The organism is Arachidicoccus terrestris, assembly GCF_020042345.1.
Lineage (GTDB): Bacteria > Bacteroidota > Bacteroidia > Chitinophagales > Chitinophagaceae > Arachidicoccus > Arachidicoccus terrestris.
Window position 1 is genome coordinate 1,903,161 of the sequence record NZ_CP083387.1, and the last position, 230,686, is coordinate 2,133,846.

At 44.0% G+C, this 230,686-nt stretch carries 153 protein-coding genes and 2 tRNA genes (2 of these 155 only partly in view); 45 read left to right on the top strand and 110 right to left on the bottom strand.

The window, feature by feature from the left end; all coding sequences use genetic code 11:
- The 5 genes from K9M52_RS07705 to K9M52_RS07725 all read right to left on the bottom strand — a co-directional run.
- Positions 1-1,571, bottom strand: partial view of an alpha-galactosidase gene (locus K9M52_RS07705; RefSeq protein ID WP_224071478.1) — the 5' portion only. It extends 670 nt beyond the left edge of the window; 1,571 of the gene's 2,241 nt are visible here — the first part of the coding sequence; the start codon lies at positions 1,569-1,571; its stop codon lies beyond the left edge, outside the window.
- A gap of 68 nt (positions 1,572-1,639) precedes the next feature.
- Positions 1,640-3,739: a glycoside hydrolase family 97 protein gene (locus K9M52_RS07710; RefSeq protein WP_224071479.1), complete on the bottom strand. Its 2,100-nt coding sequence runs from the start codon at positions 3,737-3,739 to the stop codon at positions 1,640-1,642.
- A 12-nt stretch (positions 3,740-3,751) separates the two neighbouring features.
- A complete protein-coding gene (locus tag K9M52_RS07715; RefSeq protein ID WP_224071480.1) occupies positions 3,752-4,897 on the bottom strand; it encodes an aldose epimerase family protein in 1,146 nt (381 codons plus the stop codon).
- A 7-nt stretch (positions 4,898-4,904) separates the two neighbouring features.
- Positions 4,905-6,461, bottom strand: a complete 1,557-nt coding sequence (locus K9M52_RS07720) for a RagB/SusD family nutrient uptake outer membrane protein (protein ID WP_224071481.1) — start codon at positions 6,459-6,461, stop codon at positions 4,905-4,907.
- A 25-nt stretch (positions 6,462-6,486) separates the two neighbouring features.
- The gene (locus K9M52_RS07725) at positions 6,487-9,570 is read right to left on the bottom strand and encodes a SusC/RagA family TonB-linked outer membrane protein (protein ID WP_224071482.1); all 3,084 of its coding nucleotides are present in this window, start codon (positions 9,568-9,570) and stop codon (positions 6,487-6,489) included.
- A gap of 435 nt (positions 9,571-10,005) precedes the next feature.
- Here K9M52_RS07725 and K9M52_RS07730 point away from each other — a divergent pair, with 435 nt between their 5' ends.
- Positions 10,006-10,911 carry an AraC family transcriptional regulator gene (locus K9M52_RS07730; RefSeq protein ID WP_224071483.1) on the top strand — a complete coding sequence of 302 codons (906 nt, stop codon included), beginning with the start codon at positions 10,006-10,008 and terminating at the stop codon, positions 10,909-10,911.
- Positions 10,912-10,916: 5 nt separating this feature from the next.
- Here K9M52_RS07730 and K9M52_RS07735 read toward each other — a convergent pair whose 3' ends face one another.
- The 13 genes from K9M52_RS07735 to K9M52_RS07795 form a co-directional block, all read right to left on the bottom strand.
- Entirely contained in the window at positions 10,917-11,864 is a 948-nt protein-coding gene (locus K9M52_RS07735; protein ID WP_224071484.1) for an AraC family transcriptional regulator, read from the bottom strand.
- A 289-nt stretch (positions 11,865-12,153) separates the two neighbouring features.
- A complete protein-coding gene (locus K9M52_RS07740) occupies positions 12,154-13,755 on the bottom strand; it encodes a solute:sodium symporter family transporter (protein ID WP_224071485.1) in 1,602 nt (533 codons plus the stop codon).
- 148 nt (positions 13,756-13,903) lie between these two features.
- Positions 13,904-16,300: a glycoside hydrolase family 95 protein gene (locus K9M52_RS07745; protein WP_224071486.1), complete on the bottom strand. Its 2,397-nt coding sequence runs from the start codon at positions 16,298-16,300 to the stop codon at positions 13,904-13,906.
- 119 nt (positions 16,301-16,419) lie between these two features.
- Positions 16,420-18,387 carry a sialate O-acetylesterase gene (locus K9M52_RS07750; RefSeq protein ID WP_224071487.1) on the bottom strand — a complete coding sequence of 656 codons (1,968 nt, stop codon included), beginning with the start codon at positions 18,385-18,387 and terminating at the stop codon, positions 16,420-16,422.
- 200 nt (positions 18,388-18,587) lie between these two features.
- Positions 18,588-19,604, bottom strand: coding sequence for a GntR family transcriptional regulator (locus tag K9M52_RS07755; RefSeq protein WP_224071488.1), 1,017 nt, complete (start codon positions 19,602-19,604; stop codon positions 18,588-18,590).
- Between the two features lie 322 nt (positions 19,605-19,926).
- Positions 19,927-20,238, bottom strand: a complete 312-nt coding sequence (locus tag K9M52_RS07760) for a hypothetical protein (RefSeq protein WP_224071489.1) — start codon at positions 20,236-20,238, stop codon at positions 19,927-19,929.
- Positions 20,239-20,456: 218 nt separating this feature from the next.
- On the bottom strand, positions 20,457-21,668 hold the full coding sequence (locus tag K9M52_RS07765; protein ID WP_224071490.1) for a DUF4998 domain-containing protein: 1,212 nt from the start codon (positions 21,666-21,668) through the stop codon (positions 20,457-20,459).
- Positions 21,669-21,716: 48 nt separating this feature from the next.
- Positions 21,717-22,931 carry a DUF4959 domain-containing protein gene (locus K9M52_RS07770; RefSeq protein ID WP_224071491.1) on the bottom strand — a complete coding sequence of 405 codons (1,215 nt, stop codon included), beginning with the start codon at positions 22,929-22,931 and terminating at the stop codon, positions 21,717-21,719.
- A 95-nt stretch (positions 22,932-23,026) separates the two neighbouring features.
- Complete coding sequence (locus K9M52_RS07775; protein ID WP_224071492.1) at positions 23,027-24,940, bottom strand: RagB/SusD family nutrient uptake outer membrane protein; 1,914 nt, start codon at positions 24,938-24,940, stop codon at positions 23,027-23,029.
- A gap of 31 nt (positions 24,941-24,971) precedes the next feature.
- Positions 24,972-28,157 (bottom strand): SusC/RagA family TonB-linked outer membrane protein, encoded by a 3,186-nt coding sequence (locus tag K9M52_RS07780; protein ID WP_224071493.1) that lies wholly within the window; start codon positions 28,155-28,157, stop codon positions 24,972-24,974.
- Between the two features lie 722 nt (positions 28,158-28,879).
- Positions 28,880-32,236, bottom strand: coding sequence for a DUF5107 domain-containing protein (locus K9M52_RS07785; RefSeq protein ID WP_224071494.1), 3,357 nt, complete (start codon positions 32,234-32,236; stop codon positions 28,880-28,882).
- A 12-nt stretch (positions 32,237-32,248) separates the two neighbouring features.
- Positions 32,249-33,574 (bottom strand): sugar porter family MFS transporter, encoded by a 1,326-nt coding sequence (locus tag K9M52_RS07790; protein WP_224071495.1) that lies wholly within the window; start codon positions 33,572-33,574, stop codon positions 32,249-32,251.
- Positions 33,575-34,002: 428 nt separating this feature from the next.
- Positions 34,003-35,034: a hypothetical protein gene (locus K9M52_RS07795; protein WP_224071496.1), complete on the bottom strand. Its 1,032-nt coding sequence runs from the start codon at positions 35,032-35,034 to the stop codon at positions 34,003-34,005.
- A gap of 198 nt (positions 35,035-35,232) precedes the next feature.
- Between K9M52_RS07795 and K9M52_RS07800 the strand changes: the two genes are divergently transcribed.
- Both K9M52_RS07800 and K9M52_RS07805 read left to right on the top strand, forming a co-directional pair.
- A complete protein-coding gene (locus K9M52_RS07800) occupies positions 35,233-36,570 on the top strand; it encodes an alpha-L-fucosidase (RefSeq protein ID WP_224071497.1) in 1,338 nt (445 codons plus the stop codon).
- Between the two features lie 76 nt (positions 36,571-36,646).
- The gene (locus K9M52_RS07805; RefSeq protein ID WP_224071498.1) at positions 36,647-37,291 is read left to right on the top strand and encodes a polysaccharide deacetylase family protein; all 645 of its coding nucleotides are present in this window, start codon (positions 36,647-36,649) and stop codon (positions 37,289-37,291) included.
- 4 nt (positions 37,292-37,295) lie between these two features.
- On the opposite strand, the gene K9M52_RS07810 is transcribed toward K9M52_RS07805, so the two are convergent.
- From K9M52_RS07810 to K9M52_RS07820, 3 genes are all read right to left on the bottom strand, one after another.
- Positions 37,296-39,665, bottom strand: a complete 2,370-nt coding sequence (locus tag K9M52_RS07810; protein WP_224071499.1) for a TonB-dependent receptor — start codon at positions 39,663-39,665, stop codon at positions 37,296-37,298.
- A gap of 322 nt (positions 39,666-39,987) precedes the next feature.
- Complete coding sequence (locus K9M52_RS07815; protein WP_224071500.1) at positions 39,988-41,313, bottom strand: MFS transporter; 1,326 nt, start codon at positions 41,311-41,313, stop codon at positions 39,988-39,990.
- 29 nt (positions 41,314-41,342) lie between these two features.
- The gene (locus K9M52_RS07820) at positions 41,343-41,972 is read right to left on the bottom strand and encodes a deoxynucleoside kinase (RefSeq protein ID WP_224071501.1); all 630 of its coding nucleotides are present in this window, start codon (positions 41,970-41,972) and stop codon (positions 41,343-41,345) included.
- Positions 41,973-42,140: 168 nt separating this feature from the next.
- Between K9M52_RS07820 and K9M52_RS07825 the strand changes: the two genes are divergently transcribed.
- Positions 42,141-42,629 (top strand): DUF983 domain-containing protein, encoded by a 489-nt coding sequence (locus K9M52_RS07825; RefSeq protein ID WP_224071502.1) that lies wholly within the window; start codon positions 42,141-42,143, stop codon positions 42,627-42,629.
- A gap of 96 nt (positions 42,630-42,725) precedes the next feature.
- On the opposite strand, the gene K9M52_RS07830 is transcribed toward K9M52_RS07825, so the two are convergent.
- Both K9M52_RS07830 and K9M52_RS07835 read right to left on the bottom strand, forming a co-directional pair.
- The gene (locus tag K9M52_RS07830) at positions 42,726-44,312 is read right to left on the bottom strand and encodes an FMN-binding glutamate synthase family protein (protein ID WP_224071503.1); all 1,587 of its coding nucleotides are present in this window, start codon (positions 44,310-44,312) and stop codon (positions 42,726-42,728) included.
- 167 nt (positions 44,313-44,479) lie between these two features.
- A complete protein-coding gene (locus tag K9M52_RS07835; protein ID WP_224071504.1) occupies positions 44,480-45,091 on the bottom strand; it encodes an L-threonylcarbamoyladenylate synthase in 612 nt (203 codons plus the stop codon).
- An 81-nt stretch (positions 45,092-45,172) separates the two neighbouring features.
- On the opposite strand from K9M52_RS07835, the gene K9M52_RS07840 reads away from it, so the two are divergent.
- On the top strand, positions 45,173-46,063 hold the full coding sequence (locus K9M52_RS07840) for a cupin-like domain-containing protein (protein WP_224071505.1): 891 nt from the start codon (positions 45,173-45,175) through the stop codon (positions 46,061-46,063).
- A gap of 18 nt (positions 46,064-46,081) precedes the next feature.
- On the opposite strand, the gene K9M52_RS07845 is transcribed toward K9M52_RS07840, so the two are convergent.
- Both K9M52_RS07845 and trmB read right to left on the bottom strand, forming a co-directional pair.
- Positions 46,082-46,456 carry an MGMT family protein gene (locus K9M52_RS07845; protein WP_224071506.1) on the bottom strand — a complete coding sequence of 125 codons (375 nt, stop codon included), beginning with the start codon at positions 46,454-46,456 and terminating at the stop codon, positions 46,082-46,084.
- A gap of 39 nt (positions 46,457-46,495) precedes the next feature.
- On the bottom strand, positions 46,496-47,224 hold the full coding sequence (gene trmB / locus K9M52_RS07850) for a tRNA (guanosine(46)-N7)-methyltransferase TrmB (protein ID WP_224071507.1): 729 nt from the start codon (positions 47,222-47,224) through the stop codon (positions 46,496-46,498).
- Between the two features lie 62 nt (positions 47,225-47,286).
- Here trmB and K9M52_RS07855 point away from each other — a divergent pair, with 62 nt between their 5' ends.
- The 4 genes from K9M52_RS07855 (at position 47,287) to K9M52_RS07870 (ending at position 51,276) form a co-directional block, all read left to right on the top strand.
- Entirely contained in the window at positions 47,287-48,057 is a 771-nt protein-coding gene (locus K9M52_RS07855; protein ID WP_224071508.1) for a TatD family hydrolase, read from the top strand.
- Positions 48,058-48,106: 49 nt separating this feature from the next.
- Positions 48,107-48,196 (top strand) — tRNA-Ser (locus tag K9M52_RS07860).
- 226 nt (positions 48,197-48,422) lie between these two features.
- The gene (locus tag K9M52_RS07865) at positions 48,423-50,495 is read left to right on the top strand and encodes an arylsulfatase (RefSeq protein WP_224071509.1); all 2,073 of its coding nucleotides are present in this window, start codon (positions 48,423-48,425) and stop codon (positions 50,493-50,495) included.
- Between the two features lie 250 nt (positions 50,496-50,745).
- Positions 50,746-51,276, top strand: a complete 531-nt coding sequence (locus tag K9M52_RS07870; protein WP_224071510.1) for a DUF4168 domain-containing protein — start codon at positions 50,746-50,748, stop codon at positions 51,274-51,276.
- Between the two features lie 102 nt (positions 51,277-51,378).
- Here the strand turns inward: K9M52_RS07870 and K9M52_RS07875 are convergent, their stop codons facing one another.
- On the bottom strand, positions 51,379-52,323 hold the full coding sequence (locus K9M52_RS07875) for a sugar phosphate isomerase/epimerase family protein (RefSeq protein ID WP_224071511.1): 945 nt from the start codon (positions 52,321-52,323) through the stop codon (positions 51,379-51,381).
- Positions 52,324-52,764: 441 nt separating this feature from the next.
- Between K9M52_RS07875 and K9M52_RS07880 the strand changes: the two genes are divergently transcribed.
- Positions 52,765-53,820 (top strand): helix-turn-helix domain-containing protein, encoded by a 1,056-nt coding sequence (locus K9M52_RS07880; RefSeq protein ID WP_224071512.1) that lies wholly within the window; start codon positions 52,765-52,767, stop codon positions 53,818-53,820.
- A gap of 506 nt (positions 53,821-54,326) precedes the next feature.
- Positions 54,327-54,656 (top strand): hypothetical protein, encoded by a 330-nt coding sequence (locus K9M52_RS07885; RefSeq protein ID WP_224071513.1) that lies wholly within the window; start codon positions 54,327-54,329, stop codon positions 54,654-54,656.
- A 59-nt stretch (positions 54,657-54,715) separates the two neighbouring features.
- On the opposite strand, the gene K9M52_RS07890 is transcribed toward K9M52_RS07885, so the two are convergent.
- Genes K9M52_RS07890 through K9M52_RS07900 form a run of 3 tightly spaced genes read right to left on the bottom strand, consistent with a single transcriptional unit; the run spans position 54,716 to position 60,560 of the window.
- Complete coding sequence (locus K9M52_RS07890) at positions 54,716-56,080, bottom strand: RagB/SusD family nutrient uptake outer membrane protein (RefSeq protein ID WP_224071514.1); 1,365 nt, start codon at positions 56,078-56,080, stop codon at positions 54,716-54,718.
- Positions 56,081-56,090: 10 nt separating this feature from the next.
- A complete protein-coding gene (locus K9M52_RS07895) occupies positions 56,091-59,279 on the bottom strand; it encodes a SusC/RagA family TonB-linked outer membrane protein (RefSeq protein ID WP_224071515.1) in 3,189 nt (1,062 codons plus the stop codon).
- Between the two features lie 18 nt (positions 59,280-59,297).
- On the bottom strand, positions 59,298-60,560 hold the full coding sequence (locus K9M52_RS07900; RefSeq protein WP_224071516.1) for a TlpA family protein disulfide reductase: 1,263 nt from the start codon (positions 60,558-60,560) through the stop codon (positions 59,298-59,300).
- A gap of 438 nt (positions 60,561-60,998) precedes the next feature.
- On the opposite strand from K9M52_RS07900, the gene K9M52_RS07905 reads away from it, so the two are divergent.
- Positions 60,999-61,409: a helix-turn-helix domain-containing protein gene (locus K9M52_RS07905; RefSeq protein WP_224071517.1), complete on the top strand. Its 411-nt coding sequence runs from the start codon at positions 60,999-61,001 to the stop codon at positions 61,407-61,409.
- Positions 61,410-61,557: 148 nt separating this feature from the next.
- Here the strand turns inward: K9M52_RS07905 and K9M52_RS07910 are convergent, their stop codons facing one another.
- The 6 genes from K9M52_RS07910 to K9M52_RS07935 all read right to left on the bottom strand — a co-directional run bounded on the left by K9M52_RS07910 (position 61,558) and on the right by K9M52_RS07935 (position 70,737).
- On the bottom strand, positions 61,558-63,165 hold the full coding sequence (locus K9M52_RS07910) for a SusD/RagB family nutrient-binding outer membrane lipoprotein (protein ID WP_224071518.1): 1,608 nt from the start codon (positions 63,163-63,165) through the stop codon (positions 61,558-61,560).
- 32 nt (positions 63,166-63,197) lie between these two features.
- On the bottom strand, positions 63,198-66,569 hold the full coding sequence (locus K9M52_RS07915) for a SusC/RagA family TonB-linked outer membrane protein (protein WP_224071519.1): 3,372 nt from the start codon (positions 66,567-66,569) through the stop codon (positions 63,198-63,200).
- A 244-nt stretch (positions 66,570-66,813) separates the two neighbouring features.
- On the bottom strand, positions 66,814-67,971 hold the full coding sequence (locus K9M52_RS07920) for a FecR family protein (protein ID WP_224071520.1): 1,158 nt from the start codon (positions 67,969-67,971) through the stop codon (positions 66,814-66,816).
- Positions 67,972-68,079: 108 nt separating this feature from the next.
- Complete coding sequence (locus K9M52_RS07925) at positions 68,080-68,646, bottom strand: RNA polymerase sigma-70 factor (RefSeq protein WP_224071521.1); 567 nt, start codon at positions 68,644-68,646, stop codon at positions 68,080-68,082.
- A gap of 263 nt (positions 68,647-68,909) precedes the next feature.
- On the bottom strand, positions 68,910-69,734 hold the full coding sequence (locus K9M52_RS07930) for a PI-PLC domain-containing protein (RefSeq protein WP_224071522.1): 825 nt from the start codon (positions 69,732-69,734) through the stop codon (positions 68,910-68,912).
- Complete coding sequence (locus K9M52_RS07935; RefSeq protein WP_224071523.1) at positions 69,712-70,737, bottom strand: BT4734/BF3469 family protein; 1,026 nt, start codon at positions 70,735-70,737, stop codon at positions 69,712-69,714. Before K9M52_RS07935 ends, K9M52_RS07930 begins: the two co-directional genes overlap by 23 nt.
- A 304-nt stretch (positions 70,738-71,041) precedes the next feature.
- Between K9M52_RS07935 and K9M52_RS07940 the strand changes: the two genes are divergently transcribed.
- Both K9M52_RS07940 and K9M52_RS07945 read left to right on the top strand, forming a co-directional pair.
- Entirely contained in the window at positions 71,042-71,515 is a 474-nt protein-coding gene (locus tag K9M52_RS07940) for a rhodanese-like domain-containing protein (RefSeq protein WP_224071524.1), read from the top strand.
- A 195-nt stretch (positions 71,516-71,710) separates the two neighbouring features.
- Positions 71,711-73,540: an acyl-CoA thioesterase gene (locus K9M52_RS07945; protein WP_224071525.1), complete on the top strand. Its 1,830-nt coding sequence runs from the start codon at positions 71,711-71,713 to the stop codon at positions 73,538-73,540.
- A 14-nt stretch (positions 73,541-73,554) separates the two neighbouring features.
- On the opposite strand, the gene dinB is transcribed toward K9M52_RS07945, so the two are convergent.
- Positions 73,555-74,667 (bottom strand): DNA polymerase IV, encoded by a 1,113-nt coding sequence (gene dinB, locus K9M52_RS07950; RefSeq protein WP_224071526.1) that lies wholly within the window; start codon positions 74,665-74,667, stop codon positions 73,555-73,557.
- Between the two features lie 126 nt (positions 74,668-74,793).
- On the opposite strand from dinB, the gene K9M52_RS07955 reads away from it, so the two are divergent.
- Positions 74,794-75,162: a VOC family protein gene (locus K9M52_RS07955; protein ID WP_224071527.1), complete on the top strand. Its 369-nt coding sequence runs from the start codon at positions 74,794-74,796 to the stop codon at positions 75,160-75,162.
- A 33-nt stretch (positions 75,163-75,195) separates the two neighbouring features.
- On the opposite strand, the gene K9M52_RS07960 is transcribed toward K9M52_RS07955, so the two are convergent.
- From K9M52_RS07960 to K9M52_RS08020, 13 genes are all read right to left on the bottom strand, one after another.
- Positions 75,196-76,371, bottom strand: a complete 1,176-nt coding sequence (locus tag K9M52_RS07960; protein WP_224071528.1) for a metallophosphoesterase — start codon at positions 76,369-76,371, stop codon at positions 75,196-75,198.
- Between the two features lie 137 nt (positions 76,372-76,508).
- Entirely contained in the window at positions 76,509-77,375 is an 867-nt protein-coding gene (locus K9M52_RS07965) for an endonuclease/exonuclease/phosphatase family protein (RefSeq protein WP_224071529.1), read from the bottom strand.
- Positions 77,376-77,385: 10 nt separating this feature from the next.
- Entirely contained in the window at positions 77,386-79,041 is a 1,656-nt protein-coding gene (locus tag K9M52_RS07970) for a BT_3987 domain-containing protein (protein WP_224071530.1), read from the bottom strand.
- A 23-nt stretch (positions 79,042-79,064) separates the two neighbouring features.
- Positions 79,065-80,924 carry a RagB/SusD family nutrient uptake outer membrane protein gene (locus K9M52_RS07975; RefSeq protein WP_224071531.1) on the bottom strand — a complete coding sequence of 620 codons (1,860 nt, stop codon included), beginning with the start codon at positions 80,922-80,924 and terminating at the stop codon, positions 79,065-79,067.
- Positions 80,925-80,953: 29 nt separating this feature from the next.
- Entirely contained in the window at positions 80,954-84,298 is a 3,345-nt protein-coding gene (locus K9M52_RS07980; RefSeq protein ID WP_224071532.1) for a SusC/RagA family TonB-linked outer membrane protein, read from the bottom strand.
- 92 nt (positions 84,299-84,390) lie between these two features.
- Complete coding sequence (locus K9M52_RS07985; RefSeq protein ID WP_224071533.1) at positions 84,391-85,365, bottom strand: FecR family protein; 975 nt, start codon at positions 85,363-85,365, stop codon at positions 84,391-84,393.
- A gap of 142 nt (positions 85,366-85,507) precedes the next feature.
- Positions 85,508-86,086 (bottom strand): RNA polymerase sigma factor, encoded by a 579-nt coding sequence (locus K9M52_RS07990; RefSeq protein WP_224071534.1) that lies wholly within the window; start codon positions 86,084-86,086, stop codon positions 85,508-85,510.
- 658 nt (positions 86,087-86,744) lie between these two features.
- Complete coding sequence (locus K9M52_RS07995; RefSeq protein WP_224071535.1) at positions 86,745-89,174, bottom strand: ABC transporter permease; 2,430 nt, start codon at positions 89,172-89,174, stop codon at positions 86,745-86,747.
- 321 nt (positions 89,175-89,495) lie between these two features.
- On the bottom strand, positions 89,496-90,743 hold the full coding sequence (locus K9M52_RS08000) for a DUF4374 domain-containing protein (protein WP_224071536.1): 1,248 nt from the start codon (positions 90,741-90,743) through the stop codon (positions 89,496-89,498).
- 31 nt (positions 90,744-90,774) lie between these two features.
- A complete protein-coding gene (locus tag K9M52_RS08005; RefSeq protein WP_224071537.1) occupies positions 90,775-93,204 on the bottom strand; it encodes a TonB-dependent receptor in 2,430 nt (809 codons plus the stop codon).
- 91 nt (positions 93,205-93,295) lie between these two features.
- On the bottom strand, positions 93,296-94,885 hold the full coding sequence (locus tag K9M52_RS08010) for a PepSY-associated TM helix domain-containing protein (RefSeq protein ID WP_224071538.1): 1,590 nt from the start codon (positions 94,883-94,885) through the stop codon (positions 93,296-93,298).
- An 11-nt stretch (positions 94,886-94,896) separates the two neighbouring features.
- On the bottom strand, positions 94,897-95,187 hold the full coding sequence (locus K9M52_RS08015) for a hypothetical protein (protein WP_224071539.1): 291 nt from the start codon (positions 95,185-95,187) through the stop codon (positions 94,897-94,899).
- Between the two features lies 1 nt (position 95,188).
- Positions 95,189-95,521 (bottom strand): hypothetical protein, encoded by a 333-nt coding sequence (locus K9M52_RS08020; protein ID WP_224071540.1) that lies wholly within the window; start codon positions 95,519-95,521, stop codon positions 95,189-95,191.
- 273 nt (positions 95,522-95,794) lie between these two features.
- On the opposite strand from K9M52_RS08020, the gene K9M52_RS08025 reads away from it, so the two are divergent.
- Complete coding sequence (locus K9M52_RS08025) at positions 95,795-97,183, top strand: sulfatase-like hydrolase/transferase (protein ID WP_224071541.1); 1,389 nt, start codon at positions 95,795-95,797, stop codon at positions 97,181-97,183.
- Positions 97,184-97,309: 126 nt separating this feature from the next.
- Here K9M52_RS08025 and K9M52_RS08030 read toward each other — a convergent pair whose 3' ends face one another.
- On the bottom strand, positions 97,310-97,486 hold the full coding sequence (locus tag K9M52_RS08030; RefSeq protein WP_224071542.1) for a hypothetical protein: 177 nt from the start codon (positions 97,484-97,486) through the stop codon (positions 97,310-97,312).
- Positions 97,487-97,725: 239 nt separating this feature from the next.
- Between K9M52_RS08030 and K9M52_RS08035 the strand changes: the two genes are divergently transcribed.
- From K9M52_RS08035 to K9M52_RS08045, 3 genes are read left to right on the top strand one after another with little or no spacing between them, the layout of a single operon-like run.
- Positions 97,726-98,619 carry an NmrA family NAD(P)-binding protein gene (locus K9M52_RS08035; protein WP_224071543.1) on the top strand — a complete coding sequence of 298 codons (894 nt, stop codon included), beginning with the start codon at positions 97,726-97,728 and terminating at the stop codon, positions 98,617-98,619.
- A gap of 29 nt (positions 98,620-98,648) precedes the next feature.
- On the top strand, positions 98,649-99,368 hold the full coding sequence (locus K9M52_RS08040) for an SDR family oxidoreductase (protein ID WP_224071544.1): 720 nt from the start codon (positions 98,649-98,651) through the stop codon (positions 99,366-99,368).
- 44 nt (positions 99,369-99,412) lie between these two features.
- Positions 99,413-100,321, top strand: a complete 909-nt coding sequence (locus tag K9M52_RS08045; protein ID WP_224071545.1) for a helix-turn-helix domain-containing protein — start codon at positions 99,413-99,415, stop codon at positions 100,319-100,321.
- A 44-nt stretch (positions 100,322-100,365) separates the two neighbouring features.
- Here the strand turns inward: K9M52_RS08045 and K9M52_RS08050 are convergent, their stop codons facing one another.
- The 3 genes from K9M52_RS08050 to K9M52_RS08060 all read right to left on the bottom strand — a co-directional run bounded on the left by K9M52_RS08050 (position 100,366) and on the right by K9M52_RS08060 (position 105,131).
- The gene (locus K9M52_RS08050; RefSeq protein WP_224071546.1) at positions 100,366-101,469 is read right to left on the bottom strand and encodes an FAD-dependent monooxygenase; all 1,104 of its coding nucleotides are present in this window, start codon (positions 101,467-101,469) and stop codon (positions 100,366-100,368) included.
- 792 nt (positions 101,470-102,261) lie between these two features.
- Positions 102,262-102,591 (bottom strand): hypothetical protein, encoded by a 330-nt coding sequence (locus tag K9M52_RS08055; RefSeq protein ID WP_224071547.1) that lies wholly within the window; start codon positions 102,589-102,591, stop codon positions 102,262-102,264.
- A gap of 701 nt (positions 102,592-103,292) precedes the next feature.
- Positions 103,293-105,131, bottom strand: coding sequence for a DUF4091 domain-containing protein (locus K9M52_RS08060; protein ID WP_224071548.1), 1,839 nt, complete (start codon positions 105,129-105,131; stop codon positions 103,293-103,295).
- A 585-nt stretch (positions 105,132-105,716) separates the two neighbouring features.
- Here K9M52_RS08060 and K9M52_RS08065 point away from each other — a divergent pair.
- From K9M52_RS08065 to K9M52_RS08085, 5 genes are all read left to right on the top strand, one after another.
- A complete protein-coding gene (locus K9M52_RS08065; protein WP_224071549.1) occupies positions 105,717-107,147 on the top strand; it encodes an AAA family ATPase in 1,431 nt (476 codons plus the stop codon).
- 326 nt (positions 107,148-107,473) lie between these two features.
- Positions 107,474-110,944 (top strand): SusC/RagA family TonB-linked outer membrane protein, encoded by a 3,471-nt coding sequence (locus K9M52_RS08070; RefSeq protein ID WP_224071550.1) that lies wholly within the window; start codon positions 107,474-107,476, stop codon positions 110,942-110,944.
- A 19-nt stretch (positions 110,945-110,963) separates the two neighbouring features.
- Entirely contained in the window at positions 110,964-112,427 is a 1,464-nt protein-coding gene (locus K9M52_RS08075; RefSeq protein ID WP_224071551.1) for a SusD/RagB family nutrient-binding outer membrane lipoprotein, read from the top strand.
- A gap of 763 nt (positions 112,428-113,190) precedes the next feature.
- Positions 113,191-116,328: a SusC/RagA family TonB-linked outer membrane protein gene (locus K9M52_RS08080; protein ID WP_224071552.1), complete on the top strand. Its 3,138-nt coding sequence runs from the start codon at positions 113,191-113,193 to the stop codon at positions 116,326-116,328.
- Positions 116,329-116,339: 11 nt separating this feature from the next.
- A complete protein-coding gene (locus tag K9M52_RS08085) occupies positions 116,340-118,118 on the top strand; it encodes a RagB/SusD family nutrient uptake outer membrane protein (protein ID WP_224071553.1) in 1,779 nt (592 codons plus the stop codon).
- Between the two features lie 253 nt (positions 118,119-118,371).
- On the opposite strand, the gene K9M52_RS08090 is transcribed toward K9M52_RS08085, so the two are convergent.
- From K9M52_RS08090 to K9M52_RS08180, 19 genes are all read right to left on the bottom strand, one after another.
- Positions 118,372-120,588 (bottom strand): alpha-N-acetylglucosaminidase, encoded by a 2,217-nt coding sequence (locus tag K9M52_RS08090; RefSeq protein WP_224071554.1) that lies wholly within the window; start codon positions 120,586-120,588, stop codon positions 118,372-118,374.
- A gap of 41 nt (positions 120,589-120,629) precedes the next feature.
- Positions 120,630-122,195 (bottom strand): right-handed parallel beta-helix repeat-containing protein, encoded by a 1,566-nt coding sequence (locus K9M52_RS08095; protein WP_224071555.1) that lies wholly within the window; start codon positions 122,193-122,195, stop codon positions 120,630-120,632.
- Between the two features lie 98 nt (positions 122,196-122,293).
- Positions 122,294-123,613, bottom strand: a complete 1,320-nt coding sequence (locus tag K9M52_RS08100) for an IPT/TIG domain-containing protein (RefSeq protein ID WP_224071556.1) — start codon at positions 123,611-123,613, stop codon at positions 122,294-122,296.
- 66 nt (positions 123,614-123,679) lie between these two features.
- The gene (locus tag K9M52_RS08105) at positions 123,680-125,560 is read right to left on the bottom strand and encodes a RagB/SusD family nutrient uptake outer membrane protein (protein ID WP_224071557.1); all 1,881 of its coding nucleotides are present in this window, start codon (positions 125,558-125,560) and stop codon (positions 123,680-123,682) included.
- A gap of 23 nt (positions 125,561-125,583) precedes the next feature.
- The gene (locus K9M52_RS08110) at positions 125,584-129,036 is read right to left on the bottom strand and encodes a TonB-dependent receptor (RefSeq protein ID WP_224071558.1); all 3,453 of its coding nucleotides are present in this window, start codon (positions 129,034-129,036) and stop codon (positions 125,584-125,586) included.
- The gene (locus K9M52_RS08115) at positions 129,002-129,247 is read right to left on the bottom strand and encodes a hypothetical protein (RefSeq protein WP_224071559.1); all 246 of its coding nucleotides are present in this window, start codon (positions 129,245-129,247) and stop codon (positions 129,002-129,004) included. Before K9M52_RS08115 ends, K9M52_RS08110 begins: the two co-directional genes overlap by 35 nt.
- Positions 129,248-129,327: 80 nt before the next feature.
- Positions 129,328-130,584, bottom strand: a complete 1,257-nt coding sequence (locus K9M52_RS08120; RefSeq protein WP_224071560.1) for a FecR family protein — start codon at positions 130,582-130,584, stop codon at positions 129,328-129,330.
- Positions 130,585-130,650: 66 nt separating this feature from the next.
- Positions 130,651-131,208, bottom strand: a complete 558-nt coding sequence (locus K9M52_RS08125) for an RNA polymerase sigma factor (protein ID WP_224071561.1) — start codon at positions 131,206-131,208, stop codon at positions 130,651-130,653.
- A gap of 406 nt (positions 131,209-131,614) precedes the next feature.
- Positions 131,615-132,499 carry a glycerophosphodiester phosphodiesterase family protein gene (locus tag K9M52_RS08130; RefSeq protein ID WP_224071562.1) on the bottom strand — a complete coding sequence of 295 codons (885 nt, stop codon included), beginning with the start codon at positions 132,497-132,499 and terminating at the stop codon, positions 131,615-131,617.
- A complete protein-coding gene (locus K9M52_RS08135; protein ID WP_262902430.1) occupies positions 132,496-133,389 on the bottom strand; it encodes a PfkB family carbohydrate kinase in 894 nt (297 codons plus the stop codon). Before K9M52_RS08135 ends, K9M52_RS08130 begins: the two co-directional genes overlap by 4 nt.
- Before the next feature lie 5 nt (positions 133,390-133,394).
- Entirely contained in the window at positions 133,395-134,882 is a 1,488-nt protein-coding gene (locus tag K9M52_RS08140) for a mannitol dehydrogenase family protein (protein ID WP_224071563.1), read from the bottom strand.
- A gap of 15 nt (positions 134,883-134,897) precedes the next feature.
- Entirely contained in the window at positions 134,898-135,827 is a 930-nt protein-coding gene (locus tag K9M52_RS08145) for an ABC transporter permease (protein WP_224071564.1), read from the bottom strand.
- 24 nt (positions 135,828-135,851) lie between these two features.
- Entirely contained in the window at positions 135,852-137,324 is a 1,473-nt protein-coding gene (locus K9M52_RS08150) for a sugar ABC transporter ATP-binding protein (protein ID WP_224071565.1), read from the bottom strand.
- Position 137,325: 1 nt separating this feature from the next.
- Positions 137,326-138,345 (bottom strand): substrate-binding domain-containing protein, encoded by a 1,020-nt coding sequence (locus tag K9M52_RS08155; RefSeq protein ID WP_224071566.1) that lies wholly within the window; start codon positions 138,343-138,345, stop codon positions 137,326-137,328.
- A 12-nt stretch (positions 138,346-138,357) separates the two neighbouring features.
- Positions 138,358-139,788, bottom strand: coding sequence for a sialate O-acetylesterase (locus K9M52_RS08160; RefSeq protein ID WP_224071567.1), 1,431 nt, complete (start codon positions 139,786-139,788; stop codon positions 138,358-138,360).
- 25 nt (positions 139,789-139,813) lie between these two features.
- Positions 139,814-140,836, bottom strand: a complete 1,023-nt coding sequence (locus K9M52_RS08165; protein ID WP_224071568.1) for a LacI family DNA-binding transcriptional regulator — start codon at positions 140,834-140,836, stop codon at positions 139,814-139,816.
- A 36-nt stretch (positions 140,837-140,872) separates the two neighbouring features.
- Positions 140,873-142,438, bottom strand: coding sequence for a calcineurin-like phosphoesterase C-terminal domain-containing protein (locus K9M52_RS08170; protein WP_224071569.1), 1,566 nt, complete (start codon positions 142,436-142,438; stop codon positions 140,873-140,875).
- A gap of 8 nt (positions 142,439-142,446) precedes the next feature.
- Positions 142,447-144,264 (bottom strand): RagB/SusD family nutrient uptake outer membrane protein, encoded by a 1,818-nt coding sequence (locus tag K9M52_RS08175; protein ID WP_224071570.1) that lies wholly within the window; start codon positions 144,262-144,264, stop codon positions 142,447-142,449.
- Between the two features lie 10 nt (positions 144,265-144,274).
- Positions 144,275-147,556, bottom strand: coding sequence for a SusC/RagA family TonB-linked outer membrane protein (locus K9M52_RS08180; protein WP_224071571.1), 3,282 nt, complete (start codon positions 147,554-147,556; stop codon positions 144,275-144,277).
- Between the two features lie 300 nt (positions 147,557-147,856).
- On the opposite strand from K9M52_RS08180, the gene K9M52_RS08185 reads away from it, so the two are divergent.
- The 3 genes from K9M52_RS08185 (at position 147,857) to K9M52_RS08195 (ending at position 152,675) form a co-directional block, all read left to right on the top strand.
- The gene (locus K9M52_RS08185; protein WP_224071572.1) at positions 147,857-149,167 is read left to right on the top strand and encodes a BACON domain-containing protein; all 1,311 of its coding nucleotides are present in this window, start codon (positions 147,857-147,859) and stop codon (positions 149,165-149,167) included.
- A gap of 73 nt (positions 149,168-149,240) precedes the next feature.
- Positions 149,241-150,680 (top strand): fibronectin type III domain-containing protein, encoded by a 1,440-nt coding sequence (locus K9M52_RS08190; protein ID WP_224071573.1) that lies wholly within the window; start codon positions 149,241-149,243, stop codon positions 150,678-150,680.
- A 60-nt stretch (positions 150,681-150,740) separates the two neighbouring features.
- Positions 150,741-152,675 carry an FG-GAP-like repeat-containing protein gene (locus K9M52_RS08195; protein ID WP_224071574.1) on the top strand — a complete coding sequence of 645 codons (1,935 nt, stop codon included), beginning with the start codon at positions 150,741-150,743 and terminating at the stop codon, positions 152,673-152,675.
- Between the two features lie 100 nt (positions 152,676-152,775).
- On the opposite strand, the gene K9M52_RS08200 is transcribed toward K9M52_RS08195, so the two are convergent.
- Positions 152,776-154,497, bottom strand: coding sequence for a family 43 glycosylhydrolase (locus K9M52_RS08200; protein ID WP_224071575.1), 1,722 nt, complete (start codon positions 154,495-154,497; stop codon positions 152,776-152,778).
- Between the two features lie 21 nt (positions 154,498-154,518).
- Positions 154,519-156,729: a glycoside hydrolase family 3 C-terminal domain-containing protein gene (locus K9M52_RS08205; RefSeq protein ID WP_224071576.1), complete on the bottom strand. Its 2,211-nt coding sequence runs from the start codon at positions 156,727-156,729 to the stop codon at positions 154,519-154,521.
- 526 nt (positions 156,730-157,255) lie between these two features.
- Here K9M52_RS08205 and K9M52_RS08210 point away from each other — a divergent pair.
- On the top strand, positions 157,256-158,371 hold the full coding sequence (locus K9M52_RS08210) for a DUF3298 and DUF4163 domain-containing protein (RefSeq protein WP_224071577.1): 1,116 nt from the start codon (positions 157,256-157,258) through the stop codon (positions 158,369-158,371).
- A 70-nt stretch (positions 158,372-158,441) separates the two neighbouring features.
- On the opposite strand, the gene K9M52_RS08215 is transcribed toward K9M52_RS08210, so the two are convergent.
- From K9M52_RS08215 to K9M52_RS08255, 9 genes are all read right to left on the bottom strand, one after another.
- Entirely contained in the window at positions 158,442-159,773 is a 1,332-nt protein-coding gene (locus K9M52_RS08215; RefSeq protein ID WP_224071578.1) for a glucosidase family protein, read from the bottom strand.
- A gap of 26 nt (positions 159,774-159,799) precedes the next feature.
- Positions 159,800-161,203 (bottom strand): glucosidase family protein, encoded by a 1,404-nt coding sequence (locus K9M52_RS08220; protein WP_224071579.1) that lies wholly within the window; start codon positions 161,201-161,203, stop codon positions 159,800-159,802.
- A 64-nt stretch (positions 161,204-161,267) separates the two neighbouring features.
- Positions 161,268-164,504: a GH92 family glycosyl hydrolase gene (locus K9M52_RS08225; RefSeq protein ID WP_224071580.1), complete on the bottom strand. Its 3,237-nt coding sequence runs from the start codon at positions 164,502-164,504 to the stop codon at positions 161,268-161,270.
- A 67-nt stretch (positions 164,505-164,571) separates the two neighbouring features.
- Positions 164,572-167,178 (bottom strand): GH92 family glycosyl hydrolase, encoded by a 2,607-nt coding sequence (locus K9M52_RS08230; RefSeq protein WP_224071581.1) that lies wholly within the window; start codon positions 167,176-167,178, stop codon positions 164,572-164,574.
- 42 nt (positions 167,179-167,220) lie between these two features.
- The gene (locus K9M52_RS08235) at positions 167,221-168,804 is read right to left on the bottom strand and encodes a RagB/SusD family nutrient uptake outer membrane protein (RefSeq protein WP_224071582.1); all 1,584 of its coding nucleotides are present in this window, start codon (positions 168,802-168,804) and stop codon (positions 167,221-167,223) included.
- A gap of 28 nt (positions 168,805-168,832) precedes the next feature.
- On the bottom strand, positions 168,833-171,916 hold the full coding sequence (locus K9M52_RS08240; protein WP_224071583.1) for a SusC/RagA family TonB-linked outer membrane protein: 3,084 nt from the start codon (positions 171,914-171,916) through the stop codon (positions 168,833-168,835).
- 504 nt (positions 171,917-172,420) lie between these two features.
- Positions 172,421-173,848, bottom strand: coding sequence for a sugar porter family MFS transporter (locus K9M52_RS08245; RefSeq protein WP_224071584.1), 1,428 nt, complete (start codon positions 173,846-173,848; stop codon positions 172,421-172,423).
- Between the two features lie 90 nt (positions 173,849-173,938).
- Positions 173,939-176,854 (bottom strand): ROK family protein, encoded by a 2,916-nt coding sequence (locus K9M52_RS08250; protein WP_224071585.1) that lies wholly within the window; start codon positions 176,852-176,854, stop codon positions 173,939-173,941.
- A gap of 31 nt (positions 176,855-176,885) precedes the next feature.
- Positions 176,886-177,623: a GntR family transcriptional regulator gene (locus K9M52_RS08255; protein WP_224071586.1), complete on the bottom strand. Its 738-nt coding sequence runs from the start codon at positions 177,621-177,623 to the stop codon at positions 176,886-176,888.
- Between the two features lie 352 nt (positions 177,624-177,975).
- On the opposite strand from K9M52_RS08255, the gene K9M52_RS08260 reads away from it, so the two are divergent.
- From K9M52_RS08260 to K9M52_RS08300, 9 genes are all read left to right on the top strand, one after another.
- Positions 177,976-180,171: an alpha-galactosidase gene (locus tag K9M52_RS08260; RefSeq protein WP_224071587.1), complete on the top strand. Its 2,196-nt coding sequence runs from the start codon at positions 177,976-177,978 to the stop codon at positions 180,169-180,171.
- A gap of 273 nt (positions 180,172-180,444) precedes the next feature.
- A complete protein-coding gene (locus K9M52_RS08265; protein WP_224071588.1) occupies positions 180,445-180,993 on the top strand; it encodes a sigma-70 family RNA polymerase sigma factor in 549 nt (182 codons plus the stop codon).
- A gap of 69 nt (positions 180,994-181,062) precedes the next feature.
- Positions 181,063-182,094 (top strand): FecR family protein, encoded by a 1,032-nt coding sequence (locus tag K9M52_RS08270; RefSeq protein ID WP_224071589.1) that lies wholly within the window; start codon positions 181,063-181,065, stop codon positions 182,092-182,094.
- Between the two features lie 103 nt (positions 182,095-182,197).
- Entirely contained in the window at positions 182,198-185,281 is a 3,084-nt protein-coding gene (locus K9M52_RS08275) for a SusC/RagA family TonB-linked outer membrane protein (RefSeq protein WP_224071590.1), read from the top strand.
- 5 nt (positions 185,282-185,286) lie between these two features.
- A complete protein-coding gene (locus K9M52_RS08280) occupies positions 185,287-186,891 on the top strand; it encodes a RagB/SusD family nutrient uptake outer membrane protein (protein ID WP_224071591.1) in 1,605 nt (534 codons plus the stop codon).
- 218 nt (positions 186,892-187,109) lie between these two features.
- Positions 187,110-187,943, top strand: coding sequence for a tyrosine-protein phosphatase (locus K9M52_RS08285; protein WP_224071592.1), 834 nt, complete (start codon positions 187,110-187,112; stop codon positions 187,941-187,943).
- 145 nt (positions 187,944-188,088) lie between these two features.
- Positions 188,089-188,763 (top strand): NUDIX hydrolase, encoded by a 675-nt coding sequence (locus tag K9M52_RS08290; protein ID WP_224071593.1) that lies wholly within the window; start codon positions 188,089-188,091, stop codon positions 188,761-188,763.
- Between the two features lie 230 nt (positions 188,764-188,993).
- Positions 188,994-190,007, top strand: coding sequence for an SPFH domain-containing protein (locus tag K9M52_RS08295; RefSeq protein WP_224071594.1), 1,014 nt, complete (start codon positions 188,994-188,996; stop codon positions 190,005-190,007).
- 15 nt (positions 190,008-190,022) lie between these two features.
- Positions 190,023-190,955, top strand: a complete 933-nt coding sequence (locus tag K9M52_RS08300; RefSeq protein ID WP_224071595.1) for a diacylglycerol kinase catalytic domain-containing protein — start codon at positions 190,023-190,025, stop codon at positions 190,953-190,955.
- Between the two features lie 64 nt (positions 190,956-191,019).
- Here the strand turns inward: K9M52_RS08300 and K9M52_RS08305 are convergent, their stop codons facing one another.
- Positions 191,020-192,117 (bottom strand): slipin family protein, encoded by a 1,098-nt coding sequence (locus K9M52_RS08305; protein ID WP_224071596.1) that lies wholly within the window; start codon positions 192,115-192,117, stop codon positions 191,020-191,022.
- An 800-nt stretch (positions 192,118-192,917) separates the two neighbouring features.
- Between K9M52_RS08305 and K9M52_RS08310 the strand changes: the two genes are divergently transcribed.
- Together K9M52_RS08310 and K9M52_RS08315 are read left to right on the top strand one after the other, a co-directional pair.
- Entirely contained in the window at positions 192,918-193,955 is a 1,038-nt protein-coding gene (locus K9M52_RS08310) for a helix-turn-helix transcriptional regulator (RefSeq protein WP_224071597.1), read from the top strand.
- 267 nt (positions 193,956-194,222) lie between these two features.
- Positions 194,223-194,954, top strand: coding sequence for a hypothetical protein (locus tag K9M52_RS08315; RefSeq protein WP_224071598.1), 732 nt, complete (start codon positions 194,223-194,225; stop codon positions 194,952-194,954).
- 319 nt (positions 194,955-195,273) lie between these two features.
- On the opposite strand, the gene K9M52_RS08320 is transcribed toward K9M52_RS08315, so the two are convergent.
- From K9M52_RS08320 to K9M52_RS08380, 13 genes are all read right to left on the bottom strand, one after another.
- A complete protein-coding gene (locus K9M52_RS08320; RefSeq protein ID WP_224071599.1) occupies positions 195,274-195,675 on the bottom strand; it encodes a COG4315 family predicted lipoprotein in 402 nt (133 codons plus the stop codon).
- Between the two features lie 761 nt (positions 195,676-196,436).
- Entirely contained in the window at positions 196,437-197,501 is a 1,065-nt protein-coding gene (locus tag K9M52_RS08325) for a DUF6807 domain-containing protein (protein WP_224071600.1), read from the bottom strand.
- Positions 197,502-197,966: 465 nt separating this feature from the next.
- Positions 197,967-199,001, bottom strand: coding sequence for a PDDEXK nuclease domain-containing protein (locus tag K9M52_RS08330; RefSeq protein WP_224071601.1), 1,035 nt, complete (start codon positions 198,999-199,001; stop codon positions 197,967-197,969).
- Between the two features lie 949 nt (positions 199,002-199,950).
- Positions 199,951-201,345 carry an IS701 family transposase gene (locus K9M52_RS08335; protein WP_224071853.1) on the bottom strand — a complete coding sequence of 465 codons (1,395 nt, stop codon included), beginning with the start codon at positions 201,343-201,345 and terminating at the stop codon, positions 199,951-199,953.
- Between the two features lie 32 nt (positions 201,346-201,377).
- Positions 201,378-201,587 (bottom strand): hypothetical protein, encoded by a 210-nt coding sequence (locus K9M52_RS08340; RefSeq protein ID WP_119986438.1) that lies wholly within the window; start codon positions 201,585-201,587, stop codon positions 201,378-201,380.
- A 147-nt stretch (positions 201,588-201,734) separates the two neighbouring features.
- Positions 201,735-203,129: an IS701 family transposase gene (locus K9M52_RS08345; RefSeq protein WP_224071853.1), complete on the bottom strand. Its 1,395-nt coding sequence runs from the start codon at positions 203,127-203,129 to the stop codon at positions 201,735-201,737.
- Between the two features lie 32 nt (positions 203,130-203,161).
- Positions 203,162-203,371: a hypothetical protein gene (locus K9M52_RS08350; RefSeq protein WP_119986438.1), complete on the bottom strand. Its 210-nt coding sequence runs from the start codon at positions 203,369-203,371 to the stop codon at positions 203,162-203,164.
- Between the two features lie 404 nt (positions 203,372-203,775).
- Positions 203,776-203,849, bottom strand: a tRNA-Ile gene (locus tag K9M52_RS08355).
- Positions 203,850-203,950: 101 nt separating this feature from the next.
- Positions 203,951-204,715: a phosphate ABC transporter ATP-binding protein gene (locus K9M52_RS08360; RefSeq protein WP_224071602.1), complete on the bottom strand. Its 765-nt coding sequence runs from the start codon at positions 204,713-204,715 to the stop codon at positions 203,951-203,953.
- 17 nt (positions 204,716-204,732) lie between these two features.
- Entirely contained in the window at positions 204,733-205,584 is an 852-nt protein-coding gene (locus K9M52_RS08365; RefSeq protein WP_224071603.1) for a PstA family ABC transporter permease, read from the bottom strand.
- Between the two features lie 60 nt (positions 205,585-205,644).
- Complete coding sequence (gene pstC, locus K9M52_RS08370; RefSeq protein WP_224071604.1) at positions 205,645-206,550, bottom strand: phosphate ABC transporter permease subunit PstC; 906 nt, start codon at positions 206,548-206,550, stop codon at positions 205,645-205,647.
- Positions 206,551-206,587: 37 nt separating this feature from the next.
- Positions 206,588-207,532, bottom strand: a complete 945-nt coding sequence (locus tag K9M52_RS08375; protein WP_224071605.1) for a PstS family phosphate ABC transporter substrate-binding protein — start codon at positions 207,530-207,532, stop codon at positions 206,588-206,590.
- 31 nt (positions 207,533-207,563) lie between these two features.
- Positions 207,564-208,439 carry a DUF2490 domain-containing protein gene (locus tag K9M52_RS08380; protein ID WP_224071606.1) on the bottom strand — a complete coding sequence of 292 codons (876 nt, stop codon included), beginning with the start codon at positions 208,437-208,439 and terminating at the stop codon, positions 207,564-207,566.
- A 288-nt stretch (positions 208,440-208,727) separates the two neighbouring features.
- On the opposite strand from K9M52_RS08380, the gene K9M52_RS08385 reads away from it, so the two are divergent.
- Positions 208,728-209,414 carry an HAD family hydrolase gene (locus tag K9M52_RS08385; protein ID WP_224071607.1) on the top strand — a complete coding sequence of 229 codons (687 nt, stop codon included), beginning with the start codon at positions 208,728-208,730 and terminating at the stop codon, positions 209,412-209,414.
- Positions 209,415-209,437: 23 nt separating this feature from the next.
- Here the strand turns inward: K9M52_RS08385 and K9M52_RS08390 are convergent, their stop codons facing one another.
- Both K9M52_RS08390 and K9M52_RS08395 read right to left on the bottom strand, forming a co-directional pair.
- Positions 209,438-209,725 (bottom strand): hypothetical protein, encoded by a 288-nt coding sequence (locus K9M52_RS08390; RefSeq protein WP_224071608.1) that lies wholly within the window; start codon positions 209,723-209,725, stop codon positions 209,438-209,440.
- A 112-nt stretch (positions 209,726-209,837) separates the two neighbouring features.
- Positions 209,838-210,434 carry a ribonuclease HII gene (locus tag K9M52_RS08395; protein WP_224071609.1) on the bottom strand — a complete coding sequence of 199 codons (597 nt, stop codon included), beginning with the start codon at positions 210,432-210,434 and terminating at the stop codon, positions 209,838-209,840.
- An 85-nt stretch (positions 210,435-210,519) separates the two neighbouring features.
- Here K9M52_RS08395 and K9M52_RS08400 point away from each other — a divergent pair, with 85 nt between their 5' ends.
- Both K9M52_RS08400 and thiL read left to right on the top strand, forming a co-directional pair.
- A complete protein-coding gene (locus K9M52_RS08400; RefSeq protein WP_224071610.1) occupies positions 210,520-211,452 on the top strand; it encodes a COX15/CtaA family protein in 933 nt (310 codons plus the stop codon).
- A gap of 38 nt (positions 211,453-211,490) precedes the next feature.
- Complete coding sequence (thiL, locus tag K9M52_RS08405) at positions 211,491-212,516, top strand: thiamine-phosphate kinase (protein WP_224071611.1); 1,026 nt, start codon at positions 211,491-211,493, stop codon at positions 212,514-212,516.
- 72 nt (positions 212,517-212,588) lie between these two features.
- Here the strand turns inward: thiL and corA are convergent, their stop codons facing one another.
- From corA to K9M52_RS08445, 8 genes are all read right to left on the bottom strand, one after another.
- Positions 212,589-213,680, bottom strand: coding sequence for a magnesium/cobalt transporter CorA (gene corA / locus K9M52_RS08410; protein WP_224071612.1), 1,092 nt, complete (start codon positions 213,678-213,680; stop codon positions 212,589-212,591).
- A gap of 62 nt (positions 213,681-213,742) precedes the next feature.
- Positions 213,743-215,083: a rod shape-determining protein RodA gene (gene rodA, locus K9M52_RS08415; protein ID WP_224071613.1), complete on the bottom strand. Its 1,341-nt coding sequence runs from the start codon at positions 215,081-215,083 to the stop codon at positions 213,743-213,745.
- On the bottom strand, positions 215,084-217,192 hold the full coding sequence (gene mrdA / locus K9M52_RS08420; protein WP_224071614.1) for a penicillin-binding protein 2: 2,109 nt from the start codon (positions 217,190-217,192) through the stop codon (positions 215,084-215,086). It abuts the gene before it with no gap.
- A gap of 243 nt (positions 217,193-217,435) precedes the next feature.
- Positions 217,436-217,969: a rod shape-determining protein MreD gene (locus K9M52_RS08425; RefSeq protein ID WP_224071615.1), complete on the bottom strand. Its 534-nt coding sequence runs from the start codon at positions 217,967-217,969 to the stop codon at positions 217,436-217,438.
- 6 nt (positions 217,970-217,975) lie between these two features.
- A complete protein-coding gene (mreC, locus tag K9M52_RS08430) occupies positions 217,976-218,836 on the bottom strand; it encodes a rod shape-determining protein MreC (RefSeq protein ID WP_224071616.1) in 861 nt (286 codons plus the stop codon).
- Positions 218,837-219,069: 233 nt separating this feature from the next.
- On the bottom strand, positions 219,070-220,095 hold the full coding sequence (locus K9M52_RS08435; RefSeq protein WP_091395449.1) for a rod shape-determining protein: 1,026 nt from the start codon (positions 220,093-220,095) through the stop codon (positions 219,070-219,072).
- A 197-nt stretch (positions 220,096-220,292) separates the two neighbouring features.
- A complete protein-coding gene (locus tag K9M52_RS08440; protein WP_224071617.1) occupies positions 220,293-221,582 on the bottom strand; it encodes a hypothetical protein in 1,290 nt (429 codons plus the stop codon).
- A gap of 195 nt (positions 221,583-221,777) precedes the next feature.
- Positions 221,778-222,995 carry an alanine dehydrogenase gene (locus K9M52_RS08445; protein ID WP_224071618.1) on the bottom strand — a complete coding sequence of 406 codons (1,218 nt, stop codon included), beginning with the start codon at positions 222,993-222,995 and terminating at the stop codon, positions 221,778-221,780.
- A gap of 200 nt (positions 222,996-223,195) precedes the next feature.
- On the opposite strand from K9M52_RS08445, the gene K9M52_RS08450 reads away from it, so the two are divergent.
- Positions 223,196-223,678 (top strand): GNAT family N-acetyltransferase, encoded by a 483-nt coding sequence (locus tag K9M52_RS08450; protein WP_224071619.1) that lies wholly within the window; start codon positions 223,196-223,198, stop codon positions 223,676-223,678.
- 28 nt (positions 223,679-223,706) lie between these two features.
- On the opposite strand, the gene K9M52_RS08455 is transcribed toward K9M52_RS08450, so the two are convergent.
- Positions 223,707-226,082, bottom strand: coding sequence for an ABC transporter permease (locus K9M52_RS08455; protein WP_224071620.1), 2,376 nt, complete (start codon positions 226,080-226,082; stop codon positions 223,707-223,709).
- 283 nt (positions 226,083-226,365) lie between these two features.
- Complete coding sequence (locus tag K9M52_RS08460; protein WP_224071621.1) at positions 226,366-227,763, bottom strand: DUF4932 domain-containing protein; 1,398 nt, start codon at positions 227,761-227,763, stop codon at positions 226,366-226,368.
- Between the two features lie 310 nt (positions 227,764-228,073).
- Between K9M52_RS08460 and K9M52_RS08465 the strand changes: the two genes are divergently transcribed.
- Both K9M52_RS08465 and K9M52_RS08470 read left to right on the top strand, forming a co-directional pair.
- Entirely contained in the window at positions 228,074-228,637 is a 564-nt protein-coding gene (locus tag K9M52_RS08465) for a hypothetical protein (protein ID WP_224071622.1), read from the top strand.
- A 241-nt stretch (positions 228,638-228,878) separates the two neighbouring features.
- The gene (locus tag K9M52_RS08470) at positions 228,879-229,715 is read left to right on the top strand and encodes a DUF6159 family protein (RefSeq protein WP_224071623.1); all 837 of its coding nucleotides are present in this window, start codon (positions 228,879-228,881) and stop codon (positions 229,713-229,715) included.
- Between the two features lie 201 nt (positions 229,716-229,916).
- Here the strand turns inward: K9M52_RS08470 and K9M52_RS08475 are convergent, their stop codons facing one another.
- On the bottom strand, positions 229,917-230,686 hold the end of the coding sequence (locus K9M52_RS08475) for a sialate O-acetylesterase (RefSeq protein ID WP_224071624.1). The gene runs 1,165 nt beyond the window's last position; only the last 770 of its 1,935 coding nucleotides appear in the window; its start codon lies beyond the right edge, outside the window; it ends in the stop codon at positions 229,917-229,919.

The following is a 230,686-nucleotide window of genomic DNA, read 5'->3' on the forward strand; positions in this document are numbered from 1 at the left end:
ATCCTTTTCAGAATTTTATACAATCCTTCCACATAGTCAACATACAGGCGCTCCTGCTGAGATTCATGCATGGAATGGGCATTATAGATAACGGCATTACAGTCCCACTTTATATACGCCAGCTCTGGGTTTTTTACAAATAACGAATCAATTGTATGAAAGATAAAGTCCTGAACAGAGGGATTGGTAAGATCCAAGACTAATTGGTTTCTAAAATAATACTCTGGCCGCTCAGGTTGTTTAAGCACCCAGTCAGGATGACTATGATATAGATCGCTGTTTGGATTGACCATTTCCGGCTCGAGCCAGATTCCGAATTTAATACCCTGACCCGTTGCCTCTTTGACCAGATTACCTATACCATTAGGCAACTTTTTACGGTTAACCTGCCAATCGCCCAGCCCGGCATGGTCTCCGTTTCTCGGATAATGATTACCAAACCATCCGTCATCCAGCAGAAACAAGTCTACTCCCAGCTTTTTAGTATCTTGCAGAAGGGACCTTAATTTCGACTCATTAAAGTCAAAGTAAGTAGACTCCCAGTTATTCAGCAAAGTCAACCGTTGTCCGTTTCCATCAAGAATTTTGTAATCTCTTGCCCAACGTTGTAACTGCCTGCTTGCCTGCCCCTTTCCCTTATCAGAATATGTGTAAAGAAATTTGGCCGTTGCGAACAGGCTATCCGCAGGTAATTGAAAATTGGATGCATAGTTATTAATCCCGGGAATGACCCGCAAATTATTAAGATTGTCCAGTTCAAGGTCAGTCCGGAAATTGCCACTCCATTCTACAGATCCATACAGTACTTTACCTGCATCTTCGGTTGCTTTCTGGTCAAAAGAGATCATAAATACCGGCGGCTGGAAAAGATTCGCTCTTGTTCCCAACTTAGAATCGAGCGTTTTAATGCCGTGCGTCAGCAGTGTCTGCTCTGGCTTCATTTCCTGTGCCCAATCTCCGTGATAATGTGTTAACCAGAACTTCCTGCCTCGCAGATACAAACCGGCAGAAGCAAATTTATTCAGGGTGATCATCCCTTTTTCGTCATGTTCAATCTCAGCCCAGGTTTCCACGACATCTGTTGCGAAATAGGTCTTAAAATATAGATGAACCTTCAAGGGATAGACCCCGTCTTTTAGGAGAATTTCCGTAACATTGACATCTTTATTCACTTTTGTTGTATTGACGTCGGCGAATTTTAAATCCAGTGAAAGATTGCCGTCATTGTGCCTGACCTCAATTGCAGGTTCAAAAAGCGCCTGACTGCCCGATCCGGGGTAGACAACGTCTGATACTTCTGAATAATCACTACCCTGGTGATATTGCTGTACGATCTGTTTATACTCGTCCCGCCTGGACAACCTGGCCCCCAGATAAACCATATGTAAACGGTTATCCTTACCGACTTCAAAGACAGTTGCGCTGTGCGCCGTTTCAATAGGGATTAACTGAACTCCCTGTAATTTATTTTTTCCGTTGTCTCCATTTTGCGCGCACGACACGAACGGACCGTTCATGAAAATAAGTAAGCCAATAATAGAAAATAAGGAAAAGGAGATGCTTTTATTCATTTTTATATCTTTAAGCGGTGTAGGCTACGAAAGTGTATTTTTAAATGATCATATCATAAGTTGAATACTTAATCAATCGGTTTTAGCCAGAGTGCGGCACCTCCTCCGGGGGCAAGATGCATATTCAGCTTTGAGGCATGGGTCAGTTCCAATTTCTCCACGACATAATCTGTCGCCTGATGATCCGCATCAGGACCGTCTTTAAAAATTGTTGCCGCGTATTTTTTCCCTTTCGGCAAAAACGCACAATCAATCGAAATATCACGCTGGCTCCAGTTTGTCATTGCGCCTATGAACCATTGTTCATCACTGCGTTTAGCAATAACCGCATAATTACCCAAAGAAGCACTTAGCACCTTCGTATCGTTAAAGGTCGTCGGTACCCGTGAAAGATAACTGAGGACATCAGGGTACTTTTCATACACACTGGGCGCGTCACAAAGCATTGCCAGCGGTTGATCAAAAACGACATACATGGCCAGTTCATGGCACCTTGTTCCCATCGCAGAGGGAAGCCCTTCTCCTATTGGCCTGAAAGAGGCTCTGGTTTTATTACGCATGGCTCCAGACGTATAGTCTATGGGGCCTGCCAGCATTCGGATAAAGGGAACTGTCAGGTGATGCCCGGGATTGGCCGTCGTATCCCACTTATCACATTCTGCTCCTCTAACAGCCTCATAATTGATAATATTAGGATAAGTTCTTTCCAGTCCTGAGGGCTTTGTGCATCCATGAAAATCAACCAGCAAATGCCGCTTCGCCGCCTGCTGAGCTATTGATTCCATCCACGCTGACGCAACCTGATCATCTCTGTCAAAAAAGTCTACTTTTAGCCCCGCGATCCCGAGACCTGCCAGATAATCCATGTTGCCGGGTAGGTCTTTAAGTAATGAACTGGCAACGCACCAGAGAAATACACCTACATGTTTCGATCTTGCCCGGCGGATAACTTGACGAATATCAATTTTGGGATTAGGTTTTTGTATGTCATAGACATTGGACCATCCGGCGTCAATCATCAGGTACTCCAGATCATGCTTAGCGGCAAAGTCAACATAGTAATTGTATAGGGCAGTATTGCGGTTATCCATACCTGAAGGCATATTCACACCCGGCAATATGGCATCATGCCACCACTCCCAGGTAGCTTTTCCGGGTCTGATCCAATGTGTATCAGGCAATCTGTTCGGTTCGGACAACAGGTAAATCAACTTATTGGTCAGCAAACTCCGGTCATCGTCTGTCGCGATAATGACTCTCCAGGGAAATTTATGATGACCGGCCGTTTTGGCGATATAATTCTGCCGGTCCTTTACAACCGAAACAAAATTGCCCCAGCTACCCATAGCGGTAGTTTTAGGATAAGAAGCCCAATAACCGGACAGTAGTTCTCCTTTCCGTTGAAGATACATGCCTGGATAGGCCCGAACATCCGCCTCAGCGATGACGATCCGGCATTCAGGCTGTGTTACTGTAAACAGCGCAGGAGTGATGGCATGCAGGCTGTCCGGAATCGCCCTTACTGAGCTATATTGTTGATAGGGCAGTTCCCAGGCCGTCAGATTATTGGTCATGGCAATATCAGCGGTAACCTCTCCGGGCAGCCTAAAATCGGCCTGTTCCCCGATAATGGTTAACGAATCTGCTGACTTTGTTTTAAAGCGGTATGCAATGCCTTGATCATAGGCTCTGAAAATCACATCGAAGTCACTTTCAAAATGTATGGTCAATTCATTATAACGTTCTGCGAGATGGTCAAAATCCCCATAAACGGGATAAGCTATTGTATCAACTTCTCTATAAGCTGTGTTAAGAACCTGTTCATGGCTACCCAATACCCTGGAAGGTAATTTCAGGCTGATGGCAGGAGAACTGGCGACTTTGCGGTTCTTGTAGAAGAGCTTCCAGGAAATAGCATCTCGTGTTTCAATTGAAAGCCTGTACATCTTGTCAGGGGACTGAAGTTCGAGGTGTTTTGCTTGAACTTTATTTTTTGATCCATCCTTGGCAATTCCCGCGGCATTTGACTGAATGACCACAGCCAGCAAAGCCGCTACCAGGCAAAGTATCCGATATCCAGATAAACATGAATGGGTTTGCCGCATATATAAAACCGGCACTGCGAACATTGACTCACTCTTTTGCTGTCTCTTAATCAAATACTTCATAATTACTTTTCCTCATTTTTGTTTAACAACAGAAAACGTGTATGTTATATATTCGAGATACGGTTTGTCAACATCAATAATTGCGGGCGGGAAAGAAGGCTGGTTCGGACTATCGGGGTAATACTGACATTCCAGAGCCACCCCGTCAAAGGGTTTATAAGCACATCCGGCATGACCCGGCAGACGGCTGTACAGACGGTCTCCTGTATAGACTAACAGGCCGGGATAACTCGTCCGGACTTCCAATTTTCTTCCCGAATGGTCACACACAAGCTGGCAGGCAAGGGATTCATCTGTCTTCAGCAGCTCAAAACAAGTGTTTAACCCCCCAACATTACCGGCATCCTCCTCCAAATGTGTCATACGGCAATTCTCCTTCGGTTTACCGCCCGATAATCTGCCGCCAGGCATCCCTGCCTGCTGCGTTCTCCTGTCTAAACATTGATCTGCGATCAGGCCTGAAATCTGCTCCTTACGCACAGAGATCTTCCGTCCTGTCGGGATATAGTCGGTACCGGCTTCCAGAATCTTATCTGCTTCAATCTGCAATCTGTGATCCAGGCAGTTTTTGTGGCCACCAAAGGATCCGGATGCACCAGACAGATTAAAATAACTGTGATTGGTCAGATTCAGAATCCCCTTACGGTCTGAGCATGCTTCATAGATAATATGTAAGCTATCCTCTTTCTCCCCCCAACAATAGGATACTTTTAGTTGCAAGTTACCTGGGAAACCTCCGTTACTATGTTTGTCCGCTAAACAAAATACCAGTTTCGCCGCAGCCCCCTCTTTAGACAATTCCGATACCTGAAAAACCTGATGATCAAAACCTGCGGCTCCGCTATGATTACTATGAAGGCCTTCATTTGCTTCTAACCTCCAGACCTGTTGATCCAATGTAAATCTGGCATTTGAAATTCTATTGGCGAACCGGCCAATTGTAGCTCCCATAAAACTCTGGTCCTCCAGATAGGCTTTCAGTGAATCAAAACCCAAAATAACATCATCCAATCGCCCCTTCTTATCCGGTACTCTGGCGGCTACGACCCTCGCTCCATAATTAGTTAATTTAACAACACTTCCGGCTGAATTAGTGAGTGTAAACAAATACACCGGTTGAGCACAATAAGTTCCCCAGCGTTCCTTTCTTACTTGCATAGTTTGTCTAATGATTATAGCCCGGGTTCTGATCCGTATCTGGGATATCCGTATTTTGAAGTATTTCTGTTAAAGGAATCGGATATAACTGGTTATAAGCTTGTATTGTGCCACTTTCTTTAGCCCACTTATTTCTAGATTTAATCAATTCTACAAATTTTCCGGAGCGGATTAAATCCATTCTCCGCCAGCCCTCAAAACATAGTTCGCGCATCCTTTCATCCAACACCTCTTTTCGGAACTGTTCCTGATTCATAGCGGCACTCCACCGGTCCGCCTCAGGCAAGGTGCCTCCAAATGCGCGCCTGCGAATCTGGTCATTGACAATTTGCACGGCTTCAGCAGTCTTTCCAGTCTCATTGAGACACTCTGCGTAGTTCAATAAAATATCAGCGTATCTGAGATAGAACACGTCTTTTCCTGAATACCAGAAACTCAACGATCCCTGTGTTCTCGGGTCCTCATACTTCTTGACGTGGGGATCCAGTTCATCACCACCAAAGCCTGCCGGAATGGTAGGATGTATGCTATCCTTATAGGTAAAGTCGTAACGGATGCTCGCGTCTTTTCTCAAGTCGCCGGTTTCCCATATTCCGCCATCCTTTGCATCGCTATAACAGTACTTGGTCGGCACAAGCAAGTCATACCCTCCGAAATAACAATTACCATCAATATTGGCCAGCGCGCGCGATCCCATCTGCCACTGGATCTGGTTATTATCCGGATACACATTATTAAACTGAAATTCATAAATAGATTCCGTGGAATTCGGCTTTGTGGGATCGAAAAGATCTGCGAAGTTCGCCACCAGCTGATACTTATGTGAATCGATAACCTGTTTAAAATATCCGGCGGCTTTTTCATAATCTCTGAACCCGGAAGAGTCCGGGGCGTATAGATACACTTTCCCCAAAAGTGAAAGTGCCGCGTATTTAGTAATATTCTTCTTATCCGCCTGCGTTTCCGGCAAATTTTCCACTGCCGTTAAAAGATCAGCGGTTATCTGTGTATAAATATCCTTTAGCGGCTGCCTGCCAGTGCCAAGTTCTGTTAGTCTGGCAGCATCTACAATTGGAATACGTCCCCAGTACTGTGTCAGCTCGAACATCATCGCAGCCCTGATAAAACTCGCTTCTCCCAACAATTCCTTTCGTTTCGTTTCATTGGAGGCATCCTTAAGATTCTCCAGTGCAAAGACCGCCTGTGCCGCGGCCGCCACGATGGGCCAACGGGGATTCCACTGCCCCGTTAAGGCATTATTGCTAGAAGCAAGATAACTCCCATATTTATCCAACGCTGACTGGTCAGGATCGGTCATCACCTGATAAGCCCCTTGCTGCGTTTCATCTGTCCCTAATTGAAAAACAAATCCCCCTCTGTCTTTGTGTATATTACGCCAATTTGTCAACAGCCCCGATAACAATGGTTCAATATTCTCCAATTTTGCGTAAACCTGTTCCTGTGTCAAAGCTGTCTGCGGCTCCCTGTCCAAAAACTTATTACAGGAAATACAACCCAGCAGCAACACAAGCAACACACTATACCGAACTATAAATCGTTTCATGATCACATGTTTAAATTTAATTGAATTAGAACGAAAGATTTATCCCGACTACAACCGATTTGAAATTGGGATAGTCATCACCTGTCTCCGGATCAAAGCCCTTGTCTTTTGTCCATAATAGCAGATTGGTGCCTGAAACATACAAGCGAAGCCTGTCTAAAAAAGAGGGCCTCAACTTTTGATCGAAAGTATAAGATATCGTGCAGTTCGAGAGCCGGAGAAAAGAAGCATCCTGAACGCCCAGGTCCACATTGCCATAGGAATAGACGGATTCTCCATAGGCGACTCTGGGGATAAGCGTGTTCGTATTTTCCGGTGTCCACCTGTCAAGCAGATCTCCGGAAGCGGCGCTCATCCCTGTTGATCCGATCAGGCTATTATATAAATAACTGATCCTTTTTGCGCCGTGAGAATAATTAAAAAATGCATTCAACGCCCATCCCTTATAACTCAATGTGGTTCCGAATCCGCCATAATATTTGGGATCTAGAGTGCCTACTACAGATCTGTCATTATCATCTATAATATTATTGCCATCCAGATCTACCGGGATAATGTCTCCGGGGCGAATCGTCCGGCCACCAAAGTCGATATCTTTAATGGCATCCATATCTGACTGTTGTGCAATTTTTTTAAATTTATACAGATAGATGGCGTTTACAGGCTCTCCTAGAAACAGATTGCCCGTCGGCTGAATTTCAACGCCTGTATATCCACCTTTGTTATATATCGCATCAACGTCAGCATACAGTTCCGTTACTTTATTCTTCGATGAGGATACGGAGAAATTCACATTCCAGTTTAGCCCGCTGCCTCTTAAAATCGCATAATCAAATGAAAACTCAAGGCCCTTGTTAGTCAGTTCTCCGACATTGGCTACTGTATTAGTGAATCCCGTTACAGTAGACAAAGTTTTGTTCATCAACAGATTGCTGTTATTGATTTTAAAATAATCGAAAGAGGCATTCAGGCGGTTATCAATAAAGCTCATATCCAGGCCAAGGTTTAACTGCTTCTGTCTTTCCCACTGTAAATCAGGGTTTCCCAGACGTCCATCAGACACATATACAAACTGTCCGTTGGTAGTGGTCGGACGGTATAAGCTATACATAGCATAATCAGGAATATTCTGGTTACCAGCAATCCCATAACCTGCTTTAAACTTAAGCTGTTCTACCCAATTCACATTTTTCATAAAGTCCTCTTTTGCCATATCCCAGGCTACAGCTACGGAAGGAAACGTCCCCCATTTATGATCCGGGCCGAATTTGGAAGATCCGTCAAAGCGTAAGGTTGCCGTCGCAAAATACCTCTGATCATAGTTATAGTCCGCTCTCGCATAAAAGGACAATAACGAAGTGGTTACAAAATCTGACGCTAACACCGTCTGATCTTTTGAATAAGCACCATTCAGGAATTTATAGCCAAAATCATCATTGGGAAACCCATGCGCCTGAATATCATTGTAATTACTCGTATTTTTCTGAACCGACATCCCGCCCAATAAGTTGAGACGATGGGCGCCCAAATGCATGTCATACGTGGCTGTGTTATCCCATTGCAGGTTCGTGGTCTCACTTTTATAATGTTCTGCGCTGCCATGATAACTGTTGCGTAAGTCCTGTCCGGTATGCGCCGGTATGTATTTATACTGTTGTTGATTGATGTTATCTATAGAAAACGTGGAGCGCAGATCCAGATTGTGCACTGGTGTAATGGAAATATAGCTGCTTGATAAAAGGCGTGTCAGATATTGTTTGTTCAGGATATTGAGGCTTAGTAAGGGATTAAATTGATCCTGATTTTTAACATCAGCCCATTTAAGATAAGCTAAGTCAGTAGTATCGATGGCCAAAAGCGGATTGGCGCCCAATGCAGCACTAAATACGCTTCCATCAACTATGTTCTCGGTTGTCTTCGAAAATGTTGTATGGGTTCCCACTTTTAACCATGATTTTACTTTCTGTTCCAGGTTAATGCGCCCGCTGTATCTCTGATAGTCAGATTTCTGCATCAGCCCGTTCTGATCTGTATAATTGAGGCTTATCAGGTACGTTCCTTTATCCGTGCCGCCGGAAAAACCAATCGTATGATTTTGCTTGACGCCCGTTCTGGTCACGCGGTCCAACCAGTTATAGGAATCGCCATTTTTATAAGCTTCCAGCTCATATGCGCCAAAAGCGACCGAGCTATCACTTAAAAGATAACGATTGATATAATCCTGACGATCGGCTCCCGGATTTTTATCGATATAGGCATTCGCATATGCATCTACCCGTAAATCAAATATATCATGGCCATCCATCAGGTCTAACTTCTTACTAAAAGAATCCCAGCCTACCCAGCCATCATAGGTTATTTTCCCCTCGCCACGGTGCCCTGCCTTTGTCGTTACCAAAACGACACCGTTTGCCCCTCTTGAACCATAGATAGCCGTAGCGGAAGCGTCTTTTAAAACAGTGACACTTTCAATTTCATCCGGGTTAAGGGTATTAAATCCGCCATCTATAATAGTGCCATCTACAACAAAGATAGGGTTTGTGCCATATTGAATGGAATTGATGCCACGTATCTGAATGCTAGCTCCACTTCCGGGCTGGGCACTGGACTTAACATATACCCCGGGCAATTTTCCCTGTATCGCCTGATTGATATCTGTTGTCGGTGTAGCAGCTATTTGATCCGCTGAGATCGTCGCCACGGCGCCCGTCAGATCACTTTTCTTCATGATTGCCCCGGCTACCACGACAACATCCATTGTCGCCGCCGTAGGCACCATAGCTACATTCAATTCTTTATTACTGCCTACAGGCCGTTCGATACGCTCAAAGCCGATATACGCAAACACTAATGTATCAGTGCTATTCACTACTAATTGGTAATGACCCCGGGCATTAGTAATAGCGCCCTTTGAGGTTTGTTTTACAGTTACCGAAGCACCATCTATCGGCAGCCCCGTTTCGGCACTGGTAACTGTACCACTGATAGTCACATTTGTCTGTGCCTGAGCAGCAAAAGCAAACAACAGAGAGCTGAACAGCAACCAACAATTTCGCCTGAGAGCCCTTATCGGAAGCTTGCTTTTACACACGTTGCCCATATTTTTCATGATATAAATTATTAAGTGAGGTAATAATTATCTAAGCCGTTTAACAACTAAAAGAAAATCGTTCAATTAAAATCTTCAAGGACAGGAAGACAAAACTACCGTCTTATATTTTACTATAAAATGGATTATTCTTTAAAAAGGATGGACATTTTAATTTTTCAAAAAAAAAATACGGATAGTGAATCAATTTTTCAAAATTGAAGATTCCCATGAAAATTCTACCCTATCATATGCGCACACCTATAGCGCATATGACATGAAACATGCTCATAGCAAGGAGTTTAGAGAACAGCGATAAAACTAATTTTCCGTAGCTTCAAAAACCGATACTTAATCTATAAACCCGCATACAAAAAAACTTATTTCACCACACCATTTTTTTTGTGCATATTTGGTATGTCGGCTGATATCTAAAAAATATAAAATCAGTGAAATATGCCTACCTCTAAACATACAAAATTCCCATCGTTGGAAGAAGGCTTTATTGGTCAGAAGCGGATCGTCCTTCCTCCGGATGTTCAAAACAAACAGACATCCAGCAAATTAATCCGACAGTTTTTCATCACCGCCATTGGCTATTACCCCAACGCCAAACATCATCAGATTCACCGGGTAGACGGCGCTCCAGATTACATCTTCATTTATTGTGAAACCGGTGAAGGGAGCATCAAAGTTGAAGGTGTTCAATATCACTTACGTCCAAATACCTATTTTATTATACCCAAAAAGACCGCTCATCAATACAAAAGTAGCGAGGAACAGCCCTGGACGATCTATTGGGCACATTTCAACGGTACAATTGCCGGTACTTTGTTCAAACGTGGGCTGGGGCCAGAAAAAGGACTCCAGCTCCAGTCCTTTGCATTTAATGAGCAGATTTTCGAATTATTTGACCAAACAATTTCCATGTTGGAGCATAACTATACGACCGCTCAGCTTGAAGTAACAAATTTGAACTTCTTATATTTTATCTCCCGTTTTGTCTATCACCAACAAATTAACCATAATCTCTATGATAATGATAATATCAGCGCATCGATAAAATTCATGAAAGAAAATCTTTCCAAATCCCTCACACTTGACGATCTGGCAAAAAGATCCGGCCTTTCCGCGTCCCATTTTGCCTTATTATTCAAAAAGAAGATGGGTATTGCGCCTATACACTATTTCAATCAGCTTAAGATTCAGAAGTCCTGCCAATACCTTTACTTTACCACGTCTTCCATAAAAGTGATCTGTTATGAGCTGGGATTCGAGGATCCCTACTATTTTTCCAGACTGTTTAAAAAATGCATGGGCGTATCACCCTACCACTATAGAAAGACACATAATCCTGCGTAGACCGACTAACCAGCCAATAAAGAAACCTTCATCCCCTGTCCCAGTTCAGAGATAACCGGTCTATTATCCGGTCTACCGGAAGATTTATACGCCAAAGGTGACATCTTCATATGTTTTTTAAAAAGGCGTGAAAAATGAAAAGGGTCATCATAGCCAATTGCGTCTGCAACATCCTTCACTTTCAGGCCTCTTTCTTTCAGTAAACGGCAGGCGTTTTGCAGCTTCAACTGAATAAAGTATTCCAGTGGAGGAATACCTGTCGCTTTCCGGAATAAAGCAGAGAAATAAGAAACGGACAAGTTAAGGCGCTCTGCCAGATCCTCAACGGATAGTTTTTCACGGATCATCTCTTCCATGAAGACGATGGTCTCCTGAACCCAGTTTTCCGCCTCATTCTTTTTTGATTCACTGGAAGGAAAAAGAAAGGAAGCCAAAAAATGATAAAGACAAAAATTCGCATGTGCATAATCAGAACTGGAAATTTCTTCACTGAGTAAGCGGTACATTTCTTCCCATATTTCAATTCCTTTTCTGTTAACACCTATATCGACAGGCCTGATCGATGGATTGATGCCAGATGAATCATTAAAATAAGAAATGTTGCAGCCGTCAAAATGGGTTATATAAACACCCCAAAAGTCATTATTCTTAACGCCATATGCCACCGGCAACTCCGTAGCCGGGATTAACACATATTGATTCGGATGTAGCGTATGCAAGCTGTCCCCGATACTGCACCATCCACTTCCACTGGTACAGTAAATCAGGATATTAAAGTCCGTACCTTTCTTAAAGTATCGGTGATAATGCGTCGCTTTCGGTAAATGTGTCAGGCTGGTAATAAAGAACTGGCCCGGGAACGGACACTCAGCCAGGAAATGAACATATACATCATTTGTGAACTGAACGCTCCTTTCACAAACGTGGTCAATTGTGTTTTGATATGTACTCATCGGAGTTTTTTTAATACAGAACTGCACCTTATGACTGCACTTCCATTTAAAAGTAACTTTATGTTACTTAGTCTATACTATACTATACTACTAACAAATATATAAACAAATTCTCTAAGTTTCGAAACTTTTTTAACAGGGGAAATACCGTTGTTTGCTTTTTATAAGAAGACTGTTTTACCGAGGAACACTTAAGTTGTTGTAGACCAGTAAACTCAAAAGTACCATGAATAAGGATTGACACGTACAGTTCATATCAGAACAATAGCGCAAAGTTTTTGAACGCTGACTATGCCTTTGCCAGCCCGAGGGGTGAAAACAGAAAGAATATGCCCAGCATCAGCAAAATCAGTATAATTGAAAAAACATACCGGTGCTTCCAGGGGTGAATGGGAACCAGATTGGCCAGTTCCTGCCGGTATGGGACGGTTAAAGGCTTAATCCGTCCGATGATCAGCATTATGACACAGGTGATGATAAACAAGATGGCTAAAAGATGTAAAAAATGGATCTTGAGTGGCCATACCGTCTCCAATATGGCGTAGCTAAACGTAAAGAACAGCAATCCGGCTTTTGCCGCAATGGGCGGGACTCTTTTGGTTAAAAATCCTATCAGTATAATTGTAAAAATCGGCAAGCTGAAAAAACCATTCACCCGTTGGATGTAATTATAAAATCCGTCCTTCGCAAAAAAAATAAAGGGGGCAATCATGACGGCACAAAAGCAGGCCAGCAGTTCAAAACGTTTAGCCACTCTAAGTAAATCCCTTTCAGTAAATGACGGCCCTTTCTTCTCCCGCCACGGCTTATAAATATTTAAGGTAAAAAGTGTCGATGCACTGTTTATACCAGCATTAAAAGTCGTCAGGCTCGCCCCAAATACGATCGCGGCCAGATAACCGATAAGATAGGGAGGAGAGGTGAGTCTGATCAGGGCAGGAAACACAGAGGCAGTGTTATCCAAACCCGAAAGAAGGTGGACCGCGATCAACCCCGGAACATTGAGCATGAGAATAGACAATATCTTACCAAAACAGGCTACCGCAATACCTTTCTGACAGGTAGCGAGATCCTTGGAGGCCAGTACTTGCTGAACGATATATTGCTCCGTTCCCCAATAGTATAGATTCATCAGCAACATACCGGTAAATAATGTACTAAAGGGTACGGCGTCGTTTTTTCCTCCTATACTGTTCAGATGACCGGTCTTAGCAGTAAGGACTTTTTCGAGTCCTTGATGCCAGTCTCCATGACCCAGATACCGAAATCCAAAATACGGTAAGGCAATGCCTCCGATAAATATGCCGATTCCTAACAGCGTATCTGAAATAGCGATAGCCCGTATCCCACCTAAAACAGCATAAAGACATCCGGCCAGCCCCATCAGCCAGATAATGATCCATAAGGATGCCCAATAATCTAAATGCCAGACATCAGATAATTTAAACAGGCCGTTAAACGCGACGGCACCTGTATAAAGCACTGACGGCAAGAGATTAACGACATAGCTCACCAGAAAGATCACCGTTACGATCGTTTTCGTCGATTTATCATAGCGGGCTTCAAGATAATCAGGCGTTGTTGTAATACCGGTTTTTAAATAGATGGGCATAAACAGTTCCGAAACCACCAGCATTGCTAAAACAGAAGTAAGCCCCCATGCCATAACGGACATGTTATTGGTATAGACCAACTCGTTTTCTCCAATAATCGTTGCTGTATTAATATTGGAAAACAATAGCGCACCGCCGATCATGATGAAATTCAGGCTACGATTGGCTAAAAACAAAGAACTTACGGTTTTGATTTTGTGCCGCCTTGTCTTTCGCCATGCCAAAAATGCAGTGAAGGCGAAAAATACCAGAAAAACAGTAAATGATAGCCAATCCATATGATTCGGTTGCTTGTTCGTCAATCATGGAGATAGCCGGTTGCGTAAATATGAACCTTCCACCGGGCACTGCTTTATGCAACACCCTTTTCAAAATTAATAAAACTAAACGAATGCGGCCGGATTTCAGCAAGCCTCCCGGGGCCAATTATAGCTTAGTGACGACACTGCCTGATCGCTGTTCAGACCAAATATTTTTAATCCTCCCATTTACTTTAATCCTGACAGGCCGGGACTTCGGACTGTAGACATTATAATTGATCACTTTTCCTTTTTTCCATTCAAAATCAACCGTAAAATTGCTTCTTGCCTTAAAGCCGGTTACTTTTCCGCTGACCGCCCACGAATCGGGCAGGGCCGGCAGAAGATTAATAAACCCGTCGTGGCTTTGCAGTAGCATTTCTGCAATACCCGCTTCCCCTCCAAAATTAGCGTCAATCTGGAACGGCGGACCGGCAGAAAACAGATTGGGATAAACGCCGCCGCCGGCGCCGTAATTCATATGCGTATCCAGGGTAGGCCGCAGCAGATCTTTTAGCAATTTAAACGCATGATTGCCCTTGTATAGCCTGGCCCACCAGAGCATTTTATAGGCGATCGACCAGCCAGGCCCGTCGTCGCCGCGTGCTTCAAGGGTTTTGGCCGCCGCTGTCGCAAGCTCGGGGGTCTTTTCCGGCGTAATCAGGTCTGCCGGGTAAAGCCCGTATAAATGGGAGACATGCCGGTGATGGGGATCTGTTTCCTTATAATCTTTCAGCCATTCCATGATACGCCCGTCGGGAGCGATCCGGGCCACCGGCGGCACCTCTTTCAGGCGCGCCGCTAAAGAATCCCGCAGTGCCTGATCGACATCCAATATCTTTGCCGCCGTGATCACATGGCCAAAGAGCTCGCGGATGATCTGATTATCGATGGTAGGCCCCATACAGATACTGGCGGTTTTTCCGTTAGGCAAATAAAAACTATTTTCCGGTGAGGAAGAAGGAGACGTCACCAACCATCCTGTTGCCGGATCTTTTACAAGCATATCGTTATAGAAAATGGCTGAGCCTTTTAATACCGGGTATATTTTCTTGAGATAGGCCCGGTCCGTCGTAAACGCATAATACTGCCATAGATTATTACAAAGCCATCCGGAACCCGACTTCGTGACGCCCCAGGAAGCGCTTTCGCCGGGTTCCGTAAATAACCATGGATTTGTAATAACATGCGCCACCCAGCCCCTGGCATTGTAATACGCCTTGGCTGTCTTCTCGCCATGTGACACCATTCTTTCAACCAGATCCGCCAGCGGCAGCTCCAGTTCAGAAAGATTCGCCACATCCAAAGGCCAATGATTCATTTCCACATTGACGTCTAAATGATAATCCCCGTTCCAGGGCGTCTGTATCTGATTCGCCCAAAGTCCCTGAAGGTTTGGCGGAAGCAGCCCCACTCTGGTGCTGCTTATGCTCAGATACCGGCCAAACTGAAAAAACAAGGCTGCCATGTTCTTATCCGCATCAGGGTCTTTCTGAAAGGCGGCCAGCCGTTCACCTATCGGCAACAGATACTTGTCCGATGCCGAATCGCCGATCTGGAGGGTAGCGCGGTCAAATAACTTACGGAAGGCATCCATGTGCGCCTGTTTTTGTGTCGCATAAGGAACCTTTGCGGCATGATTCAGCAGGCTATCTATAACATGTTTAAAAGCAGCACCTTCGTAATCCGTTCCGGCAGAAACAAATATCAAAACTGAATTTGCACCCTTTACTTCTATAGCCTTTGCACTTGCTGTGATTTCTCCCCCATCAGGTATCGCCTTTACGCTTGCCAGATAGCGCATGCCCCGGCCGTCTGTTCCGTTATCTAAACGGCCCTGCATCTGTAATACCCCGTTATCGTTTGATACGATGCCCTTTTCCTGCCGGCTGACCGTAACTTTACAACTAATCTTTCCTTTTCTATCCGCAGTCAACCGAATCACATTCACATCATCCGCAAAACTGCAAAAATACTCCCGCCGATAGTGTACCCCGTTTAACTCAAAACTGCAGTCGGCAACTGCCTTTTGTAAATCTAATGAACGGCTATAGTGTTTGTATTGAGTGGAGGTCTCCACCGGCCGCCGGTAGCCGCCGCCATAATCAAAAATGATCTTCAGGTCCCCCAAAACCTGGTAACATCCAAAAGGAACAGAAGCCGAACCCTTACCGGTGCAAATAAAGTGTTGATCGACTAAAGCCTGGGCCTCCACATTTTTACCGGCAAAGAGTAGTTTTCGGATCTTGGGCAGATAGGTATATGCGTTATAATTATTAGCATCCTGCTCCGCTCCCGACCATAGGGTTATGTCGTTTAAAACAATATGCTCTGTATCAACACCGCCGTCCGGGGTCATACCGAGACGGCCATTACCCAGGGGCAGCGTCTGTTCCCATTGCCCGGCGGGCTGGTCAAACCATATGCCTAATTTAGGCGCCTGCGCACCGGCAAATGAGCAGGCAAGATGCCACAAAACCACCGTCAATCCTGCCTTTCTGATTCCTTTTAATCCTTTAATCACTTTTTTCAGTTTAAAGATGTACAAGTACCGCCAGACCGGTTACACCTGTTCTAATGTGACATACAAAAATATCGTATTGAGAAACGGCGGAAAATAGAGAATTCTACTATTCTCCTGTACTATTTTCGGGCGAACGCGCCTGAAAAGCTACCGTTGTCCGTTCTGAACGGAGATGCCGGTAACCCTTTTTTATTATATAAATTAAGTCCTTCAGGATCATCTTCCCAGCCATAGCGCACCGCAACAGGCCTCTTAACCTTTCTGCTGCTGACCAACACCTTCCCATGTTTTATCAAAGCATCCGCCGGAACAAATCCGCCATCACGGCCTGCAACAACGAATCCATGCACCACACCACGGGCATTACCTTTTGATATGAGTCCGCTACCTATTTCAGAAAATGTCAGAACGAGTTTCCTCCCTTTTCTCTTCATCGATTGAAGAACCGGCCCGGAGCAGACGCTGTCCTTCAGATAGGCCACCTTCAAAGCAGAAAGCGCCAGACGGTAACCTACGTCCTGTTTATTTGTCGGATGAATATTTTTCGATTCTCCCAGATCGATGGCGACGGCCTCACCCGTATTGGGTAATGCCAGTGCCTGATGTTGTCCCTCCCTTACCAGGGCCCAATGGCTATGTAAATCGTCTGTATTTCCCGGATCAAAGTTTGCCAGCTGAACCCATAGAAACGGAAACACTGATTTACGCTTTCTTCTCCAATCCTTAATGAGCATCTTAAATAATTGGCCATACTGTTTCGAATCCGCATAGGAGTTCGTGTTCTGTTCCCCCTGATACCAGATAACCCCTTTAATCGAAAACCTGTTCAGTGGCGCTATCATACCATTATAAAGTTGGGAAGCAAACGTATTAGGCCCTTTAAAATGAACATTAAACTGTGTACTCAGTACAGAAGGCCTGGCCCGCCACCTTCCGGAAAGGGGCATAGAATCCTTACCACCCCATACCAGAACCGGACTGTGACCGTCCTTCACGAATCCGCCGCCCCCATCCGCATTGGTCAGCTTAACAGCTATCACATTGCGCCCCGCTTTCATAGTCCCCGCAGGCAAGTGATAATGCCTGGCACTATACCAATTGCCGGTTTGGCCGACCCGAACGCCGTTTACATAAGTAACATCCTTGTCGTCAATAACACCTAAATCCAAGACAGCGCCTTTAGCGGCCTGATCAGCTGTAAGACTAATTTCTTTCCTATACCAGACAGTTCCCGTAGCGTCGTGCCAGGGGGCGTGTGACCAGTCTTCAGGCACGATTGTCTCTTGCCAGGCGGCGGTATCGGTCTCTAGCTGAAACCAGCTATTCAGCTCACCTGCATCCCTGGCCATCGCGCTGTCATATCTCATTTTGGCAGTTTGCATCCTGCTTTCAATAGCTACAGAGTCTTTTGGATCAAAACCCTTATATGCGGGCAGCTTTCCGATGACATCCCAGCCGATCCAGTCCTGGATCAGTGTGCCTCCCCAGTTAGCACTGATCAGGCCTACCGGAACATGCAGATCCCTGTTTAATTTTCTTCCGAAAAAATAAGCAACTGCCGAAAACGAAGGTATGTTTTCCGGCGTGCACACATTCCATTCTCCGGATTGTATATCTGCAGCAGGCAGATAATTCATCGCCCGGCCAACAGTAAACAGTCTTATCTCCGGATGATCTGCCTGAGCGATCTCCTGTTTTGAACGATTGACTTTTGCCCAGCCGGAAACAGGAAACTCCATATTAGACTGACCGCCGCACAACCATACATCTCCCAGCAAAATGTTGTGGTAGACAATGGTATCTCTTGTACCAGATATGGTCATGATATGTGGGCCGCCATAGCACATGGGCCTAAGCAATACTGCCCACCTGCCATTTTCGTCAGCCATACCGATTGCATGTTGGCCATTAAAATCAACCTTTACCGGTTCATGGCTGTCGGCCCAGCCCCAGATCTTTACCGGCTGATCACGCTGTAAAACCATATTGTCGCTAAAAATCCTTGCTACGCGTATTTGTGCAGTTGCCGCCGTTGCAAAAAACAGAAGCCATTGCAATAAAATAACAAAACAAATGCTCGCCCTCATTGTCAAACACTTTAAATATGTGATAAAAGCCTGCTTATCCGGCCAAATGGTACTCAACGGCGTAAGTAAGTCCCGGAAGGCATTATATCTATGGCCAGAAACCTGCAAGGGTGTCGTACCCTTAATATAACAACACGCCCTCCTATGTAGCCGGCCCGCCAGATGCGGAAAAGATTTTTAAAAGGATGAATGCTCTTATACTATAATGAGTTCCGTCTGATTAATACTGTAGGAATCGTCTCGTGAATAGGCTCACGGTGGATGACAAATTCAGCGGCCTTCTTTGCCATCAGCGGAAAATCAGTGGAATATGTTGTTATTCCGTCACAGATAATTTCTTTAACGATATCATCATTATGCGACAATATGCCGACGTCCTTTCCAATAACCAGATGCTGTACCTTACAGTCCTTTAACATCGCCCAGAGCTCCGTATTATTTATCGTAAAATATACATGGCCTTTTTGTATCGATCCCGGAATGTACTCGGGACAAATCTCATTGCGGATTCTAAAATCCCGTACAAACTTTTTAAATGCACTTAAGATCTCTATAGGTGTATCGGACTGCGGCCGATGATAATAATGCATCATTTTAAAACTTGCGATCGTATCCGCCAGTTGCGCAAAAGCTGTATAACTGGACTTTTTAAATTCCTGCGTTACAAAATTAAAATCTGTCCCAAGTTTTTCATGTCGGTCGATCATTAAAAACTTATCCCTTGGCAGTGTCAACAAAATTCCGGCGGTCTTTTTATGGGGTATCGGAGCAACAACATACATTCCGTATTTACCGCGAATGGTGGCTATTATATTCTCAAAGATTACGATATTGTTATGGTGGAAGAATACGTCAATCTGAACATTGTCGCTCACATTTGCCCGGAATGTTTTATAGAACGTCTCCTGAAACGTGTCAAAAGCAAACAGAACAAGTGCCACCTTCAGCTCTTGCTGTATGTTACTATTCGCCACAAAAAAACCAATCCTGTTTTTGGATTCAACAACACCTCTGCGGATTAATTCTTTATAGCCTTTAGCAATCGTTTCCCGGGCAAAATTCGTCTCTTTCATAAACTCATTGACAGAAGGTAACTTATCCCCCTGTACAAGCGACTTATTATGGATAGCATTTAAAATACCCTGAATAAACTGTTCATGTTTAGAAATATCCAACACGCCACTCAGTTTATGAAACTCTTCAAAAACCTTTTTCATTGATCGCATGGTTAAATTAGTTTGCAAAAGAGGCCTTTTTGAAACGTACCCTCTCCTTCATATATGGTGTTTCATTCTGTTGCTCCATCCCCGATAAAAGCATCTGTACTATTCTATACCTGTCAAATGTAAAGAAAACATTTGAAGCACCGAGTTTTTTAATTCATAAAATCCTTATCATGGGAATATCCAAATTGTCAAACTAAAAAATGCAACTCGCAGAAGCGGCCGATCTGATTACAACACCTGTATCCAGCCTTTGTGCCATCTAAAACAGTTCGCATCCCGCCACAAAAACCAAAACCCGCCCACAACAATATCGTCATCTGCTAAATGTCAGAAAACCGGCACTCCGACCAGGCAGCTCTATTGCCCCTTTTTCCATGTGCATTCCTGCAATCATTGGCAATTGCTCTTTTTCGGTCATCTTCAGTACGTACCCGTTTAGTTTAATATTGTAGCTGTCTAAGGTCAATATGTACTGTCTGCCGGTGGCCGGAATACCAACAGTAACCGGCTTCGGGGTGGTATTAATAAGTAAAACAGACCAGCCCTCATCGCTCCCCTTTAAGCTATGTACGAAAAGATAAACACCCGTTCTTTGACTGCCGGCATCAAATACCTCCGTTCCCATCAGTCTGGCCCAGAGTAAGACAGGTTCATCAAACTGTATTCGCTGGAGGTTAAGGTATTATGATTTTACCTCATTGGAGTAACGGGCAGCCTAAAAAATTTTGCCTGCTTTGCAGGCAAAATAAAACCACTATCCTTGATTTTGATTACATATTCACTACTCAGCCAAGAACATAATATTTCGCTGATTACCGGCAAGCGGCCTGTCACCACCTTCTATCAGCGATTTATATATAGCCTGAGGCTGTTGAAACGCATAGAATTCCCGTTGTCTCCCAGATTAACCAGGCAGCCCAGAGAAAGTGTCGTCTTCTGACTCAATTCAAAAGAAAACTGTACATCTGATCCGTTATCCACCATTTTATAACCGATCGCCGTTGCCAATTCATTCGTATCAGGCAATCCTTCTCCCTTGGCTGCGACCAGATACACCTGATTCTGGCCACCATTATTCCACCAGTCAATCGAGCCGTCAAAGGTATATTTACCTGGAGGCAAAGTAACCTTTTGATATAGTTTGCCATCTACAATCGCGGGCGCCCCATAACCTGCTTCAAAAAATATCTTATAATCAGAGCCCCCGGAAATATCGGTACCTCCATATCCATTATGGTTCTTAAGCTGGTCATTGGCCGTCCAGTCCAGCAGATTGGCCCATCTGCTTCCATCACTCTCAGCAACTTTTACCGGGTGAACATTATTCAGCAGGGATACCTCAGAGACCTCGGGCGCCTGGGAGGCCCCGATCGTCAGGGTATCAATACCATAGGCATCGGGAATGAATAAAGTATGGTAAGTAATAGGCTTCTGAATGCTGGCATCGGGCAATAAAGTCACCTGATCAGATAGCTGTACCGGCACGATCGTATCTCTTTCCATATCCATTACATCAGAATAACTGATCTTCATTCCGACAACCCCTACATAGGGCTCGACATCTGCCCAGATAAGCCTTACCGCGCCGTCAACTGATAAGCCGGAACCCAGCACCTCCCGGTTTCCTCTCAGATTAATGGAAGACTGAAAATTATCGCCGTAGATAGTCCCTGAAACTGTCATAGGAATCGACTTATTTCCATTCGCATCATACGTATGAATCTCAAATGTTATAGGTCCTTCCGGTAAATTATTGACAATTTGAGATAAAGTATCTACAGAACCGGATCGTTTAAGCGGCGCCTCAAGTGAATCTAATCCGCCATTCCAGAATATCCGGTATTTAACCACCTTAGGGTCTGACAACAACACACCGGTCACCAGTGCGCGGTTACGCCCGGGTATTACCTTCAGCGAGTCAAATATGCCCGGATACTGAATTTCTCCGTCTGCTTCATATTTTTTGTATTCATCCATCTTGGTGCAGGAAAAAATTGTACCGGCCATACCCGCTGCAAGAATCAACAGTACCGACTTGATGTATTTTATTTTCATAATTATGTTTTTAATATATCGCCTTCGTTATCGTAATAAGGGAAGGCGTCAATCTTCTGTCCCCCATATGTTGATCTGCTCGATAACAATAAAATAGGAGCCCATCCAGTTCTGCAGACATTTTATGCGCAGATATTTATAGGGCGGCGTATCTTCATTAAAATCGAAACTAAAGCCCGCACGCCCGGCAATAACGTCCGCATTCGTTCCCTGTCCGAGAGGTAATCCTGAAGGCTTAATGACCTGACAGGTAAGAATCTTGGTCCATTCCGACCAGTCGCCACTGTGAGAAGGATTATTGGATCCATATACCTCAAATAATTTTGGGCTGCCGTCCGCAAAATAGGTGGGTGATCCGTCCGCATTGTTTTGCTGGCGTGTCAATAAGTTAAACCGGGTCAGCTTAATGGGCTGCTCACCGACGGCCCAGGTAATAACGGCAGGCACGCCTGAGCTGATATCTGTATTGACGCAGGGCCATTGATTGGGATCCGGGTTATTATTCCACATAAGATCTAAGTGTGTGCCATAGGAGTATTTGGCATCATTGTCACACTGAAATACCGAAAATTTACTTTTATCCATCAGGATCTCTTTTTTGGGTGTCAGGCTGGCAAATAAAGTATCGGTACGATTTAACCACCGGTCCCGGATATAGAAGGCGAACTTCCTCTCCACCGGGGCAAGGCCTCTGATACTGGTCGCAATCAGTGAATCACTGGTGTAAATATTATTGAGCGCTTCCCATTTGCCATTCCCGAGGGAATCGATCAGGGGAACAATCACCAGATCCGAACGGAACGGATTCAGAGATTTTATCCGAACCCCACCTGCAGTAGCGGCCACATTCAGATTCCTGTAAGCGATCTGAATAGGAGATATCAGCGGCTGAACATCTATGGAGACAGGGTCAGAAGCCACCTCGCTGCGATTGACCGAGTAAAGTTTAATTTCATGTTTGAGCGTATCATTAAATCCGTCTACCAGCAGCTGGTTGCTATAGTAGGAAGATTTCACCGTCCTGACGTCGCCGGACGACAAGGTATAGATCGCTTTTATATAAAGCAGGTCTTTGTCAGGCGGAGCGGTATAACTGATCACAGCCGCTCCATTTTTATTGATCACATGAATGTTGGTGACCTTACCCGGCGGTGTTGCGTTATGCTCAACCAGTCCATTGATATCCTGTTTTTTGCAACCTGCCAATAAGAGTAAAAACAGGCAGCAGGCCAAAATAAAATTGCACGTTTTAAAAGTATTCATAACCGTATTTTAAATGATTCTATGCTTAGTGCTGTCAGATAAAAAATGAATCAGATGATCTCTGTGGCTGGTACAACATCTATAATCATCCCATGTTATTTTCCCCATCCGGGATTCTGTACCAGATTCTCATTCACTTTCAGATCTCCTTCGGAAAGTGGCCACAGATAATCTCTGGGCGCTACAAAGTGCATCGAGAAATAGGTAGTCAGCTTATAAAACAGTTCGGGGTGTTCTGCTGTCCCGGAAGCGTCCCATCCCATGATATTATTATTGAGTACCTGTGCCGCCATTTTCCACCGCCTTAAATCCCAGAAACGGCTGCCCTCAAATGCCATTTCAATATTCCTTTCAGATCTGATGATCGTACGTAACCCCTCTTTGTTTTTATATTCGGTCGGATTGTTGGAATAAGTATCCCAGCTATCCTCAACGGTAGGCAGGCCCGCTCTATCCCTGATGAGATTGAGGTATTTATAGACTTCGCCGGACGGTCCTTCAGCTTCGTTTTCAGCCTCGGCATATAACAGATATAAATCTGCCAGTCTCATTTTCGGAAAGGGATAGTCCTCAATATGGCTACTATTATCTCCGTTAAATGTAAACTTCCAGTTGACGAGCTTTTTGGGATAATAGGTCGTGACGGTGGCCCCTACCCCCGCTCCGAACTGCCCCAGCCTTTCCTGCAGGTTCCAGGTGTTTTCATCCGTGTGGCTCGGACTGTTTTGCATATACCACACCCCGCCATCAAAGCCCAGATCTGCATAATATCTTGGCTCTCTGTCAAAATTAATCCTGGCCGTCTGATATCCTTCAATAATATTAAATCTTTCCTCATGGGTGCCGGTACGCAGCGAAGCGATATTAGAATAGTCCAGGGTTTTATCCTCAGTAATAGGGACACCGTTCTTGGTATAAAATTGCCGCACCACTGCCATGGTGGGACCGAGTACACCGTAGATGCTTGAGTTACCGGAATTGTTGGGATCAATGTGCGCCATGGAGGAATACTGCAGCTGCCAGGTGGAAGCATTCGCATTCCCCCAGATCCATTCCTGATTCCATTTTTCACAGACCGCATTACGGATACTCATTTGTGTCATCGTCTCATCAGACAGAGGGTAGCCGGTTGTGTTGATAAAACGGTACAGGGATATGCCTGCTTCTTCGCATGCTTCTATCGCTTCTTTGCCTGCCCGTGCGGCTTTCTTCCATTTATCGATGCTGAAAACAGTATTGACCAGCTGTTGACCATCTTTATTTTTAAAGTTAGCGTAATCCGTGTTACCGTTAAATAACGGACTGGCTCCATACACCAACACCTTCGCCCGCATACTTAATGCGATCGGCCTGGTAATATGACCGTAATCCGTTGCCGGATTGATCACAGAGAAGGGGAGCCGCGTAGCAGCTGAATCCATCAGATTCGCAATATAATTGACAACAGAATCAACCGGTTGCCTTTTTACTTTCGTTTGTTCCAGCGGCGCATTAATAGGCAGGTTCTTATCGACAATAGCGATGGGGCCGTATTGACGGAACAGCATAAAGTGATAATAAGCTTTCAAAAACATCACTTCTCCGATCCATCTTGTCCGCTCATCAATACTAAGGTCGCGTACCGTTCCGGGATCCTGTATTTTTTCCAAAAACGTATTGCAAATGCGTATCGCCTGATACTCCGTCCCCCATATACCCACATAAGGATTAACGACATTCTGATTGCCGCGTGCGATCTGCCAGTTATTGGCGTTGATCGCCCTGGGCGGATACTGTAACCAAAACTCGTCACCGGCCAGGTAGGCAACATTTTGTTGCGGGTCCCCGTCCTGCCCTAAAAAGGAATAACAGGTCGCCAGATACTTTTCCGCCTCCGAGCGCATCGTAAAGGCATTATCAAGTGTCGCAACATTATCGGGAACCACATCCAGATAACTCTTTTGACAAGCTGACAGGCTCACCACTATGATAGCTACTAAGATTGCCGGATAATTATACTTTATACTCATCACTTAGATTTTATGAATTCAGGTCAAATAGTTAAAATCCGAAATTGATCCCCAGGTTATAGAGCTTTTGTAATGGGTAGCCTAACCCATTTCCGCCCATTTCCGGGTCCCATAATTTAAATTTGCTGATCACCCCCAGGTTCTGGGCGTTGAGATAGACCCTGAAACTGGAGAAACGCATTTTCGAAAGAAGTTGCTTAGGCAGGGTATAGCCGATTTCCAGGGTTTTAAACCTAAGGAAAGTACCGTCCTGCAACCACCAGGTGGATACCTGGTCATTATTTTTATTAAACTGGTCATCCAGCCTGGGCCAGAAGGCGTGCAGATCCTGATTGGCTTCTGACCAGTGGTCTCTGGCAATAACATCCAGCAAGCCATTCTGGCTTCCGCCATTGAGAACAAACGGAGAGATATTATCCGGACTGATAAAAAATGACACGCGTGCATTCCCCTGGAAAAAAGCACTGATATCAAAAGACTTATAACCAAAAGAGAAGCCAAATCCATAAGTTATCTCAGGTACCGTGGGATAGCCGATCGGTACCATATCCAGATCAGTGATCTGGCCATCACCATTGACATCCCTGTATTTTATATCGCCGCCCACAGGAGGGTTGCCGCCAAAACTCTGTACCGGAGAGTTCCGGGCCTCGTTATCATCTACGAACAGACGCTCGGCGATCAGGCCGTACCACTGACTGATCGGCTGCCCGATTTTGGAGAGATAGGACTCATTGGCGGGATAGTTCGGTTCTTCGTATTTTAAATATTTGGTGGTGGCGTATGTCATATTTGCGCGCGCCTGCATCCACACGTCCGGGGAAAAGTTCTTATTATAGTTAATCCCGATGTCCACCCCATCGGCGGTTGCTTCACCGACATTTGCGTAAGCCGGGGCTTCCAATCCGGTAGTGGAGGGGATAGTTGACCTTTGCATTAAAATATTGGAGCGGACGGAATGATAACCGTCTACGGTGAGGTCAATTCCGCCTTTCAGCGAGAGGTCCATGCCATAGTTAAGCTGTCTGGATTTTTCCCAGGTGATCTCTTCATTCGCATATCGTGAAATCGAATAGCCGGTCACAAAATGGCTCTGATCCAGTCCCCAATGATAACCACGGTTATCATCATGGGCATTTACATTAGACAGATAGAAGAAGCGGTCCTGATCCCTACCGATCTGGTCATTGCCTACCAGACCATAGGTCATCCTGAACTTTAAATTGGTAACAACGTCTTTTAATGATTCAAAAAAGTGCTCATTAGAAACATGCCATCCCAAGCCAATGGAAGGGAAGAAACCAAAGCGGTGATTAGCTGCGAAACGTTCAGATCCATTGTAGCCAAAATCAAACTCTGCCAGATAACGGTCATCATACGCATAGGTAAATCTACCGGAAAGGCCGAGATTGCGGGCAGGCAAGGAACCCTGCAAATCGCCCGCATTGGCCGTTAACCTATTTTGTAAAATACCGATGAGCATTCCCCCGACAGCATGCTTCTCATTAAAAGTTCGGTTGTAGTTTGCTGCCCATTCTGCATAGGTGACGGACTTTACGATCTTAGCGCCTTCCTTATAATTGAGATACTCTGTTCCGCTACCCGGGTTCAGCAGAGAAAGAACACTGAGCTCCCCGTTGGCATCCGGGAATAAAGTATAATAGAATGGGTTATAATTCCTGGTCAGAATAAAATAATTATACCGCTGGGTATAAGTCATAAACCTTGTAGACAGACCTTTGGTCAGAAAATCGAGATCCTGGCTCAGTTCCAGCTGCACGTTAACGGTAGAGGCGTTATACTGATCATATCCGGAGACCATATTGGCGAAAGGATTACTGTATAATGAAGTGGTGTTGCCAATAAAGGCATTCCCGAATAAAGGATGATTGGCCAGGGGATCATAGCTGGAAGGATAGTAAGCCGGAAACATGACCGGATTTGACCAGATGGCATTGTTAAATACCGCCTGTCCCCCATTTACATAATTTTGATTTTCATCTATATACCCTCTCGGTCCGCTGTACTGGTCAAATTGAGCGTATGTCCTGACCGTGGCTTTGGTTGAACGGGTCACATTGATTGTTACGTTGGAACGCACATTATAATTACCCAGCCGGATATTATTATCAAAAGAGTTGCTTGACAGGTTTTTCAAGACACCGTTATCCACATTATAGGTCCCGGAGATGTAATATTGGGCGACCCTGCCACCACCGCTGGCGTTAATATTGTATTTCTGATTGACGGTATAATCTTTAATCAGCTGGTCGATCCAATTATTATTAGGGTACCGAATGGGGTCATCGCCTGCAGCAGTATGATCAATCTTATCCTGCGTATAGGGAAGAGTTCCCAGCGGATCCCTTGTCAATACTGCTTCATTGGCAAGGTTCATATAAGTGATGTTATCGGCGAATTTAAAATTTTGCGTATTTGTAGAAATGGGGGACTCCAGGCGGACATTAAATTTCGTTTTCCCCTGTATACCCTTTCTGGTGGTCACCAAAATAACACCGTTGGCCCCTCTTGCGCCATAAAGCGAGGAGGCTGCGGCATCTTTCAGGACTGAAAAACCTGAAATATCATCCGGTTGCAACCTTGCCAGATCATTATTAGTTGACTCCATCCCATCGATTAAAATAAGCGGATTGACCTTACCGGCGCCAAAAGAGCTTACCCCCCGAATAAAAAACGAAGCGTTATCCGCGCCCGGAGCACCGCTTTGCTGGTAGGAAATGACACCTGCAATCCGGCCGGCGAGCATCTGAGTGACATTGCTGGTAGCACCCCTCAGTTCCTTGGGATTCAATGTCGTTATGGACGCCACCATGCTGCTTTTCTTTTGTTGCCCATAAGCAACCACTACCACATCTGCGGATGAATCTCTTAAAGGCGTCAGTAGAACAGTGACCGGCTTACCTTTTTGCACCATGGCTTCAACGGGCTGAAAGCCAATATAAGAGAACTGTAAAGTCGTACTGTTATCAGGCAGGTCTAATGTAAAATGCCCCTGCCTGTCAGTAGAAGTGCCTTGCCTTGTTCCCTTAATCTGGATGGTCACGCCATTTAAAGGCGTGGATGTAGCGCTGTCTAAAACAGTTCCGATAAAACTTTTTCTGCTCTGGGCAGACACCTGATAAGCAGATCCCAATAACAGCAGGCAAAAAGCAACCACACCCAAAATTTGCTTAAGCTTATGTAAACCAATGCTCATAGTCAATGATTTTAAATATTAAACTTGAATTATAGTCGGTGAAAACGGCCAATAGCCAATGCTTAAAAGTGTCGAATCAGCCATCAGAATTTTAACCCCGAAGTCTTTATGTCTATTTTTTGAAACAGTCCGATGCCGCCCTGTAAAAACGGCACCATTTTCTATTTTATCAGTCGATTTTTCCTTGAAATTATAGTCAGTTTGATAAGCCGTTATTCAATCAAAAACATCATTCGGCCCTCATCGGTTCTAGTAGGCAGATCTCTCAACAAGCACACACATAAAGCCAAGAAAATGTTATAGTATTATTTGAATACAAAGCTATCTTTAACGTTTCTCTATGGGAATAGTAAATTCCCCTATTTTCATGGATAATTCTATGCAAGCAAAAAATCCGGCGATAATGTACCAGATAGCAATGCCTGCACTTTATGCATAAGCATAAAGTGCAGGCATTGCTTTTAAACGTTTACATATCAAAGGAATCTGATTCTTCCATAGGTGATAATGACCCAGACCCCTGTCAACAATAAAAACCTTTGCCACCGCCGCTTGTATTCCCGGTATATGCAACAAACAGAGAGGGCCCTTTAAATACAACCGGGTGGCGAATACAGTATCTTATGTGTAAAAGGATTACGCCGGCCGCCGGCATTTCTTCAGATCATTAATTTCTTGCAGCTTTATCAAAAAAGAACTAAGGACTGCCTTAAAACCATACGCTACACAAGTAAATCTAAATACTTTAATAAGGTCGTATGAATGAAGGCGCCCATATGGGTATTATCATTCTTTAAAACCTCTCTAAAACAACTTTCTGCTTTTCCGAATTCTTTGAGCCCCAGATAACCCAGCCCTTTTAAGTAAAGGCAATTCAGCCGGTTCCTTAAAGAAAGGTCATCTTCAAAAATTAACAGATTGGGCAAGGAAACCGCAAAATACTCAATGGACACCTGTTCGTGCTCGTGTTCCCTTCCATGGTTTACCAACTGATTAAATAACTGTTTCGCCTTTGCGTTATTACCCAATTTCCTCCAGGCGAGTCCCTGGTAGAATATCTTGTCCGGCTGCTGATCATTATAATACATCGCATTAGCCAGTGTGACATTTCCCTTCGTTGCAGCCTGATAATATTTGTCCGCCATGTCGTGGCTTCCGGCTTTTTCATAGGCCACGCCCAGCCAGTAAAAAATATCATTTTCCAGAGCTCCATACAGCTTCCCTTCTCCTAAGTTATGTGGGTATACCTGAGCAGCCTCAAGTAACTTAATAGCAGCACCAGCATCTCCATTACATATACATTGTTTTGCCTGTTCGACCATAGACAATACATACTGACCGGACACCTTTCCTTCACCCCCTTCCCAGGGATGAAATTTCCGGGCAAGCAACATGTCACCGGCCTTTTTAAATTCACCCGTAAGATTCAATAAAGTAATATACTCCAGATATGTGTCATCGCGCTGCCGGGTCAGCGAAAGGTGTTTAATGAGCCACCCAAGTCGCTCTTCAACCGGTGTATTCAGTCTTTTGTAAAGTTGGTCCAGTTCCATAAACACCCTCGCATCTGTCTGGTCCAGCTGAAAGGCCCTTTCAAAATACACTTTAGCCTTTAGGGAATCCTTGCGTTTATTAAAAAAGGCGATACCCAGATTACGCTGCACAGTAGGAAAATCAGGATCGATTCTGGCAGACAATAACCAATAGTCTATGGCCTTTTCATATTGCCGTTTATCATAAAATAAATTACCTAAATAGTAAGCGGCCTTCCCATCCTGCGGGTTCTGCTTCAGCGCATATTCCAAAATAAGGATGTCCTGTAAGCGATTCGGGAAACAGAGATATGAATTGGCCGCAGCGGCCTTTGCATAGTAAGAACGGGCCTGCCTGGCTGAATTTTCTTCTGATGCTAACCGCGCATAACTCCAACCCAGATAATAATAGATCATGGGATTCATATCCGGTCCGTTATGCTGTTCAAATATCGCAAAAAGGTCGATTGCTTCTTTGTGTAAGCCGGCGTCCATAAGGTCAAGGCCGTATTCAATAAAGTTCCGATCATCCCCCCTGGATAATTGCCAAAGCTGCTCTGACTGTGCGGCGGCCTCAGCCATATGCCCCATGTCTTTTAACAAGGCTATATACTCAAACCTCACACCCAGATTAAATAAGTCTTTTTCCAGTGCGGTTACTACAACTTCTTCTGCTTTCTCAAACAGACCTTGTTTTCTTAATGCTACGGCCAGAAGTGTATAGGCTTTGCTATGACCCGCATTAAAGTCGACAGCCAGGCTCAGATGGTCAGCGGCAAGTTCATATTCACCACGTAACATATCTATCTGCGCTACGGAAAAATAACCGGCATCTTTCCATGCCTTATTCCATGTAGCCTTAAAAAAAGCATCGTATGCCTCATTGTACCGGTTCAGATAGCGAAGCGCCAGGCCAAGATGATAGTAAGGTTCGCCATCATAGGGATTAGGGTTACGCGTGGTAATCGTCCGGATCGCCGTCTCAAAATAAGGTAAACTCTGCGCAAAACGGCCGCGCCTCAGATACCAAACGCCTAAAGCTGTGTTGTTTCTGATGTCGGTGGGCTCCCGGCGTAAAGCCTCCTCATAATACGGGACCGGGCTGTAAGTGGCGTGCCGGTATTGTTCCAGATGCTGACCGGTAAGAAACAATTGCTCTGTTGACTGAACTTCCTTAGGAGGAAGCGCAGCTTTCGCGGCCTCCGGCAGCGGCTTTTTATTGTTTTCCGCGGGTAAATACCTGAGCACAATGCGGCCTCCGCTGTTTCTGACGTACACTTCCACCTGATCCTCCTCATAAAGGCCATCGATCAAAACCGTCTGTTCGAAAATAGCTGTCGGATCGAGGTCAATAGATGTTTCCAACTTTCCTGTGCCATTATAGTTGACCCGCACCTGAAGACCTGACTGCCGCGAAGTGGCAAATAGCTTAATCGTCACTTGACCCTCCTGTGCTTCTACCGCCAGTAAAATATCTTTAGAGGCATTCTTAATCAGCCCCAGCTCCCTATATGGCAGAAAATACTGGCTGAACGTTTTGGATTCATAAGGCATGATCCACGTAAAGTCCGGCTGATTGTCTGTATACATACCGGTCATCAGCTCAATATATGGCCCGTCTTCATCGGTTAAATTCCTGTCCCAGGCCTGTCCAAAATCACTATGCCCCCATGTCCACTGCTTTTTTCCGGGAGAAACGTGATGATCTGCTACATGCAACAGACCGCCACCGGTGTCATGCTCATATCCTCCCACAAAATCATAAGCAGAGTTCACTGCCATATAGGAGGTCGGCACGGGGATATTTTTATAAAAAGAAATATCTGTACCCGGACTGTAATCTACTTTATAATAGGTGCCTGTAGCTATCGGAAAATCCGAAACGTCACGCTTGCCATGATCAAATACGGCATTAACATCAGATGGGAAAACAGACTGATAGAAATCATTCACCTTTACGGCAGGATTTGCCCACCAGAGAAACGTCTGGGGAAGCGCAGACCTATTGTATAAGGTAGCATTAACTTCGATATAGGCCTTTCCCGGATAAAGTGTAAAGGCAATCATGGCCTTCGTATGAAACATTTTCTCTACCTCGTTTATGTATACCACTTTACTGCCTTCCGGTCCATCACCGATTTCAAAGTCGACTGGCTCGAAAGTACTGGGCCGGTGATGTTGCGGCCAGTTAAACTCTATACCTCCCGAGATCCAGGGCCCCGTCAGGCCCACTAATGCAGGCTTAATCACCTGATTATAATAGATGAAATGCCGCTGTCCGATCTTATCATAAGCCATTTGAATCCTGCCCCCCAACTCCGGCAAGATCATTACTTTGATATATTCATTCTCCAGGAAAAGACCCATATATTGTTCGTCTTGCCGTATATCCAGAATCTTTTCAATAATCGCATTAGGGTATACGACGCCGCTGCTACCCTGATACACTCTTTTCTCGAAGAACATAGGGTTCTTTTCGGGCTTGCCCACTCCATAAGTAGGAATGGAAACGACTTCCTTCCATACTTTTACATTTTCGCGCTCCATAATTTCTTTCGATTAATGTCTGATTAAATTTTCATCAAGCTCTTCTAACGTCTTGCCTTTGGTTTCTTTTACCTTATATAAAACAAATAGGAACCCCAATGTGCATACACAGGCATAGATATAAAACGTATTATCCTTTAGATATTCAAATAGTATAGGGAAGGTGAAAACCAGGATAAAGTAGGCCACCCATAATCCTATCACCGCAACGGAAATCCCTGCATCACGAATGCCTGTAGGAAAGATCTCTGAGATCAGGACCCATGTGACAGGCGCCAAAGACATCGCATAAATGCCAATAGCAGCTAATAATAGCCAGGAAACCTGCGCTGAGCCGGCTCCTAACAATTGGACAATCAAAATATACAGAATGGCTAATCCTCCGGCACCAAGAAGCATCAATGGTTTACGCCCGACCCGGTCAACAAATACCATGGCGAGTATTGTAAAAGCAAGGTTCACACCACCAATAAAAACAGTCTGTAATAACTGATCATCCTGAGAGGCACCGATACTTTCAAAAATTTTTGGCGCATAATTAAAAACTGTATTAATGCCACAAAACTGCTGAAAGGCGGCAAGGCCTATTCCAATCAATAGTATTGGTATGAAAGATTTCTGCAATAATGATTTATAGTTAGTTTTATGAGATGAACCTGCCAGAGCTCCCTTTATTTGTTTAACAGTATCTCCGGCATAAGACCCAGTCCCAATTTTCGATAATATAATGGAGGCTTTCTCTTCCATCCCTTTTTTTATCAGCCATCTCGGGCTTTCCGGCAAAGTATAAGCGCCCACCCAAAACAGCAAAGACGGAACCGCGCCCAGGCCAAACATCCATCGCCACGCATCCGTGCCTTCGTTTCTCAACCAGTAATTGACAAGGTTGGTAATCAAAATGCCCAGTACCACGGTAAGCTGGTTAATGGCCACCATGCGGCCACGATATTTGGCAGGGGCAATTTCTGCAATATACATCGGAGACAACATCGATGCCATGCCTACACCTGCTCCTGCGACAAAACGGGCCACCACAAATAAAAGGCGCCCCGGAGAAAACGCCATTGCCAGAGAAGATATTGCAAAAATACCGGCGGCCAGCAACATTCCGGGGCGTCTGCCATATCGTTCAGAGACCCTGCCCGCCGCAAGACAGCCTACAATCGCCCCCAAAGCCAGGCAACCTGTAGCAAACCCCTCCCATGTGGGATCCAGATTGAATTGTTGTTGTAAAAAAGGCAGCGCGCCGGATATCACCGCAAAATCAAACCCAAAAAGATAGCCGCCCAGCGCGGAAATAAAGGAAATCCGCAAAATAAACCTATGGTGAAACTTCATAAAATAAATTATTTATCAACCTGTCAGATCTACTTCAAGTTCAACCGGCCAATTCAGTACCGACTGATAAATCACAGAACTGATTTAGTTTGTATCAGCGAAAATAGAAGGAATTTCCGGGCGGATAAATGGATTAAATGAATAATTAAATGGATAATATTATGATTTAACCCTTTTTCCCGACTACGAAAACAGCCGGCAAGCGCGTTCGAATTTTGAAGGCCGGCCCGAGCGGAACGGGGACACTATACAAACACCCAATGAAAATCAATAGGTTAAATATAAACACTCTGCGACGCGTGGGGCTTATTTTAAAGGTCCTTATTTCTACGATTGCTAATTTCCCCTGCAACAGAACGCAGGCACGCGCGCGGCTGTGCGGGCAAAGAACATGATCTGGAACAACTATGTCCCGGGCCACATGAAGATCAAAAATTCACCCAGATTCGCCCCAGCTTAACATCATACGCTTCACTTTCTTCTTCCGACATGTGAAACACCTGACCATCTATCCAGGACGTGGCCATCTGCACGCCATTGGCAAACTCGTTACCCACGATATAGACATGATCCTTACCAGCGACGATCGCCCTGGCTTCAGAAGGATGATTACTAAGGAGTTTAATTCTATTATTTTTCCAGTACGCCGCTCTTTGAATCTCACTATATTGATATCCGCAAACATAGATGTCAGACTCCCGTTTAAATATACTTTCGCCTACAGCAGCTCCAACATTGTTTTCCAAATAAACAAGCTTGTTACCTTTCCAATAAGCCGCCGTTTCAGAAACGTTCCAATGATATTCCTGACCGGTTATATATACATCTTTTTTGTCAGTGAATATACCCTCAGACGTAGATCCGTCATTTTTGCTGTTAGGATTATCATCCGTTTTAAAAGGCATTAGCTGTAATACGCCATTTTTCCAGATACAGGCTCTCAGGTGGCCATCTAACATTGTGTATCCGGCAACATAAACCGAACCATTAGAAACAGATATATCCGCGCCCATAGATACCGAGGGTCCCTCATCCAGTATGGTTAACTTATCATCCACCCACATAGCGGCGTTTGACGTCTGATCATGATTGATCACACCTGCAACATAAATCTTGTTGTTTATTACGTAGATAGACCTGGCCACACCTGATTTTCCATTTGTGGGGAGCAGATGTATAGTCCCGTTTTTCCAATAGCAGGGATCAGCCCCTAAATATCCCGAAACATAGATATCATTGTCCAGAATAAATATTCCCCGTCCTGCGGCCTTCTGGCTATCTTCCGTCAGATAAACAGCCTCCTTACCTATCCAATAGACTGCACGATTACCAATATAACCTGTACTAAACGGAACCGTCGCGTAATTGCCTACCCGGGGTATGTCATTGTCATTTTGTTTTGAGCAACCCGAAATAAGGAAAAACATACCGGCGACTAAAAAGGCTTTAAGCACACTCATCTTGGCTAATTTTTTTAAAAATACAGCTATATAATCGCTATTCCTAATTCTTTGGCAGAACAAACCAGCGGCCTTTGTATAGTGGCTCGTCAAAATCTTATTGAATACGCCTTATATTTGTGCTAAATAGCAGGGCAGCATTTCTCATTACCGGCAATTGCTAATAATACAACAAATTAAAAACATATAAATCCGATCATGAAAAAAGCTTTTTTAATTACAATCCTTATCTGCTGCATCTCCCTGGCCGCAAAAGCACAGTTCAAACCATATACGCCTGCGCAATCCAATCTTGATGCCAGGCAATGGTTCCAGGACAACAAATTCGGAATGTTTATTCATTGGGGACTATATAGTATTCTGGGCGACGGAGAATGGGTCATGAACAATCAGGATATCTCCGTTAAAGATTATACTAAACTGGAAGGTTTTTTCAACCCGACGGCCTTTAATGCACATGACTGGGTAGCTAAAGCCAAGAAAGCCGGCATGAAATACATGACACTGGTCACCCGCCATCATGACGGATTTAGCATGTGGGATACCAAGTATTCAGATTTTAATATTATGCATACCCCTTATCACAGGGATATCGTAAAGGAAATCGCAGATGAATGCCATAAACAAGGGCTTAAACTCTTCTTTTATTATTCCCTCCTAGACTGGCGCAGAACAGACTATTCCTATTGGACTGGCAGGACAGGAGATGGCACCGGCAGAAAAGAAAGAGGTGACTGGCTGGACTATATCCAGTTCATGAAAAATCAGTTGACCGAACTATTGACCAATTACGGGAAAATCAGCGGCATATGGTTTGATGGCTACTGGGACCAGATGCCGGAAGAAAGCAAGGAAAGAACAGACAGCACCTTTATCGACTGGCATATTCAGGATCTTTACACATTGATCCACAAACTGCAGCCCGACTGTATGGTGGGTAATAACCACCATATGACACCTATTCCAGGTGAAGATTTTCAGATGTTCGAAAGAGATATTCCTGGCCAAAATGCCCATGGACTGAGCTTTCAGAAAGTTTCTCAACTGCCTCTTGAAACCTGTGCTACACTCAATGACTCCTGGGGGTTCACACTGAAAGACGACAATTACAAAACGCTTCAGCAGTTTGTCGGCCTTCTGGCAGGTGCTGCCTGCAGCAATGCCAATCTGTTGATGAATATCGGACCAATGCCTAACGGCCTATTCGCCGAACCTTTTAATAAGGCCCTGGACAGTATGGGCTCCTGGATGCAGACATACGGAGAAAGCATCTATGGAACGCGTGGCGGCTATACCGGTCTTCAAAAATGGGGAGGCCTGACCCAAAAAAAAGGAAAAGTATATATCCATGTACTAAAACCACAATCAGAAGCCATTCGACTGAAAGATTTTCCTTACAAGAAAATTAAGTCGGCTTATCTGCTGAAAGACAAAACGCCGGTCAAAGTCAGTTTAAAGAGCGGTGTAGTCAGTTTTAACACACCCGCTGTCAGTAAGGCAGACCCGGACATCGTTATTGTTCTGGAAGTTCAATAATATTAAGGAGAAAGCCACGTTGTATATACAACGTGGCTTTCAAGTATGATAAAACCTAACCAAAAAGTCAAGCATTGTGTACCTGATTAAGTCCAATATACTCTTTAAGCTGTTATATCCCGGCAGGACCTGGAAATTTCCTCTTGAGTCAGATGAAAAGAAGGTATTATATCTCAGTTTTGATGACGGGCCGCATCCGGTTGCGACCCCCTTTGCATTAAAAACGCTGAAAGACTTTAAAGCAAAAGCCAGCTTTTTTTGTCTGGGCAAAAATGTACGCGATCATCCCGATATCTACAGGCAAATCCTGCTTGACGGCCATAGCGTTGGCAACCATAGCTTTAATCACCTGAATGGTTGGAAATCCTCTGTTCCCGACTATATTCAGGACATAGAGAAGGCACGTGATTTCATTGACTCTCCACTGTTCCGTCCCCCCTATGGGCGAATGAGCAAAAAGCAGCAAAGCGCTTTATTAAAAGCGATGCCTGGCACACATATTATTATGTGGGATTTGCTGAGCGGAGATTTTGATACCGGCATTTCTCCTCAAAGATGTTGGTCTAATGTAAAGAAATACAGCGCGCCGGGGTCTATCATTGTATTTCATGACAGCACCAAGGCCTATGAAAGAATGCAGTATGCATTGCCCGCAACGCTCGAGCATTTTTCGGCCAGGGGCTATGTATTTAAAGCCATTCCTATGCAGCCGGCTATCTGAGTGTTTACCAGTCAATAGCTATCTTGAAATTCACCAGCCTGGGCGTTAATCTGTTGGGCAAAGCATAAGTCTGGTTGCTGAAATCCTTCAACAGCATAAAACTGATTGTATTATCTCTGTTGATCAGGTTAAAAATCTCAAAACTGGCCCAGATATCCTTCACGCCTTTAAAGGGTGCATGCTTCTTACGCCGCTTACTGCCATCCAGCAGTAAGGCACTAAAGCCAATATCCATCCTCAGATAAGCCGGTATCTCCAGGGCGTTGCGATATTTTGTACTGCCAGGTATATTAAAAGGTAAATTGGTACCGTAAACCGTATTAAGGTAGACTTTGAAGTTTTTATTGGTAGAAAGGTAATCCTGAAAAAACAGGCCAAATGTGATCAATCTGTCTGTCGGTCGTCTCAACCATCCAACGGATGCAGTCGTGGAATCTGTGGCAACCTTATCCCTTGACCCGGCCGTAATCAGCTCACCGGCCTGGTTGTAATACTCCTGGTAACTCAGTCCATCAATTTTCTCTTTGGCCTGCATGACGCCCAGGCTTAGCCAACTGTCTGCATCTTTAACAAACTGTGTAAACAGCCTGGTTTCCCACCCGGCTACATAAGCCTCAGCATTATTGTGCCCATAATACCGGATCCGGACATTGTCGATATCATAAGGGATAACGTCATATAAATGTTTATAATAGATCTCTGAGGTCAGTCTGGCCGGCCGGTTAAATAATCTCATTTGATAATCAAGTCCCAGCACACCCTGCAGGCTTTTTTGCGCTTTAATCGCTTTATTTAAGGCACCATCCATCGTTACCATTTCCCGATAAAAAGCAGGCTGGGCATACATGCCGGCAGAGGCTTTAAAAACGATATCTTTTTTCCAATGGCCCGGCTTAAAGGAAAAACCTGCCCGGGGAGATATGAGCAGTTCCTCATTCAGGTCGTTATAATTGGCCCTTACGCCCCACTGAAGCGTATAGATATTTGTATTCCCAAAATGTGCATTATCCTGAATATAGCCACTTAGTCGTTGAATATTAAATCTATCCCGGCTATGCATATAATCATTTAATGTCAACTGATCTCCACCAATCGGAAGAGAATACCCGGCTGAATCACTATAGTTCCACTGATCTATCTTACTATCGATCTCCTGACGCTGAAAAGTGGCGCCCCACTGCAGAAAGTGCCTGCCGGTTTTCCAGCTTCCCTGATGTTGCAGGCTCAGAACGTTAATACGTAGATTATTTCTGGCATAGCTCTGATTGACACCTTGGCCTAAAAGGTTCTCTGGATCATCCAGGATATTTCCATTTTCATCTCGCTGGCCAAACTCATAGGCACCTAAAATATCCTGCTCCTGTTTTTCCCGGTCCTGATAATAACTGCCCATAAACTTTAGTTCGGTGTGGTCATTGGGTGTGACGACACCGGTAAGACCTGCAAAAGCGGTACTGTAATTATCTCTTTCACTACCTTTAAAATCAATATTCACGCCATAGTTGGCAACATAGTAAGGAGAGAACACACTGGCGGTCAACTTAGTCTCTTCCGGATAAAACTGGAACTTCGTTTTATTATAATCTCCCAGGAGTTCTATCCTGAATGTATTACTGAAGCGGTAAACGAATAGTCCCTGCAGATCGGATGCAGAAGGGATATAATTACCGGTAGTCGCCTGGCTTTTAATGACGTTACGATTGGTTTTATTACGCAGTCCGATCAAATATGTAAATTTCTTATCTCCTGAAATTCCCTTTAAACTGAGTCCCTGTTCCAGCAGGCTCAGATAGGCCGAGCCACCGTTCCGGCCAGGATCCTGGTAACTGACATCCAGTACAGAGCTGAGTTTATCCCCATATTTAGCCTGGAAGCCTCCTGTATAAAAACGCACATTGTCCGTAAGATCAGCATTGATAAAACTCAAGCCTTCCTGCTGACCGGAGCTGACCAGAAAAGGCCGGTAGATCTCGAACCCATTTACATATACCAGGTTCTCATCATAATTGCCACCTCTTACTGAATATTGAGATGTCAATTCATTATTACTGCCAACAAAGGTCTTCAGCAGACCTTCTATGCCTCCGACAGCCGAGGGGTTCACTCTGGCCTGGCTCGCATCGACTGCTATCAGCCCCGCCTCTTCCCTTTTCCTGTCGGCACGGACAGTAACGTCCTCCAAGGTCTCTGCTTTAACACCCATGATAATCGTATCTGCCGCCACCTTGTCTGTGTCCCTGAAAACGACTTTCTGTACCTGTCTCCTGCCCATCGCCTGAAAAACGACACGCACAGGTATGGATAAAGGCACTTGCAAATGAAACGCCCCGTTCTGGTCCGTATGCGTACCGGTGCTTTTGTCTATGATATGCACAAAAACATCTTTCAACGGTTGCCTAGACTCGCTTAAGACAATCCCTTCATAAGTCAAATTTGAAGATTGTGCATATGACTTAGTTCCCTCAGCGGAAATAAAAAGTAAGATAATCGCTATTAGAAAGTTATAAGTTAGCCGCGTTTTAATCACTGGAGCAGAATAATTTAGCTTAAATATACAGATTTATAATATAACGCAGAGAAAGCCCCGGTATTTTACCGGGGCTCAGGAATCATGCAAAAAAATTGTATTAGGAGCATTTATCGGGGAAGAACAGTGCCGGCACTTATCTACCCGTTAACTTCTGTCGCAGTTTGGCCTATGCATACTTCTTGTAATCGAACAACCTTAACTCTTTGGCCTTGGTGGCTGTCAGGCCAACCACACCAAGCGTCAGGCAACCTCCCACAATAATGGCCCGGATCGTACCCAGCCAATGGGCCATTACCCCGCTTTCGAAGTCTCCCAACTCATTAGAGGAGCTGATAAACATGGTATTGACAGCCGCAACCCGGCCACGCATCTCATCAGGCGTTACCAGTTGCAGGATCGTACCTCTCACCACAACACTAACAGCGTCAAACATACCCGACGCCACGAGTGCAAGCGAAGCGAGATAAATATCTTTAGAGAATCCAAATACAATGATGGACAGGCCGAACCCGGCACAGCACCAAAGCAGTTTTTTCCCGGGCTTGGTATTAAGCGGTAAGTAAGCCAGCAAAATCAAAGTCAGAATAGAGCCGATTCCCGGCGCTGCTCTTAAAAATCCGTATTCAGTTTCCGTCATCCGGTGGATTTCAACAAAGGCGGGCAATAATGCGACCGCACCGCCAAATAACACGGTAAACATATCCAATGCCTGGGCGCCTAACAGGGCGGGCGTTTTCAGAATGAACTTAACACCTAATGAAAGGCTTTGCAGTACAGGTTCTTTTACTTTTTTAAGAATTGGCTTGGCTTTAATGATACAAACCGGAATCAGTAGCAATGCCTCCACCAGAAATATCAGAAACATAGACCCTGTTACGCCCGGAATGGCTGCCACACTGCCGGATGCCCGAACCATATCCACCGGATTACCGGAAAGAAGGCCCATAACCGCATTAATGGCGCCAAAGGAAAGCGGTCCGACAACAGACCCGATCTTAAAGGCCATGCTGCTCCAGCTGGTGGCATTGGGATAATGTTCCCTGGGTGTTAACTGTCCCAGTAAAGCAAAGGCAGAAGGGCTGATAAAGGCCCGGAGCACGCCGCCGAAAAAGATCAGGGCAAATATCAGATTAAGCGTCCAGTCCAGCCCTAACAGGTTTAGTGAAAACCCTGTTGAAAGGAAAAATAAACCGCCACCCAGGAAAATATAGCCGATCAGGCAGCTAAGCAGCATCTTTCTTTTTTCGTGCAGATCCACAAAATGGCCGGAGAACATCGAAAAAACGATAGCTGGAATCACCTCCGCCAGGCCAATGAGCCCCATCTTCAGGTTACTGCCGGTCAGGTGATAAACCCAATAATATATAGCGGTGGACTGCAGATTGAGTGCAAAATAGATCCCAAAACGAAACAGCAGAAAACAGATAAATTCTCTATTTTTAAGTACTGGGTTTTTCTCGTAGAAGCTGCCGGTAGGTGTCTTTTTTGCCATATATATATTTGCTTGTTACTATTTAATGTTTAGGGTAAGCTGAGCCGGTGAATGCCGTCTGTGTACTCCTTTTCCAGCGCATCGGTTATGACCTGCAAATGCCTGGCGTCTTCCAGAAAATTGGCATTAGACGCATCCACCATCAGTGTCACGCCTTTGCGTTGCTGTATATAACTAAGATACGATTGCTGGATAGATTGCAGATAACTGTCGGGAATCTGCTGCTCATAGGACCGGTTCCTTTTGTGGATGTTCTGCTGCAGCTTTTCGACGGGTGCCTGCAGATAAACCAGAATATCCGGATGAATCAATTGCTGGTGAATAATATCAAAGAGCCGTTTATATAACTGATACTCTTGTTCTGTGAGTGTTACTTTCGCAAAGAGCAGACATTTGACGAACAGATAATCCGACACAGTCGTCTGCTGGAATAAATCAGGCTTCAAAAGCTCATTTAATTGCTTAAAACGCTCTGCCATAAAGAATAACTCCAATGGAAAACCATACCGGTCGGGATCCGCATAAAACTTAGGCAAAAAGGGATTATCAGAAAACTCTTCCAATACCAGCCTGGCATTTAACTTCCTGGCTAATAAGGTGGATAAGGTCGTCTTCCCGGCTCCGATATTGCCTTCTATCGTTATTAATCTATATTTCATGGAATCAATGGACAAAAGTAAATGTTATTCAGGAATTTGTCCGTTTTAGTTGCCAAGTGAACGAATAGTCATTTCTTAAAAAAAGACAAAAATGTCCTTTTTAACGATCCTAAATTGTGATGTAGCCCGATATTTCGGTAATTTTGCAAAATAAAATCTAAAAGCAGTATGGAAGCAGCGCATCAACATCCGGAAGGAGAAGAAAAAGTGCCCAATTACATCATCAGTGCGGTACAGTGTAAATGTCCCAGGTGCCGCCAGGGCGATCTTTTTGAAACTAAAAGTTCCTATGCACTGAAAAATAATAAGTTTATGCGTATGAATGAGAAATGTCCGGTTTGCGGCCAGCCAACAGAACTGGAGGTTGGATTTTATTATGGCACCAGTTATGTTGCATACGGTCTGACAGTGGCCTTTTCTGTAGCTACTTTTATTGCCTGGAAAGTATTTTTCGGCATTTCCTTCGATATCAATGACAATAATATTTTCTGGTGGTTTGGTGTAAACGCCATTTTGCTCATTATCTTACAGCCCATCTTTATGCGGCTCTCCAGAAGTTTCTGGCTCAGTTTCTATGTTAAATACAATAAGAACTGGCGTACGGAAAAAGTTGAAGAGTATGAACGCCTGAACAAGGACTTCTCAAATGGATGGTAACTGAGATACACATCAGCAGGAAAAACAATACATTACTGATATAATACAATAAAAAAGCCCTGTCACGACAGGGCTTTTTTATTGTATTATCCTGGCCTATACCCAACTATCCATATGGGCGTTTTTGAAATCGGCCACATACTTTTCCGGGATCTCCCCTCTGAGCATGGAACCTCTGGGCACCAACGGATATATCTCGGCAAAAGAGCGCATTTCATTGAGAAAAACACGCCTGTAAATATGAGAGCGGGTAAGTAGTTTATAATGATCAATCCCGCAGGCTCCGATGAGCTCTACAAAAGTTTTCAGCATGCTTTTATGATAATTAGCCACCCGGTATTTTTTATCGTTGACATCCAGCCCGACGACCAGCGCCGGATCCTGAGTAGCCACACCGGTAGGGCACTTATTGGTATTACATAAGAGTGCCTGAATACAGCCCAGTGCCATCATCATGGCCCTGGCAGAATTACAGGCATCTGCCCCCAGCGCAATGGCTCTTACAATGTGGAACCCTGAAAGTATCTTACCGGAAGCGATCAGTTTGATATGGTGCCTGATATCAAGCCCCGTCAGAATATTATCCACAAAAGCCAAGCCATCCAGCAACGGGACACCGACATAATTGGAGAATTCCTGGGGGGCGGCACCGGTGCCGCCCTCAGCACCATCCACCGTTATAAAATCCGGGTAAATATCCAACTCCAACATAGCCTTACAGACGGCGATAAATTCACTTTTACGGCCAATACACAACTTAAATCCTACAGGCTTTCCTCCAGACAGATCTCTGAGTTCTTTCAGGAAAAGGACCATTTCACGGGGCGTATTAAACGCCGAATGGAAAGGCGGAGAAGCCACCACAGTTCCAGGTGTAAGGTGACGGATCTTGGCGATCTCCGGCGTGTTTTTAGAAGCGGGTAAAATACCGCCATGACCGGGCTTCGCCCCCTGAGACACTTTCAGTTCAATCATTTTCACCGATTCATACTTAGATTTTTCGGCAAATAATTCTCTGGAGAAAGTGCCGTCATCATTACGACAGCCAAAATATCCGGTTCCAATCTGCCATATCAAGTCTCCGCCGTGTTTTAGGTGATAAGGACTGATACCTCCCTCGCCCGTATTATGTGCAAAGCCACCAATCTTGGCTCCGCCGTTCAACGCCTCAATGGCGTTTGAACTCAGAGACCCGTAACTCATGGCAGATACATTAAAAATACTGCCATTATAGGGCTGCAGACAATCCTTATTGCCAAAAGTCACCCTTGGACTGGTATCCAGCTTATTAAAATCTTTCGGTGAAATAGAATGCATGATCCATTCGTATCCTTCAGCATATACATCGAGCTGGGTCCCAAAAGGCATTGTGTCTGTTTCCAGTTTGGCTCTCTGATAAATGCTGGAACGATCAATTCGGTTAATGGGTTTACCATCCGTATCTGATTCAACAAAATACTGATATATCTTAGGCCGGATATCCTCCATCCAATACCGCAATCTACCCACCAATGGGAATGTACGCATAATGGAATGGCGTTTTTGAAGCATATCATAATAGCCCTGCAGGGTCAGTAAAACAAAAAGGCCGAACAGTACCCACCACCAGTGGCTCACAAATATGGAAAGCGCCAATGCGATGATTAATGCAATGGCAGAACCTATCACAAATATTTTCCGCATGTTGATTTTGATAATTTTAAAGCGCTAAAATACACCTTTTTATAGCTCTAGTCATACAAAAACAAAAGATTGTTAGTTTTTAACCAAGCATTAGAACTTAATAAGGATATAAAAAGGTATAGCTGACATTAATAAGTACGATCTCCTGATGATGGGTCACCATTCTATCAGTATTCCTCTAATTTACCAGCTCCCTGACGCAGCACTTCATAAGGTTCTTTAGTACAGTCAACCACCGTTGAAGGAATCATGCTTCCGATGCCGCCATCAATAATAATATCTACAAGATCCTTAAAGTTATCATTCATGGATTCCGGATCAGTATATTCCTCCACCATATCTCCGGGAAGAGAGGTGGACAGAATAGGATTTCCAAGTTCGGAGAGTAGCGTCTGACAAATAATATTAGCTGGTACACGTAGCCCAATGGTATTTTTTTTGGTCTGCAAAATTTTGGGAACCTCCTTGCTGGCAGGCAGGATAAAGGTAAAAGGTCCGGGCAAATGGCTCTTGAGCAGCCTGTAAAGAGGCGTGGAAATAGATTTAGTAAACTTACTCAGGTCACTCAGATCTTTACAGATAAAACTCATCTGGTTTTTATTGACCTTCGTCTGTTTGATACGGGCAATCCTTTCCACGGCCTTATGCTGATAGATATCGCAGCCCAGGCCATAGATCGTATCTGTCGGATAGATCACAACACCTCCGTCAAGCAGGCATTCGGTAACGATCCTGACATTCCTTGGGTTGGGGTTTTCTGGATTTAATTCTAAAAACATATCTAAAAATACAGCATTTTTTAATTTTAGCACCTGCATATTTAAGAATAGCCTTATTTTTGGCCATTAAACAGGTACGAAATGCGGTTAAAAAATATAGACACCGTGGCCAGTATCAGCCCGGAAGAATTTAAAAAGAACTATTATAATACCAGAACGCCACTCGTCATAAAAGATCTCGCAAAATCCTGGCCAGCTTATCAAAAATGGAACTGGGACTATTTTAAAGAAAAGGTCGGACAGAAAGAAGTAGGTATCTATAATAATGTTAAAAGTGATGCCTATACGCCCATCAATAAGGCCGATGATTACGTAAAGTTCGGAGCGTATATTGATATGATCCGGAAAGGACCGGCTGAGTGGCGTATATTTCTGTTTAATATTTTCAGTCATGCCCCGGAACTGGCAAAAGATTTTACCTGGCCCACTCATTTAATGAAAGGCTTTGTCAAAAGAGCGCCCATGTTGTTTACCGGTGGTGAAGGGGCCGTTACCCATATGCATTTTGATATTGACCTAAGTCATATTGTACACACACAGTTTGTCGGCAGGAAAAGGGTGCTGCTTTTTCCTTATGAGCAACAGCATTTGCTTTATAGAAAACCTTTTGAGGTACTGAGTCTGGCCGACTATTCTCATTACTATGATCCGGAAAAAAGCAAAGTGGATCTGCAAAAATTCCCGGCCCTCCAATATGCGGAAGGCTATGACCTCATACTGGAACATGGTGATACACTCTTTATGCCAGCCGGCTACTGGCATCATATGGAGTATCTGGACAGCGGTTTTGCGATGAGTCTTAGAGCGCTCAATAATGAACTTACCGGAAAACTAAAAGGCGTCTGGAATATCATTGGCATGCGTAACATCGACACGCTCATGAAGAAGATCCGGCCTCACGGATGGTATGACTGGAAGCAAAAGCAGATTTTTGAACGGTCTGGCAAGGAGATACTGAGAAAGGTCAGCTAACCTAACCTGTACCCGTTTCTAAAAACCGAGCTCAATTGCCGGGTCCCAGAAGACTTTCGCAAAATCTACGATCGCATTATCGACAACCTTTATGCCTTCCTTTTCCAGGAGCTGCTGCATTTTTTCCGGCGGAGAGAAATGCGCCCGGCCACTGAGCATACCGTTACGGTTAACGACTCTGTGGGCAGGGATCTTTTTATTCGCATGGGCACCATTCATGGCCCAGCCAACCATTCTGGCAGAGGACTTTGCGCCCAGATAAGCGGCAATCGCACCGTAAGAAGTAGCCCGCCCTTTGGGTATCTGCCTGGCTACATCCCAGACATCTTCAAAAAAATTATGGGGCTTACCTTCGCCAGCTACTGGCAAGGCGGTTTTATTACTTTTCTTCATAGGGATTCATTTAGTCTTTCCCTGCATGGAGGAGTCTTACTATTTAGCTGAAACATCCTTATCAGCCGTATTATCCTCTTCATTATACAGGGCTCTTAGTTCCTTGTCTTTTGCTAAAGGTAGGTCTTTATCCAGTTTAAAACAGAGATAGTGCACTTTCTCGGATTTGGCAATATCCAGCTGCTCATAATGCGTCTTGATGGCGAGTATTTCGGTGGGCTTACCCCGCCCATGAATATCATCGACGTCCTCAATTAATGTGAGATCATATAGCTTAATCACGGTCTTGGTAAAATCATATAGGTCCGGGCTGTCTGTTTTAAGATGTACATGCCCCTCTTTGGACAGAAACTGTTGATATAGACGTAAAAATCTTGGATGGGTCAGTCTTTTTTTCATTTTTGAGGGCCGCAATTGCGGATCGGGAAATGTTATCCAGATCTCCCGGACTTCCTCAGGCCCAAAATAAGCCGCCACCTGTTCAATCTGGGAACGAACAAAAGCGACATTTCGGAGGTTTTCCTCCAGGGCGGTTTTAGCGCCTTTCCAGATGCGGTTTCCCTTAATATCCATCCCAATAAAATTGCCCTGCGGAAAGAGTCTTGCCAAACCCACCGTATACTCTCCTCTTCCACAGCCTAATTCAAGGGTAACAGGAAAAGAATTGCCAAAATGATTCCTCCAGTTGCCGGGCATATTCGGCGGATACTGCAACACATTGGAAAATGACTTTATTGCCTCAAAACGTTCTAACTTATGTTTTCCCATGGCCGCAAAGTTAATTAAGCGCTCCAAAATCCTATTAAATTGTTTCGTCTTAATTTTGCAGTATGGAATTAATAGATACACATACCCATTTATATTCAGAAGAGTTCAAAGAGGATATTGCAGAAGTGATAAAAAGAGCTGATCATGCCAGTATTAAACAGTTCTATCTACCCGCTATCGACAGCACGACTCATGAGGCTATGATTGCCCTGGAAGCCGGTTATCCGGGCAGGTGTCATGCTATGATGGGCTTACACCCCTGTAGCGTGAATGAAAATTATAAGAAAGAATTGGAGATTGTCAAAAACTGGCTGGGCAAGCGGGATTTTGTTGCCATAGGCGAAATCGGGCTGGACTTCTACTGGGATAAGACCCATATTGACCAGCAGTATGAAGCTTTTAAATTGCAGATGCACTGGGCGCTGGAAAGAGGCCTCCCTATTGTCATCCATGCCAGGGAATCACTGGATGAATGCATCGCCGCTGTCAAGCCGTTCTCAGAAAAGGGGCTAAAAGGCATCTTTCATTGTTTTGGCGGCACAACTGAGCAGGCTAAAGCTATTATTGATCTGGGCTTTTACCTGGGCATTGGCGGGGTGTTTACCTTTAAAAAAGCCAATATGCCGGAAACACTGAAAGATATCTCACTGAAAAACATCGTCTTAGAGACTGACTCACCTTATCTGGCACCTGTTCCGTATCGGGGAAAAAGGAACGAATCTTCTTACTTATTGAATATAGCTGAAGCGCTTTCAAATGCAAAGGCAATATCAATTGACGAAGTCGCTGAAATTACCTCCGCTAACGCCCGGGAGATATTTAAAGCGAAATAATTAGTAATTTATTCAGAAGCCCTTATATTTGCACTCCCAAAAGGAAAAAGGAGACGTGTCCGAGTGGTTGAAGGAGCACGCCTGGAAAGTGTGTATACGGGAAACTGTATCGAGAGTTCGAATCTCTCCGTCTCCGCCAAATACAATAAAGCCCGGCAAATTGCCGGGCTTTATTGTATTTGGCGGAGACGGCAGGACTGGCCTTTCTGCATACGGAATTGGAAAAGATTTGATTAAGTTATCTATGTAAATAGGTTTGTTTTGAGAACTACACCTATATTGTTATTTTTACTTCTTCTACCGGCCGCTTCCGACACCAGGCCAAATTGCAGAGAATCAATTAACTTTATGTAAAGTTAATCACAATGATCCGCCTCAAAAAGCTACCCCATTTCATTAGCCTGTTTCTTTGTCTGTTGACAGTAATACCGGTAACAGCCCAGCAAAAGCGCCCTAATATTATTTTGATTATGGCAGACGATATGGGTTATTCAGATATTGGCTGTTACGGTGGCGAAATACATACACCTAATATCGACAGGCTTGCCAGTGAAGGCATCCGGTTCAGGCAGTTCTACAACGGTGCCCGTTGCTGCCCGACCAGGGCCTCCCTAATGACAGGACTCTATGCCCATCAGGCCGGAATGGGATGGATGGTGGTTGCGGACATGGGCCGGCCGGCCTATCAGGGCAACTTAAACAACACCAGTGTCACCATCGCAGAGGTACTGAAAGCTGCCGGCTACGATACTTATATGACCGGAAAATGGCACCTGACCAATGAGCGCAAAATTGAAGGAAATGTCATAGACAACTGGCCGAAACAACGAGGCTTCAACCATTACTTTGGCATCATACCGGGCGGTGCCAACTATTTTACCCCGACTATCTACAGTGACAATAAACGCTATAAAGCACCGGATAGCTTTTACCTGACCAATGCGATCAGCGATACCAGTGTCGGGTATATCGAGGAGCATTTTGACAAGCACCCTGACAAGCCCATGTTTATGTATGTCGCCTATACATCCCCCCACTGGCCGCTCCAGGCTTTACAAAAGGACATTGCCAAATACACGGATTATTACCAAAAAGGATGGGATAGTATCAGAAGCGAGCGTTTCGCACGTCAGAAAGAACTGAAACTTTTCAAAAAGAATACGATTTTATCCCCGAGAGATTCCGCCGTGCAGGCATGGAAAGATGTTCCAAAGGACAAACAGACAGAAATGGTCAAACGTATGGCCATTTATGCGGCTCAGGTTGATATCATGGACCAGGGCATAGGCCGTATAATCGCCAAATTAAAGGAAGAGCACCAGTTAGATAACACCTTAATTTTCTTTTTGAGCGATAACGGAGCCTGTGCAGAATTTATCAGCAGCGGGCAAACAAAAGAAGTAAACGGGAAACAAAATAGTTTTGAAAGTTACCGCATTAATTGGGCAAACGTCAGCAGTACCCCTTTTAAAGAATACAAGCATTTTACCTATGAAGGAGGCATTGCGACCCCACTTATTGTGCACTGGCCAAACGGCATAGCTAAATCGCTCAATAATACCTTTGCCAAAGGGTATGGTCATATAACCGATATTATGGCTACCTGTATTGATGTGGCACAAGCAAACTATCCCGCCAAATATCATGGGCATACCATCACGCCACTTGAAGGACAATCCCTGGCTGCTGTATTCACCGGTGATTCAGTTATACACCATACAACCTACTGGGAACACGAGGCTAATATCGCCATGCGCGACGGGAAATGGAAGCTGGTGGCCAGCACGCCTGAGAATAAAACATTTGATACAAAAACATTACGGCTATACAATCTGGAAGAAGACCCCACTGAAATGAATGATCTGGCTAAAAAGTTCCCCGAAAGAGTACAATCGATGTACAACCAGTGGCATGACTGGGGAGAAAGGGTGAAGGTATTTCCCATGGATACAAGACCATACGGCGTCCGTAAACAAGCTTACCAGCGGATAATTAACGGGAATTTCGATGACTTACTAGGGGGTTGGAAGGTCAGAAAAAAAGCGGGAGTGGAAGCGACTGTGATGATTGATACATCCGGCAGCATGACAGGCAGGAACGCGCTAAAAGTAAAGATGCTGAGACCTGCAAAAAGGCCAAATGGCCTCTCGGTCCAATGGCCATTTAAAGCAAAAAAGGGCGAGCAGTTTGAAATAAACCTGGATGCAAGAGCAGACAGACATGCCAGGATGTATGTTCGCCTGGAAGCGATGAATGGTAAGTTCAGCAAAGTAATTGATCAGCCATTCAACATATCGACACAATCCTCTACCGGCGATTTTAAGTCCATCAGCATCCCAGAGAACGGTAATTACCGCATCGCGCTGTATTTTGGTGATATGGCAAAAGGCACTAATGTATGGGTTGACAACATAAAGTTCAGGAAAACCGGGCAGTAAAGTTTGGAACTATTTAACAGAACACCACTCATAATTGGCCCCGACTTTATCCAAAAATCTCATTATGGAACCATTTTTGTTTACCGTTCGTAGTTGCTATTAGTATCTGGTATGGCATTTCTTCTAATAGAGCAGCAGAATATGCTTATTTGGCAATAGATATTCTGTTACACAGGTTAATACCAGAAAATTATTGTTCATCTCATAATCTAAAAAAACCTTTATGAATTACACTCTAAAATTAAATCAAATGATGAAAAAAAGCCTTGTGGCTGCCGGCCTTGCTCTTTTTATGTGTGTTTTTAGCCTCTCGACGAAGGCAACTGCACAAAATACGGTTCCGCAACAACAGCAGCAAGCCCTCAAAACGGACTATTCTGATAGCCAGTTAAAACAATTCCTGGATGTAAACAAAAAATTACAACCCCTTCAGCAGGCGGCGCAGCAACATATCGTAAAATCTATTGAAAATTCCGGTTTAACAGTAGACCGTTTCAGAGAAATAGCCCAATCTCAACAGACTGGCAAAGCCGCATCGTTATCTGCGCAGGATAGTACAGCATTTAATAAAGCTGCGCAAGAAATCATGAAAGAGAAAGGCAAAACAGATTCCCAGATGGTCACGGTCATACAAAAGGAAGGAATGGATCTTGAAACCTTCCAGGGCATCGCGATGGCCTATCAGCAGAGCCCGGAAATTCAGCAGAAAATCAATAAAATGCTTGGCGTGCAAACCGGCGCTGACTCCACTGCAGCAAAAACAGACTCTACCGGCAAATAAGTACGGGTAGTCCTACTTTTTTAACCACTAAACTCAGAAAGCCGGATGTCGACTACATAAAATCAGACATCCGGCTTTTTTAATAATAAAAACAACTCAGCTTCAGCTCAATGCCTTTTCAGCATAAGCCAGGCATTTTCTGACTTCCTGAACAGCATCAGAGCCATCCGGGATTTTATATTCCAATTCAATTGTAGCCGGAAACTTATACCTATTCTTCCGGATTAAGTTGAGTATACCCTTAATAGGTGTATCTCCCTCACCCCAGGGCATATTTTGTCCTCCATCCGCCTTCGTCTTTCGGTCTTTTACATGAAGAGAAGTAATACGATCATGTTTATTTTTGATAAGGGCCAATAGACTTTCGGCCGTATTGCCATTCCCCGATGCGATATAATGCCCGCAATCCAAATTCATGGTGTTATAAGGTGATTGGCTTAAAGCAATGTCCCAGGCAGTATCAGTTGCCTGCGTATGGGCATGGTAGCCAACAAATAACTTATGCTTCTCCCCGAATTTACCCAGCCGTTCAGACTGCGCCGGATCACTTGGGAGTTCCACAGTGACAGCATCGGCACCTAAGGCCTTAGTCGCTTTCATGGCGTAATCAATTTCCGCATCCGTGTTACGTTTCCCCAGTGCATTTGGTTTAAATGCGTAAATTTTGACGCCCGCTTTACTGAACATCTTTCGCACTTCCTCAAATTTAGCCATTCCCACAGATGCCCGCCATTCTGCGACTTTCTTGCGGTCAGCAGGTTTACCGGCATAATCTTCAACTGCATCTCCCATCAACTCAATAGCGCTAATACCACTATCCACAACATATTTCAAGATCTGCTTTATGTCACCGGGCATGTTGCGATAGGAATAGGTAATTACTCCGATCTGCACTCCGTGAAATTTAGAGTTTGGGCGAGCAGGGAGAAACAGCGACTGGGCACCTGCATACTTACCGGCTGCAATAAGGGCCACCGACGCCAGTACACTTTTTCTCAGGAATTCACGTCGTTGGAGCTTGTTTTCTCCATTATTTTCTGAAGACATTGGCTTAGCGTTTTTAGAATTGATAGATCAAAATAGAAGAATTCAGAATAAATATACAAAATTATATCAAATATACAGTATCAGAAAAGCGTCCTCATCCCTACAACGATGATTGTTGCACTCTTAAAGGCATTGATATTTAAAATCACATATGACATTAGAAAGAATGCATATGTCAAAATAACAACAAGCATTTTCATTATTCTATCAGCAATCAGGAATCAAAAAATACTGGTATCAACGAGTCTCTTAAACCATTCTTGGTACTGAATCCTGTAGCCGACGCAAGTCTCGCAAATAGCCAACTTAAACAATAAAGTATAGCTTCCTCATCACCGAAATAACCTCCCTATTCAGGGAAATAAATAAAAAATCATATCTTAGTAAAACAAAAGGACACATAATGCTCATTTCATATACCAAAATCATATCAGAACACTAATGAAAAATTCCACCCTGACTGACCTATTGAAAATGGAAATCTTTGACGAAAACGGCATCCAATATCCAATTAAGGAAGGATTTCCGGAAGACAGGATTTCAAAGTCCTACAGAATCAACAATGCACTGGCCTTCCATGTTCCGATCGGCGCCAGGAATACAATGCTCTTTCAACTGATCATCACTGAAAGAGGTACCATCTGTATCAGCAACTACATCTTTCCCGAAAAAAAGACGATTATCTGTCGGTCACCGGCCGCTATTCTGGAGGTATACTCGACACTGGGCGGAAAAATAGATATACATTTAGAAAATGACCAAATAAGAAGCGCCAACGCCGGTACATATAACGTTATGGCTGCGCCATCAGTTTTTAACAGGGCTACGTTTGAAGGCAATATCTTAACGGTCGATTTCCATCCAGACCCTGAATACATCGCAGAACTGGCCAAAACATATCCTCAATTAACGAAGATCATTAATGCCGACAGAAAAGGCTATATCGAGACACTTCATAAAGAAGAGGGCAACATGCCATTCCTGGCGGCGTTCCTATACGTAGATCTTATCCGAAAAATACATGAAGAAAATATAAACATGCAAACCAGAACGGAGTTGATGCATCCCATTATTGCGCTCATGGTAGATCCTCAAGGAAGTACCTTTACTGAAATCCAACTCAATTATGAAAAATTGATGGCAGTCTCACACATGGTGGCCTATGTCAAAAACAACCTGGAACTCAACTATACTGTAGCAGACCTACAAAAGCTGTCTACAAAATTCAACGCGCTTCGTTACAATGAAATTCTCATCAGCTTTAAAGCCATTTACAAGAAAACGCCCATAGCCTACATTAAGGAACTCAAGATGTTAGCGGCCAAAACCTATTTGGATAAGGGCAAACGGGAAAGCACCGTCGCATCCAGATTGGGCTATAGCTATTTATCACATTTAGAGCGGGACTTTAAAGCGTACCATGGGATCAGCATTAAAGAATACAAAAAGGCGACAAAGGACAAAGATGCCATCAACCTCCACAAACGTGACCATTAGCGCATAACAAAAAAATTGGCTACTTTTTCTATCAAAATCTGGTTAGTTTTTAGGTCATAGAATGGCTAGCAACTGTCCAATAGTATCATCAATTTTACAGTAGAAAAAGAATCGGGGAGTATGTCCAGAAAAACATGCTCCGATTCAAAAAGGTAAAAATGATTAAAACTATGGCGCAGTTATGTTATCCTATTGTTCCAACATATTACAATGTATCAACACATCTGGCCTAAACACCGGAACAATAACGAATCTATTCCATGAACTACATTATGGCTGGGTGGTTTGTTTTGATATCAGGATTCTGTCGGTCAACTTGCCTGGCAGAATCCAACTCAAAACTGAGTCCCGGCCTCTTCTTAAGGATTACACAGGCAAATCCGGTTTTATCTGTAGATTGGTCTTTATTCTAGCTAAGATAGGATAAAGGCCGTTTACTGAAAAAAGAAAATTCTTCTCTTTGACACATTACAAGAGTCAAAACGATAATCATTAAATTCAAAAAAATGAAAAATATAAAAAAGCACCTCCTGTCTTTAGTTGCAGCCTTAATCGCTGTGGCAGGAGTCTGGGCTATGCATGCAACAAAGCATAGTAGCCAGAAATTCGACACCTACTACTATCATTACCTAGGCAATGATGATCAACTATCTTCTTATCAAACTCAATCCAACTGGGAGCTTCTCTCAGAACCAGACGCTCCTGGCTGTTCTATTGGTTCAATTCCCTGTGTGGTCGAGTCTGATCAGAATACAGTTCAGAACTTCGTTTCTTCTATTGTAAGCAAAACCGACGTAGAAGGTCACGAATATTCAAAAAGGAATCCAACTCCTTAGTTGTTGGAAAAAATGTAAAGAAGGTGGTTTTTGACCACCTTCTTTTTACAAAACAATCGCTACCGAGGATTCTGCTTTATATCGGAGTTCTCTATTATATCTTTAGGAATCGCTACTGCATAACGCAAATCACCAGGCGGCAGTATATACTCTTTACCACCAATAGTTCTTTTCAATGTAATATCAGCCCCCTCTTTATTAAATCGCTTAATATCAATCCATCTCAGTCCCCGGAAAAGCAATTCTTTCACACGTTCATTGAGAATCCACTCTAACACCTCTTTGGCGTCATTCGATTCTCTTAAAGTGAAAGAGCCTTTGAGATATCTTTTCTGAAGTAAAAAATTAAGATCCTTAAGAGCCAAATCGAGTTTCGCCTGCCTCGCCAAACATTCAGCCCTCATCAAATAAAGTTCGTCACTGGCAATACCCCCAAATGCGGCAAACGTATTATTATAACTACCACAGAACATTTGTGAACCATCCTTATTTCCATAAAAAAACAACGGCTTTCGCAAATCATTATCATCAAACATCTGATAAATAGTTGAATCAACGTTATTATAAGCCGCAAAGGTCATATACAACGTCGTTTCATAGATTACTTCAGGGCCAAATCGCTCAAACGGATAACGCATTGAAGTATCAACTGTATTATAGTCTAATAAATAGCTAAAATACTTTAATGCCTCATTTGAGTAAAAGAAAGCACTATCGTACATTCTCATCGATAAATACACTCTTGCAAGTTCGCCACAAGCGGCAGGTTTAGAGGCACGAAAAACATGGGCGGCCTTTTTCGGAAGGAAACCTATAGACGCCTTTAAATCCGATATGATTTGTCTATAGGTATCTTCTAGATTGCTCCTGACGGACGGAACGTTAAAATCTGTTCCCAATCTTAGAGGAATGCCAAGTTTTGTTTCGGAATTTCCTTTATCATATGCTTCAGCCCAAACCATTGCCACTTCGAAAAATGACCGTCCTCTTAAGAACAACGCTTCTCCTTTCACATTGTCCCACTCGTCCTTGTTAACCGGATCACGATCAATCTTCGATATCACTTCAAGAGCAGTATTAGCCCTATAAATATTATCATACGATCTAACCCAACCATTATCCTTACTATCGATTACGTCTTCGTCTTCCCATATATACATTCTTCTATCTTCATCAACATATAACCCTTCGAACTGGGATTCAGTTAAATAATACTCGTCGGCACAGGTTAATCCGGCTCCCACCCCATAGTTAATTCTGGAATAGTCATCCATTAATGCCTGCAAATCAACCAAATTACTCGGAATCGCCAAGCTTTTGTCACTTTTACTACTAAGATACTTCTTGCACCCTGCATTTAATAACAGCGTTAACGCGCCAGTAAGGATTAGAAAGTAGCTGGCCAATGAAATCTTTTTACTCATCTCGTTATATTTAAAATTGAATGTTTAAACCTATTGAATAATCTCTTGACGGCGGAATCAAATAATCTCTATAATCAGGGTCAATTCCTCTATTGTTAGCCCGCCAAATAATTCCTACATTATTAATCACAAAATACACTTTGAAATGCAACCTCTTATTAGCTTTCGAGCTCCAATCATACCCAAAATTTATGTACTGAAGCCGTATATTATCGCCCTTCTCAATCAAAACCTCTGAAGCATTGTAAAACCTGGCCCTTGAATTACTTGTTGGATTGATAAAAGATGGCACATTCGTCGTCAGCTCATCTCCCGGCCGCTTCCACCGATTTGAATAATCTTTATGGCCACTTAAGGAAAATTTTAGGTTATTATAATTAATCGAAGACCTCATAAAATAAAAGCCGAACTCATAGCCGAATCTCGCTGCCAAAGAAAACCCCTTCCATTTGAGCGTATTGCCCAACGAGCCAAAGACCCGAGGCATGGCTGGGCCGGCATACTTAAGATCACCAATTGAAGTCCCATTACCAGTAATGCTGTTATAATCTTTACTTACCTTCCCATCCAGAAGGCCTTGCGGATCTCCGGTTTCGGGGTCCAGCCCGGCCCATCGATAGCCAAATACAGCATACACAGGATATCCTACTAACCCATTAATACCTGTACCACCGGTTATAAAATAGTCCCCATTCTTCTCGCCAAGATAATAATCAGTGACCTTATCTCTATATAAGTTTAGGTTCAGTTCAGTCAGCCATTTGAATTCCCCATCTATATTCTTTGAGTTTATTTTAAAGTCCCATCCATTGCCATGCATAGCTGCTACATTCTTGGTAATACTGGTTATCCTTAACCCGACAGTCCTGTCAAGATAATACGGACCATATAAGTTCTGACCATTCTTATGATAATATTCCATAGATCCGGATATCACATTATTCCTAGTAGAGAAGTCTAGCCCGATATTTAACATCCCTGTCTGTTCCCACTGTAATTCTGGATTATTAAAATTTGTGAAATTTGCGATAAATGACTTTGTATATTTGGATACATCATATAAGTTAATTGTAGTCACCGCCGCAAGGCTCATATCTACATTTCCGCTATACCCATAGGTTAAGCGTGCTTTTAAATAAGGAATTAGATCAGAATTATAAAAATCTTCGGCAGAAACCTTCCATGCAAGTCCGGCCGACCAAAGAGGAGTCCATCTATTGTTCGTAGTTACACCAAAAACATTAGATGCATCTCTTCTCGCACTGGCTGATAAAGTATATTTTCCTTTATAAGTATAAGCGGCATTCGTGTAAACTAAAATAAAACGACTCAATTTACCATCTACCGAGGGAGCTCCAGGAATAAAAGAGTTGCTACCAGTTGGAAGTAATGGATAGTAATTGGCATAATCAACATCTATACTAGTGGCCAGATCATCATTATAGCCGTATAGCGAATATCTGGAACTTGTTGTTTTGGTCTGGCTAATTTCCCAGCCAGCCAAGACATTTAACTGGTGATCGCCTTTACTTAAATTATAATTCAATTGCATCCTGCCATGATGTGATAAAATCTGCTCCTCGCTTGTATTTAATATACCTCCTTGTGGTAAAACATATGTCACCTCATTATTAGCCCAGTCTATCTGAGCAAATTGATTAATGAGATTCCTCGCGTAATAGCTTTTTTTATCATAAAGGCTTCTATTATCGACATCCTGCCGTTCAAACTGATACTTAGCAGTGAGTGTAAAGCCAAAAGGCAACTGGTAAGTCAGCCCCAGATTCCCCAGAAAATCGCTGGTACGGGCTGTTATATCGTTATACTTATAATCAATAGCCGGATAATAATGCCAATCGTCCAATAGGCCTCCTCCAATTGTATCTATATATGTTTGGCGATAATCCAAATACATGGCATTAGGGCTACCATCGGTTTTCAAAAAAGAATAATATTGAGGCATAACAATATTTGAGTACCTGATAGTTCCGTAAGCAGGCTTACCTGACTTGCTTTTTGAGTATGTATACATTAATCCGGCATTGATGGTAAAGTCTTTCGCGACTTTGAAAGAGTTGGAAGAGTGAATACTAACCCTGTTATGCTTTGCCGTCAAATCACTTAAATTGTCGTCATATGCAGCCGTTAATGAATAAGCGACCTTATCGCCTCCTCCATTAAAGCTCAGATTATATTGTTGATGGATCGCATTTTTATAAAACAACTTTTTGAAATCATCTTTAACGTCATGGTTTTTAAAACCATTCAATAATTCATCAGCTGTATTTCCATCAATTTGGCCGTTTCTTCGCTGAAACAATACCTCATAGACTGGAGAAAATGGAGGCCTGTTATATCTCGAAGTGTCAGAAAACCTGTATTCCTGATCAAATAGCTCCTCTTCAAACTCCACTAAATCTTTCGAGGTCATTGTTGGCAGGTAATCCAGATTCGGTGGCGAAGTAATTGTAAGATTCGATGTAAAACTTATCCTGCTACTGGAATTGAATCTACCTTTTTTCGTGGTAATTACAATTACGCCATTACCGGCTCTTGCTCCCCAAATTGATGCTGCAGCAGCATCCTTTAAGACAGTTATACTTTCAACCTCATTCGGATTAATATTACTAATATCGCCATCATAAGGAAAGTTATCAAGTATAATCAATGGCTCTTTCGGCCCCTCAATTGTACTCAACCCCCGGACAGACATCTGGCCTTCAGTATTTGTTTTGTAGTTCACGGAAACTCCATTAGCAATAAATCGGAGTCCGTCTAACACATTCACTCTCACCTGCTCATTATACAATTTGTCACCAATTAAATCAAAGGAGCCTGTTGACCTTTCTTTCGGAATTGTCTGATAGCCCGTATTTACTTCGACGACATTCAATTCATTGGATCGGGGGACTAAATAAATCGCAAAGGTCGTATCGCCTTTGCCTAATGGGGTCGCCTTTGCCTCAAATCCCACATGGTACAGATATAATGTGTCAGACTTTGGAACATTAAAACTAAAGTTGCCGCCAACCCTCGATGTGATTGCAGTACCTGTAGCAGATGACCTTATCGTCACACCGGACACCGGTGCTCCCGTATTCTTGTTATATACTTTACCTTTTACCAGTATACTTTTGTCCTGTGCATTGGCACACAACATTGAAGTAACCATTAATACAGCAATAATGATTTTTTTCATATATGATCTTCTTTAAGATTAGTAAGCAGTTATATTCGGTTTGAGTTTATCTCTGATTATCAGCATCCTTATTTTTCTCTTGGCAGGTTTCAGTTCATATCCATACTTTCTCAATACGCCCGATAAAACAACCGGATTATGAATATTCTCTCTTTTTAGGTTAATATGTACGGTTGAAGAGTCCCCAGTTTCGTCTAGCACAATAGGTACAATGAGATTTCCGAATAATTGACTATTCATACTTGCCACCATCCCCTCAATTGATCTGTATAAGAGACCTTCGCGTGATCTCACTTCAGCAGTATCGGCTTTATTCGCTTTAGTAAGCACCCAACAATCCACAAGGCGGTTTTCAACGGAAAGTTCATAATCTGTAAAAACGCTGAACTGCCGTAATAACCACTTACCAATCTTATTATCACTCCAGGCTGTTGGAACAATATACTCCAAACAGTATGTATTCGCCGTTCTCCATGCATAAGCTAGGGCATCAGTCGTTACAAATTTGGATGAATCCTTCACCTCCAGCACAATTCTGTTATCAACATTCAGGAATCCGGCGGCCTTCTCCAGCAATTCAAGTAGGGTTCTGTTGACTTTCGTGTAGCGCGTAAAGGACTTATCTTTACTTTCTCGGACATACCCCATAGCGGGAACGCCAGTTATTGCTTTGGACAGAAAAAATTGCCCCATGCCAATTTCTGTCGAATTGACCTCCAGATTTTTGACTAAGGATTGATCAAAATCATAATGTACCCTGTCTTTTTTAACCGGAAGGTCGATTTCGTTTTCCTTAAGCAAAATATCAATCGACGAGTCGTTCAAAAATTCTGGATAAGTTATAGCGGCAACTGTTCCTCCTTTAATAAATACCTCATGCGGGAGATATTTATTGGGAAACAGCTTACGCAATACAGTATCCTCCACTATAAACGGTAGTTTGAATCCTTTGGCAATCGCCTTTGTCTTAAGCATCTTTTCTACTTTTTCACGCGGCTCTCTTGTAACAATAAAAATTTCCAACTTTTCTCCATATTTTGCCTTCAGTGAATCCAGATGCGGAAATAAGGCCAGACAGGAACTGCACCAGGTACTGAAAAAGTCCAGCACGACCACTTTATCCTTTAATTTATTATACGGTACGGAGGAATAAGAGGCATTAATAACATTCGTAAATATCATTTCCGGGAAACGATCACCTACCTTCAATGGTCGAACAGATTGGGCACAGCATACTTCGGCAAGGCATAAGAATGCCACTACCATAATAAACATCTTCATGTGGTTATTCGAATTAAAGTTTAATAACAATTAAGCAATTGGCAATTTGGCCGGTACAAACAATCCAGGTTAAGAGATCATTTGCATTCATTTCAATAATAGGTAGGTTCAAAATATATTCTAGAAACAGCGGTTAGCTATTCCATCGTTATAGCATTGTTTCATTAATTCATCAACAGAAAAATCCTACGTTTAGCTTACATAATTGTTTTATTCAAGAGTTGATTTAGCCAGCTCATCGAATGGTTCACTTACGCATAAATAAAATATAACGCATTGATTTCTTGTCAGTTAATTCATATATAGGCAAATATCATTCTTAACAGACTCAAAGATACTGATAAAAATCCAATAAAAATAAATATTTATCAGTAAAATATATCGTTTTTTCATCCCTATTAAGATATATGTTAGGCATGAACCTCATTTTTTTGCTATATGGCAGAAAAAATAGGTGATATAATAAGGGCGAGGATTGACGAACTTGGCTATACGCAAAAGCAGGTAGGTGAGAAAATCCACCGTTCACAGAAGACGATACAGAGCCTACTAAACTCAACGACAATTTCCAGTCAGCGCTTGATTGAGCTTAGTGAGGTACTTAATTGCAACTTATTTCTTTTTTTTACCAGGCCCGGCGGCCCGCTGGAAAGATTTGCCCCTGAATCCTGCGATGAAATCCGAAATGAAAACGTGGCGTTGAAAGAAAAAGTCTCCAAACTGGAAGATCTGGTGGACAGAATGCAATCAGATCTGGATCATCAGAGGGAGGTTGTCGCATATATGAAACAGACACTGGAGATTCAACAGGCCTATATACAGAACATGAGCCCAAACAAGGACAAATAGGGCAACAACCCATAAAATCTGTCAACTTGCAATGCTAAGGCTTCTTGAATACTGCCTACACAAATAAGCCCCCGGGATCGCTGGGATACCTCAGGGGCTACAATGAGAGGCCAGATCTGTTGCCTCTTTTATTTAGCGCAGGGTGTTGTTAAAAATTGCTGCCTTTTACATCCCACCAGAGCCTTGTTCCTCCGTTGTCTTCACCTCCCAGTAGGTTCTGGACAGCCTCTTTCACAGCAGAGCCGTTATCTGTAGAATATTCAACTGCCGGGTAAGGAAGACGCCTGATCTGCTCCTCGGTACTGATGGAACCACCACTGTTATTATGTACGACGGGAAATAATTTAGGATAACCCGTTCTGCGATAATCAGCCCATGCCTCCTGACCTTCCGGGAAAACAGCGAGCCATTTCTGCGTAATGATCCGCTCCAATTGCCGCTCTTTGCTGGCAGTACCATCCCATTTAATCGTAATCGTACTAAGTGCCGCACTATTGTTCGCAGCGTTTTTAGGATCCACATACGCGGCTTGCTTTGAGGTATTGTCACTTAAGTAATTACCTATTTTTACTCCCCACTGGTCCATGGAAGTCTTAACGCCCGTTTCATAATCTTCTTTTATATCACCGGCACCGGCCCAGCCTCTAAGCGCCGCCTCCGCTTTCAGAAACCAACACTCGGCTGCAGTCATTACATACTGAGGAGAAGTCTGCTTAAAATTTTCAGCGGTATTCAATGACGCATAACCTACATAATCTGCCTTGGCATTAATTGCAATTCCGATACGGATCCCGATATATTTACCGGCCAGTTTAGGATCCTTTGCCGGAGTCGCATAGGCTGATATTCTGGGATCATGATACCCGGTCAGGTAGGTTCCGAGTGAGGCCCCTAACCTGTTATCTCCCCAGGATTCTGTAATCTGCCATAAATCATTGTTTCTGCCACCTGACTGCTGGACCTTAGCATCGTCAGCAGGCACTGTAAGCAGTCCTGCCTGCTGAGCCAGCGCTTTTTCTCCCTGCGTTTTAGCCAGTTCCGGATCAACCTTTGAAACACGCATAGCCAGTCTCAACCTAAGAGAATTGGCAAACTTGATCCATTGGGTATAATCTCCCTGATAGATCAAGTCGCCATCTCCCAGTGTTGATTTGCCGGGATTAGCAGCCACATAGGTGGTGAGGTTAGCAACAGCAGTGTCTAATTGTTTAAAGAAAGCTTCGTATACAGTTTTCTGATCATCGTAGGGGACAGACTTCACAGAGGTCCCTGCTTGGGTATAGGGAATGGGCCCAAAACGGTCCGTTACCCTATCCATCGCTTCAACCTGCAGAATTAAAGCGACTGCCCATAAATCAGGTAAATTCTCTCTTGCCCCTACTTCCGCAATTTTCTTAACAGGTGCCATCACCAGATTATAAGGATCTTTAAATCCATTCTGATTCCAACTATCCGTCAGCGCGTAATTGAGATTATAGTTAGCAGAAAAAGGCGTCGGCGACATCATATAGCCACTGTAAGCATCTGCGCTTAGGTTCTGCGCCGTCTGGTAATTGCTGAAAATGGCCTGTTCGATAGGCCCGTATGCAGTGCTGAGTTTAGCTATCGTCTGCGCGTCATTTAAGGCGTTAGGGTTTGTATTATACTCTTCAAAGTTCTTGGTACAGGACCCTAACGTTAATAATAGACCGGAAAGCACCATTAAGGCCGTACCGGAGCGTTTAGAAATATATTTATTAGATGTATGTGTATGCATGATCTTGTATTTTTTCGTTTGTCGCGTTTACATTAAAAGGTTAAGTGAAGGCTGAGTCCCATGTAACGGGTAGCCGGCTGATTAAAGACATCCACCCCGGAGAGGCCATTACCAGTGGACATAGTCAGCTCGGGATCAAAAGGAGCTTTCTTGTAGAAGTATATCAGATTACGGCCGATCAACGATGCTTTTATGCTATGGAAAAAACTGTTTTTAACCGGAAACGTATAACCCAAAGAAGCCTCACGCAATCTGACGACCGTTGCACTGTATATATAAGGTTCAGAGATGCCGGAACGGCTTCCGATAGCGCCGTACCATACTTTAGGATCGACTTTGGTGACAGCATTCCCGGCCTCATCAACGCCGTTTACAGCTACATACCCTCTGTCTCTGGCATCGCCGGTCTCTTTAGAGACACCGTATTGATCCAGCACCATTTGTGTCATGGAAAGAACGTGCCCGCCGAACCGGCCATCGACCAGAAAACTCAGGCTAAAGTCCTTATACTGCAGACTGTTGCTCCAGCCCAGCTGAAAGGTCGGATTAGGATTTCCCAAGTAACCGAACCCATTACTTTCCGGGCGGTAAGGGTCGTCATCTGTACCGGAACCTGAGAAAATAACCCTGCCCTGTTCGTCTCTTTTAAAAACGACACCAGAAATATCCCCATAAGAACCGCCTTTCGCAATAATAGATTGATAAGAGTTATTCCCGTTATCGGTCAGGATAAACTGATCAATACCGTTCTTAGCATCCAGGTCAATGATTTCATTTTTATTGCTGGCACCGTTAAATCCTGAGTTCCAGGTGAAATCTTCACTTTTGATCACATCTCCGTTGACGGTAAACTCGATACCCGTATTTTGTATATTACCGGCATTGACATAACCCTTGGAGATCAACGAAGCGATTGCAGGCTGGATCGGAATATATTGATTTCTTGTGTTTGTTTTATAATAAGTAACACTTAGATTTAACCGGTCATGAAAGAAACGCCAATCTGTACCAAATTCAAAAGAGTTTGTCTTTTCTGGTTTTAACTCAGTGAACGGCGCCGCTGTGTTAAACTGCAGCTGACCGGCACTGTTTTGTGTATTCTGCACCCGGGTCAGATAAGGCGGCACCGTGTTACCGACCTGAGCATAAGTACCTCTGATCTTTCCATAATCTACAAATGCCGGCATCTTAAGCACCTGAGAAATGATCAGAGACAACCCGGCAGAGGGATAGAAATAAGAAAAATTCGGCGTAAAAGACAGGTTGGAAGACCAGTCATTTCTGCCGGTTAAAGTCAAAAAAGCCCAGTTATCATAAGACAGATTGGCATTGGCAAATATGGATTGCAGCTGACTATGATTAGGTATAACCGGTTTAGCATTACTTAATGTGACAACAGTGGAACCTGCCAGACCGGCTATCGTATTATCGGAGGAGAAGAAATCCCGTGTAGATAACTCCCCTGCGACCGTCAGGCCATCCAGTTTAGAATCGGTGATGCTGGCACCCACAATACCGCCTACCTTAAACTTAGCAGCCGGATTAGGATCATTGACGGTCAAAATCACGTCACCATATTTCTGGGTAAAGGTCTGGTTGCTGAGATTCATATAGCCATTCCCGTTGGCATCAAAAACCTTGCTGGTTCCGGAATATCGATCATTTTCAAAACGGTCTGTTGTACGGTCCATATTACCCCTTAATTGGATATTCAGCCATTTGGTAAATTCATATTTGACATTACCACTGAGAATGATTCTGTTTCTGTTCGCAACGCTGATGTCTTTATTCAGGATCCACCAGGGATTTTGCTCGATATCCGCTATCTCCGGCCAGTTCTGCCTGGCTTCTCCGATCGAATCCGGATTCAGGTAGTTTGTTTTATAGGGCATAATATCCACACCTCTTGGAAAAAGGTAAAGACCTGTAAGCGGGTTTAGATATAAACCCAAGGCAGGGCTATTATTGATCTTTTGATTAACGAACATGACATTCCCGTCTACAGTTAATTTGTTGTTGAGAAAGTGTCCTGTCTCTCTAAAATTAAAATTATTACGAGAGAGTTTGTTGCCCGGCTCGGTCCCTCTGGCAGAAACATTGGCATATGACAGATAGGTCTGTGCCTTTTCTGAACCGGCAGAGAAACTTACTGAATTGGTCCAGTTGGTCCCATTTTGAAAAAACTCATCCAGGTTATTTCGGGAAGAGCCGTTGATCTTGTCTCCCCAACTCTGAAACCCTGTCCCGTCTGTTGGGCCATAACTATTTTGAAGCTCAGGCTCATAAGCAATATGATCCAGGGAAAAGCTTGAGTTCACCTGAATCGTCGCGTTGCCGGCTTTCCCTTTTTTAGTGGTGATCAGGATAACCCCGTTTTGTGCCTGGCTGCCATAGAGCGCAGCAGCAGAGGCTCCTTCCAATACGGAAATGCTTTCAATGTCTTCCGGATTCAGATTAGAAATACCATCCCCACCGTCAGGACCGCCTCCAAAAGTGCCGTTTTGCTGTCCATTTGCATTGGCAGAGTTCGTAATAGGCACGCCATCGATCACATAAAGAGGTTGGTTATTTCCATTGGCAGAGCGGCTTCCCCTTAAGATGACCTTCGCAGACCCGCCTACGCCGGACGCGCTGGGCGAAATCGTCAATCCTGCTACTTTACCATTCAGGGAGTTCATCATATTATCAGTCTTGACGGTGTTGAGCTGGTCACCGCTAACACTCTGAACATTATAAGACAGCGATTTCTGCGTTTGTTTCACACCAAGGGCCGTCACCACAAGATCCTGTAACCCAGATCCCGGCAATGGCTTCATAGTAATAGCCAGCGTATTTTGACCGGCAACTGAGACCTCCTCAGTCTGATACCCCACATAACTTACAACAAGTGTGGCGCCATCCGGCACCTCAAGCGTAAAAGCGCCATTATCTGCTGTAATGGTGCCTTTATTGGTGCCTTTAATCTGAATGCTGACCCCTGCCATAGGCTGACCTGCTTCATCTTTCACCGTTCCGGATACCTTTTTGAGTTGCGCTTCCGCCATAGACCGGGATATTATGATCACCCTGTTATCCAGCATCTTATAATTAAGGCGCGTTCCGGAAAATAAGTTTTTCAACAGATCATTCAGTGGGATATCTTTCTCTTTTAAGTTGATCAGCGTGTTTTCAGGTAACTGGTTGTCGCTATAAAAAAAGCGGCAATTGGCCTTCTGCTCAATAGAGGACAACGCTTCCTTTATGGTCGCATTTTTAAATTTCACCGTCAGTTTTTGGGAATAGGTTCTGGCCGATACCTGCAAACAGGTGGCCAGTAATAAAACAACACTGAGCTTCATGTAGAGAATTGCTTTTAAGCGGAGCTTCCCAATAGGATACCCCCTATGAAACGAACATTTTTTCATACCTTTCGATTAAGTTTTTAATGTTGATTAAAAATGGGTGCATGTCTTTTCAGAGACATACACAAGCAGGCAGTTCCAGCTACCTGTGGTACGGGGAATGGGTCCAATCATTCCTCGTATTTTTTTGTCAGAAGTTTTGGTTCCCTTACGGTATGGGGTCATGTAACCGTAACAATTTTTTCATTTTTTCAATCAGATTTACAAGTTAAATAATGATCAGGTGATTCTCTTGGCTTCGTTTAAACTAATAAATACGGACTTTACGACCCTGGATCTCATACTGAAAGGGCTGAATCATTTGTAATTCGCTTAGCGCCTCCTGAAAAGCTTCCTCTTTAAAGACACCCGTAAATATATAGTTTGCGACATTTGCATTCGTAATGTCGATGTCTACATCGTACCACCTTTCCATGTTCCTGGAGAGGTCCTCGAAAGTTATCGCATTAAAGGCCAGCTGATGCTGCATCCAGGCTGTTTCCAGCATAATAGAATCTCCGCCTGATTTAATTTTGGGTTTTAATTTCGCCACATAATAACCCGTAGCTGCAATGGAACCGGTACCTGAAATACGGTTCTCAATTGAATCCAGATGGAGCCCGTCTTGCTGCTCCGCATTTTTTATACGGAGGAACTTGCCCGAACGTAGAACTTTGGTATCAAAAACGATTTTTTCGTTGGGCTTCAGTCGTATCATCTGTTCTGGATGATTTTTGGGATAGACCTCTACTGAGCCATTAATAAGGGTCGTTTCCATTCTATCTTCATATGTGTAGGCCTTTACATTGAACCGGGTTCCCAGGTCTTTAATATCCAGATATTCTGTATGAATAATGAATGTGCGTTTGGGATCGTGACGGATATCGAAAAACGCTTCTCCTTTTAAATAAACCTCCTTAATGGGAGCAGACGCGAAATACTTGGTATAAGAGAGTTCACTTCCGCTGTTGAGCCAGACTTTAGTGCCGTCCGGAAGCGTTACCTGTTTTTGATTGCCGTTATGGACTATAATAACCGTGTCCCCTCCTGTGTTAACCTTGCCCGCCTTTTTAAATAGCATACTAAGCCCCAATGCGAACAATATTATCGCAGCGGCGGCTACCCAGATCCTGGTTTTTTGATACCAGGGCCGGTTCGGGGCAGCTGCCGCCGGGGAAAATGCCAGATCCGCATCTAAAGGTTCTTTCTCCAGCCTGGCCCGGTGCTTTTCCCAGAACTCCAGACTATCTGCCCCTTTTGCAACAGCCAGTTGACGCCAGTAGGCGTCCAGCTGAGCATAAGTTGCCAGAGAGACATTATTAGCTGGATCGTTTTGTAAACGTTCCAGCTCTGCTGCCTCTTCTCCCGAAAGCGCCCCATCTTGCTGTTTACTGAGTAAAACCCAGAGCCTGACCGTATTGTCCATAGAATATGATTGAAGTGAAAGAACTCCAATATCTATAAAGACAACATTTTTTAACAATACCCCTAAAAGAGGAGAATTTATTTTTTTAGTGGTGGCACCGGCAGCCCATCAATCCAACGCCTGGTGAAGTTTTTTAAACGCAATGGCCATTTGGGCCTCTATTGTTTTTATGGATACCTTTAATAAAGTAGCGGCTTCTTTGTACTTGAGCCCGTTTTCTTTAACCAGCTGGTAAATAAGCCTGCACTTAGGAGGCAGTTGTTCGATCGCCGCCCGTACCCGGCCATTCAATTCTGCAAATTCGATCAAAGCCTCGGGATCCGGGTCACTGCATTTTAGCCGGGGAGTGGAACTGTCCCAATCGACAAAACCGTCGCCAGTGGTTTCTAGTAATCCGAGATGTTTGTTTTTCAGATAGTTAATGGCCCGGTTACGGGTGCTTATATATAAGTAGAGGCGCAGATCCTTCACCGAAACCAGATCCCTTCTTTTCTGCCAGATCTGGATCAGCACATCAGAAACGACTTCTTCTGCCAGTGGTAAATAGCGCACAATCGATATCGCGAACCGCAAAAGATCCGCAAACACCATGTGAAAAATGGCTTCGTAGGCTTTCAGGCCACACGGGCCGCTCAACGCTGTCTGCTCTGACTCTAACCTCTTTTTGTCAATCATTATAAGAAGATTGCCTAAAATCGGGGGCAAAGTACAAACAATTGTTCTTTAGGAAAAATGCAATTCCTGGTAAAACGGAGAAATCAGTCTATGGGAAATAAAGTTATGGACAATTATAAATTTCTATAATCGTTCATAACTATCAAAAATAACCACTTATGGACAAGTATAGCTTTCGATATCTGTCCACAACTATTAAATTAAAATATCCATAATACATAAAACGCTATGAAATAAGATGAAAAATTAAATAGCGCCTATCATTACTTCAAGCTTTCTTGCAACGCCCGAATTTTATCCGTGTTAATATAATCAACACCCAGCGTTTCCATCAGGCGCCAGGCAGCCGGATTATCCGGGGCATTCCAGAAGCGGATTTTCTTGCCGGCTTTATGGGCCGCTGTTACCGCAGACACCAACTTTTTATAATCGGTATCTGCGATCCTGCCATCTCCATTCCATGTCGAATAATTCGCAAAATTATCACTGAGCATATACACTTTCTTCATAGCGGCTTTGCTATATGAACGCCCCGGCACTCCGTCAAAAAAAATACCTGCTGTGGCCTTTGCCATCACGCTGTCACTGGGGATATTTCCTGTGAATGTAAATCGCAGCTGCCGGCTATTTCTTAATGCCTTATAAGAGCGGATCAGGGCGACTCCCTTTTGATAGGCCGGGCTATCCTTCGGATCTTTCAGATCAATCAATAATTCTAACTGAGCATTATGGCTGACATAGGGATAACCGCCATTCTCTTCCACATGGCGGGCCAGCGGCTCCAGATACATAGCAGCAAGTGTCTTTGTGGGATTAACGTCTTTTTTATTATGGGCCACCAACAGCTTTCCGTCCACTAAATAAATATCTGCTTCAATAGAACCGAATCGGGCATTATAGGCCTCCGTAAAATAATTCGCCTGCTCATAGTCATTATGCGAATGGGCATTCTGTACGCTATACCGGCCTGTTGGTGATTCTCTCGTGTGGCTGGCAGTACAGCCCGCAAGCAGGCATAAACATACAATAACAATCAAGGGACGGACAGTTGTCCAATCATGGCGCTTACGCCGTATTTTCTGATTCATCTTCATTTAATTTGAGGGGACTTTGTCCGTCTTGCCGGAATCCCAGTTTGCCGGCATAAAATAATAAAGAATTCAATTTTATACGCCCGTCTGCGTTTTTGTAACAATAATAAAACATCGCACGACAGGCCGGTTCATCAAACCGGGTACCGTCCATTGCACACAGGCGCAGATAGTAAGCCAGACCAACCTTAAAGGTAAAAGCCTCTGAAAGTGCATAGGCGATCCGATACCACTGTTCATATGAAGCTGTAATACTTTTTGCGCTTTCTTGCAGAAAGCGAATAACGGCTTCTACCAGTGCCTTCTCTTCAGCTTTATTTTTAAATTGAAGCCGCCTTTTGTCCTCACTGATTACAAAAGGTTGCTGCGCATTACCGGCTTTTGGCCATTCTCTTAGATCCAGTTGATCGACCATAAAAGGCTGTGTATGTTGTTTGATCACCAGATCAGGATCACTGGAAAGAAAACAAAGTCTGGTAATATCGCATCCGCTTTCATCGAGTTCCAGTTCATAATTATCAAAAAAATACCGGGCCAGTTTCTGGAAGGCCTTCTTATGAGAAGCTGCTATGGCCTCTTTTTTAACCTGAAATTCATATTCCAGGGCCACCAGCCCTTTATAGCCTTTTCCAGAGGGAGATAACCAATAAGAAAATACATAGAGGTCCTGCTCCAATACACCTGCCGTTTCCTCCAGTTCTTTCTCATTCAGCTTATCAATATCCAGAACCAAAATATAATTGTAGGCCTTGAGCGTTTCCGTCTTACGTTGATGATCGAACCTGCCACAAAAGGTTACAGCCGGCAATCCCCGCTTATACATGGTAAAAGACTCCAGGTCGCCGGCAGACTGGAAATGCCTGATCTGATCAATTTCAGCCTCCAGTTCTCCCGACTGTATTTTGTTCAGGACCGCATATATAGTGATCTCTTTTTCTATGGGTAGCCATATCTGTGATTGCCAGCTAACGGGCAGTGATAATAATTGTTGAGTGTCCATGCTTTAGGTATTTAGATTGCCGGTCCGGTTATTTACAGGAGGCGATACAGGATCGCTCCTTCAGGTGCCTGATTGAAAATAAATAATCATCGTCAACACATACCTGTTCAATTTTACGGGGGAAGATATCGCAATTTTACGGCCCGGCCAAAAGGGCTGTCCGGCAACAGTATGATTTGCCGCCATTTGCTGTTAAAATTGGCTATTTACTCAGGTATCTAATAGCAAATCGGTAATTTTACCTTTTGAGATGCGGCTTCCTGAGTTGCTCGCAATCTGAATATGATCCGTAAAATAATGTAGCATGATAGCATTCAAACGAACGCAACTGATATCCATTCTATTTAGTCTGGTTTTTATGGTTACGCTGCAGACGACGCTCTTTGCGCAATCTGCTCCGCTGACCCAGCAGGAACCCTGGACAGTGACACAGCTGGTAGCACCTGCTGACCTGGCCAGAACAATAGAAACAGGCGCCAGGGAACAACAACCGCTTCTATTAAGTGTCGGACCTGCTGCTATGATCAAGGGTTCCATTGATATTGGGCCGGCTTCAGATAAGGAAGGCCTGAATAAATTAAAAGCAGCGTTAGAAAAACAACCTAAAGACAGGGAAATCATCATCTACTGCGGCTGTTGCCCCTTTGCCCACTGCCCCAATATCCGGCCGGCTTTCCGCTTATTAAAAGAGATGCACTTTACCCATGCCAGGCTATTGAATCTGGAACATAATATCCGAACTGACTGGATAGATAAAGGCTATCCTTCTGAAAATTAAGCGCATACATCAATATCCGGCAGCTCCAGTGAAAAATGTTTACTTTTGCACCGGCCGCCGGAATCAGGTTATCATACGCCCGGAAAAACAAGTGGCCCACTGATTTAAATGAAAAACAATCACCTTTCCGTTCAGGTCATCCATATTATCCATTAAAATTATTATCTATAAGGGCTTTGACTGTCCTACATCACTATGAAATCATCTGCTTCTAAATCCCTTTTTTGGGGAACCTCTGTAGCATTATCCTGGACCTGGGGACTTGGGCTCTTTTTCGCGGTGCAATTTACCTTTCAGTTTGGCTTAAAAGGACTCCTTTCCTTTGCCATTCCCAATGCCATTGGTTTATTCCTGTTTGGTGCCGGTACAGCCGCAATATCCAGAAAGGCAAAACCTGGCCAGTCCCTGGAATCGGTATTCCAGAAATGGTCTTCCAAATTTTCCACTGTTTTTCTCTTCTATCAGTTTATCGCATTATCACTGACCATATTTGCGCTGACCCGGTACCTGTTTCAGCCGTTAGATCTGGCCAACCCGGCATTATTATTAATACTGGTGGTTATCGCATTGTTGGCTATTGCCTTTTTATTAGGCGAACAGTTCGGTATTTCCAAAATAAAATACAGCCATGCATTTTTCTACCTCGTGCTGGTGATATTAAGTATTTACATCTGGCTCCAGAAAGACACGGTTACCTCGATTCCGATAACAGGTTCAATACCCGGAAATGAGCTTAATTTCTGGGGCTATCTAATTCCAGTCTGTGTGGGCTTTTTCACAGGCCCCTGGCTGGATCTGCAGCAATGGCAGCGGGCCATTGAAATGCAGAAAGAAAAGACCTCTATTACCGGTGCCTATCTGGTAGGCTCCTTACTGTTCTTTGCGATCCTGCTGTTCCACGGGAACCTCACGTTGTGGGTCATGGAACAGGGAGCAGCCGTTTATGCAAGAAAAGGAATTGATGGCATCTTTTATGCACAGGATATGATCACCCGGTTCTTTACGGGGAACGGCGCGCATGCCGCAGACTGGTTACCCCTTGCATACTTTGGATTTCTGGTCATTTGTATCATTACGACGCTGGATAGTGGTTATATAGCCGTTAAATGGCATTTACACCACCATGTAAAGGAGGGCAAAAATATGCTCTACTCTATATTGCCCAAGAACCTGCTAACCTCTCCTATTCCTTTATTTGTGGCTTGTGGCGTCACCGCCCTCGTCGCCATTGAAGCGAATCTTGAACTGGAGTATTTTATGGTGTTGTATGCGACATATTTTGTCACCTACGCCATGATACTTATCATCCGGTCTTTGAATAACCCATCACCCGACACGAGATTACCGAAAACAAAAATTTTCGCCATTAGTTGCCTCTCACTGGTCCTGGCAGGTTTGGGGTATATCCATATGGAGCCGGCATTACTGATTACCGGCACCCTTATACCCGTGTTGATCGGTGGGTGGCTGGCGACCAGGAAACAGTCAGATATAGCGCCAACAGTCACAAATAATACCGATCTCCCGGCTGACAAGGTCTTTGATACTGCGCCTGCAAAAATATCAGAGGCCGGTACCGGAGAACCCGGCACCGATAATATCGCCAGTGAGTACGTGCAGGATAAATGGTATGTACATGCCTTTAGAGCCACATACGGGGATACGAACTCTGTAGGGAATGTTTATTTTGGCATGTATGCCATGTGGGTAGGCAAGACCAGAGAGTTGTTCTTTAATTACTGCCTGCCTGATTTTGACCTGAAAAAAACAGCTTTCCTGATCCTGACCAGGTCTTTTGAACACAAATTTGCGCTGGAAGCCAGAGAGTTTGATATCATTAAAGTAAAGATCCGTGTTAAGAGTTTCAACCGCAAATTTGCCACTCTGGAACACCGGATTGTCGATCAAAAGGAAAGGCTCTTGGGAAAAGGCACGCAATCACTTTTATTTGTCGCTGCCGACACCTATGAACAGATGGATATACCGGCAGAAGTGCTGGCCGCCTTTACGCCTTTTACGACATAGTGTCCCGCAATCGTCTAAAATAGTTTTAACTGGATGGGGCCGCCGGCCCCATTTTCACGATCCTCATCAGCATTGGGCATATTAAAATTAGAAACACCGATGCCCAATAAACGTACTTTTTTTTCTGTGAGGTCTGTCTTGTCCAAAATCTGCCGGGTCAGCATCTGAATCATCGGCTCATCCTCAATGAATCCATCTACAGACCTGCTTCTTGTAATGATCGTAAAATCATGAAATTTAAACTTTAAGGTAAGCGTCCTGCCCTTAAGGCCATTTCTTTTCAGACGCGCCTGCAGCTTAGCTGTTAAGAGGAGAAATTCTTCCAGCATGGCTTCCTTGGTGGTAAGGTCCTCCTGATAGGTGTCCTCCACGCTGACCGATTTAGTTTCCCGATACGGTGTCACAGGGCGGTTGTCGATGCCTCGAACTATATTGTAATAGAACCTGCCGACTTTACCAAATAATCGAACGAGGTCGGCCTCCTGATATGTTTTAAGATCTGCTCCCTTGTATATGCCCATGGCTTTCATCCGGGCAGCTGTTACTTTTCCGACCCCATGAAACTTCTCTACCGCCAGCCCTTCCATAAAAGCTTCTATCCTGGAAGGTCCGATAAAAGTTAATCCGTCGGGCTTATCCAGATCAGAAGCAATCTTGGCTACAAATTTACTGATGGAAACACCTGCCGAAGCCGTCAGGTTCAATTCTTCCCGTACCGCTTTTTTAATTTCCCTGGCGATGTCCATTGCATAACCAATACCCAGCTTGTCTTCTGTGACATCTAAATAAGCTTCATCCAGGGACAAGGGTTCAATAATATCAGTATACCGGTGAAAGATTTCATGCAACGACCTGGAAACAGCTTTATATACATCAAAACGCGGATGGACAAAGATCACCTCCGGGCAAAGCCTTTGTGCGGTTTTGGATGGCATCGCGGAATGAATGCCAAACTTCCTGGCTTCATAGGAAGCTGTAGCGACCACGCCGCCACGTCCTTCAGGAGAACCACCCACTACCAGCGGCTTCCCTCTTAATTCAGGAAAATCGCGCTGTTCCACAGATGCGTAAAAGGCGTCCATATCGATATGGATGATTTTGCGTTGTATGGGAGCTGCATGGGACATTGTCAGATAATATCTGACTACAAAGTAAGGTAATAAACGATCAAAATAGCGGCAATTTTACTAAATTTACCTGTATTTGTACATGCAGGGAATTGATCCGCTTCTATGTCTCATTAAAATTGAACCATGCAAATCAACGCCAAATCCACCAGGCCCTTTATCGGTGCAAAAGACATTACGCTGTCCACCGCTTTCTATACAGCCATCGGTTTTGAGGTAAGATTAGTGGCCCCTAAGCTCTACCTCTGTTCAAATCAAAAAGTGCAGTTCTATTTGCAGGATTACTATATAAAGGACTGGATCGATAACACAATGTTATTTATTGAAGTAGAGGATGTAGATCAGTGCTATCGAGAGCTGGCCGCCCTTGACTTACCCGGCGGATTCAAGGGAGCCAGGCTAACACCCATCAGAGATAACACCTGGGGCAGGGAATGCTTTCTGCACGACCCCTCCGGCATATTGTGGCATTTTGGCTCATTTCATCAGCGCTAAAATAAAACCGGCCAACTTATCAGCCTGTTGACATCAACGGGCCGACTTTGCCGTATATTCTTTATCAAAGGAAACCTTGCCGTCCAACCCATAGATCTTCACATTCAATTGATCACCGCTGGTATGGGCAGCAATACATGAGTTATTAGAATTTACCAGTATAGGGAAATTGAACGCTGTACCTGGTTGTTCATACAGGTACCTGTGGAGATGGCCGCAAAGCATGATATCGATGTCGGCTTTATTCAGAATGGGCACAAACTTATCTAATACTTCTTTTTGACCATGCCATACATTTTTAATGGGGATCGGTGGCATATGCGCAATAACGACTTTAAATTTTGCTTTTTTAAAAGCATCTGTGGCGACCACTTCTTTTAGCCATTCAGCCTGCTCGGTACGGTACTGATCATAGCTGGTAATACCTGAATATTCTATATCGCTGTCAGGTTTGTCCTCTCCTGTATCAAGAAAGATAAAATAAACCGGTCCCTGTTGAACGGTAAAATACAGATGCGGCACACGCGGGCAGAAATAGTCCTGAAAGTGCGTAGCGAATTCTCCACGCGTCTCATGATTACCCCTGGCATAATATAATGGCTTCGTTTTGGCGAACAGATCAATGGCTTCATCCATAAACCCTTCGAAAATATGTTCGCTGCTCTTAAACTGGGACACCATATCGCCATTGAAAATGACCATATCTTTGTCTTTATAGTTTGCATAATTAAGCAAGGGGGTGATGACATTTTTGCGGGCATGTACATCATTTAAGATAACGAAGGATGTTTCTGATTTGGTGAGGTCGTTTGTCTTGAACGACAAGGACTCCCGCACGCTATTTGCTACAATATCACCATAATGGACGCGGGTCCCGACATGAGACAGGATCTCCTGGGCATAGATCCTGTAGCGGTAAACTGTGTTGGGCTTCAAATTTGTCAACCTTACTGCATGCAGTTTAGACGCGTTTTTTACCCCGTTGATGGCATCAAAAAACTGGGGACGTTCTACCGAATAGTAGTTGGATCCATCATCCGGTGCAATCTCCACCCATCCAACAGATTCGTTGGTGACTTCCCACACAATGGTTACTTCCGTATTGCTGAGGTTCTGCAAATAGGGGCCGTGTAGAATTTTAATACCGTCAGCGAACGTCAATAATGGAATGCACAACAAAAATAGGAGGAACAGGTTTGTCTTTTTCATGCTTATAATTTGTATTCCCTTGAAATTACAATAAATTTTTGGTTCAGGACCAGTTGACCTATTCTCTATCCGCTATCGCAGATAGGGATAGAATGGTATTAAGGCATTTTGCCCACTGTCTAAAATCAGAGAAACATCTATTTCAGTTTTATCTCTGCCATAACAGGTAAATGATCGGAAGCCGTTGCCCCGGCCACCGCCTTATAGCTTTTAAACTCAAAATCACTGCTGGAACTAATCATGATATAATCTATGGTTCTGTCCGGTCCGTCATAGGGAAAACTGAGCGGGCAGGCCTTACCATTGCATCCTGCTGTAAACTCTTGTGACAGAATACGAATCGTTTCACTTTGGGGAGTGGCATTCAGATCACCACCCAAAATTAACGGTAGCTTTAACTGAGGCAGAATATCGTTCACAATCGTATTTGCCTGTAATATTCTGTTCTCTTCTGTTGCCAGATGGTCCAGATGTGTAGACGCAAATAAGATCGCCTTTCCTTCGGCTCTCACTTTAATCATGGCGATATCTCTGGGCTCTGATCCCGCCACCTTAAAGGGCAGGCTATATCTGAAACTTTCTTCAATAGGATATTTTGATAAAACCGCATCTCCATATTGTCCGCCATCGTAGTCCATCGCCTTGGCAAAATAAGCGTGCATGCCCGTCAATTCTCCCAATTTTTTTGCTTCATCCAGGCTGACACCGGATCTTTTGGTATGGACATCCACTTCATTTAAACTGACCAGGTCCGGCTTCTGACTTTTTATGACCGCGGCTGTTGCCTCCAAATCGATCACATTTTCTGCCTGACCGGGAGGGTTTCCTCTATGAATATTATAGGTCATGACCCGAATGATCTTTTCAGTCGCAGGCGGGTCAGGATCGGGAGGAACCGTCTTACCTCCCTTTGGGGCTGAACTCTTTGCGCAGCCTGACAGGCCCATCAGCAACAGGAGAATGGCCCAATTACCCAACCGGTTCAACTGAACCTTACAAGACATCAACTCCGGATTAATCAACATAGAATTTCACTTTTAAAACAACCGGTAAATGGGTCCCGACAGCTGTCTGCCCAACATGATAGTCCAATACTGAGAAATCATTAGCGGATTTATATAAAATATAATCAGAATAAGACTTAGGATCTGAAGCCGGAAAGTTCGGCGGGCAGTCCTGACAAGGTCTCGTGAACTCCGTGGTCAACACACCATAGCTATCTGAGGTGTTGGAAGGATTTGCATTAAAATCGCCCGCCAGAATAACCGGGCCATCATAGCCTTTCATGATATCCATCAGTTCGGGCACCTGCATCTCATTTCTGATCGTGCCATTGGCATTAAGGTGTGTACCTGCAAATATCAGGGGGTATTTACCGTCAACCAGCACCTTGGTAATGGCCAGGGGGCCCTTTTCTGATTTTGAAGAGGAAAGCATAAAGGTTTTGGTCACCGAGGCATCAATGGGGTATCTGGAGAATATCGCGCTGCCATATTGTCCCCCCTGATAATCCAAGGCATTGGCAAAAACATAATAAGGCATTCCAAGCAGCGCAGCCAGTTCTTTGGGCTGATCTTTTGGACCGCTTCTGGTCGTATTTACATCCAGTTCACGCACCAGCAACAAATCGGGCTGATAAGACTTTATACTGGCAGCCAGGGCCTCCATATCATTGTAGCCACTTCCCTTTCCGTAAGAAACCACCGTTAACTCAACACCATTTTTGGTCGCCTGTATCAAATAATAAAGTGTGGATTTTGAATCACTTATTTTGATTTTGCTACTTGCGGGCAGCGCTGCAGAGGCTTCCTTTATCTGAACCGGCAGCAGGTACTCTACGAAAGGTGTCAACATGCCTTTAGTCTTCACTTTTATATCGACAGGGTCACTGCTACCTGTTTGCGAGTGGATCTTGCCACTGGTTTGAACAAGCTCAAAGCTGCCGGCAGGCATTTTTTTATAATCGGTCCCGTTTCGCAGATTGAAGCTATCTACCAACTTTTCAGGGGAGGCAAAACCGACAGTAATGTCTGTTGGAAGACTATCGTCTGCAGTTGCTTTCGCGGTGAAAGAAATCGTCTGGGCCGTGTCCGCCATATTCATCAATTTGCTTACCGGGTTTTTATCGGTGCCTTCCATTTCAACATTAATAATGTTATACTTGGCATCTACGAGAAAATAAGTAACACCAAGCCCTTCGCTATTTTTGATACCTTTTGTCGTACTGACCTCAATAGGCAGCAAATATTGAACCCCGTGCTCCAGCTTTCCAATGGTACTTACTTTCAAAGCAAGCGGTTTTGTACTCAATTTCCCTTTGGCAATGACCGCATCGGTGGCCTCCATTACATAACTTTCAGCCGGCAGCAGCTGATAAGCTGTGTTATTCTTTACATTAAAACTATCGACCAAGGCAGGTGCCACACTAAAATGCACACTGATATCAGCCACAGGATAATCCACGCCACCATAGTCTGCTCCATAGATTAAAGTCTGTGCCGTATCAGACATAATAAAGTGATAGGTCACCGGATTACCGCCTGCCTGAGGCATATATATCCTTTCATAGGCTTCAGGTGTCGCAATATCCGTATCGTATTTACAACTACCTAAATAAAGGGCAGACATCAGTAACCACCCTATTAACGCTAAATATCTTTTATTCATCATGACTATTTACAGATTTAAATAAATTACCAGCCGGTATTCTGAACCATATTTTCATCCCGGTCCATAACCGACTGTGGAATGGGGAATAAATAATACTTGGGCAGAAAGACCCTGGTCTCGAAAACAAACCGGTTATAGAATGCGGGCGGATTTGCATTAGCATTCATCGAATAAAACTTTCCTCCGTCGGTCTGAGCGGCGATCTTCCATCTTCTGGTGTCAAAATAGCGCCTGTTTTCGAAACATAATTCCACCCATCTCTCATGATGAATCGCCTTGCGCATTTCTGTCTGATTACCGGGAACAGGTAAAGGACTTTCGCCGGTGCCATACTGGGGAACGCCGGCACGCTCCCTGATCTGATTCAGGTATTTTAAAATATCCGGATTACCGGGGTCATATTCATTCAGCGCTTCAACATAGTTCAGCAGTATCTCAGCGTAACGGAACACTAACAACGGGCGGCTTACGTATTTCCCGGTTTTCGGGTCAGAATTGGGGCTGACATTCTTACGCCACAGATAGCCTGTTCTGGAATAGTCCCAGGAACCGTTGCCACCGGATTCTCCATCCCACCAGGGCTCATAAATAACAGTGCCAAGGCTGCTTGTTGTATTAATCCAGGGCCTTCCTCCATAAGATATATTTACGTAAAAACGCGGCTCCCGGCCTACCCACATATTAAAGGTGGACCGGGCTTTAGGATCATCAAATGCCTGAAAATCAGAAAAACCGGTTTCTGAATAGCCCGACGCCGGATTAATAACCGGCGAGCCATCTGCCTTGTATCCGAGAATCGGGCGCTGGCCGTTACTCATTTCGAATTCATCCACGATCTTCTGGGTCGGCCCGATGCTGGCATATCCACTGGCTTTCCTGGGGGTAAGGCCCCGTTCATTGATCACATTGGCATTCTGATAACTGAATATCCATTCCTTATTAAATGTTGTCAGGAATATGTTTTGCAAAGACAGATATGGGTTGATCTTACCACCCGATCCCGTTTCTTTGTATAGCTCAAAGCGATTCATATCAATAATCTCTTTGGCAGCATCTGCAGCTTTCTTCCATTTATTATTATCCAGCTTCGTATCAATAAGCTGGGTACCGTCGTTATTTTTCAGACCGGCATAATCCTTATTACCATTAAATAAAGGGCTCGCGGCATATAGCAATAATGCACTTTTCATCGCTTTACAGGCGGCCGCCGTTGCTCTCCCATAATCCAGCTTTGACTGGTCAGTGTAACTGACCGGCAAATCTTTGGCTGCCTGATCCAGTTGCCTTGCTACATAGTCTACGCAGGAGTCCATCGGGCTTCTGGACAAGGCCAACAAGGGATCATCTGATTGTAAATCGGGAGGGATTACAGTTTCGGGCAAGATAACAACAGGACCATACTGCATGATCAGGCGGGCATAAAAGAAAGCTCTTAAGAACCTGGCCTCTGCACTATATTGGGTAATTAACTGTTGCCCGTTGCTTAATGCCAATATCTGTGCATTGCCGCCGATATGCTCGATAAAATAAGAGGCAGACCGGATACCTTTGTAATAATTGGACCAGGTATCATAATATCCCGAAGCTGCCGTCCAGTTACCGAGATTCATCTGGTAGGAAGCATAGTAGGCCGTTTCCCTGTTGTAGGTAATATCTGTTTCATCCGACAACCCTTCCCAGGGGTTACCGGTACTGTTAGGATAAGTATATGCCAGATAGTAATAAATATTAGCCAGGTACTCTTCAGACAGATCTTTTCTCTGGAATACCTGCTCAATGGTGAGTTTATCATCAGGTACCTGATTTAAAAAGTCTTTATTACAACTCAATGTAAGAAGTAGGAGCACCCCTGCTAACCATGTATATTTGATTGATCGTTTCATCTTTATATTTTTTGTCATAGGATGTATAATTAAAAGCTGAATCCAAAACCAACTGCATAGGTCTTGGTATTTGGATAAGTATCCCCTCTTCCATTGCCCAATTCAACATCATAGATCTTAAAGGGGCTAAAAGTCAACAGATTAATCCCTTCCAAAAAGAAATAGGCATTCTTAAGGCCCATTCGCTTCACAGCAGCTTTGGGAAGATTGTAATTGAGCGTCAAACTCTTTAAACGTAAATACTTCCCATTTTTTAACCACCAGGTACTATTTTCATAATTGTCATTGATGGTACCGGGGGTGAGTCTGGGATAAAATGCGTGAGGGTCAGGGTTTTGTTCACTCCATCTGTCATTGATATTGCTAAGCACATTGCCGCGGCTTAACCCCTGCTGAAAAGGCTGCAATCCTTCCCCGCTGAGCATTAAGTCAACATTGCCTACGCCCTGGAAAAGGCCGGACAGGGAAAAATTTTTGTAACTAAAAGAAAACCCAAGGCCATACACCATTTCAGGAATAGAGCCGTAGCCAATGGGAACCATATCGTAGCTATCGATCTTTCCGTCGCCATTCATATCCTTGAATTTTATATCTCCCGGACGCACATCGCCGTTTTGGGCAGGGCTGTTTTCGATCTCTGCTTCACTTTCAAACAGGCCTAAGGCCACATAACCGAAAGTCTGATTGACCTTTCTACCTTTACGTTCCATCCACGGATACTTATAATTTGGCAGATCATCTTCAATAACCTTGTTTCTGGACCAGGTGAAATTGCCCATAAACTCATAACTGAAATCTCCCATTTTGCCTCTCCATGTTAAAGTCCCGTCTATACCATGGTTGTCGATGATCCCGACATTACCATACGGATTGGCCTGCAAGCCTAAATAGTAAGGCAACGATGCTCTTCTGAGGAAGATCCCCGTTCTGTGCTCCTTAAATATATCTGCCTGTAAACTGATCTTTCCATCCAGGGCATCCAGATCAATCCCAAGGTTAGTCTTTTTAGCCACTTCCCAGGTAACATCAGAAGCATAATCACCGATATCCTTTCCACCATACTTGTTATCCATTTTCTCCCCAAACGTATAGCCACTGGTATTGTCTACGGTAGCAATATAGGCAAACCTTCTCCCATAAACCTGACTGCTGTTGACATCAATCTGACTGCTGCCTACCTCGCCATGTGAAAATCGGAATTTCAGCAAGGAAATCGCATCTCTGAGTGGCTCAAAGAACTTTTCTTTAGAAACCACCCAACCCAGGCCGATAGAAGGAAAAAAGCCATAACGATTTTCCGGAGAGAAGTTTTCTGAACCATTATAGCCAAAATCAAACTCTGCAAAATAACGGTCATCAAAACCATAAGAAGCTCTTCCGGCAAGGCCCCTGAATCTGAACGGGAGTGAAGTAATCACGTCATCCGCCTGGGTATTAAGCTTATCACTTTGATTATAGAGTAACATGCCGCTGACGTCATGTTTACCGAAATTTCTTCGATAGTTCAGAGAAAACTCATTATAGATCGTTCTGTCACCTTTTTTAACCAGGCTATAATTCAAATACTCAGTTCCTTTACCCGGATTGGTTAACTGTTCAATTAATTGGCCATTTTCATCCCTTCCTATTGCCAAATAGGTATCCGGTACTTTTTCCCGGTGCATGCTGGTATAGTTATAGGTATCGAAAGCAAACTTGCCGTTAATGCTCAGCCCCTTCGTTATAATATCAAGATCCTGGGTCACCTGAAGATTGGATGCTAACTGGCTGCGCCACTGGTTAATATAACCGGTTTGAGTAAGCTGTGCATAGGGATTGGTTAAACCGGAACTGGCCACATCGGGTGTCTTTCCGTCAGAATACATAATGGGATGGATGACGGGCGTTTTCATAAAAGCGTTGCCAAAAATGGTACCCATTCCTGTTCCCGGATAATTGACATTGATCAGATACCCTCGGACCCCTAATTTCACTTCTGTCGTCTTAGTCACATTCACCGTCAGGTTGGAAGTAACATTATACCGTTTAAGGCTATTTTGTGAGTCATATTTTTGCAGTGAGTCCTGCTTATACATACCGGTTTCATTATAATAGCTTAATCCAATGTAATATTTTGCATTTTCTGATCCCCCACTAATATTCGCGTTGGCATTTCTCTGATGCCCCATATTACGGAACAAAGCATCATACCAGTCCACATCGGGATAAAGATCCGGATCTTCGCCACTGGCCGTTTTGTCAATATCTTCCTGACTATATACCTGCTGACCGCCTCTCGTAACGGAAGCCTCATTAGCCGCTTTCATATAATCCACGCCACCGGCGAAGGAAGGCAGTTTCGTAAACTGAGTAAGCCCTTCATTGTACCTCACTTTGATAACCGGCTTACCAATCGCACCTGTTTTGGTGCTGATCAAAATAACGCCATTAGCGCCTCTGACGCCATAGACCGCCGTTGCGGCGGCATCTTTTAAAATAGAAAAACTCGAAATGTCTTCGGGGTCGATATCTGAGAAGTCCCTCGGGACACCGTCTACTAACACTAACGGCGCGCTGAGGCTGCTGGAAAATGTTGAAATACCCCGAATCCAGATATCTGCGCCTTTTGATCCCAGCTCTCCGCTTCTCTGTACAGAAACAACACCTGCCAGACGACCGGCCAGCGCCGTATTCAGATTGGCCGTAGGTAATTTAAGTTGTTTTACATCTACCGTACTTTGGGCGCCGACCATACTGATCTTTTTCTGACGGCCATAGCCTATTGCCACCACTTCATTTAAACTACCGGATATAGCTACCATGGTCACATTCAGATCCACCCGGTTCTTGACAGGTAAGGTGATGGTTTCATAACCTACAAATGAAAACTGCAGTGAGTCTGTCGGCTTAACGTAAAGCTTATAATGACCCAGGGAGTCGGTCACCGTCCCTTCACTGGATCCGATGATCTGAACAGAAACCCCCTGTAAATTATTATCCAGCGGGTCTTTTACTGTACCTGTAATAGTGACCTGTTCAACGATCTTCTCCTGTTCATGATTTACCTGTTTTCTGGCTCCGGGATGAATAATGATTCTGCCGCCCACCTTCTTGTAAGTCAATCCGGTTCCCGACAATAGCTTTTCCAGCACAACATCTAGAGTAGCATTGCTGGCCAAAACACTGACCTGTTGCTTTAGATCCCCGACAGAGCTATAGATGAAATCAACGCCCGTCTTTTGATGCAACTGCTTGAATGCATCTTCTAACGGTATGTTTTCAAGGCGGACGGTAATCTTGTCCGTTTGCTTAATCTGGCCATAACTCTGGACAGCAATTCCCGACTGGAGTAGCAATAGCATCCCCATAAGGCATGTAAATAGACCTTTGTTCATAAAAACGTAAATATTAATATGGATTAAAAGTATTCCCTTAGGCCCCGCAAAGACACCAGAGCATAGGCACATTTTTAAAGGCGCTCACGGCATCAATGCATTTCAGTGATCAAAATTTTTTTCCCATTCGCTTTATATTCAGCATTTATCGTTAGACACAATATTTCCAGTAATTCTTTCGCATCTTCTATTTTACCAAAGTTACCCGAGACCTCCGTTTCACTCAGGGAAGGATTAGCAAAGCTGACTGCCAATCCGTAGTTCCTTTTAATATAACCAGCTATATCTTCCATTTTGGTATGATAAAATACCACTTCTTTTCTGATCCAGCTAGGCTGTTGATCGTGTGCAAAAACCTCACTATTAAGTTCATGGCTTCTTTTATCATACTCCAGCTGTTCGCCTGGGTGAAGAATAGCTGCTGGCGTCTTCTGCTGCCTGGTAGATTGAACCGCCACTTTACCTGAAAGAACGGATACGGTAACATCATTGTCTTCCATATAGTCTGAAACATCAAAATGTGTTCCCAGGACGGTCACCTGCCAGCTGGAAGTGTGTACGACAAAAGGCCTTTTTGTATCCCTTGAAATTTCAAAATATGCCTGTCCATCCAAATACACATCCCTTGAATGACTACCAAAACTATCGGTATAACGAAGACGGCTTTTAGCATTGAGCCAAACTTTGCTGCCATCACTGAGCTGCAATTGTTTTATTTGTGCCATATTTGTTTCAGCTACCTTTTCAATAACCACCTTAGTGTTTATTTCAGCAGAAGGTTTCATCCATAAAACATAGACTGGAATCATCAGCAAAATAATCACTGATGCAGCGGCTAGCCATACCCAGCTGGTGCTTCGTCCTGTATTCTTTTTTCCCGGTAGTTTTGCCGTATTAATCCTGCTTTTTAGATCAGTTAGAAAAGCAGCTTTCTTATCTTCACTTAAGTTTTCCCATGGGTTGTTGCCTTGTGTTGCACTGTCCAGCCACATTTCTACTTTCTTGGCTTCTTCATCGGAGACGGTTCCTTTTAGAAATTTTTTTAATAAATTTTTCTTTCTTCCCATGGATATCACAACTGATTTATCGCCCTGATCGTATTGTAAGTCGTTCAACAATTATACAGGTACTATGTAAAAATTAAAAATATCGAATTTTTCGAGTAACGTCTCAAAAGCGGCAGGTATTGATAAGAATAAAAAGAGCGCCCTACAGCGTGCTGCCTAACAGCCATATTAATAATGGGATCAATGCGATCCTATTTAAAACAACCCTTAGTTTCTTCAAAGCGGTAGATAATTGATTTTTAACCGTCTGTTCGGAGACCCTCATTTCTGCAGCAATCTCAGTGACACTCAAATGATGCTGTCTGCTTAGAATAAATGTTTCACGCATCCGGCCGGGCAGGCGACTCACTTCCTGATCCATTATACAATTCAGATTGTTATAGACTGTCTGATCGAATACGCTCTCTTCTGTATGCTGATCCATTGACAACACCATTTCCTTGTAATATTTCCTATGGGTATTCTTACGGATATGGTCGATCATTTTGTATTTGAGAGCAGCAAATAGATAGGTCCTGACAGAAACATTCAGGTCGAGGGTTGCCCGACGCTCATAAAAACTGACAAAAACATCATGAACAAGGTCCCGGCTTTCCTCCAGTGAAGATAAGCGGGCGGCACTATAGTTGATGAGCTGAGGCGCATAAGTATTATAAACAGTTTCAAACGCCTTAGGGCAATCAGCCTTTAATTTCTCTATAAACATTGTATCAATGGTCATCAGCTTTACCTCTTTAAATGATTATACCTCTGGAACGGTTTTATTGTCCGTGCAGCAATGCTCTCTTTATAATATGAGATTAAAAAACGCAAACTTCCTGTATCTGTTTAACTCAATTATTGTTTTAGTGTTATGCCAATATTATATTCCGCTAACACTGCTCTCACCTCCGGCCAGTACGGGCAGATTCCGGCAAACTTTCACCAGGGCTTCAAAACCCACAATAAAGCATTTTCTATCTGAACCTGTTAATTTCGAATCGAACGGTTTTATACCTCTAACCCTTTCCATAACAATCATTTACATGCTAGAATAGTCCAAGTTCGAAATTTTTCGAAAACAAATATAACTAAACAAAACAATTGATTCCAAAATTAAATGAGACTTTCCGGGATTATACGCAAACGATTGACAGGCTACATCTGTTTATAAATCAATTCATTACTGAATCCGAAACTCTAAATCGATATGCCGGCCGGCTTATCCTTCCCGGCGAAAACTCCGGCTTTCTAATGATCATGACGCCAAAAACCCCCTGTGTGGCTTTTTATGCAACACAGGGGGTTTTATTTTATCAGCTAGTTTCGGACATTTGTTTGTCAAAAACTTTCCTGCAATAGCCGTTATGATCGGTCATCCGTTCAGATAAAGGGTAATTCTATTCCGCTTTCAGGACCTTCACCGGATTAGCGAGCGCGGCTTTAACAGACTGGAAACTGACCGTCACCAGGGCAATGAAAAGTGCAGCGCCTCCTGCCACGACAAATATCCACCAGGCAATATTCGTTCTGAAAGCAAATTCCTGTAACCAGGAGTGCATAAAGAACCACGCAATCGGGGCAGCGATCACGAAAGCCAGCAGCACAAGAAATACGAACTCCCTGCTCAACAATTGAACGATCCCCACATTACTGGCACCGAGTACCTTTCTAATACCGATCTCTTTCGTTCGCTGTTCTACTGCAAACATTGCGAGCCCGAATAGGCCCAGGCAGGCTATAAATATGGCCAGAGAGGAAAACACGATAGAAGTCGTTCCAGCCCTTGTCTCCGCCTGGTACATATCATTAAAGGAGTCATCCAGGAACCTATAGCTGAATGGCATCCCTGGCGCAAACTTCTCCCAGACATGCTTAATTCGGCCAATCAGGGCCGCAATATCAGAAGTACTGATTTTAAAGGAAGCTGTATATGGGCTGCGTTTCAGGAATAGCCCCAATGGCCCGATATTACTATGCAAAGATTCATAATTGAAGTTCTTCAGAACACCGATGACATGATATTTAAGAACATTGCCCTTATTGTCGGTGCTATACAGATACTTCCCAATCGGATCACCGGCGCCCAGGTATTTTGCGGTTGTCTCATTAATAACGACGGCCGTCGAATCGCTGACAAAGTCCCTGGAGAAATTCCTGCCTTTTATCAACTGCATACCTAAGGTACTGATGTAATCTTCATCCACCTTCCAGTTCTGCATGGAAAATCCATTGGTCGACGTCATAACCGGTGCGGTCGAATAGGTGTTATCGCCCCTGAAAGAGTTAGACACCGGTAAATAAGCACTAAATGTACCTTCCTTTATCTCAGGCATTTTAAGCAGTTCATTTTTGAATGCCTCAGCATGGTCACCTAATGGGCCGGTCTCATTTAATATCAGCACCTGATCTTTGACAAACCCAATATTTTTTGTCTGTATATAATGGAGCTGTCTGTACACCACTATCGTTGCAATGATCAGAACGATTGAGATCGAAAACTGAAACACCACTAGTCCATTTCTGAATTTGCCGGATCTACCTCCCATTTTGAGTTTCCCTTTTAACACCTGAACCGGTCTGAAACCAGAAAGGAAAAACGCCGGATAAATCCCGGCAATAAAACCAACCAATAACGGCAACAAGACAATCGTAACCAGGAACGCCGGTGTAAACAGCGTGGAAAAATGCAGGCTTTTGCCCGCTAGCTGATTGAACCCGGGAATGGCGAAAAAGTCGATCAAAAGCGCGAAAACCATAGCGACAACGACCATTACGATTGATTCCAGCAGGAACTGAAAAACCAGCTGCTTCCTATCGGTACCAAACACCTTTCTCATGCCAACTTCCTTGGCACGGGCCCCAGACCTGGCCGTCGTCAGATTAATAAAATTGACGCACGCCATCAACAAAATAAACAGCGCTACCGCACTAAAAATATACACATACTGAATATTGCCACCGGGTGATATCTCTAATACCCGGTCGCTATGCAAATGCACATCCGTCAAGGGCATCAGGGAATAGGTCAGTATTTTATTTACTTTATCAGCGCCAATCGAGGAAACATCAATAAATCTGGCAGCGTAAGGAAGTACATATTTCCGCACATAATCGGGAAAATGCTTTTCAAATGCATGGTAGTCGGTCCCTTTTTTAAGCTTTAAATAGGTATAGAAATTATGGCTGGTCGCTGCACCCCAGTTATACTGGACATCTTGCATATCGAACAAAAAATCAAACTGGAACTGGCTATTGGCAGGAATATCTTTAATAACAGCTGTGACCAGAAATGGCTTCAACGAATCTCCGTGTTTAACCTCTAAGCGTCTGCCCAGGGCATCTACTGTTCCAAAATACTTCTTTGCGGAACTGGCCGTCACAACGACAGTGCCGGGCTTATCTAAAGCATGCCTGGCATCGCCGGCAATCACCGGCAACTGAAAAACATCAAAGAAAGTAGAATCTACGCTGGCAACCCGTTTCTCATTGAAGTATTCATTACCCTTTTTAATTAATCTGGCACCGTCATTATTATATATTCTGGTATAAGCTTCTACCTGCGGATAATCTTTCTTCAGTGTCGGCCCCATTATATCTGAGCTCTGCGCCATACGCATTTCCCTTCCCCCAAAATTAAAATCAGTATTGACTCTGACAATCTGCTCTTTACCCGGGAAGAACCGGTCATAGCTTAATTCATCCACAACATATAGGATAATCAATATGGAGCAGGCAAGGCCAATGGCCAGGCCCGTTATATTAATAATGGAGTTGACTTTATGTTTGATCAGACTGCGCCAGGCAGTTTTCAGATAGGTCTTGAACATGACGGACTACTTTTAATGGATGATCCAAATTGCTTTTGCCCATTTGATGAAAGGTGGCCACAAAGATCCTTAAACAGTATGCCAATAATACAATCACTGACAATCAGCTTGTTACAAAACAGACTCTTAATAAAGTGTTCATTTTTGATACAATTGCTTTATCAACTGTCCGTTTTTAGACCAGTCTCAGACAGAAAACAGCAACAGGTACCCTAACCCTGACAAGACGATACAAGACACGCAACAAAACGGCCAGCCTGCTCTTGTAGTGAGTGGGACGGCCTATTTGCATCTCAGATTGGTATAGCTTTTTGACAGAGCTTAGGCCTCGGATGGCAGCCATTTAATAGCAGTGATCGTGCCACCTTCTACTTCCAGTCCACGGCTGGCGGTTGCGGCCTTCGCGTCGAACTTATACACTGCGCTCTTACCGTCACTCGTCGTGATGCCTACATAACCCGTATTGCCATCTTTAGGCGAGTAGCTATTAAGGTAAGAAACACTCGTAATTTTTGCGGGATCCGGTGTACCGGTTACCCATGTAAAATCCCTGTCATATACATTGGCCACGGCAAAACGGTCGATTTTACCACTGGCCGGGTTATCCGGGTTTGTCATCCCTAAAAGAAAAACACCCTTACCTAAGTACAGTTTATAGCCAATATAAGAAGGGCCGGACTTCTCAGTAATATTGAAAAAATAATCCTGATCATATTCTGTAGTGCCACGATTGATACGCATAAAGGCGCACGGCTTAGTGGAAGTGATCTCGCCGTTGGTTGTCGCCTGCGGAGAAGAATAAGCATATACGTCACCTTTCTCATCCACTTCCAGACCATCTGTAAAATAAGCGCCGATAAAGCTGGTCCTGTTATCACGAATCACTTTATCCAGGGTCATATCCGGATAATTGAATACGGCGATCCAGGAGCTGTCCGGATAATTGGTCCCGAACCCATCCTTGCCATCTGCCTTGATACTGAAATACGGCGCAAATACTTTGTCGCCCACTTGCCTGATCCAGGAAAAATGTGCCATTTCTCCGTTACCCGCCAAGGTTTTTGTATTGATCTCTCCTTCTCCGGCAATTTGCAGAGACTCAGTATTCACCTTATACCAGTGCGAGATCTCATTGGTAATGCTACGGGACACTTTCACCATCAGGATATCGTCATTTACCGGTGCAAAAGCCTGTACAGTCTCGGTTTGAAAATTAGTCAGTTTTTGCATTTTACCGGCATCATCCAGCTTATAGGCCGTTACGGCACCGGGATTCCCCTGGCCATACAGCATACTGAAAAACAGATTCCCGTTGACGGTATAATATCGCCAGGAGCCATCCTGCTCAATTCCGTTGCCCGCGGTACTGAGGGTACCTGCGTCCAGATTGTCAGCGGTCAGCAGATAATCTGCTACTCCTTCGGTCGCAGCAGGCGTGGCCGCAATGACGAACTTGCCTTCCGTTGATCCATTTCCGCTACCATCGTCAACAGGGCTATCTGATTTGCTACAGGCTGTCCAAAGACTCAATGCCAGTAAGCCGCCTAATAAGAGTTTTGTTCTTTTCATGGTACTCCGTTTCATTTAAGATGTGATTGAATTATTTCGATTTGTTACTGATAAAATACCGGAACTTGACGGCAAAAGACCTTCCCGGCTTCTGCAGGCTAAAATTGTCATAAAGCAACCTGTCGGCCAGGTTGTGCCCTTCCAGAGCGACATTATACCGTCCGTTCTTCATAGAGTATACGATACTGGCGTCATGGGACAACTGCATCGGTATCCCATATTTGTTTTCCTGGGTGCCCCTGCTCGGCCAATAGAGATAAAATGCATGTACATACAGAAGATTATAGCCAATGGTCAGATGGTCACCTTTCGCAAAAACATCATGGAAAAACAGCGAAGCGTCGGCATTCCCATAGAGATAGGGTACATTTGGCAGTCTGTCTTTATATACAACGCTGACAGATTCATATTCCGGCTCATATTTCTGCATATTACGCAAGTCCTGATAGGTAGCAGATACCCCTGCAGAGAATAATTTTTTATAGGAATACCTCAGTTCCGCCTCCACACCTATATTCCGGACCCCATCCAGATTGGCTGCAATCAGTTTGGTCTGGTTATTATTAAAAATATTATAGATATAGTCTGTTGAATGCCTATAGATCCCGGTCGCAGACAATAAAAAACGGTGATCTTCCCTTATATCAAAGTTATATATGAACCCCAGATTGAGATTTTGACTAGACTCAGGCTTTAGGTCAAAATTGCTTTCCTGATTGACCATATCGCCAAATAGCTCTTCATTGCCCGGGAGGCGGTTTGCTTTTTCATAGGAGAGTTTAGTCTCCAGGTTGTGTGTCGGGTAGTAGGATAAAGCGACAGCATAGCCCATTTTGTCGGTATTGGCTGAAACAGCTTTATACGCCACATCCCCCCAGTTGCCACTGGGATTATAGGAGAGCTTGGTGTAGGCATGTTGATGCAGGTGTTTACCAATCACGGTGACACTTGCTTTGTGTCCAAGGTCATACTTATAACTAAGTCCCAGAATATTCTTGTCCGTTTTCTGTGGCTGATTATATATGTCGCTGCCTTCCAGTAACAGATCCTTTGTCTTTCGGTTAAAATGTGTAAATACGTTATTGAGTGCCAGCTCCTGATTGTCTGCAATATGATATTGTAGCGAAGCTGTCGCGATTCCAAGATTGTTCCCAAATTCAAAATAGGATCTGGACCGCTCCCCTCCCAGCCCCTCATACTCTTTGTAATTACCATACCAGTCATATCTCCTGTTGGCGGTGTCGATGGATTTTTCTTCCCCGAAGTTGTAATTTGCATGAATCCTGACATCCAGGCCCCTCAGCAAATCTCTTTTTTCATATTTCAGGCTAGGCATTAAGATGTTGCCGCGGGTATGATAAGCGCCGAATACGGACGTCATTCTGGCACCTGTCTGGATCTGTCTGTAAACTTTACCCGCCGATATACCCACTAAAAACTTATCAGCCCACTTTCGGTTTAGAAAGCCCATGTTAACGACTACCATTTCATTGTGGTATCGGTCATGAAATCTCCTGACTGTTGCGTTGGGTTTATAGGCACCTGTATTGATGTCAGCTACATCCAGCGTTACCTTATAATTATTGTCTGAATAGTTCTGGTAGGCATTCAGTTGAACAGTGAAGCCATTTTTGGCCGTAATGGCAGCAGCCAGATTTGTTTTATGGGTATTAAAGGAACCAAAGGAATAAGAAGCGTCTACATAATTGGCGTGCCTGTTACCGGTAATAATATTCACGGCACCGCCCAATGCATCCGATCCCAGCCAGATCGGCACGACGCCTTTATACACTTCTACCCTTTCTGCAAAATTAACCGGGATATTATTGATCTGGAAAGAAGTGCCCAGATCATCCATCGGAATCCCGTCAATAAAAAACTTCACCCTGCCTCCTGAGAAACCGTTAAGGGAAAAATTAAAATCAGAGCCCACTCCTCCGCTTTCTCTTACCCGGACGCCGGAGACCCTGTCAAGCACCTGGGCAATATCCATTGTAGAATTGTGTAGTTTTTTTGCATCAATAGAGGTGACATTATAAGACTGCCTACCGGCCAGATCATTAACAGAACGTCCCAATACAGAAACATCTTCCAAAGTTGACTCGTCATTCTTATCAAGCACGACCCGCAGGTAAACCGGTTTGTTATCAGTTTCTAGTCTTTTAATAAAAGTTTCTTGCATTTTATATCCGACAAAAGAAAACTGCAGGGCGTACCCTTGTTCTTTGGCAGGGAGGCTCAATGAAAACGCACCAGCAGTGTCTGTCAGGGTGCCGAGCTGTGTTCCTTTCACATGGACAGCCACTCCTTGCAGAGGCGCTCCGCTTTGACCGAGTACCTGTCCTTTAATGAAGTGTGTCGGTGATTTTTCCGATTGTTGCTGAGCTTGGGCATGCAGGACCGGCAAACAGAAAGGCGATAACAATAGCACAATGCTGCGCATTACTGATCTAAATAACATGATGATATAATTCTAGTATTACGATTTTGATAATATAAGGTCAGGACCACGGTCAAGCGGCCAGTAAGATGTAATTAATTTGATGCTATTTTCAGCTCGGAGACAGTGACAGAGCCATTTTCAGCTTTCCCTGCTGTTTTCTGACTAATAGAACCCAGGTCACCAGCGTTGTTACACCCATTATTACCCACAATAGATCTATAAATAAAAGGTCATAATAGGCATTTTTCCAGCTGATCCAAATCCAATTGCCGGTCACTAAACCATTTACAATAGGGATGGCTAGCCCCAGCAAGCCTCCCACTAAGAGACAATCTCGGGTGGCCTTATAAATATTTCTTCTCAGTATCAGCAGTATGGTGACGGCCAGCCAGACCCAGAAATAAAAGTTGTAGATAAACGCTCTTCCTCCGCCCGGATTTAATTTTACGGCAATAAAAACCGCAGCCGTCACAGGGTACATGCTAACAGAAGAAGATAAATAAATATTCGCCAGCCACTCATTAAACCTGCGTTTTCTTTCCGGGATACTCTTCTTCTTTCTTGCGACCAGCCAGATCATAACTCCTGAAATAATCACTATACAGCCGGCGATTCCCAATAAAAAATATAGGATCCGTACAGTATTACCCCCGAAGTTGCCAAAATGAAGGGTATACATAAGGTTATCCACTGCTTTATCATAGGAAGAGGGGCCCTCTAAAGGGGTAAACCGCTCTACTTTCCCCGTGACACCATTATAGACCACAGAAGCTGTTCCGGTAAAATTTTTATGCGGGTTAGTACCATGCACTGTAATACGCATGCTCTGATCGCCATAGTTACTGATTACAATGTTTCTGACTTTCGCACCCGGCATCCTTTTCCTTGCATCCTGAAAATACGCGTTCAGGTCAGGAGCCTTCTGAAAGGGCCGGTGGGCCAAATCATAACGGGTTATACGGGTATTGGTGGCATTCAACAATGAATCAGTGCTGCCACCATACTGATATGCCGCCACCGGCTGGCTGACCAGCGGAAAGCTAATCAGATAGTATGCACCCGTCACCGCAAATACAAACAGGAAGGGTAGGGTAATCACTCCCAGTGCGGTATGAATATCTGTCCATAGGGTCTTTAGTTTCTCCCATGGCCGGAATACATAAAAATTACTGACGATCTTCTTCCAGTGAACCAAGGTTCCCGTAATGATCGCAAACAGGAATAAAAATGCGACAATTCCAGCCAGATAATACCCAAATGGAAAGCCTCTTCCTCCTATTACATTCAATGGTGCCAAAAAGTGCAGCCTGTATAAAAATTCGCCAAGATCGTAGCTTTCCCTGTAATCATTCTTTTGGAAGGTGGCTGCATCCATATAAAAATACCCCCCACGGCCTTTTACAGTCGTATCCTTAGAAACCGTCGCGGAAACAACCATACGCCGGGTCCGGTCATTTAGGGTGATATACAGATCCCTGCCATATAAATCCATACCAGCGGCCATAGAATCCCGAACCCGATTCATGTCAATCTGGTTTTTCTGGGCAACGGCGTTAGGCGTATTATGCTGCCAGTTAGAGATCTCACTCTTAAAAAAAGCAAAGGAGCCCGCAAAAAAGATCACATACAAAATCAGCGAAATAATAATACCGCTGACAGTATGTGTATGAAAATAAATATTATAGTTTCTTAAGTTCATTAATACAAAGGTTATATACCAGTCAGCCTTAATAGATAAGGTAAAAAGAAAAGGAGGCTAAGCCCTAAATAAATGCCCCATATCTTCCATCCGTTTGTTGACAAAAATGCCAGAATCATCAATACACACCATAAGATATAGACAGAAAACTTCATGGTCATGAATACCGTTGACTTATCCAGAAAGGTCATTAATAGCAAGTGAAGGCTCATGGTCACCATATAGCCTCCGATAAAGGCAGCCGTTATCTTCAGCAGCCTTTGCCAGGGAGAGGCGGTAAGATGTTTTTTATTGGCAGGCATACTAAAAGATTAAAAGTTCCAAGAAAAAAGCGGCTGCACCCAATGCAAGAATATGATTGCGCCTTATCAGTCCGAAGGGAGCCAGTGCGACGATGTAGCATGCAGCTGCCATAACCATCAACAAGAAATGCAATACACCCATGACAGCTCCGTTGGTATAAATCAACGCTAAAAAAGTACCCGTAATGCATCCGAGGCCTAATAACCTGGCGGACGCCTGATGTGACTGCAGCCAGATCTCCAGCTGCCCTTGTCTGAAAAGCCTGGCCTTCCTGGAAGTGTTATACAGGCAGAAAAAACCTGTACAGCAAAATAATAAGATAAGTGTATACATAATTGACCGATTCTCATCATCATTGAACCGCAAAACTACATTTGCCTCTCAAGCTTCATTTTTCAAAAAGGGAAATCTGTTTACGCAAAGAGGAAATATTGATTTCCAATCTGTTTCGACAATTTAGTCGCACTTTCAAATAAATTGTTATCAGCCCGCCAACAATTGAATTCTTCGGAGAAAGTCCCTAACTTTAGTTTGCCGTGCATTCAGGGATCTAAGACCATTCAGCTATTCATTCTAACCAAACAACTTATTTTTAAACGCTCAATTATGTATTCATTAAAAAGATGGCTACTCTTCGTATTTTCTTTCTTTTTCTTCGGCGTACAAGCGCAGGAGAAACCCAATATTATCTTCATATTGACCGATGATATGGGTTATAGCGATATCAGCTGTTTTGGCGGACAATTTGTCCCCACGCCCAATATTGACCGGATTGCCGCTGAAGGCACCAGGTTTACGCAATATTATAGCGCCGCTCCGATTTGTAGTCCATCCCGAACAAGCCTGCTGACAGGTATGTTCCCGGCGGAGTGGAACTTCACGACTTTTTTAAATGATCGGCGCAGTAACGGATTAGCAGAACAGGCCAATTATCTGAACGTTAACGCACCTTCGATCGCCAAAGTCATGAAAACCGCAGGCTACGCCACCGGTCATTTTGGCAAATGGCATATGGGAGGCGGCAGGGACATCAAAAATGCGCCTAATTTTGATAAATACGGTTTTGATGAACACGTCAGTACATACGAAAGCCCCGATCCTGATTCTTTAATCACCGCCACGGACTGGATATGGTCTGATAAAGACAGCATCAAACGCTGGAACAGAACGCAGTATTTTGTAGATAAAACACTGGATTTTTTAAGGCGTCATAAGGGCCAGCCTTGTTTTGTTAACCTATGGCCGGATGACATGCATACGCCCTGGGTGCCTGAAGTCGACCGTGCCTATGAAGGTAAGTTCCCGATGAATCCCCAGCAGGAGAAGGCATTTAAATTAGTCCTGAAAGAATACGATAAACAGATCGGCAGGCTACTGGACGGTCTCAGGGAGCTCGGTATTGATAAAAATACGATCGTCATTTTTACGAGCGATAATGGGCCATTGCCAAGTTTCAGGGGCAGCAGAGCGGCGGGCTTGAGAGGCACCAAACTTTCTTTATATGAAGGTGGGATCAGGATGCCCTTTATAATCAAGTGGCCGGGACACGTTCCAGAAGGAGCTACAGACACCGCCTCTGTACTCAACTCAACAGATATCTTACCAACTCTTGCGGCGATAACAGGCGCAATGCTACCCAGTAATTATAAAGGTGATGGAGAAAACAGAGTCTCAGTCTTGTTAGGAAAGCCATCGGCCAGACATAAAGATATGTACTGGGAATATGGAAGAAACAGCTATGCCTTCAATTATCCAAAAGGCCGTGACCATAGTCCCAATTTGGCTATCCGGTCCGGCAAATGGAAACTGTTGATGAACTTCCACGGAAAGTTGACAGATGCAGAATTATACGATATGGATAAGGATAAATATGAGACCACCAATGTCGCAGGCCAACATAGGGAGCTCGTAAAAAAACTGGCTGCAAAACTCAGTACTTGGAGAACTTATCTGCCAGACTTAACGCCTGACAGAGCAGATCCGGCAAAAAACTAACCGGCAGAACAGCTTACCAAGCTTCTTAATAAGAAAGCCCCGTTTTAATTGAAAGAAATTAAGACGGGGCTTTCTTATTAAGATACATATATTCAAACCACCCTATATAAAATTCCTTAGGAAAAACTATTTATTATGCCCGGGTGCAAAATCCCTGGCCGATTTTTGGCCATAGATCTTCTTTGCCTGGCCTGGAGGAACCTTACCGCTTCTACCTGCTTCACGATAAGGGGTACAGGAAACAACAAGTGACATCCAAACAATGGCCGAAACGGCTAGTAAACAAACAGATCTCAATTTCATGATTATAATTTTAAACAAATATCCCAATTTTCAGGCCAATACTGATTTTTTTTGCATAACAGCCACGTAACCATCTAATAGTCAAGCAGATAATTAGAAACCCAATTACGTAATGGAACACCATTTTTACTTTATCAGTCAAAAATTGGCTTTCCTGCAATCTGGCTACCAGATACGCAGATTTGGATACATCTGCAGTTGCTGCAGGATGCACCTTTGCCTAAACAAAGCAAATATTCATGAAAGTAATATTAACGGGTTCAACGGGCCATATCAGTAAGCCTCTCGCCGTTGAGCTTATTGAAAAAGAACAACAGCTTACTGTTATCAGCAGCAAGGCCGAAAAGCAGAAAGAAATTGAAAATCTTGGCGCTACAGCAGCCATCGGAAGTTTGTATGATGCCAACTTCCTGAAAGCGGCATTTGCCGGAGCTGACGTCGCATATTGCATGGTGCCCCCTCCTGAGTTCCATCAGCCGCTACAGAAAATTCTCGACGGATATGTTAATATAGTCGAAAACTACAAGGAGGCCATTATGCATGCCGGCGTGAAAAAAGTGGTTATCCTGAGTACGGTCGGTGCTCACATGGATAAAGGCAATGGCCTTTTGTGTTATGCCAACCTGATAGAAAAGCTGTATAACAGACTACCGAAGGAAGTACATATTAAAACAATGCGCCCTGTGGGATTCTATTATAATTTACTGGCCTTTATTCCCCAGATAAAAAGACAGGGACAAATCGCCTCTAACTATGGTGGAAATGTCAGCAAACCGTGGGTTTCTCCCAAGGATATTGCTGCTGCCATCGCGGAGGCGATCCTGAGTCCTTTTAAAACCAGGGAAATAAAGTATATATCCAGCGAGGAGCTGACCTGTAATCAGATAGCCCGGATACTGGGCGTAGAAATCGGCCAGCCTGATCTGCGGTGGAATATCATGACAGATGAACAGATGCTATCCAATTTTAAGCAGATGGGTATGGATTCCACAACAGCAGAGGCCATGGTGGAGATGAACGCCAGCATGAATAGCGGAATTTTATATGAAGACTATCAGAGACATGAGCCATACAGGGGCAAAGTTACAATGGCTGAATTTGCAAAGCAGTTCGCCCAAATCTTTAATCAGTAAGCTTTGCTGCTTACTTTAACAGCAAAACAATGAAAACAGCATTCATCACCGGAGGGAATCAGGGCATCGGATTTGAAACTGCCCGGCAATTGGAAAGATCAGGCTATTTTGTATATATTGGCTGCAGGGATGCAGCCAAAGGCCAACAAGCCATTGATCAGTTAAATCAATCCGGCTCCCTGCATATCGCCTTCATCGAGATAGATATCACAGATACCCAATCCATTCGCCGGGCAAGGCAACGTCTGGAAGGAGCAATTGAAGTACTGGATGTCCTGATCAATAATGCAGGCATAGCCGGTACTGAAAAACAAAACATAGACGTTGTTGAAATAAACGAATTAAAAGCAGTATTTGATACCAATGTCTTTGGAGCCATTCAGCTGACGCAAGAACTTATACCCCTGCTGCAGAAATCCACGCTACCGATTATTGTAAATGTATCCAGCGAATTAGGATCACTTAAAACACATTTAGGAACTGAAAATCCCAATTACCAGTTGTACGATGCATATAGTGCTTCCAAAACAGCGCTCAATGCATTTACAGTGCTGCTGGCAGGACAGTTAAGGCATACAAGATTTAAAATCAACAGTGTGACCCCGGGTTATACCGCTACCAATCTCAATAACTATCAGGGGGTCAAAACCCCGGCAGAAGGAGCCAGGGTCATTGTTGAATATGCCACATTAACCAGTGACGGACCCTCCGGGGGCTTCTTCGGGCAGCAGGGTACCATTCCATGGTGAGAAAGCACTATGCTCATCTAATGACTATTTAATACCTTTGACATATGGCCAATAACAATATCCTCCGCATTAAAACCATCAGTGAGCTTCATCAGCTACGAGGATTACCCCAGCCTGAGCATCCATTAGTTAGCGTGGTGGATTATGCCGCTATGAAACCAGGCAAAAGCCAATGGATCACTTTAGATTTTTACTCCATCGCCATTAAAAGAGGAGTCGGCCATTTAGGTTATGGACAACAGCAATATGATTTTAATGAAGGCGTGATGTTCTTTTTAGCACCCAGCCAGGTATTCAGAACATTCTCAGATACCATTCCAAGCCATGAAAGATCAGGATGGATCTTATACTTCCATCCTGATTTTCTATGGAATACGGCACTTGCAAAAAACATCCATCAGTATGATTTCTTTGATTACGCTGTCAATGAAGCCCTATTTCTATCCTCAAAAGAAGAAACGGTGATTAACGGACTCATTAAAAATATTCAGCAGGAATATCACACCAATATTGACAAATTCAGTCAGGACATTATTGTATCCCAGATAGAGACCCTGCTGAACTATTCCAAACGATTCTATGAACGCCAGTTCATCACCAGAAAGATCTCGAACCACCAAATACTGGACCGGCTGGCGCAATTACTGGAAGACTATTTTGAAAATGGCAAATCTGTCCAGGAAGGTTTGCCAAGCGTACAGGCCATCGCTGAAGCGCTCAATATTTCCCCGGGCTATCTTAGCGGCTTATTGAGAAGCCTCACCGGCAAAAGCACTCAGGAGCATATCCACGAAAAGCTTATTGAAAAAGCAAAACTCAAACTGTCCACAACGCAGTTAACCGTCAGTGAAATCGCTTATGAACTGGGCTTTGAGCATGTTCAGTCCTTCCATAAACTATTCAAAACAAAAACAAATCAATCGCCGCTTCAGTTCAGAGCAAGTTTTAATTAAAATTTTTGCAACTCCCCCGGTAAAGGACCATCGATCTCGTCCCTCTATTTAAAATGATCGACAGAACGTTTTAAATCTTCTGCCGTCGGGGGCAGTAACCAATTCAGGCCGCGAAGAATCTTCGCCTGTGCCGCGTCGACAGCCGGTCTGAACTTGCGATCGTACTCTACGAATGCCCGTTGGAAGCCGCCATCCGTTTCGTGAATGGCCTCAGCCAGTAATGTGGCCCCCTGCATGGCCAGGCTCGTTCCCATGCCTGTCGGGAATCCGGCCGTATAAGCAGCGTCTCCTACCAGGGCCACCCGATGATCAGACCAACGGGGCATATGAATCTGGCAAACCTCATCAAAATACAGCTTATCTGACTGAAGCATTTTATGCAGTATGTCAGGGATTCTCCAGCCGCTATCCACAAAATGACCGGCTAAAAACGCTTTATGCTGTTCCATGTCTTTATAATCCCAGTCCAGTACCGGTGACCGAAATGCCAGCATAGCCGTAATATTATCTTTATAGGGATATAAGGCAGCTGCTTTCCCGACCTCCTGATAGATAAGCGCGCCCTCAGCGGGCCGATCAAAGTTCATGTCGGATATCCCGACAGTGGCAAAATATGCTCCGAATGATTTAACAAAGCGCGAATCTTCTCCAAAGACAAGCTGCCTTACAGCTGAATGTGTTCCATCTGCACCAAACACAAAATCAAACCTTCTTTGCTGACCATCTTTAAATGTGACATCCACATAGTCTTCATGCTGCCTGATATCTGTCAGTCGATTTTCAAAGATCAGTTCCACATTCTTTTCAGCAATACTGTCAGACAGTATACCCATCAGATCATCTCTGTGGATCTCAATATCTCCCAGGTATTCAGTTCGTGTATTCAGGGCAAACTGAACCAGAATTTCGTCTTGCGCATTCACAATTGCATCTCGATGGATAAACTCCTTTTTCTTAATTTTATCCAGAATACCCATTTTTCGGGCCACCTCAAGGGCGTCTCCCCGTACATCAATGGGTGAACCCCCTGTCCTGAACCCCTTCGAAAGTTCAACAACCATCACCTGATAACCATACTGATCCAGCCAATAAGCTAAGGTCAGACCGGCCATACTTGCGCCTGATATCAATATTTTTTGTTTCTCCATACTTATCTAATTAAAGGCTTCTCAATAACTCCCTTCAAACGCTACCTTTAATTTAAATTCTGGATCATAACGTTTTCTTTTTTGTGCCAGAATGCAAAAATCAATGACTTTATGTAATTACCTGTATCTAATTTCGCCGGACCAAAATAGGGGCGCAACGCACAGTGAGTAAAGTTATAAATATCTGCATCCTTATTCTGTTTTATTTCCGGATGAAATAAAACAGAATAATTGCAAACGAAATGATAGTGTATGCAGCCAAATAGATAGTTAATCGCTTTCGCTTTTTGAGGTTGTAATTTTTTATAAATAAACCAGATAAAATAAATAAAATTGAAAAGTATATGACTGCTGGAATGCCAATCGTTTCACCAAATATCTGATCCCTAAAAAAACGGCCTATTACAATTATATAAATTATTATAATAAACGCATATATCTTCGCTTTCATATTCATATTTTTTATAGATATTTATCGGCACATTCTGCAATTCCATCGGCTGCATAAGCTACAGATCCTGCGAGGCATAAGGGGGTGGCAACGCCACCAGAGGCAGCCTCACACGCCGCTAGGAGTAGCCCTCCTTGAAATGCAACAGAAGCTGCACATAATGAATATCTCCAACCTCCAGCCTCCGAAGCGACTGTTGCTGTTTCTGGAGTTTCTTGCATACTTATAGTCTTTATTTGTAAATCTCTACTGTTCTTTATCTTGGTTGCTTTCTCGAATACATCTTCTGTCAATCCACCTTTAAAATGAGCCTGAAAGCTTTTATAGCTGGGAAGAATTGTCTAAGTGGCTTTTATTAATGTTTGTTTGTCAGATAATTTGAACTCCTTTGCAAGAAAAGTATATTGTTCTTCCAGTGACATGTTTTGAGTCTTTGCTAATTCAATTTTTGAAATCAGATCCTCGATTTGGTCTCTATTAAAATTCTTAAGGATACTATCTACCAATGCATTATAATTGTCTGAATATTGGTTGAAATCAGAATCAACTGATAGTTCTTGGGCAGTGATATTGCTTACGTCTTGGACGCTGACATCTCTATTTTTTTGGCAGCTGATTATTAATCCAATTGCAGCAGTAATAAACAAAAAGGATGATACAAATCTCTTCATTGTTTTCAAGTTTGCAATCAAATAAAACACCATAGTCGAATGTTGTTTTATGAGATCTGGTTATTATTAAATTCTGGCATTCAACTTCTTATATGACTGCAATATAGTTAATTTATATTAAACTTGAGCTTCGGACCTAAAAATAGGGGTATTTGTACTTAGAGTGGGATCACTATGAATACAATTGTAACTGATTTCCGTGAGCGCCATCTCCTGCCCGACTTGCTGATAATTTGGAATGTGCAGGCGGAACCAGCACGGAAACATATGTTGTAAGGCTACGCACATTCTGCACTATTCAATAGTGATTTTATATTTTATAGTAGGGGGCTTGCATTAAGCCTGAGAAACTAAGCATCTCCTCTTTTTTTAGTTCCTCTGTCCTTCCGTTTTCCGTGTCGCTTATCCTTCTCGAATATTAAGGAGGGGCTTTCTTATCAAATTCGATTCTCGCAGGAGTTGACCTTTTTATTTTCTGTTGTTTTATAACAAAATAATTTTGGGTTTAAGCAATAGACCAGTCAAATAGTACTTTTTGTAAATTCTCAGTGCCTCCTGAAAAAACTGTCAACCTATATCCGGGCAAGACAAATATGCCTGATAAGAATTAGATTGTCAGTGTTAAGGCATAGTAAAAGGCTTCATCGATTTACCAGAAGCAATACCGATGAGGCCTTTTACTGACAATACCGTTTGAACGGCTAAAATTCTGCGATAACCGACTCAACGGCACTGACCAGTTTTGAGGCCCCCTGCTCTCTGAGTGAGGTTACGGTGCAATCGCCTACCACCTGACTGATCTTTTGAAGCCCTACCTGATCATTGTCAGCTTTCAGTTTTGCTCTAATCAGACGAATCTTCTCAAAGTCCTGAATGCCGCGAATCAGCTGTTCATACCGGATGGAGCTGCCCGGGCCTGGGTAAACAAAATACGTGTCCCCTGAAGACCAGCTACCAAACCGACTATCCGTCCATGGCGTTGAAGGCCATGCATTATAAGCCCATCGCAAATAGCCACTCAGATTCCTGGACGCAGCCAGCAGTGGAATAAATGCTGCTTCTGCCGGCGGAGAAAAGCTGAATGTATTTGGATGATCCTCTGTACAACAAGTATAATAAGTTGTCGGCAAATGAGCCTTCTTCCTTCTGCTTAACACATCACCGTCAAATTTTTCTCTGGTAGGAATACAATAATCATAGATATCCTTGTCCAGTGAAGGGTGATAGCCGCCTGCCAGTGATATCTTAAACGGATCAGGCAGTCCTTTAATAAGCTGAATTACTTTTTCCATGGATTCCAGTGGCCGCTCGTCCATGGCAATGGTGGTTATATTAAACCAGCCTTTCTTTTTCAGATGCTTTGCAAAATCGATCAGCATTCCTTTCCAGAATTTGTTATATTCAGCTGTACCAGGCTTGGCAACAAGAGCCTTATCCTTTCCGCTTGCCTCATCAAAATATGCAAAAGTATTATGCCATGGCACCATTGAATAGCAATTGATCTGCTGGCTGATTCCCAGTGCTATCATATAACTGACCCATTTATCAAAAATGCTGTAATCATACGTCCAGGTGCCGTCTTTTTTCTTCGTCCACTGTACCATAGAGGTATACGGATCATATGTCTGTCCATTCCAGGGATCATTAATAATACTGGTCGTAATCACTTTCTGGCCTGCATCAGCCAACATTTTCATATAAGGCTTCATTTTGGCAAAATGCTCTTCCGACCATGGCTTGACATGATACCATCTGGCAATTGATTCCGGGTACTGCCAGAGATCCAGGTGAAATTTCCAGGCTGCAGGAGCCGGTAATGTTCTTTTATTGACTGTCACTTTATAGGAAAGCGTTTTTTTCTCAGGTACCCGCTTTTTATCATCTGTACCCGCAACGACATATGAGACTTCCAGCTGTCCTTTATACTTGCCAGGTGCGGCATCTGCCGGAACCTGTAAAGTCAGCCAGATAGGCTGATTCTTACCAGCCTTTACAGACGTCCGCTTTTTGTACTCAATACCATCTGCCACAATAAAGGCCAGATGTTGAGTAGCCGTGTCAATACCGCATCCGCTTCCCGATTTGCCAACTCCATTTGACAGCACATACCGTACAAATCCCGTTTTGATCGCTGATGCACTGATCACCCCTTTATTGCCGGTTCCTGTATTGGTTAACCGCAGGTCACCAGGCAGCACTTGTAGGTCTGAGATCTCTTTCCCCGCCTGAACAAGTAATTGCATGCCAACACGCTCTCCTTTCCAGGCATTGACCGTATATGTATCTGCCAGGTTAATGTTTGCAGACTGACCTGTTTTAGCATTGTTCCAGGTTTCTTCGTACCTGATATCGGGGCTGCCGAAACCGATATTCAGCGTATTATCAGCCTGTTTCTGGTTTTGTGCTGAGGCGCTGCCCGCCATAAAGAGTATTCCTCCACAGACGACCCCCAAAAAGGGACTTCTCATTTTACGCAGCCATCCTCCAAATTCAGGGTATCTGGAAGAGCCATTCCTTTTCCCATAGGTTGTACCATTCATATAATAGATTTTTGTAAAAAAGTGGATCCGAGCTCAAACAAATGCATACTGTGTTTACTTACACAGGCATATGCCTGCAGCACCCTCTAAACAGATTACTAAATGCATTTCTTTTAAAACGCCTTCCGCCCAATGTGTAGCAATAATACCCATTATTATTGTAAATATTTGCTTATGAGGGCGCTAAAAAAGAAATTTAAGCAAACGATTGACCAGTATAACTAATTAATATTAAATAGATTACAAAATTAAAATCCGGCATTTAGCAGTCTCCGGTCATCAAAATCTAAGTTGCATGATTTCGCCTTATCAGTTCGTTTATCCGATCCACTCCAATTCGTCTCTCAATCGTTGTGAACCTTGGTAAACCGTTTCAATTATAGTCACTGCCTGTTGACATTACTACATTAACCATAGCTCTGTCTGCTAACATTCTCTCTGGACAAAGCGAGAATTTTTCTTTCCAATATACTTGTTATTATACAGCTAGGGATCCTATTACATTTGTCGTAAGCAACCTTCTGACTTTTATTACTCGCCAAATCTATACTTTTTTTAGCACATTTGGCAGGTAATAATTTTTCTATGCAACATACAATTATTGGCAGAACAGCTGAAATTAAAATCCTTGAATGGTTGCTAAAAAGCAATCAGCCTGAATTGCTGGCTATTTATGGAAGGAGGCGGATAGGCAAAACCTATCTCATAAAAAATTACTTTTCAGAGCATTTGAAGTTTGTTTGCAGCGGAGAGTCCGGTGGCAGTATGAAAACACAGCTCGCCAATTTCCAGCAACAACTTAATTTCTGGTTTCCAGAAAACAGGCAAATACAGGGACCTGAAACCTGGCAACAAGCTTTTGTCCTTCTACGCAATTGCCTGGACACACTTAAAACAAAAAGAAAGAAAGTCCTTTTTTTTGATGAACTTCCCTGGCTGGACACGCATAAATCCGGATTTATTTCAGCCTTTGGCTATTTTTGGAATATATACCTTTCTGAAAGGTCTGATATACTCGTCGTGATTTGCGGTTCCGCAGCCTCTTGGATGATAAAAAAAATAGTCAATAATAAAGGAGGATTATATAACAGAATTACACAAAAGATTCGACTGCGACCTTTTACCTTAAAAGAAACAAAAGAGTACCTACATTACAGGCATATCCGATTTAGCGACTATCAGGTATTACAATTATATATGATAACCGGGGGTATCCCGCATTACCTGAATGTGGTAAAACGTGGTGAAAGTCTGCATCAGTCAATTAATAATGCCTGCTTTAATCCTAATGGTTTGCTGGCGGGAGAATTTCAAAACCTTTATGCAGCGCTGTTCAATAACTATGAAAGACACATCCAAGTCATACAAGCACTGGCCCAAAAAAATAAGGGCCTGACCAGAGCCGAGCTATTGTCCACCGGGAGGTTAATGACAGGAGGTGGTCTTTCCAATGTACTAGAAGAGTTGACAGAAAGTGGATTTGTGGAAAAAACAGAGCCCTTTAACAGGAAAAAGAAAGAAGGTCTTTATCAACTGATAGATGGATTTTCCTTGTTTTATTTGAAATTTATGCAACGGAACTACAGCAAGAATGACTGGCTAACCGTCAGCCAAATGGCTCAATATACTACCTGGTGTGGATATGCTTTTGAAAACGTATGCATGAAGCATATTAACCAAATAAAAACAGCATTAGGTATATCCGGTATAAATGTTTCGTATTGTTCCTGGTACCAGTCAGGCAGCAAAGCCACGGACGGCGCACAAATTGATCTTTTACTGGACCGCGCTGATGACATCATCAATATTTGCGAGATAAAATTCAGTGTAAATCAATTTCTCATAGACAAGCGGTATAACCAGTCTTTACAGCAAAAAATAAACGCATTTAGGACGGGCATGCCAAAAGGCAAAGCGACCGTCTTAACTTTTATAACTACATATGGAGTGGCGGATAATGAATATAAATTAAATCTCGTAGACAATGAGATTACAATGGAGTCATTGTTTCTCTAAGAATTAGTGGTTTCAATCCCCTGGTAACATCCCAGGGGATCTATCCTTGGCGCGAAATTTACCGTTACGAATTCAGTAAGCCACCATTATTCAAAATCAGGTGCCATCAAAATATCAACAGAAACTAACTAAAATGTTAATCACATTAGGCTTTTCGCCTATTGATCACCAGGAAATTGCCGGCACATTTTAGACTTGCTTAACAAAATAGTTGCAGATATCATAAACAATTGACAATCAATTCCAGTCGATTAAACCCGGGTATGTTTTTTGTGTCGCGTCCCATTGCTATACCTATTTATATTTAACCTGAAAAGCATCTATTTATGTTTATGAAAAGAGGCCTTGGCCTACTCATATCAGCTGGATTGCTGACGGTAGGAATTGCTGGCTATGGACAAGTGCTTCCAGATGGAAGTCACCCGCCAAAAGATTCCCTACCTGACAAGTCCAATCAAGATAGCACAGGTCTTCCTGTTGCGACACCCCTCTCCAATTCACCGTCAGATACGGTACCCAGGCAATCCCCTCCAACCAGTAAACCCCTTCAAGACACTAATGCGCTTCCTGCAACAACACAGCAGGCGCCAGCCTCTGATACTACGGGAAAAGATTCTGTAGAATATGTGATGGGACTGGTCACGACCAAGAGCGGTGAATCCCTTGCCGGAGCCACGATCAAAGCTACGACAGGTGAAACAGTATCTGCCGGCAATAGCGGTGGATTCAAGCTTGTCTATAAACCTGGCATGCAGGTCTCATTCAGTAATGTGGGCTATAACGACACGACTATTACAATCAGCAATCCCGCCACATTTTTAAAGGTGGTTCTTTCCAGTAATAAAGACCAGCATAACCTCTCGGACGTAAAAGTTACCGCGCTGGGAATTTCTAAAAACGGCAATAGCGTAGGTTATTCTGTTCAGGAGATCAAAGGCGCAGCGGTACAGACAGCCAAAGAAACCAATTTTGTCAATTCCATGCAAGGTAAACTGGCCGGTGTGCAGATCAGCGGGAATACCGGATCCATGGGAGGCTCGTCCAAAATCACCATTCGCGGTAATAAATCGATCACGGGTAATAATAATGCACTGTTCGTGGTTGATGGTGTTTTTATGGGCAATAGTAATCCGGTACCGAGCTACAACCAGGCCATCGGCGGTGGCGGGTTTGATTATGGCAGCCCTATTCAGGATATCAATCCAGACGATATCGATCAGATAAGCGTACTGAAAGGTGCCGCGGCTACTGCGTTATATGGCAGCAGAGGATCCAATGGAGTCGTACTCATCACTACAAAAAAAGGGAGCGGCGGAAAACTGGGCATCAGCTATAGCATGAATGCGCAGGTGGACAAAGTCTATATTTTGCCCAATTACCAAAACACCTATGGCGGCGGTGCTGCCACCAGCGATTACAGTGAAGGTGTTTTTGATACACTATGGCAGAAAGAGCATCCGGAGCAATTTAAAAACGGCCCCACTTATACAGATCCCGTAAAAGGCGGTTATGACCTGATGCCACAATATGCAGTTGATGAGTCCTGGGGCCCTAGACTGGAAGGCCAGATCATCCGGCCTTATTACTCTTTTGATAAAGACAAGAATAACCCTTATTTTGGAATGACAACGCCCTGGTCACCTCAGCCGGACAATGTGCGCAATTTCTTTAAGACCGGCATTACCGTGACCAATAGTGTCAGTTTAGGCGGCAGCAATGAAGATGGTGCCTTCAGGCTTTCCTACAGCAATATGGACCAACATTATATTATGCCGGGGTCCCGGCAGGTCCGCAATAATATTGGCTTCAACGGATCTTATAAGCTGATCCCCAACCTGACCGCTATTGTCTCCGCCAACTACTCGGTCAACGATGTAAAAGGGCGTATTGGTACCGGATTCTCGGGGCTTAACCCCATGGAGCTTTTCTCCATGTATAGTCAAAGACAACTGGAAGTCGACAAGCTTAAATATTATCAGTTCCCCGATGGGTCTCAGGTCAGCTGGAACCGGAAGGCTTTTAATGACCCGACGCCGGCATCTGCAACATCTCCCTATTGGAATGCGTATAATAACTATGAAACAGATGTCAGAAAGCGCCTGTTCGGCCAGGCCGGCCTTGAATATAAGCCAGTGGACTGGCTGAACCTTTCAGCCAAAGTATTTATGGATCATTACAATACTTTGCAACAGGAACGCACGGCTCAGGATCTGCTCAGTGGCCAGACCGGCGGCTACGCCAGGACGGAACTGGAACATGAAGAGATCAACTATCAGTTCATGGCGACCGCCAAAAATGACCTTTCTTCCAGGTTCGGCATTAATGCAACCGTCGGCGGTAATATAATGACTCAAATGGATGCCGTTAATGCCGGCTCTTTTGCCGGATTGATCGTACCAGGCCTGTATAGCCTGACAAACTCAAGTGGCCGGGTTACCTATTCTGATTATCTGTTCAAAAAAAGGATTAACTCCTTATTTGCGGATGTGATACTAAGCCTGGACGACAACCAGTATCTGGAACTCACCGGAAGAAATGACTGGTCATCCGCATTAGCAAACGGAAATAACTCCTATTTCTATCCCTCTGCTTCATATTCTATGGTATTCTCCAACTGGCTTTCTAACTGGAAATGGCTCTCCTATGGTAAGTTCCGTGCCAGTGTCGCACAGATAGGCAGTGATACCGATCCCTATCGGACCAGTCTCGCCTATGCAGCTCCGGTCGTATTTGGTGGCGGTTCTTATGTATTGAAAGATCCGAACCTGTTCAACGCCGGCCTTAAACCGGAAAGAAGCACCGAATATGAAACGGGTGTTGAACTCAAATTCCTGAATAACAGGATCGGTCTTGATCTGACGGTATACAGCCGGACCACAAAGGACCTGATCATTCCGCTGTCGGTCTCAAATGCCACGGGGTATAGCACGTTCTATGCCAACGCGGGTAAATCCAGAAACCAGGGACTGGAAATACAGTTGACAGGACGTCCCATTCAGACGAAAGATTTCTCCTGGGATGCGACGATCAATTTCTCTACCAATAAAAGTAAATTGTTGTCCTTAGATATTCCTAACAACCCTGATATCAATCAATATGTTGTCGGCACAGAGCGCCGCCGCCACTCCGTCAGTACGACGGCGATTGTCGGACAGCCGCTATTTGTCCTCACAGGTACCGACTATACTTATCTGAATGGCAAAAAGGTCATTGACAGCAGCGGCCACTATGTACCTTCTGAGCCGGGCCAGATACTAGGCAACACAGAGCCAGACTTTATCGGCGGCTTCAGCAATACATTTACTTATAAGAATGTCAGTCTAAGCGCGCTGGTTGACTTCCAGAAAGGAGGCAGCTTCTTCTCCTATACGAATATGTATGGGCTCTCCTCTGGTCTCGTAGAGGAAACAGTAGCCAATAACGTGCGGGAAAACGGCGTGGATGTTTCAGGTGTTCTGCCAACAGGAGAAGATTATAATGTCCACTTAAATGCGGCCGATCATTTTAAAAATAATTTTGGCACTAATATCAATGCAGCCAATGTATATGATGGAAGTTATATTTATCTGAGAGAAGTCACACTGGGCTATGCCTTACCGGCAAAGTGGGCAGATGCCATTCATGCGGCAAATGCCAGGATATCTCTTTACGGTCGTAACCTTTGGCTGATCCATAGCAACGCGCCCAATGTAGATCCATCCAATATCATTAATTCAACCAGTAATATTACCGGTATGGAAGGTGGGGCGCTGCCCTCTGTGCGTTCTTATGGTATCAATCTTAATATCGGCTTCTAATTTTAAAAAATACATGGTTATGTTACAAGATAAAATAAAACGCTATATACTGATGATAGGTGTCGGGTTCCTGCTGATGCAATCCTGTACGAAAGGATTCGACTCACTGAATCAGGATCCGACCAGGCCGACCGACGTCACCCCCTCGGAAATGATTACCGGTGTGGAAAAATCAGCATCAGACATTGTTTACAGTCTAAGCGCCAATGGCAACCTGGGGATGTTGTATGCACAATTTTATGCCCAGACACAAAAAGAATCCTCCAGTCATTATCAACTCGATGAAGGGACCAATAATGTTCTGTGGAGCCTGTACAGTTCGCCCCTGTCCAATATACAGGAAATCCAGCGACTGAATACGGTCAGCCCCGAGCCGGGCGCACAAAATGAAAATGCAATAGTGCAGATACTGGGTGTCTGGATCTACCAGATACTGACGGACGTATATGGAAACGTTCCATATACTGAAGCACTCGAAGGCAGCGCTAATCTAACACCGGTCTATGATGACTCCCAGAAGATCTATGACTCTTTGGTATTAAATCTGGACCATGCGATGAGTCAGCTGGACAGCAGCCAGCCCAGCTTTGCGACCGGGGAGCTGATCTATAATGGAGATGTCGTTTTGTGGAAGAAACTAGCCAATTCTTTAAAACTAAGGATTGGGATCCGTATAGCGGATGCAGCCCCGGCCAAATCCAAAAAAATTGTAGAAGAAGCTGTGGCCTCCGGCGTCATGACATCTGCAGCGGATGAAGCGAAATTCCCGTACCTGGCCACTGTTCCGGATCAATTCCCGTTTAATGAAGAAAGAGGAACAGGCCTGCCCAATGACTTTCAGGTAACAGAAACGCTCGTGAACTTTTTGAAAGAAACCAAGGATCCCCGCCTGACGATCTACGCAAGACCGGCAACAAAAACAAATGAATATGTGGGTAAGCCCTATGGTCTGGGCTCCTTTGAAGCGGGATTCGAGGGGTATTCTTATCCGGGAAAAGCTGTCTACAGCCCTACCTTTCCGGGATATATTATGAGTTATGCGGAAGTGGCCTTCGCGCTTGCAGAAGCAGCACAGAGAGGCTATAAAGTCGGAGGAGACGCCGCCGGCTTCTATGAGGAGGGTGTTAAAGCCTCTATGTCATTTTGGGGTGTCAGCGATCAGGATGTAACGACCTTCCTTGAAAACAATCCTTATACAACCGGTAATTGGAGAGATGTCATTGGGACACAAAAGTGGCTGGCACTTTATAATCAGGGATTACAGGCCTGGTTTGAGCGAACCAGATTACAATTCAAAAAACCGGACGGTTCTCCGCTCTTTGTCGCACCGGCTCAGTCCCTGGACCCCAATGTCAAAATGGTACCGACCCGGCTCACCTATCCCATCTCAGAACAATCCAACAATCAGAAAAACTATAACGATGCTGTAGCAGATCTGGGTGGAACAGACTCAAAAGGCCTGACACTCTGGTGGCAGAAATAGCTTCCGCGGACAAGGATATTGCGCACCCAGCATTTCCTCATTAACATAAGGCTCCGTAGTGTACAAAATGACACTGCGGAGCCTTTTCGTATTCGGCAAATGTGATTGACAGGGCCATTATAACTTTTTTAAGAATTTCTTTAGGTTTATTTTGAAGTTTTAGAATATTATTTTTACTTTCGTTTATGTAATATATGCGTTAATATTGAAAGACATTAGAAAGCATTGGAAATCAATCTGCCTCAATACAGAACACGATATTTATGCCTCTTTGCGTGGTCGATTATGGGTCAGCCAACCTTCGAAATAATCATTCTAAAATAGAATTAATGCCTATGTTTCCATCCAAAGATTACGGATTTATTAATTCTTTGTTTCACTTGAAAGGAAGTATCTGATCTAATTAACTTTGCGCGCATTAAAACAAAGAACAGAGGAAAACCCTTGCGTGTTCACGGAAGTATTAGTGAGTGCCAAGGGCGTTAAAGAGATTATGAAGCGTTTATGGCCATAGCTACAAAAGCTTCAGATTATTACCGGGGCAGGGGGTCGGATAGGAACTGGTTGCGCAAGGATACCTACCTCTTATTTCAAGACAGAGATGTTTAGTGACTAGCTATAGTCAGGGATAAAAGAGCCCTGGATTATGGCCTGAACTTCTATTGCCTTTCGCAAACGTTTGCATTCACCACAGATGTCAAAATATGCTTTCAACAGATTTACTTCTTATTTCATTTAAACAATTCATCTAAACTTCGAGACTATGGCTAAAAGTATTTTATTCTTTATCGGCCTGTTTTTCCTGATGCAAACGAGCCTTAAGGCTCAGCGGCAAATAGCTGGAAGAGTTGTCGACCGTGAAACGAGGCTGCCCGTTACGGGAGCCTCCATTACACTTCCCGATAATGCGGCAGGCGCTTTAACCGATAGTAGTGGCCGGTTTACATTAAATCTGCCCCCCTCTGCACAGTTTTTCCGGGTCAGCTCAGTTGGCTACAAACCGCAGACCGTCAATTTCAGAAATGAATCAGACACGTTCAGGATCTTTCTGGAATCCAATGTCGCCACACTAAATGACGTAGTTGTAGTGGGATACGGCACACAGAAAAAAGGTGATTTGACAGGAGCCATATCCACGGTCTCTGTCTCGGAATTAAAACAGGTCCCCGTAACAAACCTGACCAATGCGCTTGCCGGAAAGGTGCCGGGTGTCATCGCCATCAACGGAAGCGGTGAACCGGGAAGTGCGGGCTCAAAGATACTGATCCGGGGAAACCATGGATTCAACAATAACGCACCGCTCATCGTCATTGATGGCGTACCTTATGCGAATAAGTCGCTCGGCACCCTTGATGCAAATGATATTGAAAGTATGAGTGTGTTAAAGGATGCCACAGCATCTATATACGGAGCGGAAGCCGCCAACGGGGTTATACTGGTAACGACCAAACATGGCATCATGAATTTAAAGCCTGAGGTTACTTTTAACTTTAACCAGGGTTTTACACAGCCTACCCGTACACCGGAGATGGCGGATGCACCGACCTATATGACCATGATCAATGAGTCAGCCCTGTATGATGGCGGGACACCGAAATTCACACAGGAAGATATCGATGCCTACAAGAGTCCCAATAGAGATCCCTGGCTATACCCAAATACCGACTGGTATAAGGAGACCTTAAAACCACTCTCACCCCAAACCACCGGAAATCTCTCCGTTCAGGGGGGCTCTTCCAATCTGTCTTATTTTGTTTCTGTTGGTGCCAAGACCCAGGAAGGCTATTATAAAAACAGTGCGACCCGGTACAATCAGTTTAATATCCGAAGCAATATCACGGACCAGGTCACCAAAAACATCAAAATTGGCGTGGACCTTTCAGGGCGCAAAGAAGACCGTAAATATCCGCTTGTCTCTGCCGCGCAGAACTTCAGGATGATCATCAGGGGCCGCCCGACGGATCCTGCGTTCTATCCTAACGGACTGCCGGGTCCCGACCAGGAAGGCGGCGTCCAGCCAGCCGTCACCGGTACCACCCAGACGGGAACTGACCGCAATCAGCAATACTATTTTACCGGCAACCTGACCATGGACATCACGATTCCGGGCCTGGATGGATTCAATATCCGTGGACTGCTCTCCTACAACAAGGAGTTTGAAGAAATTAAATACTGGAGAATACCCTGGACCTTATATGCTTTCGACCGGTCGGCCTATGCCAATAACGGCATGAAAGACCCGGAGAGTTATCTGACGGCCCAGCAAAAAGGGCCGACGGACCCCGAACTTAAACAAACCTATTTACAACAGGAAAAGATCCTGGGCAATGTCGTTGCCAGTTATAAACGCAATTTCGGGGATCATCACTTTACCGTGATGGTGGGATCCGAAATGCAGAAATTCAACGGCAACACCTTTAACGCCTACCGGCGCCACTTTATCTCTACTGCCATCCCTGAACTCTTCGCCGGTGGGCAGGAAGACTGGTCCAATGACGGTTCTGCAGAACAAGGCGCCCGCCTGAGTTATTTTGACCGTCTTGAATACAACTATAAAGGAAAGTACCTGTTTCAGTTTGTAAGCCGTATTGACGGATCTTACCTCTTCCCTAAAGACCACCGGTTCGGCTTTTTCCCTGCCATCTCCGCCGGCTGGCGAATCTCCGAGGAATCCTTCTTTAAAGATAATATCCACTTTTTAGATGATCTGAAATTAAGAGCCTCCTGGGGCAAGACCGGTAATGACATTTCAGACCCGGATGCATTGGTGGAAGCACAGCAATACCTGAATGGCTTCGAATTTGGTCCCGGTTATGTCTTTGGTGTCGACCAGAGCGTCGTACTGGATCTTCAGCCATCTGTGGTCGCCAACCCCTATATTACCTGGGAAAGGGCCAATCAGTTTGATTTTGGCATAGACGGGACTATGCTTGGCCGGAAGCTTAATTTTACGATTGATTACTGGCATCAGTTAAGAACGGGCATTCTGATAGAGCCATCGGCATCGGTGCCCCAGAGTACCGGAATGGACTTGCCCCGACAAAACATCGGCAAAGTAAAAAGCTGGGGCTATGACGGTAACGTCAACTGGGATCAGACAGTCAATAGCGATTTCAGTTACCATATAGGTCTCAATGGGGGCTTCTCCAATTCCCAGGTGGTTTTTGCAGACGAGGTGCCCAATATCCCCTCCTATCAGAGAAAGACCGGCAAACGGATCAGCACATCTTTATACTATAAAGTCCTTGGTGTCTATCAGGATCAGGCACAGGTTGACGGCTCCGTCCATATGGACGGTGCAAGAGCCGGAGATCTGATCTTCGCCGATGTCAATAACGACGGCGAGATTAACGCAGATGACATGATCCGGGTAGATAAGAATTCTACGCCTAACTGGACAGGTGGATTGTCCCTGGGTGCCAACTGGCGTGGGCTTAGCCTTTCTGTCTTCTTTCAGGGCTCTGCCGGTGCCGTTCAGTATGTATCTACAGAATCAGGAGATATCGGAAACTACCTGGCAGAAGATGCCAGGATCCGCTGGAGACCGGATCCTGCTGATGAAACCGGGTTGACGCCAGACCCTTCGGGCCTGCCTTATTCCGGCCCCAGGACCTTTAACAGGGGTGACACCTACTGGTCACCACAGGGCGCCAACGCCAGCACTTATTATCTACGCAATACAGATTATGTAAGGCTCAAAACCGTTGAACTGGGTTACAACCTGCCGGATAAACTGCTGGCCCGAATGGGCTCTATCAATAGTTTCAGGATCTATGTAAACGGCTACAATCTAATTACCTGGGACAAATTCAAGATTATGGATCCGGAAGCCAGCAATGCGGCGGGTGATTATTATCCACAGTCCAGGATTTTCAACGTGGGCTTAAACGTTACCTTTTAAAATTATCAATTATGCGAAAGTATATTCTATATAACATTGCGCTACTGAGTATTTGCTTTATGATGACCAGGTGTAATAAAATTCTGAACGTAGAACGGCTCGATCAGATCACCGGCGAGGCCATCTGGAAAGATTCCTCACTGATGCAAGCGTATATCAACAATATTTATTCCGCCCTGGGCAAAGGAGAATACAACTCAACCAGTGGCATGAGCGTATTAACTGATCAGGCGATCTGGACCAACGGCGCCAAGGCGGTTGTCCAGTCTACTGTCACGGCATCCAACATGGATATCCTCGGCGGCTCCAGGTTCAGCTACCTGAACTGGGGCACACTCTATGCCGCGATCAGAAAATGTAATGAGTTTCTGATCAATTCTGCCGAGTCGCCCCAGGCAGGTGCTCAGTCAGTTCAAAGGATGCGTGGTGAAGCTTATTTTCTAAGAGGTTATTATTACCACAACCTGCTACGCAACTATGGGGGCGTTCCGCTAATCTCAACAGTCTACGGATTGAAAGATTCTACGGCTATTGCGCGCAGCAGCTTTAAAGAGACGGTGGACTATATTGTTGCAGATGCTGATTCAGCTGCCGCTTTACTGCCTCTGGAATATTCAGATGATAATCTGGGCCGAGCCACGAAAGGCGCGGCACTTGCCCTTAAATCAAGGGTATTACTCTATGCAGCCAGTGACCTGTACAACCTTAATCCCTCAAAGCGGGAAGAGGTAGGCTATATGGACGGAGGCGCAGGCCGCCAGGCGAGATGGCAGGCGGCTAAAGATGCGGCCAAGGCCGTTATGGACCTGGGAATCTATCAGCTATACGGTGCAGATCCGGCTCCGGGTGATTCAACAGCCAAGAACTATTCAGACCTGTTCCTGGCCAAGCAAAGCCCCGAGACGATATTCTGCCGTTTGTTCAGTGCCAGTGGTGGAGCGCCCAATGTGGGCCTGTGGTTCAGCCCCAATGGCTATGGCGGCTATGGCGAAAATTCACCTATTCAGCAAATGGTGGATTCCTATGAGATGAAAGACGGCACCAAATTCAGCTGGAACAACCCGGAGCAGGCCAAAAACCCCTATGCCAACAGAGATCCGAGGTTTTATGCGACTGTCTTCTATGACGGCGCCCACTGGAAGCCCCGGTATTCCGACGGCACGCCCTATGACCCTGTAGGTATTATACAGGCTTTTACTACACTGACACTTCCCAATGGTAAAACGCTTCCGGGCATCGATACCCGTAACGGTCCTATCGAAAACTGGAATGGCAGCCTGTCCAATTACTACCTCCGTAAATTCCTGGATCCGAACAATGATCACAAGGCGATCGTCCAGGAAGTGCCCTGGATATTCTTCCGATACGGAGAGACTTTACTCAACTATGCAGAGGCCTGTATCGGATTAGGACAAGACGCTGAGGCCAGAGAGGCTCTCAATCAGATCCGCCGCCGGGCGGGCATGCCTGAATTTACAGCCTCTTTGACGGGAACAGCACTGAGGGACGAGTACCGTGATGAACGCAAGATCGAAATGGCCTTTGAGCACCAGCGTTTCTATGATATGCGCCGCTGGATGATCGCCCCGAAAGTGATGAATGAGCCGGCATTGGGTATTAAAATTACGGTAAAAGGCACCGACCGGGCAGATAGAAGTACTTATCATGATTACGTGTATACGACCTTTAAGATCCAGGACCGGCACTGGGACGACAAAATGTATTTCTTAGCGATACCTTATGATGAGACGCAGAAAAACAGCTTACTGGTCCAGAACCCTGGCTGGTAAACGCAGCCAAAGACAAACGTAGCTGGCGGATAACAGCCAGGCGGCCTTCTCTCACATAGCTGCAAAATAGAGCGTCCCGAATAAAGCAATAGAAGTTAATGCTTTATCCGGGACGCTTTTTTAATGCCTTACCACACCACACACTCTCTCTGTGTATAAATATATATTTTCCCCCTACAACACATTCTACTGCCGGCAAACATGCCATCCACTCAAAGGAACAACAGCGTTCGCGCTGATGAGCAATTTTGTCTTAGGGTTCTAATCTACCCATTATTTTCGGTAAAATAGCCCCCAGTTTGCCAGGGCTTTGTGGCGTTTTTGGGTCTGCAGCAAGGACGCTCCTGGCTGTTTTTTCCACCCAGTCACGCTCCCATTTGAAGAAATTGACCGGAGGCGCGCTTTCCCCCTTCAGATTTGCCGTCAGGTAGCTGAAAAAAAGTACCCACCTTTGTTTGTAATAACTTTCCATCATGGGCGCCCATTCTTTATAGGCATATTCATGCAGGTTGTCCTCCTTCGGATCGTTACCTCCCCAATAGGTATTTAACATCAGCAGGTTATCAATATTATTTTTAACAGCAGCTTTATTGTTATTCAACGCTTTCGCCTGATGGACATAGGTCGGCAGTTGATAAAAAGGATCCGTCTCCAATAAAGACGTCGCATCATCTAAAAGAGAAAGGAATCTTTTAGTAGCGGCGTTATAGGCCGCAATGTCTTTTTGCATATACGCGTTTATCACTTCTGTATAGACTGAATCGGCACATGTACCCATTTGCTGCATGATCATACCTATCAGATCAATTCTGTACGTCCTTTGGTCTTTATATTGCGGCCAGGCCTGGGCAAATAAATCTACGGCTTTCTTAAATGCATTCAGGTCATACTTCTTTGTCCGGCTTCCCCAGGTGGATACCGACTTTATTTTTAAAGCGGGCCGTGCGCAGAGTATATTCTCGGGCGGCCCCTCCGCATAACCCAGATCACTGCTATAGGCAGATTCAAGCAAGAGCTCCCAGGCTTCCAGCATCACCGGATCAGTCTTGCCATATCGGGCATAAACATAGTCCTTGATCCACCGGTGCACATCCACCTTGTCTTTATGCCAGCCCAGCTCCAGCATCAGCTCATACACAACAGGATTGTTATTGATTCCTTCCGGCATAATGCCAACACCTTTACAGAGTCCGCCATAAGAACTATGGCGCACCCGGTAAATTTCGTCAGCAAAACGCTGAAGCTTTCCATTGATACCGGGCCGCTCTCCAAAGTTGGTTACGGTGCACCAGATAAACGGCGTCCCTTCATAGCCCTTCCGATCCTCCCAATTGTGGGTATTTTCCCCAAAAAGCTCCTGGATGAGGATGTCTTTTTTGTTAACCGCTGCAATAAGATCCTTGTCTGGATTTGCCTGCCACCCTTGCAAAACCCAGACAGAGCCGGGGAATGCCTGCTGCATGGCAGACTGAATCTTTACACCTGCAGTGGTCAGATTGATATCCCCGTGTTTACCGCCTTCATGGAAAGGGTCACCGGAAAAGAAATGGATATCCTTGCCATAGAGCTTTTTGGTGGCACTATAAAAAAGGTCACTTATCACGGCAAAAAGACTGTCCGACGGGTCCAAAATATCAGGGCGCTCGAAATACCCCCATTTCCCCTGTTCAACAATATGTGCCTTCCGTTTTTGTTTTAGGGAAGAGGGCACCATCCCGAAAAAGGCAGGCATCACCGGCTGAATTCCTAACTGCTGCATGCGTCTGAGCATTTTCTGCACAAGACGGCTTCTCTGGGCAATGACCGGCCTGGTCATCGGGCCACCCCAGCCTTGTACATTACCCATCAGCCACCAGGCATTGAAGGCCGGGCCGGTAATAAACGCATCGATTTCTTTTTGTGTATAGCCCAACTGATCAAGGACGGACTGCCAGACAGCCTCCTGGCCATTAGCCACCAACATCAGGTTTACCCCATTGAGGGCCATATAATCCAACTCCCTTTGCCAGTCCGTCCAATTATAAAAGCTCATGGTATAATTATACGTGCAATAATTTAACGCATACCTATACTTTGCCAGGCCCTCCAGATGCACCGGACGGGTCATAACGGGTAATTTGTCAACCGGAGCCAGATTATCTCCCATATGGCTCATAGACCGGTGGCAATAATATTTAAGATCCCAATGCACCCCAAAAGCGGCTGCACTGGTAGAATTCGCCTCCACCTGAACTTTACCCCTACTATAGCTTAACGTAAAGGCATCAGCGGTATCATCCTGCTTTTTTATATCAGCTGCAAGGCCAGGCGCTCCCTGCTTTTCAAACAGCACCTTTTTTAAAACAAGGTGCTGTTCCAACCAGGGGACTCTTCTGTGAACCAGATCCCGGACGCCGGGAAAATCCTGCGCCCGGACCGTTACAGTAAAACAGCAAAAAGAAATAAGGGAGAAAATGAATGTATGTTTCACGAGATAAGCTTTTCTGGTTTCCGGTAATACGGGTGGCTAAGTTAGGGAATCTGGGCAGCACCGATGCTTATTTTTTTATTGTCAATTCTGGGCGCGCCATAGATATCGGTCATTCCAAATAAAGAGATGTCTTCTAATAAATGACCCGCATTCCAAACAGGCGAATGAAGCGATAAATGCAAATCCGGTTTTTGCAGATCTTTACATCCAGGGTCTATTCCATAAACCGAATGGGTGTCCTGCCCACTTACTTTTTGCCAGTTGGAGAAATCCGCAATATTTTCATCATCCTGGATATGATTCCAGTTCCATGCACCACCATCTGGACTGTAATAACAATTATAGTCAATCGTATTATCCTTTCCTGATCCGGTATACTTATGAATAAATATATCTCCAGGACCTCCATAGATCAGGTTATTCATAACAACGTTATTCTCGCAGTGTTCCGTTAGCCTGATCTCACCTTCTGTTTCCCCAAACGCGCCTTTCATACGATTATTTTGAAACAGCGTATTATTCAGTATATAACAGTTTTTTGTTCCGGATCCGACAAAATTCAGGTAGTCACCCATGTATATTCCTGTTCTGTTACAATTGTAGACATAGTTATTCCTGACAATACAGTCTCTGCTGGCATATAGATTACTCTCACTGATCAGGCCGATTCCCCGGTCTGAATCATATACAATATTGCGCTCAATAATCGTACCCGCCCCACCACATACATAGATGGCAATCGCCCCATACATATCCCCCCATATATCGAGGCTATTGCCCATCGATATATTATATAAAGTATTATCACTGACGATGCCATTGCGGGCAAAGTTAGTAGCAGGGTCTCCTTTGGGGTTCAGATTATCGCCGCCGGCGATAATGATGCCTATATTTTCCGTATGATACAGCGTATTACCGCTTACTTTGAACCCGTCTATATTACCGGCGAGGGTAATATTCTCGCTGGTCCCTGTCTGTGTATCATGTACGGTACAACCGGTAATCTCCAGTCCGGTTATAGGTTCACGGCCCGTACCCAGTACCAGGATCGCGTGACCACTGCGCCCTTTTGCAAGCGGTGCATTATTTTTAATATTATAAATCCGGCACTGCCTGATATGAATGTTTCTTGCGGTACCTGTAATTTTAATGCCTTCAGGATCCGTACCGCCATCTCCGGTTACAAAATTAGCCATATCGATCCCTTCCAGGCAAATATTGCTGACATCCGTCATATTCACCAATGCCTGCCAACCGGAAACGGAAAGCATACTACCATCTATAACAGGTATTTCTCCGGGATACGCCTTGAAAGTAATGTACTTATCCTCGGTACCGCTTCTTGTAACCGTGACGGGCTGGTAATAATGTCCGCCTCTCAGCAAAACCGTATCGCCGGGGGCCAGTTTAGGCATTACCGCATTCACGGACTGAAGCGGATCTCCGATGGTTCCTTTTCCATCATCATGCCCATCAGGAGATATATAATAAACATGTTGCCCGGTCTTGCTCCCATTTTTATTTTTGTCAGTCGGAAGAGAAGCTTTCGAGCAGCTTAAAAAAATCACGCTCACTGACAGAAGCCATATTCTTTTATGACAATTCATCAACCACGTCATTGAATAATATTAAACAGTATTTAAAAGAGTCAAAAGGACAGCCTCATTTTGGGAGGCTTTCCTTTTGAACAGTCATCCCCTGAGTGCTACTCAGAAATAATCTTTCTGACGACATTATTATTTTTATCAATCACATAAACGGTTCCGTTCTTATCAACTGCCACGCCACCTGGCGCGCTAAATGACGCTGCCGACCCGACTCCTTCCAGATATCCGGCGGTTCCACTTCCGGCAAAGGTGCTTACTTCCCAGGTCCCGTTCTCGATGTACCGGACACTCTGGTCCAGATTATCCGTTCCTCCGTTCCAGGTACCATTGCCTGCTACATACAGGTTGTCGTTTTTATCAATGGCCATCCCCCAGGGCAAACAGAACCGCGCATCAGCACCCTTCCCGTTGACATATCCGGCTGTACCCGCCAGCCCGGCGATATCAGTAGCATTCCAGGTAGTGGCATCAAATCGGGTGATGACATTTCCCCCGTTTATAGCCGCTATCAGATTTCCTTTTGAATCAAGGCGTATACAGGAAGGGTAGTTCAGGCCGTCAATAATCACTTCAGCAGTGGTGTACGGTGCTTTTACCTGGTAAACCGGGCCGGGAATCCGGCAGCTACTGTAATAAATTGTCTGATCCTTTTCATCCATCGTCAGAGTCCAGGGATCAACGCTGGTGTAAAAAAGGGTCGTCACCTCTCCTTCCGGTGTGACCTTACGAATATTCCAGTTTCCGGGATCAGCTACGTAGAGATTACCGGACTTGTCAATGTACAGATCATAGGGAAGACTGAATGTTGCCTGATTTCCTTTCCCATCCGCATTTCCGGAAACAAATGGATTACCGGCCAGTGTCGTAACATTACCCGCCGTATCAATTTTCCGAATACAGTGATTGCCGGGATCCGCCACATACACATTCAGATCATCGTCCACAACGATACCCATACTGCGATACCAGTTGTTTACGGGATCTGTAAAATGAAACTGTGCGCTTAAGCCACTGCCGTTACTAAAGCCAGACTGCCCGTTGCCCGCTAGTGTACTGACCGTGCGGGTGAATAAATACTGAAAGATCCCTTCGCTTTTCGCACTGTCCTTACCGATTCTGACACTTACAGGCCCCGAACCGCATTTTTTCGGCACGACAACCATGATCTGCTTCGTACTGGCAGCAATGACTTTCAGTATCGTTCCATTGACGGACACCTCAAGCATAGAGGTATCAGAGGTGAAATTCTGTCCGCTGATCAGCATTTCGGTCCTTCCGCTTCCGCGGCTGGGCGTAAAACTGTCAATGATGATTGTTCCGGCCGGGCTGTAATCTCCCTGCTGGTCCTTTTTACATCCTGTCGTGGACAATAAGATAGCCCATATGGATATACATAATATAAAGATGAACTTTTTCATGCGATATTTTTTTTCTTTTAATCTTGCGTTAACTACTTCAAAACACGATCTGTACACCCCTACCTGTTACCATAATGGATTTTGTACCAATGCCTGGTCCTTATCCAGGTCGTCCTGGTAAATAGGAAATAAATACATTTTATCGTCCCAATAGCGGACCTGCAAGACTTCGCGTTTATAATAGTCTTCAAAAGCGAACCCCTGACCATTGTCATTTTCAGAAACATTCATTCTGTAAATGGTCTGAATTTTCGGGTCATTCATCATTTTGCGACGTATCAGGGTATAATAGCGGTCCCCCTCGAAGCATAGCTCAATCTGACGCTCATGGATGATCACTTTTCTCATTTCAGCCTGTTTGCCTATTTTCTCAGGATAGACACTGGCAAAACCGGGCAATCCGGCCCTGGTTCTGATCGCATCAAGATATTTAACGATATCCGGATTGGTCGGATCATACTCATTGAGCGCTTCAATATAATCCAGCAGGATCTCTGCATACCGCATATGAATAAAGGGCCTGTAAACGATCGTATTGGTTCTTGTATTTGATGCCGGGTTGGCGCCTTTCAAAGGGAGATATCCGGTCACATCTCCTGTCGTAACGGGGACACCTGCCTTTCCGCTGTAATAGAACTCCACCCTGCCCCTGCCGTCGACGTTTTGCGGCGAAGAATAAAAATTGCGGTCATCTACTGTAGGGGCGGCGATCACCGGAGCACCATTATAAAGGATGGCAGCATAAAATCGGGCTTCCCGGTCAACATACATATTGCTGTTACCGGCAACATAGCCTCTTTTGACCCCATCCCTGCTCAACCCCCAGCCGGCAGGGTCGTCATGCTGAACAAATCCTTTTTCCGTATAGCCGCTGGCCGGGTCATCAATCGTCCTGCCGTTGCGCATATAAAACGCATCCACCACATTTTGCGTGGCGTTAGTCATATTATAGCCGCCGGGCGCCGGCGCGATCCGTATTTCATGCCCCCAATACCAGTCGCCGACTATATTCGTGGAGAAAATGATCTCGCTATTCCAGTTCGTGATAAAGAGGTCCCTGAAAGATAAATACGGGTCAAAGGTCGCATCACCTTCGTCTATATTGGTAAACAATTTATAGACCCCCATGTCGATTACTTCTTTTGCTGCATCCGCAGCAATTTTCCATTTGTTCTGATCATAATTTACCGGCACCAGTAGGCTGCCGTCCTTGTTTTTAAAATCTTTGAATTCAGAGTTGCCATTATACAGAGGGCTTGCAACGAGCAGTGCCAACTGGGCTTTGGCGGCTTTACAGGCTCCTGACGTAGGCCTGCCGTAGTTCGATGCATTCCAGGAATCAGGAAGGCCTGCGGCTGCCCTGTCCATCAGGCTATTGATCGTAGCGACACAAGTGTCAAGCGGTGCCCTCGGATACTGATTAAAATCCTCATTCAAGCTTAGTAAATGATCTAATTTAACAAAGGGACCGTATTGCTTTAATAATTCCAGATAGAACCATCCTCTTAAAAATAACACCTCATGCTTATACTGATTCTTAAGATCAGCGCTTAAAAGGTCATTAGGTACACGATCAATATTCTGTTCAAATACGATGGACTGCCTGATGCCGGCATAATAACTACCCCAGGTCTGCCAGAAATTGCTCTGCGCATTCCAGTTGCCTGAGGTCATCAGGCGCACCGGCACCCCGGCGATGCTGCAAGAGGTTTCATCACTTCCACCTAAACGCGTGTAGCGATCATCCACATTATTGGCGGCGACATAACTATATACCTGGTTTAAGTAAGCTTCTGCATTAGCCCTGGTCTGCCAGATCATATCCGAGGTCAGTAAATTATCCGGTTTTTGATCCAGGTATTTGCTGCAACCTGTCGTCATGAGCAAGGTTGTCAGCAGGATCAGCATTAAACAAAGGCGAGATTCTGTTATATTATTGCTTTTCATGTTCTTTACTTTTTTAAACTTTACTAAAAGTTGGCCCTGACACCCAGTGTGATCATTCTGTTGATCGGATATTTGGCTCCGTTAGACCCTAGTTCAGGATCCCATAACTTAAACTTGCTGAATGTAAACAGGTTCTGTCCGGAGAGGTAAAAGTAAAGACTTGAAAGCCCGGCGCTTTTCACCTTCCTGGAAACAACTGTATAACCGATAGAAGCCTGTTTTAAACGCATATAATCCCCGCTTTTTAACCATCTGGTACTGTTCAGATAATTATTATCCGTCAGTGAACCAATGGTGATTCTCGGATAATAGGCATCCTGCCTGGGGTCTTGCGCCGTCCACCGGTCTTTGAGTATGGCCATTGTGTTATTGGGGAATTGTCCGATACCCGAAAAAGGTATAACGCCTACGCCGTCAGCGCCGGCGCCATTACCACGGATTTCAGAGCCATTGGCCATGATGCCCACACCTGATACACCCTGAAAGAGCATGGACAGGTCAATATTATGCCAACTGACCGTAAAGCCGGCCCCATAGGACCATTCAGGAAATGGAGATTTACCCAGATAAGTCCAGTCATTAGCATCTACGACATTGTCATCTTCCGGATTCAGGTTCTTATACTTAATGTCGCCGGGTGCCACCACGCCAAACCCCTGGGTGGCATGCCCTGAAATATCATCCGCATCAACAAAGAGACCTTCATCAATATAGCCGGTGAATTCTCCATACATGTGACCGGTGCTTCGCTGATAGCCATACTTTCTGATCGGCTCATCCTCAAAAACTGTTCTGTTCTTGGCATAGGTCGCATTGGCATAGACCCTTAACCCCAGTTCACCGATCTTGTCATTATATTCTATCGTTCCGTCAAGTCCCCGGTTATTCATCTTCCCCAGATTGGCATAGACGGCCGAGTTGTTATATCCTGCAATAGAAGATAAGGTCTTGCGCGCGATAAGCAGGTTCTTACGATCATCCTTAAAATAATCTAGGGTAATGCTCACCCGGTCCTTAATGCCTACTTCAAGGCCGATATCTGTTTTGTAGGACTTTTCCCAGGTCAGATCCTGCACACCGATAACACTTTCATTAAGGCCGCCAAGGGCGCTTCCATTTAGTCCGAATCCGGCTGTTCCTCCTCCTGTAATTTGCGTAATATACGGGAACCGGCCGCCTCTTCCGATATTATCATTACCGACAATCCCATAAGAAGCCCTAAGCTTTAAAAGCGAGATCGTATTGTTTAAGGTTTTAAAAAAATGCTCCCTTGAAATCACCCACCCACCGGAGACGGAAGGGAATAGTCCGAATTTCCTACCCGGTTCAAAATTCTCCGAGCCCGTATAGCCTGCATTGAGTTCCAGCAGATACCGCTCGTCATAACCATAGGTCAGTCTGCCGGCAAGGCTCTGGTTGCGATAAGGAATTGAGCTGACAGCATCACCTGCTGAACTTACTAAGCGATTGCGCATATTATACAGTACCATGGCTCCAACGTGATGCAGGCCGAACCGGCGATCATAATTGATATTGCCCTCCAGATACATCGTCCTTTCTCCGGTTGAACTTTTAGAATAGTTCAAAAATTGCTGGCCAAACCGGGTCTGCACAAAAACCAGCTGGCCATTATCATCCCTGCCGGACGCTGCATAAAGATCATTTTGTCTGGCCCGGCGATTATCAAACTCCCCATAGCTATCAAACGAAAAGCGGCCATAGGCACTCAACCCTTTGGTAATGGCATCTAATTTCTGGTTGACGGTAAAAACAGATTGCACGGTGGGCCTGAACTCTTTTGAATAACCGTTATTCTGTACTTCATTTAAAGGATTAGAGCCTCCGTTGCCAATGGGTCCCGCCCACTTTTCATCTGAAAATTTTACCGGGAAGCCTACAGGTGTCGTTGCATAAGATATATACCACAGAGATCCCGCAGAGATCCCCGGATACTTCGCATTAACCAGCATGGCATCCAGGTTCATGGACAAAATAGTACTCTTGGTCAGATTGATATCCAGATTTGTTCTGAAATCATAGCGTTTAAAATTCAGGTTAGGATTAAAGTCGTTCAATGTTTTCACATTATATGGCCCGTCCTGATTATAGAAAGAGGCAGATACATAATAACGTACGGCTTCGCTACCGCCTGAAACATTTAAATTGACGTTGGTCAGAGAGGAGCTTTTCCCGTAAACTTCTTTCATCCAATCCACATCAGGATACATGTAGGGGTCCAGTCCGCTGGCTGTTTTCTGAATTATTTCGTCTGAATAAGCGGGCGCCAGTCCCATGTTCCGCCGCGCTTCATTATAGAGTTTCATATATTCGACACCATTCAGCATTTCTGGTGTCTTCGTAAAGCCCGTAAGTCCTGTTTCTGCTTTCAAAGAGATTTTAGGCTTACCGGCGATCCCCCGTTTAGTCGTAATGATAAGTACGCCGTTAGCACCTTTCGCACCGTACATGGCCGTTGAAGACGCGTCTTTTAAAAGGCTGATGCTGGCGATATCCTCCGGGTCGATATTATTGAAGGACCCGCCATAAGAGCTGTTCACGTCATCTCTTTGTACACCGTCCACAATAATCAGTGGCGAAGTATTACCCGTAAATGTACCGATACCCCGAATAGTAAACTGCGCATTGTCATATCCGGGTTCTCCGCTGGACTGGACGGAAATCACGCCGGCTACCTTGCCTGCAAGGGCGTTGGTGAGGCTGGGTACGGAAGTCTGCATGTCTTCCATATTAACAGAGGAGACGGCGCCTGTGACTGTCAGCTTGGACTGTTTGCCATATCCGACGACAACCACATCATTTTGAATGGTTGGCTTAGCAACCAGTGTTACTTTCATCGTTCCTTTTTCGGGGACAGCGACCTCCTGACTGATCATACCCACCATGGAGACCGTTATGGTCGCACCGGGCTTCGCTGCCATCGCAAACGCACCCAGCACATCTGTGAGCGTTCCCTCATTGGAGCCATTCACCAAAACAGTAGCCCCGGCTATGGGTTTTCCATCGACATCCATCACCGTCCCTCTGATACGATTGCTGTCAACCGCGGGGAGATCAGCCGGCGACTTTTCTTTGGGAAGAGATGGCGCTTTGACCTTTTTGACAATCAGGATCTTGTCTCCTTTCAAGGTATACTGAACAGGCATTTTTGCAAATAACATATTCAATACCTCTCCTACCGGCTTCGATTTACAATCCAATGTAACCAATTGGCCATCATCTAAAACATCATTGGAATAGAAAAATATCAGCCCTGTCTGTTTTTTTAACGAACGTAAGACATTCAACAGAGGTGTCTGCTGCTCATGTAAAGTTACCGGTAGTTTGAGTTTTTCGGGAGCCTGCTGAGCCATTACCCGGGGACCTGACAGCAGCAACAAGAATGCGCCGCAACAAAGACACAGGTTCAAATACACTTTTAATCTACGCCATTTTTGACGTGAGGCAATCATGTGCATAATTATCTTTTTTAAGTAGCATGGGAGAAATAGAAGAAGAACCTTGTTCTTCATAAATAAATAACAACGATTCGTTAAAAACGGGTGAACCATTCTTAACTTTTATTTTTAATTTTTCGCTCTTACCGCTAGAAAAAAATAAAACACCCTCATTGCCAATGGCTTGCTTCCGGAAAAAAAATCGAGTGCCGATAGTTTCCGTTGTGTCCAAACATCGAAGTATGACATACCCAAAAGAAGAAAAAGGCGGCGTGACAATGATGTTATTAAGATCAACCTTTCGAATATATCTTATTGCAAATAAAGATGATCATCTTTATAGTAAGGCCGCACACCGGCAGTCACAGACAGATCACTTAATAGTTCAGGAAGATTACTGCGGTTCATTACACCGGTTACCGAACGGGCGCCTGTTTTCGCATCAGCTACCGTTACCGGGACACCAAAATTTCTGGAAATAACTTTTGCCAGCTGGTCAATCGTCATATTATGGAAATAATAGACTCCGTCCAGCCATGATAGAACGTCATCCTTATCAAATGCATGCGTTTTAAACCCATTTTTGACTTCAAAGGAAGCTTCGTTGCCTGGTCGAAGTAAGATCGGCTTTCTGGCAGAGCTATTGTCTTTGGTGGAAATACTGCCCTCCACCAGGGCGGCTTTAACGGCACCTTTCTGGTAAGTGTTCACATTAAATTTAGTCCCCAATACCCTAATAGAAGTAAGCGGCGTGTGAACAATAAATGGATGGGCAGGATCTTTTGTTACCGAAAAATAAGCCTCCCCATCTACATATACCTCACGGGTAGCACCGGTAAAGTGAAATGGGAAACGTAAGCTCGTCGATGAATTAAGTGTAATTTTTGTGCCGTCACCCAGCGTTATACGGTAAAACCTTCCGCCCGGTACAGTCAGCAGATTCTGGGCCGTGTCCGCTGCATTAAATGTCAGGCTATCTGTATTCAAGGCGATAGCACCACCTTTTATCTGGATTGTCCGGCCGGGTTGTTGAGCAGCGATGGCCACTTTTTTACCACTGGCCAGTTGCAGCTCAATCTCTTTTTTATCTTGGCGGACAATTGAAGCGATTTTTTCGATATTGGTTATCTTTTCGCTGCGGGTAATCCAATATCCCAGGCCTGATAGGCAGGCCAGCACAAATACAGCTGCAGCCCATCTCCACATATGACGAATCATCCTGGAAGGCGTTTTGCCTAACGCGTCCGGCTTGTTTGCAGAATCCTTATTCTCATTGGTATCAATCGCTCTCTCCTTTAGATTACCTGCCGTCGCAAATGGATCATCTGACAGGTTATTTACATTGCCGGCGTCTCGCTGGTCCTGCTGTCGCTGATTTAATCTCGTTTTTACCTCCTGCAGCGCTTCGTTTTCATCGATCAGTTTAGAGAACTCTTCTACTTTCAGATTCTGTCCTTCTTTTTCCAGGGTCAGCCATATTTGTCGAAATGCTGCATTATCTTCTAACTCCTGTTGCACAAAAGACTGATCCTCAGGCGAAATGATGCCCGTGATTGTTTCAAAATACAAGAGGTATATTTTATCCTTAACATTCATGATTCTAATAGCAACAGTTATAATAGCATATGGGTTAATTTAATTTTCGTTTTTTGCGCCTTTTCTCAATACTTTTAACGCGCTTTTTAAATGAGTCTTAAGTGAGTTGACGCCAATACCCATCTCCTCAGCCGCTTCACTATATTTCTTTTTCTGAAAATAAACCAGGTTAAGCGCCGTCTTCCTTTGACCTTTCAACCGCTCCATTAACCGGGATAGAAGAACAGAATAATTCCTATCAGCGCCTTCCAGATCTTCTTCAATAAAACGGTCCGTATACATTAACTGGTACTCAAGCTGCTTTTCTATCTTTCTCTCCCGTGCTTTAATAGCATTAAAGCACCTGTTCCGGATTGCCAAAAATAGATAACCTTTCAGGTCCTCATGAAAATTTTCATATAGTTTCTTTTCCCAGATATCCATAAAAAGATTCTGTGTAAGGTCATAAGCCTCACTTTCATCCTTAAGAAAATAAAAGGCGCTCACAGCCAGCAGCTTAAAGTATTTTTTGTATAAAGCATCAAAAGCCTGCAGATCACCATTTTTTAAGCGATCCAATAATTCGTCATTGCTGTAATGGGCATTTTGCTGATCCATTTCTAATAATGCTAGCTAGGCAGTTCTTTTTTTCAAAGCTTTCCTTTCCGAAAATCGGATAACCCAGTCTTTACTTGCCGGCAAAGCGCCACATCGCCATACGCCAATCGTTTCTTTCCTAATTTCAAATTACTGGCAACAGAGTTATGAAAGCAATTTATCCATCTGCACGCAATAGCAATATTAAACTTTATATTTTATAAAGCATCATGTATAGACAATAAAACAAATATTTTAAGCAATCGATTGAGTTAGATAAAAATTTGATGCTCAATTAGCAACTCAACTGCAGCCGGCAGAACGAGAAAACCCAAACAGAAATCATACCAGTCATTATGATCTTGCAGGGCATTCAACTTTATGGCGGGTTCGCGCATCACAGACACGCTCCTTTTCCCGCATTCAGCTAGTTAATCATTCCCGCAAACAAAGCCGGGTAGTCCGTTTCGATAATATCAGGCCGCTTAATCAGTTCTTTTATATAGGCATTTTTGCGTTGCGCATTTGTTCTCAGTTTGTCGAACGTCGGGGGAAAGGAATAAAAGCACATGACGCCTTTATGTCTTAAAAAACGGCAAATATCATTTGTGTTATCTGAGACTGAATCTCCAACATAGGCGATAATCCGGTTATATGGAATCTTGGTTGCAATGAAAGCGTTCAGATCTTCCTTTTTTTTAATCGCCACGCACAATAAAACATTATCCAACCGATTATAATAATACAATGCCTCCTTCATAGAGCGAACACTTAAGATCAGATTCGGATACTTATTATCCTTAAACATTTCAACATACCTTGACCAGGGTATATTTTTATTATCCAGATTAAAGATCGTCTTGTCTTTGCCCCATTCTAAGGCTTCTACCAACGTTGGAATTCTATAACTCGTCAGGTTCCCCTGACGATCCTTCAGTCTTGCGTTTTTAATTTCCGCATAGGTATGCGCACTTACCTTTCCTTTCATATCAGATACTCGCTCCAAATCATCATCATGCATCAATACAATAACGCTGTCTTTCGTAAACCTGGGATCAATTTCAAAAAACGAAGGCATTAAAGTGAGCGTCTTTTCCATGGCTTCTATTGAATTCTCCGGATAACCTGGCAGTAGCCCACCCCGATGTCCGGAAATAATTACAGGCTTATCGTCTTCATAATGAAAAAACTGCTGCAACTCAGCCATGTTTTTTATAACAGTTCTATGAAGTTTTCTCTGAGCCACACAGGTCGCTATCGTTAAAACCAGTAAACCGAACAATAATGCAGGGCATTTCACATTCTTAATCATATTAATGAACTTTTAAAATTCTCTAAATCTGTTAAAGTATAGGGGGGACAGCCTCCATTACGCGTCGCAATATAAGCGCTCAAAATAGCAGCCTCTTGTAAAACCTCTTTGTTACCCTTCCCAGAAAGCTTTCCATTTATGAACGCTGCTAAAAAGGAGTCCCCACTTCCGACAGTATCCTGAACCTGTATTTTGACTCCACGCACATTTACAGATACATCCCTATTATAATAAGAGGCACCCTCTGCCCCTTTTGTAAGTATCACTTCGTCCAAATTATCAAAAGCTGATAAAACCAAAGATACCCCTTCATTTTCACTACTACATGATCCTTTACATAACCGGCATAGGAAATACAGTTCTTCCAGATTGATTTTAATACTCTTACATGCCCTTATAAGTGGCATAATCACCTCCGGTTCACAATAGGGCTGGCGGAGATTGAGATCCAGTATCGGCCAGTTGCAGACTTTAAGATATTCCAGCAACACATTTCTGGTCATTTGGTTTCTGGCGGCTAATGTTCCATACACAAAAGCATCCGAATCTGCAATCTCTCCGGCGAGGGTGTCATTGTAAGTGAGGTAATCCCACGCTACAGCCTCTGTAATATCATACTTTACCTCTCCTTCAGGTAAAAGATTAACCACCACAGTAGATGTGGGATAGGTTTGTGTCTGAGGGCAGAAGCGTGTATCTATTCCCCAATTTGCAATATGACTGATAAGCTTAACTCCAAGTGCATCCTGACCCACCTGAGAAACAATGATCGGTTGTCTGTTTAGTTTAGATAAGTGATAACACACATTGAGCGGCGCCCCACCAATTGTTTTTGTCACACCAAAATCATCCCACAACACTTCCCCAAAACAAACTATTTTTTTCCCCATTATCACTAAGATTCTAATAATTGATGAATAAATAACCTTCTCAGTTGGATATCAGAATTTGATATACCCTGAACATAGGCAACAAATAACGACTGTGCCGCATCTGAAGACCGAACGGCCTCCAACCCGGGGCCATTGTCCCAGAAAATGCCAGCATCAAATCCATCAGTGCGGAACAATTCTAAGAGCGTCTCTTTATTCTGATCTACCACCATCGCCATTTCATCCCTTTTAAAAGCAGTTGCCAGGTAGTAATACCAGGCCGCAATAATCAGCATCCCCCATTTAATCTTTCGGCTTTTTGCGGCCAATTGGTCTGAGATGACCGGTAAAACAAACTTAGGCAGCTTATCTGTAGAACCTGATATGATTCTGGCTGTACTGTCGTTGATCATCGGGTTGCTAAACCGGCGTACCAGTTCGTTAATATATTCCATATAATGCACTTCCTGTATTTCATCCAGCGTATCCATCACTTCCTCCTGACAATAGTGGATATAAACGGCTTTAATAAGAGGATCCGCAATGGCCGTGTGGATTCTGTCATATCCCAGCAGTTCTCCCAATAGGCCTGTTAAGGAGTGTCCGCCGTTAAGTAGGCGCAGCTTCATCTTTTCATAGGGGGCAACATCTTCGACCAAGGTGGCGCCCATCGCTTCATAGGGCAATCCTTTCAGTCTGGGATCATCTTGAATAACCCATTGAAAAAAATCTTCACAAACCACCAGGCATCTATCTTCTAATCCGTAGCTGGCTGCAAACTCATTTTTCTGTTGCGTGGAAGCTACCGGTGTGATTCGATCCACCATTGTTTTCACAAAGCTAACATGCTCCTCCACCCAGATGATCAAATCCCGATCAAATTTCTTTAAAAATTCCAATAGAGCAAAACGAAGGATATCGCCATTGTGTTGCACATTATCACAGGACATCAGTGCGATACCTTGCGCACCTGCTTCCATCCGTTGCCTTAGTCCTTCAGCCAGAATTCTGAATATGGTTTGAGGCGTATCTGCCCGTTTCAAGTCACTTTGAATCGAAGGTGTTTCCCATATGAATATATGCTTGTCATAATCTACATTATATCCACCTTCCGTAATGGTAAAGCTAATCACTTTTGTATCGTCGCTAGCGATCTTATCTAATATGGCAGCGTAATCTTTTATGGGATGTAGTAATTCTTTAATGGCACTTACCAGCACATCATGTCTCGAGCCATCTGCCGCGAAACTTTGTACAAAATACAGGCAGTCCTGCACACGAAGTGCTTCCACAAACGGCAAGTCTCCCGGTAGAATACAAAGACCGCAAATACCCCAGTCGGCATATTTTTCCCGGAAGTTATTTTTTAAATTTTGCAATGCCCATGCCTGATGCGCCCTATGAAAACCGCCCACTCCGAAATGTACAATAGGCATGACAACGCTTTTACTTTGTTTTTGTGGCAAACTCAGCAAATCAGCCGACAATGCACTTTCATAGTTTAATATCATCTAAATAAAATAATTTTAACTGCGTTGAAAAAGAACTGCTGCAATAATGATCACCCCCTTTATAATCTGTTGCAGGTAGGAGGTGATATCCAATAAATTCATGACATTACCGATCATGCTAAGTATAAACACACCCAGTAGTGTATTTAGTAGAGACCCCCTGCCGCCGGCAAGCGAAGCACCTCCGATCACCACGGCAGCTATCGCATCCAGCTCAAGGCCTATTCCTATATTTGGCGTACCCACGCCGGTACGACCAACCATTAATAATGCGGCTAAAGCTGTAAGTACGGTACAGATTGCATATACAGCAAACTTTGATTTCTTAACCGCAATTCCAGATAAACGCACCGCTTCTTCATTGGAACCAATGGCCAGGACAACGCGCCCAAACACATTAAATTTAAGCAGTATATATAAAATAAAGAATACTATTAAAAGAACGACAGCAGAGATCGGAATTCCCGCTATCGAACCAGACCCGAGGATAAATATATCAGAAGAATGAGGACCGACACTTACCGGTGCTCCCTTTGAGAGCAGGTAGCCGGCGCCTCTGATCATCGTCATCATTGCTAATGTGACGATAAAGGAAGCAATCTTCCTATAGGCCACAAGGTAACCTGAAATCGCACCCAGCACCAGCCCGATTAACAAGGATAAAGCAAACGCTACAGGAAAATATACTTCATAGCTCAACAGCGAAAAACAAACACCTATCATTGCAACAACCGATCCGACCGATAAGTCAATGCCCCCTGTCAGTATTACTAACAACATTCCCATACTTATCAAACCGATCGGCGCAGATTGCCGGATCAAATTGGAGATATTATTTACTGAAAAAAAATTCTGTGTAATCAGCCCCGATACAATCAACATTAGAATAAAAATAGCGATTGTATTGTACTGATAAAATTTACCAAGGGTTGTTTTAATCCTCATTATTTAGCTTTTATAATTTTATGGTTATTCTATAGCCAGCCGAAGCAACTTCTCTTCAGAAAAGCCTTCTTTTAACACCTCTCCTGTAAATACCCCTTTTTTCATTACAGCCACCCTGTCACATATGGTCATCAGCTCTTCCAGATCAGAGGAAACGACAATTAACGTTTTTCCTTTATTAGCTAAGTCAAATAAAATATCATATATCTGCGCTCGTGCTCCGACATCCACACCCCGGGTGGGCTCATCAATCAATAAAATATCTGCACCGCTGTTGATCCATTTGGCAAGAATCACCTTCTGCTGATTGCCTCCGCTTAGGGAGCCCACTTCCGAATCTATAGATGCGCATTTGATCTTAAGCCGGTCCACGAGGGAGGTAACATTTTTTTGCTCTATCTTCTCTTGAATAAATCCAAATGCATTCTTGATCAGGGCGTAATTCGTCATTGAAATATTATCGCGTATGCTACGGCTGAGAATGCCACCATCCTTCTTTCTGTCCTCGGGAACCATACCAATCTTCCCGGCCACGCTCATCTTTGGGGAATCTGTCTGAATGTTTACATCATCAATGGACACCTTTTTCCTCTTAGCTCCATCAGCACCGAAAATCGCTCTTAAGAGCTCCGTCCTGCCCGATCCTACCAACCCCGCAATGCCCAAAATTTCTCCGGACCTTGCCTCCAATTCAACGTCAGCATTGCCCATGGGAAGTCTTACGCCTGAAACGCTGAAGATAGAAGGCCGGTTTAAATGTTCCACCGGATTTCTAAACACCCGTTGAAGCGATTTACCTAACATTAAAGCAATTAGCTTATCATTGTTCAAATCCTTGTTTTCAACGGTCGCAACAGATTTGCCGTCTCTTAAAACGGTAATACTATCTGAAATCTCCAAGATCTCCGGTAAATGATGGGATATATAAATAATGGCAATATTCTTTTTTTTGAGCTTATCCAGTACCTTATACAAAATAGCCACTTCATGCGCCCCCAAGACATCTGAGGGCTCATCAAAAATTATGAGTTTTATATCTGAAGTCAAGGCTTTAGCAATTTCCACGATTTGTTGTTCAGCAACGCTCAGATTTGCCACCTTTTTCCTTACATCCAACTGAAACCCCAGACTTTCAATTAAATGGGCAGCATTTTTATAGAGCGCTTTCCAATCAATCCAAAATGAATCTCCCAGTTGATTTAAATATATATTTTCGGCAGCCGTCAGTTCAGGAACAAGTGAGAACTCCTGATAGATAATCCCTATCCCTTCTTCCCTTGCAGACTTAGGAGAGTCTATATCCCTTTCCTCTCCATCTATGCGAATTATGCCGGTATCCTTTTTAACAGCCCCCGAAAGGACTTTCATTAATGTGGATTTCCCCGCACCATTTTCACCCAACAAAGCATGGATCTTTCCGTATTCAATAGTAAGGTTCACATTATCCAGTGCCTGAATTCCCCCATAACTTTTCGAAATGCCCTTAAGCTCTACCATCTTAGAATAAGGATTGCGGATTATAAAATTGATTTACATTCTCGGCGTCAATTACCACTGATTTCGTATAATTCACCTGCTTAATACCTTTTTCATCATTTAAATACCGAACGACCACATTTACCATATTCCCTCCTAAAATATCCGGACTGTTTTGAGCCGTAACACTATAAATTCCTTTTTTAATCAATGCATACGCTTCCTTCTGGCCATCGACACCCACAACTGCGATTTTCCCTTCCAGCCCCATTTCTTTTATGGTTTTTAAAGCACCGATGGCCATTGCGTCATTTTCTGCAAAAAGCACATTCACATCCTTGTGTGCCACCAGAATATCTTCCATCGCCTTCAGGCCGCCGTTATTCGTCCAGCCTCCCCAACCCTGGGTAATAATTTTGAAACTCGTGTGATTTTCATTATGCAACTGTGCATCTGCGAGTCCTCTAACAAAACCGAGCCTCTTTTCCCGCCCTACTGGATTACCTTGATTCCCACTAATGAAAGCGATTTTAAGCTGTGACTTTCCAACATGATTGACAACCCACTGTCCAAGCAATTCTCCATTCAACTGATTGTTGGCAACAACGCTGGAAATATACGGAGCGGCGTCATCAATAAAACTGTCCAGAATGAACACCGCGACTCCCATTGACTTGGCCTTCTCTACTACCGGAATCAACGCTTTAGGGTCCAGCGGATTAAGAATCAGCACTTTTATCCCTTTAGACAGCAAATCCTCTACTGCCAATACCTGTTTATTAATATCGCCCTGACCATCAGTAGACAGATATTGCATTCCATAATGCAACGTATTTTCCCGAACGGCCTTTTCCAGCGCAACATAAAATGGCGCGCTCAGTGAGGGCGTACAGTAGCCAACTACAATAGCAGACAAATCTTTCTTAGAAACATACATATCCGTGCTATCCTTTAAGGAAAGCTGTTTTTGGCCACGCTGCCCCTCAGGAAGACAAGATGAAAGTAATAAACAAAAAAGTAAACTATAAATACATGACTTCATAATCGATAGGTCTTATTTTGTGGGTTGATTCCAGTTGTCGAGTCTGAACAAAGAAACCGGCAATCCATTGCTGGAATATAAATTCGTTAATGTAGTATCTGAAAAAGCGTATCTCACTGAAACGGGATGCTGGATGGATGGGTTAAACACGATCAGCTTATTTCCGTCAATTTTGTAGGATGCCGGCAAAAATTTTCTGTCCTTACCTGCTATATATAATCCATGTATTATATCTCCATTATGTACTTCAAGCTTTTCATGATCCATATAATGAAAAGAAATAATGATTCTATTTTTTTCAATTGTATAGCTTTTTAAAATGGGAGAATAGGGGTTCTTAGAAATTGCATGATAAACATTTACCAGCGCAAGATCCGCCATCCGGATGGCAACTTCCTTTTTTAGGATCGGATGGATATCATTGATATTATTTACCAGATCCGAGGTCAATACCATAGCGGCATTCTCAACAGACAAAGAAACCTGATTTTGAGCTTCCCGTACAAGGGCTCCCCGCTGTAAGCCTTTATTCTTATAATTATAGGGGGCTATCTGTGCAAAATAAAACGGAAAATCCTTTTTCCATTTTCTGTGCCAGGAGTTTATTAGTTTAGAGAACAACCTTGCATAACCGTCCCATGAAACCGTGTTATTTTCACCCTGATACCATAAAGCACCAGTTATTCCATAACCAACAAAGGGGTAAATCATCGAGTTCCAGGCCTGGCCGGGCAAATGGGGTTTAAAGGGCGCCAGTTTCTGAAGTCTTGATTTTGCAGAGAGGAAACTATCCGTTAACACTTCTCCGGCAGGAAGCCAGACTTCTGCACAAGTTCCGCCCCAACTGGCATTAATGACACCAACCGGCACATCCAACGTTTGACTTACTTTCTGAGCAAAAAAATAGGCTATGGCCGAAAAGGGCCTTAAAGAAACAGAATCACATGTCTGCCACATATCATAAATGTTATCCTGTGGTGTCTCAGATGCAATATCCCGTACATTTAAAATTCTAACCTTATTGTTAAATGGGCCATGCAGCACGTCGAGCATTTGGGGTAACTTATGCGCCGCACTTCGCTGCATATTTGACTGCCCGGAACAAATCCATACTTCGCCCAGCAGCACATCATTTAAAACCAGCGTATCATTTCGACAAATGACACTGATCTTATACGGGCCACCTGCCTTGGCAGTAGGCAAATCAATTTTCCATTTCGCAGTACCCAATGCCACTGTCTTGATCGTGTCTTCCATCCAACTGGCCTTTACAAAGACTGGCTGTCCCCTCTGCGCCCATCCCCAAAAGGCGGTTGTCGTATCACTTTTGAGCACCATGTGGTCAGAGAAAAACCTGGGCATTGTAATCTGTCCATACCCAGATAGCAAGAAAAGAGCCAATATAGCTGTTATCAATATCCTTGTCCGGATTCGCCTTTGCATAGAATACATAATTAAAGTTTATAAATTATTGTCTGTCTGAAGACCTTCGTATCACTAATTTTCCAATGAATTCATTTGGTTTTTCGATTAAACCCTGCTCTTTTTGATCAATCTCTTTCAGTAAATATTCGATCGCCGTCTTGCTCATTTCAGGCAGCGGCTGTTTATAATATGAAACGGGAGTCCTGAATATATCATAGGCCTTGGCTTCATCAAAACAGACAATTCCCAACTGTCCCGGAACTGCTATGTCAATAGCGGCTATCTTGGACAGTCCCGTCATCGCGACCTTATTGGTAAAGAAACAAAGCCCATCTACTTTATCTCTGTATAAGGCGTTATTAATCACCTCATCCATCTGAACATCCATTTGATCCTCTTCCAGCTCATAAATAAACGGGCGGCTACCCAACAATTCCGATGACGCATCCATAAACCCTTCTTTACGTTCCTGAAGACTAACCAGATTCCTGTTAATCGTTACCGCGCCCAATCGTTTAAACCCGTTATTATAGAGGTGCTCTACAATACTTTTTGAGGCGGCCCGGTTATTGAGAAGAATGGCAGGTATCTCAGGATATTCATAAAATTTCCTATCAATTATAACAAAGGGCTTACGCTGATCCTTAAGCATCTGTATGCAAGACTCGGTTTTTTCCGGCATCGCCAAAATCAGTCCGTCAACTTGCCTGGAGAGCAAAAGTTGTAAGATAGAGTTAAACCTCTTTGGATCTTCATGTGCGCTTCCATAGATCACACGGTAGCCGTACTTATCTGCCTCTTCCTCTATATATTTCGCAATTGAAGAATAAAACAAGTTAGAGATATCCGCTACAATCAGGCCCAAAGTTTGCGTTCGGTTGGTCTTAAGGCTTTTAGCGATTTGATTAGGCGAATAATTCATCTTAGCGGCGAGATCCTTTATCCTGGCAGCTGTATTTTCATTGATTTTATCTGTTTTCTTCCCGTTTAACACATAAGATACCAAGGCTACGGAAACTCCGAGTTCGCCTGCAATATCCTTCATTGATACTTTTCTATTTCCCACTGACTAAATTTTAGACATGAAGTTATAATTAAATGCCTAATTTACATAACTGGCAATTCCGGTATAATCGGTCTGTAGACGATTACAACGATAGACGTTTCCAAACTTATCCTTTGCGATAATTTCAAAATTAGCATTTGAAACATCACCATTCAACCGGCCTTCAAAAAAATGATTCTCCGATTTATCAAAATCTGATCCCACGGCTTTCCCTAATTCTTCCATATGATAATAGGTCGCCCAATAATCCCGGGAGGTAACTCTTTTCATAAGGCCCAGGCTTTTACCATTCTGGTATAATTCCACAGTCCAACTGTCATCCGCATCCCAGACATTTGCGACAATCCATCCATCGCCGGAAAGATTCAGGTTCACCGGTGCGCTATAATAATATGTGAATTTCCCTGCCGGCCCGAAAGCCTGCCGGGCATCGTATGCCCTGATCTGAAAGGAGCGATCATAGTTTGTCGCTTTATAGAATTCATCGACGATCTTTCCATTTTCAATTTCGAAAACACCATAGCCATTCGGCGTGCCATCTGCACAGACATTTGAATTCCACCACGCCCCGCATGCAGCACCATGAATATACTCATAAATTTTTTTGCCATTGACTTCATGAATATATTTATCCGGATAGTGTGTGTGCCCTGTCATGATATATGCAGAAGAGAATCTAGATAATAGCTGTAACACCTCGTTATAATGCACGTTTGTATTAACGCGACTGCCCGAGCGAAATGGAATATGGGACGCAAAAATCACCATATAATCATCTGAAACATAGGAAAGATCCTGTTCCAGCCACGCTAATTGCGCATCCGTAATACCACCACTGTACTCCTGTTTCCCGCTGTAGATTACATTATCCATGGCGACCACATGTGTTTTCCCTCTATTAAATGAATAATCCGTAGGACCGAAAAAATGCCTGAAATTTTCAGCACTCGCCTCTTCATTCGGCGCAGTTTCGAGGTGATCATGATTGCCAATGACCTGAAAAAAGGTGACTTTCTGCTTGGACATTGATGCCTTCATTTCACTCCATAAATCAGGAGCATCAAAAACAATGTCTCCCAGTGTCATTGCATAGGGATTCGTTAGGGAAGGTACAATCTCATTGATGTCAGGGATTGTCTCGTTCCTATAGCGCGATACTTCCTGAATGTTTCTACATTGAGGATCTGCGACGAATAAAAAAGTGAACTTGGATTCAACAGGCTGGGCAGTTAAGATAAAGTCCTTCCTTATCCATTTGTCAACAGACTCAATCGACTGATAAAAGACAGGATTGTTATCTGCATCTACAGCAATTTTATAATTAGAGGGTGTGCTATAGAAAACAAATTTTGCGCGCTTATCCCGTTTGATCTGATAAACACCGTTGGCATCTGTCTTTACTGAAGAAAAACCATCACTTACCACAACTTCTTTTACAGGTGTACCTTTATCATCTGTAATGACCCCATACAAAGTAGTGCTGTCGCCAATTTTCGTATCATTAATGACACCTGGCGGAGGTGCAGGTTGCAGCGTTTCCTTATCTTGCTTGCTACAAGAAAGCAATAGGCATATAAAAGACAGTATATATAGCTTTTTCATTTTACTATTTATTTATTTTTCCACAAGTAGTTTTGCTCAAGATTAGGATTTCTGGTAATCGCTTCTAGCGGTATGGGCCGCAGATACTTATATTCTTCCCAGACTCGAGGATAATTCCATATCAGATTACCATCCGCGTCCCTGGAAAAGGTCTGAATAGCTCCGGCACCATTTAATTTAATAGAGTTGGGGGACTCACTGGAGCCGATCTGAAAATCAGTAACGCCGTCACCATTGAAATCATAGGGCTTGCTTACGTCTGGGACATAGATGCCCTTCCAGGGATTCTCGCTGGAATTCAGCAATTCTCCTAAATGCCAACGCATCAGATCATCCCAACGAAGGCCGTCTTCCAGGCAGAGCTCAATTGCCCTTTCTCTTCTAATTTCCAACAAAACCGGACTGGTTACAGTGTTTCTATAATAAGCCAAAAGATAGGGGTCCGCAGTTGCCGGATAAATTGCCTTAACGCCTGCTCTGTCTCTGGTAAGAGCGATGGTCTTATTCCAGTCCTCAACCGTAAAAGTCCCCAGCTCTGCTTTAGCTTCTGCATAATTTAGAAGCACTTCTGCATACCGGATGATCGGTAGACTGTTCCAGCTGGCGGCCCTGGCGGTCACTCCACCTGCATCATTGTCTAAAGAGAATTTAATTGGCTGATATCCCGTTTTTGTGACTAACCAATTAGGCGCATAAAGTTTTGTGACATTATTCTGAGTCATCATATACTCAGGTGATATAACAGTTTGCATCAAGCGGTAGTCCCTGTTCGTAAACTCTTCAGAAAATGTCTTTGTCTTATACGACGAACTATTCGTGAAAGGGGTGCCATCCAGGTTCAAATAACTATTAATAAATGTCTTTGTGAGAGATACCCTACTACCATAAGTAGGTGAAAAGTATAACCAGGTAAGATCATGTAAAATAGCTAAGTCATTACTATAGGACCTTCCCCAGATCACTTCTTGCTTCTTTAAAGCAGCGGAGGTGAACAAACTTCTGTAAGCCGTTTTAGGATCACCTGTAACTAAGCTATAAACACCGGAATTCATGACCATTGTTGCGGCGTCAACAGCAGCGGTCAGGAACTTTTTAATAGCCGCATCCCTGTTTTGCCAACTCTTTCCGGTTGATGGGTCAGTTGCATGATACTTCCTATAGGTGCCTTCAAAAAGGGCCACCCTGGACAGATACGCGGCAGCAATCCATTTATTGATAACCGATGCGCTACTGGTATATTTATCCGAGGACGAACAATTTTCAACTGCAAACTGCAGGTCCTGAAGGACTTTGTCCATAACAAATTCACGGGAGTCCCTGGGCTTTTGCAGTGCATCCACATCACTGCTGTTGATAACCTCCTGGTAATAAGGTACACCTCCAAAGGTCTGCACCTTATCAAAGTAAAATACGGCTCTCCAAAAACGGCCTACACCTTCATAGTGGTTATAAACTTCTTCGCTAACTTTTCCTTTGGCCCTGGGTAAGTTATTTAAAAAATAATTTATATTCCTGAGGTTCGACCATGAACTCTCAGACCAGCCCCCTTGATTTTCCGGAGAGACATTTCCGTCAGTTCTCAAAAGATCTGTTGGGATCTGGACGGCGCAATAATCAGCATTAATATCACTGTAGCCTATAGTAGATGCAGAGGGTGTCATTTTCTGAATAAATCCATTGGCATACAATTCCAAATCCGTCTCTGACGCAAAATAGCTTCCTGCGCTCACTGAATCATAGGTATCACGGTCCATAAATTTGGAGCAACTTATAGTGCCCATTACGAGGCTACAGCTCACTATCGTATATATTAATCTTGTCTTCATAATTATTTGCTTAAAAGTTTACTGAAACACCCAAAGTGATGTTTTTCAACATCGGATAAGAATAACCGTTTCCTGTTCCACCCAGGCCTGCCGTTGTTGAAGCGGCAAAATCAGTATCTCCGGATTCGATCACTTCCGGATCAAACATTTTTGTATGTTTAAACATAGGAGAATAGGTCCATAAATTTTCTCCAGTCAAAAATATTCGCGCGGATGTAAACCCGATAGCTTTTATCCATGTTGCAGGGAGATTATAGTCAATGGTAATATTCTTTAATCTCACATAAGCCACATTTTGCAGATAGTGTGAATTCTCCCATGTAAGTGGTCCATCATTTCGATTGGCAGCCAGTGAGACCGAACGGGTCCAGTAAGGATTCTTATCCATATTGGTAACCACCCAATTTTCCGTCGTCTTATCGACCTGTACGATATTGTCGCCTGTTTGAGTCTTCAGCAAGCTATTATAAGCCCGGTTATGCTGGCCCCAGAAGAAGCCGGATTCTGTCCACGGGTACCAGTCACGTTTTAATACACCCTGGAAAAATGTAGATAGCCCAAACCCTTTCCAGTTCAGTGAAAGGTTGAAGCCAAAGTTATAACGTGGCGAGCTATTGCCGATAATAACCATATCACCATGGTCAGAAAGCGTTCTACTACCTTTGGTCATAATCCCGTCTCCATTAACATCTACAAATTTTAAATCCCCCGCATATGCCTGGAACATTTCACCATTTTTGAAAAAATTATAGGCAGGGCCATTGGCAGCTTCCGCATTACTTGCGTAAATACCAGCGGTTTTAAAGCCCCAGATTTCTCCGATCTCCATGCCTTTATAATAGGTGGTCAGGTCCCCATTAGTATTATAATAGTCTGTCACCCAGGTTCTGCTATCCCACATCATTGCTTTCACAGCATAAGTGACGGCATTCTGGCCGGCACCAATCTTATCTCTCCACCCAAGGCTGACTTCCCAGCCGTTCGTCTTTGAACTCGCATAGTTGCCTTTTGGAGAAACACTTCCTAATACCTGAGGTAAATTAGGTCCGACTGTATATAAGTCGGTCGTATATCTTTTATAATAGTCGCCGGTAAACGTAAGCCTATTCCTAAACATACTCAAGTCCACCCCAATGTCATAGGTTTTGATCTTTTCCCAGGTTATGTCATCAGGAATCAGGGAAGGCGCATCTGTGTAAGAAGCTTTCTGACCGTCAATCAAAACAGATGATTTACTGAAGTTCATTACTTCCAAAAACTGGTAAGGACTGATATTGGCATTCCCCAGAGCACCAAAGCTTCCTCTTATCTTCATATTACTGATGAAAGATCCAAAAATATCATTAAACCAATCCTCCTGAGAAATCAGCCATCCCAGGGAACCTGAGGGGAAAAATCCCCATTGAGAATTGGAAGGAAATTTTGACGACCCGTCGTAACGAAAACTGAATTCAGCCAGGTATTTACGATTAAAAGTATAGTTAATCCTGGAGAAAAGCCCAATCAGCCCCCACTGATTGCCCCCGGATGTGGCAGAATAGTAATCACCGTCCATCAAGGTAAACCCTGGTTTAGCCGGATATAAATTCCCGGTTCGGTAAAGCTTTTGATTTTTATACTTTGAATCTTCCAGGTTCCAGCCGCCAACGATATTCAGCTCATGTTTCGGTCCCAGATCAGGCGTAAATGTTCCAACAATATTTGCTGATATATATTCTGTGTTATACCTCCAGTCTTCTAAAGAAGATAGATCATGGTCCTGACCGGAGGCATTGATACCGTTGTAATAAGTATACATATTCTCTGCGCGTTGTCTTTGATCCCGGATAGCCTTGTAAGAGAAAACACCCCTAATATTAAAGACCTTCGGTATGACAGTCGCCTCAATCGAAGTAGAGTTGAATACCTCCAGATCATTGTTATACTGGAAAGAAGTTCCTTCTGCAAAGGCAGCATATCCTGACCGGGCTGCTGTTTGTGTCCATGATCCATCCGGGTTCTTAATGTTTGCCACCGGAAAGGCAAACATATCAATCTGCCTGGGAACGACCATCTGGCCATAATGCATCATGGGCTGTAAATACGTATTTCTGTATAAAGTTGTATTGTTTGTAAGCGTAAGCCAGGGACGTAATTTGATCGTTCCTTTTGCACGCACATTATATTTTTTAAATTTCTCCTTGCCTACCTTATAAATACCGTTCTGCGTATAATATCTACCGGATACATAAAAGCTGGCATTTTCTCCACCACCGGTCAGGCTAAGCGCGTGAGAACTTGACATATTGCTTCGTTTATAAAATTCGCTTAACCAGTTGGTATGCCCATAATATATATAATTACCATTATCATCTATATCATAGTTGTCGAGCGTCGGATCTGCCTGGCGACGCTTCAATTCTTCATACCAGGCATCAGAGTAAGGAAAATAATTATTCATTAGAGAAGGCACTGTCGCACTGGGAGAAGCGTTAAGATAAGATTGTCTAAATCCCTCTGTCCATTGAACCGGATCATCAACAACACCATCTTCCCACAATACAGTCCTCTGATGGCGGGATTGATTGAAGGAATAATTTAAAGAAGGCTTACCAGATTTTGCCTGTTTGGTGGTCACAAGTATAACCCCAAATGCGCCGCGTGCGCCATACACCGCCGCAGAAGATGCGTCTTTCAACACACTAATGCTGGCAATATCATCCGGGTTAACCGCATTCAGGTCACCTTCAACACCATCAATAATAATCAATGCACCACCGCCTTGCCCTAAAGTATTGTCATATTCTCCTCCTCCCATTTTCCGTGCTTTAAAAGAGGTACCCTGGCCGCGAATGGTAATTTTCCCTCCATGATCCGGTTTACCGTCTGTGGGCAAAATATTCAGACCAGGAACCTGTCCTTCTAAAGCACGTGTCACATTCGGCGTGGGTCGGTCTTTAATCGCATCGCCACTGATTTCTGAGACAGCGCCAATGACCGACCTCTTTTTCAGCGTTCCATATCCCACTACAACGACTTCGTCCAATGAAGGATCCTTCAGGTGAAGATAAACATTTAGGGAGCCTCCGTCACCCGCCCTAAAATAGGCAGGCAAATAGCCGACACTTGAAAAGCTCAGGCTGTCAGAAGGCTTTGCTTCTATAAAGAAGGCGCCCGTTTCTGAAGACAGTACCGTTTTTAAGGTTCTTAAATTCTTAATGGTAACTAACGCCAGGCCGGTACTATCGCTAGCGTTAAGCACCTTACCCTGCCGGCCTTGTTGGCTATAAACAGTGCTCCAAATACACGACATTGTTAATAGCAGGATAAAAAAATGTTTACATCCGAATTTGATAATCATAATTGAGGCGTCAGTTTTATTAATAAGTTGTTAATAAATACGAAACTCAAGCAATGTTTTTCGTTATTTACCACCGATACGTTAAAAAATATTGGATTAATCGATTAAACCTTTTGATTTAAACGTTTAAATCGATTACGAATGCAATGTAGATATTATTTTTTTAACAAAAAAATTTTAAAATAGATTTTTTTATTACTTTTGGCTTATCAAGCAATTCACTATTTACTACTGATAGCAAACTATCAGTATATGTCAAAGCTAATGTATGCCCTATTATTGACTGTTATGTCAATGGTATGTCTATGCTCCTGTAAGAAAGATTCTTCCGGCTTTTTAAAGCGAAACACCGATAAGCTAAGTTTTAGTTACAACGAATCAACCGCCACTTTTACTGTTCGGTCTACCGGTCCCTGGACCATCACGATTCCAGAAGGTTCCGACTGGATTAAGGTGTCTCCTGAGCGCGGCACAGGAGACGGGACAACCTATCAAACCGTTCAAGTCACTTGTCTCGACAACAGCGGTGAAGCGCGTGAGGGCATTATCTATCTGAATGGAAGTGGTCAGGTCGATGTCCCTGTTACGATCAATCAGGCAAATGGCGTTTTCGAATGGCTAAAATACGGTAACGGCTCCAGCTTCACCTTAAATGATCTACTCGTCAAGGGAAGTCCGTCAACGGCTTCTATTCTTATTCCGTATATTAAAGCAACAGGAAAGGAAAAAATAAAAGCGACTGTTTCCCTATCAGGCAAAGGCGCATCGGGATTGAGTGTAAATACAGAAGCATTGACACTGCAGGCAGGTGATGGTAATTTGGCGATTCCGATTATGGGCACGCCTACCACTCAGGGTCAGGTAGATATCGAGGTGAAAATAGACGGCGCCGGGTTCGGAAAAGTCTCAACAATTACGGGTATCGGACAAGTGTTGATTCACCAAGCCTTCGATAAATTCATGTGGGGAGGAGATTGTATTGCCAATAAAGAAGGCATAACAACTACTGTCCCGACAGCTTCAATGACCACAACTGACCCTACTATTGCTTGTTCCATAGGAACGAATGGCGCAAATGGATCAGGCGTTACATCAACCATAAAAAATTCAAATCCGTCCTTCTATAAGGCAATCGGAATGGAAAATTGGTCCGGCGTAAGAAATTATATGCGGCCAGGTTATATTCAATTAGGTGCGGCAAGTGCAACGGGGGCAGAGTTTGGATCATTAATATCTCCAAAGCTACCCCTTCCCACCGGAAATTTTGATTTACTCGTCAGTTTCAAGATAGCCACTTATAATCAACCTGTACCAAATGAATTAGTGGTTGGCCTGATGCCCGGAAATCCCACAGGTGTTACCGTCAGCAATTTCAATACGATTACAGCGAAAAATATTTTGCCGGTTAATATACCGATGCAAAAATGGGTTGAATATACTTGCATCATCAAAAATGCCACGAATGCTTCCGGTTTGGTTATTACATTACCAGAATCGTTGGCCAATGGAGGGACTGTCGGAGCTGCCAGAATCTATGTAGATGATGTAAAAGTTTCCTATTGACAACATCCGGCTACCTTTTCATCGACCCGTCACCCATCTCCCAATACCAGCTTCAAAATTTAAACTCAATAAAATGAAACGCATTTTCAACAGATTTTTCACGATAATGATTCTCCTCGCCCTGATATGGATAACACCGGGATGTAATAAAGCCTATGATGTCAAAATCTCCAACAAATACAGGGCGGCAATTCCGCAAAATGTCACATTATTGGATCATACGCGTAAAACACTTACAATTGCCTGGGACTATATCCCGGGAGCCACATCCTACGTAGTACAATTACTCGCTTCTCCTGAAGACGAAATGCCTCTTTATAGTTATGTAACCGATAATGAAGACTACTATATCTTTAGTAATCTTGCCGCCAGGCAATCCTATTACGCCAGGGTGCGCGCCAATTATGAAAATTCAGCAACATCAGATTGGGTGTATGTCACTCTCAATAATGAAAGGGCGAAAATCATTCCGGCCTACGGACTGGTGGCGCAAAGCTTCGAGATTCCTTATTTCAAGATCATTGATTCATCGTCTTCAACAATAACAGCCGAATGGTCTTTTACCGGCTTTGAGGATCAGGATAGCGAAACTGAAGACAGCTATGCTCTTTACCTGTACAATGATCCGGAAGGAAAAGATCTGGCCATTAGTTGGGAGGACGTGAAGGGCCTGTTTGCGCCATCAACGTCGTCATCTCCCAAGCCCCTTCGATTCACATTTTCCGGCCTGTCCTCCGACAAAAGCTATTATTTGAAAGTGGTGAACCTTAGCAAAAACGCAGAATCGGGTATCCGAAAAATCAATACAACGGGGGCAATAGCTCCCGCGGTTTCAAATCCACAAAGATCCGGTGATGTGGTCCTTTCGCAAGATTTCTCTAAGTTTATTCATGGTGGAGACATCTTTCATAAAGCAGCAGGGTATACAGTGGGAACTGCAAAGGGAAGAAGCGCCTGGGCTCCGGCGAAAGGAGCGAATCCTGTAAATGAAGAACTGGGACAGGCAACCTGCAACCTTAATACAGAATTCAATGTATTTGACGGAGGAAATGTAAAAAGCGAATACACGAAGGGTGTAGGAATGGATGGTTGGGGGAAAAAGGGAAACACCTCTACCAGACCGGGTTATATCAAAATTGGCGGCGGCGGAGCCTTAGGAGCGCTATATACACCTGAGTTATCCGGCCTGCCTTCCGGCTCAGATCTGACGGTAGACTTCCGGGCTGGAGTATATGCGGAAGTAAATACATTCTATTGTGATCAGATTTTGGTAGAGGTTGTCAGGGGGGCCGAGTTTAGTAACAAAGGCGCCATCACCAATATCGATGATCTGGAAATATTGGCTTCTCAGTTGGTCAATATACAGGACGCAAAAGAAAATTTCAAGGGTTATTCAGTCAGCTTTGACAAAGTCCCTAAAGATGCAAGGATCGTCTTTTCTTCCAATCCAGCAGATGTCCCTTCCAATAAAACCAGATTTCTATTAGATGATATCAGCATCAAGATCAAATAGCCCAAATAGGCATATGATGGTCTCACATTATTAAAATAACATTCTTTAAAAGATAATAGCATGAAAAGCCTACGACACGGAATGGAAAGAAAAGCCTCAAATGGTCTGCTTAAAAGAACAGCGCTCTTTGCCAAATCTATCACTGGAAATGGCATCGCCCTCACGTTAAAGCTCTTATATTTTTGTTCAATTATAAGTAGCCTTTCAGCTTCCTGCAACAAAAATCCGCTGATACAAAAGGAGAAAATCAAGCTTTATGCCTCAACGAACATATCGGGCGCGGGGCTTCTCTCATCGGAATACCCCATTAAGGTCATGTCTTTTAATATCAGGCACAACGACCCTTCCGATCCCCAAACAATTGATGAACGTCTGCCTTTAATGGTAAATATCATCAAAACCAATCAACCGGATATTTTTGGTGTTCAGGAGTTTTCCAATAATCCTTTTAGGTCAAACTTTGTGGATTCTATGTCCGGTAATGGTTACTCGGATTATTGGGTAGTGGACACTGTCACGCATGGATCGCCAAAAGTGATATTTTATAAAAACAACCGATTCTCCGTCATCAATGGTGGAGCATTTGGACTGGGCACCGATAACAGAAGCGCAGAATGGGCTATTTTCCACGATCAGCAAACGAACGAGCAGTACTTCTTCTGTAACAGCCACTGGGGCCTTTCTGCTGCCGAAAGGCTGGTTCATTCTCAGAATCTTGCTGATGCGATTCATGATCTGAATACCGGCCATCTTCCAGTCATCTTATTTGGTGATTTCAATGCGCAGCCGGGTACGCCGGAAATCACCCATCTAAAAAATGAGTTGGACCTCACCGATGCGCTCGGCGACGAACTGGGGGAGCCTACATTCCATGCCTGGTCTGCTACGGGAAAATATAAAATCGACTGGATTATGTGTGACCGAAACTTCTGCTTCACGTCATTTAAAGTCATTACGACTAACTATAATGGATACTGGCCTTCCGATCACTGGCCTGTTATGGCCACTTTTGTCCCTGCCATCTTCGGCACACCCAATTCTGATATCCACGGGACAAGCGCAAGCCATCAAACTACCTTCTATTTTGCGGATGTTGATGGCGATGGAAAAGATGATAAAATATACTGGAATCCCACATTTGAAAGCGGCCAGTCCAGAGTATTTCTATCAAATGGAAACGGGACGTTTACCTATGCTGATGATCATATGCAAAGTGCCTCTACATCGACCTCAACGAAGTTTTACTTTGCAGACGTCAACGGAGATCATAAAGCTGACCTGATCTCCTGGAACCCGACATTGAACTCTGGTCATACGCGGGTATATCTGGCGACGACAGGGGGGACCTTTAGCACGAGTGTTGTCGATAATCCAGGGGGGATCAGCACGAGCAATTCCACCACTTTTTATTTTGCAGACTTGAATGGTGATGAGCTGCAGGATAAGATATACTGGAATCCCGGCAACTTCTCCGGGCAAACGGTCGTATATCTGGCTACAGGAAGCGGGAATTTTGCGTCCGCCATTCTCCCAGGCTCCGCTGGTGCAAGTACCGCTGCCACAACACGATTTTATTTTGCTGATGTTAACGGGGATGGCAAAGCAGACAAAGTCATGTGGTCTCCAACTTTGAATACGGGCAAAACGATGGTTTACTTATCCAATGGGGACGGTACTTTTTCCGAATCAAGTTCTTTCAGCAATTCCGGGGCAACCGGTTTGGCAAGTACAACAAAATTCTTTTTTTCGGACATCAATGGTGACGGAAAGGCAGATAAAATCTATTGGAATCCTGCTAACTTTTCTGGTCAGCTAAAGGCCTATTTTTCTGACGGCAGTAAGTTCAATGGCCCATATTATAGTTTGCGCGGAACTTCAGAAAGCACTGCCACACAGTTTTACTTCAATGATATTAATGGAGACAGTCGGGCAGATCAAATCAGATGGAACTACAGCCTCGAGTCCGGCGCTTTACGCAACTATATGGCCAATTAAGTCCCGGACCCATTCCACAAGGCACAGGGCAATCATCAGCAGATAATCCTGTTAGCACCAACAACTGGCGCCAACAGGATTATCTGCTGTGTGACCTAACTTATTTGGCCATTCCTATCCCCTTTGTAACGCCCGCTTCATTAAAAGCGTCAACTCTAAAGTAATATCCGGTACCCCGGTTTAGGCCATTTAGCGACAAACTATTCTTGTCGTATACCATAACGGAATTATACAATTTATCAGGTGCCACGCCATAATACACAACATATCCCGTAGCGCCCTTTGAAGAGGGCCAGTTCAGGTCTGCTCTGCGCGGATCAGCCGAATCTCTATTTACTGCTACCCTTGTAACCGCCAATGGTTTGGCGCCTGGCCCTTTCCCGAATACCCTGAATCCGGCAACAGAGAACTTCCCTGCAGGCACAGACAAGCAAGTAATTTTCAAATAACGGACTTTGATTGCCCGGTCAAAAGAAATATAATCATGTACACGGTCAGTTTTATTCTGTGACTTATCTGCCAATACATTCCATTTTTTACCGTCAGCCGAGCCCTCAATCAAATATTGATACGGAGCAATATGGTCCGTATCTCTGAGGCCGGCGTCCTGATCTGCAAAGCTGAGCTGGATGGCGTGAACATCACAGCTATGCCCTAAATCCATGGAAAGCCACTCACCTTTCTTACCGGAGGCCGTACTCCACCAACTGCGGACATCTTCATTTACAGCCAGCTCCGGTGTGTGGCCCTTAAGAAAAGAAGAAGCCGCTGTCTTCTTTTTATAAGACAACAACATCCAGCCTGTAAATATGCTTTCCTTCTCAAAATCCATTTTCCGGTTTACAGTTTCCTGTGGATAGTCTCCAAAACTTGTATTGCAATATAAATGGCCTTCTTTATCAAAAAATGCAGGAAACAGTCCCAACCTTCGTTCAAACATATGGCGTACCGAAATGCTCATGGTAGCCACATGCCAGTAATTACCAAACTTGTCCCGGAATGTACAGCCGTGTCCCGCCCCGGAAATAAAACCGCCAGGCTTATAGGAAAAGGGGCTATTGGGCATGTAGGTAAATGGCCCCAGAGGTTTGTCAGAGACATAGACGCCATCTCCATACACCTTATATTGCGTACCGGGAGCTGCATACTGCAGATAATACTTCCCTTTATATTTTGTCATCCAGGCACCCTCATTCCATCCGTTCTTATTTTCACTATGTTCCTCGCCGGGCCGCTCCCAGCCGTGATCCGGAATATTATGCCGGATCAACACCTGAGGCGTACCGATAGTGTCAAACCTTTTGCTACGGTTCAGTTTTACGCCCATAATCGGATTGACATCCGAACATCCATAATAAAAATAGACACTCCCGTCATCATCCAGGAACAGATCCGGATCTGTCACGGATAAGGGAAACTGTCTGCGGTAAATCTGCCAGTTGTCTTCTTTAGGGTTCAGGTTATAATAGATATTCCGCTGTCCCCCCGAAGCCATAAAAAACACGGTGTCTCCAATGGCCATTACCGTGGGGGCATAATCTTTTACGGGCAGGGTACTTGATGGCAGGTAACGCCAATCTGCTAAATTATCCGAATACCAATAACCGCCGGATTTGGACGCGTAGAGATAGTACACACCTTTAAATAACTGAATCACCGGATCAGCCGCTTCCCGGTACCCCAGGCCATTATCACTGAACCGATAATTAAGAGCGACCGGATTGATCCAGGTCGGCCGGACCGGCTTTTGATCGGCCTTCTGGCCGCATCCAATAGCACCCAAGAGTAAAGTTACCGCTAACAGAAAAGCGCTTGCTTTCATTTAATGAATGGATTGGTTTATTTACTGAATACTTAAATGGACGGTCTGAGCGCGATCCGCAGAAGAGCCTCCTGCAAAAAGTTCATAATTACCCTTATATACGGTATAATCCCCTTTCTGTACGTCGTATTCCCTAAGCGAAGCAGCCGCTACCCGAAGGGTGACCTCTTTTACTTCGCCAGCTTTTAAGTGAACTCTTTTGAAGCCAACTAATGTCTTTACCGGCCTGTATTGAGGAATATTCTTTGCGCAGCCATACACCTGTACAACCTCGTCTCCCGCTATTTTTGAGTCATTGCTGACTTTAACGTACACAGTCAAAGAATCAGATGCGCTTACACTCGGGTCAGAAAGCCGCATATCTGCGTAGCTAAACCTGGCATAACTTAATCCATAGCCAAACGGATATAATACCTTTCCTTTAAAATAACGATACGTACGGCCTTTCATGCTGTAATCCTCGAATTCAGGAAGGTCGTTCAAAGACCTGTAAAAGGTAACAGGCAGCCGACCTGCAGGATTATACTGGCCAAACAAAATATCAGCTACAGCAGCACCGCCATTTTGTCCCGGATACCATGCCTCTAATATGCCATCCAGATGTTCACTGGCCCAGTTAACAGCCAGCATCCCGCCATTGGTTAAAACCAATACGACTTTCTTGCCGCTGGCCTTAAGTGCCTTTAAGGCTTCCTGTTGCACATCCGGTAGATCAAGTGTAGTACGGTCTCCGTGAAAAAAGCCTTTCTTATCTACACCGCTTTCTTCTCCTTCCACAGCAGGTGTCAAACCTCCGCAGAAAACAACTACATCCGCGTTGGCGCAGCTTTCCACTAAAAGCCGGATGCTGTCTCTTTTATGCGCATCATCGGCATAATCCTTATCAGGCCCTTTGATAAAGTTACCGGTGATAACTTTTGTATGACTGCCTGCCGCCTGCCTGATCCCCTGCAAGAAGGTGATGGGCTTTGTGGGAACACCATTGTAATTTCCCAACAGCACCGCTGTATCATCGGCAAAAGGGCCGACAACCGCAATGGTTTTAACTGAAGCAGCTAAAGGCAGAAAGTTATTCTTGTTCTGCAGCAGTACCATGCTCTCCAGAGCTGCTTTCTTGGAGAGAACACTATGGGGATCACTATTATTTTCGCTGAATGGAATGTTCTTATACGCAACGCTCTCTTTGCTGTCAAACATGCCCAGTTTAAAAAGCGCCAGCAGCAGCCTTGACACGGAAATATCGATTTGCGCCTCTGTAATTTCTCCTTTACGTACCGCTTCTTCCAGCGCGATATACTCATTACCGCAAGTCAGATCACATCCTGCATTTACAGCTGCAGCAGCGGCCTGATCTTTCGTAGCGACATATTTATGCCCCTGGTAGATATCTGTAATAGCGCCACAGTCTGATACCACATACCCTTTAAAGCCCCATTTTCCTCTAAGCACGGTATCCAGTAAATATCTGTTGGCACAGGCCGGTACACCGTCAACACTGTTATAGGCGCCCATAAGCGAATACACATGGCCTTGCTTAACCAGTGCCTCAAAAGCTGGCAAATAAGTATCATACATATCCTGTTTGCTGACCACCGCATTAAACCAATGCCGGTTATATTCACTACCGCTGTGGATGGCAAAATGTTTGGCTGTCGCAATGGTCTTAAAATACCTTGGATCATCCCCTTGCAGGCCCTTGACAAAGGCTACCCCTGTTCTGGCGGTCAAAAACGGATCCTCCCCATAGGTTTCCTGCCCCCGGCCCCATCGGGGATCCCTGAATATATTAATATTGGGTGTCCAGAAATCCAGTCCCTGATAGATGCCCCTTTCTCCATTACGGACATGTTCTTCGTGTTTGGCCCTGGCTTCCGTAGAGATCGCTGTAGCAATCTCGTGCATGAGCGGGATATTCCACATGGCGGCCATACCGATGGCCTGCGGGAACACTGTAGCGACACCATCACGGGCAACACCATGCAGGCATTCATTCCACCAATTATAGGAAGGTATCCCTAAACGGGGTACAGACTTGGCGTCATTTTGCATCAGTGCGACCTTTTCCTTGAGCGTTAACCGGCCCACCAGGTCTTTTACACGCTGTTCAAATGTGAGCGACGGATCCTGAAATGGATATTTATAGGCCTGCTCCTGAGCCATTGAGCTAACAGAAAGAAACCCTAAAAGTAAGACTGTAAGGAAAATGGAATGACAATAGCGTGATAGCTTCATGATTTAGTTTTTAAATGGAAAACCATTAAAATCGACGAAAAATGCACAAAAATCTCATTTTGTGCATTCGATTGCCAAATATAAAAATTATCTCCCGTTTTTACACCGAATCTCGAAAATAAAAGGGATAAAACTTTAGCGAAGATATTCCAACTATTTGCATCCATATGTAATTTGCTCATGGCGTTTAAAATTTACGGGAGACTAAATGATGTTATTGTTTCCTGAACAATTAACGCCTGATGAAAACAGGGACATTCAGAGGGCAAAAAGCGTTTTGCACATCAATAAACGAATTAAACCCGTATTAACGGCCTATTAATTTAATTAAAAAAGTTTTATCAGGCCGGGTTACCTTTCATATTTTGTATCCCAATATGATACTCGTTAAATAACCAAATGCTATATATCAATAAAAAAACACCCCCATTAGTATAACACCGCTCCCTGGTTAATTTTTATATTGCGCTTTTATGATTAAATTGCAAGTCATAATAGCAACGCTGACCACAATAATAACCGTCAAATGAAAAGTATAACTGCCTTATTAATAGTAGTGTGCTTCTGTTTTTGTATTCCCGATAAAAGTGTTGCTCAGAAAAAGCCATTCCCTTATAATGTCTATAAGTGTTTTACCGGGCAGATCGGTGGTCAGCCGGTCCATGTTTACTTAAGAAGTAACGGCGGTCGGGTGAATGGCTGGTATACTTATGACGGTTTTCATAAAGCACCGACGGCTGTCCGCTATGCTGGTCAAAAAAGCACAGATTCCTTATTAGTACTGATTGAGCGAGCTAAAGCAGATGACGGCAGTTCCTCTCCTGCGCAGTGGGAGGTCACTTATCATGATAGTCTGCTTACCGGCAGCTGGAAGAGTCCGGGCAGAACCAAAGCTGACCCGATCGAACTGAAAGAGAACTATCCTCCCGGCACCTATCCCTTTATTATCGAGGTTTTTAACCACACATATGATGCGTATCCGGAAAAGGACAGTACACCACAGTGGGAAACAACCTACGTTTATCCTGTAGCGTCATCGAAAGATTCAAATGGCCGTTGGATGAATCATCAGATCAAAATACTATTGGATGGTGATACAAGCCAGACTTTTGATTCCATTATCCATGGGAAAGTCAGTACCGGCTTACAACAATACCGTAAAGATATGCAAGGCAGCATCGGCAAGGCGTACTCATCAAGTATGAACTACGAATCCTTTTTCCAGATAGATATTGACTATAATAAAAACGACTATTTAGTCTTACCGGCAATGGTGTATGCATTCACAGGCGGTGCTCACGGAAACTATGCCACCACATATGCCTGTTACGATGTCCGCCATAGGAAGCAGCTTCACTTAAGTGATGTTCTTCAGGCGGATTCCACAACCATCCGGCATCTTATTGAAAGCCAGTACCGGGTAGACCAGCATTTAAAACCGGGAGACCGTTTAACGGACATCTATGACAATACATTACCGGTCACAGATAATTTCTATTTTAACGACATAGGCATGTGCTTTGTTTATAATCCATACGAGGTAGCTCCTTATGCAAAAGGCACTATAGAGGTCATAATTCCTTATGAAAAACTAAATACGTTTCTTAACCCGGACTTTAAAAAACGGATGGGACTTCGATGACCGGCTAAAACAAGGCAATTTTTTCTATACCTGCGTCTCCACAACTGACGTTAACAGCCATTAGCGACTATTACTGTACTTCCTTCTTGGCCCAGGCACGTAACATGCTTATAGCTTTAGCCAGGACACCGGCGCTACCTCTGAAATCTCCACTGCCTTCTGGCTTTCCGTCCACACCATACCATTCAAAAAACTTATTTTGGTGAATTACCCGGTTAATCATTGGCTGAATTTCATCGTAGGCTTCCTCCACAAAACCATAAGCCACCAGTTGCTGAATCATACGCCCGCCGAACCAGGTCCAGTCACCTCCATTTTGATAAATGTAAGGCCTGGATGCCTCTGAGCCTTTAATGATTCCTTCAGGATAGGGAGGATACATGGTCATGCCGATAGATAAGGCGCCGGATGCGGCCACATCCTGCAGCATTTTTTGGTTCGCGGTACTGATTTCCGGTTTAGATAAAAGTCCCGCTTCTATAGCGATGGCTGTTCCGCCATGATAATAAATACTGTTCTCATCGAAAGCCGGCGGGAATGGGCTAGTGTTGATATATAAATGGGGAATAAATTTCTGACGGCGACGATCCCAAAGATATTTGCGGATATTCTTCACAGTCAGGTGCCGTAACTTACTCCATCTTTGTTTCTCTACGGCGGTGGATGAGAACCTGATCAGCGGATCAAGTGCCAGTACAAACATCGCATTATCATAGATATCAACGGCCCAGTGCGTATTCGAATCAACATCAACTGTCGCCCCACCTTCTACCTGAACATCCCCCCAATCCTGCGTTGTGGCCCCGGTCAGCAATCCATATCTTCTGGAATATCTGTTTTTTAAAAGATACTCTATAGCAAGACGCATTCTTTCTTTGACAGACTTTCCGCCAATCCTTTCTTCCAAAACAAGACTATCACCGGTTAACGTTATATACTTTCCAAAAGCCTGAATAAGAGAGGTTTCCTGATCGGTTTCAACAGTGTTTTTAAAACCGACATGCAGGGAATCCAACACAGATGTATAAATATTAGGATCATTCCAAGTGACATGACCTTTTAAAACATAGCCGTCTACAATCTCACCATTGGGCTGTTGCAGGGCGTAAAAAGTGAGCAGATTCTTTCTGATACTATCTATACTATAAACTCTAACAGAGGTTTCAATAAAAGTATTCAAATCCCGGATCCAAACCTGAGGATATCCATCCCCCGCCGTAAAACCCTTTGCCAATAATCCTTCCGCCATGGAAGCAACACTATCCAATCTGTTATCGGCTAATATCGTTCGGGCAAGTTTCTCTTTATTTTGTGCGGATACTATTCCAGCATACAAGAGAAAAACACCCGTCAGCCATTTATACCCACTCCATCTTTTGCAGCAAAGCCGTTGAATCTGCATTTTTTATCTTTTGATGCTTTATAAAATCAGGGATGGGTACGCACAAGTCCATCCGCCCAGTTTTGCAAAGCATTAATGGCATCATATAAAACACCTGCTGACCCCCTGAACGAGCCCGAACCATCGGGCTTCCCGTCCCGGGTATACCACTCATAGAATCCCTTATTCTTAATCACTCTGTCCAGCATCGGTGCTATTTCTGCATATGCTTCAGAGACAAAGCCATTAACTGCCAGCTGGCGGACCATCCTGCCACCAAACCAGGTCCAGTCACCTCCATTCTGATAACCATAAGGGTACATCCCTTTATTCTTAAAAAAACCTGCAGGATAAGTGGGATATAGGGTAAGACCGATGGAAGGCGCCCCTGACGCTTTTACACCGGCGACCATCTGCCTGTTTACCGCTTCGATTTCGGGTTTAGTCAGCAGACCCGCTTCGATCGCCACGGCCGAACCACCATAATATAGAATAACATCTTCATTAAAACTTTTGGGGAAAGGGCTGCCGTTCAAATACACATGGGGTCTGAACTTTTTCCGCCCGGCATCCCAGAGGACATGGCGAATTTGTTGACGGATACCTTGCTGCACTTTTGTCCAGCGGCGCTGACCCGGAACCATTTTCAAATAATCATTGATGGCTATTAAAAACATAGCGTTATCGTAAATGTCTATCGCCATATGGCTGTTACTGTCAATAACCACGCCCCATGGAGATTCCGGCTGCACATCTCCCCAATCCGCTGTAGTAGCCCCATAAAGAAGACCATATTTTTTATCATAATGACTGTTCATCAAATACTCCATTGCAGCCTCCATCCGGGTTTTCACTGTTTTGCCCGCGATAACTTCCTCAAGAATTCCTTTATCGCCTGTACTTTCTATATACTTATAGACTGCCTGTATCAGGGAGGACTCCTGATCGGTTTCCACGGTATTCTTATGTCCGGCCAGGCCAGGAGCCGCCGGCCTGTAAATATAATCATAACCGGCACCCGCCTTTTGCTTCGGAATATAGCCATCTATAATATTACCATCATCCCCCTGCATTTTAAAGAATAGGAGCAGTTTCTCCCGCACACTGTCTCTGGGCAAAACCTTACAGGAAAGGCGGATAAAAGTATTAAAATCCCGGATCCAGACTTCACCATATCCGCTGCCTGCAGTAAATCCAGATGCAACTAACCGTTCAGCCATCCCTTTCACTTTATTCAGCCGCGCATCTGTTTTTATTGCACTTGCAAGGCTGGCTGCATCCTTACTACCCGTAGCAGGATGCTTATCACCTGAAGAATACTGCCCCGACACGGTGCCGTACAGCAACACCGCAACAACGAGTAACCAGAAGGAGCAAAGTAATTTGTTCTCTTTAAATTGCCTATTGCCTATTTTATTCAGATAATTGCATTTATAAAGTTGTCGGTGCATATGTTATATAATTGGTTAAAATTTGTAATTGAAACGTTCTGCTTGCGCTATTCAGGCCGCAAGATCACCTTCTTGGAAGACTGGTAATACCCCAGGCTTTATTCGGCAGGGGTCCCATTTGCAACTCCAGAACGCCACCAGACAATAAGGCGCTGGCAGGGAAATAAAAATCAGTTAAAGGCTTGCCATTCAACCGGGCACTCTGAACATACTTATTGAGTCTGGAGGCATTTCTGGCGATAATCCTAAACGTCTTGCCGCGGCCATAGCGGCCCCCCAGATCAATGGTTACTTCGGGGTAAAGCGGGCTGCCAATTTCATAAATGGGTTCACTTGAGGCACCGCCGTCCATCTGGAATAGTCCCAAAGCAGCCATTACAAACCAGCCGCTCATTTGTCCCTGGTCCTCATCCCCTAAATAAGCATTTGCCAGACCATATCCATAATAGCGATCCAGTATGGAGCGGGACCATTTTTGTGTCAGCCAGGGCATCTTCACCCAATTAAACAGAAAAGCAAACTGCATCGACTGTTCATTACCCTGAATCACGGGATAGTCCCAGTACTGGTCACCGGGCGCATTGAATCGAAGCTTTTCACTTTCTTTAAATCCCCAATTTAACCGTTCGGCAAACCTGTCAGCACCAATCCTTTTAATCAGTCCCGGGACGTCCTGAGGGACATAATAAGTCAGCTGCCAGGCATTGCCCTCGACATACTCCGAGTTAGCACCGGATCTAAATGGATCAAAGGGTTCCATCCACTTACCGTCCGCGTTCCTTATTCTGGCATAACCGGTTGCTGTGTCAATCGCATTTTTCCACCAGCTGCCACGCTCGTTAAAGGTTTTATATTCCTGCCCCTTTCCCAGTGATTTGGCCAGCTGTCCGACTGTCCAGTCATCGTAACTATATTCCAGCGTATTTGAAAACCTGCCCTTATCGCCGGGCACATAATGATGTTTCAGATAAGGCAATAGATCCCGGTTGCCCGCATAACCAGACTTCCCTACTTTCTGAGAGGGGGTGGTTTGCATTTTTACAGCTGCCTTCAAGGCCTTTTCCACGTCAAAATCACGAATACCCATCTGATAAGCCGCAACAATAAGCGGTATCTCATGCTCTGCCACCATAACAGGAATATAATTCATGCCGGCCGGTCCTTTAGCCAGCCAGCCGTTCGCATCATACATGGCCAACTGGGATTTTACCCATTTAGATGACCAGTCCGGATAGGCCAGGTTCCAGAATTGATTGAGATTCCAAAACGTATTCCAGAAGGCATCGCAGCCCAGTGCCAGAGCGTCTTGATCGGAAAGTTTCTGCACTTTTTCATTGGCGTCTACCCACTGTCCATTCACATCACTCCATGTATTTCTACTGCAGATCGCCCGATACATGTTTGTATAAAAACGCTTCTTTTCTCTCGCATCATCAGATTCTATCTTAATTCTGCTCAGCAGCCCATTCCAGACATCCAGGTTATTTTCCCTTACTTTGTCAAAATTCCATCCAAAAGGTTTTGTGATCTCTTCTTTCAGGTTTTCGGCTGCATTATGAACACTCACGAGAGAAATACCCGTACGCATTTGTACAACATTATGCACTCTGGTGTCAAATTCCACAAACGCACCCGCCGTCTTAGGGCTTTTCATTGTAACATTGTCGGCAGCTGACAGCTGATCTCCATTCCATGTGCCAAATTTGGCAATGGGCCGGTCAAACTCTATTACAAAGTGAATGGTATAATCCTGATCTGCATCATCTGACCATACTTTTGGCGCAAATTGATGGCTGCTGCCTTCAATCCGGTAGTCATTTACCTTTCTGAAGGTCACATCTTTCAATATGTAGTTATACTCAGCCGGCGTCATAAGGTCGATCATAATACGACTCCCCTGTTCTTTTGGATAGGTATACTTCTGAAAACTGCAGCGTGTTGTGGCCGTCAGTTCCGCAAGGATATTATGATCTGTGAGGCGAACCTTATAGTAATCTACATCCGCTACCTCAGAGGTCGGATCAAACCTGGATCTGTAGCCCTCTTCAGGATGTTGTCTTCGGCCCACCTTTAGTTTTAGCGGTCCGCTTGTTGGAAAGGTACCTAAACCGGACAACGTCCATTCGTGAATATGACTAAATGTACCGATACTGCTGTACATCGGATCATAGCCGCTGGACCATCCTGCATCCTGGTTATCCGGGCTCAGCTTCACCATACTGAAAGGCATCCATGGGCCGGGTGCAATCATCCAGCGGGAATGTGCCGTTCCCATTTTTGTATCGATATAATTAGCCGGTGTTATTAATGGTTGTGGCGAACGCTTAACCTTTCCCTGTGATACCAACTGATCGTCAGCAAATATTTTATAACTGCTCTGTTTTTCTGTGCGGACGGCAGGCATCGGCACTTCCAGATCAAACCGCCCTGTATCTATCACCTGATGAAAGATCTTCTTACCGTCCAGCTGTACGCTTAAATCAGGCCTTCCTTTAAGGTGCTGCACATCTATCAACAGCGGCTGGTTACGCTTGCCTGTCGAATCGCTTTTAACCTCATAACGGGCAGCGCGAACCTGCCGCAAAAAAACGGCGCCTGGCTGAAGCACTTGTAAAGGCGTTGCCGCTTCGAGTCTCACCTGATCAAAAACGATCCAGGAACCTTCCACTGAGGTGATCTGCACTTCATTTCCGCCCTCACGTAAAAGGCCCTTTGTGGGGATACGGATGGTTTTATCTAAACCAGCCTCGTGAGCCGCAGTCAGGTCTTCAGAATTACCTTTTATCAGATTGATCAGTTTTCCTTTCTGTAAAGCATATTCAAAAGGATGCCCGTTGACCGTCACTTTTAGCTTTGCCGGCCTGGCCGCCTGATACCCCGCCAAATCAATTACAAGGCTGGAAAGTTCATTTCCAGGTGCCCCTTTGATACCAAATAAAATATTGAGCACCGTATTTCTGACGCCTGCCGTATTACTTGTCCCTCCGAAACTATCCACAGGCCCGGGAAGCACATAGGGCCAGTCCTGGCGCGGATTTGAATAGCCGATCAAAAAAAACTTATCCTCCCAGCCAAAATCTTCTTTCAGAAAGTCGTTATATTGACCGGGCGCAAGCGCCATACCCCGGCGGCTGCCATCTTTTGCACCAATTTGCCAGACAGTGTGGGGGGTATGCCTATCTACATCAGGCTGTGCCTGACTATTCACAACAGACAAACCACCAATAACAATCAAAAAAGCAGGCATCAAATGGATCCTTACTCTTTCTCTTGCAATTTTACGTACTGTGTTTAAATTCATTTTAATTCTTTTAAAATAGCCCAGAAATAATGCGTTTATTTATAAATTGTATTTGAAAAAAATAGAGTTAGTTATCTCCCTCTTTTAACGAAGGAACTTCGTTGGACGGCGGATGCTTCACTCCCCAGGCAGTATTGGGCCGGGGGCCCATCGTTAACTGTAGCACGCCACCCTGCATGAGCTCATCCCTGTACAGCCAGCATTTATTTAACGGCTTGCCGTTAAAACTGGCAGACTGTATGTATCTATTTGTACGGCTATTATTTTTTGTTTGGATAATCAGCTCGTGATCATTGCCTAACAAGATGGTGGCTTTATCAAAAACAGGGCTGCCTATCTCTATTATAGGGCGCCGGTCTGTAAACCCTTTTACATCAAATAAACCCAGGGAACTCATTACCAGCCACCCACCCAGCTGGCCCTGATCTTCATCTTGCCCGAATCCATACCCATGTATTGAATCTGTTCCATAAAATTGATCTATGATCGCGCGGGTCCAGTGTTGGGTCTGCCAGGGCTGCCCGGAGAAATTAAAGAGCCAGCTCATATGCATATCAGGCTGATTACCCTGATTATAGCCAGCCTTAACACCGGAAAACGCATCCATGGTCCGGCCACCGCTAAAAGCATCCTTTTCGGCAGCGCTGAAAATCTTTTGTAGCCGGGCATTAAACAAATCTTTGCCGATACTTTGAACTAACCCATGAGGATTGCCTGGCACAAAAAAAGAATACTGCATTCCGTTACCCTCCTGAAAACCACGCCATGGTTCATAAGGATCATAATCTTTGATAAAATTGCCATTCGAATCTTTGGGCCGGATCAGCTTCAGGCTGGAATCGAATATTTTTTTCCAGCCACTAGCGTATTGTTCAAATAGCTGCGCGTCCCGCGTTTTATGCAGCGCCCGTGCCAGCTGGCCGGCCGCGTAGGCACTAAAGCTATACTCCAGTGTATGTGAGGCGGCAAAATTAGAGCCCTCCGCATTTGAGTGTTGCTGATCTTTATAAGGAACATAGCCCATTTTCAGAAAAGCCGCAAGATCTTCTTTACCTGCACCTGCCGGCCTGGCACCATGTTGGTCCCTGATCCCCAATTCATTTTTTCGAACTGCCGCATAAATCAACTGCAGTTCGCTACTATCTGCGTTTTTAAAAAGGCCGGTCTGATACGCAGCAGCGAGGACTAACCCCACAAAATTGGTTCCTACGCCAGAAGCGTACTGGCTATTGACCAGCCCGTCCGCAAACCAGCCCCTGTTTTTATACATTTCCAGCTGGGTATAAGCAAAATCCCGGAGATACTTAGGATACGCCAATGACCAGAGCTGCGTCAAATTCCAGTAAGCGCCCCAAATGGCATCTGTATTAATCATCTGAAATTTTAAACGACCGGAATGGTTTCGGGGAATATGGCCGAACCTGGCATTATCTCTACCAGCAGTGCCACTATCACCGGACGCTGCCTTTTGCCGATAAGCCAACGGATAGTCTCCGCTCACATCGCAGGACACCCCTCTTCCGAGAAGCGCATGGTAAAGGCCGGTATAAAATTTAATTTTTAAATCTTCCGTGTGGCTTTCTACCCGGATGCGACCTAAGGCCTTTGCCCATACATTTTGCACCTGTCGCCTTGCCTGGTCAAAATCCAGGTAAGCGGCTTCTTCCATTAAATTACGGCGGGCCCCCGCTATACCGGTATAGGAAAGGCCGACTTTTATTTCAACAGGGCCGCGGCGACTTTGGTCATCCGGATAATCAAAATATAATCCTGCCCCCTTGCCGGCCGCTTTGACGGGAGCGCCACCGCCCTTTACCTGAGTGCCGGTAAAGCTTCCGGCTTTTACCGGTGGCTGGCTCAACTCACCAAAAATATACATCTGAACAGCGCCTTGCCGGTCAAAAATATCCAGGTATTTAGGGAAAGTCCGGACGTAGCCCTCAAAATGGGTCGCGTCCACCATGGATACCACGGCATCCTTTACTTCGCCACTCTCTCCCCATTTGTTTCCCATAACGAGTAGCACCCTGTTGCCGGCAGCAGGATGTCCCTGGTTGGCCTCTGGAAAACTAAATCGTAAAAATCCGACCCGTTTCGTTGCTGTGAGTTCCGCTTTTATCCCGTAGTCATCCAGCATAACCCGGTAATACCCCGGTTCTGCCACTTCTGTGCTGTGCCGGTAATGAGAACGGTAACCTTTTTTGACGACATCTGAACTATCCCCCGGCTTCGTATATAAGGGGCCGTTCGTGGCGGTCAGCATGGCGCCGCCGAGCTGCCATTCATGAAATAGCACAAAGCCTTCTATCGTTCTATCCCGGGGATCGTAGCCGACTGCCTCCCAACCCGAAGCATTACCATAATGACCATTCGTGGAAGGCGCCAGCTTGGCCATTCCCTGAGGTGCCGCTCCCGGCGTAAAGAAAAACCAACGGCTCTGAGCGGTGCCGATCCCAGGATGCACATAAGATAGAACAGAAACGGTGTCTGTATAATGTTTCCCCAAGGCTGCATTTTGCTGCCCGTGAAGAACCGGTGAAAAAAGCAAACCTATTGCTATTAAAAAAACTAAAAACCGTGAACCAGGCAATACTTCTGTGAGACGCACCATACGCCGGCTTACGTATTGCTGACCAGACTGGCTATCGTAATAGATTTGCATATTATTACCCATATGTAATATTAATAAAGGAATATTCAGAAATTATCTTAGTGCTCAGTATCCCGGATTCTGCGGTTTTAAGGCCGGATTCCGCTGCATTTCAGTGGAAGGTATTGGCATCAAGAGGTCTTTCTCCTGAAACTTTTGTCCCCGGCCATTATCGTGCCCCACCAGTGCAGAAAAACTTACTTTATGACCGGCTCCTACGTCCGGATATAACCGGGTACGTGTCATATCAAACCAGAAATGCCCTTCCATCGCGAGTTCCCGGTAACGTTCTGCGAGAATAAGGTCCCTACGTGCAGTCTGCCCCGCTGGTATGGCAGGTTTATGAACATAGGCTCTGTTTAGGATGGGATCCAGATAAGGAGAAGGATCTTGCCCTAAAGCATTGGCCGCCTCTGCAGCGATTAGGTATATATCCGCCATTCTGTACACAGCGACATATTTGCCGGATGCGCCCGTTTCAAATATGGCTGTACTGTCAAACCACCTGAAAGGTAAGGTAGGAATACCAATCGTTCTTAATTTACCAGACTTATCTGTATAGGTGAAGGAATTATGATAAAACTGCCTGTTATGCCGCCTGATGTCACTGGTACTGTCATATAGCGACAATAGGGTCGTTGAAGGTGTCCAGGGCGTGGTCATGAGTGTATACTGCACCTTGATATTCGCATTGGGTATCGGAACAGGAAAAGAATTGGGCAGCGTATACTCCGGATAGGCCGATCCCTGTATGTTAGCATTATATTCAATAAAATAAAGATATTCACTCCCCTGATCATAACTGGTCAGCCTTAATTTATCAAAAGCGGTCACTTTTCCCTCACTTGTAAATAAACTATAGCCACCCGGACTTGCTATCAGGTTTTTAGCCGTCTTAAGAGCCTTGGTATAACTGTCTGCTCCTTTCTGCAGGGGATAACCGGCCATCGTAAGGTATACTTCTGCCAGAACAACTTCAGCTGTGCCTTTGGAAATCCGGTTCCCGTTGCTTCCCATAGGCTTATCCGCCAGGTTTCCCTTCTCGATGGCCCAGTTCAGATCATCTACAATAGACGCATAAACCGAGTCAACGGAGGCCCTGGGAGCATACAGGTTCTCCAGCGATGTATAAGGTTTCAGGATCAGCGGAACCGCTCCAAAAAGACGCACCAGGTAATAATAATCAATGGCCCGGAAAAAACGTGCCGTAGCAATAAGGGGCGCCTTGGCGCTCTGTTCAATCGTATTGCTGTTACTCACCTTGTCAATGATCGTATTAGCGCTGGCAATGGAACTGTAAAAACTGGACCAGACACCGCCCAGATAATTACTGGAATTACCTACTGTTTGTGTGAGAGAAGCAAAGTACCGCACACTGGGGTCCTGTGCAACCGTATTATTGGCCATTCCGGATAAATTATCCAGCGTAAAACTATTGGTGCCATCATATAGTCCGCCTATATTAAAAAACCGACCGGGGCCTGTCCCTTTCCCATACAAATAATTAACCGCACTTTCTGCCTGGGAAACGGAAGTAAAATAGGCATCAACCGGTGTAATGCTCTTAGGTGATTCTTCCAGGAATTTACTGCAGCCACTAAGACTTCCTGCAAGAAAGAAAGCCCCTATAATGATGATTGAATATTTCATAAAATATTTTTTGATAGAAGTTTCTAGATTAAAAAGTCGCGTTTAAACCGAATGTGAAAGTCCTGGGTTTGGGATACTGATAGAATTCTATGTTCTGACCGAATGCAGGGGCTCCGGGCGTATTCCAGGAAACGCTTTCCGGATCATAGCCTTTGTAAGAAGAAGACTTGATGAGAAAAACATTCTGGCCACTAAAATAAACGCGCAGTGACTTTATTTTAGTGGATTTTAAAAGCTTGTCTGTCAGATTATAGCCCAGAACGATATTTCTGCCCCGGATAAAAGAGCCGTCCGCTACCCAATGGCTGTCAAAGGCTGCCGACTGCCCGGCATCCGGCGCGAAACGCAGTTGCTGAATAGGCGTGTTTTGATTTTCAGGAGTCCATGCATTCAACACGGTTGTCAGCGAATTACTATATCCTGTTCTATCTTCGGAGGAGAATAAAAACGCCTGCGCAATGCTGGCCCCCTGAGAAAACTGTAGATCGATCATCAGGTCAAACCCTTTATAGCTGAAACTATTGACGAAGCTACCTGTCCAGTCTGGCGTTCCTTTACCCAATATCCGTTTATCCGGCGATTCTTTTTCTTCACCTGCATGGTAGGGATAGTTAGGATCTTTGGCCTTTCCGGCGGCCACCTCTTCTTCACTGTAAGTGCCCAGGCGTTCATAGCCCCAGAAAGAGCCGGCCGGTTCACCCACCCGTAAAATAGTAAATCCGTCGGATACAGGCCCCCAGAAGGGACCGGGAAAAATGTCTTCATCGTTATTGCCCAGAGATACCACTTTATTCTTATTGTAACTGGCAACAATACTGGTCTGCCAGCTAAAATTGCGGGATTGTATATTCTGTGTCGTCAAAGACAGGTCTACTCCCTGATTAGACATGGAGCCGATGTTGCTCAGGACCCCGCCAAACCCTGTAGAAGTCGGAATAGGCTTATTCAGCAGCAGGTCTGAGGTAAGTTTATAATAGTAGTCTCCTTCAAAGCTGACGCGGTTCTGGAACATGCGCAATTCAAAACCGATATCGGTCTGTTTGGTCTTTTCCCATTTAAGGTCAGGGTTGGCCAGGCCATTGATATAGGAAGAAGCTTCCCGGCTCCCATTGATCAGTGTTGTTCCGCTGGATACGGTTGCCAGTGACTGATAAGCACCGATTTCTGTGTTACCTGTAATGCCGTAACTACCGCGGATTTTTAAGAAATTGATCCAATCGATATTTTTCATAAAATCTTCATTGGATAAAATATACCCCAGACCGACAGAAGGGAAGTAACCATATTTATTGGTTTTCCCGAATCTTGAAGATCCATCTGCTCTTTCTGTAAGGGTCAGCAGATATTTGCCGGCCAGGTTATAGCTGGCACGGGCAAAGTAAGAGTTGATTGCCCAACTGGTATAATTACTGGAAGGGGGATTGGGCTGACTGCCGGCACCGAGGTTAAACTGGCGATAATAGTCATCTGCAAAGTTTTGCGTAGAGCCTCCGAGCGTCTGATCAATCCGCTTTTGCCAGCTGGCGCCTGCGACAACATTTAAGTGATGTATACCAAACTGCTTATCGTAAGTCAGGTAATTCTCCTGTTGCCAGTAACGGATTTGCTCTGTTGTTACTGACGCAACCCCTTTCTGATTGGCAGAAATATTCATCAGGTCTGAAGGGGAATAATAATCATACCGGATGTCTTGGTTATCTATACCGAACTGGGTTTTAAACTGAAGGTCCTTTGTCAGATGAAAATTAAAAAATACGTTTCCGAAAACCTGGCTTCTGGTATCTTGATTGGTCTGACTTTCCAATACCTTTACAGGGTTTTCAGCAGCGTCTAAAAACGAGTAATCTGATGAATTCTGATTATTGGCCCACGAACCGTCGGGATATTTTACCGGAAAAATGGGGGGCATTTCAATCATCGTACGCGTCGGTGTATTACCGCCTGTTCCGGGATCTACAACATCTTCTTTTGAGTAATTGGCCATCAGGTTGATCCCAAAATCAACCCAGTCAGTTAACTGAAGATCATGGGCCAGCCTGACATTGTACCTTCTCAGATTAGAATGACGCATAATCCCTTCATTATTCGTATAGTTAAAAAAGACACCTGTAGAAGAGCGGTCACCTTTATGCTGAATTGAAAGCTGGTGGTTATTGGAGATAGCCGTACGTGTGACTTCTTTTTGCCAGTCCGTATTGTATAAAGGATTACCCTGAGCATCAAATAACAAAGGATCCGTTCGTTTTAATGTCCGCGGTGCGGCGCCCCATAGCTCATTATTGGCCATGCCGCCACTCAGTACGTCTAAAAATTGTGTCGAGTTTAAAACGGGCAATTCTCTGGGTAAGTGACCTGCACTGATGGAAAAATCATAGGAGACAACTGTGCCATTGGTTCCCGCACCTCTTTTTGTTGTTACCAGTATAACACCATTTGAGCCGCGGGCACCATAGATAGCTGTGGCCGATGCATCTTTAAGCACTTCCATGCTTTTAATATCGCCGGGATTCAGGTACTGAATATTCGTCATGGCAACGCCGTCCACTACATACAGCGGATCCGTTGAGGAATTAATAGATCCCATCCCTCGTATCACCACGCTAGCCAGTCCCCCTGGCGCTCCGGAATTCAGTGAAACACTGACACCGGGGACCCTGCCTTGCAGGCCCTCCAGGGCATTGGTGACCGGCTTGGCCAACAACTCCTTTGAGCTGACGGAAACCACCGATCCTGTCACGTCGGTCTTTTTCATGGCACCATACCCGATGACAACGACTGAATCCATCTGGCTGCCGGCAGGAGACAACACGACTTCCTTAATGGCCGAAGCGGGTAGTTCTTTTTGTGCATATCCTACATAGGAAAAAACCACCACTTGATTCATTGAAGAGACTTCCAGGCTAAACTGACCGTTCATATCTGTTAAGGTCCCGGCCTTTGTATTTTTTAATGTGACTGAAACACCTCCCAGCGGTATGCCTTCCATGTCCTTTACGACACCAGACACTTGTTGCTTCTGCCCAAAGGCAAGCTGAAAAAAAATACTGCAAACCAGAACAAGAAGCATTCTTTTAACGGGTAAAGGCCCGTTCGTAAATCGATTTGCTTTCATGAGCATTATTTGATTAATATATGGAGAATTAAAAGATCCCGCGTTTGATGTACCGGTAGGGCATACCGATAGTAATTGCCCCACCGGCAGCACTGTTTCCTGCCCCCGGCGGGCATACAACCCGTAAATATGGTGTCTTAATGTGACAGTAGTGATCAGAGAGATAAGGCCACCTTCTATTTTTCCAGCCTCTTAGTCACCTTCCTGCGGCTCGTCCGTCCTTACCCTTGATCAACAATTTCCTTACTTCTATTTCAATCAACAATCCGCATCATGGCCTCTTTTCAGGCGTAATTGAGCTGTAACGAGAACGCCGTTTAACTGAACTTACGCGAGCAGTTCTCTCTGTTAAAAAGTATATATGTTCATACATTCTGACATAAAAGTAAAAGTAAAAAAGTTACCAGCCAAAAAAATAAATTATTTATCCTGGTAAATTCTATAACCACTTGAAAAGGACGGCAAATCACCATTTTCGTTATGTCGCCTCTGCCTGTTTCAGGCTTATTTTTTCCGTTCTCTCCAATAGGCTTCGATCGCTTCCAGGGATTTGCCTTTGGTTTCAGGGATCAGTTTCCAGGTGAGCAACAAGGTAGGTGAACAGAGTAAAGCAAATAGCCAAAAAGTAGCGGCGGGGCCAACATGGTCCAGCAAAACAGGTGTGAGCCAGCCTACAAAGAAATTGGCGACCCATAAAGATAAAGTCGCTAACCCCATCGCACGGCCTCTGATATGGGTGGGAAAAATCTCCCCGACGATGACCCAGCATACCGGCCCGAATGAGAAAGCAAAACTGGCGATATATAACAAGATAAGCAGCAGTATCCATGGGCCTTCTGTGATACCAAAGAAAAATAAAAGCCCGATAATAACAAGCGCCATGCAGGCCAGTGCAGCACCTGTCAATAACAACGGACGCCTTCCCCATTTATCTATAGTGAATATGGCAACAAATGTAAAAAGCATATTTACGATTCCAATGGACACCTGGCCTCCGAAGGCACCGCCCAGTGTAAACCCTGCCGCATCCAGGATTCTGGGTCCATAATAGATAACGGCATTGATTCCCGAAAGCTGCGATAGACAAGGTAATAAGAGCCCAATGATAAGCGCCGTCTTATATAAGGGCGATAATAGCTCTTTCATGCTGGCGCCCGTGGGTACGGTTGCCGCCTTCATCGCTGCGAGTTCTTTAGCCGCCCCTTCTGCACCATTGACTTTATAAACCCACTTCCGGGCCATCTGTTCTCTTCCTTTGCTCATCAGCCACCTCGGCGTTTCCGGGATCGCCAGCAGGCTCAGCATAAATACCGCCGCGGGAAATACGCCCATCCCCAGCATACTGCGCCAGACATGCTCCTGTACAATCCAGGACAGCAATCCACCATCCGAAGGCATGTTCTGCATTTGTTCAGAAACGTGTAATAACCACGCATTGGAAAAATAAGCGCATAGTATCCCAACAGTGATTGCCAGTTGATAAACGGCCACCAACCGGCCTCTCAAAGAGGCGGGAGCGAACTCCGTGATGTACAGTGGTGAGACCATAGAGGCAACGCCTATTCCCAAGCCTCCCACCAGCCTGAAAAAGATCAATTGCTGTTCCGGTTGAACCAGGCAGCAGCCGATCGCAGAAATAGTAAACAAAAAAGCTGAGAGGAGCAATACCTTTTTCCTGCCATAACTGTCACTTAGCTTCCCCGCACAGAGTACGCCTATAATACAACCCAGCAACGCAACACTGACGAACCATCCTTCCCGGGCAGCACTCATTGCATATTCAGATTTCACAAACCCCACCACTCCCGATATAACCGCGGTATCAAATCCGAACAAAAATCCCCCCAGTGCAGCCACGGTACAGATCAGGATAAGATACTTCATGGATTGACCCGTATGATCAATAGTTTGATCGGCATATTGTTTAATCATGAGCATAATTTTAATGACAGTAACTGTAAGTCATTTTAAAACATAAAAAAACGGTTACTTTGGTTCAGGCGTTTCATTCAGACAGGATCTTTATTTAATAAATGCTTTAACTACTTTTACAGCGTCAGCATTACCCTGCTTCATTTCCGGATGAAGCAGCCTGTAAGCGCCCGTGGCTGCCGGCACGATAAACGTTTCTGCATAAGCATAATAAAAACGCCTGCCATCAGGCAACTCGAGCACGATGCCCGGCCCTTCCACCACCATCATAATATGACATTTACCGGCCGTGGATTCTTCAGAACTTGTTCTGATCTCCAGTCGGTGTATCGCGTAGAAGTGCTCCGGATGTGTAGGCAGATTGATCCGGGTAAGATCCTTTCCCGACTCAATGACGACGGGCTTCGAACAAAGCTCCTCCTGCACCTTTCGGCCTCTGCGGTTAAAATTCAGGTTCTTAAAAGCATGTTCGATATTGATCGGCCGTGGTTGGCCATTTAAATCGGGCCGCAGCCAGTCATACATTTTGAAGGTAAATATATAGGGCGTTGCGCTGATTTCGAGGACCAGATTATTTACGCCGGCGCTATGTACCGTCTGATTAGGTATTAAAAAAAGATCATGCCGGTTTGCGGGCAGTAGCTGGACGTACTGCTGGATGTCGATCGGCCTGTTTTCCTGTTGGCTTTGTTCCAAAGCCGACTTAAAGGCGGACGGATCTATCCCCTCCTGGAATCCCAGGTATACACCTGCGCCCGGTGCCGCATCCAGGATATAATAGGTTTCGTCCTGGGTAATCTGTTCTCCAAATTGCTCTTTTATATAGCCTAGGGACGGATGACATTGAATCGATAAATTACCCCCCCGATAGGTATCCAGAAAGTCAAAACGGATCGGGAAATAGTGTCCGAAGGTGGCAGTGTCCTTACCTAAGATTTCTTTTGACCGGCAGGCCATCAGCCAATCGAATGGCACTTCCAGTAATAAACCGTCACTTTCAAAGACAAGACCATTTTCCGGAACGATCAGCTCAAAAGACCAGGCATAATTGACCTCCTCCCGGCTGAGCTGTGAAAAATGCTCCTTCATCCAGTCTCCGCCCCAGGCACCGGGCGCAAACCAGGGCCGGGCCCTGATCGGTTCCCCGGAGAGCAGCTCAAATCCTGCATAAAGATCCCTAAAAAGCATCCAGTGTACATAGGCCCGCCACTGCCCATCAACCACTATCCTTATCCTGTCCGTTATATCGGTCCGGTGCCTGTCCAGTATCGGCCAGTCAACGAAATAAGCCCGTTTATACATGGCCGCAAAATCCGGTCTTTGGGTTGTCAACAGATTATCCGCTTTTCCTGCCCGCATTCTGTACTGGATCTCATTTTTGGGTAGTTCGACAAAAACCACGGGAGCGTCAGGCGCAGGTAGTCCGGCTCCTGTTCCATAAATAATAATAATTTCGGCAGGCAAATCCTTTAATCGCGTTTTGGTCAGCCTACGATCCATACATTGTTGGTCAAAGAGATCATTTAAACGTAGATTCGTTTTGGTACCCCAGACAGAGCTCTGTTCGCCCAAAAAAGGCTGCACCAAAACCTCTATCTCATCCGGCGTTTTGGCAAAAGACTGTATATCAATCCATAAAGGAGAGACTCCTATGCTCCTAAATGCGCCGGCCAGGCCTTTTTGAAGGCTTCGCCAGTCAACGGCAGTATATCCGTCCAGTGCGATAAGCCTGTCCGAACCTGCCGCCGACAGCATCTGGCGGGCAAGGCTATCATAACCCTTTTGTATTTTACCGGCTTCCAATGTACTATAAGGATAAATGTTATACGCATTTTTCGGCGCCGCCGGGGCCGTGAGCTTGTCCGTGTTTTTGGGTAGCAGGCTTTGGCAGGTCTTACGCCAGCCATAGTCCAATAAATCGTCTTCCGGTAAGGTATCTTCTTGAACAGAGGGTACCGTATATTCTTCTTTAAATGCTGAGGCAGCTCCTATTAAAGAGGTCTTTTGCATTTGCTGTGCATCGAGAATAATGATCTCCGGGACGGCTGTAATTTCTAAACCCTCGCGCAGGGCAGGCAAAAATAAATCAGCAGCCCCTGCAATCCCCCCGCCTATAATAACTGTTTCTGGCTTAAAGGTGGCATACCAGGGTTTAAGGCAGATCCCCAGCCCAAGACCAAAGATCCTGAATGCCTCCAGGCATCTGTTCGCCCTTTGCCGGTTATCTCCAAGGGCCTTCTCTGACTGTAGATCAGAGACACCCTGGAGGGCAGTTCTGGCCATCTCCGCAGCTTCTCTGACATCTGCAACGCCTGTACCGCTTTGATCAGCGTATTTATTAATATAACGAAGTATTCCCCTGGATGAAATCAACTCTTCAGCAATAATATATTCTAATATCCCACCTTCGACGCCTGCCCCTTCTATTATATGATCTGGCCTGTCCAGCGAAAATTTTAGCGGTTGATTATATAAATGACCACTAGGCGGAATCCCCGGCCCCTTTTCTACGATCCGGCCCTCAGATACAAAAGCGCTGCCCAGCCCGGTGCCCAATGTAATTCCAATCAGCTTTCCTCCAGCTGTATGCCGGTGACATGTGTAAGCCCCAAGGCCAAAACAATCGGCGTCATTTTTAAAGCAGACAGGAACTGTGTCTGGTATACCCAGATGGTCGTAAAGAAATTGTTTAAAATCAACTCCGTAGAGATGCCCGAATTTATCCAGGCCACTTAATTTAAATATACCGCGGTCATAGTCAAAAGGGCCTGGCATGGCAATGGCGATGCCTGCCAGCTTCTCAACACCAACGCCTGCAATGGCTGTTTTAAACGCGGGTAAAAAGCTTTTAAACAGCAGATCGCCTATTTCCATTTTCGCATCGACGGACACCTCGCGAATACTGCCTTCAGTCACTTCCAGCGTATCCTTGTCAATAAGACCCGTTGTAATATGTGACCCTCCGATATCGGCACTTAAAATAATTTTGTCTGAATGTTTGAACATATTAATATTGAAAAAATTTTACAAAAAACTGTTATGCCTTATTAATATTTATTGAATAGATAAACCTGTCGGACCTGTAAAACCCGATATTATACTCAATAGGGCGGTCGCCCGCATCTAACACAAAACGCTCCCTGAATAAAATAGGATCTCCCTGTTTTATCTTTAACTTCCTTGCCATCTTCCCTGCTATTAAAGCACTGATGTTTTCAGAAGACTTAACCACTCTCACCCCATACTTCCTTTCCAGCATCGTATATAAGGGAATGTCAAAATCATCCTGTTCATTCACACCGATACGTGGATGGAAAAAGCTTTCAAAATAAACAATAGGTTGTGCGCCTTCTTTCGTCCCTTTTAACTTACTCAATTTTAGCACTTTGCGGCCAACTTCAACATTAAAGAAAGTGGCGAGCTTTTTATCGGCCGGCACCCATTTTACCTCCAGACCCAGGTTAAGTACTTCTATGCCCCTTTCACGCATTTCATTGGTAAAGCTATACCAATGATCAAGACCGGTATATAAAGGTTTTTTCTTGGCGGCTTTAGACCCGACGCCTTTTTTTCTGACCAGCAGGCCTTCATGCTCCAGTTTATTGGTCGCCTGGCGGATCGTATTTCTGGAAACACCCAGCAGATTGCTGAGTTCAATTTCCTTAGGTAATAATGCCCCGTCCCGGTATTCCGCAGAATTCAGTAATTTCCTCATTAATTCCTCTACCTGCACATGCAAGGGAATCGGACTATCATGATTAATTTCTAATTTCATCGGGAATGTTTATATGTGCGAACATACTATTAAATATGCAAAGCACAAAAATAAATATGGATTTGCACAAAAAGCGGTTATTGTTGCTAAAATAAACGGGGCGGATAATCGATATCCCCTGACAGAAACTGCCTCTATTGGCATTCAGAGGCATCAATTGGAAAGGCGAATACCTCAGCCATTTCCTGACATTTGATTATATTGCAATCTATTGAGAAGTTAATTATAACACCCGGAAAGACGAAAAAATTCGTTATCCAATAGTTTCCATCATGCTACTTCAACATCTGTTTTATCAATAGATGTTGACTAAGCCAGTACCATTATATCTGGTCAATTAACATACATACTTATGAAAAAATGGATACTAATATTTTCCCTTCTCTTCTTATACAAGGGCCAATCTTATGCACAAAGCTCACTTCCTGTAATTCCAGAAGATACTGAGCAGCTATTTAAAGGAGATTGGCTCGTTATACCCTGCGATATAAAAGCATCGGCATACCAAAGTCATGACGGCAAAGATATCATCCTTACAAATGGCCTGGTGAGAAGATCTTTCCGGATCCAGCCTAATGTTACCTGCTTTGATTATACCAATCTTTCCAATGGACAGCAACTGCTGCGGGCGAACGAACCTGAGGCCGTTATTGAGATCGATGGCATCCAATATAATATTGGAGGTCTATATGGCGAAAAACAAAAAGCATATCTGCTACCTGCCTGGCTCAATGAGTTAAAAGCACATGAAAATGACTTCCAGTTCCAATCCTATTCGGTGACTGATCTCCAGCCTTTTATTCGTTGGCAGCCGAAAGGGTGGGCAATGAATAAAACGCAGCCTACCGGTAAATCACTTGCGTTTGTCTTTAAGTCTAATAATGATAATCTGCAAAATATTACCATTACTGTTCATTATGATCTATATGACGGGTTACCACTGATCGCAAAGTGGGTTTCAATTAAAAACAACGGCACTCATAAAATTACGATTGGCAGGGTCATCAATGAAAAACTGGCTGTCGTGGAAGAGGAGAGTGCCGTAGTAGGTTCCGTTGCACAAATGGAAAAACAACACGGGCTATATATAGAGACTGACTATGCGTTCAATAATGCAATGCGTTATGATATCAGTGACCAGACGACCCACTGGAAGGCCGACAGCACATACACTTCTCAGGTAAACTACGATTACCAGACACCTTGTCTGCTGGAGATATATCCCCGGGATGTCACCGCTGTCCAGTTGGACAAAGGCAAAGAGTTTAAATCCGTTCGCACTTATGAACTGTTAATGGACAGCTACGACAGAGAACGCAGAGGCTTATGTATAAGGAGAATGTATCGTAAGATTGCTCCCTGGACCACGGAGAATCCTATATTCATGCATCTGATCAGTAAGACCGACGCGGAAGTGAAAAACGCCATTGACCAGTGTGCGGCTACCGGTTATGAAGCTTTGATCCTTAGTTTTGGCAGTCATTGTAATATGGAAGACACCTCCGCGGCCAACCTACGGAAATGGAAAGACCTTGCTGCCTATGCACATCGCAAAGGGATTATAATAGGTGGCTATTCCCTGTTCAGCTCCAGGAGAATTAGTGACAGCGATGATGTTATTGACCCGGTCACCGGAAAACCGGACGCGGGCGCTTTCTTTGGCCACGCGCCCTGCCTGGGCAGCAGGTGGGGGCTGGGCTATCTACAGAAATTAAAACGGTTTATTAGTTACACCGGGTTTGATATCTTCGAAAATGACGGCCCTTACCCGGGAGACTTATGTGCCTCTACAAAGCACCCTGGCCACAAGGGGTTGGGGGACAGCCAGTGGAAGCAGATGACACTCGCCAAAGGCTTTTACCGGTGGTGCAGCGAGCAAGGCGTCTACGTTAATGCGCCTGACTGGTATTTTTTAAGCGGAACGAATAAAATCGCACTCGGATACCGGGAAGTCAACTTCTCCTTACCTAGGCAGACGCAGCAGATACTAAACCGGCAAAATATCTATGATGGCCTTTGGGAAAAAACGCCGTCCATGAGCTGGGGTTTTGTCCCGCTCACCAGGTATCAGGGGGGTGGACCTGAAGCCGTTCTTGAACCGCTTGCCGATCATCTAAAAGATTATGAAGCATTAATGATGCAATATTATGGCGCCGGCGTCCAGGCCTGTTACCGGGGTCCCAGACTTTATGACACTCCGGAAACCAAAGAAGCAGTCGTCAAAATTATTAACTGGTATAAGCAATACAGAAGCATCCTGAATTCAGATATCATTCATTTACGCCGTGCAGACGGCAGAGACTGGGACGGGATCATGCATGTCAACCCGTCACTGACTACTAAAGCACTGGTAATGCTGTACAATCCATTAAAAGAGGACATTACAAGGACAGTCACCTTACCTTTATACTACAGCGGCCTGACCCGTTCTGCAGAGGTTATGGTCAAGGCTAATCACCCGACGAAGTATATGCTGAATCGAGACTACGAAATCAAGGTCACGATAACCATTCCGGCAGAAAGCAATACCTGGCTTACCATAAAGTAAAATTGGATGACTTAAAGCAGACCCGATTTCGGATACACGACCCTATGTGGCTATTCTACAACAGGAATATTGAGGTAGCGACATCGCTTATTTATAGGCAGAACACCCTGTCTGAAAGTAAAACGAAATTGCGTTATACTGAAAATTATCAGAAAAAGAATACTGTTTCTGAGTAAATACTGAATATTGAAATTTAATAAAGAAGTAATTTGACATTTTAATAACTTTACGAGGCCTCTATTTAATTTCGATTTTTTAACGAGCGAACTAAATATGAAAAACCTTACAGCCATTGAGATTCGGAAAGGAAACGTAAAGACATTTAAAATGATCTACGACCAATATGCTGCTAAACTGTATTATTTCACTTTTAAACACTGTGGCTCCGAGTACCTGAGTAAAGAAGTCGTTCAATTGACTTTCATTAAATTGTGGGAAAAGAGAGCAAATGTTTCTATCGATGCACAGATGTCCGCTCAGGTCTTCAGAACCGGAAAGAGCATCTTTATAGACTTACTGAGAAAAGAAAGCCGGGAACAGAAAAAAAGGATTGGTTCACTTGTTTATCAGCGGCAATATCAAAATGGAGAACAACTGATCTTAGACAAGGAACGATGGAACCTTGTCAGCCAAAAAATCGAGAGTTTGCCCCGTGTGCGCCAAAAGGTTTTCAAATTAAGCCGGATCGACTGCAAATCAAACAAAGATATCGCCAGGGAATTATCGCTCTCAGTTAAAACTGTTGAGAATCACATAACACTTGCACTCAGAGAGTTAAAAGGAATCCCCCTTATTATCCTTTTGTTGGTTTTATGTAAATAAGCACCAAAATGTTAATAAATCCCCAACCATTAGGGGCAATGGCTTTATCAGGCGAATATATTAGTAGATATGATAGACAAAAGCATTTTACGGAAATTTAAAAATAATGAATGCTCACCCTCAGAAAAACAGGAATTGCTTCAGCTGTTCAAAGAACATCCTGAACTTCTGGAGGAAGTCATGAGTGAAGAGGAGTGGAACGCCTTCCATCTATCAGACAACAAGAACAGTGAGGTGTTATTTAAAGAGATATACAGCAATATTGAAACGGAGATGGGTCCAACACCGAACCGTTCTGTCGACTATAAAAGATACATAGGCATCGCTGTTATCGTAGTTTGTGCTTTGGTCATCGGTAAATATTACTTTATGGACAGAGGCGCTCAAATGGAGACGACAAGGCTGGTCCAGGCGATTCAGGGGCATAAAGATACAACGGTTATAAATCAGTCAAATACGGCCCGAAAGATACCACTGCCCGACGGTTCACTGGTTAAACTATTTCCGGGCAGCAGTATTCGTTATCAGAAGGAATTTGCCGACACAAAAAGGAATATTGCGCTTAACGGGAAAGGGGTATTCTATGCCGCAAGAGACGATCATAGGCCTTTTACGGTTTACGCCGGCAACATTGCGACAACTGCTTTAGGCACCGTCTTTATGATTTCAGCCGACCAGGCATCCGGAAAGGTCGACGTCCACTTATTTAAAGGCAAAGTCGCCATCAGAAAATATCAGCACGACAGTCTCAGCCAGGTAATAAAATATCTTTCCCCAGGATCAAGCTACTCAAATGTAACTGAAAAGACAATTCAGAAGCCGATTGAGAAAAGAACGAATGATACCCATGCCCGGCGCAGTACCCGGTTCTTTTTTAATTTCAAAAACAGCCCATTAGAGGATCTGTTAGATAGCCTGAGCCAGCAAACCGGCATACAGTTCCATTATAAGGAAAAAGAGATTCGGGATATGACATTTACAGGTGCATATGATAACAAAGATCAAACTGTTGATGAGCTGCTCACGACCATTGGCACACTCAACGGCTTTGTCATAGAAAAGAAAGATAGCACAAACTATATAATAAACGTTAAGCGATAATATTCTTGATTTAATCTAAATATTCACACGTATTGTACGGCTACATACAGCATTGAAATTCAATGTCATGGCGAAGCTATATCTAAAAATTAAATTTACTCTTATGGTAAAATTATGCAGCAGCCTTTTATTATTCCTGCTCCTTCTAAGTGCGGGAGCTTATGCACAAAATTCCGTTTCAGGAATTGTACGGTCCTCTTCGAAAGAAGTTCTTTCCGGCGCATCAGTATCGGTAATCAACACACAAACGGGCAACAAACGCTCTGCAGTCACAAATGAGTCGGGAATTTTTAAATTCACCGATCTACCCGTGGGAGGCCCTTACAGCTTTATTGTCTCTTATGTTGGCATGAAGTCCGATACCTTAACCGGCTATATGGTAAAGGAGCATTCAAAGATTGCATTATCTGTTATTCTGCATGACCAGGCTTCTTCTTTAAGCGATTTGATCGTCATTGGCTACGGTAAAGAGAGGCGGGAGGATTTATCCTCTGCGGTTGCAACTGTAAATGATATCGCGAAAGTGAAAGAACGTCCTGTTATGGACGTTCAGAATATGCTGCAGGGGCAAGTCCCGGGGGTCACAGTAGTCGCTAATGGGGGAAGCCCTACGAATACCCCTTCGGTTACCATCCGCGGCGTAGGCTCCAAAGGAGCGGAAAATGTACTGTATGTCGTAGACGGGGTTCCGAATGCACCATATAATCCTTCGGATGTCACTTCTATAACCGTATTAAAAGATGCCGCGTCTGCGGCCATATATGGTGCCTTTGCCGGATCCGCAGGCGTTATCCTCATTACCACAAAGCAGGCGACCGAAGGCAAGACCTCTGTTTCTTACGATGGATTTGTTGGCATAAAGAACGCCTGGAGAACACCACAATCGCTGACAGCCGCCCAGCAGGCCATGGTCTCTAACCTCGCGGACAAAAATGCAGGCTTACCCCTGTTAGACGGTTGGGATTCAACCCGTAATCCGGATGTGTTTCAAACAAGAACCGATTGGATCGGGTCTGTTTTCAGAACAGGCATTACCAACCGCAATACAATAACGATCAATTCCGGGACAGATAAATTCTCCTCTCTATTTCAGGCGCGTGAAGAAAATAATCAAGGAACATTGCTCAATACGTACAACAAAAACATCTCTTTACGCTATAGCGGCAAGTATACTTTTAATGACCATTTCACGTTCAAGCAACAGGTTTTCTGGAATAATAACGATTCAAGAGGGACAGAGACCTCAAGTGGTTACAGCGGTGTCATACTATCAGCCATCTATATGCCCCGTTCCGCAACTGTGTATTATCCGGATGGGAGTTTCGGCGGGGTCGGGCCCAGAAACTCTCCTTACTTAGGCATTTTTGGTGATGCCATTAATCCTGTAGGAACACTTCTCAGAAACCAGGCTTACAATAAGACAACCAATATCCTGTCTGTGTCGGAACTGGACGTAAATAAAATCTTCCCGGGATTGGATTTCCTGTCCAGATTTTCTTACAACCAGTCAAACTGGTTGAATAAAAATTTTACGCCTGCCAGAACTGAACCCGGCAAACCCAATGACCAGAATTCACTTGCATACGCAACCGATAAGAATTTTAACTGGATATGGGAAAACACATTGAATTACAATAAGTCCTTCAACAAACATCGCATCGGATTAATGGCCTCAACAACCATACAGGAATACTCAGACAGAGGTTTCGGAACGGCCGCCCGTGGATTCAACAATGAAGCGGATTGGGCACAGTACTTCGTGAATGCGGGTATTTTTGATCAGGATCACCCGACGGACTATTACATCAATGACAGGAACCTGTCCTATGTGGGCCGGGCTTCCTACAGCTGGAATAACCGGTATTTTATGACTGCCAGCTACCGCTATGATAAAGCAGACCGGCTCGCCAGCGGTTACAGGGGAAAGGGCTTTCCGGGGTTGACCGCAGCCTGGAAACTAAGCTCAGAGCCGTTCTTTAACGTAAAAGGAATAGACCTTCTAAAATTCCGTGCAAGCTGGGGCCGCATCGGCAATATCAGTTCTGTCGGTTATTATTACGGTTACCCGGCACTGACCCAGAATACGGTCTATCAGATCGGTAATGAGTCTCCGCTGTCAAATGGATTATACTTGGCAAGCGCCTTTAACCCTCAACTGTCATGGGAGACATCCCAGCAAACCGATATAGGTATTGACCTTTCATTTTTGAATAATAGACTGGCGATTACCGGAGATTATTTTAATAAGGAAACATTTGATCTTATTCAACAACAGACATCAGGCTGGCCTTCCACTTACGGCGTATCGGCTCCCCTGATCAATCAGGGCAAGATCAGAAATACCGGCTTTGAATTCAGTGGTCAGTGGCACGACAAGATCGGCCAGGTCGGTTACAGTATAGGCGGTAATATAGCTACGTTAAAAAACAGGGTCATTTATATTGACGGGAATCCAGGCTCGGTATGGACACACGGAGATAGCTGGCGCAGCGGCCTGATCAGGCCTTATCAGTCGACCGTAGGACAACCTTATTATTCTTACTGGTTAATTAAAACAGACGGCATTTTCCAGACAGATGAACAGGCGGAAAACTATGTAGCCGGAAACGGAAACCGTATTCAGCCTTTTGCAAAAGCGGGTGACCTGAAATTTGTAGACAATAATGATGATGGTGTTATTGACGATAATGACAGGGTGTTTATGGGGGCCGCATTTCCAAAACTAACCTACGCCTTCAATTTTAATGTAAGTTATAAGAAATTCGATCTAAGCCTATTCTTTCAGGGTGTAGGAGGTGTTAAACTGTTTAATGCGTTTAAAGAATCTACGCTGAATGCTTCTGAGCAGGGCTACAACAGGTGGGATAAAATATTGGATGCCTGGTCACCTACTAATACAGGCTCAAATATTCCAATTATTTCTGCCTCCGACAATAATAAAAACTTCGCGACACCGTCTGACTGGTATTTGGAAAGTGGCGATTTTTTAAGGTTAAAAAACCTCTCTCTTGCATACACTTTTACACTTCCCAGGGACATCCATCTCAAGGTTTATTTTAGTGGCGACAACCTCCTCACCTTCACAAAGTATAGTGGCATGGACCCCGAAGTCGGCGGTATCGGACTTGACGGTGGGCAGTACCCCGTTTCGCGCGTATTTTCTTTTGGCGTTAACCTTAAATTTTAATTATCATGTATAAAGCAAAATGTCTTACAATATCCTCGATAATGCTGTTTGCCGCACTACTGTTGAATGCGTGTAAAAAAGACTGGATAGATACGAAACCCAACGGAACGCCTACTGTCGCTTTCTTCTGGAAAACCAATGAGGACATCCAAAATGCGGTCAAGGCGATGTATGCGCCCTTTGCAAATGAATCTACCTGGGGAAGAGACTTGTTTTGGATGCAAATAGCCGGAGATGATCTTATTGTCGGCAGATCCAATGCCAATGCAAACAATATTAAAAATCTTATTCCCTCAGGCAGAGAAGGTTATATGGCTCAGGGCTGGGTGGATTTATACCACATGATCAACATGGCGAATCAGGTGATACAAGGCGCACCAACCGCCACTGAAGCCAGCGATTCAATTAAAAACCAGGCATTGGGCGAGGCGTATTTTATCAGGGGCTTCGCGCATTTCTGGGTAGCCTATTTATGGGGATCAGACAAGCAGGGCGTCCCGTTTGACGGGCCGGAAAATGCAGAATATGGAAACAGGATACCTCCTCAGTCAGCAACCGTCATGGATGACTATAAACAGATAATACAGGATCTGCAAAAAGCCGCAGACCTGCTGCCCTATTTTGAGCAATACAGTTCCGGCGATTATGGCCGTGCACATAAGGTTGCGGCCTGGGGCTATATGGTCAAAACATATGCATATTGGGCTCAATATGACGCCAGTAAATGGGCACTTATACCCAAACTGTGTGATAGCATTAAAAACCAGGGGCACAGAGCACTTATCACCGGAAAAGGCAGTGGGCTCGCCAACTACCAGGCAGTTTTTAAAATCGAAAATAACTGGAGTCCTGAATACATATGGTCAGTGAATTCCGGTGTTCTCGGAGGGTCCGAATTCCCGGGCGTCGTCCTCGAAAACAAAGGTTGGGGTACTTATAATGGGTGGGGGTATTTTCAGCCGACAGAGGAACTCTATGATGCATTTGAGCCAAACGATCCACGCCGGCAAGTGACTATATTGTCCTACGGAGATAAGTTTACTTTCTTTGGTCAGTCCCGCCAATACTTCTCAACGAACAGTCTTTCCGGGTTCCAGATAAATAAGTACATGGAGCCATACAGCTACGGCAGTGACGGTAAAAGCTCTACAAACTTAATGGTCAACCAGAACGGGGATTACCCGACAACAAGGCTGAACCTTCCGCTAATGCGATATGCAGAAATCTTGCTATTCAAGGCAGAGGCCTATCTACAGATGAATCAGCCCCAACTTGCCGCTGCTCCTTTAAACGAAATACGGGAAAGAGTCGGCCTGAAAGCCATCACCAGTCCAGACATGGATGACCTGAAACATGAACGCCGCTGTGAACTCGCCTGCGAATGGACAGACCGGTTCGCCGATTTAAAGCGTTGGAGGGATTTTGACAAAATTAATGCAGCACAGCATGGCCGTGCCTACACAAATAAATCAGATCCGAATTCAGACTATACGATTTATGAGGTATGGCCTGCCCGTAGTTTCGACCCCAACAAAGACATGGTTTGGCCCATTAACCCTGATGAAATCCTAAACAGCGCCGGCGCCTATAAGCAAAATGCCGGCTGGTAACCACAAATAATCAGGGAAATGACAGCTAGAATAAAGCCGAAAATACCCTACAGAAAAGAGCTCTACAGGCGCGGTCGAATTTTACGATCGCACCTGTAGACAATCAGCTTCCGCGATATACGGATAACGAAAAGTATGGCCCAGTGAAATAACTGACCTGTATTATAGAAATAGAAACCAGATACATCCACTTACACTTTTAAACTTCGCAAATAACTATGAAACACCTTGTATTACCCCTATTTTTATTCTTGACTGCATGGATGGGGTCCGAAAGAATACTGGGGCAACAGCCAGCCATCCCACTTCAGGGTACTTTTGCATTCAGGGATATTGGCGGCTACGGCGCAGCAAATGGGAAAAGAATAAAATCGGGCAAATTATACCGATCTGCTTTACTGGCTGACCTCACCCAGGAAGACCTCTGGATACTTGAAGCGTTTAAGGTGAGTACTATCATTGATTTTAGAGGGCCGTTGGAAGTTAACGCATATCCAGACAAGGTTCCGGAGGGCGCCAGGTATATCGAACTGGCAGCCGGCAGTGAAGCGGACACCCCTGATGATTGGGCGGCTATGGCAAGAGAAATGAAGACTAAAACGCCTGAAGAGTCTGATGACGGGGCAGAAACGTACTACAAAAACATTGCGGCGTGTGGTAAACGGTATAAGCCTATGTTCGAAACGCTACTAAATACCCATAAAGACAGTGCCGTCATTTTTCATTGCGCAGGAGGCAAGGATAGAACGGGAATCGCCGCCGCATTGATTGAATATGTTCTGGGTGTAAGCTATGAAAATATCCATAAAGACTATTTGTATTCAAATGTCGCAAGAAAAAGCTATAACGAAGAAATAGCTCAGTTACTTTATTTAAAATATGGTGTCCCTATAGCAAGAGCAAGACAATACGGGCTTGCAAAGCCCCAGTTTATCAAAGCTTGCTTTAATCAGATAAACGAACAATATGGCTCTGTTGACAAATTTCTAAAAAAGGAACTAGACTTGAATGCAGAAAAAATGGAACAACTCCGACGGCTGTATCTTGAATAGTTATTCAGACGCTGCCATTCGGTAACAGTCTCTGCGGCATAAATTCCTATCCACGACTGACGGAACACTTATTTTTGAGGCGAATATGCTTTAAGTATTTGTATTTTTGTGTATAAGCAACACAAAAAAGACAAGTAAACTTAAGATGCAGCAAATAAAAGTCTCTGTAGATGCCGTTGTATTCGGGTATTTTGAAAAAAGTTCCCTCCACCTTTTATTGATCCGGAGAAATATTGAGCCCTTTAAAAATCAATGGGCTATTCCCGGAGGCCTTGTACAGGAAGACGAAGATATAGATACGGCAGCGCTCAGAGAACTGGAAGAAGAAGCTGGAATACGGCCAGGATATCTGGAACAGTTATATACATTTGGGCAGGTACAAAGGGATCCAAGAGGCAGAGTGGTATCAGTTGCCTATTATGGTCTGGTCAACCCTTCTTACCATAAATTGAAAGCTGACACAGACGCCGCAGATGCACGTTGGTTTAGTATAGACAAGTTACCTATACTCGCCTTCGACCATCAGCACATTGTTGAACAAGCTTTAAACCGGCTAAGAAGCAAAATTAAATATGCACCTGTCGGCTTTAACCTGTTACATGATGAATTCTCTTTTTCTGATTTGGAAGACCTCTATCAGACAATAATAGGCCAACCAATTGACCGCAGAAACTTCAGAAAAAAAATACTGAGTTTCGGGTTACTGGAGCAAACACCCAGATTTAGAAAAGAAGGAAGTGGCCGACCCGGGCGTCTATACACATTTAACCAACAAAAATACCAGGAGCTTACCGATAAGGGATTTTTCTTTGAAATATAAATAATTGATTGTCAGATGACAATAATATAATTGGATAATTTACGTAAAAAACACGCAAATTATTTGGCCACATCCGGTCAACAACATATCTTTGTGTAACAAATACGCAAAAAAAAGTACATTCATCATAAAAAGTAAACCAAGGTTATTTATACAGGAATTTATTTTTTTTTGCCCCAAATTAATTTGCGTATAAAAAACACAAATATTCACTTAAAAAATGATCAATTATGTTTGGTTTTAATCACATCCAGTTCGACGCCATGACGTATGTCATCCACTACAAAAACGGCAGCGTCTCCAAAGAAGGAAGAGGCCTGTCATTTTTCTATTTTGCGCCCAAAAGCTCCATAGTAGCTATTCCAATGGGAAGCAATGACCTACCCTTTATTTTCAATGAAAACACAGCCGATTATCAACAGGTTAAAATTCAGGGGCAAATCAGTTATAAGATTGTTGACCCAAGAGCTTTGGCAAACATTTTAGATTTTACGGTAACGCCAGCAGGACAGTATAAAAAAAATGAAACCGAGAAGTTAAACCAGCGCATCATTAATATGGCGCAGACATCTACTTCTTCATTTATACATCAATTATCGCTAAAGAAAGCTATTCGTTCAGCTAAACAGATAGAAAATAATATCCGGGAAGGCCTTAAAGGCTCTGAAACGATACAGATGATGGGGATAGAAATACTGGGAATCAATATAGTCGCCGTGCAGGCTACTCCCGAAATGGCCCGTGCGCTGGAAACTGAAACCCGTGAACGTTTGCAGCAACAGGCAGATGAAGCTATATATGAGCGTAGAAACTTCGCAGTAGAGCAAGAAAGAAAAATCAAAGAGTCAGAACTCAATACAGAGATTGCCGTAGAAGAAAAACATAAACAGATCTCCGAGAAGAAAATGGAAGCAGAGGTGCAACAAGCTGAGAATAGCCGGACATTAAGAGAAATGCAAATCGCTGCAGATATTGCTATCGAGGCGCAAAGAAAACAACTGATCCAGCAAAAAGCAGAGAATGATCGAAAACAGGCAGACACCCAGGGCTATGTATTGGAATCTTCCCTGAAGCCTTACAAAGAAATGGACTGGAAAATACTCAGTGCCCTTAATGGGAGACAAGATGCAAAAAATAATATCGCACTGGCTTTCCGGGAACTGGCAGAAAATGCGCAGAAAATCGGCAGCCTGAATATTAGTCCCGAACTCTTGCAGTCTATTCTTAAAAGTAAAAGCGAATAACCCTACATAATCTCCATGAAAATAGAATACGCAATACTGGTAAAAAATAAGACCAGATTAGAAGTTCTGATTGAAAAATTCAATACAAAGGACCAAGCCAGGTTTTATATTGAACATGCCGGCGGCAACTTCACAGAATATGAAAAAGAACATGAGCAGTTCCATCACTGTTTCCGGGAAGTTCAGCTGCAGTTATCCAGGCTGATCAAAAACAAAATCATCGACAGGGAGTTTCTTCCCTCTTATATTTTCGCCGAGAACAATCTTATTGTTGTAGTTGGTCAGGATGGATTAGTGGCCAATGTCGCCAAATATTCAAAAGGACTGCCAATCATCGCCGTCAATCCAGATGCGCAGCGATATGATGGCATTCTGCTTCCCTGCAACTCAAAAAACTTTATGCAGGCAGTAGCATCCGTATTGCAGGATAATTATGAAAGCAAGATTATGAGGTTCGCGGAAGTCAGGCTTAATGACGGACAGTCCCTGCTAGCGGTTAATGATTTATTCATTGGTATTTCCTCGCATGTTTCGGCTCGATACAAGATCCGATTGGGCAGCCGGGAAGAAATGCATTCCTCAAGTGGTATTATTGTGGCGACAAAAACAGGAAGCACAGGGTGGTTAAGTTCGATTTTCAATATGGCGTCGGGTTTATTAAAAGCAAAAGATGTCCATTATCCTGTCTTTCGGGAAGACGACCTTTTTTTCGTGGTTCGTGAACCTTATAAAAGTCGGAGCACCCAGACGGGTATCTGTGGGGGGAGATTGAAAAAAGGAGAAAAGATTTTTGTCGAATCTATGATGCCGTCAAAGGGGTTGATATTTAGTGACGGAATTGAGCAGGATTTTTTACAATTCAATAGCGGTGCTATTGCTGAGATCGGTCTGTCAGAACAAACAGCTCAACTGGTCACAGGGCCTTCCCGCCGGAAAAATAAAAATTAACAGGAGTGTTCTCAAATATCCCATTGAGAATATTTGGGAACACTCCTGTTTGACTGCCAGTCACCTATTTTACAAAGATATCTTTTAGTTGACCAATGATATTACTATTTCCGGAAAGAGAAATAGCACCTATCTTATCAGCGATCCTTTCAATATATTCCATCTCTTTCAATTTCCAGAGCATAGTATTCTCCTCCATCATTTTTGCCGTATTGAGCATGCTTCTGGTAGAAGCGGTTTCTTCCCTTCGCATAATAATCTTGGCCTGGGCTTTTTTCTCTGCAATCAGCACCTGGTTCATGATTTCCTTCATCTCACCGGTAAGAATAACATCTCTGATACCAGCGTCGATAATTTGCACGCCCAGGGAAGTTGCTTTTTCGGACAAAAGGCCAGTCATTGCAGTGCCGACTTCGCTTTTTCTGATCAAAAGTTCATCCAGGGTCATCGCGCCCACAAACTCCCTCAAGGCCAGTTGAACAAGGATATATAATTGCTTATCATATTCTTTGTTTTCAATGACAGCTTTCATGATGTCCACGACTTCATACCGGATATAGAAATTAATTCTAAGGCTGGCCTTGTCCCTGGAGAGCAATTCCTGACCGGAAACCTCCATTTGCTGAATTCTCGTATCCACCATCTTAACCTCCATTGAAATAGCATTATTCCAATAATAGTATGTTCCGGCGTCCAATATAGTTGATAATTTACCATCAAGGAACAACATCCCTTTATGCTGGTTAGCCACAGTAAGTTTTCTGACATAGCTTTTTAGCTTCACATTTTCCAAAACCGCGCTATTAATGGTAGCCTCAATAGTTACCTTCGAAAAATCAACCCTTTCAAAGGCCCGATCCAACTGCCCTTTCCAATAGGCATATTGGCCCGCAGTCAGTACGGCCTGAAAAATTCCCTTCTCAAAAAGCAATACCAGTTCTCCGTCCTTTACATCGATTACATCTACCATAGCGGCCAGTGTCTCATTTCTAAGTAGTAGATCTAACGTTATAACAGAACTTTTTACTTCTGCTGTTTTTGTTAAGAGTTCAATCTTTCTGGTGCTCCAAACCCAATAGACTCCTTCCCGTAAAATTTTAACCAGTTCTTTACCCTTAAAGAGCAACCCGATCTGGTAAGAAGCAACATTTACTTTTTTCATAATATCAGTTTTAAAGCGTTACGTTCTTTGTTTTTAAATTACTAAAAGTCGCAGTGATCTACGTCTGCCTTCAGCGGAAGCCCATTGTCATAAAAAGTATTTTCCTGTGATAATCAGTTGTCAGGTAGCATCTAAATCATTGACCGGTCTCTTGTTTAAAAGCGGCTTATGCGATCGGCTTTTCTCTAAAAACCTTTGCAAAATCTCTGTTAAACCATGGCCTTCGGTTTGATCCAGCTTTTATCCTTGCGTTCCTGATTCCCTCAAAAAAAAGAACATTCTATAAAAAACTGACTTGCAAAGCAGTGAGCAAACGGTTGTATTAACAACGCCGAAACGCCACGACTTTCAGCACCTTTCGAAGGCATTTTTGAAAAGAATGCCTGGAACTTTGTGGTGGATATCAGTATACCCTAATTGCTACATCTGAATGTAGTGCTCAACCACTGAGCAGCACCACAGAGCGATGCAGGGAGTCGAACCCTTTTGCGAAGACTTTGGTAGCCTACAAACCGTCCCGGAAGCTGGATAGTACTGTCATAATGTATCTCAACAAAGTGTACTACATCAGTGTTTATCTTTTTTAACGAAACACACAACTCGTCTTGCCGGCGACACCACAAAGATGGCTGCCATACTACGCGGTGTACTTGCGCAGTTCAAAGAAATGATTAGTTATTTTCTAGACGAATAATAATCAATGCGTTATAAACCGCACATTCTTCAGAATTACTAAAAACCTTTTCATTACGCAACACTTCTGCGCAGAATTTCTTTACTTTTACCCAAAATATCCTGATATGTCTCTAAATAAGCTTGCACTGATCAGATACAAGGCTATTGATGATTGTTTGCGCAATAAGATGCGCAAATGGACGCTGGAGGATCTCATTGAAAAAGTCTCAGATGTATTGTATGAGAGGGAAGGAATTGAAAACGGTGTGAGTAAGCGTACCATTCAGGGAGACATTCAACTGATGCGCAGTGATAAACTGGGGTATAATGCCCCCATCGAAGTCGCTGAACGAAAATACTATTTTTATGCAGATGACAACTACAGTATCACAAATGCCCCCATGAGTGACACTGACGTCGAAAGGCTAAAGGAAGTCATTGACCTGTTAAAGCAATTCAATGCCTTTCAGTATCTGGATGATATGAGCGAAATGATCGCCCGGTTAGAAAACAATTTATACAAATCCACCTATCAAACTAACAATTACATTCAGTTTGAAGGAAATGCGCTACTAAAAGGACTACATTTTATCTCTCCGCTTTATCAGTATATCCGGCAACATAAGCCACTTAGCATTAATTACCAGTCTTTCAAAGCCCGATCAGCGCATTGGGCAATCTATCATCCCTACCTCCTGAAAGAGTTTCGAAACAGGTGGTTCCTAATCTGTTCCACTCAGAAAGGCGACCAGCTCCTGAATCTGGCACTGGACCGGATGATTTCAGTAGAAGAAGCTAAGGATATGGCATTCTTACCTTATGATGGTGTAGATTTCGACAGATACTTTGATGACTTAATAGGCGTGACAAAAGGTAAAACCGACAGGGCACATAAAGTCGTCCTTAAAGTAAATAGGAAAAATGCGCCATATGTCATTACCAAACCTCTTCACGCTTCTCAACAAATTCTACATGAGGATGAAACGGGCGTTACGATTCGCATAGATGTGGTGCTCAATTTTGAGCTGGAAAAAGAGATACTTGCTTTTGGTGATTTCATGCAAGTCATCTCACCGAGGTTGTTGAAGTCCAGAATTGAAAAAAGGTTAAAGGCTGCCATGTCCCTGTACCTAAATGATGGCCCGGAAAGAATGGAGGGATAACCAAACAGTAAGGAGTTCCTGCATATCTGTCAGCTCCGTCTTTAAAAGCTCAGACTCACTGAGACCTCAGGTGCTTCAAAGTGAGCTGCCTACCAGAATACCATCTCTCCCTATGCTTGAACGGCAATTAAAGAAATTATCTTAAATTCACTGTGCGTTTTTACACTAATTATTTTCTATGACACGTGGTTTGCTTGTGCCGGACCAGAGAAATTTCGATGACAGGATAGCATAGTTCGATAGGAGCTGCCACACAAAATCTAATCTATGTCAGAACAAAAATTAAAAACCCAGATTAAACTCCTCACGATTAGCCTGGTTGTAATCAGCGTCGCATTTGGCGCACTTTTCGTTTGGCTCTATGCTAAAACACAGAAAATGAGTCCCGATGAAATAACAGTAAAAAAACTCAATCTGATTGGAGAAGACGGCACCCTCAGAATGGTGCTTAGTAATGAAACAAGGCAAAATTCCGGCGTAATTGACGGAAAACAACTTCCACCAAGGGAACGACCGGCCGGAATGATATTTTTTGACAATAACGGGAATGAATGTGGTGGTTTAGTATTTCAAGAAGCCCGCCAAGGTGAGACAATAAACAAGATGATGTCATTCACCATGGATAATTACCGAAACGATCAGGTTCTGCAGTTGATTAATGATGAAACCTATAAGAATGGTCATGCCAGGGTACGACGTGGTATGGCCATTAATGAATACCCTGTCGGAAGAAACTTATTAGCCTTTGCCAAAAATCTCGAGAATATCCGTTTAATAAAAGATACAGCTGCCCGGCAAAGAGCACTCGACTCATTAAGGCAAAAAGACGGCCCCAGAAGGAGGCTTTTTATTGGCAGGACCAACGAAAATCAGTCTGGCATCTTCCTATTTGACAATGACGGAAGGCCTAGAATGCAGATTTTTGTAGACTCTGTCGGCGCCCCTCAAATTCTTGCTATTGACACAGCCGGTAAAAGTAGGAAAATGATAGATGTTTAATTATAGCAATTGATTAAAATGCAAGAGTGTATCCTTGCTTGACAATTGTCAAGCAAGGATACGACAGGTTCACTCAAAAATTCAAACCGGCCAATGCAATGATAACCTTAATTCAACCAGCATTTCCATAATACTGTCTTTTGGAATCTAGCCTTAGACAAAATAGTACCTATCTCATGGCAGATGAATCGTATTGGAGAATTCAGAGCGGTTATCTAATCATTGCCTGGGATACATGCGCTTTAAAAGGGCCAGCCTTCTATGCCAATTAGTAAACTACCCATTCAAATACGCTGGCTAGAAACACTAAAGCTCAATTTCATTTTTCTACATCACCCATCTTTTCACCATCTGGTTTTACAAGATACCATTCAGCGCCAAAGTCGTCTTTATCCTGCCCTTCGACGTCACCCGCTTTTTTATCATCTTCATAATAATATAGTGGATGACTGTTATAGGTCACCTGCAATGAGCCATCATTTCTCTTAATGGTACCGAGCAATGATGATTGGACACCTTCGCCGGCGGTAATATTTTCGTTACTAGTCAGCACTGGTGGCCATGTCACGGCACAGGCATCATAACAACTACTTGTTACCGACGAATCTTTTAAGAACAAGTATACGCTTTTACCCTGTCCGTCAACCAGAAACTGGCCAAATGGATCCTGCTCTCTCAGATTAATCTGAACCGCCCCATTCTGGGCCTGTGAAACATGCATGAAAATCAAGGCAAAAAAAGATTGAAATACAACTGGATTTAAACAATTTCATGTTATTTGACATTTATAGGTTTTTTAAATAATGAAGCCTATAATTAGAATCATTTTACAATGAAAATTGTTCAAAATTGTTTGTTAAGCAAAGTGTCTGATAAGAGAAATGTAATAAACCTGATTTTCTATGATTCATTGTGTCACAAAACATATCAGTTCAACATAAAACACTTTCAACCTATGACACAGTACAATTAAGAACTAATACTTGTCAAAATCGGAGAAAAACTACGCAAATCCATAACAACATTCCCTGTTTTGGGAAAATTAGAACCGCCCTTCTATACTCATCGGCTACATGAAATTACTCACGTATCTATTGAGTCCACATATCGCTACGTTAGATAATTACAACGAAAATAATACCGCAAGATACTCAACCCAGCACAAGCCGTTTTGATTCAACTATATAGAGCGTTACTCATTTGAGAAGTTTTCGTTATCGAATAAATCGTCTATAATAACAAAAGAACTGTAGCTTAATCTCTCCATACTTGGCACAAAGTTTTCGTTGAATTATACAGAGCTTTTTACCGGGGTGTGTAAAACCGAAATTTAAGGATGGACGTTATTCACTGAGATAAGACCCGTTGAACCTGAAGCAGACAATACTGACGAAGGAAGCTAAGAGACTCTGGCTCCGGTGAAATTCACCGGAGCTTATTTATAGAATACACGCGGAGAGCCGTTTATTAAATTTTACGAATTTAGTTAGCTCCATTCTTAAACTCATTCGCTTCATTATTCACCTGATCATCTGAAAGATGGCGTCCAGAATTAATTAACACCTTATATTTAAATACGGCTGAGGTACCTGCTTTTATTTTAAAGTCCAGAGCTTTTTTTCCATTACTGAATATCTTCTGACCCAAAGGATTAGCAGCAAAGAGTCCATAACCACGGGCATGCCAATAGGTCGGAAATCCGATATTCGCCGGATGATCCAGTATTACCACGGAAACAGGCTCTCCACCGAGCGTTCCATTTAAGTTCACCCACCTTGCCCTGGTTCCCCATACAGCGTTACCTTCTTTCCCTTCGCTGCTCCGGTATACCCCAGTTTCTTCCTTAATACTTCTTTCCTGAATACCTGAAATGACTCCGTTGCTGTCTGTAACTTTTTCCGGAATGTCGGAAGGGTATTCCAGTTCACGAGTTAAACGAATGCCTATTAACCCATCTTTAATATCCGGAAATGACACGTCTTTAGATAGTGCAGTTAATTTTATGGCAATTTCAATTGAACGCATACTTCCCGTCCCAGAGAAAATATATTTCGTGTCCTGTCTTAGGAGTTTAGTTCCATCTGGCGTTATCCAGTAGGCTGTTACGCCCAGTTCCGCTTTATTGTTATCGGCGAACATCTTATTCACGGAAAAATGTCTGATCTCCCCATACTTCTTTTTTTTCGCTTTAGGGATACTGGATGAATTATTCCAAAAATCTAATCCATCCACATTTTCATAGTTAAACCAAAGTCCGATATGATGAGGATGATCGACGTGTTCTCCGGCTCGAGGCACAAGAGGCCACCCTCTAGTAATCCATGCACCATCAGCTGTACGAATAGGATAAAGTACAGGTTTCATTAAACTGTCTGGATAGATATATGACGTAAAGGGTTTTCCATCTATGGAAATATCAACACGCTTATCTGTCTTATTTTCAGTAATTGTAAAGCGAGTATCTTGAGCATAACCGGTTACTGCCAGTTCGCTTAATAACAATAGGCCTATTACCATTATTCCGCGTACTTTTTGAAGATTCGTCATAGTTTTCATGATTATATCACAGACATAATTCAAAATTACGATTGAAAGTTTATAAACAGGTTCAATCTTAGCAAAAATTCCCGGCCTCCATCAGCCAGTCATCCTTCATTAATAAAGAGAAGTATTTGCTTCACTAATTTCAAAACCTTGAGTAACACACTCAAACATACTAACATGAAAAGCAATAATATCACGCTCAAATAGATCTGAGTTTCCAAGTTCGAAGAGTGCGTAGGGCTCTAACCCAAGTATACCGGATGGATGCCCAGGTAGTATTTCATCTCCTAGTGCTCCAAATGTTTACTTCAGGCAATTCTTAAACTATATTGTCAAACAATGGCATCATTAATAATATTCCGCTCATCCGATTCAACAGATTTCTTATCCACATAAAAAAGAAACAAATAAATTGTTATCATCTGACAATATTGTAGAAACTAGACTGTCAATTTATTTTCGTTCCACTCACTCATCATCTCCCTCTTTTTCACTTTCAATTTTTTTCATTTCCTCCAGGATGACAGATTCCAATTCTTTAGTCGGAAGTAATAGTTTATATTCTGCAACAGCAATTGGTTTTTGAATACCCTGTAAGGCTATCTCCACATCCAAGTGATCTTTATCAGCACAGAGTATTATACCAATGGAAGGATTCTCCTCTGGTCGCTTTTCTAATTTATCTAACAAGCCAAGATAAAAATTCATCTTGCCAACGTATTCTGGTTTGAAGCTTCCGATTTTCAACTCCAATGCCAAAAGTGCCCTTAGCCCGCGGTGATATAGCAGGGTATCTATAAAATATTCTTTTCCATTGAATTCTAAACAGTGTTGGTGCCCGATGTAGGTAAACCCTTTCCCCAATATAAATTGTTTGATTCTCTCAATGAGGCGTCGCTCAAGTTCTCTTTCCTTTACAGCTTTCGTTAATCCAAGAAACCCGAGATTATAACTGGATTTGAGCATATCTTCTGCCTGTTCTGCTACTGTTTCTGGAAGCACTTCATTAAAATTGTGGGATTTGGGCAGATCAATTTCATTGTGGAAGCTATCAGCTTTCAGATAGTTAAGGAGGATGTTGCGGCTCCACCCAAGTTCTGCTGCCTTTAGGGCGTACCAATAAGCTTCATCATTATCAGTTATCTTATTGATTAAAAGGATGTTATGCCCCCATGGCAAAACTGAAACAGACTGTTTCAGTTTTGGTTCAGCTAAAATATACCTTTCATAAAACCGTTTCATATGCCATAGATTACGAGGAGAAAGCCCCATATCTGGAAATTCGAGCTTTAAGTCAACCGAAAGACGGTTTACTACGCCCTCTCCATGTCGTTTCTCTATTTTTCGTTCGGAAAGCAACTTCCCAATACTCCAATAAACACCGATTGCTGCAGTATTTACCTGCCGGGCAATATTGTTTCGTGCTGTTTTAATTTCTAAAACAGCTTGTTGCAGTATTTCATTATAGATACCATCAACTTTATTTTCTTTACTGTTACCCATTTAACTTTTTTTACTATAAAGATTTCAATCAACATAGAAATTATCTTCTATGCAACATTTCAGTTAAATTACTTATGATTCTCTTGTCAGGAAAGTTCTCCTATGGCACCAAATCACTCATCGAAATTAAAATCGCCTTCCACACCTGGCAGCTCAAGGTATTGACAAGGCGTAATCACATAACCTATCCCTTTCACTTTGCTGACCTAGAAAGGAACGCAAAGCCAGCAACATTCTCATCGGAAACAAAAATCAGCTAATGATATGTCTATCAAAAGAGAGTTACGTGACTGCAAGCCAGGGCCAAAATTAGTAAATAATATCGAATTGAGTCCGTATTGTAGTTTGATAATTCTCTAGTGCTTCATTTAAGTCTATGTTTAATGTACTCATATGCCATTACCGATTCGCCCTAAATGCACATACACTCTAATAGTAATTTCATAGGAGGCATTCACCACAATGATATTAACCCTATCATCAACCTAAAATCCCATTATTTTTGGCTGATTCCGCTGAGATTTGTGACGTTCGATTCAGAAGTCCAAGTAAACAACATAGGGAAAAGAAAATTTCTTGAGTATATTTGATTATGTGTAATGTATAAGCTATAAGAAAAGCGCGCTGTCTAGATTGACGCCTTTTTATGGCTTATATTTGTTGCTCTATCGGACTTATATGTTGGTTTCGTTCTCTTGATTATGCATTGCATTTTGTTTCTGCAATTGTTAGCTCTGGAACTACCGATAACTTTCATCTTTATATGGCTGAGGTGGTGATAGGGTCCTCCAAAAATGCTGCCCAGCCCGCTTCCTCCATGTTGGTGATAAAAACCAGAGATTTCATGTCGTTATAGCGGCGGTTGATACTTGAGAAACTCTTAACCTTAATAACTGAACATATAAAACGGACAATAAAATGAATTTATTGTCCGTTTTCTTTAGTTTGGCTAATTTCTGGCATAAAAGAAGGAGGAAAATGAGGGATTTGCCATTTTTTCGCACTTCGATAATTTTTTTTCAATGTTCACGAAGTCGGAAAAATTAATATTTACACTTTGCGCCCAATTTTCAACTCTACATCTATTTATAATATCACCAGTAGTAACCCTTTGCTTTTTAATATTTACGTACCATTTAGGCCCAGGGAGTTGTTTTTTTGATTTGGACTGCTGCTGTTTGTGCGATGCCAGTATCATCATAGCATAACATGCGGATACAAATGCCGGAACTTTTGCTACCGCAGTTTTTTCCCGGATTTGTGCCTGACCACATCCCATTAATGTTTTCTGATCTCTAAAGCCGACTTCTATCTCCCATCTTCTAATATAAGCCTGGACCTGCAGGAAAATATCTATCTCTTGATTGGTTGATATTAAATAGGCGGGAGCACGATACAGTAATTTTGATTTTTTGGTGAGCCTATAGGAAACTGGCCTGATAATGATCAGCATTAAGTCTCTCTTACCTGATTTTCGCCAGCGTATATCTTTTACAACTTTCACATTGAATGTACGCATCTTTCCTGCAGCCCATGCTTCAACCTGCTGATAAGGATAGTCATCGCTTTGTCGGATTTGTTCTGGTGTGGGGAGCTCTTCTCCATAATATCGTTTACGTCCCTTTCCTGATTGTTGCTCTTCTGGTAGAGCATAAATTTTTGAATCCTTCCTTATGCGGCCAATGAGTTCTACATTTTCTGGAAGTTGCCTTAAAACAGTTCCATTCGTGTAACTGCCGTCCACGCTCAGGATAAGTTTTTTATTTTTATAGCCATCGTCATCTAAGCACTTTCTCAAGGCTATGACACGCTGGACGCCTACTTCGCTCATTTTTTCTTTCTTCTGTCTTTCCCGGTATAGTGCTACTTCCTGGTCGGTCGCATTTTTTGACGGCTTCTTGGTGGGAGGACAATGTTTGAAGTCTACCGGGATGGCCCTTGATGGACCGCAGAGGTCTTTTTCAATGAGCGATAAAGAGAGTTGAACAAATCGTTGGCCCCAAATGAAATTATTACAAAACGGGGGGCCAAGTGGATCCCTTAGCCATCCGGTCCCTGATATTTTCTTCCCTCTCTTCCTTAACAGGGTATCGTCCATGTGTGCATAAATAAAATCGCCTTTCTTTCTATTTTGATACACGACCTCCTTTCTAACTTCAGAAAAAATTGCATTCATATCCATTCTTTCACCCTTAAATATTCGATAGGCCGCACTCCAGTCCTTAAACTGATTCCCACTTGCTGTTAACATCCCTGTTATCGTACAACGTCCAATACATGAAATAACTCCGTGAGACAAATCGCGAGCTCTCTGAAAAGTTCTGGATTGCTTGAAAGCTGTTATACATCTATCGAATAATTCATTAAAGCAAGCAACTACTCCTTCTTTTTGGGGAGTTTTTTTTTAAGATCTTTTACGGATTCATCACTACGCTGAAGTACTAGGCGCTGGTGATCATCTATCACCCACTCAACAATCTCTCCTTGCTTAAATTCTATTGCCTGAGCCACGGCAGCTGGAAAATTTACATACCATTGCTCACTCTTTGCTCTTTTTATTATCTGAATTTTAGTTGGATATCCCATATCTAGTCGTTTAACTAGATATAAAGATCACAAAAAATAGCAATATAACCAACTAAATTGCTATTTTTTTTTGCCTTATCTAGAAAAAGGCCAAACTAGAGAAAACGGACAATAAAATGAATTTATTGTCCGTTTTCTTTAGTTTGGCTAATTTCTGGCATAAAAGAAGGAGGAAAATGAGGGATTTGCCATTTTTTCGCACTTCGATAATTTTTTTTCAATGTTCACGAAGTCGGAAAAATTAATATTTACACTTTGCGCCCAATTTTCAACTCTACATCTATTTATAATATCACCAGTAGTAACCCTTTGCTTTTTAATATTTACGTACCATTTAGGCCCAGGGAGTTGTTTTTTTGATTTGGACTGCTGCTGTTTGTGCGATGCCAGTATCATCATAGCATAACATGCGGATACAAATGCCGGAACTTTTGCTACCGCAGTTTTTTCCCGGATTTGTGCCTGACCACATCCCATTAATGTTTTCTGATCTCTAAAGCCGACTTCTATCTCCCATCTTCTAATATAAGCCTGGACCTGCAGGAAAATATCTATCTCTTGATTGGTTGATATTAAATAGGCGGGAGCACGATACAGTAATTTTGATTTTTTGGTGAGCCTATAGGAAACTGGCCTGATAATGATCAGCATTAAGTCTCTCTTACCTGATTTTCGCCAGCGTATATCTTTTACAACTTTCACATTGAATGTACGCATCTTTCCTGCAGCCCATGCTTCAACCTGCTGATAAGGATAGTCATCGCTTTGTCGGATTTGTTCTGGTGTGGGGAGCTCTTCTCCATAATATCGTTTACGTCCCTTTCCTGATTGTTGCTCTTCTGGTAGAGCATAAATTTTTGAATCCTTCCTTATGCGGCCAATGAGTTCTACATTTTCTGGAAGTTGCCTTAAAACAGTTCCATTCGTGTAACTGCCGTCCACGCTCAGGATAAGTTTTTTATTTTTATAGCCATCGTCATCTAAGCACTTTCTCAAGGCTATGACACGCTGGACGCCTACTTCGCTCATTTTTTCTTTCTTCTGTCTTTCCCGGTATAGTGCTACTTCCTGGTCGGTCGCATTTTTTGACGGCTTCTTGGTGGGAGGACAATGTTTGAAGTCTACCGGGATGGCCCTTGATGGACCGCAGAGGTCTTTTTCAATGAGCGATAAAGAGAGTTGAACAAATCGTTGGCCCCAAATGAAATTATTACAAAACGGGGGGCCAAGTGGATCCCTTAGCCATCCGGTCCCTGATATTTTCTTCCCTCTCTTCCTTAACAGGGTATCGTCCATGTGTGCATAAATAAAATCGCCTTTCTTTCTATTTTGATACACGACCTCCTTTCTAACTTCAGAAAAAATTGCATTCATATCCATTCTTTCACCCTTAAATATTCGATAGGCCGCACTCCAGTCCTTAAACTGATTCCCACTTGCTGTTAACATCCCTGTTATCGTACAACGTCCAATACATGAAATAACTCCGTGAGACAAATCGCGAGCTCTCTGAAAAGTTCTGGATTGCTTGAAAGCTGTTATACATCTATCGAATAATTCATTAAAGCAAGCAACTACTCCTTCTTTTTGGGGAGTTTTTTTTTAAGATCTTTTACGGATTCATCACTACGCTGAAGTACTAGGCGCTGGTGATCATCTATCACCCACTCAACAATCTCTCCTTGCTTAAATTCTATTGCCTGAGCCACGGCAGCTGGAAAATTTACATACCATTGCTCACTCTTTGCTCTTTTTATTATCTGAATTTTAGTTGGATATCCCATATCTAGTCGTTTAACTAGATATAAAGATCACAAAAAATAGCAATATAACCAACTAAATTGCTATTTTTTTTTGCCTTATCTAGAAAAAGGCCAAACTAGAGAAAACGGACAATAAAATGAATTTATTGTCCGTTTTTTGACTTCAAAATTTTGACTATAAAAGCAGTTTATTGTCAAATATTTGACAATACAACAAAATGTTAAATACACATTAAAACAAAACAACTAATAGCCACTTAACGAACATTCCTCGCTCCAACTTAGAAGGTTATTTAAACCCCTAGGAGACAAATGTATACTTTCGGAAATTTCTTGCTCCTATCAAACCGTGTAAAATGTGTATCAAATTGTGTGCAAATAAAAAGCAGCTAGGAAAGGGTCTTCGTAACTGCTTGATTTTTAAGTGGGCCCACCTGGGCTTGAACCAGGGACCCCCTGATTATGAGTCAGGTGCTCTAACCAGCTGAGCTATAGGCCCCAAATTTTGAATGATTTCAAAATTCGAGGTGGCAAAAATAAAGATTTATTCTAAAAATCAACTTTTAAATTGAATTCTTTTTAAAATAAGCACCAATTGGTCTAATGCCCGCTCTGTAAATACTGTTTTAATATCTCCGATTTAGGGTTATTGAAGATCTCGTCCGGCGCCCCCTGTTCAATAATATCCCCAAAGTACATAAATACAATATGGTCAGCCAGTCGTCTGGCCTGTCTCAGAATATGTGTGACGACAATAAGTGTATAGTCCTTTTTCAGTCTTAAAAATTCTTCCTCAATCTTTCTGCTTGAGATAGGATCTAAAGCGGAAGTCGGTTCATCTGCCAGAATAATCTCGGGACCGACAGCCAGCCCTCTGGCCAGGCAGAGGCGCTGCTGCTGGCCGATAGAAAGTCTGGCTGCCGGTCCGTGTAACCTGTCTTTTACTTCTTCCCAGAGACCCACATCCCGCAAATGCCGCTCCACCCTTTCTCTAATAACCTGTTTGTTTCTGATCCCCTTTATCTTCAACCCATAAGCAATATTCTTATATATAGACATGGGTAGTGGAAAAGGCCTTTGAGACAACAGCCCCATTTTCTGACGGATCCGGGTCAGATCCTGGGTCGGATGGAAAATATCTTCTTCGTCAATCAATATCTGACCTGATACCTTCAAATTCGGATGAAGGTCTGACAATCTGTTCAGGCATTTTAATAAAGTCGTTTTACCGCAACCGGAAGGTCCCAGTAAAACCGTAATTTTCCCTTTAGGGATATTTAAATTTATATTTTTCAGGATAGAACTACCTCCTGCCTGAACTTGCAGGTTTTTAATTCGTACAAGGGAAGATGCGTTATTTGACATGAATCTTGATCTAAAAATTATAGAATATTCTTTTTAAACTTCCTGGTAGATAACCGGGACACAATACTTATGATTAAGATGATAGCCGTCAATATCAATGCCGCCGCATAGGCGCGCGCCTTTACTTCCGGTATCGGTGAACTTAACTGAAAAAATATGGCAAGCGGCAATGTAGCAGTCGGGTCTTGGATGGTTTGTGGAATATGATCGGTATAGCCAGCTGTAAAGAGTACCGAAGCAGCGTCTCCGATTCCTCTTCCAAAGGCCAATAATATTGCAGTAATAAATCCAGGCAGTGCCTGCCTAAAAAATATGCTGAAAGCGATCTGCCTTTTATTCGCACCCAGGCTATAAGCAGCTTCCATCAGGCCCTGAGGCACTGTTCTGAGCACCTCGTCAAAGGCCCTGATAAATATGGGTACAATAAACAGTGTAACAGTAATGACTCCAGCCAATAGTGACGCCCGGATCTGGAGATAAGCCATCAGTGCAAAACCAAATGCCCCAAATACGATCGAAGGCACGCCCCAGAGCGCGTCCAGTAAAAAACGAATGGCATTCACCGCCCTGGTTTTTCTGACCCAATGTACGTTCATACCCAGCGCAACAGGCAGCCCCAGCAGCAGGGCAAAAAAGGTAGAGCCGGAAGCTAAATACAGAGAGCCGACAATGGCGTTCAGGATTCCACCACCCTTCCCAAAATAAAATCCGCCCTGTGGTTCCTGACTGACCATCTCCCAGGTCAGGGCATGAAACCCTTTTTTAAGGATAACCGCCATCATAAAAAGAAAAACCAGGATAATGCTCATAGTAACAATGCGCATCAGCCATAAAAAGAATTTTTCCTCCAGTATTTTCCGTTTTTGCATGTGTATTAAACTATTTCGATCTAATGCTTAATGTTACTCTTAGTTAAGTATTATTCCCGCTTATACTTCCTTGATCCGGTATAAAAAGATATTAGTGATACTATTAAATAAGAGGATAATTACAAATAAGATTAATGCCGCAAACATCAATGCTGAATCATATAAAGGAACAGACATCATATCTCCGTAATTATTGGCGATGAGTGCAGGCAGTGGATAAGCCCCGTCAAATACACTCGAAGGCACCTTAGATATATTCCCGACAACCATCAGTACTGCTATGGTCTCTCCTAATGCTTTAGAAACCCCCAGACTCAATGCAGCAATAATACCCGTCAGGCCCTTCCTGAGAACGATCCATTTTATTGTTTCCCAATAAGTAGCCCCCAATGACAAAGACGCTTCTTTCAGCTCAATAGGGACACTACGTAATACCTCCATCAACATATTGAGCATATATGGTACCGCCATAATCGCCAGTACAATCCCTCCCGACAACAGACAGTAACCCGTTGTAGTTAAACCAAGTGCAGGCGCCACATAGTCAGCAAGTAGGGGTACCACCACTAATACACCCCAGACCCCGTAAACAACAGACGGAATCCCTGCCAATACATCAATGACAAAATACATGGCCTGGGTTAACCAGGCAGGACTATACTCTGTTAGATAAATAGCCGACAACAGACACACCGGCGCCGACAAAACAAATGACAGCAACGTTACCCAGACAGACCCCATGATAAAGGCGAAAAAGCCAAAATGTCCTTGCTGGGGCGACCAGTCTGAAGAACTAAGCATGGCCCCGAGAGGTACTTTCTCCAAAAGGGGAAGTGATTTAATGACCAGTCCTGTTCCAATCACCAATGGTAAAAGAATTAAAAACAAGACTGCAATATTTAACCACCCGTCTGAAATCCTGTCCGCCCACTTTGAGGGAATGATAAGCCTTTGTAACGCTACCATCTATTTGCTTTTGTTTCTATAGTTAGTATTAATTCAGCTATTGTAATTTTTGCAATTGTTCTTTAATGACTGCATCTGTCAGCGGTACGTAACCGGCAGTCTTTACGTATTTCTGACCGTCGGTCAGGACCCATTTCAAAAAGCCGATGATATCGGGATCAGTTGGTTTCCCTTTGGTAATAAAATAGAGGTCTCTTGCGGGAGGTGAGGGATACCGGCCATCGGAAATCGCCTGCAGGATACTATCTGCATTCTCATAAAAATCTTCTCCCGGATCTATCTGACGATTACCGTTCCGATCGATAGGGATAACATCGATGCCGGGTCTCTTCTTGCCTGTGGTAATATCGTAGACATAAGCGACATTATTAAAACCGACTCCGTTTGCGTCTTTACCGACAGCCTCTGCCAGTCCCGGATCGCCATAAATACCTGTTCCCTTGATATTTTCCTGCTTACCGCCAAAATAAGCTGCCCAAGTATCTGCCGCTCCCGCAGCATCTGAGCGGGTGTAAACAACCACGTTGTGCGTACCGGAAGTATCCAGCAGTGCGCCCCAGCTGATATTATTTTTGCCGGACAAATAGACATCCTTAAGCTGCGCCTCAGTCAGCCCTTTTTTTCGGATAAGCGCCGCATCGGGATTGTGCCGACTGAAAGTAGGCAATACCGCATCTTTGGCTACCGCAAATACCCAAATATCCTTTTTCTTTTCGGCGTCCGTTAACTGCCTTGAGAACATGGCAACATCCGCAGCGCCCGCCAGAACATCTGTAAGCCCCTTGCCGGCGCCGCCGGCAGAAACATCAAAACGCAGACCTGGGTTAACCGCTTTATATTGTTCGGTCCATTTTACCCCCAGCGGATAAAGTGCAAACGCCCCGGAAATTGTTGCATTCCTGCCTTTTTTTCCTCCGCAGGAAAGCAGACCTGCAGCAAAGAGTCCGGTAATGAATAGGATCAATAATGATTTAATACGCATGGTTTCTGTTTTAAATAATAGGATGATTTGATTAATAAAGTTTCAGGTCATGATAAATGGTCAGCCGGGCAATATCCCTGTGATAATACTGGTTTCCCGAACTCCGCTCCTGAAACCAGTCCAAATAGCCAAGCTCAACCTGGAACGCTTTAGAAATACCGTAGTTCAGGCCGAAATAAATTCTGTTCTGATCAAATGTATTGGCCACTATATTGTGGCCCAGGTTCAGGAGGATTTCATCAAAGGCAATGGCATTTAATGTTCCGGCTGCCGTATTTTGTTTGATAAGCGGATATTTTAGTTGAAACCGGTATCGTGCTCTTCCCTGAAAATGATAGCCAGCCGTCAACTTCGTTGATGTACTGTTGTGAATCCAGCGCTCTTCAAACTGGAAACGGTGACTGACGGCTAAATTTCCCAACGATTGTGAGGCGCTCAGATACTGGTGCGGCCTTAATTCCGGCACCGTTACCGCGGTTTCCATGGCGGGATCGGCCGGATTAGAGGCCAGATAGTAAGAAAAGCCGGCTCCTGCCGCCCAGCCTTTTCCCAGCTTTCTTTCCACAGCCACCCTGGGAAGGAACCAGTTGCTCTGACGGTTGTTTTTGAAAAAGTGCCTGTCTTCAATTTCAAGGTTCAGCCCCCAGTTGTCAGACAATTTATACTTACCATAATATCGGATCCAGTAAAGGCTTTGGCGGGTCACTTGCTTTTGGCTCAGTGCAGGACTGGCAAAGCCAGTCATACCCAACGCTATCCAGAAAAGAGGCTTATAGGCGAAATGTTTCATTTGATAAGTTGCTAATGTGTATTGATAATGATTTAAACCTATACATCCATTTGTAGCATGATCAATATTGCAACTAGCCAGCCCTCCCTTAGGTGTATTAAAAAGTAAATACTGCATGGTATATGAATTTAGTCTACCATTTTAGTAGACTAATTATTTAAAAAAAACGGAGATTCTTTTTCTCCTTTCCCAAGACGGAATCCACTTGTTTCCGATTTGTGGTGCAAACATAGCATAAAGTCTACTAAAATAGTAGACTTTATGCTATGTTTTTTTAATTTTTTTTCACAACAGAAAATTATATATTCATTGTCAATACATTGCATACAAATATATTCCCATTTTTATCAGATCGACCGGTTCAAAAAGATATTATTAGAAAATCTCCGAGTATATTTGGATCCTATGAAAACGGATGATCTATCAACAAACAGCGCAGAGGCAACAGTAAAAAGCCCTCTTGAACAGCATTTCTCCAAGAGGCGTCTTAAAAATATCATTTTTGATTTTGGTGGCGTCTTGTTACATATCGATTTTAAAAAAACGCATGAGGCCTTCGAAGCATTGGGTATAAAAGACGCAAAAGCTCATTTTACACAACACCATGCCAGTCAGCTATTTTCCCAACTGGAAACGGGTCATGTTAGCCCGGAAACATTCTATGGGTTATTCAGACAGGAAGCAGGAACCGATATTACAGACGAACAAATAAAGGATGCCTGGAATGCCATGCTTCTCCATTATGCAAAGGATAATATACAGCTGCTGCATGAGCTTGGCAAAAAATATAATCTTTATCTTTTTTCAAATACCAACCAGATCCATTATAACTGGTTTTCAGAACGGTACCGGCAGGAATTTAATGGGGAAAGGCTGGAAGATTTATTCAAAGTAGCCTGGTTTTCCCATGAAAAAGGCGTCCGTAAACCTGCCGCGGAAGTATTCACCCATATGTTACAAACCGAAGGACTCCTGGCAGCTGAGACTTTATTCATTGATGATACGATCGGCAATATTGAAGGAGCTGCGGCAGCCGGCCTGCAAACGCATCTATTAAAAAGTCCGGCAGATTTACTTCTGCTGGACCTGTAATTATTTCTACATAGCGCAAATGATTAATTGAGCTCCTCAAATTCGATATAATCTGATTTTGAGGGTTTTGCAGCCTGACCGGCCGCTTTTTTTGAACTGAACCTGCTAAAGGGGCCTTTTTTGTCCGCGTTAACCTCCACGCGCACCTGAGAAGCTCTTTGCTGACTCCCATGCTGCCCGCCGAAGGGTTGCTTCATCTCGTTCACCTTGCGCTTCATCTGATGAGCCGTACGCACAACAGGCAGAACGAAGCCTACGATGAAGCGGTACAAAAAGTAAAGAAGAAACGCTAATACTATATATCCTATCATGTAACGAAGATACTCCATGGCAGCGGGACTACCCAATCAAGGTGTTTATTTTGCAAATCGCTTAACAAACAATTCGGCGAGTAAACGAATGGGTTCCGCGAATGTCAGCTGCCTAAAACAGTGTCGGAATTTCGGGATGAATATTAAAGCTTTTACGATGATGTTCACAGAGGCCAAATGCTTTTATAGCCTCCCTGTGAAAAGGGGTTCCATAGCCTTTATTACTGGCCCAGTCATAACGTGGATAAGAGGCATGCAACTGCCGCATATGCGCGTCCCGATAGGTTTTAGCTAAAATACTGGCTGCAGCGATGTTCGCATAAAGCCCGTCACCTTTGATAACACAGGTATGCTTTATCCTGGGGTAAGGCGTAAACCGGTTGCCATCAATGGCCAGAAAACCCGGTTTTATTTTCAGGGCTTTAACCGCTAAGTGCATTGCCTTGATAGAGGCCTTCAGGATATTGATGCTGTCGATTTCCTCCACATCCACGCTGGCCACGGCGTAGCCTATTGCCTCTTGCTCAATGACAATTCTTAACAGCTCCCTGTCCTTTTCCAGGACTTGTTTGCTGTCATTGAGTTTCTCATGATAAAAATCCTTAGGCAAAATGACGGCGGCAGCGAAGACCGGGCCAGCATAACAGCCTCTGCCCGCTTCGTCACAGCCCGCTTCCAGCACCTCATTTTGAAAAGAATTGAACAGCATAAGGCAAAAATATGAACTTTCAACCCACCCGCCAACCTTCTTTCCTGTTAAACGGCTACCTTTGCTGCGGAAAAAACCGGAAATCATGAGATCAGCAGCGGAGAACCAACAACGTTTCATCAAATATGCCAAATTAGTCTTATACACCATTTTCATTGTTATTCTGGCCGGCTCGATTGTGAGGACCACCCACAGTGGTATGGGTTGCCCGGACTGGCCTCACTGTTTCGGCCGCTGGATCCCGCCGTTAAATGCAGGCCAGCTGCCACCGGATTTCGAAAAATACCTGAAAAAGCAGGATATAGATCACACGTTCAATGCATTCCATACATGGATCGAATACCTGAACCGCATGTTGACCGTGCTGCTGGGCATCTTTATTGTGTTACTGAACTTCATGGCCTGGAAAATATACCGCAAAACCCGGCCTGCTATATTTATCTGGGCACTCAGTCTTTTTGTGCTGGTTGGCTTTGAAGCCTGGGTAGGTAAAGTTGTTGTCAATTCAAATCTGGGAGTGTTACTGATCACCGCACACATGATCCCCGCACTCATCATTGCCGGCGTCTGTGTTTACATGATCCACCTCGTGCACGGAAAACCCTTTATTATAAATAAGCCGCTAAAATGGCTTACCTGGCTGGCATTTGTACTGGTCTTCATTCAAATATTGATCGGCACGGAAGTCCGGGCGGAAGTAGATCATGTGTCAAAAGCTTTAAGGTATACCGCCCGGGAAACCTGGCTCAGCCAGGTGGGAGACGCGCTACATATCCATGAGTTATTTGCCTGGGTCGCCTCCCTGTCCTGTATCTTTGTTGTCGGTAAATCATTCAATCATAAAGAGACCCAGAAAATAGGGTTACTCGTATTAATTTCTCTGGTGGCAGAACTGTTTTTAGGGCTGATCATGACGCAGATGCAGATGCCGGCCTTTGCGCAGCCGCTGCACTTACTATTCTCGTCTATCATAATTGTCGCGCTATTTAGTTTATTGTTAAGAGCCAGAATCAGTTAACGGCATTTCAACCAACATCCACCACAAAACCTTATATCATGGAAAACAGAACGGAGATTGCAGATCTGGGGGAATTTGGTCTTATTGACCATCTCACCAAAAATTTTGAGACCTATAATGTTTCTACGGTCGAATCCGTGGGGGACGACGCCGCCGTAATGGACCACTTCGGCAAACAAACGGTCCTGACTACGGATCTTCTGATCGAAGGCATTCATTTTGATCTGATGTATACTCCGCTCAAGCATCTGGGTTATAAAAGTGTTATTGTGAATCTCAGTGATGTATATGCTATGAATGCCCAACCGACGCAGATTACCGTCAGCCTGGGTATCACAAACCGATTCAGCGTGGAAGCATTGTCAGAATTTTACGAGGGCGTCTATGCCGCCTGCGAAAAATACAAAGTAGATCTGGTCGGAGGAGATACATCTGCCTCTCAGAAAGGCTTTATTATTTCAGTCACGGCCATCGGCGAAGTCGCTCCGGATCAGTACGTTAAAAGAAGTACCGCACAAAAAGGCGACCTTATCTGCGTATCGGGTGATCTGGGTGGGGCTTTTCTGGGTCTGACCTTGTTGGAAAGAGAAAAGAAGATCTATCTGGAAAACCCTAAGGTGCAACCAGATCTGGAAGGAGAAGACTATATTGTCGGACGTATTTTAAAACCGGAAGCCAGAAAAGATATCATCGAGTTCTTTGAAAAACAAGATCTCCGGCCGACGGCGATGATGGATGTCAGTGACGGCATTAGCAGCGAAGTGTTACATATCGCGAGAAAAAGTGGTCTGGGCTGTAGAATATATGAGGACAAATTACCCATTAACGATAGCACCCGGCAGGCCGCCTTTAAATTCGGGCTGGATCCGACCGTATGCGCGCTTAACGGTGGAGAAGACTATGAACTGATCTTTACCATCAAACAGGAAGACCATGACAAAATCGTACTCAATGAAGAGATCAGCGTCATTGGTTATATGACCGAACAGGAGGAAGGCTGCAAATTCCTGTCTAAAGGCGGCAATACATTTGATATTACGGCGCAGGGCTGGAAAGCGTTTTAGTATAACACCTGCCGTCAGATACAATTTTCCACCGGCAGCCCGAAAACGATCCGGGCTGCCGGTGGAATCCGGCTAAAACCAGCCTCGTTTCTTAAAAACGATGATCATCCACAGTGGGATCAACAGCATAATGCCCACCGCGATCAGAAAGCCATAGGTATTATGTAATAAAGGAATCCGGGAAAAATTCATCCCAAAGATGCCGCCGATCACCGTAGCAGGCGCCAACAGGCAGGTAACAATCGCCATGACCTTCATGGATTCATTCATTTTCAGATTGGCCATATTCATATGCAGATCCTGCAGGTTGGACATGCCTTCCCGATAGTTTTCTACCATTTCCACCGCCTGCAGGATGTGGTCATAGATGTCCTTCAGATAGCGTAATGTCTTCGCATTGAACAAGGCATTTTCATTCTTATTCAGGCTGCTGATCACATCCCTGGCCGGAAAGATCGTCCGCCTGAATAGCAGCAGTTCTTTGCGCAGAAAAAGAATATAGGACATGCGCATCTGCGCGTTGGTACGGATCAGCTGGCTTTCACCTTTCTCCAGCTTCTCACCGTAAGAATCCATCGTGGTAAAATAATCATCCACTACAGCGTCCACCAAAGAGTAATACAAAAAGTCAGATCCATATTGGCGCACCTTACTGGTAGCAGACTGCAGCCTTTTTCTGACTTCTTCAAAAGCATCTCTTGTTGCTTCTTCCTGAAAGGTCAATACGAAATTTTTCCCGAGCACCATTGAAATCTGCTCCCTTCGTAATTCATTAAACTGCCCGTCCAGATACAACTGATAAAGCAGGCAATAGACAAAATCCTCAAATATATCACTCTTGGGGCGCTGGTCAACAGACAATATATCCTCTTCAATCAATTGGTGAATACTGAACTGCCGGCAGATCTGACCGACTTCCGCCCTGCGGAGCCCGTCTATATTGATCCAGACTTTCTTCTCGGTATTGATCAGGTTTCTGCACTGGCTTATTTCCATAAGGTCCAGTTTTTCAATAGAAAGCTGATCATAAACATAAGCCGTGATGACCACTTTTTCGGCATCCTGCCGAAGGGTATTGTCGGTCGGGTTTTCGAAAACCAGTCTGCCCGCAGATTCCCGGGTAGGAAGCCATAATTTAAAAAAATTACCTTTATCTAATTTCATGACAAATGATAACTGCTTTTCCGGTGAATAACAACTCTGTCCCTGTATATAGCTTTATATATTTACCTCAAGACCATCTGGCGGTCGGCATCCAGCCGCAGCATGATAAAGATCAGAATGGTAAAGGTAACAAGCGATGATCCTCCATAACTGACCAAAGGTAAGGGAATCCCCACAACAGGGAACAGGCCGATGGTCATACAGACATTAATGGCGATATGCATCAGAAAGATACTGGCCACACAATAAGCATATACCCTGGAGAACACACTTCGCTGTCGCTCTGCAATCTTTACGATCCTAAAGAGCAGTGCCAGATAAATGAGTAAGAAAGCTGCACAGCCAATAAATCCAAATGCCTCTCCCAGGGAAGTAAATACAAAGTCTGTTTGCTGCTCCGGCACGTATTTTCCCCTGGTCTGGGTCCCTTTTAAAAAGCCTCTGCCCAACAGGCCGCCGGAACCAATGGCTATTTTGCTCTGTCTTACATTATAGTCATCCGGCTTGGCATAACTTTTATTGGCTTCCTCCTTGGCAATACTGCTCTTATTTTTAGAGCAGTCATAAGCTTTCCCCACCATGGCATACACCCTGGTGGACTGATAGCATTGTAAAATATTATTAAAGATATAAGGTACGGCAAAACGCTGTATACCTACGCAAGCCGCCCAGATAAAAATAATCATGGCTAAAATCCTGCGGCTGCGTTTGATTTTCTTGCGTAACAGATAGAGCGTTCCGATGGCGATAGCTGTCAGGATGATGGCCAGGAGGTCCGGATCCATAATGAGGGTCGCTACCACCAGAACCCCAAAAGAAAATCCGATCAGCAGTATGGCACCCGGCAAGCCTTCACGGAACATCACAATAAAAAAGCAACAATAAACCAACGCCAGCCCCGTTTCATTTTGCATGATAGAAAGCATGGCAGGAAGCATGGCAATAATCGTGGCAATAACCTGAGAACGTAGTTTGGAAAAATCCAGCTCCTGCATGGACAGGTATTTGGCCAGCGCCAGAGAGGTAAATATCTTACAGAGCTCAGCAGGCTGCAGATTAAAGCCCCCACCCAGTGGAATCCAGCTTCTGGAGCCATTGATATTGCGCCCCAGCACGAAGGTGGCCAGCATCAGTAAAATACCAAACAGATAGGCCAGATTGGCAAAGGCCGTATATAGCTTCGAGTCACTGAGCAGAATAAAAATAGCCAGGATCGCGCAGACGCCTGCAAAGATCAGCTGCTTGCTGTATTCGGTCTGTCCGGAGATAAATGCAGAAGCCCAATTGACATCCGGATTGTATTCTACCATAAAAATACAAAGAATACCAATGGCTACCAGCGCAGTATATAAAAATACAACGACCCAGTCTATTCCTTTTGCTAACTTTTCTTGCTGATACATTTACTTTCCTGCTTTTTTACGGGATGAGAGCCTTAATGGCCATAATTTTGAACGCCAGTCAACCAACATAGCTTCTCTGATAGAATCCCGCCTGGCAGAATCCTCATGATGATCGGCAGCAGCCGCAATCAACTGTATGCTATCGGCTATATGCTGCGCTTCTTTCATTCTTGTAAGTGAATCACGTTTCCTTTCCCGGTCACGGGCTTTGGCCGCTTTCAGCGAATCCTGCTGTCTGCGCCATTCAAATATCTGATGGGGCACTAAGCTCGCCTTGGCTAACCGCTCCACATCCTTTTTCGTATCCTCTGTCAGCGTATCGTTGAGGTATTGCTCCATCATATGGGCTGCAATAGGCGCTGCCCATGCAGACCCATACCCTGCATTCTCCACATAAACAGCGATGGCAATGGTGGGATTTTCTATCGGTGCGTATGCGATAAATACAGCCAGGTTCTTCAGTTTAGGCACCTGTGCTGTACCCGTCTTTCCCGCAAACTGATGACCTGGTATTTTGATACTTGAGGCCGTCCCTTCCAAAGCCACATCTTCCATCCCTTTCTGCACCGCCCTAAAATCCGTATCACTGATATGCAGGTTAGAATGCTTCACTTTATATCTGGCCAGAAAACTGGTGTCCCCGGGTTGCGGATTTTCAATACTGTCGACAAAGTGCGGCGTATAGTACCAACCTTTATTTGCAATAATGCAGGCCTCATTGGCGGACTGCAGCGGCGTGGCGGTCATACGGTCCTGACCAATTCCCATTGTCACCATATTACACGACACCCAGCGATTTCCATAGTCATGATTATATTCTGAGGTATCAGGAATATTACCGGCTTTCTCCCCGGGAATATCGACGCCCAGATGGGTCCCAAACCCAAAATCATGCATGTATTGCCGCCAGCGGGCGTACCCTTTGCGTGGTGATCCATACTTGGGATTATCAATCACCATCCGGAAGATATTACAGAAATAAGAGTTACAGGAGTGAGCGATCGCTAACTGCAGATTTGCCGCGTGACCGGCCCAGCTTTCATCACATCTGACCCGCTTTCCACAGGCCCAGTAGGCGCCCCGGCAGTCATATCCGTAGGAAGAATTGATCACGCCTTCATCCAGGGCAATGAGTGCGCCTAAGGGTTTATAAGTAGACCCGGGAGGATACATCCCCGCAATGGCCCTGTTATACATCGGCCGGGACGTGTCCGTTACCAAAAAACCGATATGGCTTCTGTATTCACTTGGCGTAAGGTCATTGGGGTCAAAGGAAGGCGCTGAGACCATAGCGATAATGCCGCCTGTCTTCGGGTTGATAGCGACAGCAGCCCCTAACTTATTCTGGAAAAGCTTTTCACCGAGTTTCTGTGTATTGACATCAATGCTGGTATAAAGGCTTCGACCGGCCACAGCAGTTGTATCGTAGCTCCCTCCTGCATAAGGACCTTGTATCCTGGAACGGTTATCACGCAGGTATCGTTTTACGCCCCGCTGGCCCATGAGTACTTTTTCATATGATTTCTCGAGTCCGGCAATGCCGATATAATCGCCTGGCTGATAGCCCTCTTCGGGGTGGTCTTTTAAATAATTAGAAGACACCTCTCCCAGTCTGCCCAGAAAATTGGCCCCCACATGATAAGGATAAGTCCTGACCGGCCTCTCCTGTAATGCAAATCCCGGAAACTTATAAAGATTCTCATTGAGCTGGGCAAAGAGCTCCTTGGTCAAAAGGGGCTCGAACGTGCTCGGTTTAAAGCTACTGTTCTTGATAATGGCCGTGATCATTCTTTTATGGTATTCCGCAGTATCAATACCCAGGATACTGCAGAGCGTGGCGGTATCCACACCTTTTCTGGCCTCGACCGGAGTCACGGTAAAATCATAATTAATCACATTATCGATCATCGCATGGCCTTTCCGGTCATATATGATTCCTCGATCGGGATAGATCACCTTTCGAAAGATGGCATTGTTTTCCGCCTGCAACCGGTAGGAAGGAGAAAATAATTGCAGATTGAGTAATTGCGCCAAAATGATGGCGAAGACTACGACAAAAATGCCCAGAATAATTCTGCTGCGAGATTGATTATTATTTTGTGTGGCCATATACTCCCTACGTATTGCGTAATGCTATTGAATTGTTTATTGCCGGCCCCTTAGGCCTTCACGGGTAATAAATTGTAATTTACGGATAATTAAGCACATATCGCGCCATTATACGATCCGGTAAGAGACGTAAGGGCACGGCGTGTTCTTTCAAATGCAAAACTACACATTCGGTTTATTGCTTGTGCAAGTCAAGCCCAACTTCTTATATTTTTTTTGAAAATCTTTAACCCGTAGCTGTGATTAGCCGGCATTGGTCTTAAATTTCACTTTCCTGAAAAATAACAGCTCTGTAATAAAAATTAAGGCTAAGCTTAATACCGAAGTTGCCAGCACTTTACCAATGAAGAAAAGGAAGTCGCCAAACTGCATCCATTCAATAAAAGTCAGGTACAGATGATAGACGACCGTCAGTACCAGCACATAGATCGTATAAGGTCCGATACCAATACTTTTAGTACTGGGATCTGAGTAGGTAATTTCTGCTTTTTGTTGCGGCAGTAAAAGGTTGAGCAAAAAGGGCCTTAGATAAGCGATCAATACCATAGGAGCGGAATGAAGCCCCGGCACCCCTGAAAAATAGTCCAGTACCAGTCCAAACACAAAAGCAATCGCCATAAGTGCGACCCTGGACAGGCTAAACGGCAACCAGAGGATAAATAAGAAGGCGACCGTCGGTTTAAGATACTGATGAAGCAGCGGCACTTTATCCAGTACAAATACCTGCACCAGGATAAAGAAGATAAACCGCAATATATTTTTCATCAGTACACTCATGTCATATTATTTCTGAGCTTTGGACTCCAGGTTTTTTTGTTCTTTAATATAATTGTTTTTAATAACGTATACATATTGCAGCGTGTAAAAATCAGTCCCGGAGAGAATCTTGATCTGATAATAATTGCTGGACGGGTCTTCCTTATTAATCGTGATCACCCTGCCAATGATGAGGCCCTCAGGATAATTACCCGAATAATTACTGGTCACGACAGTGTCCCCTTTGGCGACTTTGGTTCTCTTAGGAATATTACTCAGGGTAAGAATATTAGGATATTTCCCATCCCATTCTATAAGTCCCGGCATATTGCTTTTTTTCAGCATACCGCTGACCCTGCTATTGTGATTAAGCAGACTCATGACCAGGCTATAGTTTTCACTGACTGCCACAACATGGCCTACAATACCATCAGGACCCGCAACAGCCATGTCCTTTTTGACACCCTGTCTGGAACCTTTCTCAATGGTAATAAAATTATTCTCGTTGGTCAGAGAGTTGCTGACCACTTTCGCTTCAAAATATTGGTATTTTCGGACAGTCCCTGTGCTATCGATATTTGTCGTATCCATCAGGGTATAAATATGATCCAGATGGAGTGAATCGGCGTTTCTGACGTAGGTTGAAAGCGCTGTGCGCAATGCGGCATTTTCCTTAGCCAGTCTTTTATTCGTACTCTTCAGGTCAAAAAAGTACTGGATATTATTGTATTTTTTCTGAATATCTCCAGTCAGGGAGTGGGCCGTGTTGGAGTAGGCAGCCTCATAGGTTTTATTATAATTTACCAGAAACGAGATACTCAGCACCTGAAAAATCAGGAACATAAAGAAGGTAAAAAAACGCCTTATGAATAAAAATATATTTTTCACACCCTACCTCGTTATTGACTATAGCGAGCTACTGCCCCGTTCACTAAACATCGTTACTTAGCATTCATCAAGCTGACGCCTCAAAATAAATATCCCGGTATAATGCCTGCGCCTAAAAATACGACTTCCTGTCAACCGCTTCCTATAAAACTTATACAGTTATCTGAATAACCTGATTCCGCTCATGCCGGCCAGCTGTTACTGGGTCTGCATGACAGCGACCGGGATCAGCATTAACGCATAATAAAAGGAAAACGCTGGTAGTGCTTCAAGGCAATACCTGTGCCACGAACCACGCTTTTAAGCGGATCATCTGCAATATGTACCGGTAATTTAATTTTCTGGCCCAGCCTTTTATCCAGTCCGCGAAGTAATGCGCCTCCACCGGTCAGGTATAAGCCCCGGCGGTAGATATCTGCTGCCAGCTCGGGAGGGGTGGTTTCCAGGGCTTTTAATATGGCTTCTTCTATTTTGAAAATACTTTTATCAAGTGCTTCTGCGATTTCCTGATAGCTGACCATGATCTGCTTGGGAATGCCGGTAACCAGGTCGCGGCCATTGACGGGCAAGTCATCAGGCGGATTATCCAGATCCTTCATGGCGGCGCCTAACTGGATTTTGATCTGCTCAGCGGTTCTTTCCCCGATCAGCAGACTGTGGTAACGCCTCAGCGCTTCCATAATATCAGCCGTAAATTCATCACCGGCGATACGGATGCTCTGATCACAGACAATACCCGCCAAAGCGATCACGGTAATACCTGTCGTTCCGCCTCCGATATCAATAATCATATTACCTACCGGCTCTTCCACATCGATTCCGATACCGATCGCAGCGGCCATAGGTTCATGTAACAAATATACTTCTTTGGCTCCGGCCTGTTCGGCACTGTCACGGACGGCTCTTTTTTCTACTTCTGTAATGCTGGATGGAATACAGATCATCATCCTCCAACTGGGGGGAAAAAGTGGCTTTTTGGGATGGATCATTTTGATCATTTCCCGGATCATCAACTCCGCTGCATTAAAGTCAGCGATCACACCGTCTTTTAAAGGACGGACTGTCCGGATGCTTTCATGGGTCTTTTCATGCATCAGTAAGGCGCGTTTCCCGACGGCCAATACTTCTTTCGGATTATTGCGGTTCAGCGCTACAATAGAGGGCTCATTTACCACAATTTCCTCATTATGAATGATTAAGGTATTAGCGGTACCTAAATCCATCGCTATTTCCTGCGTAAAAAAATTAAAAAGTCCCATTCTTTTTCTTGCTGCGTTTATTGTGTTGAAGATGCAAAGTGAAGCTAAATATAGTGAAATAACAAAACAGATTTTTATAATTATTTACACATTATAAATGTTTGCGTTATTTTAACACCATAGCTTACGCTACACCAGTGATCATAGATTTTGCAGCGAAAATAGCAGAATATTTTTGATGAAGGAATTTTAATTTTCTAATGAGCGGCAGCAGCCATTAAAATTTTCTCTTTGAAGCCGTCAAACCATTTGCGTGTCGCGTCTGCATAGAAAGGCAGTAAGGTCTCCGGATATTTTTTTTCCTCAAATAACAGAATGTTCTCTGCAGCTTTCAACTGATTTTGACTCATGGCCAGATCAGCGGCAGCCGTGTAGGCAAACCGGTAATTATTTAGGACCTGAATATTATCTTTATTATACGTAAAGTCACCATCGTCTTCAATCGAAAGTTCATTGAGCAACGATAGGCGATTTTCCAGGTACGGCAATGAAGTCGCTCTCCACTTGGGGACAATTTTCAGGGTAAGCCCGCGCAGTTCCGCATAATTATCCACGCCCAGGTACAAGCGCATTTGTTCAGGTACATCTGCCGCAAAATAAACATCGTTTCTGAAGCCGTTTTCCTGCAGAAAATCTTTTAAAATGATATCACTTCGCAGCATATAACTGTCATCTGCAGGTGTCGTCTTCCAACTGATCGCCGTATCCCCTATAATACCCGCCTTGTTCTTTATGGTCAATTCAGCCGGTTTCCATTTTCTTGATTTAATCTTTGCCAACTCCTCTTCCCCGAAGGCGAGCTTAAGCGACCCTTTTTTACGCAGATATTCCGGATACCACTGCGTATTCAGGAAATTCAGGCTGATACAATGTACATCCGGTTTATAATGTTCTACCAATTGTAAATAGGTGATATAATAAAAATAAACGTCGCCATTGGTAAACAGATAGGCACTATCCGTACATTCATCCAGTACCTGTTTAAAATAATCATTTACGCTGGCATTGATACCACCGTAGTTTTTCGCCTGTTGCAGGCACCAGACGGCGGAATCCCTATTGCCGGCACTCAGATATCTTTCCGCCTGGGCCCCCCAGACGGACAGCACCTTCGTGTGCGGATCAAATAAGATGGTCTCACCTGTATACTGATTGTTGGAAAGTTCAATACTGTTGACAAAACAGTCGGATGCCCTTCTGGCCAAAGCCAGGCTGGATGCGGGTAACTTTTCTCCGCTGGATGTGTTGAATTTATCGATGGCATTGCCGAGGAAATACCAGACTTCCGGGTCACCGGGATTGGTCACCGCCAAATCCTCCAAAGCGCGGCCGGTAGACACATAGGCCTCGGCAGGCTGACCTGCCAGGCCCTTGAGGTCTTTTTTTGCCTTCTGAAAGGCGGTGTTCCAGGCAGCAAAGTCTCCTTGGGCACTGGCAAACAGGCACAGGGGGAAGCTTAATACCAAAAAACACCATTTTCTCATCATAATATCTAGTTGAACGCTAGCTGGAGTTGCGGCCACAAAATAGCGAATAATTCAGAAAGCAGGCACTTTTGGAACCGATTCCTAAAGGCCGCTGTACTGAAGTAGCAGCTTTGACCGCTGTTTTAGCGTTTTGTTTAAATTTCAATGGAGATTTCTTATATGGCCTGGAGCACCAGGCGCAGAACCGTCGATCACCTAACGCCGGCTGGTTGCCAACAACAGATTAAGGTCTGTGTATTTCATATTAAATCTTTCACTCAGATAAAAATTCGTAACCTGGCCTTTAAACATATAAATGCCGTTTCTGAGATTAAAATTATGCCACAAGATGGAATCCAGGCCGCCTTCGTCGGCAATTTTGAGCAGCATCGGCATCAGTACATTTGAGATCGCATGACTGGCCGTCCTGGCGAAGCCACTGGCTATATTGGGTACACAATAATGAATCACGTCATGTTTTCTGAAAATCGGCTTTTCATGGGACGTCAGTTCACTGGTCTCAAAACAGCCTCCCCGGTCGATACAGACATCCAGGATGACACTTCCGGGCCGCATTTTGGACACCATATTTTCCGTTACAACAATGGGTACCCGGCCTTTCTCACTGGAAAGGGCACCGACGGCTACCTCGCAGGTTTTGAGCTGCTTAGCCAGAATCTTGGGCTCAATCACACTGGTCCAGACCCTGAACCCCAGATTGTTCTGCAGCCTTTTGAGCCGGTACACATTATTGTCAAATACTTTTACAGATGCACCCAGCGCCACAGCAGTCCGCGTCGCGAACTCGCCCACAACACCGGCACCAATAATAATAACCTTCGTAGGCGGAATCCCGCTGATCCCTCCCAGCAACACGCCCTTGCCATTATTAGAACAGGCCAGAAACTGGCCGGCCAGCAGCATGGCGGCACTGCCGGCAATCTCACTCATGGACCGTACGATCGGAAACGTACCACTATCGTCTTTGAGCATTTCAAAACCCAGTGTCGTGATTTTTTTCCTGGATAGCTCCTCCAGGATCTCTCGCTGCAACAAAGAATGATTCAACGGACTCATGATAACCTGCCCTTTCTGAAGTTTAGGCAGGTCGGACAGGGTGATGGGCGCACTTTTAATAAGAATAGGCTGTTTGAATACTTCGTCCGGATCCAATGTGATCTTCGCACCGGCTTCGCTATAGTCTTTATCACTGAACTTGCTTCCCTCGCCTGCCTTGGATTGTATAATAACACTATGGCCGTTACCGACCAGTACGCTGACGGCATCGGGAATCAAGGCAATCCTGTCTTCCTGGAACGCCAATTCCTTGGGAATCCCAATGGCTAATTTCGCTCCTTTTCTCTTTATATCCAGGGTTTCTTCCAGCGTTTCATAGCTGAAAGCTGTAGTAATAATCGGTTTCGATCCTGCCATTTTAGACTTTTCAGTCTGTAAATTTAAAGAATTTGTGAGAGATTAGACAGAATTTAATTTATGGGAGCTGTCTTCGATAGCCATAACAGTAGCAAAAAGATACATGTATTTAAATTTCAATATTTGAAAAGGTCAGTTTATTCTGTATTAATCCGTACCTTTTCCCTTCCGTTTTTAAAATTCGAAACCCATAGCAGGTCATGCATATCAGAACAGCGACGATAAACGACTTAGCAGCTATTGCTGCCATCGAACAGCGCTGCTTTCCTCCTAACGAAGCGGCGTCTTACGATTGTTTATCAGAGAGGTTACGGATCTTCCCGACACATTTCTGGTTACTGGAAAGAGATAACCGGCTACTGGGCTTTATAAACGGAATGGTCACAGACCGTCAGACCATTGATGACGAGATGTTTAAAAACGCCGGCCTGCATGACAGACAGGGCAAATGGCAGTCTGTTTTCGGCCTGGCGGTCGCTCCCGAGTACAGAAAAAAAGGATATGCGGGCAAGTTGCTCGACCATCTTATTGCGCAGGCCAGAAAGCAAAATAAAACAGGGGTAACGCTAACCTGCAAGGAGCACCTGATTGATTATTACCAGAAATTTGGTTTCAGGGATTCGGGTATCGGCCACTCCACGCATGGCGGTGAAACCTGGCATGATATGATCCTTACCCTTTAGAGCCCGGTATTGCTTATCGTTTTATCTGCTATTCTGATTTCAGGCTATTGACAGGATTTGACTTGGCAGATTTCAGCGCAATGAACAAAATAGTCGTTACTGTCATCATTATGACAATGAATGCACCCATCAGAAAACTGAACAGGCCTATATCTACCTTATAGGCAAACTGATGCTGCCATCTGGTAGTGACCAGCCAGGCGACCGGCGTGCCTACAACTACTGCCAGAAAAACCAGCTTTAAAAACTGGCCCGTCATTAGCCTGACCAGGCTGCTCACACTGGCACCCAATACTTTTCTAATACCAATTTCCTTTTTCTTTACTTCCGCCGTATAGGTAGCCAGTCCAAAGAGGCCCAGGCCGGAAATTAGCAAAGCGACCACAGAAAATGCCTTCAATAAACCGCCGGTTCTTTGTTCTGACCGATATTTATCGTGGAAGCTTTTGTCCAGAAAGTAATACGCAAAAGGGGCGTTGCCCGAATACACTTTATATAACTTTTCAGCTTCCCGGATAGCCTGCTGTGCTTTGGAAGCAGTCGTACGTACATAGAGGATATTCTTGAAGCCACGGCTGTCGATAATCAGCGGGCCAACCGCCTGGGTCAGCGGCTGATAATTAAAGTCCTTTACGATACCAATCACTTCTCCCGGCATACCTCCATTTACAATTCGCTGGCCAATATAAGGCGGTTTCAGCTGCATACGTCGGGCCGCCACCTCGTTTAAAATATACTTATTACTGTCTGAAGGTGTTCCTGAAAAATTACCTCCAGCCACAAACCGGAATTGCATGGTATGGATAAAGGCTTTATCGCCTGAAATCACTGTGAACAAAGTCTTGTCATTTTCAGGCTTTCCATTCCAACCAACGTTGCCGGTTTGATTCTCAACACGGGCTATATCATAGGCGTTACTGACGCCGGTTGCTTCAACGGCGGTTGATTTTAATAAGTCCGCTTCCAGTTCAGCCGCCCGGTCTACCATGTTATTCGTCATAGGTACCGCAAAAGCATAATGTTTATTATACCCGATATCTTTATTGAAGAGATACCGCATTTGCCGGTGTATCACAATAGCTCCCATCATCAATATAAAAGACGCGCTGAACTGAACAATGACCAGCACTTTACGAAGTCTCCCGTACCGGCTTTCTTTGACCATCCCCTTAATAGCCTTTGCCGCTTGTAAACCGGATAATAAATAGGCGGGGAAAACGGTAGCCAGCAATAGCGTTCCGCCAAAGACCGCCCCGATAATACCTGCTGTTTTGGGTTCCCGGATGACAAGGGTCAAATCTGCACCCGTAAAATGGCCCACAAAGGGTAATAAGCCATAAACAAGGCCAAGAGAAAGAAGAGCCGCTGCCAGAAATAATACAACCGCTTCCGTCATAAACTGCCAGAACAGTTGCATTTTGGCAGCGCCGTTAATTTTACGAACAGATACTTCCTTGAGCCTAGTCAGGGACCTGGCCGTAGTAAGGTTCATATAGTTGATGCAAGCGACCACCAAGACGATTATAGCCACTAACAGCAGCATCTGTACCATTCTCAGGCCAGAGGGGTCGCCGCCGGGCGCTGTCAAGTGTAAACCGCTGAGAGGTTGCAGGGAAAAGCTGAGTTCATTATTTTTTTGCTTTTCATAATTCTCTGAGATGGCTGCAGCGACACTGGCAGGGTCAGCCCCGGGATCCAGAAGAAAAAAGTCCTGAAACTCTATATTATCCACTGCCTCATTCACATAATGGCTATTTGGAATTGACCCCGCCGCCACCATACGCCTGCTATAGGCGTTCATCGGAAACAACGCACTATACTGCAGTGTTGAGTTTTCAGGGAAATCCTTCAAGACCGTTGCCACTTCGTACGTATCCCCGAAATAACGGATTTTTTTACCTATGGCCTTGTCCGTACCAAATAATTTAAGTGCCAGCCCCTGAGTAATGGCTGTGGCATTGATGTTATGAAGAAAGGTGGACCTACTGCCATACAAAATCGGATAATCAAACACCTCTAAAAAACCCGGATCTATGTAAGCTATATTATTACCGTCAAATATCCGGGTCCGATCCACAGTTGAGATATTCTGATCGCCCCAGGACTTGAGCCGGATCATTTTACCTATGCCCGATACTCCTTGAGTCAATACCGGCAGACCGCTGGGGGCCTGATCCCAGGTGACAGGGCCGTCTTCTGATTGTATGGTAGTATTCAGTCTGTAAATCTGCTTATATTGATGATGAAACTTGTCAAAGCTGAACTGATATTCGACCCATATCAGAAGCAGTATACTGGTCGCCATACCAATGGTGAGTCCGAGTACATTGAGCAGGCTATAGAACCGGTGCCCTTTTAGGTTACGCCAGGCAATTTTTATATTGTAATTTGACAAACTTCTCATAAAATCATTTTTTCTATTTAAGATCTTATTCAGCTTTAAGGCTAGGAACCGGATTCGCTCTGGTCTTTTTTTGCAAATGTTGCATCTCAGGACACTTCATCCTGCACCCATAGGAAGATCAGTCCCGCACAGGCGATACCAATGGCCAATCCAATAATATTGATCGCTGAAAAAGTCTTATTGTGTTTTAAATTTCGCCATGATGTCTTAAAAAATATGGTAGCATCGGGCTATTATTTTTGATTGAAAATTGAGTTCATTTTTATTGTCATTAAAATCCGTTTTACTGCCCGGCTGTCCTAAATCTGACGGTACGGCTTTTGAGTGGATAGCCATCCGCACTTTTAAAGGTCTTGCTCCCGCGCAGCACCATTTCATATTCAGTATCCGGTTGCAGGTCCAGGCCGATCTCAATTGATTTCCCATCTTTAGAATAACCAATTACTTTTGTGACAGGGAACCCGGCTTTTCCCGGCTTCCCATAATGAAATGAATAATGATAAACATCCATCGGCCTGTCAAAATAAAGGGTCATTGTCTTTAAACGAGGGTCTACATCCTGCTTGGTATCGACGGATGGGACTATGGCCGTTACTTCAGGGCATTTACTATTAATGGATGTCGCTGTCGTATCAAAAAAATGGATGATTTTGGGGTAAAAAGCCTCAAAAGTCGGATAGATATCTCTATGCTTTTCGTATTTCCCCAGTAATGCCACCAGTGGCCTGATCCACAAAAACCCCTCTTCCTCCTGTTGCGTCATCTCAGCATCAATCACACTTCCGGTCGCATGGTTATCGATCAAATACCGGACAACGGAAGCCCTTACAAGACTTTCATTCACCATGATCTGCCACATTCCGTAATTATCGGCGACCATAAAAGATTTCACCAAATTAAATAAAGAAGCAGCGCTATTTTTTAAGGTGTCATTATCTTCGAACTTCCCCAATATTGGATTGATAAAAGTATGATTGAATTCATGTACAATAGTCGGAAAATATTTATCCGCTGGGAACACCGGTTTGCCAAGTGTGTCAAACGTCCAACTCCCCTGTATGGCGTAGAGTTGTTTGCCGCCTTCTTTTGAATTTGTTTCCGCACCATAATTTTGGCCTCCGTTGGCACAACCAATAATAATATTGAAATGCCTGGGGCGCTTTGTTCCATAATACTTAAAATACCACGACTGATTTAAATTCGATATCATACTGTCATATCTTACCGTAATCTGGTCATAATACGGCTGTTCATTTTTAAAGAAATCATCGAATTTTGTTTTTGTATAAAAAGCATTCAATAGAGAAACAAATCGAATCGCATGTGCCTGGTCCCATCTTCCCAGATCAGTTTTCCAGCTATCAATAAGAGAAAACTTGCCGCCGTATAACTGTAGGCAGACAGCCATTGAAGAAACGGCGTCCAAGGAAATATCCTTCTGCGCCCTGACAAAACGCATAAACCTGAAAAGCGTATCCTCTTTGTAGGGATCAAAGTACTGATGTATATCTGCTACATATTTTTTTGCATAATCATCATTGTATTCCTCATATCCGGCCAGACGCGCAACAATGCTCAGGGTTTCCATTCTTTTATCCACCTTCGAATGGATTCTTTGTTGTGTAAAAGCAGAAACGGATACATTCAAAAGGAATAACAATAAGCATATCCTGCTGGCCATATATTTTTATATTTGTTTAGTGCATTCAAAGCCATGTCTAATCCCCTACCTGAGCCGGCAAGCCGGCTCAGGTTCGTTCTGACAGGTTTCAAAGAAAATGCCATTACAATAAACTGGTTGATTACAAGGCAATACATATGCACAAAAACAAAAAACTGTTCGATTTTGAACAGTAGGTGCCCGGTTTTGGGTCACTTCCGGCAGCTTTGCTATTCTGCGGAAAAAACAGTAGCGGATTGTAACGCCTTCCTATAAATCAACGTTCTATACTTGTATCTTTCTTTTCATCACTTATCCCAATTCTTCTCGTATGCGTAGTTTAACCAAAACCTTCCATACCGCAGCAATCCTATGTTCTCTTATTTTGTTCTCTTTAATGACGGTTAGCGCCCAATCTATAGAAATCCGCGGCCAGATCAATTCAGGCTTTTACGCCTATAGAGGCGCCTCCGCCAAACACACAACCGGCATAAACGATGCAAAATATACAAACAGCCCCTATGGGAGAAAAGGTGCTGTCAGCTATGGCGCTTCCTTTAACATAAAAAGAGTTACGAGAAACAACTTCATCCTGGGCGGCGATCTGGGTTATGAAATGCTTCGAAGTAAGGTAAGCCTCGATTTTCAGGACGGCCTGGGTGGTGATATCATCTGGACCTTCAGGGGAAGAACTTTTCTTAATAATGGATTTATCAACATTTTCCCCTTTATAGGCAGACGGATCCGGATCAGCGGTCAACCGGAAGATATCACCATTGGCTCTGACATTGGCCTTTTAATGAGTTCGAAAGAAAAAGGAAGGGCAACGGCTACGCAGCAAGAGAATATAGTTATCAAGACTTCACAAAATAGGGAGAATCCAGATCTCTGCTGATTTCAAGAAAGTCGGGGTATATGCCGGATACTCCTATGGCATCTCCAACTATTATAAAGATTTCATTGGTGGCAACAATAACGAGGTCTATTCACGGATGCTCCGGCTAGGGCTAAGCTACCGGCTTAAATAAATGAATTTTGCTCTTAATATGAAAACACATCCTCCGTTCCAAAATCTAACCTCTTGGAATTGAAAAATAAGGTATATTTGACTATCATTCACTAACAAAACATATCTTATGGGATTCATTGAAAAAGTAAAAAATGGCTGGAAGATCTGCGAGCTATCATTGAAAGTGTTGCAATCAAACAAAAAACTGATCATTTTTCCGATTATCTCAGGTATTGCGCTTTTTGTTATTCTCACTTCATTCTTTATCGGTATCGGTGCTGCCCTCGGATGGCATTTTGAGCAACTGAACCAATCGGATAATAACGTTATGCGCTATCTCGTCACCTTTGTCGTATACCTGGTGAGCTACACGGTTGTCATTTTCTTCAATATCGCGCTCATGCACTGCGTGAAGTTATATTTCCAGGGCAAGGAGGTCAGTTTATCCATTGGCTTTAAGTATAGTGTAAGCAGATTGGCTTATATTATATCCTGGTCAGCATTCGCTGCAACAGTAGGCCTGATCTTAAAGATCATCCAGGACAACGTAGGAAAATTAGGAAAAATACTTGTGGGCCTACTGGGCATCGCCTGGGGTATCTCTACTTTTTTTGTAGTCCCTATTGTCGCTTATGAGGATAAAAGTCCCTGGAATGCCTTAAAAGAGTCGGTCGAAATGATGAAAAAGGTTTGGGGAGAGAGTCTGACTGCCGGCTTTAGTTTTGGTATCTTGCAGTTTTGTGCATTAATAGTAATGGCTGTTTTTAGCGTGGCGTTGATTCTTGTCAATGTGTATGTCGGAATCGCGGTCTTTGTTTTGGGTTTGGTACTGATCTTTTCTGTTTTTAGTTCCCTGAACAGCATTTTTATCAGTGCCATCTATATCAAGGTCAGTACTGATATCGACGTCAAAGAATTTGCAGGGACCGATGTTCAAGAATTGTTTGTGCAAAAACAGAAGTAATCGTGTCTTATAAGATTGGTTTATCCTGAACCTTATGCCACTCATTTATATGTAGTGACCGTGGCTGTGTTTGCTGTTCAATATTAAAATCAAATTAGGTCCAGGCCTCATTTAAAGAGTCCGGAAAATATAATTTTTCCGGACTCTTTAAATGAATAATTGTCACAACCTGCGGGGACCAGCTCAAATCAGCAGCAGATATTATCGAATGCTGAATGGAGAGGCCGGCATCCCTTTCTTATTGCACAAATTTGGGTTTACCGGGTTATCTGCCCAACCATAACGTACATATATAGGATCACGAATCGTTGTACTCCAGACTTCCAGTTTATCGCCCGAAATTTTAGATTCTGCCCAGACAAAATGTTTATCCGCTCCGGCAATCGCAATTTCCTGAGGCGCCTCTCCATCCGATGTCATCAGACCAAAAGCCGCGTTAGTGAATGATATTATAATCTTATTTCCTTGTTTTTCATAGGACTTGTATAGAGGGCCGCAAGCCACTATGTTTTCATGATAAGCTATTTTCCTGGCAATTAACGCCAGGCGGTCTCCTACCGGCTTTTTTCTGTCCGGATGTATATCATTCCATTCACCTAGATCTATGGTCACTGCCATACCTGTATTCCTGATAGCACAAGTTTTCAACTGAGCCTCCCTTAGCTCTGCCCACCCGCTTTGCGCTGGCAAATAATTAAAATCTCCGAAGCCTGGCAATTGGACAAATAAAAACGGAATATCCCCCAGTTTCCATTTGTTACGCCAATCCTCAATTAAGTTTTGCATCAGTCCGGCATAATTTTTTGTTCCTATATTGCTTTCCCCCTGGTACCATAAAATGCCCTTTATGCCATAATTAATCAGTGGAGCAACCATACCGTTATATAAGGCAGCCGGCGCATTCTGAAGGGAGAAATGAGTCGGCGGCAGGCCTTTGTGCTTAGGTGGTGCAAAAACGGCCCCCACCTTAT

Coding starts and splice junctions, on each gene's coding strand:
- K9M52_RS07710 (WP_224071479.1), bottom strand. CDS start 3,739: ATGAAGTATTTGATTAAGAGACAGCAAAAGAGTGAGTCAATGTTCGCA.
- K9M52_RS07715 (WP_224071480.1), bottom strand. CDS start 4,897: ATGCAAGTAAGAAAGGAACGCTGGGGAACTTATTGTGCTCAACCGGTG.
- K9M52_RS07720 (WP_224071481.1), bottom strand. CDS start 6,461: ATGAAACGATTTATAGTTCGGTATAGTGTGTTGCTTGTGTTGCTGCTG.
- K9M52_RS07725 (WP_224071482.1), bottom strand. CDS start 9,570: ATGAAAAATATGGGCAACGTGTGTAAAAGCAAGCTTCCGATAAGGGCT.
- K9M52_RS07730 (WP_224071483.1), top strand. CDS start 10,006: ATGCCTACCTCTAAACATACAAAATTCCCATCGTTGGAAGAAGGCTTT.
- K9M52_RS07735 (WP_224071484.1), bottom strand. CDS start 11,864: ATGAGTACATATCAAAACACAATTGACCACGTTTGTGAAAGGAGCGTT.
- K9M52_RS07740 (WP_224071485.1), bottom strand. CDS start 13,755: ATGGATTGGCTATCATTTACTGTTTTTCTGGTATTTTTCGCCTTCACT.
- K9M52_RS07750 (WP_224071487.1), bottom strand. CDS start 18,387: ATGAGGGCGAGCATTTGTTTTGTTATTTTATTGCAATGGCTTCTGTTT.
- K9M52_RS07755 (WP_224071488.1), bottom strand. CDS start 19,604: ATGAAAAAGGTTTTTGAAGAGTTTCATAAACTGAGTGGCGTGTTGGAT.
- K9M52_RS07760 (WP_224071489.1), bottom strand. CDS start 20,238: ATGGGAACGGAGGTATTTGATGCCGGCAGTCAAAGAACGGGTGTTTAT.
- K9M52_RS07765 (WP_224071490.1), bottom strand. CDS start 21,668: ATGAAAATAAAATACATCAAGTCGGTACTGTTGATTCTTGCAGCGGGT.
- K9M52_RS07770 (WP_224071491.1), bottom strand. CDS start 22,931: ATGAATACTTTTAAAACGTGCAATTTTATTTTGGCCTGCTGCCTGTTT.
- K9M52_RS07775 (WP_224071492.1), bottom strand. CDS start 24,940: ATGAGTATAAAGTATAATTATCCGGCAATCTTAGTAGCTATCATAGTG.
- K9M52_RS07780 (WP_224071493.1), bottom strand. CDS start 28,157: ATGAGCATTGGTTTACATAAGCTTAAGCAAATTTTGGGTGTGGTTGCT.
- K9M52_RS07785 (WP_224071494.1), bottom strand. CDS start 32,236: ATGGAGCGCGAAAATGTAAAAGTATGGAAGGAAGTCGTTTCCATTCCT.
- K9M52_RS07790 (WP_224071495.1), bottom strand. CDS start 33,574: ATGAAGTTTCACCATAGGTTTATTTTGCGGATTTCCTTTATTTCCGCG.
- K9M52_RS07795 (WP_224071496.1), bottom strand. CDS start 35,034: ATGAGTGTGCTTAAAGCCTTTTTAGTCGCCGGTATGTTTTTCCTTATT.
- K9M52_RS07800 (WP_224071497.1), top strand. CDS start 35,233: ATGAAAAAAGCTTTTTTAATTACAATCCTTATCTGCTGCATCTCCCTG.
- K9M52_RS07815 (WP_224071500.1), bottom strand. CDS start 41,313: ATGGCAAAAAAGACACCTACCGGCAGCTTCTACGAGAAAAACCCAGTA.
- K9M52_RS07820 (WP_224071501.1), bottom strand. CDS start 41,972: ATGAAATATAGATTAATAACGATAGAAGGCAATATCGGAGCCGGGAAG.
- K9M52_RS07825 (WP_224071502.1), top strand. CDS start 42,141: ATGGAAGCAGCGCATCAACATCCGGAAGGAGAAGAAAAAGTGCCCAAT.
- K9M52_RS07830 (WP_224071503.1), bottom strand. CDS start 44,312: ATGCGGAAAATATTTGTGATAGGTTCTGCCATTGCATTAATCATCGCA.
- K9M52_RS07835 (WP_224071504.1), bottom strand. CDS start 45,091: ATGTTTTTAGAATTAAATCCAGAAAACCCCAACCCAAGGAATGTCAGG.
- K9M52_RS07840 (WP_224071505.1), top strand. CDS start 45,173: ATGCGGTTAAAAAATATAGACACCGTGGCCAGTATCAGCCCGGAAGAA.
- K9M52_RS07845 (WP_224071506.1), bottom strand. CDS start 46,456: ATGAAGAAAAGTAATAAAACCGCCTTGCCAGTAGCTGGCGAAGGTAAG.
- trmB (WP_224071507.1), bottom strand. CDS start 47,224: ATGGGAAAACATAAGTTAGAACGTTTTGAGGCAATAAAGTCATTTTCC.
- K9M52_RS07855 (WP_224071508.1), top strand. CDS start 47,287: ATGGAATTAATAGATACACATACCCATTTATATTCAGAAGAGTTCAAA.
- K9M52_RS07865 (WP_224071509.1), top strand. CDS start 48,423: ATGATCCGCCTCAAAAAGCTACCCCATTTCATTAGCCTGTTTCTTTGT.
- K9M52_RS07870 (WP_224071510.1), top strand. CDS start 50,746: ATGATGAAAAAAAGCCTTGTGGCTGCCGGCCTTGCTCTTTTTATGTGT.
- K9M52_RS07875 (WP_224071511.1), bottom strand. CDS start 52,323: ATGTCTTCAGAAAATAATGGAGAAAACAAGCTCCAACGACGTGAATTC.
- K9M52_RS07880 (WP_224071512.1), top strand. CDS start 52,765: ATGAAAAATTCCACCCTGACTGACCTATTGAAAATGGAAATCTTTGAC.
- K9M52_RS07885 (WP_224071513.1), top strand. CDS start 54,327: ATGAAAAATATAAAAAAGCACCTCCTGTCTTTAGTTGCAGCCTTAATC.
- K9M52_RS07890 (WP_224071514.1), bottom strand. CDS start 56,080: ATGAGTAAAAAGATTTCATTGGCCAGCTACTTTCTAATCCTTACTGGC.
- K9M52_RS07895 (WP_224071515.1), bottom strand. CDS start 59,279: ATGAAAAAAATCATTATTGCTGTATTAATGGTTACTTCAATGTTGTGT.
- K9M52_RS07900 (WP_224071516.1), bottom strand. CDS start 60,560: ATGAAGATGTTTATTATGGTAGTGGCATTCTTATGCCTTGCCGAAGTA.
- K9M52_RS07905 (WP_224071517.1), top strand. CDS start 60,999: ATGGCAGAAAAAATAGGTGATATAATAAGGGCGAGGATTGACGAACTT.
- K9M52_RS07910 (WP_224071518.1), bottom strand. CDS start 63,165: ATGCATACACATACATCTAATAAATATATTTCTAAACGCTCCGGTACG.
- K9M52_RS07915 (WP_224071519.1), bottom strand. CDS start 66,569: ATGAAAAAATGTTCGTTTCATAGGGGGTATCCTATTGGGAAGCTCCGC.
- K9M52_RS07920 (WP_224071520.1), bottom strand. CDS start 67,971: ATGGACAATACGGTCAGGCTCTGGGTTTTACTCAGTAAACAGCAAGAT.
- K9M52_RS07925 (WP_224071521.1), bottom strand. CDS start 68,646: ATGATTGACAAAAAGAGGTTAGAGTCAGAGCAGACAGCGTTGAGCGGC.
- K9M52_RS07930 (WP_224071522.1), bottom strand. CDS start 69,734: ATGAATCAGAAAATACGGCGTAAGCGCCATGATTGGACAACTGTCCGT.
- K9M52_RS07935 (WP_224071523.1), bottom strand. CDS start 70,737: ATGGACACTCAACAATTATTATCACTGCCCGTTAGCTGGCAATCACAG.
- K9M52_RS07940 (WP_224071524.1), top strand. CDS start 71,042: ATGATAGCATTCAAACGAACGCAACTGATATCCATTCTATTTAGTCTG.
- K9M52_RS07945 (WP_224071525.1), top strand. CDS start 71,711: ATGAAATCATCTGCTTCTAAATCCCTTTTTTGGGGAACCTCTGTAGCA.
- dinB (WP_224071526.1), bottom strand. CDS start 74,667: ATGTCCCATGCAGCTCCCATACAACGCAAAATCATCCATATCGATATG.
- K9M52_RS07955 (WP_224071527.1), top strand. CDS start 74,794: ATGCAAATCAACGCCAAATCCACCAGGCCCTTTATCGGTGCAAAAGAC.
- K9M52_RS07960 (WP_224071528.1), bottom strand. CDS start 76,371: ATGAAAAAGACAAACCTGTTCCTCCTATTTTTGTTGTGCATTCCATTA.
- K9M52_RS07965 (WP_224071529.1), bottom strand. CDS start 77,375: ATGTCTTGTAAGGTTCAGTTGAACCGGTTGGGTAATTGGGCCATTCTC.
- K9M52_RS07970 (WP_224071530.1), bottom strand. CDS start 79,041: ATGATGAATAAAAGATATTTAGCGTTAATAGGGTGGTTACTGATGTCT.
- K9M52_RS07975 (WP_224071531.1), bottom strand. CDS start 80,924: ATGAAACGATCAATCAAATATACATGGTTAGCAGGGGTGCTCCTACTT.
- K9M52_RS07980 (WP_224071532.1), bottom strand. CDS start 84,298: ATGAACAAAGGTCTATTTACATGCCTTATGGGGATGCTATTGCTACTC.
- K9M52_RS07985 (WP_224071533.1), bottom strand. CDS start 85,365: ATGGGAAGAAAGAAAAATTTATTAAAAAAATTTCTAAAAGGAACCGTC.
- K9M52_RS07990 (WP_224071534.1), bottom strand. CDS start 86,086: ATGACCATTGATACAATGTTTATAGAGAAATTAAAGGCTGATTGCCCT.
- K9M52_RS07995 (WP_224071535.1), bottom strand. CDS start 89,174: ATGTTCAAGACCTATCTGAAAACTGCCTGGCGCAGTCTGATCAAACAT.
- K9M52_RS08000 (WP_224071536.1), bottom strand. CDS start 90,743: ATGAAAAGAACAAAACTCTTATTAGGCGGCTTACTGGCATTGAGTCTT.
- K9M52_RS08005 (WP_224071537.1), bottom strand. CDS start 93,204: ATGTTATTTAGATCAGTAATGCGCAGCATTGTGCTATTGTTATCGCCT.
- K9M52_RS08010 (WP_224071538.1), bottom strand. CDS start 94,885: ATGAACTTAAGAAACTATAATATTTATTTTCATACACATACTGTCAGC.
- K9M52_RS08015 (WP_224071539.1), bottom strand. CDS start 95,187: ATGCCTGCCAATAAAAAACATCTTACCGCCTCTCCCTGGCAAAGGCTG.
- K9M52_RS08020 (WP_224071540.1), bottom strand. CDS start 95,521: ATGTATACACTTATCTTATTATTTTGCTGTACAGGTTTTTTCTGCCTG.
- K9M52_RS08025 (WP_224071541.1), top strand. CDS start 95,795: ATGTATTCATTAAAAAGATGGCTACTCTTCGTATTTTCTTTCTTTTTC.
- K9M52_RS08030 (WP_224071542.1), bottom strand. CDS start 97,486: ATGAAATTGAGATCTGTTTGTTTACTAGCCGTTTCGGCCATTGTTTGG.
- K9M52_RS08035 (WP_224071543.1), top strand. CDS start 97,726: ATGAAAGTAATATTAACGGGTTCAACGGGCCATATCAGTAAGCCTCTC.
- K9M52_RS08040 (WP_224071544.1), top strand. CDS start 98,649: ATGAAAACAGCATTCATCACCGGAGGGAATCAGGGCATCGGATTTGAA.
- K9M52_RS08045 (WP_224071545.1), top strand. CDS start 99,413: ATGGCCAATAACAATATCCTCCGCATTAAAACCATCAGTGAGCTTCAT.
- K9M52_RS08050 (WP_224071546.1), bottom strand. CDS start 101,469: ATGGAGAAACAAAAAATATTGATATCAGGCGCAAGTATGGCCGGTCTG.
- K9M52_RS08055 (WP_224071547.1), bottom strand. CDS start 102,591: ATGAAGAGATTTGTATCATCCTTTTTGTTTATTACTGCTGCAATTGGA.
- K9M52_RS08060 (WP_224071548.1), bottom strand. CDS start 105,131: ATGAATGGTACAACCTATGGGAAAAGGAATGGCTCTTCCAGATACCCT.
- K9M52_RS08065 (WP_224071549.1), top strand. CDS start 105,717: ATGCAACATACAATTATTGGCAGAACAGCTGAAATTAAAATCCTTGAA.
- K9M52_RS08070 (WP_224071550.1), top strand. CDS start 107,474: ATGTTTATGAAAAGAGGCCTTGGCCTACTCATATCAGCTGGATTGCTG.
- K9M52_RS08075 (WP_224071551.1), top strand. CDS start 110,964: ATGTTACAAGATAAAATAAAACGCTATATACTGATGATAGGTGTCGGG.
- K9M52_RS08080 (WP_224071552.1), top strand. CDS start 113,191: ATGGCTAAAAGTATTTTATTCTTTATCGGCCTGTTTTTCCTGATGCAA.
- K9M52_RS08085 (WP_224071553.1), top strand. CDS start 116,340: ATGCGAAAGTATATTCTATATAACATTGCGCTACTGAGTATTTGCTTT.
- K9M52_RS08095 (WP_224071555.1), bottom strand. CDS start 122,195: ATGAATTGTCATAAAAGAATATGGCTTCTGTCAGTGAGCGTGATTTTT.
- K9M52_RS08100 (WP_224071556.1), bottom strand. CDS start 123,613: ATGAAAAAGTTCATCTTTATATTATGTATATCCATATGGGCTATCTTA.
- K9M52_RS08105 (WP_224071557.1), bottom strand. CDS start 125,560: ATGAAAAGCAATAATATAACAGAATCTCGCCTTTGTTTAATGCTGATC.
- K9M52_RS08110 (WP_224071558.1), bottom strand. CDS start 129,036: ATGCACATGATTGCCTCACGTCAAAAATGGCGTAGATTAAAAGTGTAT.
- K9M52_RS08125 (WP_224071561.1), bottom strand. CDS start 131,208: ATGGATCAGCAAAATGCCCATTACAGCAATGACGAATTATTGGATCGC.
- K9M52_RS08130 (WP_224071562.1), bottom strand. CDS start 132,499: ATGATTAAGAATGTGAAATGCCCTGCATTATTGTTCGGTTTACTGGTT.
- K9M52_RS08135 (WP_262902430.1), bottom strand. CDS start 133,389: ATGGGGAAAAAAATAGTTTGTTTTGGGGAAGTGTTGTGGGATGATTTT.
- K9M52_RS08140 (WP_224071563.1), bottom strand. CDS start 134,882: ATGATATTAAACTATGAAAGTGCATTGTCGGCTGATTTGCTGAGTTTG.
- K9M52_RS08145 (WP_224071564.1), bottom strand. CDS start 135,827: ATGAGGATTAAAACAACCCTTGGTAAATTTTATCAGTACAATACAATC.
- K9M52_RS08150 (WP_224071565.1), bottom strand. CDS start 137,324: ATGGTAGAGCTTAAGGGCATTTCGAAAAGTTATGGGGGAATTCAGGCA.
- K9M52_RS08155 (WP_224071566.1), bottom strand. CDS start 138,345: ATGAAGTCATGTATTTATAGTTTACTTTTTTGTTTATTACTTTCATCT.
- K9M52_RS08160 (WP_224071567.1), bottom strand. CDS start 139,788: ATGCAAAGGCGAATCCGGACAAGGATATTGATAACAGCTATATTGGCT.
- K9M52_RS08170 (WP_224071569.1), bottom strand. CDS start 142,438: ATGAAAAAGCTATATATACTGTCTTTTATATGCCTATTGCTTTCTTGT.
- K9M52_RS08175 (WP_224071570.1), bottom strand. CDS start 144,264: ATGAAGACAAGATTAATATATACGATAGTGAGCTGTAGCCTCGTAATG.
- K9M52_RS08180 (WP_224071571.1), bottom strand. CDS start 147,556: ATGTCGTGTATTTGGAGCACTGTTTATAGCCAACAAGGCCGGCAGGGT.
- K9M52_RS08185 (WP_224071572.1), top strand. CDS start 147,857: ATGTCAAAGCTAATGTATGCCCTATTATTGACTGTTATGTCAATGGTA.
- K9M52_RS08190 (WP_224071573.1), top strand. CDS start 149,241: ATGAAACGCATTTTCAACAGATTTTTCACGATAATGATTCTCCTCGCC.
- K9M52_RS08195 (WP_224071574.1), top strand. CDS start 150,741: ATGAAAAGCCTACGACACGGAATGGAAAGAAAAGCCTCAAATGGTCTG.
- K9M52_RS08200 (WP_224071575.1), bottom strand. CDS start 154,497: ATGAAAGCAAGCGCTTTTCTGTTAGCGGTAACTTTACTCTTGGGTGCT.
- K9M52_RS08205 (WP_224071576.1), bottom strand. CDS start 156,729: ATGAAGCTATCACGCTATTGTCATTCCATTTTCCTTACAGTCTTACTT.
- K9M52_RS08210 (WP_224071577.1), top strand. CDS start 157,256: ATGAAAAGTATAACTGCCTTATTAATAGTAGTGTGCTTCTGTTTTTGT.
- K9M52_RS08215 (WP_224071578.1), bottom strand. CDS start 159,773: ATGCAGATTCAACGGCTTTGCTGCAAAAGATGGAGTGGGTATAAATGG.
- K9M52_RS08220 (WP_224071579.1), bottom strand. CDS start 161,203: ATGCACCGACAACTTTATAAATGCAATTATCTGAATAAAATAGGCAAT.
- K9M52_RS08225 (WP_224071580.1), bottom strand. CDS start 164,504: ATGAATTTAAACACAGTACGTAAAATTGCAAGAGAAAGAGTAAGGATC.
- K9M52_RS08230 (WP_224071581.1), bottom strand. CDS start 167,178: ATGGGTAATAATATGCAAATCTATTACGATAGCCAGTCTGGTCAGCAA.
- K9M52_RS08235 (WP_224071582.1), bottom strand. CDS start 168,804: ATGAAATATTCAATCATCATTATAGGGGCTTTCTTTCTTGCAGGAAGT.
- K9M52_RS08240 (WP_224071583.1), bottom strand. CDS start 171,916: ATGAAAGCAAATCGATTTACGAACGGGCCTTTACCCGTTAAAAGAATG.
- K9M52_RS08245 (WP_224071584.1), bottom strand. CDS start 173,848: ATGATTAAACAATATGCCGATCAAACTATTGATCATACGGGTCAATCC.
- K9M52_RS08250 (WP_224071585.1), bottom strand. CDS start 176,854: ATGTTCAAACATTCAGACAAAATTATTTTAAGTGCCGATATCGGAGGG.
- K9M52_RS08255 (WP_224071586.1), bottom strand. CDS start 177,623: ATGAAATTAGAAATTAATCATGATAGTCCGATTCCCTTGCATGTGCAG.
- K9M52_RS08260 (WP_224071587.1), top strand. CDS start 177,976: ATGAAAAAATGGATACTAATATTTTCCCTTCTCTTCTTATACAAGGGC.
- K9M52_RS08265 (WP_224071588.1), top strand. CDS start 180,445: ATGAAAAACCTTACAGCCATTGAGATTCGGAAAGGAAACGTAAAGACA.
- K9M52_RS08270 (WP_224071589.1), top strand. CDS start 181,063: ATGATAGACAAAAGCATTTTACGGAAATTTAAAAATAATGAATGCTCA.
- K9M52_RS08275 (WP_224071590.1), top strand. CDS start 182,198: ATGGTAAAATTATGCAGCAGCCTTTTATTATTCCTGCTCCTTCTAAGT.
- K9M52_RS08280 (WP_224071591.1), top strand. CDS start 185,287: ATGTATAAAGCAAAATGTCTTACAATATCCTCGATAATGCTGTTTGCC.
- K9M52_RS08285 (WP_224071592.1), top strand. CDS start 187,110: ATGAAACACCTTGTATTACCCCTATTTTTATTCTTGACTGCATGGATG.
- K9M52_RS08290 (WP_224071593.1), top strand. CDS start 188,089: ATGCAGCAAATAAAAGTCTCTGTAGATGCCGTTGTATTCGGGTATTTT.
- K9M52_RS08295 (WP_224071594.1), top strand. CDS start 188,994: ATGTTTGGTTTTAATCACATCCAGTTCGACGCCATGACGTATGTCATC.
- K9M52_RS08300 (WP_224071595.1), top strand. CDS start 190,023: ATGAAAATAGAATACGCAATACTGGTAAAAAATAAGACCAGATTAGAA.
- K9M52_RS08305 (WP_224071596.1), bottom strand. CDS start 192,117: ATGAAAAAAGTAAATGTTGCTTCTTACCAGATCGGGTTGCTCTTTAAG.
- K9M52_RS08310 (WP_224071597.1), top strand. CDS start 192,918: ATGTCTCTAAATAAGCTTGCACTGATCAGATACAAGGCTATTGATGAT.
- K9M52_RS08315 (WP_224071598.1), top strand. CDS start 194,223: ATGTCAGAACAAAAATTAAAAACCCAGATTAAACTCCTCACGATTAGC.
- K9M52_RS08320 (WP_224071599.1), bottom strand. CDS start 195,675: ATGCATGTTTCACAGGCCCAGAATGGGGCGGTTCAGATTAATCTGAGA.
- K9M52_RS08325 (WP_224071600.1), bottom strand. CDS start 197,501: ATGACGAATCTTCAAAAAGTACGCGGAATAATGGTAATAGGCCTATTG.
- K9M52_RS08330 (WP_224071601.1), bottom strand. CDS start 199,001: ATGGGTAACAGTAAAGAAAATAAAGTTGATGGTATCTATAATGAAATA.
- K9M52_RS08340 (WP_119986438.1), bottom strand. CDS start 201,587: ATGGGATATCCAACTAAAATTCAGATAATAAAAAGAGCAAAGAGTGAG.
- K9M52_RS08350 (WP_119986438.1), bottom strand. CDS start 203,371: ATGGGATATCCAACTAAAATTCAGATAATAAAAAGAGCAAAGAGTGAG.
- K9M52_RS08360 (WP_224071602.1), bottom strand. CDS start 204,715: ATGTCAAATAACGCATCTTCCCTTGTACGAATTAAAAACCTGCAAGTT.
- K9M52_RS08365 (WP_224071603.1), bottom strand. CDS start 205,584: ATGCAAAAACGGAAAATACTGGAGGAAAAATTCTTTTTATGGCTGATG.
- pstC (WP_224071604.1), bottom strand. CDS start 206,550: ATGGTAGCGTTACAAAGGCTTATCATTCCCTCAAAGTGGGCGGACAGG.
- K9M52_RS08375 (WP_224071605.1), bottom strand. CDS start 207,532: ATGCGTATTAAATCATTATTGATCCTATTCATTACCGGACTCTTTGCT.
- K9M52_RS08380 (WP_224071606.1), bottom strand. CDS start 208,439: ATGCAGTATTTACTTTTTAATACACCTAAGGGAGGGCTGGCTAGTTGC.
- K9M52_RS08385 (WP_224071607.1), top strand. CDS start 208,728: ATGAAAACGGATGATCTATCAACAAACAGCGCAGAGGCAACAGTAAAA.
- K9M52_RS08390 (WP_224071608.1), bottom strand. CDS start 209,725: ATGATAGGATATATAGTATTAGCGTTTCTTCTTTACTTTTTGTACCGC.
- K9M52_RS08395 (WP_224071609.1), bottom strand. CDS start 210,434: ATGCTGTTCAATTCTTTTCAAAATGAGGTGCTGGAAGCGGGCTGTGAC.
- K9M52_RS08400 (WP_224071610.1), top strand. CDS start 210,520: ATGAGATCAGCAGCGGAGAACCAACAACGTTTCATCAAATATGCCAAA.
- thiL (WP_224071611.1), top strand. CDS start 211,491: ATGGAAAACAGAACGGAGATTGCAGATCTGGGGGAATTTGGTCTTATT.
- corA (WP_224071612.1), bottom strand. CDS start 213,680: ATGAAATTAGATAAAGGTAATTTTTTTAAATTATGGCTTCCTACCCGG.
- rodA (WP_224071613.1), bottom strand. CDS start 215,083: ATGTATCAGCAAGAAAAGTTAGCAAAAGGAATAGACTGGGTCGTTGTA.
- mrdA (WP_224071614.1), bottom strand. CDS start 217,192: ATGGCCACACAAAATAATAATCAATCTCGCAGCAGAATTATTCTGGGC.
- K9M52_RS08425 (WP_224071615.1), bottom strand. CDS start 217,969: ATGAGTGTACTGATGAAAAATATATTGCGGTTTATCTTCTTTATCCTG.
- K9M52_RS08435 (WP_091395449.1), bottom strand. CDS start 220,095: ATGGGACTTTTTAATTTTTTTACGCAGGAAATAGCGATGGATTTAGGT.
- K9M52_RS08440 (WP_224071617.1), bottom strand. CDS start 221,582: ATGATGAGAAAATGGTGTTTTTTGGTATTAAGCTTCCCCCTGTGCCTG.
- K9M52_RS08445 (WP_224071618.1), bottom strand. CDS start 222,995: ATGGCAGGATCGAAACCGATTATTACTACAGCTTTCAGCTATGAAACG.
- K9M52_RS08450 (WP_224071619.1), top strand. CDS start 223,196: ATGCATATCAGAACAGCGACGATAAACGACTTAGCAGCTATTGCTGCC.
- K9M52_RS08455 (WP_224071620.1), bottom strand. CDS start 226,082: ATGAGAAGTTTGTCAAATTACAATATAAAAATTGCCTGGCGTAACCTA.
- K9M52_RS08460 (WP_224071621.1), bottom strand. CDS start 227,763: ATGGCCAGCAGGATATGCTTATTGTTATTCCTTTTGAATGTATCCGTT.
- K9M52_RS08465 (WP_224071622.1), top strand. CDS start 228,074: ATGCGTAGTTTAACCAAAACCTTCCATACCGCAGCAATCCTATGTTCT.
- K9M52_RS08470 (WP_224071623.1), top strand. CDS start 228,879: ATGGGATTCATTGAAAAAGTAAAAAATGGCTGGAAGATCTGCGAGCTA.